Annotated in this window: 141 protein-coding genes, 12 tRNA genes, 2 rRNA genes, 5 pseudogenes and 2 riboswitches (1 of these 162 only partly in view); of the genes and pseudogenes, 135 read left to right on the top strand and 25 right to left on the bottom strand. The window is 46.2% G+C overall.

What is annotated here, in order from left to right; translation table 11 throughout:
- Window positions 1-77 precede the first annotated feature (77 nt).
- From AC0VZ8_RS30405 to AC0VZ8_RS30280, 26 genes and pseudogenes are all read left to right on the top strand, one after another.
- A tRNA-Ala gene (locus tag AC0VZ8_RS30405) sits at window positions 78-153 on the top strand.
- 302 nt (window positions 154-455) lie between these two features.
- A 23S ribosomal RNA gene (locus tag AC0VZ8_RS30400) occupies window positions 456-3,385 on the top strand.
- 66 nt (window positions 3,386-3,451) lie between these two features.
- Window positions 3,452-3,568, top strand: a 5S ribosomal RNA gene (gene rrf, locus AC0VZ8_RS30395).
- 8 nt (window positions 3,569-3,576) lie between these two features.
- Window positions 3,577-3,652: transfer RNA gene (locus AC0VZ8_RS30390), tRNA-Asn, on the top strand.
- 3 nt (window positions 3,653-3,655) lie between these two features.
- Window positions 3,656-3,731: transfer RNA gene (locus tag AC0VZ8_RS30385), tRNA-Thr, on the top strand.
- 37 nt (window positions 3,732-3,768) lie between these two features.
- Window positions 3,769-3,843: transfer RNA gene (locus AC0VZ8_RS30380), tRNA-Glu, on the top strand.
- Window positions 3,844-3,979: 136 nt separating this feature from the next.
- A tRNA-Val gene (locus AC0VZ8_RS30375) sits at window positions 3,980-4,055 on the top strand.
- Between the two features lie 53 nt (window positions 4,056-4,108).
- Window positions 4,109-4,183: transfer RNA gene (locus tag AC0VZ8_RS30370), tRNA-Gln, on the top strand.
- A 68-nt stretch (window positions 4,184-4,251) separates the two neighbouring features.
- Window positions 4,252-4,327 (top strand) — tRNA-Lys (locus AC0VZ8_RS30365).
- A 14-nt stretch (window positions 4,328-4,341) separates the two neighbouring features.
- Window positions 4,342-4,425, top strand: a tRNA-Leu gene (locus AC0VZ8_RS30360).
- A 5-nt stretch (window positions 4,426-4,430) separates the two neighbouring features.
- Window positions 4,431-4,505 (top strand) — tRNA-Gly (locus tag AC0VZ8_RS30355).
- Between the two features lie 3 nt (window positions 4,506-4,508).
- A tRNA-Arg gene (locus AC0VZ8_RS30350) sits at window positions 4,509-4,585 on the top strand.
- Window positions 4,586-4,606: 21 nt separating this feature from the next.
- A tRNA-Pro gene (locus AC0VZ8_RS30345) sits at window positions 4,607-4,680 on the top strand.
- A 76-nt stretch (window positions 4,681-4,756) separates the two neighbouring features.
- A tRNA-Gly gene (locus AC0VZ8_RS30340) sits at window positions 4,757-4,830 on the top strand.
- 273 nt (window positions 4,831-5,103) lie between these two features.
- Entirely contained in the window at window positions 5,104-7,890 is a 2,787-nt protein-coding gene (gene ppc / locus AC0VZ8_RS30335; protein ID WP_071221878.1) for a phosphoenolpyruvate carboxylase, read from the top strand.
- Between the two features lie 243 nt (window positions 7,891-8,133).
- Window positions 8,134-8,700, top strand: a complete 567-nt coding sequence (gene sigW, locus AC0VZ8_RS30330) for an RNA polymerase sigma factor SigW (protein ID WP_071221879.1) — start codon at window positions 8,134-8,136, stop codon at window positions 8,698-8,700.
- A 221-nt stretch (window positions 8,701-8,921) separates the two neighbouring features.
- Entirely contained in the window at window positions 8,922-9,536 is a 615-nt protein-coding gene (locus AC0VZ8_RS30325; protein WP_071221880.1) for a zf-HC2 domain-containing protein, read from the top strand.
- A 318-nt stretch (window positions 9,537-9,854) separates the two neighbouring features.
- Complete coding sequence (cdaA, locus tag AC0VZ8_RS30320) at window positions 9,855-10,685, top strand: diadenylate cyclase CdaA (RefSeq protein WP_071221881.1); 831 nt, start codon at window positions 9,855-9,857, stop codon at window positions 10,683-10,685.
- Window positions 10,678-12,150, top strand: coding sequence for a CdaR family protein (locus AC0VZ8_RS30315; RefSeq protein ID WP_475485309.1), 1,473 nt, complete (start codon window positions 10,678-10,680; stop codon window positions 12,148-12,150). The genes cdaA and AC0VZ8_RS30315 overlap by 8 nt, the downstream gene beginning before the upstream one ends.
- Window positions 12,151-12,182: 32 nt before the next feature.
- On the top strand, window positions 12,183-13,523 hold the full coding sequence (gene glmM, locus AC0VZ8_RS30310) for a phosphoglucosamine mutase (RefSeq protein WP_475485308.1): 1,341 nt from the start codon (window positions 12,183-12,185) through the stop codon (window positions 13,521-13,523).
- Between the two features lie 734 nt (window positions 13,524-14,257).
- The gene (gene glmS, locus AC0VZ8_RS30305) at window positions 14,258-16,090 is read left to right on the top strand and encodes a glutamine--fructose-6-phosphate transaminase (isomerizing) (protein ID WP_475485307.1); all 1,833 of its coding nucleotides are present in this window, start codon (window positions 14,258-14,260) and stop codon (window positions 16,088-16,090) included.
- 1,192 nt (window positions 16,091-17,282) lie between these two features.
- Window positions 17,283-18,044: a DUF2935 domain-containing protein gene (locus AC0VZ8_RS30300; RefSeq protein WP_332295980.1), complete on the top strand. Its 762-nt coding sequence runs from the start codon at window positions 17,283-17,285 to the stop codon at window positions 18,042-18,044.
- A 12-nt stretch (window positions 18,045-18,056) separates the two neighbouring features.
- A pseudogene (locus tag AC0VZ8_RS30295) lies at window positions 18,057-18,194 on the top strand (YmaF family protein); the annotation flags it as partial.
- A gap of 476 nt (window positions 18,195-18,670) precedes the next feature.
- On the top strand, window positions 18,671-18,775 hold the full coding sequence (locus AC0VZ8_RS30290) for a YjcZ family sporulation protein (RefSeq protein WP_411552377.1): 105 nt from the start codon (window positions 18,671-18,673) through the stop codon (window positions 18,773-18,775).
- Between the two features lie 468 nt (window positions 18,776-19,243).
- Window positions 19,244-20,149, top strand: coding sequence for a cation diffusion facilitator family transporter (locus AC0VZ8_RS30285; protein WP_332295969.1), 906 nt, complete (start codon window positions 19,244-19,246; stop codon window positions 20,147-20,149).
- A 139-nt stretch (window positions 20,150-20,288) separates the two neighbouring features.
- Window positions 20,289-20,654 carry a ParB N-terminal domain-containing protein gene (locus AC0VZ8_RS30280; protein WP_332295968.1) on the top strand — a complete coding sequence of 122 codons (366 nt, stop codon included), beginning with the start codon at window positions 20,289-20,291 and terminating at the stop codon, window positions 20,652-20,654.
- A 663-nt stretch (window positions 20,655-21,317) separates the two neighbouring features.
- On the opposite strand, the gene AC0VZ8_RS30275 is transcribed toward AC0VZ8_RS30280, so the two are convergent.
- The gene (locus AC0VZ8_RS30275) at window positions 21,318-21,812 is read right to left on the bottom strand and encodes an arsinothricin resistance N-acetyltransferase ArsN1 family A (RefSeq protein WP_332295967.1); all 495 of its coding nucleotides are present in this window, start codon (window positions 21,810-21,812) and stop codon (window positions 21,318-21,320) included.
- A gap of 225 nt (window positions 21,813-22,037) precedes the next feature.
- Complete coding sequence (locus AC0VZ8_RS30270; RefSeq protein ID WP_028406899.1) at window positions 22,038-22,487, bottom strand: MarR family winged helix-turn-helix transcriptional regulator; 450 nt, start codon at window positions 22,485-22,487, stop codon at window positions 22,038-22,040.
- A gap of 411 nt (window positions 22,488-22,898) precedes the next feature.
- Between AC0VZ8_RS30270 and AC0VZ8_RS30265 the strand changes: the two genes are divergently transcribed.
- From AC0VZ8_RS30265 to AC0VZ8_RS30205, 13 genes and pseudogenes are all read left to right on the top strand, one after another.
- A complete protein-coding gene (locus AC0VZ8_RS30265) occupies window positions 22,899-23,213 on the top strand; it encodes an ArsR/SmtB family transcription factor (protein WP_332295979.1) in 315 nt (104 codons plus the stop codon).
- A gap of 196 nt (window positions 23,214-23,409) precedes the next feature.
- The gene (locus AC0VZ8_RS30260; protein WP_332295966.1) at window positions 23,410-24,816 is read left to right on the top strand and encodes an NAD(P)-binding domain-containing protein; all 1,407 of its coding nucleotides are present in this window, start codon (window positions 23,410-23,412) and stop codon (window positions 24,814-24,816) included.
- A 68-nt stretch (window positions 24,817-24,884) separates the two neighbouring features.
- Window positions 24,885-25,847, top strand: a complete 963-nt coding sequence (gene trxB, locus AC0VZ8_RS30255) for a thioredoxin-disulfide reductase (RefSeq protein WP_332295965.1) — start codon at window positions 24,885-24,887, stop codon at window positions 25,845-25,847.
- Window positions 25,848-26,010: 163 nt separating this feature from the next.
- Window positions 26,011-26,337 carry an MATE family efflux transporter gene (locus AC0VZ8_RS30250; protein WP_332295964.1) on the top strand — a complete coding sequence of 109 codons (327 nt, stop codon included), beginning with the start codon at window positions 26,011-26,013 and terminating at the stop codon, window positions 26,335-26,337.
- A 63-nt stretch (window positions 26,338-26,400) separates the two neighbouring features.
- Window positions 26,401-26,589 (top strand): annotated as a pseudogene (locus AC0VZ8_RS30245) (transposase); the annotation flags it as partial.
- Window positions 26,590-26,602: 13 nt separating this feature from the next.
- Window positions 26,603-27,112 (top strand): hypothetical protein, encoded by a 510-nt coding sequence (locus AC0VZ8_RS30240; protein WP_411552374.1) that lies wholly within the window; start codon window positions 26,603-26,605, stop codon window positions 27,110-27,112.
- A gap of 406 nt (window positions 27,113-27,518) precedes the next feature.
- Window positions 27,519-27,842 carry an ArsR/SmtB family transcription factor gene (locus AC0VZ8_RS30235; protein ID WP_332295962.1) on the top strand — a complete coding sequence of 108 codons (324 nt, stop codon included), beginning with the start codon at window positions 27,519-27,521 and terminating at the stop codon, window positions 27,840-27,842.
- Between the two features lie 120 nt (window positions 27,843-27,962).
- Window positions 27,963-29,266 (top strand): annotated as a pseudogene (locus tag AC0VZ8_RS30230) (arsenic transporter).
- 20 nt (window positions 29,267-29,286) lie between these two features.
- Entirely contained in the window at window positions 29,287-29,706 is a 420-nt protein-coding gene (gene arsC, locus AC0VZ8_RS30225) for an arsenate reductase (thioredoxin) (RefSeq protein WP_332295978.1), read from the top strand.
- 62 nt (window positions 29,707-29,768) lie between these two features.
- Complete coding sequence (arsD, locus tag AC0VZ8_RS30220) at window positions 29,769-30,128, top strand: arsenite efflux transporter metallochaperone ArsD (protein ID WP_332295960.1); 360 nt, start codon at window positions 29,769-29,771, stop codon at window positions 30,126-30,128.
- A gap of 23 nt (window positions 30,129-30,151) precedes the next feature.
- Window positions 30,152-31,915, top strand: coding sequence for an arsenical pump-driving ATPase (gene arsA, locus AC0VZ8_RS30215; protein ID WP_332295977.1), 1,764 nt, complete (start codon window positions 30,152-30,154; stop codon window positions 31,913-31,915).
- Between the two features lie 42 nt (window positions 31,916-31,957).
- Entirely contained in the window at window positions 31,958-32,242 is a 285-nt protein-coding gene (locus AC0VZ8_RS30210) for an adhesin (protein ID WP_332295959.1), read from the top strand.
- Between the two features lie 26 nt (window positions 32,243-32,268).
- Complete coding sequence (locus AC0VZ8_RS30205) at window positions 32,269-32,703, top strand: protein-tyrosine phosphatase family protein (RefSeq protein WP_332295958.1); 435 nt, start codon at window positions 32,269-32,271, stop codon at window positions 32,701-32,703.
- 230 nt (window positions 32,704-32,933) lie between these two features.
- Here the strand turns inward: AC0VZ8_RS30205 and AC0VZ8_RS30200 are convergent, their stop codons facing one another.
- The 3 genes from AC0VZ8_RS30200 to AC0VZ8_RS30190 all read right to left on the bottom strand — a co-directional run bounded on the left by AC0VZ8_RS30200 (window position 32,934) and on the right by AC0VZ8_RS30190 (window position 34,943).
- Entirely contained in the window at window positions 32,934-33,392 is a 459-nt protein-coding gene (locus AC0VZ8_RS30200) for a putative iron-sulfur cluster-binding metallochaperone (protein ID WP_332295957.1), read from the bottom strand.
- Between the two features lie 51 nt (window positions 33,393-33,443).
- Window positions 33,444-34,430, bottom strand: coding sequence for an arsenic resistance protein (locus AC0VZ8_RS30195; RefSeq protein WP_332295956.1), 987 nt, complete (start codon window positions 34,428-34,430; stop codon window positions 33,444-33,446).
- Window positions 34,431-34,679: 249 nt separating this feature from the next.
- A complete protein-coding gene (locus AC0VZ8_RS30190) occupies window positions 34,680-34,943 on the bottom strand; it encodes a hypothetical protein (RefSeq protein WP_332295955.1) in 264 nt (87 codons plus the stop codon).
- A gap of 309 nt (window positions 34,944-35,252) precedes the next feature.
- Here AC0VZ8_RS30190 and AC0VZ8_RS30185 point away from each other — a divergent pair, with 309 nt between their 5' ends.
- The 27 genes from AC0VZ8_RS30185 to AC0VZ8_RS30055 all read left to right on the top strand — a co-directional run bounded on the left by AC0VZ8_RS30185 (window position 35,253) and on the right by AC0VZ8_RS30055 (window position 61,619).
- On the top strand, window positions 35,253-35,648 hold the full coding sequence (locus AC0VZ8_RS30185) for a MerR family transcriptional regulator (protein ID WP_332295954.1): 396 nt from the start codon (window positions 35,253-35,255) through the stop codon (window positions 35,646-35,648).
- A 180-nt stretch (window positions 35,649-35,828) separates the two neighbouring features.
- Window positions 35,829-36,197 (top strand): ArsR/SmtB family transcription factor, encoded by a 369-nt coding sequence (locus tag AC0VZ8_RS30180; protein ID WP_332295953.1) that lies wholly within the window; start codon window positions 35,829-35,831, stop codon window positions 36,195-36,197.
- 1 nt (window position 36,198) lies between these two features.
- Window positions 36,199-38,346, top strand: a complete 2,148-nt coding sequence (locus AC0VZ8_RS30175; protein ID WP_332295976.1) for a heavy metal translocating P-type ATPase — start codon at window positions 36,199-36,201, stop codon at window positions 38,344-38,346.
- 319 nt (window positions 38,347-38,665) lie between these two features.
- Window positions 38,666-39,337, top strand: a complete 672-nt coding sequence (locus AC0VZ8_RS30170) for a class I SAM-dependent methyltransferase (RefSeq protein ID WP_332295952.1) — start codon at window positions 38,666-38,668, stop codon at window positions 39,335-39,337.
- A gap of 26 nt (window positions 39,338-39,363) precedes the next feature.
- Window positions 39,364-39,999 carry a CadD family cadmium resistance transporter gene (locus tag AC0VZ8_RS30165; RefSeq protein WP_332295951.1) on the top strand — a complete coding sequence of 212 codons (636 nt, stop codon included), beginning with the start codon at window positions 39,364-39,366 and terminating at the stop codon, window positions 39,997-39,999.
- A gap of 33 nt (window positions 40,000-40,032) precedes the next feature.
- On the top strand, window positions 40,033-41,442 hold the full coding sequence (gene lpdA, locus AC0VZ8_RS30160; protein ID WP_475487786.1) for a dihydrolipoyl dehydrogenase: 1,410 nt from the start codon (window positions 40,033-40,035) through the stop codon (window positions 41,440-41,442).
- Window positions 41,443-41,525: 83 nt separating this feature from the next.
- A complete protein-coding gene (locus AC0VZ8_RS30155; protein WP_028407066.1) occupies window positions 41,526-41,891 on the top strand; it encodes an ArsR/SmtB family transcription factor in 366 nt (121 codons plus the stop codon).
- A gap of 292 nt (window positions 41,892-42,183) precedes the next feature.
- Window positions 42,184-43,041 (top strand): cytochrome c oxidase assembly protein, encoded by an 858-nt coding sequence (locus AC0VZ8_RS30150; RefSeq protein ID WP_034274786.1) that lies wholly within the window; start codon window positions 42,184-42,186, stop codon window positions 43,039-43,041.
- Between the two features lie 44 nt (window positions 43,042-43,085).
- Complete coding sequence (locus AC0VZ8_RS30145; protein ID WP_028407064.1) at window positions 43,086-43,799, top strand: cytochrome c biogenesis CcdA family protein; 714 nt, start codon at window positions 43,086-43,088, stop codon at window positions 43,797-43,799.
- Between the two features lie 106 nt (window positions 43,800-43,905).
- Window positions 43,906-44,589, top strand: a complete 684-nt coding sequence (locus tag AC0VZ8_RS30140; RefSeq protein WP_028407063.1) for a DsbA family protein — start codon at window positions 43,906-43,908, stop codon at window positions 44,587-44,589.
- Window positions 44,590-45,039 (top strand): disulfide oxidoreductase, encoded by a 450-nt coding sequence (locus tag AC0VZ8_RS30135; RefSeq protein ID WP_034274782.1) that lies wholly within the window; start codon window positions 44,590-44,592, stop codon window positions 45,037-45,039. It abuts the gene before it with no gap.
- 391 nt (window positions 45,040-45,430) lie between these two features.
- Complete coding sequence (lgt, locus tag AC0VZ8_RS30130; protein WP_475485306.1) at window positions 45,431-46,336, top strand: prolipoprotein diacylglyceryl transferase; 906 nt, start codon at window positions 45,431-45,433, stop codon at window positions 46,334-46,336.
- A 255-nt stretch (window positions 46,337-46,591) separates the two neighbouring features.
- Window positions 46,592-46,725: riboswitch (cyclic di-AMP (ydaO/yuaA leader) on the top strand.
- A gap of 3 nt (window positions 46,726-46,728) precedes the next feature.
- Window positions 46,729-47,205, top strand: a complete 477-nt coding sequence (locus AC0VZ8_RS30125) for a C40 family peptidase (RefSeq protein ID WP_332295943.1) — start codon at window positions 46,729-46,731, stop codon at window positions 47,203-47,205.
- A 134-nt stretch (window positions 47,206-47,339) separates the two neighbouring features.
- Window positions 47,340-48,377 (top strand): flavin-containing monooxygenase, encoded by a 1,038-nt coding sequence (locus tag AC0VZ8_RS30120; protein ID WP_475485305.1) that lies wholly within the window; start codon window positions 47,340-47,342, stop codon window positions 48,375-48,377.
- 127 nt (window positions 48,378-48,504) lie between these two features.
- Complete coding sequence (locus AC0VZ8_RS30115; protein ID WP_332295941.1) at window positions 48,505-48,879, top strand: ArsR/SmtB family transcription factor; 375 nt, start codon at window positions 48,505-48,507, stop codon at window positions 48,877-48,879.
- A gap of 146 nt (window positions 48,880-49,025) precedes the next feature.
- Window positions 49,026-51,230, top strand: coding sequence for a heavy metal translocating P-type ATPase (locus tag AC0VZ8_RS30110; RefSeq protein WP_411552372.1), 2,205 nt, complete (start codon window positions 49,026-49,028; stop codon window positions 51,228-51,230).
- A gap of 333 nt (window positions 51,231-51,563) precedes the next feature.
- Window positions 51,564-52,487, top strand: coding sequence for a cytochrome aa3 quinol oxidase subunit II (gene qoxA / locus AC0VZ8_RS30105; protein ID WP_332295939.1), 924 nt, complete (start codon window positions 51,564-51,566; stop codon window positions 52,485-52,487).
- Between the two features lie 24 nt (window positions 52,488-52,511).
- Window positions 52,512-54,461, top strand: a complete 1,950-nt coding sequence (qoxB, locus tag AC0VZ8_RS30100; protein ID WP_028406957.1) for a cytochrome aa3 quinol oxidase subunit I — start codon at window positions 52,512-52,514, stop codon at window positions 54,459-54,461.
- Entirely contained in the window at window positions 54,458-55,054 is a 597-nt protein-coding gene (gene qoxC / locus AC0VZ8_RS30095; protein WP_028406956.1) for a cytochrome aa3 quinol oxidase subunit III, read from the top strand. The genes qoxB and qoxC overlap by 4 nt, the downstream gene beginning before the upstream one ends.
- 2 nt (window positions 55,055-55,056) lie before the next feature.
- The gene (qoxD, locus tag AC0VZ8_RS30090; RefSeq protein ID WP_028406955.1) at window positions 55,057-55,341 is read left to right on the top strand and encodes a cytochrome aa3 quinol oxidase subunit IV; all 285 of its coding nucleotides are present in this window, start codon (window positions 55,057-55,059) and stop codon (window positions 55,339-55,341) included.
- Window positions 55,342-55,535: 194 nt separating this feature from the next.
- On the top strand, window positions 55,536-56,279 hold the full coding sequence (locus AC0VZ8_RS30085; protein ID WP_051425223.1) for a pirin family protein: 744 nt from the start codon (window positions 55,536-55,538) through the stop codon (window positions 56,277-56,279).
- Window positions 56,280-56,477: 198 nt separating this feature from the next.
- Complete coding sequence (locus tag AC0VZ8_RS30080) at window positions 56,478-56,903, top strand: BlaI/MecI/CopY family transcriptional regulator (protein WP_028406954.1); 426 nt, start codon at window positions 56,478-56,480, stop codon at window positions 56,901-56,903.
- A complete protein-coding gene (locus tag AC0VZ8_RS30075) occupies window positions 56,896-57,756 on the top strand; it encodes a M56 family metallopeptidase (protein WP_028406953.1) in 861 nt (286 codons plus the stop codon). Before AC0VZ8_RS30080 ends, AC0VZ8_RS30075 begins: the two co-directional genes overlap by 8 nt.
- A gap of 167 nt (window positions 57,757-57,923) precedes the next feature.
- On the top strand, window positions 57,924-58,541 hold the full coding sequence (locus tag AC0VZ8_RS30070; RefSeq protein ID WP_051425122.1) for a copper resistance CopC family protein: 618 nt from the start codon (window positions 57,924-57,926) through the stop codon (window positions 58,539-58,541).
- Complete coding sequence (locus AC0VZ8_RS30065) at window positions 58,538-59,623, top strand: copper resistance D family protein (protein WP_051425121.1); 1,086 nt, start codon at window positions 58,538-58,540, stop codon at window positions 59,621-59,623. Before AC0VZ8_RS30070 ends, AC0VZ8_RS30065 begins: the two co-directional genes overlap by 4 nt.
- 243 nt (window positions 59,624-59,866) lie before the next feature.
- Window positions 59,867-60,814: a cation diffusion facilitator family transporter gene (locus AC0VZ8_RS30060; RefSeq protein ID WP_034273111.1), complete on the top strand. Its 948-nt coding sequence runs from the start codon at window positions 59,867-59,869 to the stop codon at window positions 60,812-60,814.
- Between the two features lie 625 nt (window positions 60,815-61,439).
- The gene (locus tag AC0VZ8_RS30055) at window positions 61,440-61,619 is read left to right on the top strand and encodes a hypothetical protein (RefSeq protein ID WP_028405097.1); all 180 of its coding nucleotides are present in this window, start codon (window positions 61,440-61,442) and stop codon (window positions 61,617-61,619) included.
- Window positions 61,620-61,696: 77 nt separating this feature from the next.
- On the opposite strand, the gene AC0VZ8_RS30050 is transcribed toward AC0VZ8_RS30055, so the two are convergent.
- The 3 genes from AC0VZ8_RS30050 to AC0VZ8_RS30040 all read right to left on the bottom strand — a co-directional run bounded on the left by AC0VZ8_RS30050 (window position 61,697) and on the right by AC0VZ8_RS30040 (window position 63,523).
- Window positions 61,697-62,563 (bottom strand): IS3 family transposase, encoded by an 867-nt coding sequence (locus tag AC0VZ8_RS30050; RefSeq protein WP_244152659.1) that lies wholly within the window; start codon window positions 62,561-62,563, stop codon window positions 61,697-61,699.
- A gap of 35 nt (window positions 62,564-62,598) precedes the next feature.
- Window positions 62,599-63,030, bottom strand: a complete 432-nt coding sequence (locus AC0VZ8_RS30045; RefSeq protein ID WP_007127449.1) for an HTH domain-containing protein — start codon at window positions 63,028-63,030, stop codon at window positions 62,599-62,601.
- Between the two features lie 133 nt (window positions 63,031-63,163).
- A complete protein-coding gene (locus AC0VZ8_RS30040; RefSeq protein WP_084046671.1) occupies window positions 63,164-63,523 on the bottom strand; it encodes a helix-turn-helix domain-containing protein in 360 nt (119 codons plus the stop codon).
- A 138-nt stretch (window positions 63,524-63,661) separates the two neighbouring features.
- Here AC0VZ8_RS30040 and AC0VZ8_RS30035 point away from each other — a divergent pair, with 138 nt between their 5' ends.
- From AC0VZ8_RS30035 to AC0VZ8_RS29970, 14 genes and pseudogenes are all read left to right on the top strand, one after another.
- Window positions 63,662-64,660 (top strand): DGQHR domain-containing protein, encoded by a 999-nt coding sequence (locus AC0VZ8_RS30035; RefSeq protein WP_028405096.1) that lies wholly within the window; start codon window positions 63,662-63,664, stop codon window positions 64,658-64,660.
- Window positions 64,657-65,118: pseudogene (locus tag AC0VZ8_RS30030) on the top strand (TniQ family protein); the annotation flags it as partial. The gene AC0VZ8_RS30035 and the pseudogene AC0VZ8_RS30030, both read left to right, overlap by 4 nt.
- 114 nt (window positions 65,119-65,232) lie before the next feature.
- The gene (locus AC0VZ8_RS30025; protein WP_028405095.1) at window positions 65,233-66,420 is read left to right on the top strand and encodes a TnsD family Tn7-like transposition protein; all 1,188 of its coding nucleotides are present in this window, start codon (window positions 65,233-65,235) and stop codon (window positions 66,418-66,420) included.
- Window positions 66,421-66,470: 50 nt separating this feature from the next.
- Window positions 66,471-68,357: a TnsD family Tn7-like transposition protein gene (locus AC0VZ8_RS30020; RefSeq protein ID WP_475485304.1), complete on the top strand. Its 1,887-nt coding sequence runs from the start codon at window positions 66,471-66,473 to the stop codon at window positions 68,355-68,357.
- The gene (locus AC0VZ8_RS30015) at window positions 68,338-69,177 is read left to right on the top strand and encodes a TnsA endonuclease N-terminal domain-containing protein (protein ID WP_332295864.1); all 840 of its coding nucleotides are present in this window, start codon (window positions 68,338-68,340) and stop codon (window positions 69,175-69,177) included. The genes AC0VZ8_RS30020 and AC0VZ8_RS30015 overlap by 20 nt, the downstream gene beginning before the upstream one ends.
- 9 nt (window positions 69,178-69,186) lie before the next feature.
- Complete coding sequence (locus AC0VZ8_RS30010) at window positions 69,187-71,415, top strand: hypothetical protein (RefSeq protein ID WP_332295863.1); 2,229 nt, start codon at window positions 69,187-69,189, stop codon at window positions 71,413-71,415.
- On the top strand, window positions 71,402-73,066 hold the full coding sequence (locus AC0VZ8_RS30005; protein WP_332295862.1) for an ATP-binding protein: 1,665 nt from the start codon (window positions 71,402-71,404) through the stop codon (window positions 73,064-73,066). The genes AC0VZ8_RS30010 and AC0VZ8_RS30005 overlap by 14 nt, the downstream gene beginning before the upstream one ends.
- A gap of 402 nt (window positions 73,067-73,468) precedes the next feature.
- Entirely contained in the window at window positions 73,469-74,194 is a 726-nt protein-coding gene (locus AC0VZ8_RS30000; protein WP_332295861.1) for a type II toxin-antitoxin system PemK/MazF family toxin, read from the top strand.
- A 226-nt stretch (window positions 74,195-74,420) separates the two neighbouring features.
- The gene (locus tag AC0VZ8_RS29995) at window positions 74,421-75,617 is read left to right on the top strand and encodes a hypothetical protein (protein WP_332295860.1); all 1,197 of its coding nucleotides are present in this window, start codon (window positions 74,421-74,423) and stop codon (window positions 75,615-75,617) included.
- Complete coding sequence (locus AC0VZ8_RS29990) at window positions 75,614-76,624, top strand: hypothetical protein (protein ID WP_332295859.1); 1,011 nt, start codon at window positions 75,614-75,616, stop codon at window positions 76,622-76,624. Before AC0VZ8_RS29995 ends, AC0VZ8_RS29990 begins: the two co-directional genes overlap by 4 nt.
- Window positions 76,625-77,585: 961 nt before the next feature.
- Window positions 77,586-77,782 (top strand): annotated as a pseudogene (locus AC0VZ8_RS29985) (GNAT family N-acetyltransferase); the annotation flags it as partial.
- Between the two features lie 651 nt (window positions 77,783-78,433).
- Window positions 78,434-79,171 (top strand): response regulator transcription factor, encoded by a 738-nt coding sequence (locus AC0VZ8_RS29980; RefSeq protein ID WP_475485303.1) that lies wholly within the window; start codon window positions 78,434-78,436, stop codon window positions 79,169-79,171.
- Window positions 79,171-80,649 carry a HAMP domain-containing sensor histidine kinase gene (locus tag AC0VZ8_RS29975; protein ID WP_475485302.1) on the top strand — a complete coding sequence of 493 codons (1,479 nt, stop codon included), beginning with the start codon at window positions 79,171-79,173 and terminating at the stop codon, window positions 80,647-80,649. The genes AC0VZ8_RS29980 and AC0VZ8_RS29975 overlap by 1 nt, the downstream gene beginning before the upstream one ends.
- Before the next feature lie 4 nt (window positions 80,650-80,653).
- The gene (locus AC0VZ8_RS29970; protein ID WP_260068171.1) at window positions 80,654-81,784 is read left to right on the top strand and encodes a LolA family protein; all 1,131 of its coding nucleotides are present in this window, start codon (window positions 80,654-80,656) and stop codon (window positions 81,782-81,784) included.
- A gap of 199 nt (window positions 81,785-81,983) precedes the next feature.
- Here AC0VZ8_RS29970 and AC0VZ8_RS29965 read toward each other — a convergent pair whose 3' ends face one another.
- From AC0VZ8_RS29965 to AC0VZ8_RS29955, 3 genes are read right to left on the bottom strand one after another with little or no spacing between them, the layout of a single operon-like run.
- Window positions 81,984-83,906 carry a hypothetical protein gene (locus tag AC0VZ8_RS29965; RefSeq protein ID WP_475485301.1) on the bottom strand — a complete coding sequence of 641 codons (1,923 nt, stop codon included), beginning with the start codon at window positions 83,904-83,906 and terminating at the stop codon, window positions 81,984-81,986.
- 15 nt (window positions 83,907-83,921) lie between these two features.
- Window positions 83,922-84,857, bottom strand: a complete 936-nt coding sequence (locus AC0VZ8_RS29960; protein ID WP_475485300.1) for a hypothetical protein — start codon at window positions 84,855-84,857, stop codon at window positions 83,922-83,924.
- Window positions 84,850-85,002 (bottom strand): hypothetical protein, encoded by a 153-nt coding sequence (locus tag AC0VZ8_RS29955; protein ID WP_164817485.1) that lies wholly within the window; start codon window positions 85,000-85,002, stop codon window positions 84,850-84,852. The genes AC0VZ8_RS29960 and AC0VZ8_RS29955 overlap by 8 nt, the downstream gene beginning before the upstream one ends.
- A gap of 315 nt (window positions 85,003-85,317) precedes the next feature.
- Here AC0VZ8_RS29955 and AC0VZ8_RS29950 point away from each other — a divergent pair, with 315 nt between their 5' ends.
- The 7 genes from AC0VZ8_RS29950 to AC0VZ8_RS29920 all read left to right on the top strand — a co-directional run bounded on the left by AC0VZ8_RS29950 (window position 85,318) and on the right by AC0VZ8_RS29920 (window position 99,252).
- A complete protein-coding gene (locus AC0VZ8_RS29950) occupies window positions 85,318-87,105 on the top strand; it encodes a vWA domain-containing protein (RefSeq protein ID WP_475485299.1) in 1,788 nt (595 codons plus the stop codon).
- A 98-nt stretch (window positions 87,106-87,203) separates the two neighbouring features.
- Window positions 87,204-90,593, top strand: coding sequence for a tubulin-like doman-containing protein (locus AC0VZ8_RS29945; protein ID WP_475485298.1), 3,390 nt, complete (start codon window positions 87,204-87,206; stop codon window positions 90,591-90,593).
- 3 nt (window positions 90,594-90,596) lie between these two features.
- Window positions 90,597-92,981, top strand: coding sequence for a transcription initiation factor TFIID (locus AC0VZ8_RS29940; protein ID WP_475485297.1), 2,385 nt, complete (start codon window positions 90,597-90,599; stop codon window positions 92,979-92,981).
- 37 nt (window positions 92,982-93,018) lie between these two features.
- On the top strand, window positions 93,019-94,284 hold the full coding sequence (locus AC0VZ8_RS29935; protein ID WP_475485296.1) for a vWA domain-containing protein: 1,266 nt from the start codon (window positions 93,019-93,021) through the stop codon (window positions 94,282-94,284).
- Between the two features lie 17 nt (window positions 94,285-94,301).
- Window positions 94,302-94,943: a beta-mannanase gene (locus AC0VZ8_RS29930; protein WP_475485295.1), complete on the top strand. Its 642-nt coding sequence runs from the start codon at window positions 94,302-94,304 to the stop codon at window positions 94,941-94,943.
- Between the two features lie 74 nt (window positions 94,944-95,017).
- Window positions 95,018-96,277, top strand: a complete 1,260-nt coding sequence (locus AC0VZ8_RS29925; protein WP_071220917.1) for a hypothetical protein — start codon at window positions 95,018-95,020, stop codon at window positions 96,275-96,277.
- A complete protein-coding gene (locus AC0VZ8_RS29920) occupies window positions 96,277-99,252 on the top strand; it encodes a GAP1-N2 domain-containing protein (protein WP_475485294.1) in 2,976 nt (991 codons plus the stop codon). The genes AC0VZ8_RS29925 and AC0VZ8_RS29920 overlap by 1 nt, the downstream gene beginning before the upstream one ends.
- Window positions 99,253-99,321: 69 nt before the next feature.
- On the opposite strand, the gene AC0VZ8_RS29915 is transcribed toward AC0VZ8_RS29920, so the two are convergent.
- Entirely contained in the window at window positions 99,322-99,672 is a 351-nt protein-coding gene (locus tag AC0VZ8_RS29915) for a winged helix-turn-helix transcriptional regulator (protein ID WP_475485293.1), read from the bottom strand.
- A gap of 127 nt (window positions 99,673-99,799) precedes the next feature.
- Here AC0VZ8_RS29915 and AC0VZ8_RS29910 point away from each other — a divergent pair, with 127 nt between their 5' ends.
- Window positions 99,800-100,423: a nitroreductase family protein gene (locus tag AC0VZ8_RS29910; RefSeq protein ID WP_475485292.1), complete on the top strand. Its 624-nt coding sequence runs from the start codon at window positions 99,800-99,802 to the stop codon at window positions 100,421-100,423.
- Window positions 100,424-100,581: 158 nt separating this feature from the next.
- Here the strand turns inward: AC0VZ8_RS29910 and AC0VZ8_RS29905 are convergent, their stop codons facing one another.
- On the bottom strand, window positions 100,582-101,220 hold the full coding sequence (locus AC0VZ8_RS29905) for a nitroreductase family protein (protein WP_475485291.1): 639 nt from the start codon (window positions 101,218-101,220) through the stop codon (window positions 100,582-100,584).
- A gap of 117 nt (window positions 101,221-101,337) precedes the next feature.
- On the opposite strand from AC0VZ8_RS29905, the gene AC0VZ8_RS29900 reads away from it, so the two are divergent.
- On the top strand, window positions 101,338-101,697 hold the full coding sequence (locus AC0VZ8_RS29900) for a MerR family transcriptional regulator (protein WP_475485290.1): 360 nt from the start codon (window positions 101,338-101,340) through the stop codon (window positions 101,695-101,697).
- A 185-nt stretch (window positions 101,698-101,882) separates the two neighbouring features.
- On the opposite strand, the gene AC0VZ8_RS29895 is transcribed toward AC0VZ8_RS29900, so the two are convergent.
- A complete protein-coding gene (locus AC0VZ8_RS29895) occupies window positions 101,883-102,695 on the bottom strand; it encodes a VOC family protein (RefSeq protein WP_475485289.1) in 813 nt (270 codons plus the stop codon).
- Window positions 102,696-102,767: 72 nt separating this feature from the next.
- A complete protein-coding gene (locus AC0VZ8_RS29890) occupies window positions 102,768-103,544 on the bottom strand; it encodes a helix-turn-helix domain-containing protein (protein WP_475485288.1) in 777 nt (258 codons plus the stop codon).
- A gap of 306 nt (window positions 103,545-103,850) precedes the next feature.
- Here AC0VZ8_RS29890 and AC0VZ8_RS29885 point away from each other — a divergent pair, with 306 nt between their 5' ends.
- From AC0VZ8_RS29885 to AC0VZ8_RS29865, 5 genes are all read left to right on the top strand, one after another.
- The gene (locus AC0VZ8_RS29885; RefSeq protein ID WP_475485287.1) at window positions 103,851-104,219 is read left to right on the top strand and encodes a YybH family protein; all 369 of its coding nucleotides are present in this window, start codon (window positions 103,851-103,853) and stop codon (window positions 104,217-104,219) included.
- 504 nt (window positions 104,220-104,723) lie between these two features.
- Window positions 104,724-108,425, top strand: a complete 3,702-nt coding sequence (locus tag AC0VZ8_RS29880) for a glycosyl hydrolase family 18 protein (protein ID WP_475487785.1) — start codon at window positions 104,724-104,726, stop codon at window positions 108,423-108,425.
- A gap of 191 nt (window positions 108,426-108,616) precedes the next feature.
- The gene (locus tag AC0VZ8_RS29875) at window positions 108,617-109,027 is read left to right on the top strand and encodes a VOC family protein (RefSeq protein ID WP_071220907.1); all 411 of its coding nucleotides are present in this window, start codon (window positions 108,617-108,619) and stop codon (window positions 109,025-109,027) included.
- Window positions 109,028-109,216: 189 nt separating this feature from the next.
- Window positions 109,217-109,645 (top strand): MarR family winged helix-turn-helix transcriptional regulator, encoded by a 429-nt coding sequence (locus AC0VZ8_RS29870; RefSeq protein ID WP_194544956.1) that lies wholly within the window; start codon window positions 109,217-109,219, stop codon window positions 109,643-109,645.
- A gap of 165 nt (window positions 109,646-109,810) precedes the next feature.
- Entirely contained in the window at window positions 109,811-110,449 is a 639-nt protein-coding gene (locus tag AC0VZ8_RS29865) for an FMN-dependent NADH-azoreductase (RefSeq protein ID WP_475485286.1), read from the top strand.
- Between the two features lie 48 nt (window positions 110,450-110,497).
- On the opposite strand, the gene AC0VZ8_RS29860 is transcribed toward AC0VZ8_RS29865, so the two are convergent.
- Window positions 110,498-110,902, bottom strand: a complete 405-nt coding sequence (locus tag AC0VZ8_RS29860) for a VOC family protein (RefSeq protein WP_475485285.1) — start codon at window positions 110,900-110,902, stop codon at window positions 110,498-110,500.
- Between the two features lie 121 nt (window positions 110,903-111,023).
- On the bottom strand, window positions 111,024-112,472 hold the full coding sequence (cls, locus tag AC0VZ8_RS29855) for a cardiolipin synthase (RefSeq protein ID WP_475487784.1): 1,449 nt from the start codon (window positions 112,470-112,472) through the stop codon (window positions 111,024-111,026).
- 224 nt (window positions 112,473-112,696) lie between these two features.
- Between cls and AC0VZ8_RS29850 the strand changes: the two genes are divergently transcribed.
- From AC0VZ8_RS29850 to AC0VZ8_RS29835, 4 genes are all read left to right on the top strand, one after another.
- Window positions 112,697-113,776, top strand: coding sequence for an AI-2E family transporter (locus tag AC0VZ8_RS29850; RefSeq protein WP_260068189.1), 1,080 nt, complete (start codon window positions 112,697-112,699; stop codon window positions 113,774-113,776).
- Between the two features lie 227 nt (window positions 113,777-114,003).
- Window positions 114,004-114,957, top strand: coding sequence for a ring-cleaving dioxygenase (locus AC0VZ8_RS29845; protein ID WP_475485284.1), 954 nt, complete (start codon window positions 114,004-114,006; stop codon window positions 114,955-114,957).
- Window positions 114,954-115,565, top strand: coding sequence for a flavin reductase family protein (locus AC0VZ8_RS29840; RefSeq protein ID WP_475485283.1), 612 nt, complete (start codon window positions 114,954-114,956; stop codon window positions 115,563-115,565). Before AC0VZ8_RS29845 ends, AC0VZ8_RS29840 begins: the two co-directional genes overlap by 4 nt.
- Window positions 115,566-115,752: 187 nt before the next feature.
- Window positions 115,753-116,496: an SDR family NAD(P)-dependent oxidoreductase gene (locus AC0VZ8_RS29835; protein WP_127593874.1), complete on the top strand. Its 744-nt coding sequence runs from the start codon at window positions 115,753-115,755 to the stop codon at window positions 116,494-116,496.
- 57 nt (window positions 116,497-116,553) lie between these two features.
- On the opposite strand, the gene AC0VZ8_RS29830 is transcribed toward AC0VZ8_RS29835, so the two are convergent.
- Window positions 116,554-117,318, bottom strand: coding sequence for an exosporium glycoprotein BclB-related protein (locus AC0VZ8_RS29830; RefSeq protein WP_475485282.1), 765 nt, complete (start codon window positions 117,316-117,318; stop codon window positions 116,554-116,556).
- A 614-nt stretch (window positions 117,319-117,932) separates the two neighbouring features.
- A riboswitch (cyclic di-AMP (ydaO/yuaA leader) is annotated at window positions 117,933-118,078 on the top strand.
- A 376-nt stretch (window positions 118,079-118,454) separates the two neighbouring features.
- Between AC0VZ8_RS29830 and ehuB the strand changes: the two genes are divergently transcribed.
- From ehuB to AC0VZ8_RS29785, 9 genes are read left to right on the top strand one after another with little or no spacing between them, the layout of a single operon-like run.
- Window positions 118,455-119,288, top strand: a complete 834-nt coding sequence (gene ehuB / locus AC0VZ8_RS29825; RefSeq protein ID WP_475487783.1) for an ectoine/hydroxyectoine ABC transporter substrate-binding protein EhuB — start codon at window positions 118,455-118,457, stop codon at window positions 119,286-119,288.
- Window position 119,289: 1 nt separating this feature from the next.
- Window positions 119,290-119,943 carry an ectoine/hydroxyectoine ABC transporter permease subunit EhuC gene (ehuC, locus tag AC0VZ8_RS29820; protein ID WP_113059538.1) on the top strand — a complete coding sequence of 218 codons (654 nt, stop codon included), beginning with the start codon at window positions 119,290-119,292 and terminating at the stop codon, window positions 119,941-119,943.
- 2 nt (window positions 119,944-119,945) lie between these two features.
- A complete protein-coding gene (gene ehuD, locus AC0VZ8_RS29815; protein WP_071219717.1) occupies window positions 119,946-120,608 on the top strand; it encodes an ectoine/hydroxyectoine ABC transporter permease subunit EhuD in 663 nt (220 codons plus the stop codon).
- Window positions 120,609-120,622: 14 nt separating this feature from the next.
- The gene (gene ehuA / locus AC0VZ8_RS29810) at window positions 120,623-121,480 is read left to right on the top strand and encodes an ectoine/hydroxyectoine ABC transporter ATP-binding protein EhuA (protein ID WP_475485281.1); all 858 of its coding nucleotides are present in this window, start codon (window positions 120,623-120,625) and stop codon (window positions 121,478-121,480) included.
- 25 nt (window positions 121,481-121,505) lie between these two features.
- Window positions 121,506-122,018 carry a diaminobutyrate acetyltransferase gene (gene ectA / locus AC0VZ8_RS29805; RefSeq protein WP_071219716.1) on the top strand — a complete coding sequence of 171 codons (513 nt, stop codon included), beginning with the start codon at window positions 121,506-121,508 and terminating at the stop codon, window positions 122,016-122,018.
- A gap of 16 nt (window positions 122,019-122,034) precedes the next feature.
- Window positions 122,035-123,327 carry a diaminobutyrate--2-oxoglutarate transaminase gene (gene ectB, locus AC0VZ8_RS29800; protein WP_475485280.1) on the top strand — a complete coding sequence of 431 codons (1,293 nt, stop codon included), beginning with the start codon at window positions 122,035-122,037 and terminating at the stop codon, window positions 123,325-123,327.
- The gene (locus AC0VZ8_RS29795) at window positions 123,324-123,716 is read left to right on the top strand and encodes an ectoine synthase (protein WP_475485279.1); all 393 of its coding nucleotides are present in this window, start codon (window positions 123,324-123,326) and stop codon (window positions 123,714-123,716) included. Before ectB ends, AC0VZ8_RS29795 begins: the two co-directional genes overlap by 4 nt.
- Before the next feature lie 14 nt (window positions 123,717-123,730).
- Window positions 123,731-124,639 carry an ectoine hydroxylase gene (gene thpD / locus AC0VZ8_RS29790; RefSeq protein ID WP_475485278.1) on the top strand — a complete coding sequence of 303 codons (909 nt, stop codon included), beginning with the start codon at window positions 123,731-123,733 and terminating at the stop codon, window positions 124,637-124,639.
- Entirely contained in the window at window positions 124,636-125,166 is a 531-nt protein-coding gene (locus AC0VZ8_RS29785; RefSeq protein ID WP_015737571.1) for a DUF2179 domain-containing protein, read from the top strand. The genes thpD and AC0VZ8_RS29785 overlap by 4 nt, the downstream gene beginning before the upstream one ends.
- A 163-nt stretch (window positions 125,167-125,329) precedes the next feature.
- On the opposite strand, the gene AC0VZ8_RS29780 is transcribed toward AC0VZ8_RS29785, so the two are convergent.
- Together AC0VZ8_RS29780 and AC0VZ8_RS29775 are read right to left on the bottom strand one after the other, a co-directional pair.
- The gene (locus tag AC0VZ8_RS29780) at window positions 125,330-125,854 is read right to left on the bottom strand and encodes a DinB family protein (RefSeq protein ID WP_260068195.1); all 525 of its coding nucleotides are present in this window, start codon (window positions 125,852-125,854) and stop codon (window positions 125,330-125,332) included.
- Window positions 125,855-125,930: 76 nt separating this feature from the next.
- Window positions 125,931-126,890, bottom strand: a complete 960-nt coding sequence (locus AC0VZ8_RS29775; RefSeq protein WP_071219711.1) for a helix-turn-helix transcriptional regulator — start codon at window positions 126,888-126,890, stop codon at window positions 125,931-125,933.
- 168 nt (window positions 126,891-127,058) lie between these two features.
- On the opposite strand from AC0VZ8_RS29775, the gene AC0VZ8_RS29770 reads away from it, so the two are divergent.
- Both AC0VZ8_RS29770 and rnhA read left to right on the top strand, forming a co-directional pair.
- Window positions 127,059-127,283 (top strand): hypothetical protein, encoded by a 225-nt coding sequence (locus AC0VZ8_RS29770; protein ID WP_054404324.1) that lies wholly within the window; start codon window positions 127,059-127,061, stop codon window positions 127,281-127,283.
- 28 nt (window positions 127,284-127,311) lie between these two features.
- Complete coding sequence (gene rnhA, locus AC0VZ8_RS29765) at window positions 127,312-127,974, top strand: ribonuclease H (protein WP_475485277.1); 663 nt, start codon at window positions 127,312-127,314, stop codon at window positions 127,972-127,974.
- A 497-nt stretch (window positions 127,975-128,471) separates the two neighbouring features.
- Here the strand turns inward: rnhA and AC0VZ8_RS29760 are convergent, their stop codons facing one another.
- Window positions 128,472-129,350, bottom strand: a complete 879-nt coding sequence (locus tag AC0VZ8_RS29760) for an AraC family transcriptional regulator (RefSeq protein ID WP_083397575.1) — start codon at window positions 129,348-129,350, stop codon at window positions 128,472-128,474.
- Window positions 129,351-129,508: 158 nt separating this feature from the next.
- Here AC0VZ8_RS29760 and AC0VZ8_RS29755 point away from each other — a divergent pair, with 158 nt between their 5' ends.
- The 9 genes from AC0VZ8_RS29755 (at window position 129,509) to AC0VZ8_RS29715 (ending at window position 139,825) form a co-directional block, all read left to right on the top strand.
- Entirely contained in the window at window positions 129,509-130,243 is a 735-nt protein-coding gene (locus tag AC0VZ8_RS29755) for a ThuA domain-containing protein (RefSeq protein ID WP_475485276.1), read from the top strand.
- A gap of 169 nt (window positions 130,244-130,412) precedes the next feature.
- Window positions 130,413-131,348 carry a sugar-binding transcriptional regulator gene (locus tag AC0VZ8_RS29750; RefSeq protein WP_260068199.1) on the top strand — a complete coding sequence of 312 codons (936 nt, stop codon included), beginning with the start codon at window positions 130,413-130,415 and terminating at the stop codon, window positions 131,346-131,348.
- 390 nt (window positions 131,349-131,738) lie between these two features.
- On the top strand, window positions 131,739-132,404 hold the full coding sequence (gene deoC / locus AC0VZ8_RS29745; protein WP_475485275.1) for a deoxyribose-phosphate aldolase: 666 nt from the start codon (window positions 131,739-131,741) through the stop codon (window positions 132,402-132,404).
- A gap of 80 nt (window positions 132,405-132,484) precedes the next feature.
- Entirely contained in the window at window positions 132,485-133,663 is a 1,179-nt protein-coding gene (locus AC0VZ8_RS29740) for a NupC/NupG family nucleoside CNT transporter (RefSeq protein ID WP_071219706.1), read from the top strand.
- A gap of 83 nt (window positions 133,664-133,746) precedes the next feature.
- Window positions 133,747-134,925 carry a phosphopentomutase gene (gene deoB / locus AC0VZ8_RS29735; protein ID WP_260068201.1) on the top strand — a complete coding sequence of 393 codons (1,179 nt, stop codon included), beginning with the start codon at window positions 133,747-133,749 and terminating at the stop codon, window positions 134,923-134,925.
- A gap of 23 nt (window positions 134,926-134,948) precedes the next feature.
- The gene (gene deoD / locus AC0VZ8_RS29730; RefSeq protein ID WP_076325327.1) at window positions 134,949-135,656 is read left to right on the top strand and encodes a purine-nucleoside phosphorylase; all 708 of its coding nucleotides are present in this window, start codon (window positions 134,949-134,951) and stop codon (window positions 135,654-135,656) included.
- Window positions 135,657-135,832: 176 nt separating this feature from the next.
- Window positions 135,833-137,134, top strand: coding sequence for a pyrimidine-nucleoside phosphorylase (locus AC0VZ8_RS29725; RefSeq protein WP_071219703.1), 1,302 nt, complete (start codon window positions 135,833-135,835; stop codon window positions 137,132-137,134).
- Window positions 137,135-137,652: 518 nt separating this feature from the next.
- Window positions 137,653-138,615, top strand: a complete 963-nt coding sequence (locus AC0VZ8_RS29720) for an MraY family glycosyltransferase (protein WP_071219702.1) — start codon at window positions 137,653-137,655, stop codon at window positions 138,613-138,615.
- A gap of 343 nt (window positions 138,616-138,958) precedes the next feature.
- Window positions 138,959-139,825 carry an SDR family oxidoreductase gene (locus AC0VZ8_RS29715; RefSeq protein WP_475485274.1) on the top strand — a complete coding sequence of 289 codons (867 nt, stop codon included), beginning with the start codon at window positions 138,959-138,961 and terminating at the stop codon, window positions 139,823-139,825.
- Between the two features lie 235 nt (window positions 139,826-140,060).
- On the opposite strand, the gene murQ is transcribed toward AC0VZ8_RS29715, so the two are convergent.
- Window positions 140,061-140,972: an N-acetylmuramic acid 6-phosphate etherase gene (gene murQ / locus AC0VZ8_RS29710; RefSeq protein ID WP_071219701.1), complete on the bottom strand. Its 912-nt coding sequence runs from the start codon at window positions 140,970-140,972 to the stop codon at window positions 140,061-140,063.
- A gap of 51 nt (window positions 140,973-141,023) precedes the next feature.
- Window positions 141,024-141,980 carry a BadF/BadG/BcrA/BcrD ATPase family protein gene (locus AC0VZ8_RS29705; RefSeq protein ID WP_260068203.1) on the bottom strand — a complete coding sequence of 319 codons (957 nt, stop codon included), beginning with the start codon at window positions 141,978-141,980 and terminating at the stop codon, window positions 141,024-141,026.
- A 225-nt stretch (window positions 141,981-142,205) separates the two neighbouring features.
- Between AC0VZ8_RS29705 and AC0VZ8_RS29700 the strand changes: the two genes are divergently transcribed.
- The 15 genes from AC0VZ8_RS29700 (at window position 142,206) to AC0VZ8_RS29630 (ending at window position 160,245) form a co-directional block, all read left to right on the top strand.
- Entirely contained in the window at window positions 142,206-143,042 is an 837-nt protein-coding gene (locus AC0VZ8_RS29700) for a MurR/RpiR family transcriptional regulator (protein ID WP_036643553.1), read from the top strand.
- Window positions 143,043-143,088: 46 nt separating this feature from the next.
- A complete protein-coding gene (locus AC0VZ8_RS29695) occupies window positions 143,089-144,483 on the top strand; it encodes an ABC transporter substrate-binding protein (protein ID WP_260068204.1) in 1,395 nt (464 codons plus the stop codon).
- Between the two features lie 174 nt (window positions 144,484-144,657).
- The gene (locus tag AC0VZ8_RS29690; protein WP_475487782.1) at window positions 144,658-145,533 is read left to right on the top strand and encodes a carbohydrate ABC transporter permease; all 876 of its coding nucleotides are present in this window, start codon (window positions 144,658-144,660) and stop codon (window positions 145,531-145,533) included.
- Between the two features lie 33 nt (window positions 145,534-145,566).
- Complete coding sequence (locus tag AC0VZ8_RS29685) at window positions 145,567-146,400, top strand: carbohydrate ABC transporter permease (protein ID WP_009590118.1); 834 nt, start codon at window positions 145,567-145,569, stop codon at window positions 146,398-146,400.
- A 14-nt stretch (window positions 146,401-146,414) separates the two neighbouring features.
- On the top strand, window positions 146,415-147,521 hold the full coding sequence (locus tag AC0VZ8_RS29680; RefSeq protein ID WP_071219697.1) for an ABC transporter ATP-binding protein: 1,107 nt from the start codon (window positions 146,415-146,417) through the stop codon (window positions 147,519-147,521).
- Between the two features lie 26 nt (window positions 147,522-147,547).
- A complete protein-coding gene (locus tag AC0VZ8_RS29675) occupies window positions 147,548-148,243 on the top strand; it encodes a hypothetical protein (protein ID WP_071219696.1) in 696 nt (231 codons plus the stop codon).
- Window positions 148,240-149,418 carry a DUF1343 domain-containing protein gene (locus AC0VZ8_RS29670; protein WP_475485273.1) on the top strand — a complete coding sequence of 393 codons (1,179 nt, stop codon included), beginning with the start codon at window positions 148,240-148,242 and terminating at the stop codon, window positions 149,416-149,418. The genes AC0VZ8_RS29675 and AC0VZ8_RS29670 overlap by 4 nt, the downstream gene beginning before the upstream one ends.
- A gap of 3 nt (window positions 149,419-149,421) precedes the next feature.
- Window positions 149,422-150,612 carry an anhydro-N-acetylmuramic acid kinase gene (locus tag AC0VZ8_RS29665; RefSeq protein ID WP_475485272.1) on the top strand — a complete coding sequence of 397 codons (1,191 nt, stop codon included), beginning with the start codon at window positions 149,422-149,424 and terminating at the stop codon, window positions 150,610-150,612.
- A 124-nt stretch (window positions 150,613-150,736) separates the two neighbouring features.
- On the top strand, window positions 150,737-152,206 hold the full coding sequence (locus tag AC0VZ8_RS29660) for an FAD-linked oxidase C-terminal domain-containing protein (RefSeq protein WP_260068210.1): 1,470 nt from the start codon (window positions 150,737-150,739) through the stop codon (window positions 152,204-152,206).
- Window positions 152,207-152,222: 16 nt separating this feature from the next.
- The gene (locus AC0VZ8_RS29655) at window positions 152,223-153,620 is read left to right on the top strand and encodes a (Fe-S)-binding protein (protein ID WP_475485271.1); all 1,398 of its coding nucleotides are present in this window, start codon (window positions 152,223-152,225) and stop codon (window positions 153,618-153,620) included.
- A gap of 322 nt (window positions 153,621-153,942) precedes the next feature.
- The gene (locus AC0VZ8_RS29650; protein ID WP_260068212.1) at window positions 153,943-154,509 is read left to right on the top strand and encodes a class I SAM-dependent methyltransferase; all 567 of its coding nucleotides are present in this window, start codon (window positions 153,943-153,945) and stop codon (window positions 154,507-154,509) included.
- Window positions 154,510-154,678: 169 nt separating this feature from the next.
- Window positions 154,679-155,284, top strand: coding sequence for a hypothetical protein (locus AC0VZ8_RS29645; protein ID WP_475485270.1), 606 nt, complete (start codon window positions 154,679-154,681; stop codon window positions 155,282-155,284).
- 867 nt (window positions 155,285-156,151) lie between these two features.
- A complete protein-coding gene (map, locus tag AC0VZ8_RS29640) occupies window positions 156,152-156,898 on the top strand; it encodes a type I methionyl aminopeptidase (RefSeq protein WP_260068214.1) in 747 nt (248 codons plus the stop codon).
- A gap of 1,611 nt (window positions 156,899-158,509) precedes the next feature.
- On the top strand, window positions 158,510-159,322 hold the full coding sequence (gene thiD / locus AC0VZ8_RS29635) for a bifunctional hydroxymethylpyrimidine kinase/phosphomethylpyrimidine kinase (RefSeq protein WP_475485269.1): 813 nt from the start codon (window positions 158,510-158,512) through the stop codon (window positions 159,320-159,322).
- Window positions 159,323-159,582: 260 nt separating this feature from the next.
- Window positions 159,583-160,245 carry a YqaA family protein gene (locus tag AC0VZ8_RS29630; protein WP_071219687.1) on the top strand — a complete coding sequence of 221 codons (663 nt, stop codon included), beginning with the start codon at window positions 159,583-159,585 and terminating at the stop codon, window positions 160,243-160,245.
- A gap of 128 nt (window positions 160,246-160,373) precedes the next feature.
- Here the strand turns inward: AC0VZ8_RS29630 and AC0VZ8_RS29625 are convergent, their stop codons facing one another.
- On the bottom strand, window positions 160,374-160,994 hold the full coding sequence (locus AC0VZ8_RS29625) for a hypothetical protein (RefSeq protein WP_071219685.1): 621 nt from the start codon (window positions 160,992-160,994) through the stop codon (window positions 160,374-160,376).
- A 309-nt stretch (window positions 160,995-161,303) separates the two neighbouring features.
- Here AC0VZ8_RS29625 and AC0VZ8_RS29620 point away from each other — a divergent pair, with 309 nt between their 5' ends.
- Entirely contained in the window at window positions 161,304-162,377 is a 1,074-nt protein-coding gene (locus tag AC0VZ8_RS29620; protein ID WP_475485268.1) for an ATP-binding protein, read from the top strand.
- A 61-nt stretch (window positions 162,378-162,438) separates the two neighbouring features.
- A complete protein-coding gene (locus AC0VZ8_RS29615) occupies window positions 162,439-163,662 on the top strand; it encodes an MFS transporter (protein WP_194544638.1) in 1,224 nt (407 codons plus the stop codon).
- A gap of 164 nt (window positions 163,663-163,826) precedes the next feature.
- On the opposite strand, the gene rnjA is transcribed toward AC0VZ8_RS29615, so the two are convergent.
- Window positions 163,827-164,657 carry the end of a ribonuclease J1 gene (rnjA, locus tag AC0VZ8_RS29610; protein ID WP_071219682.1) on the bottom strand. 888 nt of this gene lie beyond the right edge of the window, so only the last 831 of its 1,719 coding nucleotides appear in the window; the start codon falls outside the window, past its right edge; its stop codon occupies window positions 163,827-163,829.

Here is a 164,657-nt window from a genome sequence, read left to right as displayed (position 1 = left end):
TAAGATAAGTGACGAGGCCTCCGGTAGTTGATCGGAATGAACCTCGAAGCCATACTTCACTTTTGAAGTGAAATTATGGGGCTATAGCTCAGCTGGGAGAGCGCCTGCCTTGCACGCAGGAGGTCAGGGGTTCGATCCCCCTTGGCTCCACCATAAACTTTCATGTCACTTCCATAAATTGCAGGTTGAACTGCGAGATATCATGTGATATGATAATCTTCCGGTCGAAAGACTGGGGTTGATCCTTGAAAACTAGATAACGAAACGAATTTGCGCAATTAGAAATATCCTTTTAGCTGAACTTGTGTCAAGTGATTGATCAAGTTTAATAAAAAGTAGCGCGAAGGTTTTGGGATCATCGATCCTTTGGAAGTTTCGTTTCCACCTATTAACTCGTTTAGTAGATCAGGAAACAAACGGACAACAGAGCGATGAGCACAATAACCGGAGCAATTGGTTAAGCTACTAAGAGCACACGGAGGATGCCTAGGCGCTAGGAGCCGAAGAAGGACGTGGCGAACAACGATACTGCCTCGGGGAGCTGTAAGCAAGCTTCGATCCGGGGATGTCCGAATGGGGAAACCCAGCTAGTGTAATAGCTAGTTACCCGTATCTGAATACATAGGATGCGAGGAGGCATACCCAGGGAACTGAAACATCTAAGTACCTGGAGGAAGAGAAAACAAGAGTGATTCCGTCAGTAGCGGCGAGCGAACGCGGAACAGCCTAAACCAGAGAGCTTGCTCTCTGGGGTTGTGGGACGTCTCACATGGAGTTACAAAGGAATTTATTAGGCGAAGAGGTCTGGAAAGGCCCGCTATAAGAGGTAAAAGCCCTGTAGCCGAAAGTATATTCCCTCCGAGACGGATCCCGAGTAGTGCGGGGCACGTGAAACCCCGTATGAATCCAGCAGGACCATCTGCTAAGGCTAAATACTCCCTAGCGACCGATAGTGAAACAGTACCGTGAGGGAAAGGTGAAAAGCACCCCGGAAGGGGAGTGAAATAGATCCTGAAACCGTGTGCTTACAAGAAGTCAGAGCCCGATCTATGGGTGATGGCGTGCCTTTTGTAGAATGAACCGGCGAGTTACGTTCCCATGCAAGGTTAAGGCGAGAAGCCGTAGCCGCAGCGAAAGCGAGTCTGAATAGGGCGATATAGTATGTGGGCGTAGACCCGAAACCGTGTGATCTACCCCTGTCCAGGGTGAAGGTGCGGTAACACGCACTGGAGGCCCGAACCCACGTATGTTGAAAAATGCGGGGATGAGGTGGGGGTAGCGGAGAAATTCCAATCGAACTCGGAGATAGCTGGTTCTCCCCGAAATAGCTTTAGGGCTAGCCTCGGAATGAAGAGTCGTGGAGGTAGAGCACTGATTGGGTGCGGGGCCCGCAAGGGTTACCAAGCTCAGTCAAACTCCGAATGCCATAGACTTATATCCGGGAGTCAGACAGTGAGTGCTAAGATCCATTGTCAAAAGGGAAACAGCCCAGACCATCAGCTAAGGTCCCCAAGTGTGTGTTAAGTGGGAAAGGATGTGGAGTTGCACAGACAACCAGGATGTTGGCTTAGAAGCAGCCACCATTTAAAGAGTGCGTAATAGCTCACTGGTCGAGTGACTCTGCGCCGAAAATGTAACGGGGCTAAACACACCACCGAAGCTATGGCTTGATGCGTATGCATCAGGGGTAGGGGAGCGTTGTGTATGCGTTGAAGGTGTACCGTAAGGAGCGCTGGAGAGTACACAAGTGAGAATGCCGGTATGAGTAACGAAAAGATCAGTGAGAATCTGATCCGCCGAAAGCCCAAGGTTTCCTGAGGAAGGCTCGTCCGCTCAGGGTAAGTCGGGACCTAAGGTGAGGCCGAAAGGCGTAATCGAAGGACAACAGGTTGAAATTCCTGTACCACCGTAAACCGTTATGAACGATGGGGTGACGCAGGAGGGTAGTGACGCGGACTGATGGATGTCCGTCCAAGCAGTGAGGCTGATGTGTAGGCAAATCCGCACATCGATAAGGCTGGGCTGTGATGGGGAGTGAAAATTATAGTAGCGAAGGTCATGATCTCACACTGCCAAGAAAAGCCTCTAGTCAGGTGAAGGTGCCCGTACCGCAAACCGACACAGGTAGGCGAGAAGAGAATTCTAAGGCGCGCGGAAGAACTCTCGTTAAGGAACTCGGCAAAATGACCCCGTAACTTCGGGAGAAGGGGTGCCTCGGTAGGGTGAATAGCCCGAGGGGGCCGCAGTGAAAAGGCCCAAGCGACTGTTTAGCAAAAACACAGGTCTGTGCGAAGCCGTAAGGCGAAGTATACGGGCTGACGCCTGCCCGGTGCTGGAAGGTTAAGGGGAGCGGTTAGGGGTTAAACCCGAAGCTGTGAACCGAAGCCCCAGTAAACGGCGGCCGTAACTATAACGGTCCTAAGGTAGCGAAATTCCTTGTCAGGTAAATTCTGACCCGCACGAATGGCGTAACGACTTGGGCGCTGTCTCAACGAGAGATCCGGTGAAATTTTAATACCTGTGAAGATGCAGGTTACCCGCGACAAGACGGAAAGACCCCATGGAGCTTTACTGCAGCTTGATATTGGATTTGGGTACGATCTGTACAGGATAGGTGGGAGCCTTTGAAGCATGAGCGCCAGCTTGTGTGGAGGCGACGTTGGGATACCACCCTGATCGTATCTAGGTTCTAACCTGGTACCGTGATCCGGTACGGGGACAGTGTCAGGCGGGCAGTTTGACTGGGGCGGTCGCCTCCTAAAGAGTAACGGAGGCGCCCCAAGGTTCCCTCAGAATGGTTGGAAATCATTCGAAGAGTGCAAAGGCATAAGGGAGCTTGACTGCGAGACCTACAAGTCGAGCAGGGACGAAAGTCGGGCTTAGTGATCCGGTGGTACCGCATGGAAGGGCCATCGCTCAACGGATAAAAGCTACCCTGGGGATAACAGGCTTATCTCCCCCAAGAGTCCACATCGACGGGGAGGTTTGGCACCTCGATGTCGGCTCATCGCATCCTGGGGCTGAAGTAGGTCCCAAGGGTTGGGCTGTTCGCCCATTAAAGCGGTACGCGAGCTGGGTTCAGAACGTCGTGAGACAGTTCGGTCCCTATCTGTCGTGGGCGTAGGAAATTTGAGAGGAGCTGTCCTTAGTACGAGAGGACCGGGATGGACGTACCGCTGGTGCACCAGTTGTTCCGCCAGGAGCATGGCTGGGTAGCTACGTACGGACGGGATAAGCGCTGAAAGCATCTAAGCGTGAAGCCCCCCTCAAGATGAGATTTCCCAATTCGTAAGACCCCTTGAAGACGACGAGGTAGATAGGTTGGAGGTGGAAGTGCAGCAATGCATGGAGCTGACCAATACTAATCGGTCGAGGGCTTATCCAAAAATATTTCAATGTGCTGCAAAGATCGTTTCGTATCTAGTTTTCAGGTGATCAAGCATCTGAACCGTTTGGTGGCGATGGCGGAAGGGTTCCACGCGTTCCCATACCGAACACGACCGTTAAGCCTTCCAGCGCCGATGGTACTTGGACCGAAGGGTCCCGGGAGAGTAGGACGTCGCCAAGCGGATATATTCCCTGATAGCTCAGTTGGTAGAGCACTCGACTGTTAATCGAGTTGTCACAGGTTCGAGTCCTGTTCGGGGAGCCACTTGCTTCCATAGCTCAGTAGGTAGAGTGCATCCATGGTAAGGATGAGGTCACCGGTTCGATCCCGGTTGGAAGCTCCAGATTCGTTTTTGAATTGGACATGCATTATGAAATTGCGGCCCGTTGGTCAAGGGGTTAAGACACCTCCCTTTCACGGAGGTAACAGGGGTTCGAATCCCCTACGGGTCACCACTAATTTAATTGCATCAGGGGATGAGAATCCCGTCGGTTCGTCGGAGGATGTCCTTCGTAAGCAGAGGCTTCGCAGTCTCGAACGAAGTGAGAGTATCCCCTACGGGTCACCACTACTTTTTATTCCATATTGTATGGAGGCTTAGCTCAGCTGGGAGAGCATCTGCCTTACAAGCAGAGGGTCGGGGGTTCGATCCCCTCAGCCTCCACCATTTCGTGCATGATTCTAACGAGAATCAGCACAATAGAAGTATCTCATCGATTTTGGGGATTAGCCAAGCGGTAAGGCAACGGACTTTGACTCCGTCATGCATAGGTTCGAATCCTATATCCCCAGCCACTTTACCCCAAAAAGTGTAGTTACGCTTTGAAGGTGATTCCGAATACTTTTCGGGGGCCCTGAAATGCGAGCCATTAGCTCAGTTGGTAGAGCACCTGACTTTTAATCAGGGTGTCGAAGGTTCGAGTCCTTCATGGCTCACCATTGTTTCATCTTGTGCGCGTGTGGCGGAATTGGCAGACGCACTAGACTTAGGATCTAGCGTCTTTGACGTGGGGGTTCAAGTCCCTCCACGCGCACCATTTATGCGGACGTGGCTCAGCGGTAGAGCATCGCCTTGCCAAGGCGAGGGTCGCGGGTTCGATTCCCGTCGTCCGCTCCATTTGCGCCCTTAGCTCAGCTGGATAGAGCGTTTGACTACGAATCAAAAGGTCGGGAGTTCGAATCTCTCAGGGCGTGCCATTTTTCAAAAAAGATTAATATCGGGATGTAGCTCAGCTTGGTAGAGCACCTGGTTTGGGACCAGGGGGTCGCATGTTCAAATCGTGTCATCCCGATTTGTTTAAGAGTTAAGCCCCGCAAAAGTAATCGGATTATACTCCGAGATGTAGCATCTCTTTTGTGGGTTGATATGCGGGTGTAGTTCAATGGTAGAACTCCAGCCTTCCAAGCTGGTAGCGTGGGTTCGATTCCCATCACCCGCTCCATACATAAGCAGGACATCACCGTGTGTGATGTTTTTTTACATATTCATACGACTATCCTGCGAAGTGTTAATGTGCTAAAGAATATAGGCAGGTCAAGGTTTATAGGACTAATGTCCATGGTATATGGGTATATCAATATCATGAGTTTTGTCGATTTGGCTAATTTTTTCGCCTGGAAAATGCAGATTTTCATGCGCTTTTATTGTATGATGTTAGGAAGGCGTTACGTCCTATAGACAAACTGCTGAAACGGGTTGAGATGGGAGGAGTAGCATGACTGAACTTACAGTAACCGCAAAGAGCAATTCCAACAATCTGCTGCGGCGAGATGTACGGTTCCTTGGCAATATTCTTGGAGAAGTTCTTGTCCACCAAGGTGGCAATGAGCTTTTAGATATAGTTGAGAAAATTCGTGAAACGAGTAAATCGTTGCGATCCGTATTCTTGCCAGAATTGTTTGCAGATTTCAAAAGGATCATCAGCACATTGGAGCCCGACATTCGCCATCAGGTGATTCGCGCGTTTGCCATTTATTTTCAATTGGTTAATATCGCAGAGCAGAATCATCGCATTCGCCGCAAACGCGATTACGAGCGTTCCGCCGGGGAGAGTGTTCAACCGGGTTCCATTGAAAGTGCGGTCCAGGATTTGAAAGAGCGCAATATTACGTTTGAAGAAGTTCAAGAAATTCTCGAAAGTCTATCCCTTGAGCTGGTAATGACAGCTCATCCAACAGAAGCGATGCGTCGGGCTATTCTGGATATTCATAAACGGATAGCGGACGATGTGATGCAACTCGACAACCCGACACTGACATTCCGCGAACGAGAGCAGCTTCGGGAAAAACTACTGAATGAAGTGATTACGCTATGGCAAACCGACGAGCTTCGTGACCGTAAGCCGACGGTTCTTGATGAGGTCAGAAACGGTATGTATTATTTTCACGAGACTCTGTTTCACATTCTGCCAGAGGTTTATCAAGAACTGGAGCGCTGCCTAAGTAAATATTATCCGGGTCACCATTGGCACGTTCCAACCTATTTGCGTTTCGGTTCGTGGATCGGTGGCGATCGGGACGGAAATCCTTCAGTGACGGCGGACGTAACATGGAAAACGCTTGAAATGCAGCGGAAGCTAGCGATTCGTGAATACCAACGGATTTTGCGTGATTTCATGAAATACCTCAGCTTCAGCTCATCCATCGTGAGCGTTTCGGATGAATTGCTTCAATCCATTGAAAAAGACCGCGAGCATGTAACACTGAAGAAGATGGAAATTTGGCACAATGAGAAAGAGCCTTATCGTGTAAAACTGGTATATATGCTGGCTAAAATGAGTCATATTCTTGATGAGAACATGACGGGCAGCGAGCGTTATCAGTCCCCTGAGGAATTTATCGAGGACTTGAATATCATTGATCGAAGCTTGCGTTTCCATTTTGCTGACTATGTTGCAGACACGTATATTCAAAAACTGATTCGTCAGGCGGAGTTATTTGGCTTCCATACAGCAACGCTGGACATCAGACAGCATAGCCAAGAGCATGAAAATGCCATGGCCGAGATTCTTCGTAAAATGAATGTGACTCAGGATTATGCCCAGTTAAGTGAAGATGAGAAGATCGAGCTGCTTAATAACCTGCTTAATGATCCTCGTCCATTGACTACGCCTTATCAAGAGTACAGCGACAGTACCGAAGAATGTCTTGAAGTATATCGTACCGTATTCCGTGCGCAGCAGGAGTTCGGCGTGAAATGTATTTCAAGTTATTTGATCAGTATGTCCGAGGGCGCAAGCGACATTCTGGAAGTGATGGTATTTGCCAAAGAAGTCGGACTTTTCCGCAAGGACAATGATGGTTCTGTAATAGCTACTTTACAGGTTGCACCATTGTTTGAGACGATTGAAGACCTTCATGCCGCACCTGATATTATGCGTAAGCTCTTCAACCTGCCGATCTATCGGGAAGCGGTTAGCGCCATGAATGAGCTTCAGGAAATCATGCTGGGTTACTCCGACAGCAACAAGGACGGCGGTGCCATTACCGCGAACTGGGAGCTCCAGGTAGCACTCAAAGATATTACGGCTGTAGCCAATGAGTATGGCATCAAGGTGAAATACTTCCATGGACGCGGCGGATCGCTTGGACGCGGCGGTATGCCGCTGAACCGAAGCATTTTGGCTCAACCGGCATCAACGATTGCGGGTGGCATCAAAATCACGGAGCAAGGCGAGGTTATTTCTTCCCGTTACTCTTTGAAGGGAATTGCCTACCGCAGTTTGGACCAGGCGACTTCAGCACTTATAACGGCTTCTCTTAATGCCCGTTACCCTGAAAAAGAATCGACCGAAAAAGAGTGGGAAGAGATTTCCTCGAGCATATCGGCCGCTTCACAGAAGAAATATCAGGATCTGATCTTCCGTGATCCGGATTTCCTGAGCTTCTTCAAGGAATCCACGCCGCTTCCTGAAGTGGGAGAGCTGAATATCGGTTCCCGACCATCCAAGCGTAAGAACAGTGACCGTTTTGAGGACCTCAGAGCCATTCCTTGGGTGTTTGCTTGGACCCAGAGTCGTTACCTGCTCCCGGCATGGTACGCGGCTGGTACGGGCTTACAGAGCTTCTACCAGGGCAAGGAAGAGAATATGAAGGTGCTTCAGAAGATGTACACGAGCTATCCGTTCTTTACATCACTGATCGATACCCTTCAGATGGCTCTTGCCAAGGCTGATCTGATCATCGCCAAGGAGTATTCTTTGATGACGAAGGATGATCAAGCCCGCGAGCGTATCTTCGGTCTGATTCTGGATGAGTTCAACTTGACGAAAGAGCTTGTTCTTAAGATTACGGGACAACAGGATATTCTGGATAACCAGCCGGTCTTGCAGGAATCGATTCGACTCCGTAACCCTTACGTGGATCCGCTTAGCTATTTGCAGGTTCAATTGCTTAACGAGCTGCGCGAGCTGAGAGAGCAGGAGCAGGACAATCCGGATCTGCTTCGGGAAGTATTGCTGACCATCAACGGCATTGCGGCGGGGCTTCGTAATACAGGTTGATCCGTACAGGATGACAACGTTGTTTAAAAGGGATAGTATAAGGCGAGGTTCCCTAAAGGAACCTCGTTTTTTCATCTATAGCAGCATCATCCCTGATGATTAAAGTATCGGCTGCAGCAGGATTGTCTTTGATAGAGAATAGGGATTCTTTTTGAATTATTGTTGATTTTTAGAAACAGTTGAATTACGATTTGAATGATGCTTTTTAGACGTTACCCATCAGACCATTCTGGGGGAATTGTGGTGGACAATTTGGATGTAAGACTGGCGAAGCTGGCCCGAAAAGGGGACCAGAGAGCTTTTGCCGAAATCGTAGAGCTTTATAAAGACAAGATTTTTCATTTGGCTTACCGGATGCTGAGTAACCGCCATGAGGCTGAGGATGTCGTACAAGAGACTTTTTTGCGAGTATATAAAAACCTTGATCGATACGACGAGAATCAGAAGTTCTCAACTTGGATATACCGAATTGGTACAAATCTTAGCATTGATCGGCTGCGCAAGCGCAAGCCGTCTTTCTCGCTGGACGCCGAACTGAATGAAAGCGAAGGCATGGATGGCTACTCCTTGATCCCGAGCGATAATCGTACACCGGAGAGTGAAATGCTGCTATCCGAGACACAGCGTATTATTCATACGGCGATTGACGGACTTCCTGCCAAGTACAAGACAATCATGATTCTAAGGTACATTCAGGATTTATCTCTGCAGGAGATTAGCGAGATTTTGGACTTGCCTGTAACAACGATCAAAACGCGTGTACATCGTGGACGCGAATTTTTACGCAAAAAATTAGAGTACAAATTGTGAGGGGAAAACGCCTATCGCCGTTCTTTGAGGAAGAGAGATCGCGTTTAAGGGCGCTTTTTTCTTGCGGAGCCAGAAAGTTAGTCTCTGCAAATTTTTTTCTGACTTTCTTTTAAAAAAATTGAAACATCCCTGATTCCGGCACGTATGAACAATAAGCAAGTCTTATGCCCCTATGGGGAAGGGACCCAGCAAAGAGATTGAATGAAAGGATTGGCTCACAAATGGATTGCAAATTAGCCGTCTCTTTGATGCATGATTATCTGGATAATGACTTGTCCGACCCACAGCAGCTGGAATTGCAGCAACATTTGCGGGATTGTGCTGACTGTCGGAATTACTTCGAGAAGCTGGAGCATACCGATATGCTTCTTTATTCCTTAACTCATCATGCGACCAAGCCATCCGATGATTTAACGGAACGTATAATGGGCATGCTGCCGCAGCCCAAGAGACAAAAAGCTTGGGTCAAATGGGTTAGGAATCATCCTGCGCTCACGGCTGCAGCTTTGTTTTTGGTTGTCATGCTCTTCAGCACAATCAGTTTTTGGAGTCAGGATACTCAGCTGGTTGTAAAGAGTGACGAATTCGAAAAGCTGGTGATTGAAGGAGATACCGTCATTATTCCTCCGGATCAAATCATCACGGGAGATATTACAGTCGAGAACGGAAAGACGAAGGTCTACGGTCAAGTGAATGGCAATGTGACCGTCATTGACGGAGAATTATTTCAGGCTTCCACCTCACATATAGCAGGTCAAGTGAAGGACATAGATCGGGCGATGGACTGGATCTGGTACAAGATCTCCACTCTGTTTACAGATGCCGCTTACCGCTAGGTGAAACCTGAAGCCTACTGAATAAAAGCGCCTCTTTTCTGTGAAAAGACGGCGCTTCTTTTGTTGATTTTATGATCTTTTTCATGGAAAGCAGAGGGCGTCCGCTTGCATCGGAAAGATTAACGTTATAACCTAGAGAGTGTAGAGTACATACTACATATATAAGTCTCATGCGTTATTAAAAAGGAAGTTCAAAAAGTCCCCGTGTGATCCGAAGGAAAATGGAGAGCTGGTTCGGTGAAATCGAATCTTAGCATTCATTTTCGAGGAACCGGATTTTTTGGGCCCGCACTTAAAGGAAATGACGGGGGTTGCTGTATGGAGTATTTCACAGATATGACCTGGGGTGAAACCATTAAAGATATCATCGATATCCTTATCGTTACTTATATAATATACCAGATGATACTGCTCGTCCGCGGGACGCGGGCGGTCCAGCTACTCAAAGGGATTTTGGTGCTGGTGGTCATCTGGGCTCTCAGCACCTGGTTTGATCTGTATACGCTGAAGTGGCTGATGAATCAGATCTTTACATTTGGGGTGCTGGCGATCTTTATCATCTTCCAGCCGGAGCTCAGACGTGGTCTGGAGCAGCTCGGACGAGGCAAGCTGTTTGGGCGGACGGCGGATATTGACGAGGAGACCAATAAGTTAATCAGCGAAACCATTAAGGCGGTTAATTATTTGTCTCGGCGCAAAATAGGGGCTTTGATCGTCTTTGAGCGGACGACGGGCCTGAATGAATATGTAGAATCAGGAATTCCGATGAGATCGGTGATCAGCTCGGAATTGTTTATTAACATTTTTATACCGAACACGCCGCTCCATGACGGAGCTGTCATTATTCAGAACGGTCAAATTGCGGCGGCTGGCTGTTATTTACCGCTATCAGAGAATCCTTTTATCAGTAAGGAACTGGGAACAAGACACCGTGCCGCTATCGGAATCAGTGAGGTGGGGGATGCGATTTCGGTTGTCGTATCCGAGGAGACTGGGCAAGTATCGCTGGCCTTGAATGGACAGGTGGTTCGAGATATTAAGGAAGAGTCCCTCATCTCCAAATTGTATGAGGAGCTCAGGCCTGCCGCGTCCATTAAGGAGAAACGCACGTTCTTCTGGAAACGGAAGGGGGACGGCAGCAATGGATAAATGGATCAAGAACAACACGGCAAGCAAGCTCATTGCACTCGCTGTCAGTATTTTATTGTGGGCGATGGTTCATATGGACAGCGGAACGCCTGCACCGCCAACGACTTTTTATGATACCAAAGTCATTGAAGGCGTTGAGATTCAGACTTATGGATTTGATGACAGCGAATATGCGTTAACAGGGATTGATAAAGACCGTGTAAATCTCGAAGTTCGGGGAAAGAAATCCAATATTTCGCTTTTGACCGACGATTATAAGGTGAAGCTTGATTTGAGCAACGTCAAAGAACCGGGTACGCACACACTTCCGCTAACGCCCTCCATCCCGAGTGGCGTGGAGATGGTATCGATGGAGCCTTCGGTTGTTACGGTGACGGTAGAGGCGAGAGTGTCGAAATCCGTGACGGTAAGTATTGGAACCAAAGGCGAGCCTGCTAAAGATTACCGGGCCGGAACACCCGTGCTGATTGACCCAAGGCAAGTCACGGTTACCCTGCCTGAATCGTCAATGGCGAATCTGGGGCAGGTCAAAGGTAGTGTGGAGCTTGATGGTGCCAAAGAGAAGATTACGGAGAAACGAGTCAAGCTTACAGCATATGATAAAGAAGGCAACGCAATGGAAGATGCGGTCATTGAGCCTGCTACAGTAGCAGCTGAAGTGCCGATCGAGCCTGCTTTTGTCACCCTGCCGCTGGAGCTTCAATATACCGGACGGCTGCCGGAAGGGTTTGTCCTATCCAAGGTGGAACAGAAGGTAAAAGAAGTGAAGCTGTTTGGCAGTAAAGAGGCGCTGGCAGGAGCTGAGACCTATATTGAAGCTACGATCAATCTGGGAGAAGTTAGAAATTCGGGAACAACAGTGCTTACGGCCGACTTGACGCCGCCTGAAGGTTTTGAGAAAATCGAGCCGAGCTCTGTAACGGTGGATGTTACGGCGGTATCGCATGGTGAACGGGTGATTACGGGGATTCCGATAACGTTAAAAGGGGTTGCCACCGGCTTGGATGCTGTCATTTCGGATCCAAAGACGAAGACCATATCTTTAACGCTCACCGGAGCGCCGGACTTGCTCAATAGCCTGGAGCCGACGGATATCGGAGCTGAAGCGAATGCAACCGGTTTGAAAGCCGGCGTTCACGAAATTCCGCTGCAGATCACGCTTCCTAACTTTATTAACCGCACGGATTCGGAACGTCCTGTTGTTAAGGTAGAGCTCAAGGATAACTCCAAGCCCGTGACAACGGAGCCGGACACCTCGAAGAATGAGGGAATGGAAGACAAGCCGCCTGTTCCACCAGGAACGGGATCAGGAACAGGAACAGGCAATGATCAGGAGGAGGATCCGGAGACGCCTCCTACTCATGAAGACACGGATAACTCCGGATCAGGAGAAACCCCATCACATCCGCCGGGAGACGGATCGAATGATGGGACAACGGGGTCAGAAACGTCCAATGATGGATAATAACGAAGAGTAGATAAAGGAGTATATAAAACATGGGGAAATATTTTGGTACAGATGGAGTAAGAGGAGTTGCGAATCAAGAGCTGACTGCAGAAATGGCTTACAGCATCGGTCGCTGCGGCGGTTATGTGCTCACTGGCGATAAAGAGAAGCCAACTGTCATCATCGGCATGGATACTCGCGTATCGGGGGCTATGCTGGAGTCGGCTTTGATTGCAGGCCTGCTGTCAATCGGTGCACATGTCATTCGTCTGGGTGTCGTAAGTACACCAGCGGTGGCGTATATCACAAGACTTTTGAAAGCTGATGCGGGTGTTATGATCTCGGCTTCACATAACCCTGTACAAGATAACGGCATCAAGTTCTTCGGTGGAGACGGCTTCAAGCTGTCGGATGAGACAGAGCTTAAGATTGAAGAGCTGATGGATGCGGAAACGGATAATCTGCCGCGGCCAATCGGGGCTGATTTAGGTGAATTGCTGGTTGATAACGAATCGAAGTATAAATACCTGGAATATTTGAAAACGACGGTGAATAACCGGTTTGACGGCCTGAAAATCGTATTGGACTGTGCTAATGGCGCAGCTTATGAGCTGGCTCCAAAGCTTTTCCGTGAACTGGGTGCGGATGTGATTACCATCGGTGCTGAGCCGAATGGCCTGAATATCAATGATCACTGTGGATCGACTCACCCGGAGAAACTCGTCGAGGCTGTACTCGAGCATGGCGCTGACCTCGGTCTGGCTTTTGACGGAGATGCGGATCGCCTGATTGCCATTGACGCAAAAGGCGAGGAAGTAGACGGCGATTTCATTCTGTGCATTTGCGGTGATGCCATGAACCGTGCCGGCAAGCTGAAGGCAGGCACCATCGTTTCGACCGTTATGAGTAACATCGGTTTCTATAAGGCATGTGACAGCTTGAAGCTGAAAACCGCTAAAACTGCAGTCGGTGACCGCTACGTGATGGAAGAAATGCGCCGTGGCGGATATAACCTGGGTGGAGAGCAGTCAGGACACGTGATTTTCCTGGATCACAATACAACAGGGGATGGCATTCTGACGGGAATTCAATTGGTGGATACGTTGGTAGCCTCCGGCAAGCCTCTGCATGAGCTGAAGAGCAGCATGCGCAAGTACCCGCAAGTGCTGGTTAATGTTCGTGTTGGCGATAAGAGCAAGTACCAAGGCAATACCGTTATTGAGTCTGCGATTGCTGAAATCGAAGGCATTCTGGGGGATAATGGACGTGTCCTGGTTCGCCCATCGGGAACGGAATCCCTCATTCGCGTCATGGCCGAAGGCCCGGACAAAGAAGAGCTCGACCGTTACGTAACGCAGATTGCAGACGTGGTGAAGCGGGAATTGGCGTAAGACTAAGGGTGTATTTTTCAAGGAAAGCAGACTAATTTTTGTCAGGGCCAGTGAACTATGCAGATCCGGTTCACTGGCCTTCTGCTTTTCGATGAAGCCAGTCAATGAAAGCGCAACACCCCCTGTCCTGTCAGCAAAGAGTGTGAATTACGGCATTGCTTGAGAGGGTAGGCCATTCGATGCCATTCATGGGGTTAATTATACGCAGGGCTTGGAGCACCTAGGAAACAGCCGAGTTGCCAAAGTGATATAGCATGAATATAATAAAGGATGTCATTCAAGAATAGAAAGCGAGGATTGTGAGGTTGCTTCAAGCTTCATAAGCGCCAGAGCTTGTACCTGCGCGGGGATTGGTTATTGCTACGATAGGGATAACCAAACGGCAGAACGCAAGTTGACGAGGTAGAGGTGTTCGGATTATTCGGCGGGGACCTCTCGGTTATGCACCAACCGTAAGCGAATCACGGAAAAGGAATGGGCGACCGTTCTTACAACGGATTCGCAGGTGCTTCTTATTAGGAATTATACAAAACATGAATGTGCGATTTAGAACAGGGCAGCGCGGTGGAAGAAGAGTGCATTCATGTCTGTTCAACTTAGCAGCCGAAATCATGCTGGATCTTTGAACGTTGATAATTGAATAAATCATTCTTCTTTCCTGATACCGCACAGATGCTGCCGTGTTCTATTTCCGCCTACTATTATAGGGAAAAATCGAACGGAGGAATCATACTATGTGTGGTATTGTCGGATATATTGGAAATCAGAAAACGCAAGCGGTGTTGATCGAGGGATTGAGAAAGCTGGAGTATCGCGGATACGATTCAGCAGGGATTGCCGTGTTTACGAATGAAGGGCTGCGTGTGGCCAAAGCGCAAGGACGTCTTGCCAATCTGGAGGAGAGACTGGAGTCTGCCCCACTCGTGGGAACTGCAGGTATCGGTCATACCCGCTGGGCTACGCATGGCCGGCCGTCGGACGTGAATTCGCATCCGCATACAGATGAAAGCCAGAAGTTCTCCGTTGTTCATAACGGGATTGTTGAGAACTATCTGGAGCTGAAGGAAGAGCTGATCAGCCAAGGACACCACTTTGTTTCGGAGACCGATACCGAAGTTATCTCCCATCTCATTGCCCGTGAATATGACGGGGATATCGTTAAGGCCGTGCAGAAGGCGATCTCTTACATGAGAGGCGCATTTGCCCTTGGCGTTTTGACCGAGTATGAGCCGGATCGATTAGTGGCTGTGCGTCAAGCAAGCCCGCTTATTATTGGTCTTGGAGAAGGGGAGAACTTCATCGGTTCTGATATTCCGGCTATTTTGAAATATACGCGGAACGTATATATTCTCAACGATGGAGAGATGGCTCTGCTGACCGCAGATGCTGTCGAATTAATGACCATTGAGGGGAACTTTATTTCTCGGGAAATGATTCGTGTCGATTGGGATGCCGTTACAGCGGAAAAAGGCGGATTCGATCACTTCATGCTGAAGGAGATCCACGAGCAGCCAAAAGCATACCGGGATACCATGCTGGGCCGTGTAGATGAGAGCGGACGTAAAGTCGTTCTGCCTGAGCTGAAGCTGACACAGGAACAGATTAAGAACATTCGCAATGTTCAGATCGTCGCCTGCGGTACGGCTTACCATGCCGGACTTGTGGGACGCAGCGTGATTGAAGAGATGGTACGCATTCCGGTTGAGAATGACGTGGCGTCCGAGTATCGTTACCGTTCGCCAATCGTTACGCCAGAGACCTTGGTTATCGTTGTAAGCCAATCCGGTGAAACGGCAGATACCTTGGCAGCGCTTCGTGAAGCACAGAGCCATGGCGCTCATGTCCTGGCCATCACGAACGTAGTAGGCAGCTCGATTGCCCGTGAAGCGAACGATGTGCTTGGCACCCTGGCTGGACCGGAGATCGCCGTAGCATCTACGAAAGCCTATACTTCTCAGTTAATTGCGTTCTATCTGTTTGGTCTGTACCTGGCTCAAGTACGCGATACGATGACCGAAGACGCTGTGGCTGAAGTGATTGCAGCGATGGAAGCACTGCCTGAACAGGTAGAGTCCATGCTGACCAACGCAGAATCAATCAAGGGATATGCCGAGCAAATTGCGGAGCATGAGAACCTGTTCTTCATCGGTCGTGGTCAGGACTACGCCGTAGCACAAGAAGGGTCCCTGAAGCTCAAGGAGATCTCTTACATTCATTCCGAGGCTTATGCTGCCGGCGAACTGAAGCATGGTACGCTGGCCCTGATTGAAGAGGGAATTCCGGTTATTGCCTTGGCAACCCAGGAATCGGTTATGGAGAAAACGGTGAGTAATATCAAGGAAGTGAAGGCCCGCGGTGCAGAAGTGATGGCGATTACGCATGAAGAGCATGTGGCCGGCCTGCTGAAATCCGTTGATCAAGCCTTCGCCATTCCGAAGACCTTGCCGATCTTGACGGCAGCTTTGTCTGTCGTACCGTTGCAGCTGCTTGCCTACTACGCATCGCTTGCCCGTGGCAACGACGTCGATAAGCCGCGTAACCTGGCGAAGAGCGTGACGGTGGAGTAAGGTAGGGAGCGGACGACACACGACGTGAATGTGTTAAATATTCTTTGTAACTGAATAATACAGGTTGTAACTAATAAAAAAAGAATGTAACTGAAAAAAAAAGAATGTAACTATGATAAAAAAGTGTGGAGCCACACGAAGGATTATTCTTGCATTTAGAGGGGAACCAAGGAAGTAATTTCCGAGGCTACCCTCTTTTTCATTAATTTCGCGTAGAATTTGTTTAGCCTTCTGTTCGATGACAATATAGTTGTGAATTGTACATTAAAGATGTGAAATTTACATTATAATTATGAAGTAGTTTGATGGTCCCGTTAATGACTTTCGGGACCATTATTTTATGAAAAGCACTTTTACATCGTGCGTAAAATCAATTTTATCAGCACCATCGCCCGACTTGTAGAATTTATCTAGAGTTTGTAGATTTGAGGTTATCCATAACAATTGGTAGTACCTTGTTCCTAGGTGGGTAAATTTTATCGTTACCGAAGAAAACTGTTTTAACTAAGAAAACACATCTGTAGAAGCACGGAGAAAAGGAAGGATTATGAGATTTAAATAACTGATGTGATAAAATCGAAGATTGAAAGAGGGATTCGTGCTAACCTATTGATGTTACTGCAGCTAAGTCTATGCCCTTAAATACTAAAGAGCCTGTCGGTCAATCAAACCGACAGGCTTTTTACGTAGAAGATTGTCGTTCCTTTATTGATCTCAGCTATTGAGCACAAATTATCATATGATCAGACTGATGACATAGGAAAAGGTCTAATAAGAAGGGTTAAAACTGATTGCCGCGATCTTTAAAAATAGAGCATTGAAAAGATCGTGTAGTCTGAGAAAACAAGTTGCTTAAGGGGAATTTTTGTTCCGTAAACTGAACACAAATTGACTCTAACGTGACCCTATGTTGAACATCACATGGCTGATTTACAGTGGTACTTCTTATATGTTACACTTGATAATTTTCCTGCCTCAGAAGGCAATTTGCTTGAGAAGCTTTTATAAATTCACCTTAATTGATCGTGATTTATTATTCTCCGATAGCATATTGGAACATGCCATCCTCATATCCCTGATATCAAGCATATTTAAATGGTCGTCTTATTTAGTGTGCCGAAAGGTGGGATATGATTTGTCGGATCCTTTTGTAGTCAGGTCATTAGACGAAATACGTTTTTGGTCACGCATTATGAAAGAACATTCCTTATTTCTTCGACTAGGATTTAGATGTGAAGACACGCAGTTAATTAATGAGGCTAATCAATTTCATGCCATCTTTGAGGAGATTGAAAGAAGATCACATTCATATCAAGCAGATACTGATCCACAAACCATTCGACAGTTTAATTCAGAAGTTCACACTGCCGCTTCACACATTTGGGCATTTAAGAGAAAGGTACTTGGGCTTATACTAAGGTGCCAACTCCCTGGGGGAACAAATTTCCCTTTGCTTGTAGATCATGTTAGCCGAGAAGCAAATTACTTTAGAAATCGGTTAGAGGAACTCAATAGCGGGAGACTTGAACCATTACCTGATGCGATTATCGATGAAAATGTCTTTTTTCTTAAAATCATGGCTGACCATGCAAAATTTATAGGTCATCTGCTTGATCCATCCGAGCGAAAATTAGTGGAACAAGCAAGGGAGTTTAGCCAAGATTTTGATACGTTGATGTTTCAAGCCATTGACTTAAGTTCCATGCGTCCACAATCGCAAACCCATCCATTACTAAGTCAATTTGTTGATGAAAACCGCGTTTCAGTCAAATCATTGCGCGATTTTAAGAAGACTGCGCGCGACTTAATTGAAGAGTGTCGAATCAAAAGTATCATTCACCCTTTATTAGCAGATCACGTTTTTCGTGAAGCCGAACGATTCTTATTTATTCTTGACATGTTCGATCGGTCATTGTGTGGCATGAAGGTTAACAAGAAAGAAATCTTGTTTTAATGTAAGGGAAGCCATCATTACGTCGGTGTATCTGAACCAGCCCCAAGTGGCGTTCCACACGTCCATAATTATCATGCCCAAACTTCATCTAATGATCAACACAAGCACGTGATTAGAGGAACAACTGGTCCCGCCATTCCCTTGGAAGGCGTTTTTGCTGCGGCCGGTACGGTCGCCATTTTTTAAAAGCAGTATGTGAATGCCGAAAAGCGTAATAATATCGCAGAAATGCGTACATAAATCGATAGCAGTCGTCCATTCCTGGACGGCTTTTTTTATTTTCTAACAGGAGAGTGACGGTTATATGAAATGGATTGAATGGTTGGTCAGACTCACAGCGGGCAGCTCGCCACGAAATCGAGAGGAACGACGACATGGCCGGAAAAGGTAATAAGCTGCTGCGACTACGGTATAAGCCGAAACATCCAGATAAGTGTAAGAGGTGCGTATGGGGTGAGTGGACGGGGACGAATCATTTCTTCAGTAGACCGCGATGTGTGAAGAACCCCTCCCAATCCTATCCCTGCTACATTAGCACATTCTGATCATTATTGCCGTAATGTCCAGTCCAAGGCCGTCTGTGCTCATAAACTGTACCATTCTACAATGCAAGGAGGTAAATATCGGTGAGTTACGAAAAACCTTGTTACAGCGGATATGGGAATCCAGTAGGTACTGTCCTGGTATTATTTATTCTCTTGGTTATTATCTTGGGAACTTTTTGGATTTAATCACACAACGGCACGTAAAGAACATTGATTAAATTAATAAGAATTAACGCCTGTTGTGATGCATGCCAGACCCATGTATCATTCCCTTGGTTTGGGGGCGGTAGTTTATCGTCCCCCTTAAAGCTTTCCTAGACGATGGTTAGCTTATTCTGAATGTCAAAATACATAAGTGAATGGGATAGAGAGACAAGGGTCTAGAAAACAGCAGAGAAGGGCATAAGGTTTGCATGTGCTCCTGTTTGTTGTTCCTGCATACTTGAAAACCAACTCAACTCAATTCATTGAATAAAACAAAACGGAAGCTGTTAATTGTTGAGTTAAGGAAATTTTTTTTTGTTTCAGCCATTGTTTTTAGCATCCGAAATATACTAGACCCATAGAAAAAACGTTTCTCTAGACCCACATGATCCCTGCTTGGTAACATAATCTTCATGATTAATGTTATTCAATGAAAGGAGGGATCTCAAGTTGGATCAATTGAAATATGATAATTTAAAATTGGGTGAAAAGGGCGCGATTTTAAGCATCGCCGCATATATTCTATTATCATCCCTAAAGTTGTTCATCGGCTATACTGCAGATTCAGAAGCATTGAAGGCCGACGGGCTGAACAACGCGACAGATATTGTTGCATCTATTGCTGTATTAATTGGACTCCGACTTTCTCAACGTCCTGCTGACCGAGATCATACTTATGGTCACTGGAAGGCAGAAGGTATTGCTTCGTTAGTTGCATCTTTTATAATGATGGCGGTGGGTCTTCAAGTACTCTATGAAGCAGTAGGCGCAATTTTTGAAGGAAGGAAAGACTCCCCTGATTTAGTAGCAGCTTATACGGGTTTTTTTTGTGCGGCTGTTATGTATTTGGTCTATCGCTACAACAAAAAACTTGCCGAAAAGATTCGTAGTCAGGCGCTAATGGCTGCAGCGAAAGATAACATTTCAGATGCATGGGTAAGCATTGGTACAGTAATTGGAATCATCGGTTCTCAGTTTGGTTTACCTTGGATGGATCCTTTAACAGCTGTAATCGTGGGGTTCTTGATTTGTAAAACTGCTTGGGATATTTTTCGTGATACAACACATCATTTAACAGATGGCTATGATGAGAAAAAAATTGATTTATATAAGGAAACAGTTTTGGCTGTTAAAGGTGTGGAGGGTGTTAAAGACATTAGGGCCAGATCTTATGGCAGTAATACTAGTGTAGATATTATTCTATTTGTGGAAGCAGATTTAGATTTATTAAGGGCACATGAAATTTCGACTCGCGTAGAAAACGAATTGAAATTGGTACATGATATTTCATATGTACATGTCCATGTTGAACCTTCTATTGAAAACGAGGCTATTCAGAATAATAGGGAACTATAGTTTGCTATTGTTCCATTACACAAGTAAATAAATAGTATCAATTAATTTAGAAGCTTTTGGGACTAATATTAGTGAAAAAGGATGAGCTGATACAGCTTGTCCCTTTCTTCTTGCCATAAAAACTGAGAAGGTAGTGAGTATGAACATCAGAGCAGATAGAACAAATCAATGCAGCAGCCTACAACCCGAGGTGGATCTACAACCGAGAGATCCGGGATATGATAATCTAAAGCAGTCCATTCAAAACTTTGGTTACGGTGAGCCAATTGTTTGGAATGAGAGAACCGGCAATATGGTCGGCGGGCATCAGCGGTTTAAGATCATGGTACATGAGCAAGGGCATACGGAGTTGGCCGTTAGCGTCGTCGACCTGGACGATCAGCAGGAACGGCTCCTGAATGGTAGGATAGTCCTCCGGCGCATCGCTATCCGCGGCTCTGCGCGTAGCAGTAAGGCTGGGGAAGGGAAGCGGGTCAGCTCCGCATATGGGAGAACGGTATTTTAGTATGGATATTTTCTAAATGAGAAGGACCTCCGAGTTAGCAGGGGGTCCTTTCTTGTTTGCTTGGGCAGCAAACAAGAGTTAGGTATTAAATCCCCCCTATTGGACGCTACCCCCTAACTCATTGGTATTGCTGCAAGCTATTTAAGCTCGTCTTTACTAACCCTCTCTGTATTATGGGACCAATAAATAAGACTTATTGATGACTATCTCCCATGCCATGGAGGGGCGAGTCTTTAGATGCTCTACATCTTGTTGAGGCAATTTCCCTTCAAAACTCACTTATATCAAAAGTGTCATATATTTACTGATAATACTGTATATCTCAAAAATACATATTTACAATTAGAAATTATGTTGGCGATCATTATTACAGTAAAATATATAATGCTCCCATAGGCCGAGACACGGGAGAGTGATAAACAAGTTATAATGAGACTATAGAAAAACGGAACCGATATACCTCAGAAGTTGTACTGGATGTCACACCGGGACTTCCTGGCGAAGCTGTTGGACGGCATGCAGTGGAGGATCTGGAGCGGGTCGTTCGCACCCTGGAGCGGATGCGCGCCAATATCCGTTTGGCGGAGGAGGAACTGGACAAGAGTGGAATAAGACCAGAATCAGCCTGAAGATCCGAATCAGGGGATCTAAATAACTTAATATTCACAACAATTTCTCCATGATTTTAACATCCACATATTTTCCATCCAAGATCCCTTGCTTTTCAAAAACCCCAACGTCACGGTAACCAAGCTTATGATATAAGCCTTGACCACCATGATTAAAGGGAAAGGTGAACAACACGATTTTATAAAAGTCTTTCTCTTTAGCAATCTCCTCTAGACGCTCCAGAAGAATGCTTCCAACCCCCTTGCCCCTAAAAGCTCGATCAATGTATATGGATAGGTCGGCAACACCGTCATAAGCACATCGTTGCGAGTAAGGGTTGAGAGAAGCCCAGCCGATTACTTCATTATCATACTCAGCTACAATGACAGCGTAGCGATCCTGATGTTGCTGGAACCAGTTATTCATATATGCAATATCTTTTTGATCAACTTCTAGTGTCGCAATGCGATCCTCAATTCCTTGATTATAAATGTGCAATATACGTTCCACGTCGCCAGTATCTGCTGCTCTAATCAAAGTGGTTTTCATTGTTAGTTCCTCCTATATAGGAAATATAAGCTTAGCAGCAGGTGACACAGCAGGTATTTATGCGTGGTTGTCTTGAAAACGAGAAGGCTATACGTGTTTGTTTTCTATTGAGTTCTTTATTGGTTATCTCTCGGCTTTTTTGAATGGGAAGGTCACTTTTTTTAAAATGCTCTGCAACGTAAGAATGGAGCAACATCGTAATTCATCTCCTACAAATCAAATTCATTATTCAGATAATGGACCGCAGCATTTATTGGATTTAGCCATTGCTTCGTTGAAAATCTTAACGGAGTGTAGCACGGTTTCTTTTTCGAACTCGGTCATATATGAGAACACTTCGTTAAGATAGTCATTCATTTGTTGATCAATGGTAGTCGCAATAAACTTTCCCTCCGTCGTAAGTGCCAGTGTATAAACTCTTCGATCCTGTGGATCTTGAGTTTTTTTCACTAAATTCATTTTGATTAAGGATTGGACCTGTCTGCTAAACGTTGTAATATCAGTTCCCAAAGTTTCAGCGATTTGTTGCATCGAAGGGTTGTGCTGCCGGTCAATCTCATACAAGATGTGGCTTTGCACTAACGAGACATCATTTCCTCCGACGCTGCAGCAGGTTTTATTTAGAAGACCAAATCTTCGGGTCATGATCTGAAACAACTCACGAGCATTTTCCATTTCGAATCACCTCTTGTCATAGTTATACAACATATATTTGCAACATGCAAATATAACACGGGATCCATATCATATGAGTTGGGCGAACGATTATTAATCAAAATATTTTGATTTAGTCCTTGAACATACAATTATTTCATGATATGCTTCATTCATCAAATTTTATTGATGAATGGTGGGGCGTCCAATGATGAATCACTACATGATGGAAAAATTGATTGAATATCAACAAAATGAAATTGAGTTGAAGGCACGACAAATGTGGAAATGGTTGAATTCACAACACTTGAGACAGACGATGAACATCTCGGCACCTATCACTGTTCAACCAACCGCTGCTTGTTGCCCTTGCTGCTAAATGGAGGTAAAGAGTTTATGATCAAAGAACTGAACGTTATCCAGCCATCCAGCGTGAATGTTGATTTTGCCCAATACGAAACTAAATTCAAAGCATTGGCAGATCAGAAAAGACTGAAGATCATGCATGAGCTCAGTCAAAAAGGTAGCGTTTGTGTCTGTGACCTGATGGAAATCATGGAAATGCCTCAGTCCAAGCTATCGTATCACCTAAGAATCCTACTCGATGCCCAGATGATCACTCTCGAGACGAGAGGGACTTGGAGCTATTATGAGTTAAATCATGCTGTAGTTAATCGGTTGCTTTCACCTGAGTTATGTTGCATTTTTCGTTCGATAGACGACAAACAGAATGGATGCTGCTCATAAAGTCCAAAGGTCTTATTTCATTATTGTACTGCTTTTCAAGCTTATACTTGCAATATGCAAATAAAGAGATTAGAATTCATTTATAGCACGAACTGAATTCTATGTGTGTCTTTTCCAGACTGCTGCAAGTACATTGGTTCATTTTTAGTTAATAAATCAAAAAAAATTGATGTATATCAAATCGGAGGGCTTACGAATGAAAAACATTGAATTTAAGGTAGCCTCATCTTCTTGTTGTACACCCCAAGTAACGTTAAACACTACAGAGACTGTGAAGGAGGAGCATGCGCCCTATAGCAATAACCTGCCGGTCGCGATTATCGGTGCCGGCCCGATTGGTTTGGCAGCAGCGGCTCACTTGGTGGAGAGAGGACAAAAATTCATCCTTTTTGAAGCCGGATCTAGCATTGGTCAGAACATTCTACAATGGGGACATGTACGTCTCTTTTCACCGTGGCAGTATAACATCGATAAAGCCGCTGAGCGTCTTTTGCGTAAACAAGGTTGGCAGTCTCCAGTATTAACGGAATTACCATTCGGCCAAGAGATCGTTCATCAATATTTGAGACCTTTGGCGAAGCTGCCTGAACTGGAGCCCTATATCAAGTTAAATTCCAGAGTCATCTCCATATCGAAAAAGAACACAGATAAAATGAAATCGGCTAATCGTGAAGCTGCGCCATTCGTACTTTATGTTGAAACAAACGACTCCACGGAACGCTTTGAAGCTAGGGCAGTCATTGATGCTTCCGGGACATGGGGACAGTCGAATCCGCTGCATGCAGATGGGATATGGACACGTGAAGAGCGTGATCTGAAAGATCACATTTATTATGGGATTCCAGATTTATCAGCTGACCAAGAGCTGAAGTACAGAGGAAAACGCATTGCAGTCGTAGGAGGCGGGCACTCTGCGATCAACACACTGCTGGATCTAGCCAAGCTTAAAGAAACGGATCCGAATACGGAGATTATTTGGGTGATGAGAAAGAAATCGGTGGAAGAAGCTTACGGCGGAGAAGAGAATGACCAGTTAGAGGCTCGAGGAGCACTTGGAAGCCACATTCATCAGCTGATTGATGCCGGCCAAGTCCAGGTGGTTACTCCATTTATGATCGAGAAGATTTCCAAACACGATGGAAGGATTCACATCCAAGGGACTGCAAATGGTGAAAGTAAGGAGATACAAGAAATCGATGAGATTATCGTTAATACAGGAAGCCGGCCGGACTTCTCATTCTTGAGTGAGATTAGACTTAGCATTGATCCTGCAACGGAGAGTGTTGAAGCACTTGCGCTCCTTATCGATCCCAATGTACACAGTTGCGGAACCGTAAGACCTCATGGTGAAAAGGAGCTGCGCCATGTAGACAAGAACTTTTATCTCGTTGGAATGAAGAGTTATGGCCGAGCGCCAACCTTTCTTATGGCAACGGGCTACGAACAGGTCAGATCCATTGCAGCATACCTGGATGGCGATCTGGAAGCTGCATCCAAGGTTGAATTAGAGCTGCCAGAGACCGGCGTATGTGGTATTAGCAGTGCGCCGAATGCCAACGATTGTTGCATGCCAGTTTCATCTGCTAAAACGAGCTGCAATTAAAAATTAGAGAAGGGGAGAATCGGAAGACAAGATCCTCCCTGGTCAACCAATCGAAGGAGTGAAGAGTGATGTACAAATCAATCATTATAGGAACGGGTCCAGCAGGTTTAACGGCAGCCATTTATTTAGCTAGAGCTAATTTGAATCCGCTTGTTATTGAAGGACCACAACCGGGAGGCCAATTGACATTAACTACAGAAGTTGAGAATTTCCCTGGATTTGTTGATGGAATCATGGGTCCCGAGCTCATGGATAATATGAGAAAACAAGCGATTCGATTCGGTGCTGAGTTTATGAATGGTTGGGTGCATGAAGTGGATTTCTCTTCACGTCCGTTTCGAGTGTCCGTCGAGGGGCTGGGTCAATTGCAAGCTGAAACGATCATTCTCTCCACGGGTGCATCTGCGAATTTACTTGGCGGTATACCAGGGGAGAAGGAGAATATTGGCCGCGGCGTAAGCACATGCGCGACATGTGATGGTTTCTTTTTCCGAAATAAAGAAGTGCTTGTCGTGGGTGGAGGAGATTCTGCCATGGAAGAAGCAAACTTCCTTACGAAGTTCGCTTCCAAGGTAACGATTGTTCATCGTCGTGATGAACTGCGTGCTTCGAAGATTATGCAGGAACGTGCAAGACAAAATCCTAAAATAAGCTGGGCTCTTAGCAAAGAATCCACTGAAATTATTGCCGATGATCGCGGAGTTACCGGACTGCGCGTCAAGGATATAAAAACAGGAAATGAAGAAATCATCGAGACCAACGGAATTTTTATTGCGACGGGTCATACGCCCAATACGGCATTTTTGAAGGGACAGATTGATACCGATCCAGTTGGATATATTCGTGTGAAACCTGGAACAACTGAAACGAACATTCCTGGGGTTTTTGCTTGCGGTGACGTACAGGATCCGAAGTACCGTCAGGCGATTACAGCAGCAGGTACAGGATGTATGGCTGCTCTAGACAGCGAACGATTTTTAGAAGCAGAATCCGCATTTATAAAATCAGTCACAGATCTGGCTAATGTATAAGTGTATGCTTATGTGTGAATTGAATTTCACTAAAAAAAGATAACAAATTTAATTCGAACTGAAAACGATACGGCACAACTTGACTCAGTCACAAGCGTTTTCTGCCCCGACCCTTGTGGTCGGTTTTTACATTAACATGAGAGCAAGAAGGAGCAACTAGATCATGCAGGGCACGAATGATTTGACCCAAGGTCCTATTATGTCTACTTTAATGAAATTGACGATTCCCATCATTGCAACCAATTTTATATCTACAACCTACGGTCTTGTGGATATGATTTGGGTTGGAGGGCTAGGAAGCGGTCCGGTTGCTGCAATTGGCACAGCAAGCTTCTTCATTAATTTAGCGATTGCGTTATCGACCATGATAACGATTGGTACGGGCATCAAGGTTTCACATTGTATGGGGGCCGGTCAGGGAGAACAAGCTAAGTCTTATGTAAAAAACGGATTTATCATGTCTATTGTTGGTATTATCCCCTCATGGTAGACAGTGAAAAAAGAGATCATGTTACAATGAACTCAACATTGTCGACCGGAGGGGATTTTTGTTATGCCAGCGAAAAAGGGACAAACTTTTAATCGTTATAGCGATGAAATCAAGAAAGAGGCCGTTCGTTTACGGGTGGAAGAGGGCTGGACCTACACCCGCATCATGGAGAAGTTCGGGATCAAGAGTGAAAGCCAGATCATTACTTGGGTACGTAAGAGCCAAAACGGAGAGAGCGACAGGAAAGGAATATCGCTTTCTGGTCATGGGGGATCAGGTTGTAGGGGTCCTGCATCGTGTCCCAGCAAATGTCGTCGGTGACGGTGTCCACACGATCGAACAGCTTGTTCATGAGAAGAATAAAGACCCACTTCGAGGTAAAGGGTATAAGACTCCCCTTGAGAAAATTCAGTTAGGGGAAGCAGAAGAGATGTTTTTGAAAAATCATTCTATGAGTTGGAACGATATACCCCAACAAGGGGAGGTTATCTATCTAAGAGAAAATTCGAACATTAGTACGGGTGGAGACAGTATCGATTTTACGGATGAAATACCAAACAGCTATAAGGAACTTGCCGTTCAATCAGCTAAAGCTGCAGGAGCGACCATATGTGGTGTAGATATGATGATTGATTCTTTAGAGGAAGAAGCAACCGATACCAATTACAGCATCATAGAAATCAACTTCAATCCAGCGATCCATATACACTGCTACCCTTATATCGGAAAGAACAGAAAGGCAAATGAAAAGATTCTGGATTTATTGTTTGGTTAGTTCGATTACGGCGATGTAAGTTGATTCCATTGGGGAACATGTCGTAGAAAACCAGGATGCTTAGACAAATGAATGAACGAATTGTGATAGACATAAGGTGATGATGAAAGAAGGGCAGGGAGACCTGCCCCCCAAGAGGGGGCGGGAATTCGGATATATAATTTGCTGTTATTAGCGATAATATGAAAAGATTTTATTAACGCATTCGTGGAAAACCTACTTGCGGTAAGAGCTGAAGTATCGTTCAAACCATCACAATTGCAGGAAGGGTGCTCACTTGTGTTGTTCAATGAGAAATTATTGGAAGCAGATTCTAGACACTTGAAATCAAGCACTCTTTCGTTTAAGATATAAGCATTAAATTATATGGTTATGATGTTATCTTACAAGAATGGGGTGAATCTTATTGGAGCAAATGAGCGAAATTGCCGAGAAGCTAAAACTGCTTGGAGATAAAACAAGGCTTACTATGTTAACGCTTCTTAAGCAAAAAGAATGGTGTGTTTGCGAATTTGTAGATATTTTTGACATGTCTCAGCCAGCGATTAGCCAGCACTTAAGAAAGCTTAAGTCTCAGGGGATTGTAAATGAAGCCCGTCGTGGCCAATGGGTTTATTATTCCTTGAATGTTGATGACAAGCCATATATCCAAGCCGTGCTAAATGAGATGCCAAGTGCTCAAGAATTACTATCATCCATGAATAAGGAAGTTAACTGTGCATGTGATTAATAAGAATATTTAGCATATGGTTGAGTGATGCTAGATATTATCTCTGTTTTTTATATAAGGATATAGTTATATATTGATCATTACAGTATTTAAGTCATCGCATAATTGGAGGTTTGAACATTGGTTTCTGTTGTCCTGGCTAGCATCATTTTTCTTGTTACCTTAGTTTTTGTCATTTGGCAGCCTAAAAATCTATCCATTGGATGGTCTGCATGTGGTGGTGCTGTACTGGCGCTGCTTGTGGGAGTCGTTGACTTTCAGGATGTATGGGATGTCACCCAGATCGTATGGAATGCAACGCTCGCCTTTGTCGCGATCATTATCATTTCATTGATCTTGGATAAAATCGGTTTGTTCGAGTGGGCCGCCTTACATATGGCGAATGCTGCTCGAGGAAACGGTATTCGGATGTTTGTCTATGTATCCGTTCTTGGAGCTGTTGTCGCTGCTTTTTTCGCAAACGATGGTGCGGCTCTAATCTTAACTCCGATTGTGCTTGCCATGGTACGAGCGCTGAATTTTGACGAGAAGAAGGTATTTCCTTTTATCATCGCAAGTGGTTTTATTGCGGACACAACTTCGCTACCACTCGTAGTCAGCAACCTGGTGAATATCGTATCGGCCGATTTCTTCGGAATTACGTTTATCGAATACGCCAGTCGTATGTTGGTTCCCAATCTGTTCTCATTAGTAGCTAGTATCCTTGTGCTTTATTTGTTTTTCCGCAAGAGCATCCCGCGAAAGTTCGATGGGACGCAGCTTAAACAACCCTCAACGGCAATTCAAGATCCTAAGATGTTCCGTTTATCATGGATCGTATTGAGCGTGCTGCTGATCGGTTACTTTGTGTGTGAATTTGTGGGTATCCCCGTGTCGATCGTAGCTGGTGTTATCGCGATATTCTTCCTGTTGATGGCGAAAAAAAGTCCGGCTGTGCAAACCAAAGAAGTACTCAAAGGGGCTCCGTGGGCGATCGTATTTTTCTCGATCGGTATGTATGTTGTGGTCTATGGCTTACGTAACGCCGGTCTTACAGATCTTCTGGCAAGTGTCATACAGAGCGTAGCGGATCAAGGACTTTTTGCTGCAACCATGGGGATGGGCTTCATTGCTGCGATTATTTCTTTATTTCTTCCATCATGAACAATATGCCGACCGTCATGATAGATGCACTCGCAATCGATGCGACAAACACGTCGGCTGCCATTAAAGAGGCCTTAATTTATGCGAATGTGATTGGTTCCGATTTAGGTCCCAAAATTACACCGATTGGTTCACTGGCCACCTTGCTTTGGCTGCATGTCCTTTCGACCAAAGGCGTGAAGATCAGCTGGGAGACCTACTTTAAGACAGGGGTCATACTGACCATCCCAACATTATTTATAACCCTCTTAGGTTTATATATCTGGCTTACCATACTTTAATTCAAGGGAGAGAAACGATGATGGAAAAAAAGACACTTTACTTCTTGTGCACAGGCAACTCTTGCCGCAGCCAAATGGCTGAAGGATGGGCTAAAAAACATCTGGGAGATGATTGGAATGTCTACAGCGCCGGCATCGAAGCTCATGGCTTAAACCCGAATGCGGTCAATGCAATGAATGAGGTGGGGATCGATATTTCGAACCAAACTTCGGATATCATTGATCCGGTGTTGTTGAATCAATCCGACCTGGTGGTCACCCTGTGCGGTGATGCTGCCGATCGTTGTCCGATGACACCTCCTCATGTTCGCCGTGAGCACTGGGGATTTGACGATCCTGCCAAGGCTCAGGGTACCGACGAAGAAAAATGGGCTGTTTTTCAGCGCGTTCGCGATCAAATCGGCGAGCGTATTCAAAAGTTCGCTGAAACCGGCGAGTAATCAAATAGAATGCAGGAGCCGGGAACTTTTCTCGGCTTCCTTTATTACAGGAGGGAAACGACATGATATCCATTGAAATTTATGATCCGGCCATGTGCTGTTCTACAGGAGTATGCGGGCCAAGCGTGGACCCTGAATTGATTCGCGTATCAACCGTTGTCCACAATCTAAAAAGCAAGAACATCGATGTTGCTCGTTATAACCTGGCAAGTGAGCCAGATGCATTTGTTACGAACCGTGTTATCAATCAGCTGCTTACTGAACAAGGCCCGGAAGTTCTGCCGGTAGTTTTGTTAAACGGTCAGGTCACGAAAATCCAAGGCTACCCCTCCATGGAGGAATGGTGTGCGTGGACTGGATTGGCAGAGACGGATTTGGCGAAAAAACCGAAAATGCGTATTGAGCTCAAAACGAAGCAATGATTGAAGGAAGTAGGTGCACTATGATGACTAGATCATTTCATCCAAATGATATTCCACTAACGCCTTATCTCTTTTTTACTGGCAAAGGCGGGGTAGGGAAGACCTCTACCGCGAGCGCGACAGCCATATCACTCGCAGATGCGGGTAAGCGGATTTTGCTTGTCAGCACAGACCCTGCGTCGAATCTACAAGACGTATTCGGTATGACGTTATCCAATCATCCTGTTCAGATCCAGGGAGTACCTAACCTATATGCCGCCAACTTAGATCCGGAGACGGCAGCAAGTGAATATAAAGCTCAGGTCGTTGATCCCTACCGTGGCAAACTTCCGGATACCGTGATTGCTACGATGGAGGAACAACTTTCAGGCGCTTGTACTGTTGAAATTGCAGCGTTTAATGAGTTTTCAACCCTATTGACCGATCAAGAGCTGAAAGCCGGCTTTGACCATATTCTTTTTGATACCGCCCCAACAGGGCATACGCTCCGGTTGTTGCAACTTCCTACCGCTTGGAGTGGATTTCTAGATGAAAGTACACACGGTGCTTCATGCTTAGGCCCATTAGCAGGGCTGGAGTCGAAGAAGGAACTCTATAGCAACGCACTGGCAACTCTGAATGATGAACAACAAACAACACTCGTGTTGGTGACACGTCCAGATCGTTCACCGCTGTTGGAAGCTGCCCGTGCTTCATCCGAATTAAGAGAGACGGGAATGAGTAATCAGATTCTTGTTATGAACGGTACTTTTATTCTTCATTCAAACCCAGATCCTATTTCAGAAGCGTTCTATAAACGTCAACTGATCGCGTTGGATGCGATGCCGGAGAACTTAAAGACCATTCCCCATTATGAAATACCTTTAGTTCCATATAACCTAACCGGACTATCCCATTTGCGTCAACTTTTTTCACCCATAGAACAATCATTAAGCCATGAAAACGTGGAAGAGATTTCAGCACCACCATTAAGCTCACTCATCCGTGACATATCTTCATCCGGAGTACGTGTTGTATTTACGATGGGAAAAGGCGGTGTGGGAAAGACAACCGTCGCATCGGCCATTGCGGTTGGCTTAGCTGAACAGGGACATCGAGTACATCTGAACACAACCGATCCTGCCGCACATCTTAACCACATTTTAGATGAGGAAGGAAACAACCATTTATCGGTGAGTCGAGTCGACCCAAGAGTCGAACTGGAAAAGTACCGTAATGAAGTACTGAGCCAAAATGCCGACTCCTTAGATGAAGATGGTCTTGCTTATTTGGAAGAAGACTTACGCTCTCCTTGTACAGAGGAGATTGCTGTCTTCAGAGCTTTTGCAGAGTTGGTTGAGCGTTCACAGGATGAGATTGTAGTGATTGATACGGCTCCAACGGGACATACGCTGCTGTTATTGGACGCAACGCAAGAGTACCATAAGGAAATTGAACGTTCTTCTGGGGCCATTCCTGATTCGGTGAAGCATCTTCTGCCGCGCCTGCGAAACCCTGAGGAGACCAGCGTGGTTATTGTTACTTTGGCAGAGGCCACGCCATTCTACGAGGCTTCGCGATTGAACGAGGACTTGAAGAGAGCTAATATCCCTACAAAATGGTGGGCGATCAATCAGAGCTTCGCTGCAACGCAGACCACGGATCCGGTGTTACAAGGTCGTGCGGGTTCGGAGGCACAATGGATCTCACAAATTAAAGAAGCATCGGCAAATCACAGCGTGATTATTCCGTGGGAACCGGAGGAAATTAAGGGATATGATCGGCTCAAAAAACTGACGGAGAAATAATGACGGGTAAGATTTTACTTATATGAGTGAGGAGTGATCATCATGATCATTACGGATGGGGCTAGAGCTTATATCGAAGAGATGATGAAAGAAGCTGGGACAACGACGTTAAGATTTTTTAATGCAGGAGCTGGGTGCTGCGGTCCAAGTTATCAGCTGACGCTGGATAAAGCTCAGGAAAATGACATTGTCGAGCGTATAAATCATATAGAAGTGGCTCTCGATCCAACGATTGCCGACATCGTACGGAATGTTACATTGGATATTGACCAGGATGAAGAAGGTCCTGCATTAATCGTCAGTGGCGGCAGCAGCAGCTGCTGCTAGTTCGAAAATAGGAGGCAACGAAGAACATGGAGAAGAAATACCATGCACTACATGAAGATAAGATCTATATGGGTGGAGCCGCTGATGTTGAAGAAATGGTGAAACAGGAAGGTGTCCAAGTTGTGGTAGACCTTCGAGAAGAAGCCACGGAGTGCGCATCAACAGATGCCAACGTGAAATGGATTAAGATCCCCTTGGGTGATAATGCAGCGGAGAGCGAGGAGGTTTTATTTAAAAAGGCGATCGATGAAGTAGTTAGTGCCTATCACAGTGGGCAAAAAGTTGCTTTTCATTGTGGGGGAGGTAAAGGAAGAACAGGAACCGTTGCCATTGGAACTTTGTTAGCCTTGGGAGAGGCCCAAACCATTGCCGAAGCTGAGGGAAAGGCCAAGAGCATTCGTAACATTATTCAAATAAAGCCGACCCAAAGGGAATCCCTCGAAAAGATATTTGAAGCATAGTTTCGAGAATGAGGACTTTAGATATTACACGCAGATCAGAAATAAGCGGGCTGGGATGAAGAAATAAATAAAATACTATCGGTTTTGAAGGTTTCTTACTATCTTCTAAAGGGATGGGACTGGGAAGTCTCTCCCTATAGAAGATAATTTTTATGAAGTTGTTATCAGGGAGGGCTGTTAACTTATAAAGAAATATAACATGCGAAAACAGTTTTTCTACTTAGCGTGGATTACTTCCTGCTAAGACTCCCTATATAAATGTTCACGTTTCCTAGGCAGCAAGAACCTTGGGGGTTGTTTACCTCGCAACCACAACGACCTGCCTGAACATGTGCTTTAATTTGTTTAGTAGGTTGTTGGTCGGCGCCTGTCGCTTGAAGAAGTCGCTCTCTCGTCCATTCGAAGCAGTAACAAACGGGCACATTCATACTCGGGTTCTTTTGGTATACAGGTACCTTCAGGTCGCTTTCAACGAATATTTGCGAATGGTTGGTGCTGAAATAGACTGTAGAACAAGTAGAGCTCGAGCAAAAAAGGTAAGAGTTCTTAGGCTCAATGTTTTCAAGAGCAGAAGCCTTTAACAATGATTTAAGCGTAATGAGCTGTATGCTCTTACCCTTTTTACTACAGGAAGGACAGTCAGTTCTAGCGACTCCTGTATTGTTGTTGAATGACTCACAACAATCCATTTTAACAACACTCCTTTTGTGAATTGAATGAGCACAAGGATGAGAATACAGCTATTTTGTAAGCTTCTTTTCACTATTTTCTCGTAAAAGAACCTTTGGAACAAGACGAATATACATCAATTCCCCAATAAGTTCTACTATCGTTTGTGTTACGATTACTGCTGCCACTAACCCGTTAAGGGGCTCAGGTAGAGCTAAAGCAAAAGGAAGAACTACTAGCGAGTTACGAGTCCCCGCGCTAAAAATAAGTGCCCGTCCTGCTCCGGTATCCAAACGGAATATATGAGAAACGATACGCGCAATATTTGGAGTAATGACCATATATGCTACATAGACTGGAATCACTTTGCTAATAAATTCAAATGAAGTGTATAGTTTACTGATTTGCGATGCAACAACAACAAAAAGAGTCAGTGCCATAAAAGGCACAGGGAGCCATGCTGTAGCATCAAGAAAACGTTCTCCCGTTTGCTGTTTTCTTGCCCACCATTGTGTAAGTAGTGCAAGTACTAAAGGAACAACAATAAGACCTAGGAATGCTTCGAGAAACGGTCCAACACTCACAATTTCTGCTGCCTGTGTGCCCATAAAAAGCCATAAATAAATAGGTAATAAAAGCATTTGGGTAACAAAAAGTAAGGGTGTCGAAACTAATATGAGTTTCTCGTTCCCACGACCGAGATGTGTAAAAACAATGACATAGTCAATACACGGAGTAAGCAATACTAGAAATACACCCAATAGCAGGGAGGGGTCAGCGGGAAGAAAACGTGTTAATCCCCATACTAGAATAGGTACAACTATGTAATTCATCATAAGTAGTGCGTAAATGAACCGTCGATTTGATAGTGCTTCTTTTAAGCGGAAAAAAGGGATTTGCGTAAACATTCCATACATTAATATGGCAAGTACAATTGAAATCACACGATCAAAACTTGCGCTTGTTTCAGGCCATAATAAACCTATTCCAGTAGCAAGAATTAATACCAGAGCATAAAGCCATACTTGATTCTTTTCTAACTGTTCTCTTGAGACCATTTTAATCCTCATTTCACTTGTGCTTGATTATCGCAAAATAATAACGTTAAACTTCACAACTGTTTTTGATGTCTATACTAAAGCCGAAATTATCATGTCTACTATGGCTAGTCAAGAATTAAAAGCTCAACAAAGACGATCGGAAATAAGGTTAACAGGTGCTATTCGTTTCTTTGCTCAACGTAGTAAGTGCTTTTATATTTTCATCAATTTCATTTCGTAAGAATGCTTTTACTTCCTCGTTCCCAGTTAATTGAAGCCTGATCGGTTCTCTTCATTGTTTGCAATCACCGTAAAAGTTAAAAATGGACAGCATCTTCTCTCCATGCCAATCCATTCATTTAAAAGCCGTAGGGTTTCTGAATCACCAGGGAAAAGATATTGGTATCCTTTTTCAATCTCCGTAATACTGAGCCTTCTTAGTTCTAATTTGCCCCAAATACTTTTGTATTCAAATCGTTCATCCTTTGTAAAGACTGTGTGACAACATGAAATAGGTATTTCTTTAGTCATACTTTTAGCTCCTTTCAAAATAGCACAAGAATTACAAATGCATCCTGACCTTTATACGAACTGATTTAGTTGCCCTTATGGCGGCGGTGATGAAATAACTGCACCGATATTTCAAAAAGGAGAGCCAACACACAGCTACTCATAAGGTTCAAAAATGTGCAATGCTCTAGGCTGCTCCACCCTCGAGCTAAGTTTCCGCGAGTACAATATTGATCTCGTGTTAGCCTAAGATTAGTAATTCATTATCCAGAATGAGTTATAATTAAATCATAAAACTTAAAGTTAACTTTAAGTCAAGGGGTGGATTTAATGACAAAGCTTAGCATTGGTCAGTTGGCGGCAAAGGCTGGTGTGAATACGTCGACTTTACGCTATTATGAATCGGTCGGTTTGCTACCTGCTCCAGAACGGAGAAGCGGTCAGCGCCGCTATGATGAAAGGCTATTTGACCGCATTAATTTTATTAAGGTCGCCCAGCATACAGGATTTAAAATACAGGAAATTGTCGTTTTATTAGAAGGTTTTGAAGTGGATGATTCTCTTTCAGATCGATGGGAGCATATGGCGAAGTTGAAACGCTCTCAACTTGAGGAAAAGAAGAAACAAATTAATGCCATGATAAAGATTCTAGATAACGGATTAAACTGCAAATGCCTTTCTTGGTCGGAATGTTTAATGAAAATTCAAAATAACGGATCCTGTTAAAATAAAGATAATAAACGACATCAAGTTACATGTACAAAAATTACTTTGAAGAGAGCCTATGAATCAGGCTTTTTTTTGTTTGTACATTAATTTCACAGAATTAAGGTTTTTCTTTTGACAAAATATGATCGCAGGATTATTATAATAATCAAACAATCATTTGAGTGAGGTGGTGCATCTATGGAAACAAGAGATACATGCGATATTTTTTGTTATGACGAGCATAAGGTCAATCGAGTGAAGGCAAAGCTAAACACACATGATTTTCAAGATATGGCTCAAGTATTCAAGGTCTTAGCAGATCCAACGAGGCTGAAGGTGGCTTATGCACTTTGTGATGAGGATGAGTTATGTGTATGTGATGTTGCAAATATTATTGGTTCTACTATGGCAACGGCATCTCATCACTTACGGCTGCTGCGGAACATGGGTATTACGAAATATCGTAAAGAAGGAAAACTTGTTTTTTATTCAATGGAGGATGCCCAATTGAAACAAATCATCCGTATCGCGATTGAGCATCAGAAGGAGGTTGTTGGAGTTGAGTAATATGGCTGAATCAACAGATGAAAAAAATGTATACCGTGTAGAAGGCTTCACATGTGCGAATTGTGCAGGGAAGTTTGAGAATAATGTGAAACAGCTTCCGGGAGTACAAGATGCCAAGGTGAATTTCGGTGCATCCAAAATTTCCGTGTATGGTAACACAACGATCGAAGAACTTGAAAAGGCCGGTGCTTTTGAGAATCTTAAGGTTGCTCCAGAAAAGGCTCAAAGGGAAGCGACAGCAGACTCTAACAAAGAAGAAAAGGAACCATTTTATAAAAAGCATAGCACGTTATTGAATGCGGCTTTACTGATTGTTTTCGGATACCTTTCCTTAATGGTAAACGGTGAGGAAAACCTGATTACATCCTTGCTCTTTGCTGCCTCTATCGTGATCGGCGGATTTTCGCTTTTTAAAGTTGGTTTTAAAAACTTGATGCGTTTTGAGTTTGATATGAAAACCCTGATGACAGTTGCTATTATTGGTGCCGCAGTTATTGGGGAATGGGCGGAAGGAGCAATTGTAGTCATTCTCTTTGCGATAAGTGAAGCTCTTGAACGATTCTCGATGGATCGCGCAAGACAGTCCATTCGTTCCCTAATGGATATTGCACCAAAAGAAGCCCTGGTGAGACGTAATGGGCAGGAGATGAATATACATGTGGATGACATCGCTCTAGGCGATATCATGATCGTTAAGCCTGGACAAAAGATAGCCATGGATGGTGTTGTGGTTAGTGGCTATTCTGCAGTAAACCAGGCAGCAATTACGGGTGAGTCAGTCCCTGTAGAGAAAAAAGTAGATGATGACGTATTTGCCGGTACATTAAATGAAGAAGGTTTGCTTGAAGTTAAAGTAACCAAACTTGTGGATGACACGACGATTGCAAAAATTATCCACTTAGTTGAGGAAGCACAGGGTGAACGTGCTCCATCGCAAGCCTTTGTTGACAAATTTGCGAAGTACTATACACCAATCATTATGATTGTGGCAGCATTAGTCGCTGTGATCCCACCATTATTCTTCGGTGGAGATTGGACTACATGGATTTACCAAGGCTTATCCGTACTTGTTGTCGGTTGCCCTTGTGCCCTGGTTATTTCCACGCCGATTTCTATTGTGTCGGCCATTGGGAATGCTGCGAAGAAGGGCGTTCTCATCAAAGGCGGCGTATATCTGGAGGAAATGGGTGCTTTAAAAGCAATTGCCTTTGATAAAACCGGTACGCTCACCAAAGGTGTTCCTGTTCTTACGGATTTTAATGTATTGAATAAAGCTGCTAATGAAAAAGATTTGCTCTCTATCATTACTGCCTTGGAGTATCGTTCTCAACATCCACTCGCCTCTGCGATCATGAGAAAAGCAGAAGAATCCAATATTTCTTATTCGGACATTATGGTTGAGGATTTCTCATCCATAACAGGCAAGGGCATTAAGGGTAGCGTTAACGGAACGACATATTATATTGGAAATCCAAAACTCTTTAAGGAACTGCAAACCGTTCATTTTACTCCTGACCAAGAGCAATTGGTTTCGTCCCTCCAAAATCAAGGGAAAACGGCCATGATTGTTGGTACAGAACAGAATATTCTTGCTGTGATTGCTGTGGCAGATGAAGTTCGCGATTCCAGTAAGGGTGTTATTCAAAAATTACATCAACTTGGTATTAAAAAAACCATTATGCTTACGGGTGACAACAAAGGTACGGCCACGGCTATCGCTGGGACTGTCGGCGTGTCGGATGTACAGGCCGAATTGTTACCTCAAGATAAACTAGACTTCATTAAACAGTTGAGATCGGAATACGGAAATGTTGCCATGGTTGGAGACGGTATTAATGACGCTCCCGCACTAGCTGCTTCAACAGTCGGGATTGCCATGGGCGGAGCTGGGACTGATACGGCACTCGAAACTGCAGACGTGGCTTTGATGGGGGATGACCTAAGAAAACTGCCTTTCACAATTAAACTAAGCCGAAATGCGCTCTCGATAATCAAACAAAATATTACGTTTGCATTAGCCATCAAGCTCATCGCTTTGCTGCTTGTTATACCCGGTTGGTTAACGTTATGGATTGCCATTCTTTCAGACATGGGGGCTACTCTCCTCGTTGCATTGAATGGATTACGACTCATGCGTGTGAAAGAATAACACACAGTTACGACTTCAACGTGTAATTCAGGAAGGTCGCTTTTTCTAATGGGGCCAAGGAGATTCTTGGCTCTACATTATTTGGATGCGAGATTTTTCTCCATGCGAAGTAATATTACAGCTTCTTTTCATTTAAAAAGGCACACATTGGTATGTGTGTCTTTTCGTTTGTGACAAGATAATCCGATCAGGAAATAATCCATTTTTGTGCAGGAAACTATCAAACGAACATTTGACTAATAGAAAATAATGGTGTATTATAATCACACATTCAAACAATTGTTTGATTATTGATTTCTCAATGAATTGGGGTAGATCAATGAAGAGGAGAAACGACAAAACCAAATCGGATTATATTCCGGCTCTACGTTTTCACTGGCTCACGTCTTTTTACGATTCGGTATTACGTTGGACGATGAGAGAGTCTACATTTAAAAACCAATTAATCAAACAAGTTCAAAGTTATCCAGGACAACGAATACTTGATCTTGGGTGTGGTACCGGTACATTAACGGTGCAATTAAAACAAAGCTATCCTGAATCAGAGGTCACCGGTCTTGATATTGATCCCGATGTTCTTCGAATTGCAGAGGCAAAGGCCGCGCAGAGGTATGTAAATATTAAGTTTGATCAAGGGAACTCGTACGAATTACCATACCCTGATCACTCATTTGATTGTGTGGTCACCAGTCTAATGTTTCATCATTTAACCACAACAAACAAGCTCCAAACATTAAAGGAGATATTCAGAGTACTTAAACCAGAAGGAGAGCTTCATATCGCCGATTGGGGGAGAGCGAAAAATGGCATTATGCGTGTTGCATATTATTCCATTCAGATCCTCGATGGATTTTCAACCACCACGGATAATGTAAAGGGACTTTTACCTGGATTTATCCTAAAGGCTGGATTCCATACGATAAAGCAAACAACACAATATACAACCTTATATGGGAGTCTTTCGCTATATAAAGCAAAGAAGTGTAGTTAAGCCCCATATAGAAAGGAGAATCATCCATGTCTATTACACAACTCTTATCGGCCATTGGTACCTTTATCGTAACCAACATTGATGATATTTTTATCCTCATGATCTTTTTTGCCCAAATTGATAAAGTGCGTCATATGCAAATTGTGATTGGTCAGTACCTTGGGTTCGGACTTTTAGTGATACTGAGCCTTCTTGGCGCCTTTGGTTTTACTTTTCTACCACCAGAGTGGGCTGGGTTCCTTGGTTTGATACCTATTTATCTTGGTATTCGAATGTTCTTTACCAAAGAGGAAGATGAAGCAGAGGAAGCACTCGAGAAATTGGGTGATGTAAAGTCTCAATTATCCGGTAATCGTTTTTTTGGTCCATTGACTGCTAAGGTAGCAGCGATTACCTTTGCAAACGGTGGAGATAACCTGGGAATATATATCCCTTTTTTTACAACCCAAAGTAGTGATTCACTCATCTATATCTCGATTGTTTTCTTGGTTATGGTAGCTGTCTGGTGTTTCTTGGGTTATCGTCTAGCGAGTTTCCCAGCTATTGTGAAGATATTGCAAAAGTACGGTAATGTTATCATTCCAATCGTTTTTATCGTTCTGGGTATATCCATCATGCTTCATGGTGATGTTTTAGATGTTGTCAGAAGCTTATGGAATTAATAATACAAAATTTTTATAAACGAGATGGAGGAGATTAGGATGAATCAAGCAAATCAGCACTTTGAATTGTTGGTAATTGGCGGAGGATCAGGTGGATATGTGGCTGCAATCAGAGCAGCTCAGCTCGGGAAGAAAGTATTATTGGTTGAAAAGTCTGAACTAGGCGGCGTTTGTTTGAATTGCGGGTGTGTACCGTCCAAAGCGTTGATCTCGGCAGCACATAAACACGAGCATATGCATAATTCGGGAATACCCGGATTAACAGCAAGGAATATTGAAATTGACTTCTCCCAAATTCAGCAATGGAAGCAGAAGGAAGTCGTTGATCGGCTGAAGTCAGGTATCCAGTCGCTGATGAAGAAAAATAAAATTACGGTTATCAAAGGGGAAGCAACATTCATTAGTGACCGTGAAGTACAAGTATCTAATAAGCAGGAAAGCTATCATGTTCATTTTGAAAACTGTATCGTCGCTGTAGGCTCTCGTCCGATTGAATTAAAATCATTTCCTTTCGGAGGACGTATCCTATCCTCGACGGAAGCTTTAAGCCTCACTGAAATTCCAAAGCGTATCATTATCATTGGTGGAGGCTATATCGGTATTGAACTTGGACAAATGTATGCAAAATTCGGAACAGAAATCACGGTACTAGAAGGATCCAGTACCATATTGCCAGGATTCGAAAAGGATATCACACGCATTATAAGTAAGAACTTAAGTTCGTTGGGTGCGACTGTGTATACGGATGCGATGGCACAGTCAGCTGAGCAAATGGAGAAAGAAGTCACCGTATCGTTTACAGTAAATAATGAAGAAAGACAAGCGACGGCTGATTATGTACTGGTTACAGTCGGTCGTAGACCCAATACGGATGGTGAACTTGGTCTCGATAAAATTGGTATCAAAATAGGAGAACGAGGACTTGTTGAAGTCAATGAGTCAGGTCAAACCAGTTTACCACATATATACGCGATTGGAGATATTATTCCAGGACCGGCGTTGGCTCATAAAGCTTCATATGAAGGGAAAATCGTAGCAGAAGCCATTGCAGGACTTCCAAGTATTTTTGACTATAAAGTGATTCCTTCCGTTGTATTTTCTGATCCGGAAATCGCTTCGGTCGGCCTAAGCGAGTACGAAGCTAAAGAGCAAGGCTTTGATGTGTTGACGGGTAAGTTTCCACTAGCTGCAAACGCACGCGCCTTATCTTTGACCTCAGCTGAAGGGTTTGTAAAGCTAGTAGGGGATAAGAAGACAGGCCTGGTGTTAGGTGGACAGATTGTAGGGACCAATGCATCCGATCTGATTCCGGAGATCGCATTAGCCATTGAACTGGGCTCAACCTTAGAAGACGTTGCGCTTACAATACATGCTCACCCAACACTTGGTGAATTGACTGCAGAAGCAGCTGAAGTGGCTCTTGGACATCCTATTCATATTTAGTTTGCTGTATATTGGCTTTTTGACAACCATCCGTAACTGAAATATGATAATACTCAAATGAGTATGAGATTGAGGTGTTACACATGTCAACAGAGGATACCTGCGATATATTTTGTTACGATGAAGATAAAGTGAGACGTGTTAAAGCAAAGTTGAGTAATCATGATTTTCAAAATATGTCCCAAATTTTTAAGGTCATTGCCGATCCTACACGGTTAAAAGTCGCCTATGCCTTATGCGATGAGGATGAGTTGTGCGTTTGCGATGTGGCCAATATTATTGGTTCTACAATGGCGACAGCATCCCATCATTTACGACTGCTTAGAAATATGGGGATTGCGAAATACCGCAAAGAAGGAAAACTTGTGTTTTACTCACTAGAAGATATGCAGTTAAAGCAGCTGATAAAGCTAGCTGTAGACCATCAGTCAGAAAGTATTCAGTTTTGAGCCTATAATCATCCAAAGAGGACCAGTTCTGTTCAAATGAATCTGTAAATTTTGTGATTTCTCATATTAATTGACGAATAGAAACGGGTAGATTGAACTCACTTAGAGTGCAGATCTTCCCGTTTCTTTGTTCATTTCCTTGTCGAGTCCTAAAATTAAATGGTAAATACACATATTATATTCAGTTCAGTAAGTTGACAAACAATTGTAATAACCAGTAATCTTTAATTTGTAATATACTATGTTGTGTAGTCTTTTAACTGTTTGATATGGAAAAGGAGTTTTGCCATTGATGAACCAGAGTGTATTAACACATTTTAGTTTTTCAGAATTATGGGGTCCGCTCGTATTTTTTATAACCGTTTTATTATCTGTAATCTACTTGTTATATGTTGGTCCATTACGTAACCGCTTTTATGAAAGTGAACCAGTTAAAACCAGACAAAAAATATTGTTTATTTCAGGTTTGTTTACGTTTTATATAGCGGTTGGAAGTCCCATCAATGCGTTTAGTCATCATGTGTTATTTAGCGCTCACATGCTGAAGCAAGCTTTATTATACTTTATTATGCCGCTGTTTTTTTATTTAGGTACGCCATCATGGTTAATACGCCCTTTATTAAATTCCAAGTTTTCCTCGAAGTTTCTCTCATTTTTTAATCAACCTATCTTAGCCATGTTTCTATTTAACTCTGCTTTATCCTTATATCATTTCCCAGTTGTTTTTAATAAGCTGATGGAGATCCCATTCCTAGGAGGCTTATATCATGTTTTGTTAGTAATTGCATCATTTCAGATGTGGTGGCCACTTATGTGCCCTGTACCAGAACTTGATAAACTATCGAATGTAAAAAAGTTAGGGTATATTGCAGCGAATTCAATCCTGTTATATCCAGCATGTGTAGCCATAATTTTTGCCGGCAACATTCTCTATGATCCATATGTGAATGCTCCCCAACTATTTTCATTTTTGAGTCCAATTGATGATCAGCAATTAGGCGGAATTATTATGAAAATGACGCAAGAGGCAGCATTTGTAGTCACACTGGCAATCATTTCTGCAAGATGGTACCGAAAGGAGAAACATGATGACCCCATTGAAGTTGCTGAAGCTGTATATGACTCACCGAATCAACGTAATAACTATTAATTACGATTATTGATGGCTTCTCGTTGTAGAAAGGAAGTTAACTCATGGGCCCAGAGAACTTGACTCTATGGATAGCATTTGCAGCAGGATTTTTGTCTTTTATATCTCCTTGCTGTCTTCCGCTCTATCCATCCTATATATCTTACATTACCGGAATTTCTGTTAAGGAGTTAAAGGATGGTAAGGGGATCATGCAAAAGAAGGCTTTTGCTCATACCATATGCTTTATGCTAGGATTCTCTGTCATTTTTTTCGCATTAGGGTTATCAGCCAGTTTAGTAGGAGATTTGTTCTCGAATAATCGCGAATTGATTCAAAAATTAGGTGGATTATTAGTGATTGTAATGGGATTAATCATGCTAGGAGTTATTCAGTTACAGATTTTAATGAAAGATAGGAAGTTTCAATTTAAGCATAAACCGTCAGGATATCTTGGATCGATATTAGTTGGATTATCATTCTCTGCAGGATGGACACCGTGTATCGGACCCATTCTTTCAGCCGTTTTAGCTATGGGAGTAACAAACCCTGAGAAGGCAGTGGGTTACATAAGTGCATATACATTAGGGTTTGGGATTCCGTTTCTCATTATGGCCTTTTTTATTGGCAGATTAAAATGGATCTCAAAATATTCTTCACTAATGATGAAAATTGGCGGGGCGATGATGGTTCTTACCGGAATATTGCTTTACACAGATCAAATGACCAAAATCACCATATGGTTAATCGGGCTATACGGCGGGTTTACAGGTTTTTGATGTAGTTCGAGATCTGGAATTAAGGCGGTGATAAACATATAAAACGGCAAGTAAGCAAACATCTAAAAAAAAAAGCAACTAAACGAATAAATAGCTGAGGTGAAACATGAATAATAAGAAGAAATCATCAAAAAATCTAGTTATTTTCACCATCATTTTTGTGGGCCTGGTGGTAGCTTTGGTATTGTTAAACCAGAACAGCCAACCATCAAATCGTTCGGAAGGGGTATTTGACAACCCACCGGCCACGGAAAACCAGCCTACTCTAGGTGACAAAAACGCAAAGGTATCTATCGTGGAGTTTGGAGATTATAAATGTCCCTCCTGCAAAGCCTGGGGAGAGAATATAATGCCACAACTCTCGAAGGACTTTATCGAAACAGGAAAAGCATCATTCTCCTATATTAATGTTCTTTTTCATGGTGATGAGTCAAAAACAGGCGCACTTGCTGCAGAAGCAATACTACTGCAGGATCCTGACGCATATTGGACATTTCATCATGAAGTATTTAATGCACAACCTGAAACAGAGCAGCATGATAACGCATGGCTAACCCCAGAAAAGGCGCTGGAGCTTGCTAAAGAATATACACCTAATATCGATCTAGCGAAGCTTAAAGAAGATATGGGAAGTAAGCAGATCGAAGACCAAGTTGCTTTAGATGAGGAATTAGTCCGTGAATATAATGTACAACAAACACCCACGATTATGATCAATAATGTTATGGTAACGAACCCGTTTGATTATGAGGAGATATCATCCTTAATCAATGCGCAACTGAAGGAGTAGATGGGAGGGGATCGAGTAGTGGTACGTGACAAAACAATATATTTAGCTTGGGTTGTAGCACTTACAGCAACGCTTGGAAGCCTCTATTTTAGCGAGATAAGGGGGTTTATTCCTTGCGAATTGTGCTGGTATCAGAGAATACTAATGTATCCACTCAGTATCATTCTTGGAATTGCGGCCTTTTACAGTGAGACAAGCATAAAAAAATATGTGCTTCCATTTTCGATTTTTGGAGCATGCGTTTCCTTATTTCATTATTTGGAGCAGAAGGTCCCTGGATTTGCAGCAATCAAGCCCTGCACGAACGGGGTGCCGTGTAATGTACAATACATTAACTGGTTCGGTTTTATAACCATTCCTTTTCTCGCCTTAGTAGCATTTATTTTAATTACAATTTTAATGGCACTCACAAGATCTGAGACTGGTGTGAGTCCAAGATTAGGTTCCTAGCTAAAAAAACACCAAAACGACTACTAGAATCAGTACTAGTGAGATAATAGTTGTCAGCGTTGCACCAAGTAACCAGGACACCTTGTTCTTTACAAAAAGGGATAACAGTAAGTGAATGATAAACGGACTGATATAATGTGCTATCAAATGAACGGTTTTGTTGAAATGAATAAAATAGATATCCGTCAGAAAAACGATACTAATCATAGTAAACAGTAACAGTGAGCTTAAGATGATAATCCTAGGCTTGAGAAGTGAAAGAAAAGAATCATTGTTCAACATGTATCGCCTTCCTTATTTAAATATAGGATGTTTAATCGAAATTTCATCATTAATTATGAACTACTCAATATTATCGGTTACTAACGATATGGGATTGAGGTGAAAGGGTTTGTTCGATGCGATTAGTCCAATTGCATTTCGATTAGGGCCAATCCAATTATACTGGTACGGAATTATCTTAAGCGTAGCAGCTCTCATTGGTCTAATCGTTGTTATTCAAGAAGGCAAGCGGTATCAGATCCATCCAGGGTTCTTTTTGGATATGGTGCTAGTTGGCGTGCCGTCGGCTATCGTCGGGGCTAGAGCTTACTATGTCATATTCAAGTGGGAAGATTACCGCGATAACTTTTGGGACGTTTTCAAAATATGGAACGGTGGAATCGCCATTTACGGAGCTTTAATCGGAGCGATCGTTGCTATGATTTTTTTCTTTCGTATACGTGGCTATAATTTTTGGCGTATTGCAGATCTATGTGCTCCTGGTTTGATTATAGGACAATTGATCGGGCGTTGGGGAAATTATATAAATCAAGAAGCTCATGGAGGGCCAGTATCTGAGGATTTTCTTAGGACAACACTACACTTGCCTAACTTTATTGTCGATCAAATGAATATCGAGGGTGTCTATTATCATCCGACCTTTCTGTATGAGTCCATTTGGAATTTGGTTGGTTTGTTGTTGCTCTTATGGTTGAGACGCCAGCCTTTTCTACGTTCAGGAGAATTATTTTTGACTTATTTCACTTGGTATTCCATCGGACGGTTTTTTATCGAAGGACTGCGTACCGACAGTTTAGCCTGGTTTGCCTCTAACTGGCTTGCAGATTTGATGAAATTACTTTGGTCACCGATGGGGCTTATGTTCCAGGAAGGCGAAATGAGTTATGGTACAGTTCGTGTCTCGCAGTTGTTAAGTGTCTTGATTATCCTAATTGCTATTTGCCTCATGGCACACCGAAGGTTTAGAAAACATCAGGAACGATATGCAGACCCAATCGCCAGTAATAGATCTTGATAAATTTAATACAAGAGCCAGTCGAACTTGGTTCAACTGCTATTTTAAATTTCGAGCCTTTGCAAAAGTATTACAATATTGTTTTATTTGTTTCTGCGTTCAAAACGAATTCTTTTCGAATACATGTGATGAATAAGTCCGATAGATACGGGGATTTGAACAAATATGAACATTTATTAATGGATTTAATGAATTATTAAGATAAGATTGACAATAGGAAAAAAATAGACTACATTATGTAGGGTTACAAAATATTAATAAATTATGCCGAGTTTCGTTTTTGAAAACGGGGGAACCATTTTTGGGTGAATTATTCTTGTAGTACAGGGAGTATAGGGATCCTTCTACCGAACCCTCAGCTAACTCCGTAGGCATTGAAGGGAGAAAACATCTTGAAGAAAATTTTACTGTCATTGTTAGGGTCTGCCATTATATTGTCTTCGGGAGCAACCGGTGCGTATGCAGATAATCAACCTAAGTTGACTACTGAAGTAAGTAAAGTCGTTGGAACTCCATATAAATGGGGAGGTACAACTTCAAGTGGTTTTGATTGTTCCGGCTTTATTCTGTACATTTTTGATAAATTCAATCTAGATTTACCACGAACATCAAAAGCCCAGGCCAAAGTTGGCACTCCCGTGTCTAAAGCTAATCTGAGACCGGGGGACTTAGTTTTTTTTAATACAAGTGGCAAGGGAATATCTCATGCTGGAATTTATATCGGTAATGGTCAATTTGCACATTCGTCCAGTAGTAAGGGTGTAAGGATAAGTAGCCTATCAGAATCCTATTACAAACAACGTTATGTAACAGCAAGAAGAACCATTAGTCAAAAGAGTTACACGATGATGGTCGGAAGTTACAACTAAATGGTTTTTAATGAACAAGTCCATGAGAATGAGGACTTGTTTTTTTATGATCAGTGAAATTTAACAATGCAATTGATGAATGAATGTTCATATGATACTTTAAATAAAACGACTATAGGAGGTAAAATCTTTATATGTTAGATGTTATTGTCATCGGTGGAGGTCAGGCCGGGCTTGCGGCTGCTTACTATCTCAAACAAAAATCTGTGGATTTTCTCATCCTTGATGGTCACAAGGAGGTTGGTGACTCTTGGAGAGATCGCTATGATTCTCTTCATCTGTTTACGCCAAGAATGTATAATAGTCTACCAGGTGTTCCCTTTCAAGGTGATCCTCAGGGTTTACCACATAAAAATGAGGTTGCCGATTATTTGAAAGATTATGCGAATCGTTTAGAGCTTCCTATTCAAAGTAATACACAAGTTACATCATTAACCATGAACAATGGAATCTTTGAAGTCTCCACATCGGAGGGTACATTTAGATCAAAAAAAGTTATAGTAGCCACCGGTCCTTTTCAGAAGCCACTAGTACCTTCTTTTCATGACAAGCTTGGTGATGCAGTTATACAATTACATTCTTCTGAATATCGAAATAAGAACCAACTCAAGGAAGGGGTTGTTCTTGTTGTAGGAGCAGGAAACTCTGGGGCCCAAATTGCCAGTGAGTTGGCAGATGATTTTGAAGTGCATCTGTCTGCAAGCGGTGAGATCCAGTATAAACCGTTACATATTTTCGGGAAGAGTATTTTTTGGTATTTCGACAAGGTGGGCTTTTTAACAGCAAACCGCAAAAGTAAGTTAGGTAAATGGTTGCATGCAATGCCAGAACAGATCTATGGAAAAGAGTTAAAGCTGCTCATTCAACAAGGAAGGATAAGACTTCATGTAAGGACCGAAAAGATAGTAGATCAAAAGGTGTATTTTCAGAACGAAGAATCTCCCATACATATCGAAAACATTATCTGGGCTACAGGTTTTAAACGTGATGATCACTGGATAGATATAGAAGCGGCATTTAAAGATGGGTATATCGATCATATAGAAGGTGTATCTGTTGTAAAAGGGCTCTACTTTGTTGGCTTACCGTGGCAAACATCTAGAGGATCAGCACTGCTTGGATGGGTGAAGTATGATGCTCAGCGAATTGTTGAGCACCTGCTGAGAGAATAAAAATGGGGTAGAAGTAGTTCGGGACACTTTCTTCTGACAAAATTCGGTTTGTTAATCGTAATCCTTTCGTTTTTTGTGCCTTTGCTATAAAATAAGTGGTAATGGTAAATAGGATGGTGATTACAGAATGGAGCAGAAGGATCCCTTGATTGAAGATTGTGACACATCATGTTTTGGGTCTGAGGCTGATTTAAAACAAGTTAGGGCCGGAATGATTGATGAGCATGCAGCTGTTCAAGTGGCAGACTGGTTTAAAGCATTCAGTGACCCTACTCGGGTTAAATTGATCAATGCTTTATTGCAGAAAGAATTATGTGTCCATGATCTTTCTGTATTACTCGAGATGGGACAGTCAGCGATCTCGCATCAACTGCGATACCTTCGTAATATGAGGATCGTAAAACGTCGTAAAGTGGGCAAGACGGTGTTTTATTCATTGGATGATACGCACATCGAGCAAATTTTTACACAAACCCTACAACATACAATGCATGGAGATTAACATGAAAGCACCCGCAGTCAGCTGCTGGTGCTTTTTTTGATGTGTTTAAAAGTCTTCACCTAATTTAGAGGAGATTGTACGAAATAATTGACAACTAAGTTTTCATTTGAATATAATGAGTTTAAATAACATATGAATAATTGTTCATGTGTTTACGGAAAGATTGGTGGAAAGGAGAACATACGATGGAAGCTCAACAACAAAGGGTTAAAAAAGAATTGATATTAGAGGGACTAGATTGTGCTAACTGTGCAATGAAAATCGAAAATGGTGTTAAGAAAATTGAAGGTGTAACTTCCTGTTCCGTTAATTTTGTAACGAAGACACTAACGATGGAAACTGCGACCGGACAGGTTGAAAACATTGTATCAAAAGCCAAGGAGAAAGTGAAAACACTAGAGCCTCATATCCGAGTGATTGAAAAGAACAAATCTGCAGCAGGGGCATCACATTCAGAGGACACTCACGGTCATGAAGATGATCACGGACATTCTCATGACCATGGAAATGAGAATACGAAAAGGATGTTAATTCGTTTATTGTTTGGTACCGCTATTGCAGCGGTTGGCTTATTGTCTTCTTTCTCCGGTTATTTAGAATTTGCACTGTTTGTAGTAGCTTACATTGTTATAGGTGGAGATATAGTCCTTCGGGCAGCCAAAAATATTGTTCGCGGACAGGTTTTTGATGAAAACTTCCTTATGACAATAGCAACACTTGGTGCTTTCGCCATTCAGGAATACCCTGAAGGTGTCGCCGTGATGTTGTTCTATCAGGTAGGGGAGATGTTCCAAGGGATCGCTGTAAATCGTTCTAGAAAGTCAATCAGTGCTCTTTTAGATATTCGACCTGACTATGCAAACCTTAAAATAGGTAGCGATACAAAACGTGTATCTCCGGAAGAGGTTAAGATCGGTGACTTTATTGTCGTAAAGCCAGGCGAAAGGGTACCTTTGGATGGTAGGGTCATTGAAGGGATGTCAGCAGTGGATACCTCTGCATTAACTGGTGAATCGGTTCCACGGGAAGTTGAACCAGGCAATGATGTCTTAAGTGGATTTATAAACAAAAATGGGGTTTTAACTGTGGAGGTTGCCAAGGAATTTGGTGAATCTACAGTTTCGAAAATTCTGGATCTAGTTCAGAATGCCAGCAGTAAAAAAGCGCCAACAGAAAATTTCATAACAAAGTTTGCCCGCTATTATACGCCAGTGGTGGTCATTATTGCGGTATTGCTTGCTGTGGTACCTCCTCTTATTATAAGTGGAGCCACATTCTCTGATTGGATTTATCGTGCTTTAGTATTCTTAGTTATTTCATGTCCTTGCGCTTTAGTTGTTTCAATTCCGCTCGGATTTTTTGGTGGTATTGGAGCTGCTTCGAAAAAAGGGGTATTGGTTAAAGGAAGTAATTATCTCGAAGCTCTTAATGATGTAAAATACGTTGTTTTTGATAAGACAGGGACCCTTACAAAAGGGGCATTTACCGTCACCAATATCCAACCTATCGGGGCAATATCTAAAGAGGAGTTGCTCAAATATGCAGCGTATGCTGAAATGCACTCTACCCACCCGATTGCAGAATCTATAAGAGCAGCATACGGTCAGGAAACACGTGAAGAAGAACTGGAAGGATACAATGAAATATCTGGTCATGGCATTCAAGTAAAGGTTAGTGGAAAAGAAGTCTTGGCTGGTAATGCAAAATTAATGAAGAGAGAACAAATTCCATTTGATCAACCTGAAGATTTAGGTACTATCGTACACATTAGTATTGATCGAGCTTATGCAGGATATATTGTCATTTCGGATGAAGTGAAGGAGGATGCTGCAGAGGCTATTCGCTCATTGAAAGAACTGGGCATTAAGAAGACAGTTATGTTAACCGGTGACTCCAAAACTGTAGGAGAAGATGTTGGACGCAAGCTCGGATTAGATCAGGTTCACGCTGAGCTGCTTCCACAGCATAAAGTAGAAGAAATTGAAAAGCTGGATCAACAGAAGACAGCAAAAGAGAAAATCATTTTTGTTGGAGATGGGATTAACGATACACCAGTATTAGCTAGGGCTGATGTAGGAATTGCAATGGGGGGTCTCGGTTCTGATGCAGCCATTGAAGCTGCAGATATCGTCATTATGACAGATGAACCATCCAAGATCACTTCAGCGATTCAAATAGCGAAGCGGACAAGAAGAATCGTGTGGCAAAATATTATTTTTGCGCTGGGTGTCAAAGCCGTGTTCTTGTTACTTGGAGCCTTTGGCATTGCAACGATGTGGGAAGCTGTGTTCTCCGATGTAGGGGTAACACTCCTCGCTGTATTAAACGCAATTCGTGTCATGAAGAGTTAAGCTCAAAGAGCCCTAAGCGGCTCTTTTTTTATTTCTTAACCATAGCAGTCCTATAGCCAGCTTCGGATGCTATCTCCTGGCATCAGGATATAAACCATCTAACAATAAAGAGCATGGTTGTGAATATTCTGAGGCTGATCTGTGTTGAAAAGGTGAATAAAGCGTGAAAGAGTTATGACATTCCGCATAAAAGACTACAATGCGTAGTCTAAATTATATACAATGGTTTAAGCACATATAAGTCGACAGCGAGGAGTGAAGGAAAGATAACTAATGAGTACGATCCGACAACCATAAAACGTATATCTTGAATTTATGAGAAAGGGGTACTTCATGAAAATAAAATGGGCAGCTTTATCATTGATCTTTATTTTTGCCACTGTTCTGACCGGTTGTGAGCCACTTAAGGTCTTAGATCCAAAGGGACCACAAGCTCGTACAACAGCTGATGTCATTATGATATCTATTTGGACCATGGCGATTGTCGTTTTGGTTGTGATTGCGCTTTATGTTTTGATTATTAGGAAGTATCGAGCCTCTAAGCAAAGTGAAGAGTATGAACCTCCTCATATTGAAGGAAGTCTCAAACTCGAAATACTCTGGACATCGATCCCCATATTAATCGTAGCCTTCCTTTCGTTTGTAACGGTGAAATCCACTTATGAAGTGGAGGCTATCCCTAAAGGATATAAGGAGGAGCCTTTAGTCATATACGCATCTTCTTCCAACTGGAAATGGCATTTTAGTTATCCTGAAGAAGATATCGAAACCCTAAATTACTTATTTATCCCGACTGACAGACCGATTCAATTCAAACTGTATTCTTACGGACCCATATCGAGTTTTTGGATTCCCCAGCTCGGTGGACAGAAATATGCCATGGCTGATATGGTAAACACTTTAAATCTTGCAGCTGATGTGCCAGGTGAATACACCGGCCGTAATGCTAACTTCTCTGGTGAAGGGTTTGCTCAACAGACGTTTAGCGTAAAAGCACTTTCTCCAGAAGAATATGATGATTGGGTCACTGAAGTTAAAGCAACAGCTAAACCTCTCACCGAAGAGAAATTTAACGAACTGCTCGAACCAAGACATCTTGGACAGTCCACATTTACAGGAACACACTTAGGCTTTTCACCACCTCCAGCAGGGCACCATCCTTCAACCAAAGAAACGGATTCTAAAGGTGATCCTCCAACTGAAGAGATAGGCAAACAGAATCCTGATGAAAGCAATATGAGTAACATGAACCATTGAGTTCAGCAGAAAGGAGACAGGAGCATGGATTTTTTCGATCGATTTGCCGTCCCCAACCCGGGGCCGACAATTTATGCCTCAATGGTTGCTATAGCTCTTACCGTTTTCGCAATAATCTTTGGCTTAACCTACTATAAAAAATGGGGTTACATATGGCGTGAGTGGCTAACCACGGTTGACCATAAACGTATTGGTATCATGTATCTCATATCTGCTCTGCTGATGTTATTCAGAGGCGGCGCAGACGCGATTATGATGCGTGCACAAACGGCCGTACCTGATAATAATCTTCTTGGAGCCCAAGAGTATAATGAAATATTTACAACCCATGGGGTTGTCATGATTATTTTTATGGCGATGGCATTCATTATGGCTTTAATGAACTTTGTGGTGCCACTTCAGATTGGCGCTCGGGATGTTGCATTTCCGAGGCTGAATGCTTTAAGTTATTGGTTATATTTTTCCGGTGCCATGCTATTTAACATTTCTTTTGTAATCGGTGGATCTCCTGATGCTGGTTGGTCATCTTATTTCCCTCTTGCCGGGAACGAGTTTAGCCAGTCCGTAGGAACGAATTACTATATGTTCGCTCTTCAAATTTCGGGCATTGGTACTTTAATAACGGGTATCAACTTTATCACGACGATATTAAAAATGAGAGCACCAGGTATGACCTTGATGAAGATGCCTATGTTCACATGGTCTGCGCTGATTACCAACCTTATTATTGTGTTTGCGTTTCCCGTACTAACCATTGCGCTCATCATGGGGACAATGGATCGACTATTTGCCACCAACTTCTTTACAACGGCAGATGGCGGTATGGACATGCTTTGGGCTAATTTGTTCTGGGTTTGGGGACATCCAGAAGTATACATTTTAATCCTGCCGGCATTCGGTATTTATAGTGAGATTATTTCTACCTTTGCTCGACGTAATCTCTATGGCTATAAATCCATGGTAATATCCATGGTTGCCATCTCTGCTCTTTCATTCTTAGTCTGGGTACATCATTTCTTTACAATGGGCCAGGGAGCGCTCGTGAACAGCATCTTCTCGATTACGACCATGGCTATAGCCGTACCGACGGGGATCAAGATATTTAACTGGCTATTCACCCTTCGAAAAGGAAAAATTGTTTTTACGGTTCCCATGCTGTATTCCTTAGGGTTTATCCCCATTTTCACAATTGGTGGAGTAACCGGCGTCATGCTGGGAATGGCCAGTGCGGATTATCAGTACCATAACACCATGTTCTTAGTGGCTCACTTCCATTTGGTTATTATTCCAGGAGTCGTTTTTGCGATGCTTGCGGGTCTTACTTACTGGTGGCCAAAAATGTTCGGATTTATGCTAAATGAGAGAATTGGGAAATGGGCATTCTGGTTTATTGCGGTAGGTGTTTGTGTAACCTTCTTCCCTATGTTTATCTCTGGCTTGGACGGACAGGCAAGACGAATGTACACATATTCAGAGTCTACCGGATTTGGTCTGTGGAATATGATTTCATTTATTGGAGCAATTGGGCTTTTAATCGGATTTGTACTTATCGTGTATAACATCTATTACAGCACTCGCTTTGCATCAAGAGATATTCCGGCTGATCCTTGGGACGCTCGATCATTAGAGTGGGCGACACACAGTCCAGTACCTGAATACAACTTTGCTGTAATTCCAACGGTAAATTCAACTGAAGCGTTCTGGGATTATAAGAAGAAAGGATTCAAACTTTTCAGAAATAAAATAGATCAAATTCATATGCCGAATAATAGCGGATTACCATTCATCATGGCGATTATTTTCTTCGTATGGGGATTTGCACTAGTGTTCGCGATGTGGGGCGTCGCCATTGCAGCTACAATCGGAATTTTTGCTTGTTTGGCTTATCGCTCATTTGAAAAAGATGATGGACATTACATCCCAGTTGAAAAAATTATTGATACTGAAAAAAGATTGGGGGAGGTTAGAGAATGAAAACAGATCCATCGCTCCCACTAGAATATGGAACAGAACAAAATCGACTCAATATTTTTGGATTTTGGATTTTTCTTGGGGCTGAAATCTCACTCTTCGGAACGCTGTTTGCTTCTTATTTTACACTAGTTAATCGAACAGGCAGCGGCCCGACAGGTGCTGAATTATTTGAAATCGCCCCAGTAATAATTGAAACTATTTTGCTTTTGGCAAGCAGTTTTACAATCGGATTAGGCATACATGCTATGCGCATAGGAAGACCAAAAGCCATGATCACATTTTTTCTGATTACGTTGCTTCTCGGATTAGGCTTTCTAGGTGTCGAAATATATGATTTCTTTGTGTACGTTCATGAGGGGGCTTCTCTCCAGACTAGCGGTTTTACTGCGATTCTATTTACTACCTTAGGTATTCATGGGGCGCATGTTGCGATAGGTTTAGCCTGGGGATTGTTCATTATCCTTCAAATCAAAAAGCATGGATTAACACCGGCAACCACGAATAAAGCTTTCATTTTCTCGCTGTATTGGCATTTCCTTGACGTTGTTTGGATTTTCATCTTTAGCTTCGTCTTCCTGAAAGGAATGATGTGAACATGAGAGAGTTATTTCCGAGAAAACAAGTGATAGGTTTTGTATTTTCACTTGTCTTGATCGCTGCTGCTCTTACGGTATACTTTTTGGATATGTCCTTCGCCGTCGGGGCTACTATTCTTCTTGTTACAGCGTTCATTCAGGCAGCTATACAATTAGTTGTGTTTATGCATGCTGGTGAAACGGAAGATAAGAAATCAATATATACAAGTCTGTATTATGGGATTTTCATTGCTTTAGTCACGGTATTCGGTACACTTCTGACATTAATCTGGGGTTATTACTAATTTGATATCTGAATCAATGTGCAATTCTCTATAGATGTTGCACTGGTTGGCGACTACTTCTTGTTATTTCAATAAGTAGCCGCTGGTTTCAATGTAACATTTATCTATAAGTAAATCAGCATCTCTCCCTGAATGCTTATTGGTGGCGTATTCTTCATTCATACGAGTTGAATTGTTTTAACAGGGGGCTATATATGAACATTCACATTTATCCACCTCGTAATCAAGGGTTTATGGAATGGGGGGCACAATTAAACGGTCATATACCCGTCAGTTGTGGCAAAACACCGGACGAAAAGGAAGTGGGTCCTCTGTTTTACTGGAACTGGTTTCGAGTAAGTGATTATTTTAGTTCCCCTATACAATATCATCACCGGTTCGAAATTTTGACTTACATGCTTCAGGGAACAATGGAACATGATGACGTGAAAGGGAAGGTCTATAGAGTTAGTCGGGGGGGAGTCCACGTACTGCAGACTGCAACGGGGTTATGTCACCAAGAGCGTTTCTTAGGTCCCCGAGCACATGGATTTCAAATATGGTTTGATCCGAAACGCTCTCAAAGTGTTAGGGATCTTCCGCGCCATCGTGGGTATCAGTCTAGTGCTTTTTCTGTGAAACAAAAGGGAGGTGTGAGAGTTCGTCAGATCATTGGTGACAATTCCCCAATTGTTCTAAAAACAGATGTTTCCATGATAGATTTGGAACTTGAGCACAGGGTATCAATGTCATTAACCCTTGCACCGTTTCGAGTCATGACCATGTTTATCGTTGAAGGCCAAGGGAATCTCAATGATGGTTTAGGCTACTTTCAAAAAGGGGACTTTGTGGCGGTTTATTCCACGGAAAGTGACGCAGAAGATGTACATCTTCAAACTTCTCACAATGGTTACCTTCGAGCCGTTATTGTTGACGTAAGGCAGTATGATTTTGCTTAAGCGCATATTCAGGTCTGGGTAAAGCTATTCGTCGATTTTAGTTCCGAGACCGATTAAGATATTTTTTATTCCTATAAAAAGGATCCCCATCCAGTTGAATGCGTGTTATTGGCATATCCCCAAAGATGATTTAAAGTATAGTAGTCGGTTTAAATCATCATACTATGATATTAATCAACTTGGAAAAGGTGGATTATCATGCGAATAAAAAAGATTAACATGGATGAGGAAGGTCTTAATCGTTTTTTTGGCTCGTTAGAAGCGAAAATTATGGATATCATATGGGCAAAAGGTAGAGTCACAATAAAAGAAGTTCACGAGATGATTGATGATGAGACTCCTATATCAAAAAACGCTGTAATGACAGTCATGACAAGACTGGTGGAAAAGGAATATCTCATTAGAGAATCAACGGGTAAAGGGCGGGCAAAGGTGTCACATTTTTATGCCCCCCAAACGAAAGAGGAGTTTATTACTGAGCAGACACGAGCTGTTACAGACAGCCTCTTTGCGGACTTTGGTACATTTTTGGTCAAAAATCTAATCGATAATCTAGACAGTGCTGACCCTGATTTAATCAAACAATTAGAGCTAAAGTTGAAGGAAATGAGACGAGATGAATAAACCAAGTGAATTTAGTCATAATCCGAAAATATCCTTAACCATTGCTTTACTAATCTGTGCAACTGTCTTGCTTCAGATGGGTTACAATGTCCTTCACCAAATTAAAGACGTGCCTTTTGATTCCGATATTACCCCATTGATGATGTCTACCATTCGAGATGCATTGTTTAATCATGAGATTTTTATAAATGCTTTTATTGCGTATTCGCTCATCATTCTTAGTTATCAAACCATAAAACAATTTTTTCTATATCGAAGTTGGGGTAAATTCGTTAGTTCTAACGAATTGCCTGATTTGTCTATTTACTATTCAGAAAAAAACGTAGATTTGAATTGTAAGATCAAAGTAGTCTCAGATTCAAGAAAGATTGCCGTGACATCAGGATTCTTTAAGCCCTACATCGTGCTATCTAGCGGTCTTATTAACCATTTCGATGAAGAGAAACTTAACGCAATTATTTTACATGAATCGTTTCACTGTTTAAGGCGGCATCCTCTTCATAATGTAATGTTATGCATCAGTTCGAAGAGCCTTATTTATGTACCGATCGTAAGAGAGCTGGTCCAATACTATCAAATATGGATGGAACTGAATGCAGACCGATTTGCAATTGCAAAGATGGGGAGTGAGACGCCTTTAGGCCATGTACTTCTTGATTTAATCAAGAATCAAACCGTAAAAACTCCGGGTTATGGCGTGCACTTCTCGCATACCGCGATAAATTATCGAATTCAGCAGCTGATGGACCCTGAGCGTCAATTACAAGTGATGGTGTTTAGAAAGAAAGCATTGTATGCTTCCCTGGTCGTGCCAATATTAATGGGAATTATCATCATCATGGAATGTATTTAATTCGTTCCTAAGAAGTGCGCAACAATCTAACAGAGTGAATTTCTGCATAAGAAATTCACTCTGTCTTAAATTTGTCAGAATTAGAGTTTTAACATTATTGAATGAACATATCTTCATGTGTTAGTCTGATAGCAATGTTAATTTAAATTTGAAAGGGTTGCTTTATTATGATAAAGAAAATAGGTCAGCAAGTAATAATAGGTATGCTTTTTGCTCTTGTTTTTGCCTTCCCAACTACCATATTTGCACATACTCAATTGGAAACGTCATCACCCAAAGAAGGGGAAACCGTAACGACGGAACTTAAGGATGTATCACTGCAATTTAACACGAATATTGAAAAACTTAGCTCTTTTAAAATCATTCATGAATCGAAACAGGAAGTGCCTCTTGATCAAACTACGATTGAGGGGAAAACGATGACAAGGCATATTATGGATGGGACGGCTCTTGAAAATGGTACGTATACCATTGAATGGAGAATTGTTGGGAAAGACGGTCACCCTATAGAAGGAAAATATGACTTTATTGTCGATATAAAAGCAAAGGAGCCGGTTACAGAAACCAATGCGAATGATCCGGAAATAGCAGATCAAGAGGGTGTTTCTGAGCCGGAGGAAACTCCTGAGGTGACATCCGAAACTGCAAGCGGTAATCAAGCGAATACGGAGTCGGACATAAATCAAACGGAAAAAAATAATATTTGGATTTATTTTGTGGTTGGTATTGTGATTATCCTGATTATAGCTGGAGTAGGAAGAGGAATGACTCGGAGGAAAAAATGAATTGGTATTGGATAGGGGAACCCATACTTTATAGTTGCTTGGCTATTTTATTCGGGGGCATTATCGTCCCACGTGTTCATACACAAGTCAAATTCCCTGCCAAATTATTAATCATAGCAGCAGTAGGAGTAGCGATCTTTTCGTTCCTACCGGTTCTCAGAATTGTTCTCTTTTTCTCAGATGATGCAGGCTTTGCACTTATATTTAAGAATGTCATGCTGTTTTTCTCAGAAGGGAAAGCATATATTTGGACAGTGATTTTCACCGGATTATTTATCAGTATCGTGTTGGTGAACAAAGGAGTTAATAGTAAAGGAACCAATAAAATAGCTCTTACGGGGTTATTCTTGGTAGCGATCGGTATTATCGGGACTCTATCGTGGTCAAGCCATGCATCGTCCAATTTTGGAATCATAGGTTTTTGGACACAATTTTTACATTTGTTTTCTGTAAGCGTTTGGGCAGGAATTCTGGTCGTTGCCGGCTTGTATATACCCAATAAAGCAGATGAGTGGAAGGCGTTTTTAAGATGGTATCATCCGCTCGCAATTATCGCTATGGTTATCATCCTTGTATCCGGATTACTTTTAAATATGAGAACAGATCCTGATTATGTGAACTCTTGGATCACTTCATATGGTCAATCCTTATTGTTAAAACATCTTTTCGTGATTCCACTTTTGGTCATTGCTTTCTTGAACGGTTTCTTAGTAAAAAGGAAGCTAAACCATACGGATTTCAATCCTAAAAAGTGGGTGCTGGTCGAGGGAATCATTATTCTACTGATCTATACCGTTACAGGCTATATGAATCAGCAGCCAGCCCCTCATGATTTAAATCCTCAATTGATGGAATCATCAGCATCTAAGTTATATATGTGGTTGATCCAAGGAGAAGGAGTGCGGGTTCCAGTTGAAATTACATGGAGTCCGATATCTGTGTTCCTCTTTATAGTGGCACTTTGTAGTATTGTTTCAATGTACCTGTTGTTTAAGAAAAATAAGAATGCTTACGCTGCTCTGATTTGTGCAGTTATATTTACATTTGTTTCATTTGTAGGATTTATGACCTTAGTATCCTGAGTTAAGACTTATATTGTTAGTTAAATGAAATTACTTATCCCAAAAGAGCCTGATCATTTTACGATTAGGCTCTTTTTCTGTTGTCTGTTAAAAAAGGTAAGTATTTAAACAAGAATATTAACGAAAATGTGTAAGAGGTGAAGGTTGAAAACAAACCAGCGTAATTTAGTTTAATTTTGGGAACCCTGTATTACGAACCCATAAATCGTTTGAATACACTATGAGCATGAGGAGTTGAAATCAATGGGACCAAAAAGCGCTGCACTTCAACACTCGAGTCATGATGGCCATTCCCAAGATGGGGGTCATTCACATAGTCATGGTAAAAACGTGAATAAACAAGCCTTAAGACTTTCTTTTATTATCATTACAGCATATATGATTGTTGAAGCCATTGGCGGTTTCATGACTAACAGCCTTGCTTTAATTTCTGATGCAGGTCACATGTTGAGCGATGCTGCTGCACTTGGATTAAGCTATTTTGCTATGATATTTGGGGAGCGAAGAGCCAGTAAATATAAAACCTTCGGATACAAAAGATTTGAGGTTTTAGCTGCATTTATTAATGGAATTACTTTAATCGTAATTTCTTTATATATATTCTGGGAAGCTTATAAACGATTTTCTGAGCCACCTGAAGTTATGAGTTCAGGTATGATTATTATTGCTTCCATTGGCTTGATTGTTAACATAGCTGCTGCCTATATTCTGATGAAGGGTGACAGGTCCGAAAATCTTAACATAAGGAGTGCTTTTCTTCACGTAATTGGTGACCTGCTTGGTTCCATTGGAGCCATTATTGCTGCTTTACTGATTATGTTTTTCGGCTGGAACTTAGCGGATCCGATTGCAAGCGTATTGGTGTCCATTCTTATCATCGTGAGTGCTTTCAGGGTGACTCGAGATTCAATCCACATTCTCATGGAAGGGGCACCATCCAATATTAATGTCAACGAAGTTCAAGATATCCTTAGTTCCATTCAACATGTGATCGAGGTACATGATCTGCATGTCTGGACTATTTCGTCGGACTTCCCTTCACTTAGCTGTCATATCGTCGTGAATGATATACAAAATAGTGCCGTGGTCCTTAAAAAGGCTGAACGCATTCTAGAGGAACAATTTAAAATTAAACATACAACGATTCAAGTTGACGGTCCGGAAACACAGTGTGATATTGAGGAGCATTGAGGATATCGCATATGGAGCTTCCCGTTATTGGAACCAAGAGCGTTGATGCGTGCTTCTGTAATATGTCCGTTGCCATTGCTCACCAGTTTTGCCACAAGAAAGGAGCCAAACCTGATTGAACACGAATCAAATACTCGCTTCTGATCGCTATAGCTCTGCTACTCATCTTGACCACAGGTTGCTGGAGCAGTCGAGAAATCGAAGATTTAACAGTCGGTGTAGGACTAGGCCTAGATGCAGCCAACGAATCTCATTTTGAGCAGGAAATCAATGAACAGGGCGGCCCTTACCCCAAGAAAAAACTGTTAGCAGCCACCATTCAAATTGTTCCACCGATAAGCGGGAAAAATAACTCCCAGAAGGGAGGGGGAACAAAGCGGAGGCTCATTGATAGCAGCATTCGATAAAGTCGGTTACCCTGACTCAATGGACGCTGCCTCTATCATGATTGAGTTTGAGAACATTCTAAAACAACTTTCAAAAGAAGAACTGGGAAAATATACGAGGAACAATGGATCAATAATAAAATACTGGGGGATTTAGGATTGACTCAAATATAGTGAATATGTAAAAAACATATAATAAAATAGAGATAAAGAAATTAATGTTATTTCTGGAGGATTGAATGAAATTTATAATCAATGAGCAAATGAAGAAAAAAATAAATGAATGGGACTCCTGCAAAGCGACTGATGTAACAGGTGCGCAATATGCATATACTTTTATACCTACAGGACTTGGTCTTGTGGTTAAAGTTAAATGTGATGTATGTAATCGAGTATTAGATCTTTCAGATGATTTTTGATTTTAATCTTATAAAACACCCTCATAATTTGAACTGTGACCCGATTTGTGGACAGTTTGAAATAAACCGCCTAGAGCTTAGCTAGCAAGCAGATGACCTCTGAATTCATCGGGGGTCATCTTTTTTAATGTCCACTGGTATCGTTCTGAGTTGTAGTAGCTTATGTACTCCTTCACTCGCACCCTCACTTCATCAATAGTTTGGCAATCGCTAAAATCAACGTCGTCTTTCAAGTGACCGAAGAATGATTCCATCGGGGCGTTGTCCCAGCAATTGCCTTTGCGCGACATCGACTGCTTAAATCCTGCCTTAGCAATGAGAAGACGGGTTTTAGGATGCGTGTAGTGCATCCCTTGGTCGGAGTGCAGAATCGCTTCTGGATGAATGTTTCCATCTAATCGCTCTAAAAGACGCTGTAGCGTCCGCTCGACAATTGGAAGCTCGAGTGTTGCTGCCACGCTGTCGGCAAGGATCTGCCTGGTCGCCCCGTCCTTCACGCAGGAAAGGTATGCCCAGTGTCCGCTTCCATAGCGCAAATAAGTGATGTCAGTGAGAAACACTTTCTCAGGTTCGCCTTGGTCAAACTTTCGCTCCAGCAGGTTCGGACACGTCTTGTGCTCTTGAGTTGCCTTAGCCATCTTGCGGTAGGGGTTCGCCTGACGGATTACGGCTACCAAGCCTGCCTTTTTCATAAGCCGGCGAATCTTCTTGTGGTTCATGACAACGCCGCTTATCTGTTCCAGCCGCATCTTAATCACAAGCGCACCTGCTTTGCCGCGGAGCGCGTCAAAGTGCTGCTTGATGAGAAGGATGTCCTGCTCGTCGGCGGCAGCACGAAGTTGACGATCTTCTTCCGTCCCCAGCCACCTGTAATAGCCGCTTGGACTTACTTCCACGAGCTCGCATAGATAGCGTGTCATTCGTTTCAGGCCATATGCCCGAATGGTGCGATTTATGATCTCATAGCGCTCGGAGGGCGTCAGCGTTTCTTCTTCTGCCGATCGAGCGCTTCGAGCTTTTTTAGCATGTCCACTTGAGCTTCAAGCAGTTTGATCTGGGCCTTAGCCCGTTTCAATTCTTCTTCGGCTGACAACTGACCAGTTGGCTTGCGCCCTGTACTGCCCTTACCGCGCCGCTCTGTAGCCAAACCTTCCTCACCGTACAGTTCGAAGGTTTCACGCCACCGTTTTAAGCTGTCCTTGGGCTTCTTATGACCAATAACGTCCAGGTCGAAGCCGGCACGAATAAAGATTTCTGAAGGTGTCTGCCCCTGCTTGTAGGCTTTCAGCGCCTCCAGCTTGAATGCAGGTGTGTATGTAATGGCCGCCTCGGTCACATGGTGTACGTTTGGATTCTCCTCCAGCTTCCTCATTTGCTCCTCGGTAAAGAGCACCCGTTTCAACTTCCCCATTCTCGTATCACTCCTCGTCACATACCTTGATTAAAACACAAATGACCCACAAGAAGTCACTTTTTTCAAAGTGTCCATCTTATGGGTCACAGTTCAATTAGTTCAATGAGGGTGTTTTGTGTTCTAAATTAATTCAACGTTTGCTTTTTTTTGTATTTTTTAGTTCTAATACTTCTATTAGTAATCGATGTACCCTCTGAAGCTCATCATTTGTTAAAGGTATTAATAATGTATCTATTTTATCTAAAATTTCAGTTCTTAAATCCTCATCACTTACGTGTTTTTCATCCTCGAGAAGTTGAGCAGGATGTATTCGAAGAGCCTTAGATATTTTATAAAGTGTATCTAAAGTAATATTAATTTCCCCTCGTTCAATTCTTCCTAAATAAGACTGATCAATCTCTAAGTATTCTCCTAATTCTTCTTGTGTTAGGCTTCTTGCCTTCCGATATAATCTAATTTTTTTTCCTACCTGAATATATAGTTTTGACATCCATGCCACCTCTATTTAAGAGTAGGCAAGTTTGTGGAGGGATTGAAGAATAATTAACTACATAATTCCAATTGAAAATAGGATATATATATCCTAAAATTAAAATACGAAAATCATTTATAAGAGGAGAAATAACAAATGACATCATTGCCCCATCACCAAGTTATAGAGAATGTTACGCAATATAAAATGCGTGGTAAGGTAGCTTATCTCGGAAATGTTTCAGCTTCTTCAGCAATACAAATTACCTATGTAAAACCATACGATCATCCATCTGGGAAGGGCTACCAAAGACCGGTGGATAATAAACGTTGTAATGATTTTGCCTTATACCTCTCCAAAGGAGAAAACGCACTGTTTACACCGATCTTATTAAATGCAGAATCTAAGTGGGAATTTAACCCTTATGACAAATCGCGAACCGCTTGTGGACGTTTAATATGCAAAGGTCAGGCATCCCTGATGGATGGGCAGCATCGCTTAGGTGGAATAAAGCGCTATACACAAGACACAAATTCAGAAATCAATGTCCCATTTTTAGCTTTTCATTATCTTGATGAAGATGAAGAAATTGAACTATTCGATACGATTAATACAAAAGCAAAAGGTATTGGCACATCTTTAAGTAAGTACCTACATCGACATGCCGATGAGAATAGTTGGGTTGCTACAGAACTGATAACAAGAGGAGATAGCCCGTTTCATTTCATTGGGACTGTTACTGGTAAAAGGGTATCAGGTCGTCATATAACGCTCCAAAATCTTTATAAAGTATTAGAGTTTTTAACCAAACCAGATGTGGTTTCAAGCTTGAGTAAAGATGAAAAGCTTACATTCAGCTTAATTTATTTTAATGCGATTAAAGAGCAATTTAATGCAGAATGGCTTAATTACAAAGAGTATCGTTTAACACACATTGTTTGCCTTAATGCACTGGCTATTGCTGGAGCTGAGATTTTCTCTACAGCGTTAACCATGCAACCTGGAAAAGTGGATTACAACTTTATTTTGAAGTGTGTAAAACGATTAAAAGGAATAGAATGGGGCGCCGATGGCCCATTGAAATACCTAAAAGGGATCAGCGGGTCTAGAATACTTGCGAGTGATATTTTGGCTGCAGCACTAAAGAACTCATGAATCTTGTATCTCTAATAAGCAATATCATAGAAGGGAGTGAAGGTATGGAATTTAGTTATTTTCCAGAAATGTACCAAGACGAACTGCTATACAGCGCTTGTGCGAGGTACCAGCGTAACATTGGGAACAAGGTTCAAAAATCTCATATCCAAAATTTATTTGGCGTTCGTTCTTGCTGTGCAATTACAGACCTCCCAAGTCATCTTTCGTACTTTTGTGACAAGTTGACTCATGGTGGTATGAATGTTGAAACATTGATATTAAAACACACAACTTACCCTTATTATCACCCGTTTCTTCCCCAAGAAACTGCACGTAGCATACAGAAATACATGTTATCCAGTACACATGGAAGTAGAATTCATATGTCACTTGGCATAAGTGCCTGTTCGATACCTAAAGCTAAATATCTTAGATTTTGCAAAAAATGTGTGGAAAATGATTTAGAAACTCACGGGGTAACATACTGGCGAAGAGTCCATCAACTACCCGGTGTAAGCATATGTTGCGATCATTGCTCATTACTTACTAATTCTAAAATAGGTTCATCTACATCAAGAGGTAAGCATAATTTGACTGATTTGAATACTGTATATCAACTGGGTGGAATAGAGGAGATTGAAGATAGTGGTTTAGAATTACTTCTTGATATCGCCAAGCGATCTTCTCAGCTGTTGCAGTCGCAGTATGATGAGTTCTTAAATAAGAACACCATGAGAGCTTTATATCTAGAACGATTGGACGAAAGAGGATATATGACTCCAACTGGTAGAGTAAGATTTAAGCTATTAATTTCTGATTTTATGGAATTTTATAGCCCATTATTCCTCACAAAACTTAAAAGCAACATCAAAGAAGGGGATGGAGATTCGTGGCTGCATAAAGTTATTAGAAAAAGTAAAGAGAACTGCCATCCATTGCGACATATATTGTTACTAAAATTTTTGGGAGTTACTCTAGACCATGTAAGAAGTTTAAGAAAGCCAAGGCCCTTCGGTGATTCACCTTGGCCTTGCCTAAACAAAGCAGCTTCACACTACTTGGAGTCTGTTGTTGAACACTGTACTGTAACAACAGGCAGCAAGACAAAGAAACCAACAGGCCATTTCCACTGTGATTGTGGCTTTGTCTACATTAGGACTGGGCCAGATTTATTCCCTGAGGATCGATATAAAAGGGGAAGGATAGAATCATTCGGCTCTGTTTGGTTACAAGCAGCCCAAGAACTTTCTTTAAAATCTGATCTTTCACTGAGACAGAAGGCCAAACGGTTAGGTGTAGATCCCAAAACCTTTGTTCGATTTCTCAAAGGAATTCGGAAAGAAAAAATTGAACTACCACCTGCTATTCCTATGAGGAGAATAACACTAAAACAGAGATTAATAACAAAAAATACATCAAGGGTAAACTGGCAGAAGAGAGATGGTGAAATGAGTGAAAGAGTAGTTATATCAGTTCAAGAGCTTTTGTCTCAGGCAAAGCCGACGCGAATCACTAAAAGTAAACTTATAAAACAAGCAGAACTCCATAGTTCAATCGTGTACTATCCGGAAAAGTTGCCTAAAACCAGTAGGATAATTCATCGATTTACTGAAAGTATAGAGGACTTTCAGATAAGAAGAATAGATTGGGCTATTAAGCTATTAAGCGAAACTAATGAATTGAAGGAGTGGAAGGTGAGGAGGGTAGCATCTATAACTAACAAATGTTCAAGTAGAGTTCAAGACTATTTAAAACTTGAACTAGTAGGTTTAAGATAAACAATTCTGGGCATACTACCTATTAAATTGTCAATTTAATAGGAGGTAGTATGGGAGAAAAGGCATTTTTTCCAGCGGGTTACCCTGATGAAGATTTTCGAAGCATGTTATTTCGTTATAAATCACGAGTCGGTGCAGCGGCATCAAATTCGTTTCAAGGAATACTAATTGATTTTTTTGAATCTACTTCGCATTACCCTAGCATTTACCCAAGTAATTTGAGTCTATTCGTAGAAAAGACGAATTACTTTATGACAGCAGAAGATATCATATTTAATCATACCTTTTTCCCTCTATACTATCCATTCTTACCTTCGGATCTAGAAAAGTTAACTCTTGAGTCCATGCTCTATAAGAAAAAAAATAATCATGCTGGAACATATTTAATTTCTCTCTACGAAAAAAATTATAAGTTTTGTCCACAGTGCCTTATCTCCGATACCACTGAATTCGGGGAGAGCTATATTCATCGAGTTCATCAATTCGAATTTGTTCATATATGTCCCTTGCATTCGGTTTATTTAATTAAGAGTTGTCCATTCTGCAATCAACTATTAGCTGATTTTCGTAATTTATATCAACCAACCTCTGATACTTGTCCCCATTGTAGAAGGACTCCAACACCTATAACAACAGAAAGAAATGAAGTTAATACGTTTTTATATGATTTAGCGATAGATTGTATAACATTACTACAAGCTACGAATCACCCTCAAGCTGTAACAAAACATAAATACGACACGGTACTATGGTTAAAAGGATATTTGATGGGGGAGAAAAAGAAATATAAAAACAAGGACATATATAAGGACTTAATTTCCTATTATAAGCTAGATGATTTGGGGAAAATTGGAGTAACTGAGGAGTATTTAAGTAAAAGGATTTCTTTCTCATACGGAGGTGCGGGAGAGAAAAATCCTCTTATAAACCTTTTACTGATGAGATTTCTATATGGTTCTGCTGAAGGATTTATAAATTATGAGCTGCCGGTTCTTGAATCCCCCTTATATTGGGGACACGGCCCGTGGGAATGTATTAATCCTTTTTGCGAAAGTTTTAATGTGGGAGTTATTACTCGGTGTAGAACGGATTTCAGCAGTCATAAGGGAAGAAAGCGCCTCTACGCATCTTTTATATGTCCAAACTGTGGTTGTAAATATGCAAAGTATACGGACACGAGTGATGTTCATATTGTCGATCATGGCGATTTATTCCGTGAAACATTGATTTCCGCAGCAGATTCGAAGGAAGATTTAACTCAAATAGCTGGCAAACTCGGTAAAACAGTCAGATATGTAAGAAATCAAATTAGATATGCTAAGGAGATGGACCTCCAAGGCATAAAACATAGTCCGCCATCATCTGATCCATTTCGAGATATAAAGGAAAAAATTGTTGAGCTGGTGATGAACGACAATACCTTAAAAAGGAATGAGATCGCCTCAATAATTGGTAAGAAGTATTACAAGCTTATAAAAGAAGAGCCTGACTGGGTTAATAATAATGTTCCTAGTAGAAAAAAAGAATCCTATTATAACTCAATAAATTGGCCGACCGTAGACGAACGGCTTTCAAAAGAGATTACTAGAGTAGTGGACGAGTTATACAAAAAAAATCATCCGAGGAGGATTCTGCCGTACACAATTCTCGGACAATTATCTAATCTAGACAAGAAAAGGATCGCAAATAATAAAGAAAAGTTACCAATGACAGTAGAAACTTTAGAGAAATTGACTGAATCTTATGAAGCCTATCAAATCAGAAGGATTCCAATAGCAGCAAATCTATTAATAAGAGAACAGAGAGCAGTATCGCTTTCGAATTTTCTTAAATATGCTTTGCCTTTTCAAGATTGCTCTATCACGGTTCAGAATCATATAACTAGATTTATTAATGAGATGCAGGAGGGAAAAAATAATGGCCAAGAGAAATCGTGATTGGACAAAAGCTAAAATAGAAAGAAGGATAAAAATGGGCAGAGGACAAGGCTTTGGTAAAGATTATGAGCCATGGTTAACAATCCACGATGTGCCTTCGAACGGCGTAGTTACAAGAATAAAAAGTTGGACAGTCGGAAGGATTCATCATTTCATGTCCAACTTCGAGCGATCCTATTTTTATATGATGGATTGGGCGGATCAAATAACGGATATAAGAGAACAATATCCACTGCTACCTTTGCAAAGAACAATAGAAATTGCAGAGGAATTAGGTATTAATCATCCGAAGGATCCAAAAACTCAGGAGCCAATCGTGATGACAACTGACTTTATGTTGTCTGTAGGAGAAGACTCGCAATGTGCACGTACGTTGAAACATGCGAGCGATCTAAGTATAAGAACTGTTGAGAAGCTTACTATCGAACAACGTTACTACCAAGAACTAGAAATTGACTGGAGAGTTGTTACCGACCGTGAAATCCCGCGCGCTTTTGTACATAATGTGGAGTGGCTACATCGATCTAGGGATCTCGAATTTGCTCCAGCTGATCTAAATCAAACACTTATTGAAATTCTAGCTCCAAATATACTAACAGAGATTTTGAAAAGAAATAAGCCCTTATCTGCCATTACCATTGAATTTGATGATAAAACAGGCCTATCCACGGGAGCATCTATGTTTATTGTGCAGCACATGCTTGCGACTAAACGTTGGAAGGTGGATATGTATAAAAAAATAGTACCAACGGAAATCATAGAGATTTCTGAAAGCGTTCTGTCATCTCATCAACTACGTAAACTGCCCGAAATAGGTTAGGAGGGCACTATGGAGATTATAGAAAACAAAGTTATTGAATACTTTGATGACGAGAGAAGAGTTATTAGAACAGAGCGAATATTATGGATATCGCCAGATAAGCAACAGGTCGCAATCATTAACTTGGATAACAAGTCCAGCCTTCCTGAATGGACAAGGTACCAAAGTATAGAAGAAGACCTTTCGTCAATAAAGGGTCGAATCCTTGAAGTTGATCCCTACAGCCAGATTGTGTCAATGGAAGAACCAAGTAAGAAAAACCTTCAATCTCGTGACAAAGCGTGGGCGTTGATACATGACTTCGTGATGGAGGAGCCGGATATCTATGATCCAAGACTTCGTGGCGCAATGATAAACGAATTCATTGCTAGTATGGAGGCTAAAAATGTAAAAGTTCATAAAACACAAATTTATCGCAAACTACGGCAATATTGGCTGGGTGGGAAAACGAAAACAGCGTTACTATGCGACTTTAGAAACTGCGGTGGTCCTGGAGAATCTCGCGTGTCAAAGACCGGGATTAAACGGGGGCGAAAGCCTGCTGTAACATTGCTTGATCCAAACCATATCGTAGGAGTCAATATTACGGAAGAAGATCTTCAATTGTTTCGTTTGGCGATTACAAGGCATTATCACACAAGAAAGAAAAACCCATTAAAATATGCTTACGATCGTATGATATATGAGTTTTACAATATAGGTTATGTTTATGAAAATGGTATTAAGGTTCCAATCCTCCCTCCTAGTGAAACATTACCCCGATTTGAACAATTTAAATATTACTACTATAAAGAGAGAAAGGTAAGAGAATCATTAAAGAAACGTTACGGCGAGCGGAATTTTAATCTAACTAAAAGGTCTGCTACAGGAAATGCCTCGGCTAGAGCTTTTGGCCCAGGCTCTGAATATGAAATCGACGCCACGATTGGAAACTACCATTTAGTTCACTCGCTTAATCGTTTAAATATAGGTAAACCTATTGTCTACTATGTAAAAGATGTGTTTAGTCGATTAGTTGCTGGATTTTCAGTCGGTATGAATCACATGAGCTGGCGTACGGGAATTATAGCCCTGGAGAATGCCAGTACGAATAAAGCTGATTATTGTGCGCAATTTGGAATTAACATGACAATAGAAGAATGGCCAAGTCTCTATTTGCCTAGACGTCTTTTAGCAGACCGTGGTGAGTTCGAAAGTGATTATGTTGAAGATTGTATCGAAAACTTAGGGGTGGCTATTTCTAATACTCCGCCTTATCGAGGAGATTTTAAACCATTTGTTGAGCAGCATTTTCGCATTATGGATAATCGGGCTCGAATGGTACCAGGCCGAGTAGAGAAGGGAGTTCCAGAACGCGGTGAGAAAGATTATAGGCTTGATGCTAAACTTTCTTTGGAAGCTTATACCCAAATTATCATTTACTTGATTAGAGAGTATAATCACTCTATTTTGCCAGACTATCCTCTAGATCAGGATATGGTGAAGGCTGGTTTGGTACCTACTCCAATCAACTTATGGAATTGGGGTATGAAGCATCGCTATGTTGGGTTACACGATAAGCCAAAAGATATCATTCGTTTGAACCTTTTGCCCGATGGTGTTGCTTCGGTCACCTATGATAGAGGCATTTATTTTCGAAAAATGGGGTTAGGCTATACATGTAAGATGGCAATAGAGGAAGGATGGTTTGAAAAAGCCCGAAACAGTGGGGTATGGACCATCAAAATTAAATATGATCCAAGAAATCTTGATTATATTTACTTGCCAGGTGTAGATGGTCTGAATTTTATCAAATGCGATCTATTACCCCAGTATCATCAACATTTCAAAGGGTTAAGTGAGAGGGAAGTTGAAATACTCCATATCTCTGAACGGGCTAATATACAACAGAGTCAGACTGAGCAGCAGGCATTAAAGTCTGAAACGTTTGCGGCAATTGACCCAATCATTGATAAGGAAACGAAGATAACGGATGCATTGCGGGATCCGGATTTATCCAAGGCAGAAATTTTCCGTATGACGGATGAGAATAGACTTGATCAAAAGAGTAAATCGCAAGTGATTTGGAAACTTGGTGAAGAAGCAGAGGTAAAGGCTAATCGAAAGGTAGTACCGTTTAGGCAAGAGGAACCGAATGACCAGGCAGCAGACAAGCTAGTGAGCAAGGAAGAGGAAGATGAAATCTTCGCTCTTCTCAAGAAGGAAATCGACCGGAGGAAGAAGGATGAAACGAATTGAAGGAAAGCCTGTATTAATGGGGACACAAGTCACGGCAAATTATTCTGAACAACAGGTGCCCGCATACAAGGGAAACCCCCTCATAGAGGCACAGCCACTTATTAGGGCTGCCAGTGAGGTTATCAGCACTTTTGCCCAGTACCCTGACTTTGATCCATCGCAGCGGGATTGGCCGGCACATATCCGAATGCACTGTGTTTATCAGTTGCAAAACTTTTTGCAACCCTTACCGATCCATTTTGATATGGAGACCCGGTTTTCAGTAATGATACGTCAGGGGTATGTTTCACGTAATCCGTCATTGCCGATTTTTCAAAGACAGTTTTCAACAGGGATTCATAATCTGCTCGAAAGGGGAACGAATGAAGAGGGATACAACATCATTGGCAATCGGCCTACATCAAATGGGTTTTGTATTATTGGCCCAAGCGGGATTGGGAAATCGACTTCCGTAGAGAAAACCTTGCTTTCTTATCCTCAGGTGATACTACATAAGAGCATCAAAGGGATGGGGATGCTGAAGCAACTCAATTGGTTAAAGCTAGAATGTCCCTCTGATGGTTCATTAAAGAGCTTGTGTATTGATTTCTTTCATACGATAGATCTTATCCTTGGAGAGAACTACACGAGTATTCACGTGAAGGAGCGTTCCACAGCGGAAACTCTAACAGCATCCATGGCTCAAATCGCGGCACTGCATTGCTTAGGTGTACTGGTAATCGATGAAATACAAAATTTAAATTTATCAAGGACCGGTGGAGAAGAACGGACCCTTAACTTTTTCACCAAATTGGTTAATGTATTGGGTATTCCTGTTGTCCTTATTGGTACGGGAAGAGCTACCTATCTATTTGAGAGCGTGTTTGCCCAAGCAAGAAGAGCAACAGGTATGGGAGATATGGTGCTTGACCGTCTAACACAAGGGAAAGAGTGGGAGATTCTGCTGGATTCGATTTGGGAGTACCAGTGGACTAAGCACTTTGCGGAGAGAACAGTAGAGTTGAGTAATGTTTTATATGCTGAATCCCAAGGGATTTTGGATATTGCTATTAAACTATTTATGCATGCTCAATGGAAAGCGATAGCTAAGAAAAAGGAAAAAATAACTGCTGAAATGATCAAAAAGGCAGCTAGTGAAAACTTGAAATTAATTCAACCAATGATCCGAGCACTAAGAAGTGGTGACAAAGATAGGCTTAGTAGGATTAAGGACCTTAAGCCCGAGTGGTTATCCATTAATCACTACGTATTAAAAGCTGAAGAACCTGTTCAATTATATGGAAAGGCGGCAATTGAGCATAGCCGGGCTCAGAATCTACGTGAGAATATGGACCTCTTAGTTGAGCTCATGAAGCTTGGAGAAATTTTGGGACTAGGTGCGGCAGAAGCGGAGAAACTTGGGCGTGAAATACTTGATACCGATCTTACTAATGTAATGGAATTAAAGAAATTGTATGCTGAGAAAGCGAGCAAGTTAGGCACTCAATCTAAAGTTGGTGGAAAAAGTAAAAAAAGAAACTTAAAAAAAGACATAATGTCTGTGGAAACAGATGCGGTTACTGTAGTTAATAAAGGTCTAAAGAAGGATATTGCTGCTGCACAATCGCTGAAGGATGCGGGGCTAACGGCAAGTTTTGATGAATTTGTTTAATTACTACATTGCCAAAAAGATGTTTACAGTGGCTTGTCATGTAGGCTTGGTGTTCTTGTCAATGGAAACCACGTTTAAATACAACTGTTGATCATTACGCACAATGATTGATGGTGTTCTTTCCAGATGATCTAACGCTACCGGACTATTGGAGACGTTTAGTTAAATTGTGGTTTCGTTTATTCAGACGGGATAAAAGTGAATTAAGAATAAATTCACACTATAGAATGATGTCTTCAAGGGTGTGGTGCATACCACACCCTTGAACTTTTTGGCGGAATAAGTGTTCTTCCATTGAGCCGTACTATTAGAAAATTTAATAAAAATAAGGGGGAGGGATTTGCAAGCTTTTGTCGAATATTTTGGTATGAGTATTGACGTAGCTTGGGGGAAAAAATTAAGATGAGGCAGTTGTTTAAAGATAAATTGGAGGCACTTAAAGGTATTTCTCCGTTGCCTGTTGTAAAAACTGATGCCGAAACAATTATTGCTATACGTGAGGCATTAGATCGGTTGTATAGAGTTATGCTTGATTACAAATTGGATTACGGTATTAAGTGGATGGTAGGGTTACAAAAATATTTGGAAGACAAAGATACTCGTACGATAAAATGGTTTAATAACCATTTATCAAGAGGGCATGTTGTGGAGGCAGAATTGTTTGGGCATTTTAATAAAGAGCTAACCTTTGCCCATCCTTGCGTAGTCCTTTATGATGGTTCTTATAATGGCAACAATGGAGGATGGATGTTGGTTGCACCGGTCTCTACACCTCGGTTTAATGACAAGAGCGCTTTTACTGTTGACCTTAACGTAGCTGATGGATTGAAGCATGATTGCGGGGTGTGCCTTGATTCGCTGCAAGTGATTGATAAAAGACGAGTAATTTTTCAACATAAGTTGCCTGACGGTACAAAAAGCAAAATCAGAGATATTAAATTAGACGAGATTGATCAGAAAATCATCCAATATTTTCTACCGGAAACCCATAAAAAACACGATGCTGTTACTAAATCCTTAGAGAAGGAACAACAGGAGCACCAAGACACTCGAGCAGAACTAGATCGGCTTCAGAAACTGAACGAAGAATTACTGAAAAAACTTGAGAAATTCGAACAATCTGTTTAACAAACTTGAGCTTGAAGATTGGGAGAAATTAGTGTATAATTTGTACCGAGGTAACTCATGTTATATTTTGGGCCCCAGCGCCCCGCGCAATCGAGCGCCTGCATCAAAAAAGTGGTTTGTTGGACCTTAGCGTCCCGCGCAATTGAGCGCAAACACAGCCTTCACCTTTAGGTGAAGGCTGTTGTGCTACTATAAAATCTAATTTTTATCGAGGTGTAAATGTGTGATGGTGGAAAAGAATTTCAATTCGAGAGAAAAAATCTTTTCCTATCTTGATGATTATGCATCAGATATCAAGTCGCAATTGAACACAAACAGAACAGTGAATACACTTTTAAAATCATATATTTTTGAAACCTTCACTAAGCAAAAAGGAATTGATACCGAGCAAATATACAGTCAACGAGGCTACGAAGTCAGTAAAGTTGATGAGGCAATGCTTAAATTGGATAAGGGATCAGAAACTGTCGGGTTCATTGAGGAGATAAACTCGCGCTTTTCTGTATTATATTCTGTCGATAAAGCACAACACTCTGATGCTTATACTAATAACTTGGTTAAGCAAATTCCGTTATTAGACAGTCTTTGGATATCTGGAAAGTTATTTGACTTGTTTTGGGAAAAGATTCAAAGAGATCACTCGCCCCATAGGTATATAAAGATGAAATTTGAATTTGATGGTTATTTTGATAATAACACAATGAGTAAGCGTTATTCTCACCAGATTGATATGGAAAATTTCGAGGAAAATAGTTATGATGACCAAAGGGTCACCGCTATAACCTTAGTTGAGGAGTTAGCAGAACTAAACTCTAAGATTAATGGAGTTCGTGAATTTTTTCCTGCATTTTATTCTGTGGGTTTGTTACGATTTCCTAGTTATGTTGGAAAAGGCGGACATGATTTTTATCGGAATGGTAAAGTAACCAATAGGTCTGAAAGCTTTAAGGATCACAGATATCAAATTAATAATACAATTATCGAATACCAAAAAATTACGGAAGCTATAGAGCAAACAACATGGATTAACTTTGATACATACAAAAATGACCAGACGGAAGGACTTTCGATAAAAGGCAGCCCAATAGTATTTAAATTTTCTCGTTCGTTAAAAGAGCATGTGTTCTACAATTTTATTGAGTATACATTTCGTACAGGTAAGGAGCCCTTTAGAATCCTTGGCAAGCCTATCTGGGTTAACGATAATAAAGTGCATATTTATGGAACAGATATACACTTGTGGCAGAAGGTCTTATTAGAGTTATCCAGAGAAGAATTTGTGGTGATATTGCCTACAGGTACATGCGGAAACACAATTCATCGACTAGTAACAAATATTCAACGGTATCTTGATCCCGGTGTAAGTGTTTTTATTGGTGATCAAAGTTATGATTACTTTATGAGAGGGTCACTAACTGAATGACAACGTTCTCAGCCTTACATCATTTAAATTTGTTTATACATTTAAGTATGAATTATTCGAGTAGTTCACATGTTAACCCGTATTTCTATAAACAAGGTTATAAACTCAAGTATATCTCCCTGGAGTTGCCAGTTCCTGTAGAACCTAGGCATAAGGTTATTCAAAAAATTGGTACAAAAATTAACTCAGTTGTTGTACCGGAATTGATTTTTGAGCATAGCACAGATAGGCAATTACTTATAGTAGAATGTAAATTAAAAGATATCTCCCTTGACGTAAATGATCGAGACAACCGGCAAGCCTTTGGTTATTTATGCCTAAACGATAGTGATCTGAGTAGATATTTGGGTATTACAAGGTCTTCTAACAGTAAGTTACTGTACTCTGTAGATCGAGAGCACATTGAAGCTTATTGTCAGGTATTGAGTGACATATCAGAAATTATTACTGAAACAAATTTTAGTTATTTCCCATATGAAGTTAGTGGGATAAGTGTTGATGATAGTGAAATTACTTTATTATTTAAAGATGAAACTGGTCATTATAAGGAAATTTGTGTTGCAAAAGAATCATTGCCATTTATAATTCCTTTAGATCCTGAGGTTAATCTAAAAGATGAATATGGAAGGCAAGTTGTAGAGGAAAATCTCAGAATGATAATTGCTGCTAGAATTTGTCCGTATATTGAGTTCGCTGATATAAATTTTTCCATAGAGGAAATATGTAAAGAGCTAATACCTATATGGGATTTATGGGCGAAAACTCCTCGAACCAAAGTAAAAGAATTAATTAAATATTATATGAGTGGAATAGTAAAAGAACTCAAAAAAAGAGGCTGTAGTGTGATGTATGAATCTGGGGAGTACAAACTTAATAAAAGCGACCAAAAAATTGCTGAAAAAGTGCGTTCCTATTTTCGTACAGGGGCTCCAGACGATTTAGCCCAAGAATCGGTAAGAATACTTGACCAGATGGTGCTAGATGAGTTAATGGAAGAAGATATTTAAAGAATCGTTGGAATAGAAATGGACTAAGATTTAGCCGTATGGAGATGAAAAAACTATTTCTTCACTTTTGTTCATTAGTTTAATGGAAGCAAAGTGACCGACAGATCTAAAGCATCAACGAAAGAAATACATGGTAAATATGACTGTTTTTTGAAAAACTGAGACTATTGGTGGCACTTAACCCGGAACCCAGTAGCTAGTCAAGAAGCACAGAATCTTGCCGAGTATTCAACGATTTTGAATAGACACGTTCTCAAGGATGGCTAGTTACATTTTTTATTTTCCTGCTGAAAAAGAGTGGTTACAAACTTTAATTCTGTGTTGACGACAAAAAAATGAGAAACTGCATGAAGGTTCAGTTACATAGAATTTTTAACTTATTCACGACGACCCTTGTAGAATGCAAATATAATGTTATAGCAAATTAAAGTTATATTGAGCAATGGAAAGTCATATCAGAGTCGAGCAGATGCAGGTTATTTCCTGACATTTGCTCGGCTTTTCTTATAGAGGGGGAGTGTACAGAATCCTAAGTTTGATATCGCCACCGGCATTGTTATTGTCTATCGAGATAAGATATTTGAGGACACTGGTTCCGCTATTTCCTTGTTCTTACCCATTTCGCAGCAACATGCGGACAAGAGATCCGCTATTACGAGTTATTTGGTGGATTAACCCGTGGTTGTGGTCCAATAGCAGATCCTGTGTCCGCGTGAACTCCATAATGGGCCGATTCCATCTAAATTACGGATCCTCTGTCCTCTTGATCTCCATATCGATTGTCAGCTAACCCGGATAAGCTATCCATGGCATGGAAATGAGACGTATACGGAATCCGTTACCGTGTAACTGCGTCACCTATGAAATGGGATTTTTATTTTAAAATGTACAGGTTTTCAATTATTGAAATACAAATAACGGGGGAAAAGTTAAAATGGCAGTTACTTATTGGACAGGACCGTTATTTGAATCATATAGAGGCAAAGGATATGCCACAGAAATGATTTTGATGGGTCTTCGCTTCTTCTTTTTGGAACTTTCTTATCAAAAATTAAATACAACGGACTAAGGAATATCATTTTCGCTTAAGGTGCCTATTATGATGGTATTTGTTATGGGATGACAAGAGAAGAATTTGAACTGAATTATGCAGAATAACACTTGTGAAAAATAAAATAGAAGTCAATGCATAATTCGGATTATGTAGCAACACGATTAGGAAATGATCAACCTTTATTCCAAACGAACACTCTTTTCTGGTGACAATAAAGTTAGCATTATTACAATAGAGTTGGTATCAGAAGATATAAATGTCAAACGGCTACTTTGTTTTAAAATGAAATTAGGATCAGCTAGAATTACATCAAAACATTAATAACTAATGGCTTCGCCCTTTATTTTAGAGAGCGAAGCCATTAGTCGTTTTTAGGGATTTACCGGACGGCTCGCTATAGGCCGTCTTATGGAAACCAAAATGGAGAAGGGAAGATACCGGAAAATCATTGCTTGTAAATCTATGTATTCGTTGAAATTCCTACAAAATGGGCCATCCGATACGAATATAATAATATCAAGGATGTATAGTAGATTTTGTTCCTTTCTAACTCCAACCTGCAGCTTCGCTGGCGAAACTGCAGGTTGGCCCAGTATACTTAAATAACAATACTGTCTTCCAAAGCCGCGAAAAAAGCGGTTTTTTGATTTGATCAAGATATTTATGAATCAATTGTTCGATTTATAAAGAATTTATTAACTTTTCAAACCCACCAGTAAATCGAACTAGAATGGATAGCAAGGGGAGGATAAAGCATGGAGCAGAAGAACAGCCATGAATATCAAGAACATAAGGGCAATCTGTTAATCGTTGAGGATGATTCCGGAATTGGTAGGGTCGTGAGAGATCATTTGCGCCGTGAGAATTATGCGGTAACGTGGGCAACAACAGGGCTGGAATGCTGGGAGGATTTCTGCAATGGAGAATATGATCTCGTCTTGGTAGATCTGATGCTGCCGGAAATGGACGGCTTTACACTGAGCAAAAACATTCGGTTGAAAAGCGAAGTTCCCTTGCTGATCATGAGTGCGAGGAGTGAAGACGAGAGCAAAATCCAAGCATTTGGACTCGGAGCGGATGATTATATCACCAAGCCCTTTAGCTTGACTGAGCTTACTTTAAGGGTGGAGGCCCACCTGAAGAAATTCCGGAAATACCAAGGGAGCGAGGAAGGGAAATCTCACCTGTTATGCTATCGGGGTGGACTTACCGTTGATCCAGTTTTGAAACAGGCTATGTATGGAAATGAATTGCTGGCACTTACAAGTAAGGAGTGGTCACTGCTACTGTTGCTTTCCACCCATCCGGGGCGTCATTTTAGTAAAAGCGAGCTATATGAACATGTTTGGCAGCAAAAAGTAGTGGACGGCGGGAATACGGTCACTGTGCATATTAAGAGCCTGCGGGCGAAGCTTAAAGAAAATATACGAACACCCCGATATATTCAAACGGTGTGGGGCAGCGGTTATCGTTTTATCGGTGAGTTCTTATAATGAAGCTTAGGACATGGTTGCTTATTGCTTTTCTAGTGCTCATGCTGCTCCCCCTCGCAGCCGGAATCATGCTGTACCAGCTTATTGGGAAACTGGATGAGCAACGCTCGTTCGCCGATTACATGTCAGCCTCGAAGGAGATATCTGCAGCAGAGACATATTTGCAAAAACCTGAACTCTATCATTTCAATTCTACCCGGGACGAGCGCGAATTGAACGCATTGACGAGTGATGCTTTAAAGATTGAATTATTTAGCCCAAACGGCGTGCTTATTTACTCATCGATGATTGACAGTCAGTATACGGAATTTGTTCAAACCACTGAGAGTCTGTACGCAAAATTGTACCAGACGCAAATCAATCCGCGAAGTTATGTGATGAAAAAACCCGTGTTCGTTGATGGTGAGATCGCAGGAATATACCGGATCACGCTGGCCAGGAATGAGTGGAAAGAAGGAGTAAGACATCGGAGTCTATGGGTAGCTGGCTTACTGTGCCTGTTTATAACGGCTTTGTTTATCATCGTTCTGTTGCTCACCCGGCGTAAGTTGATCTTACCGATGCGTATGCTGACAAAACAAATGAGAGCTTTTGCCTTAAGGGAACCGGTGCCTGAGTCTGTATACCGAGGCGGTGGTGAGATGGAAGAGCTTATGAATCACTTTGTGGAAATGAGAAAGACAATCGAAGCTTCGCGTGAAAAGCTTTCAAAGCAGCAGGAAGAGAAAGCTTTCATGACAGCTGCTCTGTCCCATGATTTAAAAACACCGCTCACTTCCATTCGGGCCTATGCTGAAGAGCTCGGTAATTTAAAGTTAACAAGAGAGGAAAGTCAGGAATACCTTGCGCTCATGATCGGACAGGCCGACAGGATGAGGCATATGTTGGATGATTTGAATTTATATGCTTCCTTGGAATCCAAAATAACAAAGGAAATGCACGTTAAGGTGGACAGTTCGGAATTCATGGAAATGCTGCTGGAGGGGTATGAACCTCTCGCATCGGTTAAAAACATACATTTGGAATCAACTCTTACAGTTAGCGGTGAATTAGAATTAAATCCTCAACTGATGATGCGGATGATGGATAACCTGATCTCCAATGCTATCCGGTATACGCCAGAGGGAGGAAAGCTTTACCTTGGCGCAGTATCCACTTGTTTTGAGATTCCGGAGTGGGTATTCCCACCGTTTAAATCTGTTGTGCATCAGCACTTCAATCAAGAAAAAGCGAAAATTCTGTTGTTGATTCAGAACGATGGAGAGCACATCCCCATGGAAATTCAGGCGATGCTGTACGAACCTTTCTATCAAGGGGAAACTTCCAGAAATCAAGCGGGTTCAGGCAGCTTCGGGCTTGGGTTAACCATTGCTAAAATGGCGATTGAACAACACCAAGGAACGATTATGCTTTTATCAGAGGCGCCGTACGGAACGCTCGTCATATGCGGATTGCCTATTTCAGATAAGGAGAGTTGAGAATATGATACAGACAAAGAAAAGGGTTAGAAACATATTAAAAAGAAAACAGTTGATTTTCCTTCTAGGGACATCTCTACTGTCAGGTGCACTGATGACAGGCTGTCAGACAGGAGAAGCATTGGCTTATACGGGTGAAGAAATGGTGGAAAAAGCCATTGAAGAGAATAAGAAGCCCTTCTCTTACTATGCCGAAGCTGAGATGAACCTTATCGAAGGAGATAAGAGAACGGAATCTATGTCGATTAAAGAATGGTATAACGCAGAGAACGGCAATATGCGTAACGAGATCGCTACACAGGGAAACGATCAAAGTGTGTCCGTGAATGATGGTAATCAGATCATTGTCTATGAGAAAGCCAGAAATACAGCTTATATTATGGATGCCGAGGTGGTTGGGCCCCTTAAAAGTTCTCCAAAAGAGAAAATGCTGAGCCAGCTTGAACGCATGCGGAGTACCCACTCCATTGAACCAGTGGCGAAAGAGAAGTGGCTTGGGAATGACGTATATCATATCAAGGCGACTCCGCTTGAAGAGGGTAAAAGCACGTTGATTGGTTCTCAGGAGTACTGGGTAAATGCCAAAAACTGGATGGTCGTTAAATCCAAAGTCACAACAGGAGATATCACATCTGAGTTCGCATATAAGCTGTTGGATGAATCTCCGGAATTTACTACTGATACATTTAAACTGGAGCTTCCGGAGAATGTTGAAATGATCTCAATGGAGGACTTCGGTCCGAAAGCCGTGACGGTTGAAGAGGCAGAGGCGGCTCTAGGCCACTCGTTCTTGCAGCTCCCTGCCGAACGTTTCAATCAAATATCTGTGGAAATGTTTGAAGGTAGCGGAGAGTTGGAGCGAACCGAAGTGATGATAAATTATCTGGAGGAAGGGAAGACACCTTTAAGTCTGTCCGTGTTCAAATCTCCCGAGAACGAGGATCAGGAAGAAGAGTTTGGAGAACCGGTGATCGTCAGAGGTCACAAAGGGGAATATATAAAAGAAATCGAAGTCATCAGCTGGGATGAGGAGGGCCTGAGATACAGCCTGATGGCTGCGCAACAAAGTACCCAAAATAAGGTGGATCAGCTTCTTGAATGGGCAGAACTACTGACAGACACGAGACCTGAGTAACATGTATGTAATTAAAATTGAACTATAGAGTTACGCCGTCCGATAATCAGAAACCCTGTACTTGCTCAAAGGCACAGGGTTTCTCGCATTTGGATTCATTCAAAATTTAAGGAGGGATTATCCTATAACGATTGATATCTATAATTATAACAGAAAGGCTGTGCCCCTGAAGATAAGGGACGCAGCCTTTTTGTTATACTTACTCGATCGATTCCACCTGAATGACAGGGACCTGCGTGATCTGACCGATTACGGTGCTGTCACTACTTCCGTTATGGTCTTGTTGGAGATCACCCGGATTGATTTCCTCGGTAGTGACGGCGTCGCTTGGATTTTCGGTATCATCCATAGTGTCTCCCTTGTGTCCGTCAACCTGCTCGGTCTCCGGTTCAATGGGATTTGAAGTAGTGGAACTCTGGCTTCCCGGGATCTCCAGCTGCTGATACTCGCCACTGAACGTTCCGATTAGAGTTGCGCTCCCTGCTGGGAAATCCAGATCCCCTCTTAAAATGACATGGTATCCATCGCGTTCTGCAATGACTTCGCCATAGCCACCCTCCAGGATATGGACAGAGAAGCGAACCATCTCATTCGGATACTTCTCGATATTAGCGATATCGATGTCGGTATAATGAACCTGATATCCTGTGAATCCGTATTGGTCTCCCTGACGCTCGAAGATGGCGATCTCGTCCGGGCTTGCTCCTTCCAGATTGGTGACCAGCAAAGACTTATCCGGCTGGACCTGGTAGCCTTCCGCCGTGAACTGGAACAGCGGCGTCAGATTGGCATCTCTGGCTTCATAGGCAGAATACAATACCAGACCGGCCCCCGCATCGCCCTCCACTAGGATAGCCGGATGATTCGCGGTGCTAAGCGATTCCTCGAGTGAAACCTGTTGAATGGCGATGTCGGACGGGTAATCATGGTTTTGGAATAATTGCACCGTTTCATCGGCATTCAAGACCGCTAAATAGATGATATTTCCCTCATCGACTCCAATGGCATAGGCCAATCCTCCGAAGCGATTCCCGCCTCCGCTTACGTAGCTGAAGCTGCCTTTGAGCCCCGCCGTTTGAAACAAACGAATCGGATCGTGGATCGTCCAGGCCAATTCGGCAGCTTGCAGTTTACCGCTCATATCCTGGTATCCCGACAGCGCATCATAGAGTGCTACCGCTTCCTCGTAGTTCTGACTTTGTACCATCCCATCAGCCGCTGCGATCCACCGATTGATCTGATTCTGAATATACGCCATGATTTCCGCGTTCTTCCGCTCGTTCCGTTCCAGGTAGTCATGATACCCCATGGCGTGCGAAGCAAAATCGGAGGGCCGCTCTCGCTGGACATCCTTTTGCAGCATGGTATACACGAGTTCATCGGTCTTGCTATTCAACCAGGCAGCCGATATTGTCCGGTTGGCATATTCGGAACCCATGGATTGCGACCAACTTAGCAGGTCGGTATACTGTCCGGCTCCTGCCAGACGAGTTAGAACCATTTCGTCATAACGCTGGAACAAACGGAGCAGCTTGTCATTCTTCTGCTTCTCTCCGCCGTAGAATGAATCGGGAATACGGAGCAAATTCCATTTGAAGCTGTTGTCGTCATACTGCTGCTCTTCAAGCAGTTCGTCGGCCTGACGGTTAAACAAACCAATGAACTGCAGGAATATCCGTTTCACATCGTCGGGGATTCCGTAAAACGCAGCAATTTCATCGTAGTAGGAAGCATAAGCTCCTTGCTGCCCGGCAAGTTTCAGCTCCGCGTCAAGCAATTCGGCATACACGTTCATAAAGCCGGAAAAATCGCCTGCTTCCCCGACCCGGCTCAATCGATGATCAAGCGAGGAAAGGCTCTGCTTCATGGAAGTAATGGGTTCAAGCTCTTGCAGTCTTGAGGCAAGCAGCTCTTCTTTATATAGAAGGGAGTGATTATTTCGCGCTTTTTGATACCATTCTTCTGCCTGAACGAGCTTCTTCTGAGCATACAATAGCTCTGCTTGCGCCATCGATTCGATTTTCTGATAGATATGAATTCCCTTATATCCGATCAGCAGCAGAAGGACTATACATAAAAAAAGATACAAATTACGCAGGGTTAGCGTGTTTTTCATCGTCATAACGGTATAGCCCCTCTAATCCCATTTTTGAAAATCAGGGTCCGAGCGGTAGTGTTCATTATAAATGGCCGACACCCGGTCCCGCAGGCCGTTCCACGACAAGCCGGGATTGCGGCGTACGATCTGATACAAGCGGAGGAAGCGATATCTCGGAAGTCCGTCCGCATAGCGACTAATAAAATCAGGGAAGGTATCGATATATTTTTTCTTCCGTACCGCTGCCCCGGCGGCGTCGATCATAATCTGTCTGCCATGCTCCATTCGCAAAATATCAGCTTCATGAGCGAGCAGGTAACGGATGGCTTTACTGTTAATCAGCTCACGTTTAATTTTGGCGATTTCACCGATATAGGCCGCTAAGTCCGGATCAAACTCATCCAGCAGCAGCGGCTCAAGCTCAAGCTCCATATCACTGCGCAGGCTGAAGCTTTGAAGGAGGACGATCTGCTGAAGACGGATGCGGTCATTTCGGACCAAAAAGGCAATTTCCCTGACGATTTCATACCCTAGCTGGGCATCTTCCTTGATGGCGGCAGAAGCCGTCGCTTTGTTCAGGTCAAGGCCTTCAAGAATCTGTTTTCGCTGACTTCTTATAACCTTGTCCAGAGCGTGCAAGGTCTCGGAATGCAGCACTCGCCGCTGGATCAGCCATAACCATACAAGCAGGGCCACCATACAAGCAAAGGAGATCACGATCTGCAAGAAGGTCTGACTAAGAAGCACGGCAGAGAGCCCTATTATATAGAAGAGAAGTCGGTCACTCTGCATGGAACGCTTGGCCATTTTCTCTGCAAGTTCCATAACGGGAACAAGGGCGTTGCGTTTACAGTGAGCGCAGCTGTCTTCCCAAAGAATCGTGAAATGGTGGCAATGTTTGCAAACCCTTAACTTTTGGTAGACATATCTCGTTTTATTATAGGGGCGAAGTTGTACGGGTTTTTTCTTATCCATGCTGTTCCCTCTGTGAGTTGGCCACTTCAAGCAGAGTCTGATGCAGCTGCTCCGGTGTCGGGGCGTTCTTCTTACGCTTGAAGTAGGCCGTGATCTTGATGATGACAAAAAGAAACAAAATCCCGAGACATCCGTATGTAATCATATATCTATTCCTTTCGGCATCATATTTGTTCGAAAATGGCGGGTGAGGCTTGTGTCCTAAGTCCGGGTGGTACGACTGATTATGTTGAACTTTGGCAGGTATAATTATATCATATGGACATAGTGCTGGTATATTTTAGTGATTAGCATGGTATTTTCTATATAAATACACCAGAGAAATGGATGTTCCCGTTATTGTTTTTAAGCTTTTTTTCATGTAATTTTAAGACTTATTGCCTACAGTTAGACTCATGGTCTGACAAACGAACCGAGGCATCCACCTGATGCTAGACTAAATGGATGAAGGAGTAATTCAATGTTACGTAAAAATAAATGGCTGCTCTCTTTGATGGCAGCGATGCTGCTGATCTTGACCTGGAGCGGAGGAACCATGCCTCAGGCAGTGGCTGCCTCGCAAGGCTCCAAGATTGATGCCGTACTGGTGATGGATGCCAGCAACTCGATGAAAAACAGTGATCCGGAGAGGATCAGCAGCGAAGCGATGAAGATGTTTATCGATATGCTGGCCACCACCGGCGACAAGGTCGGCGTTGTTTCCTATACCGATCGGATTCAGCGGGAGAAAGCCCTGCTTGAAATTCAGTCGGAGGCGGATAAAACGGACCTGAAGGAGTTTATCGATCAGCTTGATCGCGGCCCGTACACCGATATATCAGTAGGTCTCGATGAAGCGGTGAAAGTGCTGAAGCAGGGAATGGACCCGGCGCATGCGCCGATGATCGTTGTTTTGGCCGACGGTAACAATGACCTGGATCCAAACACAGGCAAGACGAGCCAGGAAGCGTCAGACCAGTTAGATCAAGCTGTCAAGGAGGCCAAGGGAAGCGGCATCCCGATTTATACGATCGGGCTGAATGCCGACGGGAAGCTGAATAAAGAAACGTTGGCTGAATTGGCAAACCAAACGGGGGGCAAATCCTTCACTACCAGTTCGGCGGATGACCTTCCGCAAATATTAAGCGAGATTTTTGCCAGCCACCAGCAGCTCAAGATCGTTCCGGTACAGTCGATTACCGGCAATGGAAGCTATCAGGAAGTCACGGTCAATGTACCGAATGCGAACGTGCTGGAGGCGAACATCTCCATTATGTCTTCAAGCCCCGTGGACGTGAAGCTGGTTGATCCTGCCGGCGCTGAGCAGACTATTCCTTCAGCCAATGTACTGCGATCCACCTCCAATTCCTATTCGCTGCTGAAGCTGCTGAAGCCGCAGCAAGGTGACTGGAAGCTGCAGGTGAAGGGCGTATCTAAAGATAAAATCGACATTAACCTCGTGTTCAGCTACGATCTGGAGCTGATCATGGACCCTCCGCCACCTTCAAAGGTAAAGGCAGGAGACACGATCGATATTAAGGCCCATCTCGTCAGCAATGGACAGAAGCTGCAGGATCAGGAACAGTATGGCAATATGACGGCCAAGCTGTTGGTTAAGGATCTGGATACCGGTGACGAGTCAGAGGTCGAACTTGAGAACAAAGGCGGCAGCTTTGAAGGGAATTACAAGCTTCCCCAGAAGCACGACTACGAGCTGAGAGTACGGGCGGAGGAGCAGAGCTTCTACCGCGAAAGCGCGCCTGTGAAGATAAGTGCAAAAGCGGCAGCCGCGGGCTCCGGAAGCGGTGGGAAGGAGATGACTGCGGGCGAGGATGCGAAACCTTTTCCATTATGGCCCGTAATCATTGGCATCGCGGCGCTGCTCCTTGTTGGAGCGGCTGCATATTTCATACTCGGCGCGATTAAGAGAGCGAACAAAGGCTTTGTCGGTCAGATCGTGATCGAGATCAGGGACGAGAACACCGGCGAGAAGACATTCCCGCAATACAAGAAGCTGACTTCGTTCAAAGGGAAGTTCAATCTGCATCAGCTTCTGCAGCTTGCACCGGAGCTGAAGGAGACCGAGAAGATCCTGTTCATGCCGGGCAAGAATGACCGCATTATACTTAAAAACAATTCTTCAGCCGTGATTGAGAAATCCGGCCGCGCGCTGGATGCATCGAATGGCACGGAGCTTAAGAACGGAGACCGGCTGAGAGTTTCCCTGCAGCAGGCGGACAAAACGATATTATTTGAATATTTGGCTTAATGTGCGCGTTCAAAAGGGCTGTTTCCTGATTCACTTCTTATCAAAAGCGGACTTTTTGAACAACCTCTTAAAGCCATGACCTATCAGGAGGGGAATTTATGAAACCGGTAGTTAGAGAACATATACAACAGCTTGACGTTTCACTTGGAGGCGGGATTGTCAGCGAGAAAATACGGGTCGATACCATCGACAATCCGATCCTTATCATTGGACTTGGAGGGACGGGGATCGATGCGCTGCTGCGCTTGAAATATCAGATTAACCGCCGTTTCAAGCTGCCGGAGGATCCGTTGTCCAAGAAGAGAATGGACAAGCCGGATAATGTGGAGTTTCTGGCTTTTGAGACCAACGAACAGGATAAGAATAAACGCTATAAAGGCATCGGGCTTGATCCGATCAATGAATTCGTGCTTCTCTCCAATGCCGAGATTGGAGGCCTCCTCCAGAACCGCAGCATCCTGGAGCCGTACATTACAGATTGGCTGTCGCCAGAGCTGAGCATTACCGATGGTATGAACGGGGCAGCAGGCGTACGCCAAGCGGGCCGTTTGCTCCTGTTCACGAAGATTACGCAAGTGGTGCAGGCGATCGACAAGAAGATCAAGACGCTGTCGGTCGGCACGAACAAAAAGCTGATGGTTTTCCTGCTGACGGGACTGTCCGGCGGTACGGGCAGCGGCTGCTTCTTGGACATCGCCTATATCGTCCGCGGCATTATCGAACGCGACCACGGCTCTGCCGGCATTGACCGCGTGAACACCCTTGGCTATCTGTTTACGCCGGATATTAATCTGGCGAACAAAAGCTTGAGCGAGCATACGCGCGAATACATCAAGAAGAACGGTTACGCTGCACTCAAAGAGCTCGATTACTGGATGAACGTGGATGCCAGAGGCGAGCGGTTCAAGCAGCAGTACGGCAACATTCTGAATGTGAATTCTCCGCTGCCTCCGTTTAATCTATGTCACCTGATTTCCGCTACAAATACGGAAGGCAAGCTGTTGGAAAACGCCTATGATTACTGCATGAACGTCACCGCTGAGAACATCACGAATTTCATGGCCAGCGAGGAAAAGCAATCCGGCGAAGAGTTTGCGATCCACGACTATATCAGCAACATCCGTACCAATATCGCACAGATGAACAAGGCATACCCTGCCAATTACGATTACAACATTATCGGCGCATCTTCGGCCGTGCTGCCCATCGAAGAGATGACGACGTATCTGGCATACCGCGTCTTCGGTAAAATGCAAACCATGTTCGAGAAAGCGCCGAGCCAGGAGGACGTCGAGAAATTCGCAAGCAAGCTGGGCATCGATCTGGACTCGATGACGAAGAATTTCGAGTCCCGCGTGCCGGAGCCGCTGCCCGGATACCAGAACAGCGAGCGGCTCAGCTACGCGAACGTAGTGAAGAACCAGGTCATCAATATGGATACGGAGCTGGAGCAGAATTTTCTGGCCAGAGCCCGCGAGGAATACATCAAAGCGAAGAAGCAGCTGCCGGGCGAGATCGTGGCTCAGTTCAGCGATCAAATCCGCCGCATGTTCCTGCATCCGCAGCAAGGACCGTTCTACGTATCGCGGTTGATCTATACGGAGAAGGGCTTTAGCTTGCTGAAGATGCTGCTGTCCTACATCGAGGCGCTGCGCGAGAATCTGACCCGCATTCCCCGTGACATCGAGTCGGCCAGGGAACAGGCGATCGAACGCCTGGGTGATGCGAAGAGCGCTTTTGTCTCGAAGGATAAGAAGAAAAACATCTACATTGAAGCCAAAATCAACGAATATTGGCTGGAAGCGGATGTGGAACGCACCGAGCAGATGATTGAATTTTATGAGGATTTATACGATCTGCTGAATCAGGAGAATAACCGGATTTACAGCGTGTATACGGAAATTCTGAATGCGTTGAATTCCATCTTCGCCAAGAACGGCGACATTCTCGTCAACGGGGAAGAGCAGCAGGATCATAAAGGGAATAAGACGTATTACTGGAACCTGGTCAGTGTGCCCGACATTTCCGACGTGATCAACAAAATCATGGATCAGAAGGATGTGGACGATCTCATCCGCGATTTCGCGCAGGAACTGCTGAGCCATGCCAATCGTTGGACGCGGGAGCAGGAGATCGATATCGTCAGATCCATTTCGGAGTTTCTTACCGATAAATTCGGCGATCTGATCACCCGCTCGATGGAGGATTTCCTCGTCATGAAATTCGGGCAGGAGGATTCCATCGAAAAATTTGTTGAGCGCAACATCGCCAGCAAGCTGGATGACGAAGCCGTGCCGGTCTTCCATCTGAGCAACAGCGCAGGCAATCTGTACTTCCCTTCGTGGGGCTTTGTGTCCGTGCCTGTACAGGCGCCAAGCATTCTGAAGGGGATTCGCAATTATCAGAACAATTCGGTCGGGAAGTCTCACTTCACCGTGAAGGAAAGCGAAGTGAAGAACCGGATCTTCTGGTTGAATACGAAGAACGGCGTGCCGTTGTTCGTCTACACGCCGCTGAAGGTTTATGAGGAGAGCTACGAACGCACGATCATGGACAAGGAAGGCGTTGGACGCCATTTGGTGCAGACGGACCGCAACAACTGGACGTACCTGCCGTCGCCGATTCCCGAAAAATCCTGGGGGGATACCTACGTCAACCCGCGGGTTCAGGAGTACAATGCCCGGGTTCGGTCCGAATTCAGCCAAGCGCTTGAGTATAAGGTCGTCATTCAGAAGGATGTTGACCAGAATACGAGCAGCCGCTATGCGGTCGTGTTTACGAAGCCGTTTGACCTGAATGAGCTGCTTCGCGCTTATGATCTGCAGCTTGATAGTCCCAAGCCTAATCTTGGAGAAGTGAAGCGGGCATGGACCGAGCTGAAGCGGCTCTTGAACGAGGGGCTGGAGCGGGTTGGCTCCAAGGATATTTTCAACAGCATCAACGAGGATATGGCCAAGGAGAATCTGATCCGTTCGCCGGAAATGATCCGCATTGTGCGGGAAGAGCTGAAGAAATATGCCGCCATTGCGGCCAAAATCACGGAATTCGAGTTCTTGATCAGCGACAATCAGAATGAAGAGAAATGGCTTGATCAATTCATCGAGGCGTTGTACACCGGGACGATCACCAAGAAGGGTGCGCTCTTCGTTTATGATCGCGATCCGGAGGAGGATTCCTGGGAGCCGTTTGCCAACCTGCTGAAAAGCGTGAACGACGTGGAGTATGAAGTTTACAAGCACTTCCGTCAGCTGGACGAGAAAAGCCGCAGCACGCTGCTTCGCAAATCCTCCCGCCGCGATCAGGAGCTGACCGCTTCCGAGGACATTACGCCGCTGCTCACGAAGCTGGAAGAATTGGCCGAGCGGTTCCTGGAAACGCGCGACCGGCTCGAATACGAGAAGGTGGAGCTTGCGGACGGTGAAGAGCGATACCAGTTCTACAGACAGGTATCTTCGAAATTAAACGACATCCGAAGAAGGTTGAAATAGACGATGAGGGAAATTCTTCGCCAGTATGCTGCCGGTTATGCCAAATCGGAAGAGCAGCTTACCTTGAAGGAGGATGATCAGAGCAGCATCCACTACCCGGAGGTATACTTGTTCATTGGCGACAAGACAGCGTCCGCCATCGAACCGATCATGGAAATTCATGACCGCAAATGGGATAACAGCGCAAGCGTCGTTTATTTTCATGTGGGAACGGACCGGAGCGGAAATCGGGAGCCGAAAGGCTCCGACTCCTTCGGTCGCCTTCATCGGTATCATCTGCAATTGCCAGCGTCAGACGGCTCATCCAAGTCCGCACGCAAGGAGCTGTATCAGGGCTTCCATCGGGACCAGCGCCACCTGGCCGGGTTGAATAAAGCGATTCGGAAGCTGAGCCACCACATTTCAGACTATGGACGCAGCTATTCATCCTTTGACCGGATTCATCTGTCTGTCATTACACGGGTCGACGACCCGTTCAATGTGTTTATACCGGAAATTTCATTACTGGCCGCATCCATCTTCCAGCAGTCATTCAAGTCGGTGCAAATGGATATGTATGCGCTCATTAATGAAAGGGAGCAGATTGATTCCTATGGTTATGCGAGCTCTGTGGGCGTTGCCTTCCTGCGGGAGTTGGAGCTGATGCAGAGCCGGGAATACAGCTTCTCCGCGCCGCTGCAGGTCACGGAGGATGGGCTGACCATTCCGGTCGTTCACCCGGCCTCGCCGCTGTTTGATCTGGTCTATGTGCTGTCCGATAAGAATGAACGCGGCATAACCGGATACGCAGGCATGCAGGATATCTATGATATCATCTGCCATCTGGGTTTGCTTAAGAACCGGAAGCAGAAGGATGAAACCTATGACGGCATCAGAGGTATTTATAACAATACGTCGTTCAAAAGCAATATCATGACCGAATCCGGCCGCCAAGGTTTTGTCTCCGCCGGCTTTGCCCGGGTGAAGAGACCAAACGAGCCGATTGCGCTAACGGTGCTCTATCATCTGTGCCGCGGACTTCTTCTTCGCATGAAGGGCGGGCCCGAACCGGAGGTTCATGAATGCCTGACCTACTTTGGTCTAAATCCGGAGGCCGTATCGGCAAGAGCGGATTTAATGCTGCCCAACCCGGAGCATCTGGACGGGCTAAAGGGTATGATGTCACACCCCGTCAGTTATGCCGGGCTGAAGCGGATGAACACTCGTGAAGCAGAAGAGGCATTGTTCGGGGATGGCTGCCGGCAATTTTTTCACAGCAATTACGAGCTGGAGGTCCAAAAGAGACTTAGAGATATGAGTACTTCTGAGGAGCTTCATCGTGCGCTTCGTCGAACCTTGGCGGATCACCCGCAAATCGGTTGTTATCAAATCGTGAAGTGGACGAGCGACAAGGCGGGAGAGGGGATGCTGCTTGAAGCGGTTCGTTCCCGAATCCGGGATCTCGGCAGCCTCCTGAAGAGCGAGCAGGACGGACTCAACCGCTATTATGAGGAAAGCGTGGAAAGTCAGCCGTTCAAGAAGCTTCCTTTTCGGGATAAACAGAATGTGCGCCATTTCATTCGATATTTCGTGGGCGAGGTTTATCGACGCAAATATGAGCTTTTGCAGCTGGAAACGGAGCTAGAGCTTTACAGATTGTATGAGACGGAGCTCGAACGGATTTACCGTCAGTACAAGCAGCAGGCGAACATGCTGGACCAGCTCGAAGCGGAATTGCTGGAAGCGGTCAAGTCGAGCATCCGTACCGCAGATGATTATATCGGCCAGAACCTGATGGAGTATTATGGCCTGGTCACGGAAGAGCTGATGCTGGAATTGGAGAGCAAGCGCGGCCAGAGCGTATTCTTCGAGGAACGGTATGTCGGCAATCTCTCCATCGTTACGCATGAAGGGATCGAACCGATCCTGTCGAGCATGATCCGGGTCTGTTTGAGGGATCTATTGACGGCGGAGCCGTTCGTGCAGACTTTCGAGGAAGAACTGCTGCGGCGGGCGAACGTAACCATCGACTACAATAACAAACAGGTGCTTGCCAAGGAAGATCTGTTTAAGGTGCTTTACCGGATGCTGGAGGAGAACTCCGTTACGCTGGTTAGACTGCTTGACTATACACAGGAGCATCGATACGAGGAGAAATACTTCTTCGGCGATGCCGACAGCGAATTCGTCCGTTACGCGATCCACGCCGATGAAGCTTTAAGGGTGTACAAGCTTGGCATCGTGCATGAGAAGCGCTCAAGCGGGGTTGAGAAGCTGAACCTGATGGGAGGTTTCCACTTGGAGGATCTGATGTACTACCGGAATGGCAGAACCTACTACGAGACCTATACGGCAAACGGTTATGAATTTCATGGAATGGAACCGGTGCAACTTCCCGAGCTGCGCTAGCGTTCTTAGATTCTGATACAGAGAGTAGGCGTGTATTGTGCAACGAAAAATAAACCCTCTCCTGCTGCTGTTTAGTCTAGTCGGTGGGGGAATCGGATTTGCCATTGGGGAATTTTTGCTCCGCCAGTGGGGTACAGGGCTTCCCGTCATCGTGGTTACAGGAATCTATTTCGGAATTTTGGCCTTGTGCATCGGATTGGCCTGCTTCATCGCAGAACTGATCTCCCCTCGTTTGAATGGGAGCTCATGGAAACAGCGATATACAGGCACATCATGGAAGCTGCTGATTCCATCCACTTTGGTGGCACTGTTCCTGTTAGGTATGCTGTTTGAGTGGGTGTATCAGTTGAACCCGGGCAGCGCCAAGCCCGTGAAGGACATCGTGCTGATCATTGATAATTCAGGCAGCATGAAAGAGACGGACCCGAATCAGGACCGATATACGGCGGCCAAAAATCTGATCAACCGCATGGACGAGGATAACCGTGTATCGGTGATGGTGTTTGATCATGCAACAACGTTACTGCAGCCGTTCACGCGTGTGAAGAACCAAGAAACCAGGGATGAGATCATCGCGGAAATCGACGGTTTGGCAACGACCGACGGTGGCACGGACATCAGTCTCGCGCTGGAGGATACCATGACGCATATCCAAGAGAGCCATGATGCCGCTCGAACCGCCATGGTCATTATGCTGTCGGACGGCTTTAGCGAAACGGATCATGCGCGTGTGCTTGCGGACTACAAGCAGCAGCAAATCGCGGTGAATACGATTGGCCTCAGCCTTGTTAACCCGGACGGTGCCCAACTGCTTCAGACGATTGCCGCCGAAACGGGCGGGCAATATTACGATGTGCAGAACGCGGCAGATTTGTCTTTTGTTTTCCAGAAAATCTATGACGATGTCGGGGATCGTTCCCTGTTGACGAAACGTACGGATGTTATGGAAGATAGCGTTTATTATCAGATTGTAAGAATCGCTGCGATGCTGCTCATTGGCGCTGCCATGGGCCTTGCCCTCGGGATTGTGTTTGATAACCGCCATCTCGCGCTCAGCTTCAGCATCGGCGGAGCGGTATCCGGCGTGCTCGCTGGCGTTGTTCTGGAATATGGCCTATCCGGGGGAGAAGTGGGGGATGCCTCCATTCGTATGCTGGCCTGCTTCATCCTAGCAGGAGTCATCGCCTTGTTTACGTTGGTGATCCCGGTTAAGGAGAACAGCAGGATCATTCGTAATGAGCAGCGGCCGGGCCGAACGGGACGAGGACAACGGCCGAATGATTCAACAAGCCGAGGATTTTAAAGCAGGGGGCGTTCGATATGCGTTTTAAAAATGCGGAGCCCGGAGAATGGGTCATTCAGGGACTAAGCTATCAGTTGGAAGATGGTTTCTGTACGCTCCGCTGGAGCTGGCCGCCAGGTCTTCAGGCGGTATACATTCACCGCGAGATGCATGATGGATTTCGTCCGCCCGCTGGGGCTTTGGAGTCTGGCAGCCTGCGTCTGTATACCCGAGACGAGTACAAGGCGAACAATGGGTATCGGGATCGGGTGGACGGAATAGGTCAGATTATGTACACGGTGTACGCCATGTCTTCCGAAGACGGAGAGATGGCCTTAATCAGGCAGCCGGATGAAGCGAACAGCATTCAGTTCAGCACCGGCAAAGCCATGCTGAAATACTCCATCCGCGAAAAGAGCCGCTGGCTGCAGCCCTATAAGACGATTGAAATTCAGGTGACGGCGGAAGTGCCGGTACCCAAGGACGTTTTATGTTACGTAAAGAAGCAAGGGGCTTATCCGGTTAACAAGGAAGACGGCATCTTGTACCCTTTCGTTACGGATTTTGCAGCGGGACGCAACGAATTGCCTGCGATCGAGGTGGGCAAGAACGATTATGTTCGCTTGTTTTTTACGGATGGCAAGAAGTATGGACAACGGTATGAGCTCGTTTATAGATAGAGAGATCGAACACACAGTAACCACGATGAACGCGTCAGTGTGTAATTCATAGGGTTCAGAGGGAGGTACGAAAGATGGGCATTTTTGATATATTCAAGAAAAAACCGGAGCCGGAGCCAAGGCCGCTGTTCTATGATATTGTGTGCCCTTACTGTTTCAGTAAGTTTGCTCCGAAGGAGGTTGTCTTCCGGGCTGCCCACGACCGAGAGGATGACGAGGACTATGCGCTTGGGGAAGATGATGAGCTGAATCGGTACCGTGAACGCTTTGGGCTGGATTCGGTGTATGATATCGAAGCGATTATCCGTCCGAGCGACATACCGGAGGAGCAGCATATTTATTCGGATCACGTGCTGGTTGGATTGAATGACCGTTACGGCGTCGTCACTCGCAGGCGGTTGTGCCCGAAATGCCACAATGAGCTTCCAGTAACCGCCGGAAAGGTGCCAAGCAACATTATCTCGATCATCGGTGCTTCGCAAGTGGGTAAGTCGGTCTATATGACTTCGCTCATTCATACGCTGCAGCATACGACGGCAGATCATTTCGATGCGGCCTGCATGCCGCTGAATGCCGAGATCAGCCGCAAGTTCCGTACCGGCTATGAGGAGCCGTTGTTTGAGCGGGGAGATTTGCTGGCGTCTACGCAGAAGGAGAAGATGCAGGAGCCTTTCATTTTCCAATTCGTGTTCAAGGACGAGTCCAAGCCGCCGTTAACGCTCGTATTTTTTGACGTGGCGGGCGAGGGCATGGTGGACGAGGATTATTTGGGTCTCCATGGACAGCATATCAAGAATTCCGCGGGTATTCTGTTTATGGTGGATCCGCTCCAAATCCGCTCCATCCGGGAGAAAATCCGTCTGAAATTCGGTGACCAGCCCGGTGAATGGGTGTCCCAGTATGATGAGCCGCGGGATGTCGTGCTGACGATGTTCGGCGATTTCATCGCTTATGAGGACAAGGGCAAGACGGATATTCCAACGGCCGTCGTGCTGACCAAGAGCGACATGCTTCACGCGCTTAAGGACGAGGATGGCGAATATGTGAAGCTGAACAGCAACATTTTTAACAATGTGGTGCACCGCAAGCATATGAATTTGACCGAGTTTGAAAATATTGACGGCGAGATCCGCCGTTTTATCGAGAAGGTGGACCGTCCGTTCAAGGGGACGATGGATGTATACTTTTCGAATACTGCATATTTTGCCGTGTCGGCTCTCGGCAGCAACCCTGTCGACCAGAAGCTGCAGAGCGTGGTCAGCCCGATTCGGGTGGATGAACCGTTCATCTGGCTTTTGTACAAGCTGAAGTATATTCAGGGGAGGGAAGACTAGTGCCGGATTTCCCATCCCGAACCATACAACAGCAAATGTACACGCGGGAGCGCCGGGGCATATTCCGTTCAGCCGAAGGCTTTGATACAGTGGCCCGTTCGTCCGGCTTGGAGGCCTCCTTTATCAAAAAGGTGCTGCATCCCTTTTGCCAATACGAAGCTCCTGCCGAGCTGACGGCACGAAGCGAGAGGGAAGCGGCGGCTTATCCGGCCGCCCTTCATCTGTTCCATACGGAAACAGGAGAAACGGTGCTGGGGCGAAGCGTGTTTCAGCCTGCGGATTTTACGGGACTTCGCAGTGCCTTTTTTACGCATCACTATGTCATTCCGGACGGTTTCCTTGAAGATGAGCATTCGGCTTACCAGTCCTGGCTGCAGGCTTCCTTTGCCGATCACTACGATATTGAAGAAGGCGTTGATCTGCCGCAGCTTCCTGCCATTCCGGTTCAGGCCGAATCTCAAGCCGCCATTTCCTATAAGAGGGCGCCAGCCTTATTGCAGGAGCTTGGGATCGACGAGAAGGTATTCAAGCAGCTGCTCTATGCATGCATATCCGCGGCTGCCGGGAAGAAAAAGGTATATATCGTTCTGGATGTGCCGGTGGAACAGTTGTCCGCGAAGGCGGAGCAGCTGCTCTTTGTGTTGTTTGGCCGATTGCCCTATGCGCTGCGCCAGGTGCTTGGATTCGTAACCTATGCGAAGGAGCCGCAGAGCAAGAAGGGACTTCACCTTATGTTCGTGGAGAAGGGCAGCCTGCGTCTAAGCGACCGCAGCATCGAGAAGGATTATTTGTTTGAGCTCGCTGCCGGCAGGGTCATCAATGCCGATCTGAAATGGTCCGAGCAGCCTTATCTTGATTTTGCATGGGAAACGCTATTGGACCCGGATCGCTCCGAGCGCTTTTTTGCCTTCGCCGAGCAGATGCTTGCCGATATGGAGCCGGGTCTGGGGATCTTGCTGGACAGCTACGATAATTTATGTGTGCTGTTCCAGATTGAAGAAGGCCAAGAGGGCTTGTACCATGAGCATAAACATGCCGTGCTGCGCGCAATTCTGCTTTATTTGAAGCCGGCAGGCGCCCTTGCTTCTAAGGGACGGCTGGATCAACTGTTCCACACCCTGTTTGCCCAGGAATTCGAGCTTGTCAAAGGCGGACATGTTCCGGATGCAGCCATTGCCGGTTTCGTTAGGGATTATCACGGCATCAATCCCCGGCAGCATCATGATCTGATTGTGGAATATTTTATCCGCTCATTAAATAACGCCTTATCGAAGCGGCGTCAGGATGTGACCGAGGCGATTTACGACTTGCTGGAGGGCAGCCCGGCCTTAAGCCGAGCTTTCTACGCCAGGGTGCTGACCAATCCGGGACTGCCGGCATTGATGTTCGATCCGTACATGAAAAAGCGCATGCAGCAAGCGGCGTCGCCTACAGACTTGGTAGATCTGATCGGCTTGTGGGTTCGGAACCACCCGCTCCTGCTGGAACAGGAGAATTACATCAGGTTAGCCGAAGCCCAGCTTGTCGATAAGCTTAAGCAGGATTCGGATCCGGTGAGAGCGGTCAACGCCGTACTGGACCAATTGGATTCGCTGGAGCACCATCCTCAGAAGGGAATCGGTCGTTACCAAGGCGGGACTGCATTTGCAGACCGGTTGATATATGCGGCAAACCTTTTCCTCTTGCGTGAGTTGGAGCCCGAGCAATTAAGCCAGAAACAGCTGCTGGATATCGGCTTTCTGCAAATGCCGAAGGAGTTCAAGGGCTGGGTAGAGCGGTTTGATTCCCGGATTCGGTCCAAAGCCGCGGTCATGCTGGCCCTTCACCAATGGTCCAGCCGAGAAGAGGCAAGAGTGGAGGTGCTGGAGGATCTGTCAGCCGAGGAGCGGGAACGAACCCAGCAAATCATGCGGAAATGGCTGCAGAACCATGTGGTGCCATCCCGATTTGATAGCATTACCCTAGCCTTTTGCACGGAGATTCGTTCCAGTGCCGTAGACTATCGGGGCCTGCTTGATTATTTGCACAGATACGGCAACAGTCCGGAAGTGGTATACCAGTATATGAAGTGGTCTGCCGAGCAACCTGTATTCGTTAGACCGCGGGGACTTGTTCCCGCTTATGCCACCGCCATCGTCGATTATTTCAAAACCTATGATCGTGAAGCCTTCAAAAATAAGGAATATGCGAAAACGTATTTCAATTCTCCCGCTCCAATCCTTAAACCGGTGTATACGAAGGTTAGGGCCGAATTGGCTTCGCCGTTGGTGCGATGGTTTCGACAGCATTCGCGGTTCGTGAAAATCACTTCATCTTTGCTTGCGGTGATCGTTATTGCTGGCGCTGTCTTCATGATGATCCAAAACGGCAAGGGACCTGCGGATGGCAGTGCCGATCCGAATCCGGTCACTACCCCTCCGGTTACCGCACCTCCGGCTTCTTCCGATACCGTCCCTGAAAAGCCGTTACTGACGGCGACGGTGGTGGAGGAAGGCGAGCAGGAGGGCAGGACCGAGCTGAGTTTCCATTTTAAACAGCCGGCGGCTTGCCGGGATTTCAATGTGGACGAGCTACAGATTGTAGGCAAGGATGCAAGCACGTTGTTTGAAGCTGCCAGCCCTGAATTAACGCGGGTATGCGCGGATGAAACTACAGGCGAAGCAAAAGCCGATCCATCAGGAACAGAGATTGAATCAACGGAAAATCAAACGGACCCGAATACTGGGACAGCAGAAGGGGAAGACTCGTCTGATCCTGCTGAAGGTGAAGCTGTGCAGTCATCGGAGAGCGTTGGTGACGCTCAGGAAAACCAGACTTATTCAAGTCAGGTCACCGTGAAGCTGGATAAGCCGCTTGACGTGTCCCTAGTCGAGAAGGTTGTTGTGGATGGCGTCTCGTATGATTTGTCCGACGAAAGCGCGCTTTCGGAAGAGCCAGAGCAGACTCCGGAGAATGAGACGGATGAAGGAGTTTAATATAGAAAACGAGCAGACGAATGATCGTCTGCTCGTTTTTTTTCGACGCCTCTTTATAAGCACGACCGTCTATTTATGCTGGGAGCAGATTTGTTCTTCTGTTTCAAGGTTTTGTACGGTTGCATAGGTGTTGCCCCATTCACACATTGTATTTAATACAGGCACGAAGGATTGGCCCAGCTCAGTTAAACTGTATTCTACCTTAGGTGGCACTTCTTTAAATACTTCTCTTCGGACAAGCTCATCTCTTTCCAGCTGCTTTAATTGTTCGGTTAAAACTTTCTGCGTTATGGTTGGCATGAGCAGATAGAAATCCTTGGTTCTCCTTGGTTTTTGACTCAGGAAAAAGAGGATTAAACATTTCCACTTTCCTCCTACCGTATTCATAAAAATATTGATTCCCGTATTGAGACCATTCATAATGGATCCTCCTAAATAGGCACATAAAGGTGGCTAACCCACTTTATTGTGCGTTATTTTCTGCCACTGTACGGTCCATTATAATCGGAATGTGAAGCAAATAAAACATTTGGAGTGAGTGAGCACAATGAGTGTGAGAGAGATATTGGAACAAAGACGTTCTGTCAGACATTATGATCCCCATTATAAAGTGGAATCGGAAACGTTGGCTGCTTTGATTGAAGGAGCCAGCCAATCGCCCAACGGAAACAATATTCAAGCGACACGGTACCTGGTTATAGACGACCCGAAGCTAAAAAACTTGTTACTCCCCATTGCCTTTCATCAGCAACAGGTAGTAGAAGCGTCCGCACTAATCGTTGTACTGGGCGATTATCAAGCATTTGAAAAAGAAAACATTATCAATATCCATGAAGATGGATTCCAAAAGGGTTATTTTGACGCATCATTAAGAGACTATTTAGCCAACGCGGCTATCCAATATTATTTAAATAAATCAAAAGAAGATTTAAAGCTCGAATTAGTAAGAGACGCGAGCCTGGCGTCCATGTCGTTAGTCTTACTGGCGAACGAGGCGGGTCTTCATACGATTACCATGTCCGGGTATGATTCCGAACAATTAAAGTCGGCCTTACAGATTTCTGCTAGGTATGAAGATGTGATGCTTATAGCCATTGGGAAAGGAATTAAACAAGGTCATAAAACCGTTAGACACGATGTGGACAAAGTCATTTATACAAATAAAATATAATTCATGGAATGAAATATTCGTTTAGGTGAAGCCAAAACAGCCGATCACAATGATCGGCTGCCTTTTCTTTTGGATTGAGTTTTTCGTTTACTTAAACCTGCAATTTGAGTCTAATGTTATTTTTGAAGAAGGAATGGTGAATCGATTACGGATAATGGTTACCTCCAAAATGTAATCTTGTCAGAGCTTAATCGAACGGACTCATGCCCATTTTCTTTGGCTTTTCCTAATGAGATGATCATGACTGGAGCATAGCGTTCTTCATCTAAATCGAATGCTTTTGCTAACTGATCAGCTTCAAAGCCTGCCATTGGATTCGTATCATACCCATGTGCACGAGCTACTAACATGAACTGCATGGCAAAGAGGCTGCTATCGACTTTTGCAATTTCAACTTTCATTTCTTTTGATAGTGTCGGAAACAGGGATAGAATGGTTTCGAGTTGACGATCTCGTACTTCAGCAGGCATTTTTCCTTGTTCCACAGCTGTATTGTAAATTTCTTCAGCATATAAATAGCTTTGGGTATCGCCAAAAATTAATAACATGGCGGATGAAGTATCATTCTGTAACGTATTGAACCTCACAAGAGGTCTTAGCTTTTCTTTTCCTTCTGGAGTATCGACCACAATTACACGCCAAGGCTGCATATTTGCCGAGGATGGAGCCAAGCTGGCTTCCGAAATCATGTCGCTTATCTCTTCTTTCGATATTTTAATGCTCTCATCATAATTACGGACAGAACGTCGGCCCATAACGATATTGGCGAAATCGTTGTTTTGAATATGGTTAAACATAGAACCTCTCCTTTTGATAACATAGATTTTTTGACTTTGTAGATGTCATTCGTTATCATATTTCGTATTATGAACTATGAACCTAGGTTTATAGCAAGAAATAAAAGAGGTCCTATTATGAAAATAAACGATGTTTCAAAATTAACGGGTCTGCCCATATCAACATTAAGATTCTATGAACGTAAGGACCTGATTCCGGACAGCTATGTTAAAAGAGATGCAAATAATTATCGTGTTTATTCTGAAGACATTGTAGAGTTTCTAGATGATGTGAAGACACTTTTATCCGTAGACTTTTCGATAGAAGAATTAAGTTTGTTGGTAAATCAACAACTTAACTTGTCATACGAGGCTAAGACGGCAATGATTGAACAAAAAATCAAGGAAATTGAAGAGATCCAGAAGCGATTGAAAAAATCGAAGAAGTTCTTGAATGCCGTTTTGGAAGGAAAGGCAAGTTTTCAAACCAAGTGTTGAGGACAATCCAATGATCTATTAATCCCGACTGCAATATAAGGGCTGCGATCAACTGCTGGAATGCTCGCAGCCCTTTCATGAATGGATCCGATTATGAAGATCGGTCAGAACTAGTTGGATCATTCAACTGTCATGGTCATTATGAGGGATTCCCGTGGATATGTGAAATTATCCTTTTTTTATGACTAACAGTCCTCGTAACACCAGACATTGATCTGGTTGCCATATGGATCATAGGTATGGAACAGGACAAGAAACTTGGGATTTCCGGCAAAATCGGTTACCTTCCATCCTTGTTCCTGCAAACGTTTATGGGTCTCGAAAAAGTCGGCCTTCTTCCGGATTACCCAATAAGGCCTTGCAGCTACAGTGAACGCGCTCTTCGTTCGGTCCATCCGAACGGTTTCCAGATAGACCGGTGCGCCTTCGTTAGTGATGATAACGGTTGCGGAGGTTCCGTCCTCGCTGATCCGTTCGACCCTGCTGCCCAGATTGGTCTCGTACCAAGCGATGGCTTCCTCCAGTCGGTCTACGCCAAAGCGGGGGATCGCTTGGAATGGAAAGCGTGCGTCCGGTGCCTTAGCAACCAATGCCTCCGTACCTGGTTCCGGTTCGATTGCCGTTAATCGGTTGCCTACCGGATCGAAGAAATCGAAGGAACGGTCAAAGGAACCTTGGGTCACATCGGTTACTTGAATATTCCGTTCGCGAAAATAGGCGTGTGCAGCTTCAAGATTCGTTGTGGTGAAGCAGAAGCGAACATTCCCGTTCTGTCCCCAGTCTACTGCAAAATGCGGGTGATCATGTTCCACCGACTTGATATGTATGCATCCCAGTGCCGGGAAAGTAAGGGTGGCCATTTTTTCGACCGGGTAATCCTCTTCGTATGTCACTTTCAGATCCAAATGTGTGCTATACCAATCGATGAGTTCCTTGAATCGATCCCAGGGGGCCACGATAAAACCTCCATCAAAATCATCCAGCCTTAATCCAACCATTCGTTTGATCCTCCTACAAGAAAGTTTTGGAAATGGAACAATCCTAGTATAAACCTTTAAGTAACTTGAAGGTCAAGTGAAGCGAGTTTGCATTACAGGAATCATGATTTCGAATATTGAAGAATCGGGAAAATGCCGTTCCAGCCGCTTGCCCGCAGGTTCGAAGCCGAACTTCTGGAGAAAGCGGATCGTTCGCATGCAGATGAAGGTATCCTCCCATGAACTATCCACCGATATGAACAAGGTAGGAGGGATGGTCTCCAGATAGGCTTCCGAAGAAGTCGGGAGAGGGGGTGGCTTCCGAGAGGACTCCGTTATGACTTGATATCCGACTTCAATCTGGACCGCGTGCGGGAGGGAATCTATCACCTTGATCAAGCTGGAGCCTTGGGTGCGAATGTTGAGGTCACGGAGTTTGGCAGCCGCTTGTTTCATTTCTCGAGAGTAGGAGTTCACTGGCTTGTCTACCAAAAACGGCTGCCATATGACGGTTAAGGGTTCTTCCCAATTGATGAGATGCAGACTGCCATGATCCGATTCCATTCCATTTAGATATTGACTCGCAATCTGAATCGAAAGTAGACGTGCTTCAGCGTCCCGCCGCCAGCGTTCAAGAAGCTGGATACGCGTACTTTCATCGGCCTCCAGGAAACAGCGAATATCCCCTAGACTGATTCCCGACTGACGGAGACTGTTTACAAGTTTGGCTGTCTGAATTTGATGGTATCCATAGAACCGGTAACCGTTATCGTGCCGTTCAGCCGGAACTAGAATGCCTTTGGATTCATAGAAGCGAAGGGCACTGGGAACCATGCCCGTGCGTGCTGCGAATTGCGCGATACTCATCATTGGCGTTCACCCACTATTTTTGAATAAGATCCAAAAGAGTACTTGCATATTGAATGTACTAGATTCCGCTGCTCCATATAATACCATAAACAAAGGCGAAATCGGTGTTGATGTAGTTTTGTAAGGAAGATACAAAATGAGAATTGAAATAAAGTGAGAAGCAGAGTCACACCATAGAATGGAGAATTTTTTATGGAATGCAGGCTTCACAATAAGGTATTCTGGATGTGAATGAGTTGGAATTGTGATAACAATGGAACTGGATTGTTGGACATGCAATAGTTGAGAGATGGGAGGTGTGGAACTATGTCATATCAAAAGGCACTTGAGGCATACATAGCGGCCACGAATACGCATGATTTTGACAATGTAGCCCGGCTGCTCGACGTAGAAGCGGTCTATTGGTTTTCGGACAGGAGCTGTCATACGTTGGATGAGATTCGGGCCTATTTCGAACATGCTTGGCATGTTATTCAGGATGAGGTGTACCGGGCGGAGGATGTAGAGTGGATCGCGAGCGATGCTCATACGGCGGTATCTGTCTATACCTACCACTTCGAGGGTTATCATCAGGGGACATTTATGTCCGGAAGCGGGAGAGCAACGAATGTGTTCGTTCGCCATGCCGATGGTATATGGAAATTAAAGCACGAGCATTTAAGTTCGATTCGATGAATCGGTTGGATATCATTGCATAAATAAAAGAAATAGAGTCCTTGGAGGGCTCTTTTTCCATTTGTAAAGATTGCAGGCCCTGACAGATGCAATCCAGTTGAATTTATTAACAGAATATAAAATTACAAGAATTTATCCCATGGTTATGGAAATCTATCCCTTCTCAATCGATAGTGTAGGTTCCATGATACAAATATATGAATATTTATTGAACTCGAATGAATTCATGAAAGGAGGCTGTAGTAGAGGGCTCGGACAGTGATTCCATCATGAGTAGAAAGGGGGGACTGAACTCTACATAGTTGAGCTGGAAAAATTAGTAACCGCTTTCAATAGAAGTTTGATTTGAGCGATCTGCGAAATTAGGCAAGTCATCAAAGAACCACCCGATGACACCGAGGGACAGACATCCATCGAAATGCTGTATCATTTGCAATCGAAATTTAATCAACAGAGGTGAAAACGGTGACACCCTTTCTAACGAAAAAGCACCCGAAATGGGTGATGTGTTTCTTGGCCCTTATTCTCATTTTTACGCCACTGCTTAATGCGCCTGCTTCCTATGCGGCAGAAAGCACTCCTTCTACAGACGTTTCCACAGACGTTCCTACAGATATTTCCACAGGTAACTCCGGCCTAGAGCCTGCGACAGTAACGAACTCAACGTATAAAGCCTTGAGCAATGCTCAGGATCCGCTGGCACCTCAGAATCTTCGTATTGAAAGTGTCTCTCATAATATGGCGATATTTCAATGGGATTTCAAACCCGTCGAAGGTGAAAACAATATACAGGTGTGGGACGCGGATTCAGGCGGTTGGCTGGCATGGGGCAATTATTGGACCCGTGCCGTGACCGGATTGACACCTGAAACGACCTACAGAATCTATATTACGTGGGACGGCGACGTGAAAAAGGAACACAAAAGCAATGTATTGGAATTCACCACAACCAAAGACGAAGCAGAATATAAAGATGCACCGTTGACTCCTCCAAGCCATCTTAAAATTGACGATGTAACGGAAGATACGGTTACGCTGAGTTGGGGGGCGAGTCCCGGAGCCGAAGCTTATGACATTTATATTAATGGAGCATGGAAAGGCGGCACTTGGGAAAACTCCGTTACCACGGCTACTTATGGACCTTTGGAAGCAGGAGAAACTTATACTTTTAAAGTAGGTGCACAGAGAAGCGTAAATGGAGCTTTGGAAGCATCCGCCAATAGTAATGCTGTTACCCTTAAATGGGGGGAACTGGCTCAACCTCAAGGGTTACAGGTAGTCACGGCTACACGATCTACGGTTTCACTGGGCTGGGCACCGGTGCCCGGAGCCACAAGCTATGATATTTATCAGGATGGAGTTAAGGTTGGTTCGAGTAGCGGAAGCCGGTATGTAGCTGCTGGACTGGAGGAAGGAAAGACCTATTCTTATAAGGTCGTGGGCCATAACCGTCTATGGACTTCGCCAGAAAGCGAATCCGTGTCGGTAGTGCCTGGCAGCAATTATAACAATATTACGTACTACACTTCTTGGTCAGCTAGTACCGAATTTCGTAATTTTCATCCTGGTGACGTGGATGTATCACAGATCACCCACATTAACTATGCCTTCGCCGATATATGTTGGAAAAAATACGGGAGCGGGCCGAGAGCCTGCGAAGATCCTAATATTCCTGCACAGGATCGATACGTCCATGACGGAGAAATTGTAATTGGAGATCCGACATTTGATTTTCAGAATTTCGCAGCTTTCGAATCCATCAAGGCATCGAACCCTCATTTGAAACTTATAGTTTCAGTAGGCGGCTGGTCATGGTCTGATAATTTTTCTAACGTAGCCATGACGGAAGAAACACGCCGTACTTTTGCAAATTCTGCTGTGAAGTTCCTACGAGATTATAAGTTTGATGGTCTGGATGTTGACTGGGAATATCCTGTTGAAGAAGGGGAAGAGTCGAACTCCAGGGCACCGGAGGATAAAGAAAATTTCACATTGTTAATGAAGACCGTTCGCGAGGCGTTGGATGCTGCCGGATCAGAGGACGGGAAGTATTATCTCCTGACGATTGCTTCAGGGCAGGGAGACAATTTTACCGTTAACGCAGACTTTGCGAATTCTGTCCAGTATCTGGATTTCATTAATATTATGACCTATGACTACAGCGGTAAAGATGATCCATTGGGTCATCATAATGCACCATTATTTTATGATAAAGCTCTTCCAACATCATCCGCTCCAAGAAATCATGTGCTTGGCGGATTGTTAGGCCATCTGAATGGCGGGGTACCACAGCATAAATTGATTGTGGGAGTACCTTACTATGGGAAGGGATGGGATGGCTGCGGGCCACTCGGTCAGTATCAGACTTGCAACAAGGGCGGGACTGATTTGAAATCGTGGGAACCTGCCATTTTCGATTTCAGCGATCTCGAGAATAACTACGTCGACAAGAACGGCTATAAGAGATATTGGAACGAATCTGCCAAGGTGCCTTACCTGTACAACGATCAAAATAAAGTGTTCATCACCTACAACGATAAGAACACCATGAAGTACACCGCTTCTATCGTGAAATCGCTGAATATTGCAGGCGTCATGAGCTGGGAAATCAGCGGGGACCGCAACAAAACGCTGACGACTCAACTCATTCACGACTTGCCGATCGACGGCAAAGTCAATGCTTCAGCACTTGCGGCTCCGGCGAATCTCTCACAGGTAAGTGTTGGCGCAAGCTCCATTCAGGTGAAGTGGGAAGCTGTGGCAGGTGCAACGGCATACGAAGTATATGTGAATCATGCTTTGTCAGGCTCGGTTACAGAAAATAGTTACACCGTGAATGGCCTTAGCTCTCTGACGAACTACAAGATTCATGTGCTTGCAGTAGATCGAACGGGGGATGAGATTAACCGCGTCTCCAGCGCTTCGAATCTGCTTAGTGTAACAACATCAAGCAGCGGTTCCGGCGGATCTGAGGGCTCCGGCGGGTCAGGAGGATCTGGTTCACCAACGCCTTCGACGCCACAACCGCCTAAAGCCAAAGATCAGCTAGAGGCAAAGGTCACGCTTCATGGCGATAAGGCTGTGGTGACCCTACCTACGGCTGCAGCTGTTAACAGCATTAACCTTTCGGATTCCTCCAACTTCCAGATCCATGCGGGTGCAGGTGCGAAGCAGGCTGAGGTTGAGATTCCGCAAGAAATCATCGCTGCCGTTGCGAAAAAAGGAGCCAAGGCAAGTCTCTCCATTATCGTGAACGGGACAGAAAACCGGATTCCGGCTTCGCTGATTCCGGCTCCCGGCTCTGTGAAAGTCTCGATTGTTTCTCCAGAAGCTGCCGATGCAGCGGGCGTGGAGAAACTGATTAAGGGAAGAGAAGTGCTAGCCACTCCGCTGTTGTTCAAGCTTGAGCAAATCAACGCGGATAAGACAACGACCGAGCTGAAGCACTTCGGCAAAACCCATGTCAGCGAATTTGTTACTGTAGATGCGAAAAAGATAAATATAAAACGTGCCACCGGAGTGGTTTATATACCAGGTATCCATGAGCTTCGATCCGTTCCGACCTTGTTTAAAGTTAACGCGGACGGTACGGTAACGGTTGAAATCAAGAAAACCGGCAGCGGTGTTTATGCCCTGCTTCAGCAAGATATCCGGTTTAGCGACGCGATCCCTTCATGGGCACGAGAAGACGTGACGCAGGCTGCTGCCAAGCTGATCGTATCTGGAGAAAATAACGGATCTTTCGGCGGTAATCAACATATTACCCGTGCCGAGATTATATCCATTGTGGTGAAGGCGCTGGGTATTCTGCCTGACGACAGTTACTCCAACTTTAAGGATGTAGATCCGAAATCCAGCTATGCCAGAGAGATTGCAGCTGCGAAAGCGGCAGGGTTAGTGAAGGGACGCTCAGGCGATATCTTTGATCCAAACAGCTTGATTACGCGTGAGGAATTGGCCGTTATGCTAAGTAATGTGCTGAATTATGCCGGCAAGAAGAACGAAGCGAACCAAGGATTGTTAAACAAATTTAAAGACCACGCCAAGGTTTCATCCTATGCGAAGTCGTCCGTCGCCTTCGTTGTGGAGCAGAAGATTATGCAAGGCATATCCGCCTCCAAGCTGGATCCGCAATCCCATGTAACCAAAGCTCAGACGGTGGTAACCGTCATGAGATTGCTGCGGGCAGTGGGTTTATCTAATTAACATGGATTCGTAATACAAATGGGATGTCTCGCAGGCGAGTTTTAACACTGCCTGGAGGCATCCTCTTTTTTGATATGGAGTTATAGCCGGCTGAATCGCTGCTGTGTTTTATTGAACATAGCAATTGAAGAGAAATGCCGTGCTGCTGCTCATGCTAAGATGAATCTATCAAATCGACGAGGTGATTCGAAATGGCATTGAAAAGCGATAATATTTTTGTGAACCTACCCGTGAAAGACTTGGAGAAAACGAAGGACTTTTTCTCAAAAATCGGTTTTGAATTTAACGCGCAATTTACGGACAAAAACGCGGCTTGCCTGGTCATCGGCGATAACATCTTTGCCATGCTGCTCACCGAGGATTATTTCAAGACGTTCACCAAGAAGGATCTGTCGAATGCCGCGAACACAACGGAAGTAATTCTGGCACTATCCGCCGAAAGCCGGGAGCAGGTGGACGAAATCGTCAATGCCGCACTTTCCGCAGGAGGGTCGCCTTCCAATGATCCGGTGGATCATGGCTTTATGTACGGATGGAGCTTCCAGGATCCGGACGGACACCTGTGGGAAGTCATGTATATGGATCAGAGCCAGGTCGAATAGAAGCATTGCAGCAAGCAGATGTATCTTCAACATGAAGCAGCATACATCCCGTAAAATGAAGCGGCAGAGGTCTCCGAGGTTATGGGGGAAATCTGCCGCTTTACTTTTATTTGGAAATCCGTTATATTTGTATGTGCAAACAATTAAAGGTGATTCAACAGGATGAACTTAGCGAAAGAGGTAGCCGTTATGTTAAATACGTATATCAAGGAATGTCTTTACTTCACAGCCAATCGTCTTAGCCGGGTCATTACCAAGATGGCCGAAGACGAGTTTGCAGCAAGCGGATTGTCACCCACATATGCTTATTTGCTTATGGCTGTATATGAGAAGGAAGGGATCTCGCAGAAGGAATTAGGCGAAATTCTTCACCTTCAGCCTTCTACCGTAACCCGTCTGGTTGAGAAGCTGGCCGTTAAAGGGCTGGTTTATAATCGGGTGGAAGGAAGGATGTCATTGATCTATACAACCGATAAAGGAAAGGCTTTGGAGAAAGTGATTCACGAGTGCTGGATGAATTTGCGCAGTCGTTATGGCGCTATTTTAGGTCATGCCGAAGGTGATGAATTATCACTGCATCTATACGAAGTGAGTGATCAATTGGAGAATAAGGACTGAGGTCTTTATCTTCGCGGAATAATAATTGTATGTACAAACAAATTGATATAGGAAAATCATTTGAGATGATGCGTGTTAAGCGTTCATTCTAATCGGGAGGTGAGTCAGACTGGCAAGCTAGCTGTTGATTTTGGTTGACCACAAAATAAAAGGAGTGTTGTCTATATGGAACGCGTACTCGTTATTAATGCACATCCGAGGGTAAGAAGCGAGAAATCCTTGAGCTTGCAGGTGCTTGGGTTTTTCGTAAGCAAGTATGCAGCGCAGAATCCGGCCAGCCTAATCGAACAGATCGACCTATATCGGGAATTCATTCCCGCCATTGACGCGAATCTGCTGAACGGGTGGGAAAAGCTAGAGGGCGGGGAGCCGTTAACCGAGGATGAAGGGAAAATAATGGGGCGTATGGCTGAGATCCTGCAGCAGTTCAAGGGGGCATCCAAGTATGTAATCGCCATGCCGCTCCACAATTTTAACATCCCTTCCAAGCTGAAGGATTATATGGATAATATCATCATTCCGAAGGAAACGTTCAGATATACGGAAAGCGGGTCCGAAGGACTCCTTACCGACGGAAGAAGCGTTGTGGTCATTCAGGGCAGCGACGGCATATATACAGAGAACGATGGGTACCGTGAGATTGAATATTCGCATAAGTATTTGAAATCCATGTTCGAATTCCTCGGTATTACGGATTATGAGATCATTCGTGCACAAGGCCGCGCCACGCTGGATGTTATAAATATTTTGCACACGAGCCGATTGGCCGCAGCGGAAGTCGTGGATCGTTGGAGTTCCGTATAAATAACGCAGAAAAGGCCCTCCAAGTGAAACTTGAAGGGCCTTCTTACATTAATTGACTTGGACTTCGGTCGTTACCTGCCACAATACGCCGAACTTGTCTTCCAGCAACCCGAACAGCGCTCCCCAGAATTGAGTTTTCAGCGGATCAAGCACCTTACCACCCTGGGACAAGCGGTCAAAAGCTTCATGTGCTTCAGCGTCGCTCTCAAACGACAGGCTCAGGTGAATCCCGTTCCCGCGCTCCAGAGTTTGGAATATGGAGTCCGACATAAAGATCGGAATGCCCCCGGCTACCAGACTAAGATGCATGACCTTGTCTTTAAGCTCTTCCTTGGTTCCGGGAATCTCGCCATGCGTTTGCACAGACAGGATCTCCCCGCCCAGTGCTTGGGTATAAAACTCAGCCTGCGCTTTTGCATCCTCAGAGAAAATATACGGTGTCAGTTTAGCCACGTTCAACATCCTTCCCAGATTTAAAATGATGAATTTGTTTTCCTTGGCTTCAGTATAAACGGTCTGTGTCTCCCGTATTTCTTCTGAATTGCTAAATGTTGAGGCAGCGCTATGGTTAGTTTTACAGAATAGGGGACAGCAAGCGTGAGATAGATTCCTTGAACTTGATCCATCTTGATCGCTCCAGATACTGCTTCATCGTAAGCTGGCTGGATACTTGCAGATCCTGTTGGAAAATGTGGGACAGCTGTTGTGATAAATTCTCATCGTACAGGAACGCATTCACTTCAAAATTCAGCTTGAAGCTTCGAACATCGATATTCGCCGTGCCGACGGAAGAAATCTTCTCGTCAATGATGATTGTCTTGGCATGAATGAAGCCGTTATTGTAGAGATACACGTTAGCCCCGGTTCTCAGCATTTCCCCGATATAGGATAAGGTCGCCCAGTAGACAAAGGGATGATCCGGTTTATCGGGAATCATCAGGTGAACCTTGACGCCGGACAGCGCCGCAATGCGGAGCGCATCCAGAAGGCTGGCATCCGGGATAAAATACGGCGTCTGAATATGAATGGATTTCTTGGCGGACGAAATCATTTTGATATACCCATTCTTGATGTGCTCATACCTGGAATCCGGGCCGCTGGTCACAATCTGAATCCCGACATTGCCAGGCGAATCGATCTTGGGAAACAGATTCGATTCATAATAAATATCGTGATGGTGCGAAGCCTGATTCCAATCGAGAATGAAGCGAACCTGCATCGCATAAACCGCTTCACCTTGAATGCGCAGATGGGTGTCCCGCCAATACCCGAACCTGGAGTTAAGACCCAGGTATTCATCCCCAACGTTAAAACCGCCGACATACCCGATATCGCCATCAATGATAGCCAGCTTTCGGTGATTTCGGTAATTCAAACGCAGATTAATGAAGCGCAGCTTGGACGGGAAGAAGGCCTCTGCTTCTCCGCCGGCTTCGCGAAATGCTTTGAAGAAGCCCTTGGTTAATTGACGCGAGCCCAGCTCGTCGTACAGAACCCGGACCTTCACGCCTTCTTTTGCTTTTTTGGTCAACAGGGATATCAGCTTCTTGCCCAGCTCGTCGCGACGGATGATGTAGTATTGAATATGTATGTAGACTTTGGCTTCCTCAATATCCTGAAACAACCGTTCAAATTTCTTGCGTCCATCCGTGAAAATTTCAACGTGGTTGTCGTCCGTAAGGATCGCTTGATTCTCGTTGATATGCATATGGATCAAATCGCTGCTATCCGCAGCCGCTTGATTGCTGAACGGGTATTCTCCGTTATTCATCCCTTCCATTTGAGACAGCAATACCTTCTCGATTCCGGTTTTCTGCAGATCATCCCAATGAAAGAGACGGATTCTTCTTAAATTTTGGGCGAACAACAGGTACAGCGCAAAGCCCAGAATCGGGATAAAGGACAGCACCAGCAGCCATGCCCAGGTGGAGCCGGCATCCCGCCGTTCCCTGAACACGACGAACATGGAGAACACGATATTCAGTACGATGATCAGACCAAGAATGATGGATGTAACATGCAGGTTCATAATATCCTCCTAAACTATATCCTTGCCCTTGCAATCCATCATATTATACGTGAGGCGTTAGGAGAAGTATATATCCGCAGGATGAAGTGAACCGAATGGTTAATAAAAGCGATGGCGATACGATCCGACATCCTATATCAGTGCAGACCCAAGCGATTTGTATATGCACACGTGGTCATGATACGATGGTGAAAAAAATAGAAGAAGGGGCATGCTTTTTGCTGAAAATGAACAAGTTTTTCAAATTATGTCTCGCCGTGATCCTGGTCCTCATTATTATTTATTTGGGATCGCTGGTGGATTTTATATTCAGACCGGTGCTTTCTTTCTTCTCGATCATCCTCGTGCCGCTGATGCTGTCCGGATTCTTCTATTACCTGCTTAGGCCGCTGGTTGATTTTCTCGAAAAGCGCAAGCTAAATCGCTCGCTGGCCATTCTGCTCCTATATGTCGTGTTTGCAGGCATACTTACAGGTTTTATTATTGGGGTATGGCCATCCCTGCGGGATCAGATCGTGGCCCTTGTACAGAATGCCCCCGCTTTGTTTGCAAAGCTTGGCGAGCAGCTACAGGAATGGGAGAATAACGGCTTCTTCAAGGATATATTCCCGGAGAACGCAAATCCGCTTACACAGCTAACTGATTATTTGAACCAAGGCTTCACGTTCCTCACGAATTATATTATGAACCTGTTTTCGTTTGTTTCGAGTTTTGCCATCGTTTTATTTACGTTCCCGATCATGCTGTACTACATGCTGAAGGAAGGCGGAAAGTTCGGGGAGATGATTGTCAGCTTTTTGCCTGACCGATTCAAGGAAGTAGGAGGCTCGGTGCTGGATGAAATCAATAACGCGCTCAAAGGGTTTATCGTGGGCCGGGTCCTCATCAATCTGGCGCTGGGCGTCTTGATGTATCTCGGCTTCCTGATCATTGGCCTGCCTTATGCGCTGCTGTTGACGGTTGTCGCGGTCATTGCGAATTTCATACCGTTTATCGGAGCTATTCTTTCCTCGATCCCGATCGTGATTATCGGGTTCATCCAGTCCCCGGGGACGGCGATCTGGTCGCTTGTTGTCATTCTGGCCGCCCAGCAGATTCAGGATAACCTGATTGGTCCGTATATCTTCGGCAAACAGCTGGCAATCCACCCCATTACGATCATTATTCTGGTTTTGGTGGGACAGGATCTTGGCGGAATTATAGGGATTCTGCTGGTGGTACCGATTTACATGATCATTAAGATTATCGTAACCAGAGTGTATCAGCTGTTCTTTAAGGAAAAATGGCAAAAAGCATAGGGATAGGCATGTGGCCGCAGCTGCATGCTGGAGCCGCCTAAGAGCGTGGAATCGTTCTTGGCGGCTTTTTGTCTGCCTGAGATATGAAGGGCCGCTTGACAATGGTATGAAAAAAATATAATCTTTAATTAAAGATATTAAATTTAAAGACTATATTTCATCATACGAACCGAAAATCATGTAGGGAAACATCGGTATGGATACGAAACGATGAGGAGTCGATGGAGATGGCATTACAAACGGCAGGCATACATCATATTACCGCTTATGCGCAGGATCCGCAGAGAAATGTTGATTTTTATACAGCTGTGCTGGGGCTAAGACTGGTGAAGAAGACGGTCAATTTTGATGCGCCTGAGGTTTACCATTTGTATTTCGGGGATGAGGCGGGGCACCCGGGGACCATTATCACCTTCTTTCCGTCTTCTGCTTCACGAAGAGGGATACGTGGAGGAGGACAGGTTGGGTATACAACATTTGTCGTCCCTGCAGGTGCCCTGCCTTATTGGGAAGGGCGTTTACGGAGATTCGGCGTTCCTGTCATGAAAGCATTTCGGTTTAACGAACATTATCTTCAGTTCTCTGATCGCGATGGACTTTCTCTTGAGCTTGTGGAGCGGGAGGGCGGACCGAATAACGGCTGGTCCGTGGACGATATAACTCCGGATACAGCGATAAAGGGATTCGGCGGTGCGGTTCTGTTCAGCAGCAATTGGGAGGAAACGAAGAAGGCGCTGGAGCAGGTCATGGGACTGACCTACATCGGAGAGGACGTTAATTATGCCCGGTTTCAAGCTGCGGGCCTTTTCGGCAACGTGATCGATTTGCCGATGCGGGATATCCCTTTGGGAACCGGAGGCGCTGGAACGACCCATCATATCGCATGGCGGGCCCAAGATGATGGTGAGCATGTTACATGGCAAGAGTGGGTGAAACAACATGGCTTTTTGCCAACAGAGATTAAGAACCGCAACTATTTCAGATCGTTATATTTCAGGGAACGAGGGGGGATCTTGTTTGAGATCGCAACCGATCCGCCCGGGTTTACGGTGGATGAAGATCTGGACTCGCTGGGGGAGCAATTGAAACTTCCTGTCTGGTTTGAACCGGAGCGAGCCCGTATTGAGGAAGGACTGGAGCCTATACAAGTCAAAAATACAGGAGAGGGGCAACTCAAGTGATATCCATAGACCCGAATACTCAAAGCGAACGGGACATCTACAAGCTGCTGATCGGGAGCGTTGTTCCGCGGCCGATCGCTTTCGTTACGACGTTATCGGAGGACGGTGTGCTGAATGCCGCGCCGTTCAGTTATTTCTCTATTCTGACGAGTAATCCGCCCATGCTGTCCGTTTCCGTTCAGCGGAAGAACGGCACGGCGAAGGATACAGCGAGAAATGCCATGCAAAGCGGCGAGCTTGTCATCCACATCGTGGACGAAGATACTGTTGAAGCCGTGAACGAAACGGCGGCGAACCTACCTCCGGACGAGAGTGAGCTTGACCGAACCAATCTAACCCCGATCGTAAGCGAGGTGGTTAAGGTTCCCGGCGTTCTGGAATCCAAGATTCGTATGGAATGTGTACTGGAGCAGATCGTTACCTTGAATGGTGCGGATCAACTGCCTGCTGCCGATCTGCTGATTGCCCGCGTAGTCCGCTTTCATGTTTCGGAGGAGCTATACGAGCAAGGCCGGATTGACGCTGCCAAGTTGAAGCCTGTGAGCCGTATGGCGGGAAACATCTATTCTGCACTGGGAGAGATGTTTACGATCGAGCGGCCGGTATAACAACGGACGGGCGGATAAAAAGGTTAGGACGCAGCGAATATCAAGTTATGAATTCATATGCCGTCATTCGATACTACGTAGGTTTAAGAAAGAAAAGGGGCTTGTGGAATATCATGCCTGAAGTATGCAAACTCTACATGAATGTGGAGCTGATATGATGAATTCACAAAATAGGAGTGGTCGACAAATGAAGTTTGAATCCAAGGTTGTCATTGTGACGGGAGGCGCCAGCGGGATCGGCGAAGCAGCGGTAAGGCTTTTTGTGGAAGAGGGAGCCAAGGTTGTTATCGCGGATTATTCGGACCGGGGACAAGCAGTTTCCGATGAATTAAGAGGGGCAGGCTTTGAAACGCTGTTCGTTAAAACGGATGTAACCCAAGAACAGGAAGTTGCAAATATGGTGAAGCAGACGGTTGAGCATTTTGGCCGTGTCGATGTATTGTTCGCCAATGCAGGCATTGCTCATGATGCTCCTGCCGATCAGTTGTCGATGGACAACTGGCAAAGAACGATTGATATTAATCTGACAGGAGTGTTCCTGTGCGATAAATATGTAATCCAGCAAATGTTATCCCAAGGAACCGGAGGGGCGATCGTAAACTGCGGCTCAATCCATAGCCATGTCGGAAAAGCGGGCGTTACCGCCTATGCTTCCGCTAAGGGAGGCGTTAAGCTGTTAACCCAGTCGATGAGCGCAGATTATGCACCTAAAGGGATCCGGGTTAATGCCGTATGTCCGGGATATATCGATACTCCTCTTATTCAGGGAAGAACGGAAGCGATCACCCAGCACCTGGTTGGCCTTCATCCGATGGGCCGCTTGGGACAGCCGGAAGAAGTCGCTAAAGCCGTGTTGTTCCTCGCCAGTGAAGATGCGTCCTTCATTACAGGCACGAGCTTGCTGGTGGATGGCGGATATACAGCCGTGTAAATGAAGCAAAGCCCCGATATGAAAATCGGGGCTTTTTTTGCAGGTGGAAAACGAAACTTATATAATGCTGACACCAGCGCTGCCGTAACCTGCCACTGCAGTGACAAGTGTTGCGCCAGCTGCGGTTGCCGAGAATACCATTAACAGGCGTGTATTGGCCGGCACCGGAATAGCCAGGCCTTCTACGAAGCCATTGCTTACCGTACCGAGAGCGAGAACGCCCGTAAGAGGCGGAGCCAGCGTAACAAGAGCGCCTGGTATCGGTGCGAAAATGTTGCTTGTAGCCGGCGCACTGTACAGTTGTGCTGTAATTGTAACCGTAGTTCCCAGCAGGGAAAGCGCCACAGTAGTGCTAAAGGTAGCGGAGATGCCAGTGATGGTACCGGCACGTGGCGTGTTAAACGCCATGTTAAGCAGAGTTCCAGCAGCTCCAGTGAGGTCAATCGTACCGCCAGCCAGCGTAAACGTATTGGCCGAGTTACCAAATCCTACGAGACCAACGGATCCAACTAATCCGCCTAAAACGGTGGTCAGAGCAAGCGGTATGCCGGATGCGAATGGGATGATGGCTCCTCCTGCGGCTGCTCCTGTAGCCCCTGTTGCCCCAGTAGCTCCAGTAGCTCCAGTAGGTCCCGCAGGTCCGACAGGTCCAACAGGTCCGACAGGCCCGACTGGTCCAGCAGGTCCAGCAGGTCCTGCAATACCGGTTGTCGGTCCGGCAGGTCCCACAGGCCCGATAGGTCCGACCGGTCCAACCGGTCCGATCGGACCCTGAGGACCTACAGGTCCACGGATAGCTCTTGGGCATCGACGCTTTTTCATGCCACCGCCATGGCCTTTATGATCACCATGACCATGAGACGGGCAATGCTTTTTCTTCGCATGAATGACTTTTTTCTCTATTTTTTAAGAGCACACAATTTTCTCTTTCTAGAAGAACGTTCCAAATGAAGCACCTCCTTTAGATTTGTTCTATACTACGCAAATACTCTCGGTACGGCATGGGTTAATAGCGCATAAATGATAGATAAACACCTATAATTTCCAGAATGTACGCTAGCCCCGGAGGCATTCATCTATTGACGAATAGCAAAACTATAGGATGAATTTCGGATCTCCCTACGATATTCATAGGCTCTGTAACGCAGCGTTTCAAAAAAAAAATTTGCGCCGTAAATGTGTGGGGAAAGCTTTCACAATCCGAATGTAATTCATGGCATAAACGATCCACCACATGAATGAGTAAGGGAGGCATGTCAAATGCCTGCTATATAGCGAAAAATGAGGCTGGGATAAAATTCCTGTATCGTTGGGGAAGAGGCTTGAATGAGGCATTTTTCATGCTTGTCATAGGCCCTGGAAGAACGGCATTTCCGCCTCTGAATTTCCAGAAAAAGCGGTTAAAGGGGTTTGACTTTTCCTGAAGTTCCCTTTATCATGGACACACGCTTAGTTTCCGGCATACATTTTCCGGAAAGCGGGGGAACCAGTTTCACCAGGGGCGAGTCACTTGGAATCACGAGTGTAGGGTACCATCTTACCCGAGTCCGTCAGCTAACCTCGTCAGCAGTGGATGGGTCTTGCATACATAATGGATGTTCATAACAAAGGCCCTTAATTCTCTTTAGGGGCCTTTTCTCTATTTTTTGACCCCCTGCTGGCGGAGCTATGTCTAAATCCCCTGTTTGGTGGTCTTTTTGTATTCTGCTAAAGAGGAGGGGCAAGGCCTGCAAATGTTTAACCAAAAGCAATTAAATCGATCAGATGGCATTGGGTTTAAGCGTGGAATGAGATGGATGAATCATCTTCCCTGAAGGTCCGGCCCATGCAAGGTATCTGAATAGGTTAAATCCCAGTTAACATATGTGTTAACATGGGCAATTTCAACATGCCATTTTTAAGCATACCAAAGTCATAATGAAAGGTTGTGGAAAGTTTTGAAAAGAGTGGTTGTACTGATGTTGTCATTGATTATGGGGGTGTCGCTTGCGGCTTGCGGTGACAAAGGGAGTACATTGGAGCAAGCCATTGAGCAGGGGTATATCACCGTGGGATTTGCGAATGAGAAGCCTTATGCCTATAAAGAGGCCAACGGGGAGCTGACAGGAGAAGCGGTTGAAATTGCGAGGGTTATTCTGGAGCGGCTTGGCATCAAGGAAATGAGGGGAGAGCTTACGGAATTCGGATCGCTGGTTGCCGGACTGCAGGCCGAGCGGTTTGATCTAATTACCGCAGGCATGTTCATTAATCCGGATCGCTGCTCTGCCGTATTGTTTGCTAATCCGGAGTACAGCATCGGGGAAGCCATTGCGGTGAAGCAAGGGAATCCGCTGGGACTCGGAAGTTATGAGGATATTGCCAATCATGACCAAGCGAAGGTCGCCGTTATGACCGGTGCGGTCGAAATCGGCTATATGGAAAAGTCTGGCATTCCTGCGGACCGGATTGTGCAGGTCCCCGACCAGGCCTCGGCCATTAGCGCCCTTCAGGCAGACCGGGTGCATGCAATTACCATGACGGGGCCGTCCCTGCAGGCGATGCTGGATTCGGCCAGCGACGAGAGCATCGAACGCGTGGCTGATTTCGAACAGCCGGTCATCGACGGCGAAAGCGTTCGCGGTTATGGAGCTACGGCTTTCCGCCAAGCGGATACCGAGTTCCAGGAGGCTTATAATGCGGAGCTTCAAAAAATGAAGGAGTCGGGCGAGCTGCTGGAAATTTTGCAGAAGTTCGGGTTCACAGAAGAAGAGCTCCCGGGCGAGATGACGGCCGCTGCCCTTTGCGGGGAATAGCATGCCGAATTCGTGGATTGATTTTCTCCCTACGCTGCTGAAAGGGGCGGAGATCACGATTGTAGTTGCTTTCTTTTCAGCCATTCTTGCGGTCGTGATGTCCTTTGCAGCCGGGTTATGCCGACTGTCGAAGCTGTGGATCATTCGCACGTTGACAGCCGTGTACGTGGAAGTCTTTCGGGGGACCTCCTTGCTGGTGCAGCTGTTCTGGTTGTATTTCGCCCTTCCGTTCATCGGCGTCGAGCTTCCGAAAATGCTGGCTGCGATCCTCGCGATCGGGCTGAACTTCGGCGCATACGGCTCGGAAATCGTTCGCAGCGCCGTGTTGGCCGTTCCGAAAGGACAATGGGAAGCCGCTGTAGCGCTTAATCTGAAGCCTTGGCAAAGACTGTGGAATGTCATATTGCCTCAAGCGTCCCTGCGAATGCTTCCCCCCTTCGGGAATCAGCTTGTGGAGCTCATCAAATCCACCTCACTGGTTTATTTCATCACGATGGCGGATTTAACGTATCAGGCCATGGTGCTCCGCAATAATTACATCTCCTGGACGACCGAGATTCTGGTGCTGCTGCTCCTCATGTATTTTGTCATTGCTACGCTTGTTTCGCTGGCAGTTCGACTGCTGGAGCGTAAATGGACAGCGGGGAGGTTATAGTCATGTGGGATTGGAACTATGTATGGGATATCCTGCCCCAGCTCTTGAGTGCATTAAAAATGACGGTATGGGTGACGATCTGCGCTTTCGCGGTGGCATTGGTCATCGGCTTGCTGCTTGCTTTTGCAGCGCGGAGCCGATTTAAGGTGCTGTCATTAATAACCAAGGGAATGATCGAATTTATTCGCAATACACCGCTGCTGGTGCAGGTCTTCTTCCTGTATTACAGTCTGCCGCTTCTTACCGGAATTTCCATTCCGGCCTTCTATGCCGGGGTGATCGGTCTCGGGCTGCATTACAGCACATATCTGTCCGAGGTGTACCGATCCGGAATCGAGGGAGTGCCGAAGGGACAATGGGAGGCTGCCACAGCACTGAATTACACGAAAGCCCAAACCTGGCGAAGTATTATCCTGCCGCAAGCGGTGCCGCCGATCATTCCGGTACTGGGTAATTATTTGATTGTTATGTTTAAAGAGACGCCGATTCTATGCGCCATAACGCTTGTGGAGATGATGCTGACGGCCAAAAATATCGTGTCGCAGTCGTTTCGTGCATTTGAACCGTATACGATGGTCGGGATTCTGTTCCTGATCATCAGTTATATCGCCTCATTGCTTGTGCAAAGGCTGGAAAAACGCATGAATCTGCAGCGTGGAAAATAAAAGGAGGGAATCAATTGAATGCCGTTGTGATCGATGAGCAAGCGGAAGCGTCGAAGGTGCCGCAGCAGGAGGGAAATCCCGTTATCGCTACGGGTACAAAGCCGATTGTGAAATATACCGGCGTGACCAAGTCGTTTGGTGATCTACAGGTGCTTAAAGGCATCGATCTGGAGATGCAGCCTGGAGAAAAGGTGGCTGTGATCGGTCCGAGCGGATCGGGCAAAACAACGATGGGCCGGATGCTGATGACGCTGGAAGAACCCACCGAAGGAACCATTGAGGTTGATGGCGAGCTGCTCTGGCATATGGAAGAGAAAGGGAAGCTGGTTCGGGCCAATGAAAAGCATTTGCACCGGATGCGCTGCAATGTCGGCATGGTCTTCCAGCATTTCAATCTGTTCCCGCACATGAACGTGCTTCGCAATGTGACGGAGGCCCCGCGCAAAGTGCTGGGTTTATCCAAGGAGGAGGCGGAGGAGCGGGCCGTCTCCATGCTCAGTAAGGTCGGTTTGGCCGACAAATTGAAGATGTACCCGTCCAATCTGTCCGGGGGCCAGAAGCAGCGGGTTGCCATCGCCAGAGCACTGGTCATGCGGCCGAAGGTTATGGTTTTTGACGAGGTGACCTCGGCGCTTGATCCGGAGCTGGTCGGCGAAGTGCTGGAGGTGATCCGGGAAATCGCGGAGGAAGGCGAAATGGCCATGATGCTGATTACGCATGAGATGGATTTTGCGAAGGAAATAGCCGACCGCGTCATCTTCGGAGCCGAGGGAAGGATCGTTGAGCAGGGCACGCCGGAGGAGATATTCGATAATCCCCAGAGCGAGCGCCTGCAGAGCTTCCTGCAGCGATTCCGTTCCAACGGAAATTAGTTCTGGAAAGAGGTGATTGTATAGAATGGCTGTGGATACCGATACCGAAATTGTTTACCGAAGACCGAAAGCCCGGGATGGTACCCGGGTGTGGGAGCTTATACGCGACACCGGATCGCTTGATCTGAACTCCCCCTATTGCTACATGCTGCTTGGAGATTACTTCCATGATACCTGCATGATTGCCGAGCATGAAGGAGATATCATCGGTTTTATTTCCGCCTTCCGTTCTCCTCGCAATCCGGAGACGCTGTTCGTATGGCAAGTGGCCGTTGCTAATTCGCATCGGAGGCAAGGCGTTGCAAAGGCAATGCTGACAAATCTGATGAATCAGAAGGCATGCCATGGCGTCCGTTACATTGAAGCTACGGTATCGCCGAGTAACATGGCGTCCCGTCGTTTGTTTCTCGGTTATGCCGAGGAGAAATCCATTCCCAGCACCGTAACCGTAGGTTATGGAGCAGAGATGTTCCCCGATGGAACGTCCCATGAAGATGAGCCGTTATTCGTGATTGGCCCCTTTTTCAATGACATTTAAACAAATGGAGGGAACTATGGACAACCAAGTCATGGAGAAACCGAAGCTTACTGTGTTTAACAAGCTGGAATCGGAAGTAAGAAGTTATTGCCGGAGCTTTCAGACGGTTTTTGACAAGGCCCGAAATGCGAAGCTGTGGGATACGCAGGGTAATGAATACATTGATTTTTTTGCGGGAGCCGGGGCTTTGAATTACGGACATAACAATGAGAAGATTCGCGAGAAGGTAGTCGACTACATCCTGAAGGATGGCGTCACGCATAGCCTGGATATGGCTACGGGTGCGAAGGAAACGTTTCTGACCCGATTTCAGGAGGTCATCCTGAAGCCGCGCGGGTGGGATCATAAAGTGATGTTTCCCGGTCCGACCGGAACGAATGCCGTAGAGGCCGCGCTCAAAATCGCCCGTAAAGTGACAGGGCGCAGCACCGTTCTGTGCTTCACGAATGCCTTTCATGGCATGTCGCTCGGATCGCTGGCGGTAACCGGCAACTCCTTCAAGCGCCAGGGTGCCGGCGTGGATCTAAGTCACTCCGTGTTTATGCCGTATGACGGTTACTTTGGTGACGACGTGGATACGATGGCATATATGGAGAAACTTCTGGATGATCCGGGAAGCGGAATTCCGCTGCCGGCCGCAGTGATCGTCGAGGCGGTGCAGGGGGAAGGCGGATTGAACGCCGCCAGCCAGGAATGGCTGCAGAAGCTTGCGCGCATCTGCAAGGATAAGGGAATGCTGCTGATTTTGGATGATATCCAGATGGGCTGCGGCCGAACCGGTCCGTTCTTTAGTTTTGATGATGCCGGCATTGAGCCGGATATCATATGCCTCTCGAAATCGATTGGCGGCTTTGGCTTGCCGATGGCGATTACGCTGATCAAACCGGAGATTGATATATGGGAGCCGGGGGAGCATAACGGTACCTTCCGGGGCAATAATCTCGGATTCGTTGCAGCAGCCGAAGCGCTGAATTATTGGAAAACGAAAGATTTTCAGCTTGATATCGGCATCAGGGAAAATCGGATTCGCCAATCATTGGAAGGCGTTGTGAAGGATTATCCTCAGCTCGGCGGCGAAATCCGCGGCAGAGGCATGATTCAGGGGGTTGCTTTTGATAAGCCGGAGCTCGCAGGCAGGCTGTCCGAGTTGGCCTTCGAGCATGGACTGATTATGGAAACGTCCGGTCCGTACAGCGAAGTGGCAAAGCTAATGCCGCCGCTTACGATTGAAATGAACACGTTGGCAGAGGGATTGGGGATATTTGAGAGCAGTATCAAACAATTAGCAGCAGAGGAGAGGTTGTCATGATTGTTAAACATTTGGAAGAGATCGTGGATACCAAGGATGACATTGGTACAACGACATGGAACTCGAGAAGGCTTCTGCTTACAAAAGACGGCATGGGCTTCTCTCTCAATGATACCCTCATCAAGGCGGGAACGGAGACGCTGATCTGGTACAAAAACCACGTCGAAGCCGTGTACTGCATCGAAGGCGAGGGGGAAATCGAGATTGTCGGGGGTGAAACGTACCCTATTTCCCCAGGCATGATGTATGCGCTGGACGGTCACGAGAAGCATTATTTGAGAGCTCGTTCGCAGATGCGAATGGTCTGCGTATTCAATCCGCCGCTTACCGGCGCGGAAGTTCACGATAAGGAAGGAACCTACCCGCTGCTTGCCCCAATTTCAGACTAAGGAGATGATATGCGATGAGTAATAATCATGTGTCGGCCCTTCAGGAAAAAGAACTGGACGTTTATCCTTCAAGAGTGCATTCGGAACCCCGGATCCTAAAGAGACAGGATCCTGTCGTACATTCGGAATGGACGCCGGATGCTGCGTTAACGCAGGAGCAATCCGACTTCTATGAGCGCAACGGATATTTATTTCTGGAAGACTTCTTTGGTCCAGAAGAGCTGTCGGTATATCAGGCGGAAGCCCGAAGTTTACAGGTATCGGCAAGAGAGCTGAACCAGGATGAAGTGATCCGGGAGCCGGGCGGGAACGAAGTTCGATCGGTCTTTGCGGTGCATGAGAGCCATGAAGTGTTCAAGAAGCTGTCCCGGCATCCGAGACTCGTGGCGATCATGGAGTATCTCTTGGGGAGCGAGACGTATATCCATCAATCGCGGATTAATTACAAACCGGGCTTCACGGGCAAAGAGTTCTATTGGCACTCCGATTTCGAAACATGGCATGTTGAGGATGGCATGCCTCGTATGAGAGCCTTGAGCTGCTCCATTGCTCTGGAGGATAACTACTCTTATAACGGACCGCTTATGGTTGTGCCTGGATCGCATAAGGAATTCGTGGCCTGCATCGGCCAAACGCCGGAGAATCATTTCAAGGATTCCCTGCGCAAACAGGAGTACGGCGTTCCGGATCATGACAGCCTGACACGCATGGTGCAGAAAAGCGGTATCGACACGCCTGTCGGCAAAGCCGGTTCAATTGTGATTTTTGACTGCAATATTATGCACGGTTCGAACAGCAATATTACGCCGATGCCGCGCAGCAATATTTTCATGGTTTATAACAGCGTGGAGAATAAGGTCAAGCAGCCGTATTCGGGCCAGAAGCCAAGGCCAGAGTACATCGCCACCCGCGATTCTTTATGATCTCGCTGTCACTTATCGGCTCCATCATCGGCATCAACGTGGTTTATGTCTCAATCTTTTCGCTGCGTCTGATTCTGATGATCAAAGGCAGGAGAGGGATCGCCTCTCTCCTGGCCATGCTGGAGGTATTCGTTTACTTGCTCGGCCTTAATCTCGTCCTGCAAAATCTGGACAATCCCTTTAATATGGCGGCCTATTGCCTGGGCTTCGGTCTTGGCGTATATGCCGGCAGTCGTATCGAAGAGTATCTGGCACTCGGGTACATCGTGGTACAGGTTATCGTGAATTCCGTTGAGACGAACCTGGCGATGAACCTGCGGGAGAAGGGGTATGGCGTGACTGCCTGGGAAGCGGACGGCAAGGATGGCAAACGGCTCGTGCTTCAAGTTCTCGTGAAACGGAAGAATGAGCGGCGGTTGATGGAGTCACTATCCAAAATGTCGCCGCAGGCGTTCATTATCTCCCATGAACCGAAGAGCTTTAAAGGCGGCTTCTGGGTGCGATTGACGGAAGGACGCAAACTGTAACACGCTTTTAACAGGAAACAGGAAACAGGAAACAGGAAACAGGAAACAGGAAACAGGAAACAGGAAACAGGAAAGCCTGCTTCGAACCCGTTCGGAGCAGGCTTTTGCCGGGCTGAACCGGCATGGAATTTTCGGATCAGGGGATTGCCGCTGGTGCTGCGAGTTATTTAGGCAAGACCAACTCCGGTTCACTCTGGTACCAAAAAAAAGCGTAGTCGGTCATCGCGGAGGAGCTTCCGAGCTGGCGCATCATGGCAGCAATATTTCCACGATGATAGGTGCCGTGGTTCACGACATGAAGTATGATCTCGGAGAGGCGGGTGTCCCGGATCCCGGCATAAGGATTATCCAATCGGATGATCCGTTCCAGGTCAGGATTTTGGCCCAGAAAGGCCGCGAATCGCTCGGATAGTTCGATAAACCGGAGGTTTAGGTCCTCTAGTGAAATGGACTCAAGCTCTTCCCGAAGCTGGAAGGCCTCTGTTAAAGCCTGCTTCATATCCATCCCCGACAAAATGTTGATCCATCCAAGATCCGCCGTGTAAATGTGAATCAACGCCTCGGATACGGTTGGGAAAATGCTCGTTATTTTCTGATTGTACAATTCCCCCGGCAGCTCCAGCAGACGGTTGAATATCGCTTGGTTGGCCCATACATGATACTCATACATTTTTACAGGATAATTCATTGTGATCGTCCCCTTTGGCTTCTTCGTTTTTGCTTTCTTGGGAACATTGTAAATAAAAAAGTATGACAGCGGACTGTCATACTTTTGCGTATACCTGCAGCATTTTTTCTAATTTGGATTGCATGAGCGTCCTTAAGCCAGCCGGCTCAATGATCTCGATATCCTCGCCAAAGCTCAGCAGGGTTGACCAGAACCACCAGGAATCCGGATCTTGGACCTTGAACGTGAGACGGAGCGAGCCGTCTTCATAAAATTCCCGCTGCACATCATAGAATTGATCCATCGCTTTCGCCAAGGCCCGGGGGGATACGTGAAGGATGACTTCCATCGCATCGGATGAAGGCTCCCAGGGATGCTGCTCCCCTCGGTCGTGCTGATTTTGCTCTTGAAGATGAGGACCGTGCGTGTGCTCCTCCGAATGCTGGTGCAAAAAGGGCTCGGCGGAGGGGGACAGCTCCGATATCCTCGAAATTCGGAATTCGCGGTAATCGGCCCTTGTTCTGCAGAATCCGTACAAATACCAGGAGCCGAATTTATACATGAGTCGCAGGGGCTCGACTTTACGGTGAATGCGTTCATTCTTGGCGCTTATGTATTGAAAGGAGATCACATGCTTGTCGGTAATGGCGCGGCGAAGAAGTCGGAGGCTTTCGTTGTAAGAGCGCCAGCTCCCGATATCCATGGACAATCCCTGCGATGCCGAATTGGCGGAACGATCGATGGTCTGCAGACGCTGAATGGTATCCATGGCCCGTTCATCCTCAAACACCGTGGACATGCTGTGCAGGATGGTGATCAAGGCACTGACATCGTAGGAGCCAAGCAAGCTTTTGTCCATCTTGTATTGCTCCATAATGCCATAACCGCCGTTCACTCCCTGATACGATACAACGGGAATGCCGGCTGCGCAGATTGCATCAATGTCGCGGTATATGGTTCGCTGGGACACATTATATTTCTCTGCCAGGGCAGACGCGGACAGGATCTCGTTGTTCAGCAGCATGTAAATCATGGATATGAGCCGCTCTAGTTTCATATCGCTTCAACCCCTCTTATCTTAATTGGATCTATTCTCCAATGATTCCGTATTATATCATAGGTTTTATGAAGAAGGAGAGGAAATCCCAGACTGCCTTTTGTTCCATTCCCATCCATTTTGCCGTACAATATAAGGGAATTCTATAATACAAGGAGTGTGAGCCTTATGGCCCGTACCAAAACGCAAAAAGCGCTCCGCAAAGCGGAACGTGCCGGAACATGGTCAGCCGTCTCAATGAGAAAGACCAACGAAGATTACAGTGCGCTGTCACAGCATGTGAGAGTAAAGCCGACGAAACAGGAACAATTGAATAAGATCAAACACAGAAAGCGGATCGGAGACGATGGCGCTTTTTTTGTTGGTTTCGGAGGATGTGATATAGTACGCTAGAGAGGTTAGTTCGGAATGGAGGTTTATAATGGCGAAGCAAAAATATTATGTAGTCTGGGTAGGTAAAGTGCCCGGAATTTATACAAGCTGGGGCGAATGCCAACAGCAGGTCAATCAGTTTACAGGTGCGAAGTTCAAGGCGTTCGAATCCCGAAGCGAAGCGGAACAGGCATATGCGGCCGGTTATAAAAATTACTGGGGGCAGCAGTCTGGAGGCAAATCGGGCAGTTCAGGCTCCAAAAACTACAAGCGAAGCAGTGCATCTGCTGACGAAGAACCGGGTGAGATCGATTATGACAGCATTTCCGTAGATGTGGGGACGCGAGGAAACCCGGGACCCGTCGAGTACAAAGGCGTGGATACGCAGACGGGAGATATTCTGTTCTCGTGCGGACCGATATCGAAGGGAACGAACAATCTCGGCGAGTTTCTGGCCATCGTTCACGCGCTGGCTTATTTGAAGAAAATCGGCAGCACCAAAACGGTGTACAGCGATTCCATGAATGCAATCAAATGGCTGAAGCAGAAGAAGGTGGCGACCACGCTTCCGCGCGACGCGTCAACCCAAGAGATCTGGGATCTGGTGGACCGGGCCGAGCACTGGCTTCGAACCAATACATATGAGAACAAGGTTCTGAAATGGCAAACGAAGAGCTGGGGCGAGATCAAGGCCGATTACGGGCGCAAGTAACGAGGGCAGCAGAAGGAAGCCGTTCGAAGCTATATAAAAGGTTGTTTTAGATATCGACGTCTTTATGAGCGGACGGGCACCTTACTATTAAAAAGCGAAGACAGGGAGGAGGCTTCCCTGTTCTCGCTTTTTTTATATGCCATGATTCCGGGTTCATGCGGAAAAATCCAAATCAACGCATGTGGATAATTAACACAGAAGACTTACCTCACACCGGAAGAACTGTGCATAACATCTTGAATAAGTTCGTTATACACAGAGTTATGAACATTATCCCCGTTCGTTCCGCACAAACTGAATTTCCGATCTTTTAATACAAGGAAGTTATCCAGCGTTTGTGAACAAATGTGGAGAAGTGCAAGGATAACTCCCTATTAACTTGGAGGGGTGGCGGGTTATCCCCAACGCCGAAGGTCAACCGTTAAACGCTTGCTTGGTTCTATCCACGACGATACGACGACTATAATGCAGGGAGGCAGAAAACGGGTAAGCCAAGCTTATTCCTTCTCGCGGACCTGCTTATAGTATTGATTCGGGGACATGCCGACGTATTTTTTGAAGATCTTGCTGAAATAGAACGGATCCTCCAGGCCGGTCAGATACCCGATCTCACCGAAGCTAAGGTGCGTGGCCTCGATTAATTCCTTCGCATGATTGATTCTTACCTGATTCACATATCGCATGATCGTATGACCGGTAAGCTTGGCGAATACCCGATTGATGTAATCATAATTGCATTCGAAGCGCTGTTCGATATCCGAGCTGATGATTTTCTCAGCGTAATGTTCATGGATGTAGTCGAGCAGCGCATGCACCTTCATATAGGACTTGGTATGTGGGCTGTTCTTCTCCATCTCATCGAACAGGCTCTCCCGGGACAGCTCGATCAGCATTTCCATGAATTTGATCGCGGTCAAACTGCGGTTAAAGTGCTTCCGCCTATATAGCTGCAGCATTTCGCCGAGGGCATGGTACATATGATGAAGGCTTTTTTTCTGGGTTAGCGTGCAGGTCTTGGGGAAATATAGCTGCCTGCTGTCGTTCTTGCCTGCCGTCTCGTTCTCGCCCATGATCCACTGCTTGGCCAGCAAGGGTAAGGGACGCTCGGGCGCTTGACGAATATCGGGGTGTTCAAAGTGAATATAGTAGTAGTCGCAGGGATGCTTCTGGGTTCCCTCGTGGTCCAGATGCGGTTCCAGGACCAGTAAGTCGCCTTTTTTCAGCACATGGGAAACGCCGTTCTCCCGCATATGAAGCTCGCCGCTCTTCACGAAATACAGAATATACTCGTGTGTGTTCCGCTTGAAATGAATCCAGGGGTTCTTGTAGGAGACAAATCCCATCAGTTTGATTCTTGGCACATAGTCAGCGTTCATCGATAGCACGAATTCCACCCTCTCCCCAAAAAAACGCGAAGTCGTTTTTGTACAAAAAGAGTAACTTTCACACATTCCCGTTCATTGTAACACAGCCTATACTTGGGATGAATGTATAAGAGGTCGCTGGATTTCAATATTAAAGGAGGCCACTACCCTTGGCTAATATCAATGTAACGGTATGGAATGAATACCGGCACGAGAGACATAATGAACAGATCGCTAAGATTTACCCTGAAGGCATCCACCGTACGATTGCCGATTTTTTGGGAAAAGATGCTCAGTTCGTCGTACGCACCGCCGTATTGGATGATCCGGAACACGGCTTGACGGATGAGGTGCTCGCTTCAACGGATGTTCTGATCTGGTGGGGGCATGTGGCTCACGGTGAAGTACGGGATGATATCGTGGAAAAAGTGCGCCAGCGCGTATTGGACGGCATGGGAATCATCGTCCTGCATTCCGGTCACGGCTCGAAGATTTTCCAGCGCCTCCTCGGCACTAACACAGGCGCGTTGAAATGGCGCGATGACGGCGAGAAGGAACGGTTGTGGGTCATCGATCCGAGCCATCCGATCGTAAGCGGACTTGGAGAATATATCGAGGTTCCGCAGGAGGAAATGTACGGTGAGCGCTTTGAAATCCCGGCACCGGATGAACTGGTGTTTATCTCCTGGTTCGAAGGCGGCGAGGTGTTCCGCAGCGGCTGCTGCTACAAGCGCGGACGCGGCAAGCTGTTCTATTTCAGACCGGGTCATGAAGCATTCCCTACTTACCATCAACCTGAAATTCAACAGGTAATTGCCAATGCCGTGGCCTGGGCGGCGCCGATCCAGGGCGCGAAGACCTCCTATGGCCGGGTATCTCCGCTCGAATACGTTCAGCCGGTATAGGCTGATCCTTTGCAAGCGTCCATATCAACGGTGTATCCCTGAGACATCTGGAATACAACCGTTGAGCGGGCGCTTGTTTGTTCATAACGACGTCCGCTATCGAAATCATCAGCATAACGATGTATAATGGACCCAATTCGATTACGACATAATAAAAGTGGGTTGGATCATGGATCAGGATAAACAGCGCCTTAGCATTGAGGCGGCAAGATTGTATTATATGTCGGATTACAGCCAGCAGGATATCGCGACAAGGCTCGGCGTTTCACGTCCCACGGTCTCCAGGCTTCTTCAGCATGCCAAGGAGCAGGGCTACGTGCAGATCAGCATCGTGGACCCTCTCGAGGACCTGGACGCTTTGGGCGAAGGAGTGAAGAAGAAGTACGGCCTGGAACAGGTGTTGGTGAGTTATTCCCCTATCAATGAATACCGTGAAATCCAGAAGCATATCAGCAAAAGGGCAGCCGATTACCTGCATGAAACGGTCCAGGATGCCGACATCATCGGCGTGACCTGGGGAACGACCATGCATGCCGTGGCGCTTCAGCTGCAGCAGAAGCCCGTTCGGGGCGTCGAGGTCGTGCAGTTGAAGGGCGGCGTCAGTCATTCGCATGTGAACACGTATGCCGCAGAGATCGTCAATCTGTTTGCCGAGGCGTACCACACGATGGCGAGATATTTGCCGCTGCCCGTCATCTTTGACACCACCGAGCTGAAAGAGATGGTGGAGAGGGACCGGCATATCCAGCGGATTATCCAATTAGGCAAACAAGCGAACATCGCCATGTTCACGGTGGGTACCGTTCATGAGGATGCGCTTCTGTTCAGACTTGGCTATCTTAGCAAGGAGGAACAGAAGCTGCTGCAGCGGATCGGCGCCGGCGATATTTGCTCCCGGTTTTTTGATGCGGAGGGCACGGTGTGCAGCGAGGATATCAACAACCGTACGGTGGGCATCGATTTGGAAGATTTGCGCCACAAGGAGAAATCCATTCTCGTGGCAGGCGGGCAGCGTAAGGTAGATGCCATTCGAGCCGCGCTGATCGGCAAATATGCAAACATCCTGGTGACGGACCAGTTTACGGCGCAAGCCTTGTTATCATAAAAAGTTTGACATATTGTCAAAGTTTACAGCACCTCGTTCAGGGAGATTCGAACCGGTTACGGCTTCAAACTTACCTGGACGGGGTGTTTTTTGTGCGCAGAAATTGAATGACCCTTGCTTAATAGGAGGCCGATTCTTTGTTTCTGTTTACCCTGATCGGGTATAGAGCATAGTAAACGGAGGGAATTGTTAGATTATTCCTGAATGATGGATTGTCGTTTTAGTTAACAATGATAAATATCATTGCCATAAATCGGAATGAACATATTTTCAATATGTATTTTACATATGTTCAAGGCTGTGATATGATGGTCCCGTCTAAAGGATTAAGCGTTATGATAGCGCTTTTACAAGTTACTAAAAAAACAGATTAAGGAGTGTTTTAACCAGATGAATATAGCAGGAATGATCGACCACACGCTCTTGAAGGCGGATGCAACCCAAGCCGAGATTGCGAAAATTACGGATGAGGCCAAAAAGTACGGATTTGCTTCGGTTTGCGTGAACCCGACTTGGGTATCCTACTGTGCTGAGCAGCTAGCGGACACCAACGTCAAAGTATGCACGGTCATCGGTTTCCCTCTGGGAGCTACGACATCCGCAGTAAAAGCTTTTGAAGCGAAGGATGCCATCGCTAACGGGGCAACGGAGGTTGATATGGTCATTAACATCGGTGCGCTCAAAGATCGTAACGATGAGCTTGTGCTGAACGATATTCAGGCTGTAGTGGATGCAGCAAAGGGCAAAGCCCTGGTCAAGGTTATTATTGAGACAAGCCTTCTCACAGAAGAAGAGAAGGTACGTGCGTGCCAGCTGTCCGTGAAAGCGGGAGCGGATTTTGTGAAGACGTCAACAGGGTTCTCCACGGGCGGAGCCACACCGGAAGACATAGCCTTGATGCGCAAAACCGTTGGCGAGAACACCGGCGTGAAGGCTTCCGGCGGCGTCCGCAGCAAGGAAGATATGGACCGCATGATCGAAGCAGGCGCAACGCGTATCGGTGCCAGCTCCGGCGTGAAAATTATGGAGGGCGGCCAATCCAGCTCTTCCTACTAAATGATGTTGCAAATATCCGGTTTTCGATGATTCGGTAGACGTGTCATATCAAAAAAAACACCTATGGGGGAACAACGACGATGAAATTTATAATCGCCATACTAGGTTTGCTGGTCGTATTCGGTCTTGCGTTCCTTATCAGCAATGATAAGCGCCGCATCCGTTACCGTCCGCTGGCTGTCATGATTGTGCTGCAGCTGATCCTTGGATTTTTTCTGCTGAACACGAATTTCGGCGAGTATCTTGTTAAAGGGATAGCGAATACGTTTAAAGCGCTGCTTGACTATGCCGGAGCCGGGATCGAGTTTGTGTTTGGCGGCATTGCCAATGAAGGTGCGGGTCCGTTCTTCTTGAATGTCCTGCTGCCAATCGTGTTTATTTCCGCATTGATTGGTATACTTCAATATATTAAGGTACTGCCGTTTATCGTAAGATATATCGGTCTCGTCTTGAGTAAAGTCAACGGCATGGGCAAGCTGGAGTCTTACAATGCGGTAGCTTCGGCGATTCTGGGGCAATCCGAGGTGTTTATTTCGGTAAAAAAACAGATTGCCCTCATTCCGAAGCATCGGATGTATACATTGTGTGCTTCCGCCATGTCCACCGTATCGATGTCGATCGTCGGCGCGTATATGACGATGATTGAGCCGCGTTACGTGGTGACCGCGCTTGTGCTTAACCTGTTTGGCGGATTTATCATCGCTTCCATCGTCAACCCTTACAAGGTCGAGAAGGATGAGGATATCCTGGAGGTGCAGGAGGAGGAGAAGCAATCCTTCTTCGAGATGCTGGGCGAATACATCATGGATGGCTTCAAGGTAGCGATTACCGTTGCTGCGATGCTCCTCGGTTTCGTTGCGTTGATTGCGATGATCAACGGCATCTTTGATATGATTTTCGGGATTACCTTCCAAGAGCTGTTAGGATTCATTTTTGCCCCGTTTGCTTTTGTCATGGGCGTACCTTGGAAAGAGGCAGTGGATGCAGGCAGCATCATGGCTACGAAGCTGGTATCGAACGAGTTCGTCGCGATGCTCGACCTGGCCAACTTCACGGATATGTCCGAACGCACTGTGGGAATCGTATCGGTATTCCTGGTATCCTTTGCCAACTTCTCCTCGATCGGCATCATTGCCGGCGCAGTCAAAGGCCTGAACGAGAAGCAGGGGAACGTGGTTGCCCGTTTCGGCCTCAAACTGCTGTACGGCGCAACGCTGGTGAGCGTGCTGTCGGCAACGATTGCGGGACTGTTCCTGTAAGCAAGTCATGGAAGGATAACAACAAGCGAGCCTTATGGATAGTTTTGATGTAAAAACTCATATATGAGGGGGATCACTTGGATATGGAACGTTTTGATCGAATTCATTTAATTGTATTGGACTCTGTAGGTATCGGCGAAGCACCGGATGCGGCTGATTTTGACGATATCGGATCCGACACCCTGGGTCATATTGCCCGCGAGTGCGGCGGGCTGAACATGCCGAATATGGCAGCGCTCGGGCTGTCCAATATCCGGGAGATCGAAGGAGTTCCGGCCGCGGATAAACCTCGGGCGTACTATACGAAGATGCAGGAAGCTTCGAATGGCAAAGACACCATGACGGGGCACTGGGAGATCATGGGCTTGTATATTGATACGCCATTCCGCGTATTCCCGGACGGGTTCCCGGACGAGCTGATCCAGCGGATCGAAGAGAAGACCGGACGGAAGGTCATCGGCAACAAGCCGGCCAGCGGAACGGAGATTATCGAAGAGCTTGGCGAAGAGCATGTAAAAACGGGAGCGCTGATCATTTATACCTCGGCGGATTCCGTGCTTCAAATCGCTGCGCATGAGGATATCGTTCCACTGAAAGAGCTGTATGAAATCTGCGAGTTCTGCCGCGAAATCACGCTGGAAGATCCTTATATGCTCGGCCGGATCATCGCCCGTCCGTTCATTGGCGAGGTGGGAAGCTTCAAGCGTACGGCGAATCGGCATGATTATGCCTTGAAGCCTTTCGGACGTACCACGATGAATGAGATGAAAGATGCTGGTCTTGACGTCATCGCCCTCGGTAAAATCTCCGACATTTATGATGGCGAAGGCATTACGAAGGCGGTCAGAACCGTATCGAACATGGACGGCATGGATAAAATGGTGCAAACCCTGGGTGAATCCTTCAAGGGTCTGAGCTTCCTGAACCTCGTGGATTTCGATGCCGTGTACGGACATCGGCGCGATCCGAAAGGATATGGCCAAGCGTTGGAGGATTACGATCGGCGCCTCCCTGAGGTGTTCGAGAAAATGACGGAGAATGATCTTCTGATCATCACGGCCGACCACGGCAATGATCCTACCTACAAGGGCACGGACCATACGCGTGAATACGTGCCGCTGCTTGTATATTCCCCTCGCTTTACGGAAGGCAAGGAACTGCCGCTTCGCACAACCTTTGCCGACATCGGCGCCACGGTTGCCGACAACTTCGGCGTGAAGCTGCCGGAGAACGGAACCAGCTTTTTGAATGATTTGAAATAATCGAACAAGTGGAGGAATGGGACATGAGTACACATATTGGAGCGAAACCGGGAGATATCGCCGAGTCGATTCTGCTGCCAGGCGACCCGCTGCGGGCTAAATTTATTGCCGAGACGTATCTGGAGGATGTGACCTGCTACAACGAAGTGCGGGGCATGCTCGGATTTACGGGAACCTACAAAGGAAAACGCATCTCCGTGCAGGGTTCGGGCATGGGCGTGCCTTCCATCGGGATTTATGTCAATGAACTCATTCGGGATTATGGCGTAAAAAATTTGTTCCGTGTCGGAACCTGCGGCGCGATGCAGGAGCATGTTCGTGTGCGCGACGTCATTCTGGCCCAGGCGGCTTGCTCGGATTCCGGCATGAACCGTCACCACTTTAACGGTTATGATTTCTCCCCGATCGCCAGCTTCCCGCTGCTGCTGGGTGCGTATGAGCGCGGCAAGGAGAAAGGCCTGAAGATGCATGTCGGCAATGTGTTCACGTCCGATGTGTTCTACCGCGAGGACAAATCCGTGGTGGAGAAGCTGATGCAGCATGGGGTTCTCGGCGTGGAAATGGAGACAACGGCGCTCTACACGATTGCCGCACGTTTCGGCGTAAACGCCCTGACGATCCTGACCGTAAGCGATCATTTGCTCACAGGGGAAGAGACTTCTTCCGAGGAGCGGCAAACGACGTTTAACGAGATGATGGAAGTGGCCCTGGATACGGCGATTTCGTTGTAATCAAACAGTCCCGACGAAGAAAGCGGATTGGTTTTGGAGAAGCGAACCGGTCGCCTTTGCCCACGGATTCCAACAATATTAACAATCTAAGGAATCTGGGGGCAACAGCGATAGGATCTGCATTTGTAGTGATGCCCAAGGAATACAATCATCGCAAACAGTGAGGAGAATGTACGATGAGAATGGTTGATTTAATTGCGAAGAAACGCGACGGCAAGGAACTGACAACAGAAGAGATCAATTTCTTTATCGACGGATATACCAAGGGAGACATTCCCGACTACCAGGTGAGCGCCATGAACATGGCGATATACTTCCAGGACATGTCCGACCGGGAGCGGGCGGACTTGACGATGGCGATGGTAAACTCCGGCGAAACGATTGATCTGTCCGCAATTGAGGGAATCAAGGTCGATAAGCATTCCACCGGGGGCGTAGGCGACACGACGACGCTTGTACTGGCTCCACTCGTAGCGGCTCTGGATATTCCGGTAGCGAAGATGTCCGGACGCGGCCTCGGCCATACCGGAGGAACGATCGACAAGCTGGAATCCATCGAGGGCTTCCATGTGGAGATCAGCAAAGACGAATTTGTGAACCTTGTGAATCAACATAAAATCGCCGTCATCGGCCAAACCGGAAACCTCACCCCAGCGGACAAAAAATTGTACGCGCTCCGGGATGTGACGGCCACCGTCAACTCCATTCCGCTGATTGCCAGCTCCATCATGAGCAAGAAGATCGCCGCCGGCTCGGATGCGATTGTGCTGGATGTTAAAACCGGCGCAGGCGCGTTCATGAAAACGGTGGAGGATGCCAAGGAATTGGCACACGCCATGGTCAGCATCGGCAACAACGTAGGCCGCAAAACGATGGCGGTCATCTCCGATATGAGCCAGCCGCTTGGCGCTGCGATTGGCAACTCGCTGGAGGTGCAGGAAGCGATCGATGCACTTCGCGGCGAGGGACCGAAGGATCTGGAGGAGCTGTGCCTGGCTCTGGGCCGGCAGATGGTTTACCTTGCGCAGAAGGCAGATTCGCTTGAAGATGCCGAAGAGATGTTAAGAGAGGTTATCCGCAACGGCAAGGCACTGGAGAAGTTCAAGGAATTCATTCAGAACCAGGGCGGGGACCCGTCCGTGGTGGATCATCCGGACCGTTTGCCGAAGGCGCAATATCTGATTGAGCTTCCTGCCCAGCAGGACGGCGTTGTCGCAGAGCTGGTAGCGGATGAGATCGGTACCGCAGCGATGCTGCTTGGAGCCGGCCGCGCGACGAAGGAATCCGAGATTGATCTGGCTGTAGGCCTGATGCTGAACAAGAAGGTCGGCGATGCCGTGAAGAAGGGTGATTCCCTTGTAACCATTCATGCTAATCGCGAGAACGTGGATGACGTGAAGCAGAAGCTGTATGAAAGCATTCGGATTGCAGATCATGCGGATGCGCCTGTATTGATTTATGACATCGTGACGGAGTAAGGGAAGCCTAATCCGTAGCGAGTCATATTCGAAACACGGAGGAGCATCGGGATGAGCACTGCTGCTCCGTACGAATAGCTCATCTCATCACCATATCCGTGCTCATATTCCAAGCTATGCCAATACAACCTGCCTTCCCGCGTTTTATGAACGGGAGCAGGTTTTTTTGGCGGCCCGTCATAAAACGGGTGGGGGCCCTCATAAGATGGTAGTGGGGAAAACGTAAGGCATTTAACGGGAGAGGGAGATGTGTAGCCCGGGCAAGAGCCATCCTGCTTGAAGGAGGCTTTTGGCCATGACCATCGATCAGTTGATTGCTTTGCTGGCACTTATCGTTATGATCATTGGACTTGCGGTGAAGAAGGAGTCTTAACCTGTGAGTCCGGGAGGGCTGCTGCTAAGTAGAAATTCTACTGATGCAGCAGTCTTTTTCTTTTGATAGGTTGATAGAGTTCGCTATAAGTCATATACTTAGAATGCAATGTTCTCCATTATTCATCATTTATTGGGAGGAAACCATGCTCTATTTTGCAGCGTTTGTCATATCCATGGTGCTGGTATTGGTGCTGATTCCGCCATTTCGTAAACTTGCGATCAAGCTTGATTTTGTGGACAAGCCAAGACCGGACAGCGAGCGGAAAATACACCGCGAGCCGATACCGCTGACAGCGGGGGTCGCCATATTTATCGGATTTTTCATCACTTATTTTGCGCTTACCGGCGCCATTTCAAGGGAAGCGGTAGGCATTTTTATCGGTAGTGCTCTTATTCTTGGCATTGGACTTGTGGATGATTGGTATAAGTCCCAGGGCAAGGAGCTGGCCTCGCTGCCGAAGCTCATTGTACAGGTCAGCGCAGCCGTTGTTGTATACAGCTATGGCATCGCGTTTGAAGGATTCAACAATCCGTTTACGGGTCAGTATATTAACCTGCCGGAATGGCTGCAGCTCATCTTAACGATTTTGTGGATTTTTGGCGTAACGACCGTTATTAATTTCTCGGATGGCATCGACGGTCTTGCTGGAGGGCTCTCCGCCATATCCGGAGGCACGCTGTTTGTTGTGGCGATTACGCTGGGCAGAGGCGAATCCGCGCTGCTTGCCGTCATTCTTGTAGGTGCTGCGCTGGGATATTTACGATATAATAAGCCGCCGGCCCGAGTGTTTATGGGGGATGCCGGTGCAACCTTCCTGGGGTTCATACTCGGGATCATTGCCCTGGATGGTGCGTTTAAAGGTGCAACCCTGGCGTCCTTATTCGTTCCGATCTTCGCACTGGGCGTACCGATTTTCGATAATATCATTGTGGTCATCCGCAGAATGCTTCAGTCCAAGCCGATCTATCAGGCCGATGCATCGCAGGCGCATTATCGTTTGCTGGCAACGGGGCTCAATCAGAAGCAGACATTGGTATTTCTGTGCTTGCTGAATCTCTGTTTCGGTCTGGCTGCCATCATACTTGCCATGAATGGCGCCGCCTGAGGCGTATAAGTCTGACATAAGCTTTTTCCGGTGCGTTATTGAAGTCTCGTCTCCAAATGGATGTTGGTGGCGGGGCTTTTTTTTAGAGATAGGAAAGTATAAACTTCAGAGGCTTACCCTCCTTATATCGCAAGAAAAACTTCCGCTAAATGCGGTCTGTCTTCTGAGAAAGTACGTCGATAGTCGTTTTTCTTTAGATATCAGAAAGTATAAACTTCGAAGCATGGACCTTCCTGATATCGCAAGAAAAACTTCCGCTAAATGCGGTCTGTCTTCTGAGAAAGTACGTCGATAGTCGTTTTTCTTATTACAATGGTAGAAGGATACGAACAGGAGGTTGTGCATGAATGATATGACAGGCAAAATCGTCATGATAACAGGGGCGAACTCCGGCATGGGTTTGGCTACGACAGTGGAGCTGGCAAAAAGCGGAGCGCATGTGATCATGGCTTGCCGTAGTCAATCGAGGGGCGAAGCGGCTCTTCGCGAAGCTCAGCAGGAGAGCGGCAGCTCGAACATCGAGCTGATGACGCTGGATTTGGGGTCCTTTGATAGCATCAGAGCGTTTGCTTCCGACTTTAAGGCCAAATATGACAGACTCGATGTGTTGGTGAACAACGCGGGTGTGGTCACCATCAAGCGGGAATTGACGCAGGACGGATATGAGGCCATGATGGGGGTTAATCATCTGGGGCATTTTTTGTTGACGAACGAACTGCTGGAGCCTCTTCAGCATGCCCGGCAAGGGAGGATCGTGAACGTATCCTCAGGCGCGCATAAAGTGGGCGGCATCCATTTTGATGACCCTAATCTCGGTAAGGGATTCAATGTGGCCAAAGGGTACGCGCAGTCCAAATTGGCGAATATTTTATTCACGAAGGAGCTGGCGCGCCGGCTGCAGCCGACAAGGGTCACGGTCAATACGCTCCACCCCGGTGCCGTCAGCACCAGCATTGGCGTTAACAGGGACACAGGCTTTGGCAATGCGGTTCACAAGCTGCTTCGCCCGTTCTTCTTAACGCCGCTTGAAGGAGCTCGGACAGCGATATACTTGGCTTCAAGTCCTGAAGTGGAGCATGTGACGGGGGAATACTACGTCAAATGCAAACCGGCCAAAATCACCGAGAAGGCAAGGGATCCGAAGCTCGCCGCTCGTCTGTGGGAGTGGAGTGAACAACAGGTAGGATGGAAGTCGGTCCAGGGTCGATGAATTTACGCGTTCCAAAGACCCAGCTTCACGAGTGAGGTTATAACTGAAATGATCCGATAAGGGCATGAATGGACAATAAAGAACAACGAGACCAATCAGCCCATCACATGGTGACGACTACAAGTATAATGGCGAACGAATAAACGGGATATCTCCAGATCAACATGATCTGAGGATATCCCGTTTCATTTTACGTTAGATGTTCATCATAGGCCATAGAAGCTCACACTTGAAATTACTTCGTCGTTTTCATATCGATCGCGCTGCGCACAAATCCGCTGGTGCCGTCAAGCAGTTTGGACGCTTCCGCGGCACTGACATTAGCCAGCAGCATCACGATAGCGGTTTTGACGTGGGCGCCGGCTTCATGGTACGCCTTCTCCACAGCATCCTCTGATGCTCCGGTTGCCAGGGTAATGATACGTTTGGCTCGGTGCACAAGCTTGTTATTGGACGGGTTGAGGTCGACCATCAGGTTTTTGTACACTTTGCCGATTCGAATCATGGCGGTCGTTGTCAGCATGTTCAGAATCAGCTTTTGCGAAGTACCGGCCTTCATGCGCGTGGAGCCCATAATTACTTCGGGTCCGACAACAGCCTCAATTACAAATTCCGCATACTGATGCATCGGCGATTCGTAGTTATTACAGAGTCCGATGACAACGGCTCCACGCTCCTTGGCACGTCTCATCGCCCCAAGAACGTAGGGCGTGCGGCCGCTTGCAGCGATGCCGATGACCACATCCTTTTCGTTGATACCGTTTTCATTGATATCCTGCTCACCTAACTCTTCGCTATCCTCGGCACCTTCGATAGCTTCCTTCACGGCTCTGAAACCACCTGCGATCAATCCCTGCACCATGGAAGGGTCTGTTCCGTAGGTAGGCGGACACTCGGAGGCGTCCAGAATCCCGATTCGGCCGCTGGTTCCGGCACCTATATAGAACAATCTGCCGCCCTTCTGGAAAGCTTCCACAACGAGATCTGCAGCTCTGGCTATAAGAGGAATAAGCTCGCGGATCGCATCCGTGATCAGGCTATCCTCGTTATTGATGAGGATCATAATTTGTTCTGAGCTCAATTGATCAATGTTCTGCGTATTTTCATGAGGCTGTTCGGTTGTCAATTGACTTAGAATATTCGTCATGAGACAGGTCTCCTTTTTTGCCTTGGAATATGGACGGGCACTGATGTAAAGCTACAGCAAGTCAGAGACGCCGTCTGTAAATAGCTTGCAGGCTAACAGAGCCGCACCATGGGCGGGTGTACGTTCACGATTTCCTTCAGGGAACCGGAGGCGGGGATAACGCGATAGCAGAATGCCGGCGTACGTTTCCCGGAACAATGGCGAATGTTTGAAGATCGAGCCGATCCGCACGAGTTCACTCTCAGCGAATTCAGCTTGCTGCCTGATGAGAGCGCTTGTTGTATCGGCCAGTTCTGCTGCCTGCTGCCGGAGGATACGGTCTGCCGCTTCATCACCGGCTTCGGCTGCTTCTATGCAGCAGCGGGCGAAGGAAGCGATATCCTGTTTCGTTATAGCGGGCTGGTAAATGTAAGATTTGAGATCGGTAATATGCTGGAGAGGATAGGCTGCAACAATCAGGCTGCTCATGATGGTGGGTGGCAAAATGCCCTCATGGCTCTTAATGACAGTTTTCAGAGTCTGAAGTCCGATCTGATAACCGCTGCCTTCGTCTCCAAGAAGATGTCCCCAGCCACCGACGCGGTGAATGTCTCCCGATTTGGTTATAGCGTAGGTATTGGATCCGGTTCCCGAGATCGCAAGGATTCCATACTGCCGTTCCAGTACGGCCATTAATGAAATTTCGGCTTCCGAGCGCATGTAAATATGCATCGAGAGCTGCCGCTGCTGGAGATAGGAATGAAGGAAAGACTGAACTTGGCTCCGTTCTTCTGCAGAGCTCACACCTGACATCCCAAGACATATTGATGTGAATAATAATGACTTATCAAAAAGAGGTGCCAGAAGCCCATCCAACACCGTTCGGAGTTCCTCCATCGCTTTATTAAAGGTTACAATATAAGGATTGGTGGAACCTCCGGTATACCGGGACAACACTTCTCCAGCGCTATTGATAGCGGTTGCTTCAGTCTTGGTACCGCCACCATCAACACCGATAAAAATTTCCATATTGAACCACTTCGCTTTCTATATCCAGTATAGGAGAAAACAGAAGTGTTGTAAAATAAAATTTTAAATCATTAATTAAGTATTGAAATATAATTTCATACAATTTATAATGAACTCAATCCACTGATATTGAAAGCGATACCAGTAATGCTTTCATTCGAGATGTGTAAAGTAATATTACATAGTAGTGACCGTCAGAGGATGATTTGTAAAGGGGGGCAAGAAATGAACGGCGGATTGGTTCGATTGCGTGAGGTGTATGATTCATTAAATCCGTCCGAGCGCAAAGTTGCAGCCTTCATTTTGCAGGAACCGGCAGAGATGATACAGATGTCGGTCGCGGATCTTGCAGTCCGAAGCGGTTCCAGTCAGGCTGCCATTGTGCGCCTGTGCAAAACGATGGGTTTCAAAGGCTATCAGGATCTGAAGCTGAAGGTAGCCGGAGACTTGCAGGAGCCATTAGCCACCGGGTATCAGGATATCCGGCCCAATGACAGCATTTCTGCAATTATACAGAACGTCTCGAACAACAACATTCAATCGATTCGGGATACGATGAAGATTATGGAGGAAGGGAAGGTGGAAGAGGCCGTTCTGGCCCTCGATCAGTCGAAGCGCATTTTTATGTTCGGGGTAGGGGCTTCAAATCTGATCGGGATGGATGCCCAACAGAAATTTTTGCGGATTAATAAGGTATGCATATCTTTTCCGGACCCTCATGTTCAGCTCACCTCGGCGGTGCTGCTGACTCCAGATGATGCGGCCGTATGCATTTCCTACTCCGGTGAAACGGATGAAGTAATCCGCGCGGCAGCTATTGCGAAGGAGAAGGGATGCAAGACGATTGGCATTACCAAATACGGCGATTCTACCTTGAGCCGATCGGTGGACATTCCCTTGTACACTTCCTCCACGGAGAACGAGATTCGCAGTGGCGCGATGTCCTCTCGTATTACGCAGCTTAATCTTATCGATATTTTATATCTTGGCGTCGCCAGCCGGAATTACGAGAATTCAGTGAAATACCTGGATGAGAGCCGGCAAGCGATCAAGCGGTTGTAGTTCATTACGAAAACCACAAATATATAAATGATAAGGGGAGTAGTACATGAAGAAAAAAGGTTGGCTTACATTGTTGGCTTCTTTAATGCTCGTGTTTACCGCAGCTTGCGGCGGTTCCGGCGGGGCGAAGGCTCCGGAAGGCGGAACAGGAACCACTTCGGAAGGAAACGGTGAAGCCGCACCGAAGCAGGATACGGTTGTTGTCTGGACTTATCCGGTACATGGTAAATACGAAGATGAGTTGAAAGAGCATGTAGCGGATCTGAAAGAAAAATATCCGCATATTACGGTCCAAACCGAAGTGCTCTCCTGGGCCGAAGGTCCAAAGAAGTTCGATGTGGCCTTGAATGCCGGCAACCCGCCTGATCTCTATTTCCACGCGGTGGATGGTGCTTATGTGGATACAGGCCTTGCCCTGGAGCTTACCCCTTATATTACGGACGAGATCAAAAACGACTACCTGCCGGGAACGCTTGAACTGGGTCAAATCCAGGGCAAGCAGTATGGGCTTCCGCTGTACCAATCCCTTTGGGCTTGGGGCGGCAACAAGAAAATCCTCGAAGAAGCGGGAATCGACTGGAAGGCCATTCAAGAGAAAGGCTGGACCTGGACCGAGTTCAAGGCAGCTGCCGAGAAGCTGACCAAGAAGCTTCCTAATGGCAATACGCAATATGCGCTGGTAACGGACGGCACTTCGCTGGACTTCATGGAAATGCTGACGCGCAGCAACGGCATGCCGGACGTGCTGAACGATAAAGGCGAGTTCCAATGGAACGACGAACGAATTCTGGATACGATGACCTTCGTGTCGGATCTGATGAAAGCCGGTCATCTGCCTGCCGAGACTGCCGCGATTACGCCGGCAAAACGGATGGACCTGTTCTACGCCGAGGAAGCCGCGATCGTGTCCAAGGCGATCCCTTACTATGACGTGATGCTGCAGAACCGTGCGAAGGATATTGACAGCGGTACGGTCCAAGGGGCGAAAATCGACTTCGTTCTGCTGCCGGTTCCGCATAATGACGGGGCTGAGCGGAAGACATCCATGTTTGGTGAAGGTTACGTAGCGTTCAAGCAGAAGAAGGATAAAGGCGAAGAGCATGCAAAGAACACATTCCTGATCATGGAAGGATTGAGCGGGGCGAAAGCCGGTAATTCCGCCAATGAATTGGTATTGCCTTTCGTACGTAAATCCCAGGCGGAGTTTTATGAAGGTAAAGGACTCGGTACGGAATCTACAATTAAGGCAGCGGAAATTTTCGCAAACTTCAAGGAAATTCCGGTGACTCTGAACCTTGATGCAGAAGCTTCAGGTAACCAGAAGAAGTTTAAGGAGCAAGTGGTGAAGCCGAATATCCAAGCGCTGTTCTCGGGTGAGAAGACGCCGGAGCAGATCGCACAAGACTTCAAGGACAAAGGCAAACAAATTTTAGGACAGTAATTGAAGTTATAAGGGGGTGTCCCGTTGTCCTTAGCAGGAACGATCGGGGCACTCCCTTTTTAAACCAATCGCTCAAGGCTCTATAAGGGCTTCATGAAAATACTTCACCTGTGCGCAAAGGAGGAAATCAAATGCAGACTGCCCCGGCGCAAGCCCGGCCATCACGTCCCCCCCATGAAGGGGTATCTACGCGAATATGGATGGGCGTATTTATTCATTCTGGCCCCAGTCTTGTTGTTCTTGATATTTACGCTTTACCCTGTCGCCTCGGCTTTTCTGATGAGCTTCCAGGAATACAGCGTAATGGGCTCCGAATGGATTGGAACGGACAACTACACACGGATGGTACAGGATGAAGTGTTCTGGAAATCCATGAAGAATACAGTCATATTCACGATCGGCACGGTTCCGGTCAACATTGTCATTACGTATGCTTTATCCTTTTTTATTTTCCAGATGAAGAACAAATGGCAAACGTTCTTTAAGGCTACAATGTACCTGCCGGCCGTTGCTTCCGGCGTCACCATTTCGGTCGTGTGGCTCGCGATTTACGACCCGACGCATGCCGGGCTGTTGAATCGTTTTATCGGTTTGTTCGGATTGGACCCGGTCATATGGCTCGGTAAATCGAACACCGCGCTCTTCTCACTTATCTTGATGAACTGGCTTGGTTCGCATGGCGCGGGCATTATTCTCTATTTGGCCGCCATGGGCGGGATTCCCAAATCGCTCTATGAAGCCGCGGACATCGACCATGCCAGCGGCTGGTCCAAATTCTGGCGCATTACGTGGCCGCTGATGAAACCAACCACATTATACCTGCTGGTGACGGGCGTCATTACGTCCTTCCAGGTGTTTATCTCGGTGTACCTGATGACCCAGGGCGGACCGAACTTCGCGACGACAACGATCGCCTATCTGATTTACAGCACGGCGTTCAACTTCTACGAGTTTGGACTCGCGGCAGCGCAGTCTTTTGTACTGGCTGCATTGATTATTGTCATTTCCATCATTCAGTTCAAGTACTTCTCGTCCGACGTGGAGTACTAACGTTTATTTCTGAAGCTAAAAGGGGGTGCACCTATGAAATCAAGATCAAAAGTGATCATGCTGATTGTGGCTTCGGTCATCCTGGTGGTATGGAGCGTTCTGACGATCATTCCGATGTACTGGATGCTGATCGGTTCTGTGCAGGACACCAAGTCAGCGGCATCGTTTATCCCGAAAATGATACCGGAGGTATTCTCCGTAGCCCCGTACGAGCGTTTTTTTGGCAAAACCGACGTCATGAGGTGGCTCTTTAACTCCTTATTGATCTCATCCATCCTGACGGTGACTAACGTATTCCTGGCTTCGCTCGCAGGTTATGCTTTTGCGAAGCTGAAGTTTCCGGGGAACAAAGCGGTATTCTGGATTTTGCTCAGTACGATGATGATCCCGGCGCAGGTGACGCTGATTCCGCTCTATATTTTGATGATTGACGTGTTTGATCTCGGGAATACATATACGGCTATTCTTCTTCCCGGCATTGTAAGCGTGGGCAACATTTTCTTGATGAAGCAGTACATGTCATCACTGCCTACCTCTCTGATTCATGCAGCGCGTATCGACGCTTGCGGCGAATTCGGCATCTTCTGGAAGGTTATTCTTCCGATGGCGAAACCGGGTCTCGCCGTGCTGGCAATTTTCACGTTCGTTGCATCATGGAACGATTTCTTCTGGCCCTTCCTCGTGACTAACTCGACGGAGATGAGGACGATTCAGGTCGGTCTTGCTTCCTTCGTCTATGCGGACACGACCGATTTCGGCGCACTTATGGCTGGAGCAACCGTCGCGGCACTGCCGATGATGATCCTGTTCTTCTCGCTTCAGCGCTATTTCCTGCAAGGCATCACCATTGGAGCCGTTAAAGGCTAGAAGGAGGCAAAGTTATGGCACGCGTAGAATTCCGCAATATACGAAAAGAATTTGTAGACGACAACAAAGGGACGTTTACCGCTGTAGCGGGGTCGGACTTTGTGATCAATGATAAAGAGTTCGTTGTTTTCGTCGGTCCTTCCGGCTGCGGCAAAACCACTTCCCTGCGCATGATTGCCGGGCTGGAGCGACAAACGTCCGGGGATATCATCATCGGCGACAGAGTGGTAAACAATCTTCACCCGAAAGATCGTGATATCGCGATGGTGTTTCAGGACTATGCCCTGTATCCCCATATGACCATTCGCGAGAATCTCTCTTTCGGCTTAAAGAACCTGAAGAAGCCAAAGGCTTATATTGAGCAAAAGGTATCGCAGGCAGCCACCATTCTCGGCCTGGAGTCGATGATCGACCGGAAGCCGCGCGAGCTGTCCGGCGGACAGCGTCAGCGCGTTGCGGTAGGGCGGGCCATCGTGCGCGATCCGCAGGTGTTCCTGTTTGACGAGCCGCTGTCGAACCTGGATGCGAAGCTTCGCGTCCAGATGCGGGTGGAGCTGTCCGAGCTGCACAAGCGCCTGGAAGCCACCATTGTATACGTCACGCATGATCAGGTTGAAGCGATGACGCTCGGTGAGCGGATCGTCGTGATGAACAACGGAATTATCCAGCAGATCGCATCACCTACCGAGCTGTATGCGAATCCGCAAAATATGTTCGTAGCTGGCTTTATCGGCTCCCCGCCGATGAACTTCATCGATGTGCAGAAGGAAGGGAACGTGCTCCGGATGGAAGGCGGCACATTTACCATCCCGGATTCGATGGCGGATGCGCTGAGCAAATACGATAACGGGCACCTTATCCTGGGGATCCGCCCTGAGCATATTACGGGTGAGGATATGCCGGGCACAACCAATCTGGATTACAAGTACTCCACGAAGGTCCAGGTCGTCGAACATTTGGGTTCGGAGAATCTGGTGTACTTCCGCGTAGGGAACCGGACGGTTACGGCGAAGGTTCACCCTGAAACGACGGGTTATCCGGGCATGGACAAAACCTTCATTTTCAATTTCGATAAAGTGCATTTCTTCGATCCTGAGACGGAGCAGCGTATCGATTGGTAAACAACGACGAAGAGGAGAGGTAAGCTATGCGCAAGCTGAATGATGTGTTGAAGAAGACCGGGGTTGAGATTTACCGTGAGATTACGGCGGTGGCCTTATACAGCATGATTACCTCGCTGGTGCTCGTTACGGTGGTTATGTTCGTTCCGCTATGGACAGCGCTGGTGCTGCTGCCGGTTCTGTACATGCCGTTGTTTTACGGAGTTTGTTATGCGTATCACCGCAGAACGGAACGGGGCAAGTCGAGACTCAAGGATGTGTTTCAAGGTGCGCTTAAGGGATTAGGACCTGCGGTAGTCATGGGTTTCTTCTTCGTGGTGATGGTGCTCATCTTGTGGTCCACCTGGTGGTACTACGGGGGCAAAGAGGGAATCGGTTATCTTGCGATTGGCGTGTTCCAGACCTATTTTGTTATCATGGCGCTCATCTCCCAATTCTACACCTTTCAGCTTGTCATTCAGGAAGGGATGGGCATCTTCAAGGCCATGGCCCACAGCGTGAAGCTGTTCCTGAAGTTTCCGGCGTATACGCTGGGCGCATGCTTTCAAGCCTTCTGCGTTGCAATTCCACTGATGGTTACGGTCGTTGGCTTCGGATTTTTGTTTAACGGCATGTGGGCCATATACCAGCATAAGGTTACGTATAATGTACTGAATCCGGAAGAGGCCAAACCGGCGGAGGACGGTGTCATAGCCTCGAAAGCAGGAGGTGTAAGCATATGACAAGAGGTAACGTACGAAGCGGAATTGACGTGCTGCCGGACATCAAGCATGAGAAAATCACGGGTCGTCGCCTTGGCGTCATTACGAATCCGACGGGGCTCACGTCGGATTTTCGTTCATCTATCGAGGTGATTGCAGGCTTGCCCGAATCGGAGTTGACGGCTTTATTCGCTTGCGAGCACGGGCTGCGCGGCCAGCTGCAGGCAGGCAAGCGCGTCGATGATGAAGTGGACTCGGTATTCGGCGTGCCGGTGTACAGCCTGTATGGCTCGCGGCGTAAACCGGACGCCGACATGCTGAAGGACGTGGATACGGTCATCTTCGATATTCAAGATCTTGGCGTGCGTTTTTATACGTACATGACAACGCTGCTGTATGTCATGGAGGCCTGCGCCGAGCATGGGAAGAGCCTGCTTGTCCTCGATCGGCCGAATCCGCTGGGCGGCAAGCGTGTTGAAGGAGGTTTCCTTAAGCAGGGATATGAATCCATGGTGGGCGGATGGCAGATTCCGATTAGCACCGGGATGACCATTGGCGAATTCGCGCGCATGGCCAATGACATGCGGGGAACAGGCTGCGATCTGGATGTTATTGGGCTCGAAGGCTGGACGCGCGGTATGGAATATACCGACACGGGCCTGCCGTGGGTACTGCCGTCACCGAACATCCCTACGATGGATACGGTACGGCTGTACAGCGGGAACTGCTTCTTCGAAGGGACCAATCTTTCGGAAGGCCGGGGCACGACCCGGCCATTTGAATGGATCGGCGCTCCATGGGTCCATGGGGAAGAGCTGGCGAAGGCGTTCAACGCGTACGGACTGCCAGGCGTTCATGCCCATTCCATGTACATGACGCCTACCTTCTCGAAGCATCAGGGCGAAGGCTGCGGCGGGGTGATGCTCTTTGTCACTCATCCGGCAGAAGTGGAGGCTGTGCGCACAGGCCTTGTGCTGCTTCACCTGGTCAGCCGGATGTACCCGGATCAGTTCCAGTGGCTTAGCCCGCCGGAAGGACGTAGTCGGTACTTTATTGATTTGCTGACGGGCAGTGAGGAAGTTCGACGGCATATCACCGAAGAAGCCGGACTTCAGCGCATGATTGCCGAGTGGGGCAAGGATGCGGAGCAGTGGAGAACGATGCGGGCTCCGTATCTGCTGTACGGGGAGGCGTAAAGCATGCTGTTCTCGCCATGGAAGGATGGAAGGCCTACCGTTGTGGCCGGCTTGATGTCGGGTACTTCGCTTGACGGGATCGATGCGGCCATCGTCCGCATACACGGCAGCGGCTTCGAGGCATCGGTTGAGCTGCTGCATTACTATAACAAGCCTTACGAACCGGAACTCCGTCAGCGGCTGCGCGATTTGTGCAGTGAAGAGAATTCCAATAGCGCTGCTGTTTGCAGTATGAATGCATACTTGGGGTATCAGTTTGGAGCGGCTGTCCTGGAAGCGGTTGCCGATGCCGGCATGCGAATCGATGAGGTGGATCTGGTAAGCTCTCATGGACAGACGATTTGGCATCAGCCCATACCCGAACAAGGGGATCCTTATGCTGTCGCTTCGACTTTACAGATTGGCGATATTTCCGTTATCGCCAAGCACACCGGCAAACTTACGGTAGGAGACTTCCGGCCGGCGGATATGGCGGTTGGGGGGCAAGGAGCCCCGTTTGCGCCATACGGAGATTTGATCCTGTTTCGGCACCCGGAGCGGGGAAGACTGCTGCAGAACATCGGCGGGATCGGCAATTGCACGGCGCTGCCCGCAGGGGCGGATCCTTCGGATGTGCTGGCCTATGATACCGGACCCGGCAATATGATCATGGATGCCGTAGCTCAAATGCTATCCGGAGGGCAGCTTGTGTATGACGACAGCGGGCAATGGGCTGCCCGAGGCAACCCGGATCAGGATTTGTTAAGAGAGATGATGGCGCACCCCTATTTTCATGCAGAACCGCCGAAATCAACGGGCAGGGAACTGTTCGGTCACAACTATGCGGTTTCGTTTCTGGAGCAAGCCAGGCTCAGGAACCTCTCAGATGAGGATACGATGGCCACGGCCACGGCGTTTACGGCATATTCCATTGCGGATAGCTATGTGAAATACGTGTTTCCACGCCACGCAATCGATGAAGTGATCGTAACCGGCGGAGGGGCCCATAACAAGACGCTGCTCTCGATGTTAGGAGAGCTACTGCCGGAGCAGAAGGTGATGACCTCCAAGGCGCTGGGCTTCGATGACGATGCCAAGGAAGCCGTGATTTTTGCGCTGCTGGGCAATGACTTCATGCTCGGCGTTCCTAACAATTTGCCGGCAGCTACCGGAGCGAACAGACCGACCGTAATGGGGAAGCTGGCGCTGCCATAAACCTTCATTAAAGCCAGCAAACGGAAGAGCCTAGCGATGTTCATAGATGATGTTGGAACCGATTGGTTAATTAGTGGATTATCTTTATTACAGTCAAACCCTATAGGGGAGGGGGAGAAACAACATGCTGGAATCTGTCATTCGCGAGCAGCTGGCCGCCGTGGTTGGCGGAAAGTGGTTCAAGGATGATCCGGAGAGCCTCGTTTCTTACAGTTATGATGCTACGCCGTTATATCAAGCGATGCCGGACGGGGTTATCTTTCCCGGAAGTACGCAGGAGGTCTCCGACATCGTCAAAATTTGCTCAAAACATCGCATACCCGTGATTACGCGGGGCGCAGGCAGCAATTTGTGCGGCGGGACCATTCCGCTTCAGGGCGGCCTGATCGTGGTCATGACCCGTATGAATAAGCTGCTGGAAATCGATGCCGATAATCTTACCGCGACCTTCCAGACGGGTCTGAATACGAAGCAGTTTCATCTGGCAGTTGAACGGACCGGATTATTCTATCCTCCGGATCCAAGCAGCATGATCATCTGCACGATGGGCGGCAACATCGCTCTGGGGGCTGGTGGCCTGCGCGGCTTGAAGTATGGAACGACCAAGGATTACGTACTCGGCTTGGAGGCTGTATTGCCGGACGGGAGCATCCTGCGCACAGGCGGCAAGCTGGTGAAGGACGCCGCAGGGTACGATTTGACCCGACTGTTGGTAGGATCGGGCGGTACGCTGGCCATTCTGACCGAGGCCACGGTCAAGTTGATTCCGAAGCCTTCTTACAGGAAGGCCATGGTTGCCGTCTATGACGATCTCAACGCGGCGGCCCGAACGGTTTCGAATATTATAGCGAATCATATTTTCCCGTGTACCCTGGAATTTATGGATCAGCCGACCCTCCAGGTGGTTGAGGATTTTGCCAAAATCGGACTGCCGGTACACGCCAAAGCGATGCTGGCGATTGAGCAGGACGGCAGCATCGATGATGTGGAGCGGGATCTGAAGAAGCTGGAAGAGATATGTCTCGCCTCCGGGGCGGTTCAGCTTAACATCGCCAAGACACCGGAAGAAGGTGCGAAGGTAATGGAGGCAAGGCGGAGCGCGCTTGCGGCGCTGTCCCGATTGCGGCCGACCACGATCTTGGAGGACGCGACGGTTCCGCGTTCGAAGATTGCGGACATGGTGCTTGAAGTTCAGCGTATCGCACAGAAATACGACGTGCAGATTTGCACATTCGGCCATGCCGGAGATGGCAACCTGCATCCGACCGCGATGACGGATGCCCGTGACCCGGAAGAGATTCACCGCGTGGAGGAGGCATTCGCCGAAATCTTTGAGGCTGCGATTGCCATGGGGGGTACCATTACCGGCGAGCATGGCGTTGGTATCGTGAAGGCCCCTTACCTGGAATGGAAGGTGGGCAAAGCCGGCATCCAAATGATGAAATCCATTAAGGATGCGATCGATCCGCATCAGATCATGAATCCCGGCAAGTTGTTTGCGGAAACCCGGAAGCGGATTGTCTTCCAGGAGCGGACGGAGCAGGCAGAGCGGGGCTCGATCTCGGATCAGGATCAGAAGATCGAAACATCGTGAGAGGAGGCGATAGCGCATGAATTCAACCCATGAGAAGCTTGCACAATCGCTGAAGCTGACGCTGGATGAGGATCAATTGACAAACTGTATGCGCTGCGGGTTTTGCCAGACCGCCTGTCCGACATTCCTTGAGACAGGGCTCGAAGCTGCTTCCCCGCGCGGGCGGATTGCGCTTATGAAAGCGGTTGTGGATGGTTTGATGGAACCGGATGAAAGCTTTCGTAGCCAGATGGATCTTTGTCTGGGCTGCAGAGCCTGTGAGCCTGCTTGTCCTTCCGACGTGAAATACGGTCAGCTGATCGAGCAGACCCGGGCGGCCATTGCGGCGGAGAAGCCTTATTCGCTGCCGGTACGAGTCGTCCGAAAGACGTTCCTGCAAGGGATATTCCCGCATCGCGGTAGACTGAAGCTGATCGGAAAGACACTTTCGTTCTATCAGAAATCCGGGCTGCAGAAGTTTGCGCGCAGCTCCGGGGCCATGAAACTGTTTCCCGACCATCTTCAGCAGCTGGAAAAGGCGCTGCCTGACGTAACAGGCGATGGCCTGGAAGAGCTGTGGAGCAAGGCTGGCTTGCCCTACCGCCGCGAGAAGACAGACAGCAGTTCGGGGCTTATGGTTATCCCTGCGGCCGGATCTAAGGTCGGCCGGGTCGGCATGTTCCGTGGCTGCATTATGGACGTCATGTTTGCATCCACGAACGTGAACACCGTACGGCTGCTGCGTCAGGCCGGGTTCGAGATTGTCATTCCGGAGGAGCAGGTATGCTGTGGTGCGCTGCATGCCCATGCAGGTGAAATGGACGATGCCAAACAGCTGGCCGGCCGGAACATATGGGCTTTTGGAGAAGCGAACGTCGATTACATTGCAAGCAATGCGGGTGGCTGCGGTGCCCTGCTGAAGGAATATGATCATCTGATGCATGCCGAACCGGATGAGCGGCTTCAGCAAGCGGCTGTTCTTTTTGCAGATCAGGTGAAGGATATTTCCGAGCTGCTGCACAGCCTCGGTAGGCCGCTTACGCCGGTTCATGCGAAAAGCGCACAGAAAGAGGCCATAACTGTCACCTATCAGGACTCCTGCCACTTGCGTAATGTGATGCGGGTGCAAGGAGAGCCGCGCCAGCTGATGCAGCAGCTTCCGGGCGTACAGATGTGCGAGCTGCAGGGGGCTGAGGTATGCTGCGGTTCAGCCGGCATTTATAATCTGACCCAGACGGAAATGTCAACCACGCTGTTGGATCACAAGATGGAACATGTGGAGGCTACCGGAGCCAAGGTCATCGTAACTTCGAACCCGGGATGTCTGCTGCAGATGAAGTGGGGGATCGAGCGTGCCGGCATGCAAAATGGCGTAGAGGCCGTTCATCTTGCAGATTTTCTGGCTGAGCAGGTGCTGATTGAGGATAAGCCGTGACGAATGGTACAAATGGGGCAGCTTCATGGTCATTATGATCGTGGGGGTGCCTTTTTTAAGTCTGATTTATCATCATTCAGCGTGTTCATTGCGATCAGTTATTATATAAAATGGTTCTCAAACAGCGTAAATCTTATCAGTACAGTCATATAAGGATCGATATAGTGAAAAAAATATGGATGTTACAGTGATTAAGCGACGAACCGGTTTACATCGTTTCCTATCAACGGTATGGTAGATCGACAGGGGGATTTTTCCCCTCACAGGGTTCATAAACGTACATATGAGCAAAATGCAATCATGCGAGGAGGAGAGCGATACCATGAAAGAGAGCTTTGATCCGTCACTCATAGACCGATTGGAAAGTCCGGAAAGGAAGAAGGAGTTACCGGCATCTTCGCTGCTGGAAAAGCTCCAAGTGAGCGGCGAGGTGGATGTCCTTGACATCGGGGCAGGTACCGGTTATTTTTCTATACCGGCAGCCTCGTTAACGACAGGGACGGTTTACGCGCTGGATACCGAGCCGGCCATGCTGGACATGATGCGGAGGCGTGCACAGGAACAGGGACTTGCGAATATTAAGGTGATGGAGGGGCTGCTGGAAAGTCTTCCTTTTGAGCATGAAGCTGTGGATCGAGTCATTGCCTCCCTGATCCTTCATATTACCGAGCAGTTGGAGCAATCCATCCGCCAGATGGCAAGAGTGCTGCGGCCAGGAGGGCGATGCTTGTGTCTGGAGTGGCAGGAGGACCCAGCCGAGCAGCGGGTTCCCCGTCCGAATCGGGTTGATCCACATGTGATGAAGGATATGTTGGAGCAAGCAGGGCTGCATGTGGAAGGAATCGAGTATCCTACGGAGCGTCATTATCTGATCATCGCCAGTAAATAGCCAATGACAATGAAGCCTCTTGCTGGATGCCCTTTCCCCTTTAGATCTTGCCGTCCAGCGCCGCCTCACCGTGATCTGCGGAGGTAGATCCCAGATTGGGTGTATTTATGGATACACAGCTGGAACATTTTGGGGGAGGGGGCCGTCTAAGGATTGAGGTGATTCATTGATGAGAAAATCCATGGCTATCATACTAAGCTGCTTGCTGCTGCTCATGAGCCTGTACGCGGTCAAACCAGCCAACGTATTTGCTTGCTCCTGTGCGGGGCCGCCTACGGTTGAGGAGGGCCTGGAACGGAGTGCAGCGGTATTTGCAGGCAAAGTGACCAAGCTGGTTGGCCCGAAGGCGAAGCTGGTGATGTCATCCGCAGATCCGGTCCATGTTACGTTAGAAGTAACGGAAGTATGGAAGGGCGAATTAGCTGGAATGACGCAGCTTACAACGGCGGTGTCATCAGCCAGCTGCGGTTATGATCAATTTGCCGTAGGAAGCGAATTCCTGGTGTTCGCGTCTGCCGAATCGGGTCAGCTCAGAACAGGGATGTGTGATGGTACGAAGCTCCTCTCCACCGCAGGCCAAGAGCTAACTGAGCTTGGAGATGGATATCCTCCAGAAGATGCATCTGCTCCGAGTGAATCAGGGCCTGATACCCTTGCTGAGGGGCACCCTCCAGGTGAAGGTCGGGGTGCAGGTCCATCTCCATTCTTACTGAAGCCCGTCTTGTGGATAGCGGCAGCAGTGCTGCTGGCAGCGGGAGGAGGGCTCTATTTTTAGAGGAAGAATAAGAGAAATATATAGGGAATGTATAAATTTCTGCAACTCTTTTGGCGCGGCTAAACAGCTATGCTGTAACTCTTGTAATTCAAGTGAAGGGGAGCAGCAGATGAGCACAGTCGTCATTTCGTGGCACGAACATATCTTTCAGCTATTTCTGATAAGATGGAACCTTTATCGTCGATAAACGGGGTAAAGGTTTTTTTGTTTCCTTCTGCCTTTGGATTCGTATTAAAGGTAGAGCTTGCGATATTGCATTTGCAGTTGATGTGGTTTTGGCTGCCGTTGCCCTGCCATGACGCTGCCGGAAACAAGTGGAAAGCTAAAGAAACGGCCCGTTTGATATAATGAACCTAGGAAAAAAAGAAAGGAATTGTGATCTCGCGTGTAAAATTATCGTTTCTGCGCAACCTTACATTATATTTATGATATGAGGAGAAACGATTGTCATTGGATACATGAAGTTCGAAGTTAGATAAAATGCTGCGTGCCCTGATTCTGTTCATGGTCATTGAGAGCCATATGACTTTCTGGGTTACAGCCGAGTTGAAGCTGCCTCCGAGGATGCAACAAGCATACGCCTCGGTTCCCGTGCCTGCCCGCGTGTAAACCGAAAGACAGGTATTCCTAATGGAAATGATTGAGGTTCCTTTGGCTTAGGAGTAGAATAAGATGAGGTAGGGCGCTTTTCGCTTTTCTTTTTTTGGATACAGACCAGAAGAAAGCAGATACACCTTGTGATTGTGAATCAGCCTTATTGGCCGGGGAGTGGGGAGAGGCAGATGCCTGTCCTTCAGAATCTTCGGTCAGCTAAGGCTTTTTGATTTGAATAGGAGATAACAGCCATATGAGAAGGAGTGAGCAGGATTGATAATCCTTAAAACACCAGAACAAATCGCCAAGATGAATAAGGCAGGGGACATTCTCGCCGAATGCCACCGGCAGATTGCCAAGATGATTAAACCGGGCGTGACGACATTGGAGATTGATCAATTTGTCGAGCGGTTTCTGGCAGAGCGCGGCGCGACACCGGAGCAGAAGGGGTATCACGGATATCCATATGCCACCTGCGCGTCGGTTAATGACGTGATTTGCCATGGTTTTCCGAGCAAGGAGCCATTAAAGGACGGGGATATCGTTACCATTGATATGGTGGTGAAGTATGATGGCTGGCTCGCTGATTCCGCGTGGTCTTATCCGGTCGGAAACGTGTCCGAGGAAGCGCAGCATCTGCTGGATGTAACGAAGAAATCCCTGTATCTTGGCATTGAGCAAGCGGTGATCGGCAACCGAATCGGAGACATCTCACATGCGATTCAAACCTATGCGGAATCCCAAAATTTATCGGTCGTCCGCCACTTCGTAGGGCATGCCATCGGCGAAAATATGCATGAGGAGCCCCAGGTGCCGCATTACGGCCCGCCCAACCGCGGGACGCGTCTTAAAGAGGGCATGGTCATTACCATTGAACCGATGCTGAATCTAGGCACATATCAATGCAAGATCGATTCAGACGGATGGACCGCAAGAACGGTGGACGGCAAATGGTCCGCGCAGTATGAGCATACGCTTGCCATTACCAAGGATGGCCCGGTGATCTTGACGGAGCAATAAGATGCGACTCCGTAGGGGCGTTGCTCCTATGGAGGTAAGCGGATGTACAAGCTACGAGGCTGTGTTCAGGCAATCCGTATACAGACGCATCCGAGATTGTGCCTACAGGAAGACTCCAACGGAGCAGGCGGAATTGTTCTGTAGAAGCGAAGCGTTCGCCTTTGCCCCCGGATATCAACGATATATATCGTGATTCAAGGGAAATCTGGGGGCAACAGCGATCGGAAGAACAAACCGCATGCGTAGTGATGTGGTACCATGCAGAATTCGACATTTGAGAATAGTCGCAAGTGAATTTTCATTAAGGTCTAAAAAAAGAAATGCTCCAACGGAGCAGGCGGAATTGTTCTGTAGAAGCTCAGCGTTCGCCTTTGCCCCCGGATATCAACGATATATATCGTGATTCAAGGGAAATCTGGGGGCAACAGCGATCGGAAGAACAATCCGCATGCGGAGTGATGTGGCACCATGCAGAATTCGACATCTGAGAATAGTCGCAAGTGAATGTTTCATTAAGGTCTTAAAAAAGAAAGACTCCAACGGAGCAGGCGGAATTGTTCTGTAGAAGCGCAGCGTTCGCCTTTGCCCCCGGATATCAACGATATATATCGTGATTCAAGGGAAATCTGAGGGCAACAGCGATCGGAAGAACAAACCGCATGTGGAGTAATGCGGTACCATGCAGAATTCGACATTTGAGAATAGTCGCAAGTGAATTTTTCATTAAGGTCTAAAAAAAAGAAATGCTCCAACGGAGCAGGCGGAATTGTTCTGTAGAAGCGAAGCGTTCGCCTTTGCCCCCGGATTTCAACGATATATATCGTGATTCAAGGGAAACCTGGGGGCAACAGCGATCGGAAGAACAAACCGCATGTGGAGTAATGCGGTACCATGCAGAATTCGACATTTGAGAATAGTCGCAAGTGAATGTTTCATTAAGGTCTTAAAAAAGAAATGCTCCAACGGAGCAGGCGGAATTGTTCTGTAGAAGCGCAGCGTTCGCCTTTGCCCCCGGATATCAACGATATATATCGTGATTCAAGGGAAATCTGAGGGCAACAGCGATCGGAAGAACAAACCGCATGTGGAGTAATGCGGTACCATGCAGAATTCGACATTTGAGAATAGTCGCAAGTGAATGTTTCATTAAGGTCTAAAAAAAGAAATGCTCCAACGGAGCAGGCGGAATTGTTCTGTAGAAGCGCAGCGTTCGCCTTTGCCCCCGGATATCAACGATATATATCGTGATTCAAGGGAAATCTGGGGGCAACAGCGATCGGAAGAACAAACCGCATGTGGAGTAATGCGGTACCATGCAGAATTCGACATCTGAGAATAGTCACAAGTGAATTTTCATTAAGGTCTTAAAAAAGAAATGCTCCAACGGAGCAGGCGGAATTGTTCTGTAGAAGCGAAGCGTTCGCCTTTGCCCCCGGATTTCAACGATATATATCGTGATTCAAGGGAAATCTGGGGGCAACAGCGATCGGAAGAACAAACCGCATGCGGAGTGATGCGGTACCATGCAGAATTCGACATCTGCGAATAGACGCCACTCCCAGTTTTTCTTATAATAGAGTAATCATTTTACAAGCGAAGGGAACATGGAACATGACGATACGAAAAGCACTAACCGTAGCCGGCTCGGACACGAGCGGGGGCGCTGGCATCCAGGCGGATCTGAAGACGTTTCAGGAATTTGACGTATACGGTATGACCGCACTGACCACGATTGTCTGCATGGAACCAAAGACATGGGATCATCAGGTTTCCCCGGTGGCGCTGGATATTGTAGAAACGCAGTTGAAAACCGTGCTTGAGGGCATTGGCATCGACGCCATGAAGACCGGCATGCTCGGATCCGTAGAGATCATCGAGCTCGTGTCCCAGTATATCGATCGCTATAATCTGGAGCGGATCGTCATCGATCCGGTGATGGTTTGCAAAGGCACGGATGAAGTGCTGCAGCCGGAAAATACGGAAGCGATGCTGGAGTTCCTGCTCCCGCGCGCCGATCTGGTAACGCCAAACCTGTTCGAGGCGTCCCAGCTGGCCAAGTCCGGCCCGATCACGACCCTGGATCAAATGCAGGAGGCGGCGGCCATCATTCATGAGCGCGGCGCGAAGAATGTGCTGATTAAAGACAGAGGCAAGATCCGCGAAGGCAAAGCGATGGACCTGCTCTATGACGGAAACAGCTTTGAATGGTTCGAGGCCGATACCATTGTAACGAAATACACCCATGGTGCAGGCTGCACGTCATCCGCTTCCATTACGGCTAATCTTGCCAAAGGTTTGACTGTTCGCGAGTCGGTACAGCAAGCGAAGGCATTCATTACCCAAGCCATCTCCAATGGCTTCCCGCTGAATGAGTTCGTAGGTCCGACAAGACATTCCGCGCACCGCAGTTTATCTGCAAATTAAACCAAATACACTTTTTTGCAAGCTTATTCATGCATGGAATTCGGCTTGCAGGAGTGACCGAAAACCTTTCTTCCAAGAAGAAAGGTTTTTTTGTTGTTAGTTGAACTCGCTGCATATAGTGTATAGGAGCTATGGCATGCTTCGTTTTACGCGGTTTTTACACAGGGATAGAGCCGCTTAGGTCCTTTCCAGTATAATTATGTGCTATAATTTATAAAGGGTCTGATAGAAGCAGGAAGAAAATGTTTAGGGGTTGAGACATGTTTCAGGACATTTTGGAATTTTTGAAAAATTTTGGTCCATGGGGATTGTTTATTCATTCGTTTGCTGATGCTGTAATTTTTCCGGTTCCCGCTTTTTTTCTGCAGGTTTCGCTTAGCATCATGCACCCGCAGGATGCGCTGTGGCTCGCAACGTACGGTTTTATCGGGTGCTTGCTGGGGACGCCGCTGGGTTATTTAATCGGAAAGCTGCTTGGGAAGTCGGTACTATACAAGATTTTGAAAAAAGAGTGGATTGACGCTGCAACGAACATGTTTCAGAAAAACGGCGAGGCCGCGATATTGATTGGTTCCTTCACGCCGGTGCCCTTTAAGGTGTTCACGATTCTATCGGGGTGTTTGAACTTCCCGTTATGGAGACTTCTGGCTTATGCCGCTGTGGGCAGAGCCACCAAGTTTTATGTTGTAGGCACCTTGTTTTACCTGTACGGTAACGCGGCAGAAGGCATGGTTAAGGACGTATCGTTATACATTGCGCTTATTGCCGTTCCGCTTCTGTTGATCGGTGTGTACTTTAACCGCAAACGCAAGCGCAAGAAGATGGAGCAGGAAAAGCTCGCTGAAACTGCTGGTGAATCTAGTCCAGTTGTGGTCGAAAAGACGGTACTGGAGCAGACGTCGGACCAGACTCCATCGGCTTAACGCTGAACATTGACGTGGTGGCTACGCTCCCGTGAGAATCATATAAAAAAGCAGCCGGGTGAGAGCCCGGCTGCTTTTTTCCAAGGTATCAGAGAAACATATTTATATGATAGCTAAATATTTCGGTATTAACCCGTTTTTCCGAATCTGAAGAACTTGCCTCGGCCTTTCGTTGTCACAGGAGTAAACGTCGGTGATGGGGACAGCGGGGATGTCATGTCTTGAGCAAGATACCCGTGGAGAGGTCCACGGTAGACTTCATTCAACTGCGGTGAATGGGAGAAATCCTCCGGCGTTACGAGATGACAAGGCTTGTTTACAGGCCGCAGGCCTGCTTGCTCCAGCACCGTAGCAACAAAGTGGGAGCAGAAGAAAGCATCGTCACGATCAATATGAATCCGAAACAATATACCCAGCAGCCCTAGCAGATTATATTTGTAGCGGTCCTGATCACGCATCATCTCTTTGACAAGGTTGTGCATGCGTTGATAGTCTTCCTTACTGACGCGGAAGTGATAAACCGCGCATTCCGAAGTGTAGAAGAAGGGGTCGCGCAGATTTTCGCGAACTAAACCGCCGTCAAACGGATTGTTCGCCTTCTTTCGCCCAAAGCTGTACACTTCGCGTAATTCGGAATCAAACGCGATGGATGCATGGTTGAGTGGGGCCTTCGTGAAATATTGGATCATTCTGCTGAACCAGGTGCCCGTGCCTGTAAGCACAATCCAAATATCTTGTTCCGTGTACATACTCGCAAACTCCTTTGTTAACGGTCCTAACGACTAGCAATTGTAAATGACTTGCTTTCTTTCACAATAAACGAAAAAGCCATAGCGTTCAAGTCAAAAAAAACCATTTTCTCTCAATTTCACTAGAATAGCGCTGGGATTGCCACCAAAAATTAGAAACCTCATAACAATATATTCGCTTCATGTCCAAATTATCCTTTGGTTTGCTTTATTTATATTTTTCAATAGGCGATAGGAAAGGAGAAGCAATCCGATATCTCGAAATAGGTAAAACGATGGAACAATGAAAGACAGGAGGATCTCCAAACGATGATGAATAGTGAAAGTCTCAGCTATGATTTTATGGTCCAAGCGATTGAAGTAGCGCCGATTGGAACGGTATTCATCGATTCAGAGGGGAGCATTATCAAAATTAATCCCGCTGCTTGCGTCATGCTGGGGTATGAGGCGGAAGAGTGTCTGCATCATCCCTATTACCATTGGATTTATCCGGAGGATGTGAATAAGGACAAAGATAGAATGGAGAAGCTAAAGTCGGGTAAGACCGCTTCTTTGCAATTGGAGAAGAGACTGATACATAAACAAGGCGATATCAGGTGGGTATCTTGTATGCTAAGCACAGCTCGCAGCAGGGAAGGAACTACACTCGGCTATGTGGCGCATTTTACGGATATTACCGACATGAAAAAGGCGGCCCACCAAGAAGAGGAGCGGCTGATCCAGTCCGATAAGCTGTCCATGGCCGGTCAACTTGCGGCAGGGATCGCCCATGAAATTCGTAACCCCATGACATCCATTAAAGGGTTCGTGCAGCTCATTCGCTCCGGCGCTGGCCGGAAGGATGAGTATTTCGATATTATCTCCTCGGAGATTGAAAGGATCGAGCTGATCGTCAGTGAGCTTCTGTTTTTGGCGAAACCGCAAAGCGTGAAATTCGAGCGTGCCGATATCCGGCAGCTCCTGGACCAAGTGATTACGCTACTAAATACGCAGGCCATCATACATAACGTCGAGATTATAACGGATTTCGGAGAGCGAGAGGCCAATGTGGAAGGTGATGTGAATCATCTGAAGCAGGTGTTCATCAATTTTATTAAAAATGCGGTGGAATCCATGCCGGGTGGCGGGAAATTGACCATTCGGCTGGAGATAGGCGATGACGACACCGTGGCCATCTATTTCACGGATAATGGCTCCGGAATTCCGGAAGCGATCCTCTCCCGTCTAGGGGAACCGTTCTTCACGACGAAGGAGAAAGGGAATGGCCTGGGATTCATGATCAGCAAAAAAATGATCGAGGACCACAAGGGGCAGGTTCACGTGTCCAGCAAGCTTCAGGAGGGAACAACCATAAAGGTTACCCTGCCGCTTAGCATAATCTAGCTTGACCAGACGTATGGTTCGCTCTACATTATAGAAAGATATAGGGGAGGGGGCGGCTAATATGGGCAATATGCAATTGTTAAAAGAACCGAAGCGGCGCAAGCTGCTGTTCAGTGCGGGTGCCAGCTGGATGTTCGATGCGATGGATGTCGGCATGATTTCGTTTGTTGTTGCGGCACTGGCAGCGGAATGGTCGTTGAGCTCACAGCAGGTAGGTATTCTGACAAGCACCACATCGATCGGAATGGTATTCGGCGCGGCTATGGCAGGATTCCTGGCCGATAAATATGGACGGAAAAATGTTCTGCTGTGGACGCTGCTCATATTCTCGATTGCGAGTGGTCTATCCGCGCTGGCTACCGGTTTTATCATGCTGTGTCTGATGCGCTTTATTGCCGGCTTCGGACTCGGAGGAGAGCTTCCGGTTGCATCCACGCTGGTATCGGAAAGCATGCCGGTTCATGAACGGGGAAGAGCGGTTGTGCTGCTGGAAAGCTTCTGGGCGGCAGGCTGGATACTATCCGCACTCATTGCTTACTTCGTCATCCCGGATTACGGCTGGCGGACAGCCTTTGTTATTGGAGCTCTGCCTGCTTTTTATGCGCTCTATCTGCGGCGTGCCATCGAGGATTCGCCAAGGTATATCGAGCAGAAAGCCAAAGTTACCCGTAAGCTGACCTTCGGGCAGCGAGTGGCTTCGGTCTGGTCGGTGGAACATCGGCGTACGAGCATTATGCTCTGGGTGCTGTGGTTTACGGTCGTATTTTCATATTACGGCATGTTCCTGTGGCTTCCGACCGTCATGGTCGATAAAGGGTTCAGTCTGGTCAGGAGCTTTCAATATGTGCTGATTATGACGCTTGCCCAGTTGCCGGGTTATTTTACGGCCGCGTATTTTATAGAAAAGTTCGGGCGGAAATTCGTGCTCGTTACCTATTTGGTGCTAACGGCCTTTAGCGCAATCTGGTTTGGCTACGCCAACACGGAAGGTTCGCTGCTCGCAGCAGGCATTTCCTTGTCATTCTTCAATCTGGGAGCATGGGGAGGTTTATATGCCTACAGTCCGGAACTCTATCCGACGAAGGTTCGTTCAACGGGGGTAGGGCTTGCCACTTCGTTCGGACGGATCGGGGGCGTTATTGCGCCGCTGCTCGTGGGTGTGCTGAAGCAAAATGGCACCCCTATCGAATTCATTTTCGTGATGTTTTTTGTGACCATCCTGATCGGTGCCCTCGGCGTACTGGTACTTGGCAAGGAAACGAAAGGGCTGGAGCTTGCGGACTAAGGCTAAAGAGCCCCGTTAATGACGTTTTTCTTGCAAACAGCAGGACATGCTTCGAAGTGATGCTTTCTGATATCGGAAGAAAAGGGTGGATCCAAAGGTTCAAATTACCTTGGCTCCACCCTTTTTATGTTTGAGATACAGTTAAGGCTCAAAGTCAATGAGACTTATACTTCCATAATGGATGGCATAATGTACGGGCTTCGGCCCAGTTCCCTTTTAAAATAACGATTGAGCGTGTTATTCGTCATCTGTTCCCAGGCAGCGCGGTTGTATTCACGCTGTTCACCAGCTTTGTTCAGCTGCTTGCGCAGCATCGCTTCAGCCCGGCGCAGAAGAGGCTTGGAGTCCTGCATATACACAAACCCGCGGGTAATAAGCTCCGGCCCGGAGAGCAGCTTGCGGGTCTCGCGATGAATGGTGATAGCGACAATGACAACGCCATCGTGAGCGAGCTGTACCCGTTCCTCGAGCAATTCCTTCTCATGGGTACGCAGCTCACCATTGTTGATGTAGACATCTCCGGAGGGGATGTTCCGCCCTTTACGCGCATAGTTGCGGAATAGGGAAAGCGTATTCCCGATGTTCATCAAGTAAACGTTGCTGTCAGGAACCCCAACCTGCACGGCGAGGTGACGATGATTCAGCATCATCCGGTATTCCCCGTGGATCGGCACAAAATATTTGGGACGCAAGCTGCTGATCATAAGCTTCAAATCTTCGCGACAGCCGTGACCCGAAGTGTGGATATCGAGAATGGAGCCGTATTTAACCTCCGCTCCTGCCCGCATCAAGAGATCGATACTGCGGTTGACGTTCTGGGTATTCCCAGGAATCGGTGAAGACGAGAAAATAACGGTGTCCTCCGGATGAATCTGGATCGAACGGTGGGCACCCGAAGCGATGCGTGTCAGCGCCGCATTAGGTTCGCCCTGACTGCCTGTACAAATAATCAGCACCTGGTCGTCGCGATAACGGTTAACGGCTTTTACATCAAT

It is taken from the genome of Paenibacillus sp. QJM3NY_38 (assembly GCF_056173265.1).
The sequence above is the reverse complement of the archived record's forward strand: the minus strand, read 5'-3'. Positions and strand labels throughout refer to the sequence as shown.

Bases quoted from the DNA above. Each gene is read 5' to 3' on its own strand.
- AC0VZ8_RS29670 (WP_475485273.1), top strand. From the start codon at position 148,240: ATGACAAGAGGTAACGTACGAAGCGGAATTGACGTGCTGCCGGACATC.
- AC0VZ8_RS29620 (WP_475485268.1), top strand. From the start codon at position 161,304: ATGATGAATAGTGAAAGTCTCAGCTATGATTTTATGGTCCAAGCGATT.
- AC0VZ8_RS30005 (WP_332295862.1), top strand. From the start codon at position 71,402: ATGAAACGAATTGAAGGAAAGCCTGTATTAATGGGGACACAAGTCACG.
- AC0VZ8_RS29970 (WP_260068171.1), top strand. From the start codon at position 80,654: ATGATACAGACAAAGAAAAGGGTTAGAAACATATTAAAAAGAAAACAG.
- AC0VZ8_RS30040 (WP_084046671.1), bottom strand. From the start codon at position 63,523: ATGTCAAAACTATATATTCAGGTAGGAAAAAAAATTAGATTATATCGG.
- qoxC (WP_028406956.1), top strand. From the start codon at position 54,458: ATGAAAACAGATCCATCGCTCCCACTAGAATATGGAACAGAACAAAAT.
- AC0VZ8_RS29725 (WP_071219703.1), top strand. From the start codon at position 135,833: ATGAGAATGGTTGATTTAATTGCGAAGAAACGCGACGGCAAGGAACTG.
- AC0VZ8_RS30020 (WP_475485304.1), top strand. From the start codon at position 66,471: ATGGGAGAAAAGGCATTTTTTCCAGCGGGTTACCCTGATGAAGATTTT.
- AC0VZ8_RS30000 (WP_332295861.1), top strand. From the start codon at position 73,469: ATGAGGCAGTTGTTTAAAGATAAATTGGAGGCACTTAAAGGTATTTCT.
- AC0VZ8_RS30150 (WP_034274786.1), top strand. From the start codon at position 42,184: ATGAACCAGAGTGTATTAACACATTTTAGTTTTTCAGAATTATGGGGT.
- AC0VZ8_RS30280 (WP_332295968.1), top strand. From the start codon at position 20,289: ATGAACATCAGAGCAGATAGAACAAATCAATGCAGCAGCCTACAACCC.
- trxB (WP_332295965.1), top strand. From the start codon at position 24,885: ATGTACAAATCAATCATTATAGGAACGGGTCCAGCAGGTTTAACGGCA.
- AC0VZ8_RS30165 (WP_332295951.1), top strand. From the start codon at position 39,364: ATGTCTATTACACAACTCTTATCGGCCATTGGTACCTTTATCGTAACC.
- AC0VZ8_RS30110 (WP_411552372.1), top strand. From the start codon at position 49,026: ATGTGTTTACGGAAAGATTGGTGGAAAGGAGAACATACGATGGAAGCT.
- AC0VZ8_RS30275 (WP_332295967.1), bottom strand. From the start codon at position 21,812: ATGAAAACCACTTTGATTAGAGCAGCAGATACTGGCGACGTGGAACGT.
- glmM (WP_475485308.1), top strand. From the start codon at position 12,183: ATGGGGAAATATTTTGGTACAGATGGAGTAAGAGGAGTTGCGAATCAA.
- AC0VZ8_RS30145 (WP_028407064.1), top strand. From the start codon at position 43,086: ATGGGCCCAGAGAACTTGACTCTATGGATAGCATTTGCAGCAGGATTT.
- AC0VZ8_RS29740 (WP_071219706.1), top strand. From the start codon at position 132,485: ATGAAATTTATAATCGCCATACTAGGTTTGCTGGTCGTATTCGGTCTT.
- ppc (WP_071221878.1), top strand. From the start codon at position 5,104: ATGACTGAACTTACAGTAACCGCAAAGAGCAATTCCAACAATCTGCTG.
- AC0VZ8_RS29700 (WP_036643553.1), top strand. From the start codon at position 142,206: ATGAACGGCGGATTGGTTCGATTGCGTGAGGTGTATGATTCATTAAAT.
- AC0VZ8_RS30140 (WP_028407063.1), top strand. From the start codon at position 43,906: ATGAATAATAAGAAGAAATCATCAAAAAATCTAGTTATTTTCACCATC.
- AC0VZ8_RS30200 (WP_332295957.1), bottom strand. From the start codon at position 33,392: ATGGATTGTTGTGAGTCATTCAACAACAATACAGGAGTCGCTAGAACT.
- AC0VZ8_RS29845 (WP_475485284.1), top strand. From the start codon at position 114,004: ATGGCATTACAAACGGCAGGCATACATCATATTACCGCTTATGCGCAG.
- AC0VZ8_RS29645 (WP_475485270.1), top strand. From the start codon at position 154,679: ATGAGAAAATCCATGGCTATCATACTAAGCTGCTTGCTGCTGCTCATG.
- ehuB (WP_475487783.1), top strand. From the start codon at position 118,455: ATGTTGTCATTGATTATGGGGGTGTCGCTTGCGGCTTGCGGTGACAAA.
- AC0VZ8_RS29775 (WP_071219711.1), bottom strand. From the start codon at position 126,890: ATGAAACTAGAGCGGCTCATATCCATGATTTACATGCTGCTGAACAAC.
- AC0VZ8_RS30045 (WP_007127449.1), bottom strand. From the start codon at position 63,030: ATGGGGAAGTTGAAACGGGTGCTCTTTACCGAGGAGCAAATGAGGAAG.
- AC0VZ8_RS30015 (WP_332295864.1), top strand. From the start codon at position 68,338: ATGGCCAAGAGAAATCGTGATTGGACAAAAGCTAAAATAGAAAGAAGG.
- cdaA (WP_071221881.1), top strand. From the start codon at position 9,855: ATGGAGTATTTCACAGATATGACCTGGGGTGAAACCATTAAAGATATC.
- thpD (WP_475485278.1), top strand. From the start codon at position 123,731: ATGAGTAATAATCATGTGTCGGCCCTTCAGGAAAAAGAACTGGACGTT.
- AC0VZ8_RS30055 (WP_028405097.1), top strand. From the start codon at position 61,440: ATGAAATTTATAATCAATGAGCAAATGAAGAAAAAAATAAATGAATGG.
- deoD (WP_076325327.1), top strand. From the start codon at position 134,949: ATGAGTACACATATTGGAGCGAAACCGGGAGATATCGCCGAGTCGATT.
- deoC (WP_475485275.1), top strand. From the start codon at position 131,739: ATGAATATAGCAGGAATGATCGACCACACGCTCTTGAAGGCGGATGCA.
- AC0VZ8_RS29665 (WP_475485272.1), top strand. From the start codon at position 149,422: ATGCTGTTCTCGCCATGGAAGGATGGAAGGCCTACCGTTGTGGCCGGC.
- AC0VZ8_RS29680 (WP_071219697.1), top strand. From the start codon at position 146,415: ATGGCACGCGTAGAATTCCGCAATATACGAAAAGAATTTGTAGACGAC.
- AC0VZ8_RS29760 (WP_083397575.1), bottom strand. From the start codon at position 129,350: ATGAACGCTGACTATGTGCCAAGAATCAAACTGATGGGATTTGTCTCC.
- AC0VZ8_RS29655 (WP_475485271.1), top strand. From the start codon at position 152,223: ATGAATTCAACCCATGAGAAGCTTGCACAATCGCTGAAGCTGACGCTG.
- AC0VZ8_RS29835 (WP_127593874.1), top strand. From the start codon at position 115,753: ATGAAGTTTGAATCCAAGGTTGTCATTGTGACGGGAGGCGCCAGCGGG.
- AC0VZ8_RS29960 (WP_475485300.1), bottom strand. From the start codon at position 84,857: ATGGATAAGAAAAAACCCGTACAACTTCGCCCCTATAATAAAACGAGA.
- arsD (WP_332295960.1), top strand. From the start codon at position 29,769: ATGATATCCATTGAAATTTATGATCCGGCCATGTGCTGTTCTACAGGA.
- arsC (WP_332295978.1), top strand. From the start codon at position 29,287: ATGGAAAAAAAGACACTTTACTTCTTGTGCACAGGCAACTCTTGCCGC.
- AC0VZ8_RS29945 (WP_475485298.1), top strand. From the start codon at position 87,204: ATGAAACCGGTAGTTAGAGAACATATACAACAGCTTGACGTTTCACTT.
- AC0VZ8_RS30155 (WP_028407066.1), top strand. From the start codon at position 41,526: ATGTCAACAGAGGATACCTGCGATATATTTTGTTACGATGAAGATAAA.
- AC0VZ8_RS30060 (WP_034273111.1), top strand. From the start codon at position 59,867: ATGGGACCAAAAAGCGCTGCACTTCAACACTCGAGTCATGATGGCCAT.
- AC0VZ8_RS29880 (WP_475487785.1), top strand. From the start codon at position 104,724: ATGTGTTTCTTGGCCCTTATTCTCATTTTTACGCCACTGCTTAATGCG.
- AC0VZ8_RS30135 (WP_034274782.1), top strand. From the start codon at position 44,590: ATGGGAGGGGATCGAGTAGTGGTACGTGACAAAACAATATATTTAGCT.
- AC0VZ8_RS29940 (WP_475485297.1), top strand. From the start codon at position 90,597: ATGAGGGAAATTCTTCGCCAGTATGCTGCCGGTTATGCCAAATCGGAA.
- AC0VZ8_RS29895 (WP_475485289.1), bottom strand. From the start codon at position 102,695: ATGGTTGGATTAAGGCTGGATGATTTTGATGGAGGTTTTATCGTGGCC.
- AC0VZ8_RS29615 (WP_194544638.1), top strand. From the start codon at position 162,439: ATGGGCAATATGCAATTGTTAAAAGAACCGAAGCGGCGCAAGCTGCTG.
- AC0VZ8_RS30080 (WP_028406954.1), top strand. From the start codon at position 56,478: ATGCGAATAAAAAAGATTAACATGGATGAGGAAGGTCTTAATCGTTTT.
- AC0VZ8_RS29660 (WP_260068210.1), top strand. From the start codon at position 150,737: ATGCTGGAATCTGTCATTCGCGAGCAGCTGGCCGCCGTGGTTGGCGGA.
- AC0VZ8_RS29720 (WP_071219702.1), top strand. From the start codon at position 137,653: ATGCTCTATTTTGCAGCGTTTGTCATATCCATGGTGCTGGTATTGGTG.
- AC0VZ8_RS29630 (WP_071219687.1), top strand. From the start codon at position 159,583: ATGTTTCAGGACATTTTGGAATTTTTGAAAAATTTTGGTCCATGGGGA.
- qoxB (WP_028406957.1), top strand. From the start codon at position 52,512: ATGGATTTTTTCGATCGATTTGCCGTCCCCAACCCGGGGCCGACAATT.
- AC0VZ8_RS29990 (WP_332295859.1), top strand. From the start codon at position 75,614: ATGACAACGTTCTCAGCCTTACATCATTTAAATTTGTTTATACATTTA.
- thiD (WP_475485269.1), top strand. From the start codon at position 158,510: ATGACGATACGAAAAGCACTAACCGTAGCCGGCTCGGACACGAGCGGG.
- AC0VZ8_RS29830 (WP_475485282.1), bottom strand. From the start codon at position 117,318: ATGAAAAAGCGTCGATGCCCAAGAGCTATCCGTGGACCTGTAGGTCCT.
- AC0VZ8_RS30240 (WP_411552374.1), top strand. From the start codon at position 26,603: ATGGGGGATCAGGTTGTAGGGGTCCTGCATCGTGTCCCAGCAAATGTC.
- AC0VZ8_RS30070 (WP_051425122.1), top strand. From the start codon at position 57,924: ATGATAAAGAAAATAGGTCAGCAAGTAATAATAGGTATGCTTTTTGCT.
- AC0VZ8_RS29980 (WP_475485303.1), top strand. From the start codon at position 78,434: ATGGAGCAGAAGAACAGCCATGAATATCAAGAACATAAGGGCAATCTG.
- AC0VZ8_RS29950 (WP_475485299.1), top strand. From the start codon at position 85,318: ATGTTACGTAAAAATAAATGGCTGCTCTCTTTGATGGCAGCGATGCTG.
- AC0VZ8_RS29795 (WP_475485279.1), top strand. From the start codon at position 123,324: ATGATTGTTAAACATTTGGAAGAGATCGTGGATACCAAGGATGACATT.
- AC0VZ8_RS30260 (WP_332295966.1), top strand. From the start codon at position 23,410: ATGAAAAACATTGAATTTAAGGTAGCCTCATCTTCTTGTTGTACACCC.
- AC0VZ8_RS30120 (WP_475485305.1), top strand. From the start codon at position 47,340: ATGTTAGATGTTATTGTCATCGGTGGAGGTCAGGCCGGGCTTGCGGCT.
- ehuC (WP_113059538.1), top strand. From the start codon at position 119,290: ATGCCGAATTCGTGGATTGATTTTCTCCCTACGCTGCTGAAAGGGGCG.
- AC0VZ8_RS29690 (WP_475487782.1), top strand. From the start codon at position 144,658: ATGAAGGGGTATCTACGCGAATATGGATGGGCGTATTTATTCATTCTG.
- AC0VZ8_RS29750 (WP_260068199.1), top strand. From the start codon at position 130,413: ATGGATCAGGATAAACAGCGCCTTAGCATTGAGGCGGCAAGATTGTAT.
- qoxA (WP_332295939.1), top strand. From the start codon at position 51,564: ATGAAAATAAAATGGGCAGCTTTATCATTGATCTTTATTTTTGCCACT.
- AC0VZ8_RS29870 (WP_194544956.1), top strand. From the start codon at position 109,217: ATGTTAAATACGTATATCAAGGAATGTCTTTACTTCACAGCCAATCGT.
- AC0VZ8_RS29785 (WP_015737571.1), top strand. From the start codon at position 124,636: ATGATCTCGCTGTCACTTATCGGCTCCATCATCGGCATCAACGTGGTT.
- deoB (WP_260068201.1), top strand. From the start codon at position 133,747: ATGGAACGTTTTGATCGAATTCATTTAATTGTATTGGACTCTGTAGGT.
- qoxD (WP_028406955.1), top strand. From the start codon at position 55,057: ATGAGAGAGTTATTTCCGAGAAAACAAGTGATAGGTTTTGTATTTTCA.
- AC0VZ8_RS30250 (WP_332295964.1), top strand. From the start codon at position 26,011: ATGCAGGGCACGAATGATTTGACCCAAGGTCCTATTATGTCTACTTTA.
- AC0VZ8_RS29930 (WP_475485295.1), top strand. From the start codon at position 94,302: ATGCGTTTTAAAAATGCGGAGCCCGGAGAATGGGTCATTCAGGGACTA.
- AC0VZ8_RS29965 (WP_475485301.1), bottom strand. From the start codon at position 83,906: ATGACGATGAAAAACACGCTAACCCTGCGTAATTTGTATCTTTTTTTA.
- ehuD (WP_071219717.1), top strand. From the start codon at position 119,946: ATGTGGGATTGGAACTATGTATGGGATATCCTGCCCCAGCTCTTGAGT.
- AC0VZ8_RS29995 (WP_332295860.1), top strand. From the start codon at position 74,421: ATGGTGGAAAAGAATTTCAATTCGAGAGAAAAAATCTTTTCCTATCTT.
- AC0VZ8_RS30010 (WP_332295863.1), top strand. From the start codon at position 69,187: ATGGAGATTATAGAAAACAAAGTTATTGAATACTTTGATGACGAGAGA.
- AC0VZ8_RS29865 (WP_475485286.1), top strand. From the start codon at position 109,811: ATGGAACGCGTACTCGTTATTAATGCACATCCGAGGGTAAGAAGCGAG.
- AC0VZ8_RS30085 (WP_051425223.1), top strand. From the start codon at position 55,536: ATGAACATTCACATTTATCCACCTCGTAATCAAGGGTTTATGGAATGG.
- AC0VZ8_RS29650 (WP_260068212.1), top strand. From the start codon at position 153,943: ATGAAAGAGAGCTTTGATCCGTCACTCATAGACCGATTGGAAAGTCCG.
- AC0VZ8_RS29905 (WP_475485291.1), bottom strand. From the start codon at position 101,220: ATGTTTAACCATATTCAAAACAACGATTTCGCCAATATCGTTATGGGC.
- AC0VZ8_RS29685 (WP_009590118.1), top strand. From the start codon at position 145,567: ATGAAATCAAGATCAAAAGTGATCATGCTGATTGTGGCTTCGGTCATC.
- AC0VZ8_RS30075 (WP_028406953.1), top strand. From the start codon at position 56,896: ATGAATAAACCAAGTGAATTTAGTCATAATCCGAAAATATCCTTAACC.
- AC0VZ8_RS29890 (WP_475485288.1), bottom strand. From the start codon at position 103,544: ATGATGAGTATCGCGCAATTCGCAGCACGCACGGGCATGGTTCCCAGT.
- AC0VZ8_RS30170 (WP_332295952.1), top strand. From the start codon at position 38,666: ATGAAGAGGAGAAACGACAAAACCAAATCGGATTATATTCCGGCTCTA.
- AC0VZ8_RS29675 (WP_071219696.1), top strand. From the start codon at position 147,548: ATGCGCAAGCTGAATGATGTGTTGAAGAAGACCGGGGTTGAGATTTAC.
- AC0VZ8_RS30035 (WP_028405096.1), top strand. From the start codon at position 63,662: ATGACATCATTGCCCCATCACCAAGTTATAGAGAATGTTACGCAATAT.
- AC0VZ8_RS30065 (WP_051425121.1), top strand. From the start codon at position 58,538: ATGAATTGGTATTGGATAGGGGAACCCATACTTTATAGTTGCTTGGCT.
- rnhA (WP_475485277.1), top strand. From the start codon at position 127,312: ATGGCGAAGCAAAAATATTATGTAGTCTGGGTAGGTAAAGTGCCCGGA.
- AC0VZ8_RS30315 (WP_475485309.1), top strand. From the start codon at position 10,678: ATGGATAAATGGATCAAGAACAACACGGCAAGCAAGCTCATTGCACTC.
- AC0VZ8_RS29885 (WP_475485287.1), top strand. From the start codon at position 103,851: ATGTCATATCAAAAGGCACTTGAGGCATACATAGCGGCCACGAATACG.
- ectA (WP_071219716.1), top strand. From the start codon at position 121,506: ATGGCTGTGGATACCGATACCGAAATTGTTTACCGAAGACCGAAAGCC.
- AC0VZ8_RS30300 (WP_332295980.1), top strand. From the start codon at position 17,283: ATGAAAGAACATTCCTTATTTCTTCGACTAGGATTTAGATGTGAAGAC.
- AC0VZ8_RS29695 (WP_260068204.1), top strand. From the start codon at position 143,089: ATGAAGAAAAAAGGTTGGCTTACATTGTTGGCTTCTTTAATGCTCGTG.
- AC0VZ8_RS29715 (WP_475485274.1), top strand. From the start codon at position 138,959: ATGAATGATATGACAGGCAAAATCGTCATGATAACAGGGGCGAACTCC.
- AC0VZ8_RS30185 (WP_332295954.1), top strand. From the start codon at position 35,253: ATGACAAAGCTTAGCATTGGTCAGTTGGCGGCAAAGGCTGGTGTGAAT.
- AC0VZ8_RS29625 (WP_071219685.1), bottom strand. From the start codon at position 160,994: ATGTACACGGAACAAGATATTTGGATTGTGCTTACAGGCACGGGCACC.
- AC0VZ8_RS29900 (WP_475485290.1), top strand. From the start codon at position 101,338: ATGAAAATAAACGATGTTTCAAAATTAACGGGTCTGCCCATATCAACA.
- arsA (WP_332295977.1), top strand. From the start codon at position 30,152: ATGACTAGATCATTTCATCCAAATGATATTCCACTAACGCCTTATCTC.
- AC0VZ8_RS30325 (WP_071221880.1), top strand. From the start codon at position 8,922: ATGGATTGCAAATTAGCCGTCTCTTTGATGCATGATTATCTGGATAAT.
- AC0VZ8_RS29955 (WP_164817485.1), bottom strand. From the start codon at position 85,002: ATGATTACATACGGATGTCTCGGGATTTTGTTTCTTTTTGTCATCATC.
- AC0VZ8_RS30205 (WP_332295958.1), top strand. From the start codon at position 32,269: ATGGAGAAGAAATACCATGCACTACATGAAGATAAGATCTATATGGGT.
- AC0VZ8_RS29770 (WP_054404324.1), top strand. From the start codon at position 127,059: ATGGCCCGTACCAAAACGCAAAAAGCGCTCCGCAAAGCGGAACGTGCC.
- AC0VZ8_RS30210 (WP_332295959.1), top strand. From the start codon at position 31,958: ATGATCATTACGGATGGGGCTAGAGCTTATATCGAAGAGATGATGAAA.
- AC0VZ8_RS29875 (WP_071220907.1), top strand. From the start codon at position 108,617: ATGGCATTGAAAAGCGATAATATTTTTGTGAACCTACCCGTGAAAGAC.
- glmS (WP_475485307.1), top strand. From the start codon at position 14,258: ATGTGTGGTATTGTCGGATATATTGGAAATCAGAAAACGCAAGCGGTG.
- AC0VZ8_RS30195 (WP_332295956.1), bottom strand. From the start codon at position 34,430: ATGGTCTCAAGAGAACAGTTAGAAAAGAATCAAGTATGGCTTTATGCT.
- AC0VZ8_RS30175 (WP_332295976.1), top strand. From the start codon at position 36,199: ATGGCTGAATCAACAGATGAAAAAAATGTATACCGTGTAGAAGGCTTC.
- murQ (WP_071219701.1), bottom strand. From the start codon at position 140,972: ATGACGAATATTCTAAGTCAATTGACAACCGAACAGCCTCATGAAAAT.
- AC0VZ8_RS30180 (WP_332295953.1), top strand. From the start codon at position 35,829: ATGGAAACAAGAGATACATGCGATATTTTTTGTTATGACGAGCATAAG.
- AC0VZ8_RS29975 (WP_475485302.1), top strand. From the start codon at position 79,171: ATGAAGCTTAGGACATGGTTGCTTATTGCTTTTCTAGTGCTCATGCTG.
- AC0VZ8_RS30190 (WP_332295955.1), bottom strand. From the start codon at position 34,943: ATGACTAAAGAAATACCTATTTCATGTTGTCACACAGTCTTTACAAAG.
- AC0VZ8_RS30270 (WP_028406899.1), bottom strand. From the start codon at position 22,487: ATGGAAAATGCTCGTGAGTTGTTTCAGATCATGACCCGAAGATTTGGT.
- AC0VZ8_RS30115 (WP_332295941.1), top strand. From the start codon at position 48,505: ATGGAGCAGAAGGATCCCTTGATTGAAGATTGTGACACATCATGTTTT.
- AC0VZ8_RS29925 (WP_071220917.1), top strand. From the start codon at position 95,018: ATGGGCATTTTTGATATATTCAAGAAAAAACCGGAGCCGGAGCCAAGG.
- AC0VZ8_RS29780 (WP_260068195.1), bottom strand. From the start codon at position 125,854: ATGAATTATCCTGTAAAAATGTATGAGTATCATGTATGGGCCAACCAA.
- AC0VZ8_RS29915 (WP_475485293.1), bottom strand. From the start codon at position 99,672: ATGAATGGTCTCAATACGGGAATCAATATTTTTATGAATACGGTAGGA.
- AC0VZ8_RS29910 (WP_475485292.1), top strand. From the start codon at position 99,800: ATGAGTGTGAGAGAGATATTGGAACAAAGACGTTCTGTCAGACATTAT.
- ectB (WP_475485280.1), top strand. From the start codon at position 122,035: ATGGACAACCAAGTCATGGAGAAACCGAAGCTTACTGTGTTTAACAAG.
- AC0VZ8_RS29705 (WP_260068203.1), bottom strand. From the start codon at position 141,980: ATGGAAATTTTTATCGGTGTTGATGGTGGCGGTACCAAGACTGAAGCA.